The following is a 230,686-nucleotide window of genomic DNA, read 5'->3' as shown; positions in this document are numbered from 1 at the left end:
TGCTCAGATGTCCCAATTCCGGCGGAAAATCGCGTTTGGGGATCGGGATTTGCAAACCGCTTATACCAGCGTAAAATAAATTATCGTTATCCACCCAATTATAATAGGAACCGCAGCCCAATTGTTTTATTCAGCACTATCATTCCAATAACTATTCAGCCCCTTTTCCAGGGCAAACTGACTCGTCCTGAAATAACTATACACTAAAAGAAAGTGTATGAAAGAAGAATCGGAACAAAAAGCGAGTCAGATTCGCCTTACTAAGCGATGTCACTTTGAAAGCAGCCTACGGAATGAGATCATAAAATTGATAGAATCAGGGACTCCGCGGAGCGTGATAGCCTATCAGTATGGCATGTCGCGGGCATCTCTGAGTAAATGGATGCGCGACCGCGGCTCGAAAGAGTACCAGGAAAAACAGCGGGGATATCATTTAAGCGACATAGAAAAAAGATCCGTCGTCCGCCAGGTTGAGCAAGGCATTCTGAAACCTTATGCAGCGAGGAAGTCATACGGACTAAGTGGAGAAACGTTAAATAAATGGCTTAAGGCCTCGTTGAAAGAAAATGCCGAACTTGCGGTTCATGAAAAGTTTGAGATGAAGGATAAAGCTGAAGGGCAGTCTGGTGTGCCGGACCCGGAAACGGAAGCTTTAAAAAAGGCTTTGGAATATGCACAGCTAAAGATCAGTGCCTTAAATACCCTTATTGATGTAGCAGAGGATCAGTTTAAGATCAAGATCAGAAAAAAAGCTGGGGCCAGGCAGTCATGATAATGAAGCAGGATTACGCGCATTTAAGCTGGGCGTTTCTATGCGGACTGTTTGGCAAAACCCGCCATGCGCACTATGATCACTTATGGAGAAACCAGGATGACTCTATCAAAGAGGAAATTATCCTGCAGCTTGTTCATGAAATAAGGAAGCCTTTACCCCGGTTAGGGACAAGAAAGATGCTTTATCTGCTTAAGCCGCAACTGGCTTCTCATCATATAGAAATCGGCAGGGACTACCTGTTTGACTTGCTTGACGCTCATAAGCTGCTGATCAGGCAGCGTAAACGAAAAGCAATCACCACCGATTCCCGGCACTGGATGCATAAGTACGCCAACCTGGTAAAGGAAATGCATATTATACGGCCGGAGGAACTTTGGGTAAGCGATATAACTTACATTCGGGTGCAAAACCAATGGGGCTACCTGTCACTGATAACAGATGCATTTTCACGTAAGATCATGGGTTATTGTTTCCGCCTGGATATGCTGGCGCTGGGGCCTATAGCGGCCTTACAGATGGCCCTGGATGTCCGCAGTTACAGCGGGCAAACCCTTACCCATCACTCTGACAGAGGGTCCCAATACTGCTCTAAGGATTATGTGGAATTGCTTGGGAACGAAACTATTTCCATCAGTATGACTGAACGGGGTGACCCGTATGAGAATGCACTGGCCGAACGAATGAATGGCATCATCAAGGGGGAGTTCGACCTGTACATCAGCCCGGTTAACTTTGAGCAGACTTATAAAAAGATCGATAGCAGTATTAAGGCATACAACGAATTGAGGCCCCATGGAAGCTGTGACTACCTGACGCCTTGCCAGGCGCATGAACAAGGTGATGTACTGAAAAAACGCTGGAAGGAATACCCGGGCAAATGGGAGAAGGAAAAGCCGCTGGCCATACCCGCCTGACAGATGAGTTATCAACAAAAAGAGGAGGTTCAGCAAAAAGAAAAAAAGAAGCAAAAAAAGAAAAACGTGTTGAAATATGGAAAACTGAAGGAGTTTCCCACATTCCAACACAACAAACAAACAACAAGTTATTTAACTTTATCTTTAAAAAAAGAACCTGTATAGTGTTTACAGGATTAACTCACAAATCTGTATAGTTATTTCAGGACGGGTCAAACGCATCTAATTGGGTTAACATAACTTGACATATTTTGGATATTTTTTACATAAATATCTAATAATCAGTATTTTGTATTTTGGTACGGTTAACACTAAATTGATCTCGCAATTTAGGCGTATCCAAATAAAAATAAGGTATCGTTTGATGCTTATATCTTCCCAACGCTATAAGCTTATTCCCTTAGCTATTATTAAACAACAGCTTATCGTAGTTAACTATTTAGATGCGTTTGCCCTGGCCCCCTTTCATCTCTAGCTTTTTACCCGTTCGCCTTTTACCTTTCACCTCACCCCAACTGCTGCAATTGCTTAATATCTTCAGGTGTTGTTTTACAGCAGCCGCCAATAATTTTGGCGCCTGCCAAATACCAGCTTTTTGCCCCGTCATAAAAATGAGTATGGCTTGTGTTAGCCGGCAGCCAGCATTTATTCACAGCATCCCAAACTTCGCCCTTGTTTGGATAAACCAGGATATACTTACTGGTATTTGTGGCCGCTATCTTTACTAATGAAGCTATATGCTGTGGCGCGGTGCAGTTAACACCAACCGCTACTACCTGTGCCGATTGATTTATCAATTTTACAGCATCGGCAAAATCTTCCCCGCTGCTCAGGTGGCTTTCATCTTTACAGCTGAAACTGATCCAGGCTTGTACGCCGGGAAACTCCGCTAACAATTCCTGCAACGCAACGGCCTCATCTATACACGGAATGGTTTCGCATGCCAGTACATCTGCCCCGGTTTCTATTAATACCTGCATCCGGCGGCGGTGAAACGCTTTCAAATCTTCAATGCCTACACCGTAATTGCCCCGATATTCTGATCCATCGGCCAATGACGCCCCATAAGGCCCTACCGAGGCAGCTACCAATGGCCTTTCACGGCCGGGGAACGCTTTGATAAACTCATCACGCGCATCAAAAGCCAATTGTACGCTCAGCTGCATCAAGCCGATAGCTTCTTCGGTTGTATATCCGTGCTTTGCAAAACCTTCAAAGCTGGCCTGGTAGCTGGCGGTTGTTATGACATCGGCGCCTGCCATTAAATAATCATAGTGTACCTGCTTAATCAGCTCCGGGTTCTCGTTTAACAGTTTTGCCGACCATAAACTATGGTTAAGATCAGCACCCCTCGCCTCCAGCTCGGTTGCCATTGCCCCATCAAGAACAACCAAACCTTTTTTTTGAATAAAATTATCGAAGATGTTTTTCATGCCTAAAATTCCGGGCTGCAAGGTAGCAATTGTATGTGTTCCAGTTTAAAACTCGCTATTTAAATTTAGGAAAATGTATCCTGCGGCGAAACAATAATCCTTTATTAAAGCACTCACATATTGCCGGTTTCTTAAAAACCGGGCGAGGCCTAAACCCACCCGTATCATGCCCTGTCTGCCTCTGTACCCGGTTTTTGAAGCATCCCAGTTATTTTACCACCTTAATTTTAGTGACGATGATATAATTGTACGTAGCAAAAATGCCCGTATCCTTTTTGTAATTTAAATTAACGTTTATCGGGAACCGGGTATTTTCATTAATTCCCAATTGTGCCAGCGAGGAGTTGATATGATAATAGGAAGGTGGATTTTTTGCGGTATCGTTTTTAATGGTGATCAGTAAGCCACCACATAACGGCGAAGGGCACATACGAAGGTCGTAGCCTGTTAAAACCCCATTGCTTTGATACGGGGTTTCGTTATTCTTTTTACAGGATGCAATTAGCAACCCTAAACAAAAGATGATAGCAAGCAATTTCATGATTAGTTTTATTATTAATACGACTGCAATATCCGCAGCGATACAGGTTATTAAAATTAATTCAAAACCAGCACTTTATCTGCAAATATCAACGAAATAACTTATATTGGTGTTTGTATTTAATTTAGTACTACATCAACCTTATTGCCTGTAAATGACATCTACCCAAACCAATGCCACATGGCCCTTATGGCGACGGATAGCCTTCCGCTTTTTTTTCATTTACCTTACCCTGCAGATAGCGCCGCTGGCCTGGCTGGCCGAAATCCCTGGAGTTGGCAAGTTATTGTCTTTTTACTATTCCTTTGTTGATTGGGCTGTAACTACATCTAACAAGCTATTTTTTCATGTTCGTGAGGTTTTGGTGCAACCCAACGGCAGCGGCGATACATCATGGGCCTGGGCGCAACTGTGGGCAATATTATGCGTAGCGCTCATTGGCTGTCTGCTGTGGTCGGTAATTGACCGTAAGCGAACCAGTTACACTCATCTTAACTACTGGCTTTGCCTGGCAGCTCGTTATTACCTTGCTTTTTTTGCCTTAAGCTACGGTATACTTAAAATATACGCCTTGCAAATGCCGTTTCCAAATCTGCATCAATTGGCCACGCCACTTGGCGATTTGCTGCCCATGCGTTTATCGTGGATGTTTATTGGCTACTCCAAAACCTACCAGGTGTTTTCGGGCATCATGGAAACATTGGTTGGCTTGCTGCTGCTAAACCGCCGTACAGCAACCCTCGGCGTATTTATGGCGGCCGGCGTATTTGGCAATGTAATGATGCTTAACCTGAGTTATGATATCCCGGTTAAGCTATTTTCAATGGAACTTACTTTGGTAAGTTTGTTTTTACTGGCTAACGAGGCAGGTCGGCTTTATTACTTTTTTGTACTCAATAAGCCTGCACCAGTTGCCAATACTTATCATTTTAAATATACCCAAAAATGGATGCGCATAAGTCGCATTGTGTTCAAATGCGCGTTTTTACTTATAGCTGTAATTATGCAAATAATAAAAAACTGGCAATATTACCAGGAAGCAAACGCAGCGCCAGACAAGCAATATCTTAAAAACGGAGTTTATGAAGTGGCCGTTTATTCGGTAAATAAAAAAGATATTCCTTTGTCTGTTGCAGATACCTTAAGATGGCATGACTTTATTTTAGAAAACGGCACCGGGAGTATTAAAACTGCAGATACAGCCTTCAGGCAACGCTATAAGCGTGGGTATTTTGTTTACACTACAGATTCTGCGAATCACCTTTTTAAGATACAAAAGTTCGCCGGAGATAATTACTGGTTAGCCAGTTTCAGATATGAAAATCCAGATAGCACCACCATAAAACTTTGGGGAAAAATACGCAACGATAGCTTATATGTACTGTTAAAGAAAACAAACCGGCATTTTCAATTGGCCGAACGGCAGTTTCATTGGTTGAGCGAGCGTAACAGGTAATTGTGAGATCTGTTGTCTGAGGACTGTGGTGTGTGGTCTGTAGGACGTGTAGTGCGGGCCGAACTTTTACCTTGGAGAACTTCCGATCTCGGAACATAGACCCCTGACCTCGCACATCAGGCCACTGAACTTAATTGTAACAACTTTAATGTTTAAATCTGTAGCTATCAAACAATTAATCAATATTGGTGCTTTTTAGATAAAATAGTTAGCAATGCCTAAATGGAGTAAAGTAGTATTAAAAGTGTTAGGGTCATTGATAGGCGTTGTAATCATCGCGTTTGCAGGCGTTTCCATGTACATCATCTTCAACAAAGAAAAGGTGTTAAAAATGATGACCGCCGAACTCAACAAAAACCTTAATGGTACGCTTACCATTGGTAAACTCGATCCTGCATTTTTCAAGGGCTTCCCCGGTGTTTCGGTAAGCCTCAAAGATGTGGTTATAAAAGATAAGCAATGGCCGGTACACCGCCATACCCTGTTAGATGCCAAAAACTTCGATGTATCTGTAAATGCCGCGGCTTTACTGCATGGCAGCGTGGAAATCAATAAAATAGATATCAGCAATGCTGTTATTGATTTGTTTACCGATAGCTCAGGGTACAGCAACACCGCCGTTTTTAAAAGCAAACCAACAGATTCTGTTAAAATAGATAAAAACACCAGCCCATCTACCCAGATCAAACGCTTTGGTTTAACCAATGTGAATTTTACCGTCGACGACCGCAAGGCCTTCAAGTTATTTAAGTTTGAGGTACAGGATGTTGATGGCCGCATGCAGTGGCCTGTTACCGGCTGGCACGCCTTCATCAGCCTGAAAACAATGGTTAAAAGCTTTTCTTTTAACACCAGGAAAGGTAGCTTTATGAAAGATAAACTACTCACCGGCGATTTTGATATCAGCTACCATCAACCATCAAAACAAATTACAGTTGTCCCTAAGGTTTTAAATATCGGTAGTGATGCCTTTACTATAGGCGGTAAATTTGACCTGGGCAAGCCGAACGTGAATTTTGCGCTTAACATTGCCAACGATAAAATTTTGTGGACAGATGCATCCAACCTGCTGGCGCCCAACATTACCAAAAGCCTTAAAATGTTTAATATTGATGCCCCGATAGCCGTAACTTGTAAAATTGCAGGCACTTTTGGCGGCGGGGGCGATCCATCCATATTTGTTACTGCCCGGATAAGCGATAATATTGTTACCATGCCGGGTGTTACGATTGAAAACTGCAGCTTTAGCGGGGTGTTTTCTAATAATTATATTAATGGCAGGGGACTTAATGATGATAACTCCGTTATCAAACTCTATCATTTTAACGGTACCTATAAAAAGGTGCCATTTACCATTGATACGGCTTTTATAAATAACCTGAATACCCCGGTGGCCACGGGCATTTTTAAAGCGAATTTTGATATCGCAAAACTAAACGGCGCCATTGGCGACGATGACCTGCGCTTTACCAAGGGTTATGCCGATCTTAAGCTGGCCTACAAAGCCGACCTGGTTAATTATAGAATCTCGAAACCGCAGTTAGGCGGTACTATCAATATAAAAAATGCCAATGTAAGTTACCTGCCCCGTAACCTCAACTTTAAAAACAGCGCCATCACTATCAAGTTTGCAGGTAACGATTTGCTGCTGAATAACATCCGCATGCAATCGGGCCAAAGCATTGTTTACATGGATGGCCGGGTGAACAATTTTTTAAACCTGTACTATACCGCTCCCGAAAAAATAGTACTTAAGTGGCGGGTACACAGTCCGCAATTACATTTGGCCGAGTTTCTTGGCTTTTTAAACCGGGCCGAGCCTGTTGAAAAGGTTAAAAGAGGTAAAAAAGCCAATATGAACGATGCCCTGAGTACCGCGTTTGAAAAAGGCACAGCCGAGATCCACCTGCAGGTTGATAAAGTATATTATAAAAACTTTTTGGCCACCGATGCTACTGCCGACTTTTTAATGGCCGATAACAGCATTAAGGTTAACAACTTAAGTGTTAAACATGCCGGTGGCTCATTAAAACTTAACGGCAATTTTGTACAGAATGGAAAGGTTAACGATTTTATCATCAATACTAAAATTGATAACGTAAATACCAGTAACTTTTTCCTGGCGTTTAACAACTTCGGGATGAATAGTTTTACATCAAAAAGCCTGAGCGGATTTTTATCGGCACAGGCTCACCTCACCGGTAAAATTAATGGTGCTGGCGATATTGTACCCGGCAGCCTGAAGGGCTTAACAACCGTTGATTTAAAAGAAGGTGCATTGCTAAACTTTAAGCCCATTACAAGCGTAGGTAAATTCGCTTTTCCGTTCAGGGATTTAAACAATATTCGTTTTCAAACGCTTAATATGAAGTTTGATATTGATGGCGATAGAATAAACATCAGCCCCATGCAAATTAATTCAAGTGCTATTAACATGAATGTAGCCGGCGTTTACTCACTATCAAGGGGCACAAATATAGCATTGGATATACCTTTGCGTAACCCAAAAGGCGATACGGCAATAATAGACGCAACCGAACGTAATAAAAAGCGTATGAAGGGAATAGTATTGCACATTTTGGCTGCCGACGGCGATGATGGCAAGATAAAAATCAAGTGGAACAAAAACCGCGATAAAGACAAAAAAGATGATAAAAAAACTGAAAACACTGATGACAAAACGGGCTCTTGACGGTTATAAAAATGGCACGATATGTGCCTCATTTATAACAAATAAAATAGATGTATTTTTGACACAATAATAGCAATTGAATGCGTATCTTTGTGAATCCATTTAAGAGAGATCACGATTGATTATACACTTACCGGTAACTGCAACATATTTCAATACGGTAAACACCGCGCATCCTACTGCAATAGTATCAAAAAGCCAACCCCTGCATCATCAGTATCCCGGGTTCAGAAAAAATTTAGGAGCACCGTTAAATGATCATATTTTTATAGAGCAGGTTAAACCAACCGTGTAAATTCTTATCGGACATATAATTAGCTGAAATAAATCTATTCAATAAAAATGAGACAACTCAAAATATCCCAATCCATTACCAATCGTGAATCTCAGTCACTTGAAAAATACCTTCACGAGATAGGTAAAGTAGATTTAATATCTGCCCAGGAAGAAGTGATCCTGGCGCAAAAGATCCGTGAGGGCGACCAGGCCGCATTAGAGCGTTTGACAAAAACAAACCTTCGTTTTGTGGTATCTGTGGCAAAGCAATACCAAAATCAGGGTTTAACCCTGGGCGATTTAATTAACGAAGGTAACTTAGGTTTAATTAAAGCGGCTAAACGTTTTGACGAAACAAAAGGCTTTAAATTCATTTCATACGCAGTATGGTGGATCCGCCAATCTATATTATCTGCCGTTGCCGAGCAATCACGTATTGTGCGTTTACCATTGAACCAAATTGGTTCATTAAGCAAAATTCATAAAGCAGCTTCAAAATTAGAGCAGGAATTTGAAAGACAACCAACACCGGAAGAACTGGCCGAGGACCTCGAAATATCTGTTGATAAAATTGCCGATTCACTAAGCAATGCGGGCCGCCAGGTATCTATGGACGCTCCTTTTATACAGGGCGAAGAAAATACCTTGCTTGATGTTTTGCAAAGTACCGATGCAGCAACCGATACCGAACTGATGATGGATTCATTATCACAAGAGATCAAACGCTCATTAGGTATCCTTGCCGAACGCGACCGCGAGGTTATTATCCTTTTCTTTGGTTTAGGTGGTTATGCCGCACATTCGTTAGAAGAAATTGGCGAGAAATTTAACCTTACCCGCGAGCGTGTACGCCAGTTAAAAGATAAAGCGTTGATGCGTTTACGCCACAACTCAAAATCAAATCTTTTACAATCGTATTTGAACTAAACGATTTAGCAGATTATAAGGAACGCGAATGATGAAAATTATTCGCGTTTTTTTGTGATTACAATTCCCCCTCCTGTCATGCTGGGTTGTAAAATTCGGGAAATCCTGGAGGAAGAATGACAACGGTTTCTCCCTAATGTCATGCTTGTTTCAGGACCCCATGTGCTAAGTATACTTCATGCGGGTCACCTGTCCTGTGGGATCCTGAAACAAGTTCAGGATAACTTCCGTTTTTTAACTTGTCATGGGTAGGTACGAAGCATTTGCATACCATGTAATATTCGTCATGCATCGTTCGCGAATAGATGCTTCGTTCCTCAGCATGACAGCCTTTTTTGATACAAAACTTTACCCCACAAAAAAAAGCATCTGCCCTTTTCAGAACAGATGCTTGTACGATTATGATAATAGTTTATTTATTAACCTACTTTTACATTTACCGCATTTAAGCCTTTTTTACCTTGTTCTACATCGTAGGTAACGCTATCGTTTTCACGGATAGTGTCGATAAGGCCTGAGGCATGTACAAAAACTTCGGCACCACCATTTGTTGGTACGATAAATCCGAATCCTTTGCTTTCATTGAAAAATTTTACTGTTCCTTGCATTATATTTTTATTTAATTAGGCGAATGTACAGTTAAATAATTAACAATCTGTTATAAATAAGGCAATTAAAGTTTTTTTATACCTGAAGTCGTTAAACAATAAAGGCCCGCGGTGTGTTTCGGGGCCTTTATTATTAGCGTGTTAGCCTTTTATTAATGAGTTAAAGCAGCGCTGCTGTACACATGATATTCGCCGGGCGCAAGCGTTACAGGCATAGTTGCCGAGGTAACATTTAGCGTTGCCCCTGTTAACGCATCGGTATAAGTGCCGGTTGAAGGGAAGGTAATGTTGGCGGTTTGCGTTGCCACATCAAAATTTCCTAAAACCTCCACATTGACGCCCGCATCCTTTAACTGGATGCTTTTTATAGCGCCCGACAGGCTGTACACAAAATTGGTACTGGCAAATACTGCGTTCTTTTTACGCAGGTTAATCATGGCCGAATAAACTTTATACAATTGTATACGCTGCGCCTGGGCAAAATAGTTCCACAAAATGGGTTTATTGCTTGTGCGCCCCCCGTTGGAGTCGATAGATTGATCGTAGCCTAACTCGCCAAACTGCCATAACATTTTAGGGCCCGGCACCGAGAACAGGAATGCCGCTGCCATTTCTTCGCGTTTCAGGCCGGTTGTAATATCCTTAACATTATAACCGCCAGATGCGTTTCCGTAGCTTTCATTTTTAAACATCAGGCGTTCCTCGTCGTGACTTTCAAAATAGCCTACCAATTGGTATGGCAGGGTAAAGGTATGCTGATCATAAAATATTCCCTGGAAATTTGAATTAGTTAGCCAGCCCATGGTAGCTTCATTGGCATTATAATTCAAATTGTTCCACAACATCATGCCCTCGCCGGCCAGTTCCTTTTCTTCCTGGTTAGCCGCAAAGTGTTCCAATATCACATAAAAGTTATTATTGTCGATGCTTTTAATGTAGTTATTGTAGTCTTTCCAGATAGCTACGCGGCTGGCGTCATACTGGCTCCAGGCGGTAACTGCAGCATCGCCGCTGGTACCATAATTAACCTGGGTAAATCCCTTGGAAAGATCGAACCGGAAACCATCTATTTTATACTCCTGCATCCAGAATTTGATCACGTTTTTTACAAAATATTTGGTAGCAGCGCTTTCATGATTAAACTGGTACCCTACGTTGTATGGGTGTGTAGGGTCTACATTGTACCAGGGATTGTTTGCTGCCGGCTTGCCAGCGGCGGTATTAAAATACATTTGCACCATTGGCGACTGACCGAACGAATGATTTAGCACCATATCCTGGATAACGGCAATACCTCTGGAGTGGCATTCGTCGATAAATGCTTTTAAGGCATTCTTAGTGCCATAATATTTATCGGGAGCAAAGTAAAACGAAGGGTTATATCCCCATGAAAGGTTACCTTCAAATTCATTTATAGGCATCAGCTCAATGGCATTTACACCAAGTTTGGCCAGGTAGTTTAACGAATCTTTTAAAGTTTGATAATTGTGGTTGGTAACAAAATCGCGCAGTAATAATTCATATATCACCAGGTTCTTTTTTTCCGGCCGTACAAAGTTTGGCACCTTCCAGCTATAAGCAGGCTGGTTGGCCTGCATCACACTTACATTTCCGGTTGTTTTGCCGGTTGGGTAAGCCTTTAAACCAGGATAGGTAAGGGCATCTATATAGCTGTCATTATTAGGATCGAGCACTTTTTGGGTGTACGGATCGGCCACTTTAAGTGTGCCGTCAATCAGGTACTGGTAGGCATACTCGGTATTGGCGTCAAGATTATCAATCTGTATCCACCAGTTTTTGCCATCGGGTGTGTGGTTCATGGCATATTTGGCATCGGCTGTCCAGTTATTGAAATCGCCTATAACGCTTACCGATGTTTTTGATGGTGCGTATAAATTTAAAATAACCGACTTGCCTGAGTTGATGTAAGTGACTCCATCAACAGCGCCCGAAGGCAACGCTTTACCACCCGGTACCACCGTTGTGGTATCTCCGGGAACGTTCCCGGAATTATCTCCGGAAGAAGGCTTCTTGCATGAAGTAGATCCAATCGCCAAAAAGGTGACCAGCAAAAAGTAAACATTTTTGATTATCATATATTTTGTGTTTATAAAATTGGCCGTATAAAAGTAACCTGAATTTTCTATTTTAAGTATAACAACACCTAAAATAAATTTCTCAAAAATAGCAACTGGGGTTATGCTATGAAAACCAAGCGTTTACAAAAGTATATAATTAGGTTTTAAGAAACAATAGGCGCTGCCATTTTCAGATAACCGGATATAGTGATCGAGACGCTGCGCGGCAGACCGGATGCTTGCTACTTTAACGGCGCCATATGCACAGCAGCATGAATATTTTAAATAAACCTGTCAATCCACAAAAATTATACTTAGCATTGTGCTTATTTAGAATCATTCTTGAAAAGAACATTCGCCATAGTATTGCTTAATCATGCCAGGTTATACGCCTATACTATCAATTTAAACTTATGAACAATTTTTATAAAATAACCCTATTTATACTATCCATCATGGCATCCGGCTATGCCCAGGCGCAAAAGAGCACCAGGGATACCCTGCACCTGGATAGTGTGATTATTAAAGAAAGCAGAGCAAAATACCTGTCCAATGTGCAGGGTACTTATATTTTTGCAGGTAAGCGTACGCATTTAATTTACCCTGATGCCGGTAAAATTACCCTGGTCAATAACTCCGCCCGAATGCTGTTTGCCAAAGTGCCTGGCCTTAATGTTTGGGAAATGGATGGCGCCGGTCTGCAATTAAATATAGGCAGCAGGGGGACCGATCCGCACCGGTCTATCGAGATGAACATGCGGCAAAACGGATACAATACCAACTCCGACGCATTTGGCTACCCCGAAAATCACTACAATGTACCCTTCCAGGCCATTGGCGAAGTACAGTTTGTACGGGGCTCGGCCGCGTTACAGTTTGGCCCCCAGTTTGGCGGCATGGTAAACTATAAAATTAAAGAGGGTGACAGCACCAAAGTTTTTGGTTTTGAGAGCGAACAAACTGCCGGTTCAAATAACTTTTTTAACTCCTACAATGCCATTGGCGGTAAAGTTGGCAAACTGAGCTATTATGCCTTTTACTCCACCCGCCGGGGCGACGGCTGGCGGCCTAACGCGGCTTTTGATTACCACTCGTACTATGCCAATATCAAATACCAGTTTAATAGCAAGGGCAGCATAGCATTGCAGTTTTCAAGGTCAGATTATGTGCAGCAAATAGCGGGCGGCTTAACAGATGCTCAATTTGCGGCTGATAACCGGCAATCATTCAGGGCCAGGAACTTTTTCAACCCCGAAATTAATATCCCGGCTTTGTTATTCAATTACGCGTTTAACAGCAATACCCGGTTAGAGATTACATCGCATGTGGTATTTGGCCAACGTAACAGTGTACAGTTTATTAATACGCCTAACATTAAAGATACCGTTAATACCAGCCTGAAAACATTTAACCCACGCCAGGTAGACCGGGATTATTATGCAGGCTTTACTACCGAAGCACGTTTACTGCATACCTACAAATTGGGCGATCTTAAAAGTACCTTTACCACCGGGGTAAGATATTTTGAAGAAACCACCAAACGCAAGCAAAAAGGTGTAGGCACCATCGCCTCCGATTTCGATTTAACGCTGGTTAAACCTTATGGAATAGATTTAAGGCTCCACTCTATCAATTATGCAGCCTTTGCCGAGAACATTTTCCAGGTTACGCCACAATTTACCATAACGCCGGGAGTACGGTACGAAGTCATCAAATCGACAACATCGGGCGTTATCAGCAATGCAACCTTCCCCATTGGCTATAAAGGGAACCGCAACTTCCCGCTATTTGGCACGGGGTTACAGTACCAGTTCGGGAATGGCAGCCAGCTATACGGCAATATATCGCAGGCTTACCGCCCCTACCTGTATGCGGCTGTTACTCCTGCTGATAACCTGACAGTGATTGACCCTGACATTAAAGATAGCCGGGGATATGATATAGATATGGGTTACCGCGGCAACGTAGGTGCTATACTTAGTTTTGATATTAATGGCTTTTATGTACGCTACAACAATAGGGCAGGAACGCTCACCCAAACCGACGCCCAAAATGTAAGCCATTTGTATTTAACTAATATTGGCAATGGTGTGGCCAAGGGGATCGAGGCTTATACGGAAGTATCATTACTCCGTTCGTTTAATGCCCGTGCCGGCAGCGACATCCGGCTGTTTAATTCACTTGCTTATACGCACGGGCGCTACGTCACCGGGGCAATTAATCAGGCAGGTAAAAACATCAGCCTGGCCGGTAACCACCTTGAAAATGTGCCCGACTGGATAAACCGTACCGGTCTTACTTTTTTAAGCGGCCCTGTAAGCAGTACCCTGCAGCTGAGTTATACCAGTAAAAGCTACAGCGATGCCAATAATACGGTATTCAACTCAACCGGTGCTACTGGGATAGTACCCGCTTATCATGTGGCTGACTGGGCGTTCAACTACCGGTTTTTTAAAAACTACCATATCAGCGCCGGAATCAATAATTTGTTTAATGCCCAATATTATACACGCCGTATTAACATGTACCCCGGGCCGGGTATTTTGCCGGCAGATGGCCGCACATTTTATGTAGGCTTTGGAATTAAGCTTTAAATAAAAAAAAGGCCTTCCGAGACTGTGGAAGGCCTTTTGGGCTTTATTGTTTTACAAATTATTCTAAGTGTTTTTTCACTGTCCTGGTTAGTTCGGTTAAATCGAAAGGCTTTTTAAGGTAGCCGTTAGCACTGCCCGCTTTGGTAATTTCTTCAATATTGTTTACAGCAGATATCATGACAACCGGTATATGACTTGTGGCTGGGTCGCTTTTAAGGCCCTTGCTTATTTCCTGGCCGCTGGCATCGCTTTTCCAGTCGGTAAGCCAGTTATCCAGCAGAATAAGGTCCGGGTTTATCTCTAAAAGCTTTTTAAGGATCCGGGCATTGTCCGAGGCCACAACTTCGTAACCTTCCTCTTCCAGAACGTACGCTATGGTATCCCTGATGTCTTTATCATCTTCAATCACTAAAATTTTCTTAGCCATAAGGTATTGATAGTTAAGACCGAATATAGTTAACTTTAATTAAAAATTATAAAATTTTCCTATAATTCATTTAAAATTAAACAGAACCGGTGCTATAATAACAAACAGAATACCTTTTGTTTTGGCAATTTGGCTTATACCCCAAAAAAACTTTAGGCTATAAATTACCTTAGCTATTATAACAAATGCGGCAGCGAGGTTCGTAGCTTTCTTTTTCGCCCAAAAGGATTCGGGCGTTATCGGGTACAAGGCGATAGGAATACAAAGCGGGGTTGCCGCATTGCACACAAACGGCATGCAGTTTGGTAACCGATTCGGCAATGGCCATAATGGCTGGCATGGGGCCAAAAGGGCGGCCCTTAAAATCCATGTCCAACCCGGCAACTATTACGCGGATGCCTTTATTAGCCAGTATATTGCAAACCTCGGGTAATTGGTCGTCAAAAAATTGCGCTTCGTCTATCCCTATCACGTGGGCATCATTGGTGAGCAACAATATAGCCGATGCACTATCAACAGGTGTTGAGCTAAACCTGTTGGCATTGTGCGAAACGATGGCATCGTCGCTGTAACGTGTATCTGATTTTGGGCTAAATATCTCTACTTTTAGTTTAGCTATTCGTGCACGGTTTAGCCTGCGGATAAGCTCTTCGGTTTTGCCCGAAAACATCGATCCGCATACCAGTTCAATACTGCCACCTGATTCACTTTTACGCCTAAAAACATCTTCGTGGTAAACCATTCTTTAAATAAAAACCTAAATATTAAACTCTAAATCCTAAGTCCCAAACGCTAAATCTCAAAAACCTGGTGTGATTGCCAAATCTCGATATTAAAACCTTGTCTCCTTAACCCGAAAAGAAAAAAACGGAAGATGTAAAACAAAGCAACTGATATTCATATTGTAACTACAGCATACAACGTGTATGGTATAGCACGGCGCCAAATATCAGAATTTTATCCTATTTTTGGTAAGCATTTTCCCAACATTGAAGCCATGAAGCAAATGGATATTTTTAAAAAGATTGGTGGTATTTTACAAGAGCTTAATGACCAATATGATTACCTGAAAGCCGAAAACAGCGATTTGAATGAACTTGAACTGGAGCTTTTTGTAGCTAATGCCCATTTTTTAAAAGATCATGCCGAAATACTGCGCAAAATACATGAGCGCAAAACCACGCCAGCCGATAAACCGGAACTGGCTATAATTAAGCCGGAGCCTGCAATTGAAAAGCCCAGGCCCGTGGTTACAGCCACACCGGTAACAAAGCAAGAGCCATTACACGAACGTCGCTTTTTTGAACCTATGGTTCAGCAGAAACCGGTGGTTGAAACCAGGCTGGAATTAACCAATGAAGCCGAACCTCCCGTTCACGTACCCTATAACCCTGTTAAACCCGAAATAGAGCTGCCTGCCCCTGCTAATGAAGAACCAACCCCGGTAATTAACCTGGAGGCAGATAGCACCGAAGATCCCTATACATTTGAAAGCGAGGGTTTAGAAACTCCGGAACAAGAAATAGTGTTGGATGAAGCCGGTGAACCAGAGGAAGAAGTAAAACCATTGGAATCCGTTACCCTGGCCAAGCCGGTGATTGAAAAACCAGCACCCGCGCCACTGCCAGACCTATTTAAACCGATGGTGGCTAAAGTTGAACCTGTAAAAGAAGAGGCTGATAAAGTACTCACCTTTAATCAAAAAATATCGGCGCAAATAGCAGAGCGGGACAAAAACTTGCCTACATCAGCTAATGCGCTGCCCATTACCGACCTAAAATCGGCCATAAACCTGAACGATAAACTACTTTATATCAAAGACTTGTTTAACGGTTACAGCCTGGCCTACAGCGAAGCTATTGAGATAGTAAACCGCTTTAATACCTACGAAGAAGCCGAGCGCTTTTTGAAAACTAATTACGTTGCCAAAAACAACTGGGAAGGTAAAGCCGCAACCGCAGAGAAGTTTTATAACTTGCTGAGGAGACGGTATCCTGCTGTTTAGTCGATGAATAATGACCACAACTAAATGACCAAATTTAAGGATACCGACATGCAAGCCATTATAGGCTGGATATTGCGCGCAGGCGTATTAATATCCATGAGCGTTGTTTTTATTGGTGGGGTGTTGTACCTGTACAGGCACGGGCAAACCCAGGTAGACTATAGCACCTTTAAAGGCGTGCCCGATTTTGTGGCGAGCGTTGGGGGGATTCTGCATGGTATTTTCACCGGCCGTGGCCGTGCCATTATTCAGGCCGGTATTATATTATTAATAGCTACCCCCATTATACGTGTGGTGTTTTCGGCCATTGGTTTTGTAATTGAAAAGGATTATTTGTACCTGGGCATCACCATGCTGGTGTTGCTGATTATCATGGCCAGCATGCTGAGCGGGCATGCAGGATAAAAGTATTTAAAACCTTTTTGTCTTTTGCGCATTGTATTAACTATAAAGTATTATGCAAAAGCAAGTTATGCAAAGGCAGTCGGTACAATCATCTGCACTAAATAGCGCCGGCTATGATCCCTCTTCAAAAATATTAGAACTCGAATTTAGGGACAGCGGAGGGGTATGGCAATATTTTGGCGTTTCAAATGCTTCGTTCAAAAAATTCATGGGTGCCGAATCATTAGGGCATTTTTTTGTTACCCAGATAAAGGGTAAATATCCGGAGATCCGGATCAGGTAAACTCAATTTGCAACTCCAAAATATATAATTCTAAGCCCGGGTCTCTGTTTTTTACCCTTGACTTCGGGTTTTCAACTGAATACTATCCTCCATTTCACTGTTAACACAACATTACCTTAATTACCGGTACGGCGCTGCTCATCATCGCTACCTGTATTGTGTTTAGTGGCCGATTTAACCGATGTTTTACCAAAACGATACGAAAATCCAATTCGCACTATCCGGGTTTCTTTTTTATTGTATTCCGATAGATCGATGTTTTGGTACATGGCATGATTGCGGTCACGGTCAGTATTAAAAACATCATTTAAATTTATTTTAATACTTGCGCGTTTGTTAAAAATACTTTTGCTGATGCCGGCATTAACCGCATAGCTTTGTTTAAGTTGGTTTACACCGTATAAAGTTGGCGATTCGTACCTGCCGGTAATTTCGGCAGCTATGGTGCTGCTAATTGCAAAGGTTTGGGTGCTGTTAAAAATAATGTCCTGCGATGCTTTATTAAAACTGCCATTAACCGGGTAAGCCTTGTAGCGTATATATGATGCGTCTAAATTAAAATTTGCCGACCACCATTTGGTAAATTGTACAGGCGCGTAAAATGATATTCCGTATACGTAAATATGGCCAAAGTTTTTACGCTCGGTTATATTAACCTTGGTGGTATCGTTTTGCCGGTAAACCGGAAAATCGTATGCATCATTGGTTTGGTTGTAATATAACGTAGTGATAAAGGTATCGTTGTAAGTATGCGATAGCTGGATGGTATTGGTATACTCGGGTTTTAAATTTTTATTGCCCGACCGGTAATCGTACGGATCGGTGTAATATAAAAACGGGTTGATGTCCTGGTAATCGGGCCGGTGGATGCCGCGGTTGAAACTTATGCCGAAGACGTTTTTGGGGTTGTAAGTATAACTTACCTGTGTTTGCGGAAACAGGTCAAAATAGTTATATGAAGTGGTTGTCCGTGTGCTGCTTATCGAGCTTCCTTTTGAATTGGTGTTTTCGGCCCGCAAGCCGGCAGTAATATCCCACTTGCCAACTTTGTTAATGTAATTAATATATCCTGCGCTTACTTTTTCGACATACAAAAAACGGTTGCTAAAATCAGGATCAGCTTTATAAACATTGCCAACCCTGGGCCCAAATGTAAGGTTGTTATCGCTTTTGGCATAGTTGTATTTTGCACCTGCCTCAATGCGCGAAGTTTTGGTAAGCGGGTTTACGTAGTCGGCTTTAAACGTCCAGATGTGGATGCCGGAGGGCGAGATATTTTGCAATTGCTGGGCATCCCGGTAATTGCTGCCACCGGGCGTGTAAAAATTGTTGGTAATAAATTCATTGGAGTGGCGGCTATAAGTAGAGTAGGTAGCATCGGCCGAAAGGCTTTTGCCGCTTTTATCCAGTTCGGCGTTATAATTAATATTATAATTTAAAAAGCTGCTGCCCCTGTCAAGGTTGGATTGTGAAATGATGATAGAATCCAGCTTATTTTGATTGGATATTTTTAAAGTATTATCTTTTATAAATTTACTATCGGTTACTATACCGCCCACCAAAAAACCAATACTTTGCCCTGGCGACAACGAATAATCGAGCCCGGCTTTAAAATTGTGGTTTTGTGTTTTTTGGATATTATGATAGGCTACATTGTAGTTACTTAAGGTGTCGTGGTAGCTGATATTCCTGTCGGTGTTAATGATGCGCGTAGTTTTATTATCATCAAAAGTATAATTGCCAAATACGTTAACCTTTGTCGTCCGGTTATTGAAAACAATGCCGGCCCTGCCTTTGGCATATTTGCCATATCCGGCCCCGGCAGTTAAAGTACCGTTGGTTCCTACATTTTTTCCCTTTTTTAGCACAATGTTGATAATACCGCCACCCGATGCATCATACTTTGCCGATCCGCTATTGATGATTTCTATCTGATCGATGGTGCTGCTTTGCATGCTGCGTAACAGGTTGTTAAGGTCGTCGCCGGTTAAATTAGTGGCGCGGCCATCAATGGTAATAAGGGCGGGTTGCCTGCCGGTAATGCTTAATGATTCTTTATCGCCCCCCACATGTACACCCGGCGACTGGCGCAGCACCTCGTAGGCCGAATTGCCATCGGCCAGGATACTGTTTTGTACATTAAGCACAATTTTGCCCGGCTTAACCTGTATGTATGGCCTGCGGGCTATTACGGTTACATCCTTAAGTTGGGTGCTGGTTTGTTTGAGGGTAATGGGTGGCGCTCCAAATATTTGCCCGGCAACTAAACTAAATGGCCCTGCATAAACTTTAGCGCTGCCTATCTGGCTTGCCAAAATAATGTAACTGCCGGGTTTTATATTGGTTAGCTGGTAAGATCCTGTTTTATCGGCCAGGGTTGATTTAATGATGGCAGAATCGGCCGCCAGCATGAGCACAACAGTGGCTGCCTCGGCAGGGCTGTTGGTTTCTGTCAAAACTTTACCCTGAATTACCGAAGATTTTGTTTGTGCAAAAGAACCATAGCACATTCCGGTAAGGATTGCAAAAAAAATGCCTCCGAATAAAACCTTCATTAATAGTTGATGTAGAAATTTGCGATAAAGTAACGTTTAGAAAATGTATCGCAATATAACACAAAATACTAAACTGATAATATCATTATAATTTGTTTTTCATGATATATTAATATTGGCGTTGCCAGCCCTGCTATTTATGATTTGTGTATAATGCTGCAAGTGTTCATAACAATGCTTTATCAAAATAAATATAGTAAATCAATAAAAAGGAAACCGATACGATTTTTCTTAATTTCGCATCAAACCGGCAATAGCCCTTTTTGAATATCATAACATGAAGAAAGTTAGTTTTTTAGTATTGCTGCTTTGTTTTGCAGGCCGCATATTTGCACAAACAGAGCCTGCAAATTATAAAGTTGCGCTTAACAGGTTTATACATTTGTATAACACCAACCAGCCCGATAGCATTTTCAACTACTTTAGTCCCGAAATGAAAACCAGCCTGCCGCTTGAAAGTTTTAAAACCACCACGCTGCAGTTAAAAGCGCAAATGGGGAGCCTTGATCGTACCGATTTTGTAAAGTTTGCAAGCCCGATAGCTTCATACAAAGCAGCGTTTAGCAAAGGGACCTATTTATTAAATATAGCGTTAAATGATAAAAACCAGTTTACAGGTTTGTTTTTAAAGCCGTTTGAAGGCGTACCTGCCGATGTAACAGCTTCAACTACCAGTAGTCCTGCTGTTACATTTGCGATGGATCCATCTGTTGAAGAGACACCTGTATTGGTGAAAAATCTTGCCGGCAGCATATCGGGCACTTTAACTATGCCCAAAAACGTAACCGGCAAAATACCTGTAGTAATTATTATTGCCGGATCGGGCCCTACAGACAGGGATGGCAACAGCCCCAAATTGGGCCTGGCCACAAACGCCTATAAAATGATTGCTAATGAATTGGGAAAAAGCGGCATAGCGTCCCTGCGGTATGATAAACGCCTGGTAGGTAAAAGTGTAAGTTCGACCACAGAAGACCAGCTGCGTTTTGAAGATTATGTGGAAGACGGCGTAAACCTGATTAATTTTTTAACAGAGGATGAGCGTTTTTCGAGGATCATTATACTGGGGCATAGCGAGGGCTCGCTGGTGGGTATGCTATCGTCAATAGACCAGCCGGTTAAAGGATTTATATCCGTTGCCGGTGCCGGCGATTCGGCTGATAATATTCTTACCGAGCAAATGAAATCTCAGCCCACCCATATCTCGGAAGGTTTCAAGCGGATGCTCGACAGTTTAAAAAGAGGTAAAACAACCGATAATATCGATCCGTCCCTTTACTTTATAGCAAGGCCGGGTATTCAAAAGTACCTGATGTCGTGGTTCAGGTACGACCCTACCCGGGCTATCAAAAGGCTTAAAATTCCGATACTGATAGTGCAGGGCACTACAGATCTACAGGTAAAAGTATCTAATGCAGAAAAACTGAAGAAAGCCAAATCAGATGCTGTGTTGGATATCATCCCCGAGATGAACCATGTTTTAAAAGAAGCGCCGGCCGACAAGGATAAAAACCTGGCCACTTACAAAGACCCTGATTTGCCCCTCAAACCCGAATTTATAAAGTCGGTTATCAGTTTTGTAAAGCGGGTGAGGTAAGCGCCTCACCTAAATCCTCTCCAAAGGAGAGGACTTTAAAAATGAATAGCCAAAATTCAACCTTTCGTTCCCCCTTCAGGGGGGTAGGGGGCTTCACCACGCGTCCAGCAATCTCCTGATCACAATAATCTCTGCGATGTGATAAGCTGTATGGTCTGCCACCTGCAGGGCCTCGCGTAATATGTTTTGTCCGTCGCCGTGCGGGATTTTTGTAAACAAATTGCCGGTTTTAACAAGATTTATCAACTCATCAAGGTCTTTGTCAATCTGTTTTACCGATTTTTCCCATGTCTCGTCGCTTTCCGGTCCGGTTTCTTTTGGCCAGTAGCCATCCGGCCATTCGGGCGATTGGTGGCTGCCATCTTTACAAAACTCCAGCATATCCCATTGTGCAATCCGGATATGCTCTAACAGTTGCCAGATGCTATACGGGAGTTTATCAGGTTTTACACTCCTTAACGCTTTGGGCAAATTTTGTAATGCTTTTTTTATGTCGGCATGCGCATTTCCGCCTTGCAACAGATGAACTACCTCATCTATCAATATTTCATGATCATTATTCATCATACCCAAGGTAACAAAATAGTTTACGGTTTGATTTATTCAGCTTAAATGTTTTAAGTTTATGCGGCATTTTAATTCAATTATCCCGTGATCAAAAACGTTTTATTAAAAATAACACTGGCCGTTGTATTTTTCATGGTGGCTTTAACCGGCTGCAAAAAAGAAAGCGCCGGCCGGGGGCCCGATTTCGCTAAAGACGATGCGGCTTTCACCGTTTATGAAAACTCGTTCCTCGAAAATTTATGGAAGCTAAACCCCGATTGGGCAACAACTGCCGGATACCATAAATACGATAGCTTACTATATATCCCTAACGATCAAAGCCGCGATAAAATGCTTGATTTTGCCAAAGTGCAAATGGACTCCCTGAGCCGCTTTGATGTAAATACACTTAACGAAGGTAACCGCATTGATTACAACATGATGCAAAATCAGCTGGATTATGCACAGTGGCAGATAAAGCAATTAAAAAGCTACGAGTGGGATCCATCATCCTATAATGTAATCAGCACATTTGCTTATATCCTTAACGAGCACTATGCGCCGCTGCCAAAGCGTTTGCGTAACTTTTACCAGCGCATGTTAAACGTGCCGCTGTTTTATAAGGATGCCGAAAAACAGATTAAAAACCCGGTAACCGAACTGGTGAGCCTGGCCATTGAACAAAACCTGGGCGGATTGGATGTGATAGGAAAAGATTTTGCCGATTCGCTGCAAAAAACCACTATCCCCAAGGCCGAACAAAAGCTGATGGTTGACAGGGCCGCGGTTACCGTTAAAGCGATAAAGGATTACGCCGAATGGCTGAAGAATTTAAAAAACGAACATCCCCGCAACTTTAGGCTGGGGCGGGAACTGTACGAAGATAAATTTAAGTACGAGATTGTGGCAGCCAAAACCGCGCAGCAGGTTTACAATACTGCTGTACAGCGTAAAAAATATGTTCACCAGCAAATGGCCAAAATAAGCAGGCAGCTATGGCCAAAATATTTTGGTAAAAAGGCGATACCTGCTGATAGCCTTGAAATGATAAGCCAGATGATAGATACCCTATCTGGAAATCATGTTAAACCGGATGATTTTCAATCGGCCATTGTGCAGCTGATCCCGAAGCTGAATAATTTTGTGCGGACAAAAGACTTGTTAACACTTGATGCAACAAAGCCGCTCATCATCCGCAAGGAGCCCGGTTATATGGCCGGTGTTGCCGGCGCATCCATGAGCGGCCCCGGCCCGTATGATAAAGACGGCAATTCGTACTACAACGTGGGCAGCCTTTCGGGCTGGCCTAAAGAAAAGGCGGAGAGCTACCTGCGCGAGTATAACCAATACATCATCCAGATATTGAGCATTCATGAAGCCGTTCCTGGTCATTATGTACAGGGGGTGTATGCCAACAGGTCGCCAAGTATTATAAAAGCGGTATTTGGCAACGGCGCAATGCAGGAAGGCTGGGCCGTATATGCAGAAGAAATGATGCTGAACGCCGGTTATGGTAACAATGAGCCCGAAATGTTGCTCATGTGGTACAAATGGAACTTGCGATCGGTATGTAATACTATTTTAGATTATAGCGTACACAGCGGCAACATGACTAAGGAGCAGGCTATTAAAATGCTCACCACCGAAGCTTTTCAGCAACAGGCCGAAGCTGATGGCAAGTGGAAGCGTGTAACCGTGAGTAGCGTACAGCTCACCAGCTACTACACCGGCTATAAAGAAATTACAGATTTGAGGGACGCCTACAAAGAAAAAATGGGCGATAAGTATAAGCTAAAAGAGTTTAACGAGAAATTTTTAAGCTACGGCAGCGCACCGGTAAAATTTATAAAGGATGCCATGCTGGCCAAGCAGCCAGCGAAGAAGGAGTAAGGATACTGTATATGGTTAGCCTACTGAAGCTGATGAAGCCAAATTCTGTTAATTCTTAAATCCTGAAAATTTTGATTCAGACAAAAGCGTTAGGGATGGAAGCGGATACCGGCAAACGTGGTTAAGGCCTGTGCAGTATGAGCGTATAGCCCGGCCGAAGGCAACGCCATAAACGTGGTCGAAAAAAAAGATAGCCCATGAACAATAAATTCCCATGGACTATGAACCATGAGCCATTATCCATGAACTATCAAAGTCTTTGTTACCTGTTTTACTTAGGATGCGTAATGGTTTTTTATTTGGTTGGCCAGTTGAGCCATAACATTGGCGCCTAACTTTCCGCGGCTGCAAACCACATCGCTGCGGTTTTTGTCAAAATTAATTTCTGCAATAACTTTACCCTGGTCAACAACGCGGAACTTTCCTGCTTCGTTGGGTAAAACAGCTACCGCGCGCTCATCATTTTTAAAATTGATTAACACGTGGAACTGATGCTGTGGTATAAATGCTATTTGCTGTAACATAAATGCCTCCTTTCGGTCTTGAAATGCCTGAAAAATTAAAGTCAAATTGGTTACTATAAAGTTAACGAAATTAGTTTTAATAAATTGCTGTGTTTTAGCATATTTTTTAGCCAAAATATTATAATATCTTAGCCTATTATAAGCTACCAACTATGAAGTACCTGTTTAACTTGTTTTTGCTGTTTTTTGCTGCAATTTCGTGCCAGGGGCAAAAGCTGAAACTTGTTTTAAATTTAACAAAAGGGAATACCTATAACATGGTTACCACCACAAAATCGGCCATAACGCAAACCATAAACGGACAGGTAAACCATATTGATGTAACAGTAACGGGTACAACAGCCTTTAAGGTACTTAGTGCTGATGATTCGCTGTACTATATGGAGGTTACCTATAAATTCCTGACCATGAAGATGCAACTGCCCGAGGGGCCTGTTAGTTTTGATTCCGAAAAAAGAGATCCGGCTGATTTGATGTCGTCCATGTTGGGCGCGTTAATTGATAAGCCATTTACGGCTACGTTTACCAGGAGCGGCAAAATTCGGTCGGTTAATAATGTGGAGCGGATGATATCATCTGTACTGGATGGTTTCCAGGAAATTCAGGGCGTGCAGAAGGAGGAACTGAAGGCAAAGTTTATCCAATCATTTGGGAGTAATGCTATCAAAGGCAGTATCGAAATGTCCACAGCCGTATTCCCCGAAACGCCGGTTGCCCGGAATGATAAGTGGACAATAAATACTACCCTTCAAAGCACCATGAAGGCCAATGTAGCTATGGTATACCAGTTAACCGATGCCACTACCGCCAGCTACATAATTCATGGCGAAGGCAGCATAACTACTATCCCCGCCCCGCCAGATGCACAGATGAAATATAATATGAAAGGCACCATGACATCAGATGTTAAAGCCGACAGGGTTACTGGCTGGATCACCGAATCGAAAATAAAGCAAAGCATAGGCGGCACGGTTGCCATAAAAGACAATCCAGATGCCCCCGGCGGCGCTACCTTCCCGATGAGCATGGTGAGTGAGACGGTTATTACTGATAAGTAGTTCATTCGGTTCATGGCCTATGGTTCATAGTTCATGGTAGAAAAATTTACCAACCTCAAAAAAGCCATGAACTATGATCTATGAACCATGAACCAATTGACTAATTTATTACCTTCGTACCATGTCACCCGCCGAAGCTAAAAAACAGATTAAGGCCCTTAGCGCCGAATTGAAGCAGCACAATTACAATTATTATGTGCTGGCTATGCCTACTATCAGCGATTTTGATTTTGATAAAAAGCTGGAAGAACTGAACAAGCTTGAAAAGGAATTTCCCGAATTTTTAGACCCCGATTCGCCTACGCAAAGGGTGGGCGGAGAGGTTACCAAAGAATTTGTAACGGTAAGGCACCGCTGGCCCATGCTATCGTTAGGTAATACCTATAACGAGCAGGAACTGGTAGAGTTTGACCAGCGCATTCGCAAAGCTATCGGTGATAGTTTTGAATATGTTTGTGAGCTTAAGTTTGACGGCCTGAGCATGAGCTTAACCTACGAAAACGGCAAACTGGTGCGTGCAGTAACCCGGGGCGACGGTACACAAGGCGATGAAGTAACCACCAATGTACGCACCATACACAGCATACCTAAAAAACTGACTTCAGGCGATTACCCCGACCTGTTCGAGATTCGTGGTGAGGTGTTTATGCACCTGAAAGCTTTTGAACGTTTAAATAAAGAGCGTACAGATAACGGCGAAATGACGTATGCCAACCCCCGTAATTTTGCGTCGGGGACTATGAAACTACAGGATTCGGCTGAGGTGGCCAGACGACCGCTTGATTGTTTCCTGTATGGCTTATACACCGAGAAAACCTTATTTAGAACCCATTGGGAAAGCCTGGAGGCCGTAAAAAGCTGGGGCTTTCATGTAGATAACCACAGCAGGCTTTGCAACGATATTAGCGGTGTGCTGGAATTTATAAGCCATTGGGATAAAGAGCGGTTTAACCTGAGCTATGATATTGATGGCATTGTTATTAAAGTAAACAATTACTCGCAACAGCAGGAGCTGGGTTTTACATCCAAGTCGCCGCGCTGGGCCATATCCTATAAATTTAAAGCCGAGCGGGTAGAAACCGAATTATTACAGGTAACTTACCAGGTAGGCCGCACCGGCGCGGTTACCCCGGTTGCCAACTTAAAGCCGGTATTGCTGGCCGGCACAACCGTAAAGCGTGCCACCCTGCACAATGCCGATGAAATTACCGAACGCCTTAAATTGCACGAGCACGATACCGTATTTGTTGAGAAAGGAGGGGAGATCATCCCCAAGATCATTAGCGTTAATTTAGACAAGCGCAAGCCCGATGCCAAACCTATAGCTTACATCACCAATTGCCCTGCATGTAACACTCCGTTGCTGCGCACCGAAGGCGAAGCCGCATGGTATTGCCCCAATGATGAGGGCTGTCCGCCGCAGATTGTGGGCAAAATGCAGCATTTTATCGGCCGTAAGGCCATGAACATTGATGGCCTGGGCGACGAAACTATAGAAAGGCTGCACTCTCGCGGGTTTATAAACCACATCAGCGACATTTATGATTTGCATACCCACGCGGCTGAATTAAAGCAAATGGGACGTTTTGGCGAAAAATCCATCAGTAATATGCTGGATGGTATCGAAAAATCAAAACAGATGCCTTTTGAAAAAGTACTGTTTGGATTGGGCATAAGGTATGTTGGCGAAACGGTGGCCAGGAAACTTGCTTTCCATTTTAAAACCATTGATAAACTGATGGCTGCCACCGAAGAGGAACTTACCGCAGCCGACGAAATTGGCGGCCGGATAGCCCAAAGTATTGCGGAATACTTTAACGATGAAAAACATAAGCAGGAGATAGAGAAATTAAAAGATGCCGGGCTGCAATTTGTAGCCGAAGAAAAAGAAGTAACCCTGGCCAGCGAAAAATTAGCGGGTCAAAGCTTTATTATTTCGGGAGTGTTTGAAAAATTTTCGCGCGATGAACTGAAAGATATCATTGAACAAAATGGAGGCAAAATTTTGAGCAGCATTTCGGCAAAATTGAATTATCTGGTCGCCGGTGATAACATGGGGCCAGCCAAGCTCGAAAAAGCGCAAAAACTTAATATCCCAATTATTAGCGATCAGGAGTTATTGGATTTGATTGCGTAATTGTAGGGCTATCATTGATGATATAAATTTCCTGTACTGAGGTTTGCTGTGTGTGCATCTTTCAGGTTCTTATCAATAAATAAACCGAATGTCGAGTAACCACCAGCTAAGTTGGAAAAAAAAAGGAATGACGCATTGGGTTTAGAACTCGACAACAATTATGTCATACGGATATCTATCAGGTAAACCTAAAAAAAGATTATGACGCGCAACGGATATAGTTAAACGAATGTTCTAAACTACCGTCATTGCGAGGCACGAAGCAATCCCCTACGTGCTTAGTCCAACATAGTTCGGGATTGCTTCGTGCCTCGCAATGACGGTATAGAGGAGGTTGTGGTATCCATAGTCGTCATTACTATTTTTTCCAGCAGGGCTGGTGGATACTCGCAATGACCTGTATTCGATATTGATAGTTTTGCCTATCTCTGCATTAAAAGCCATTACTCCCTGCCGATTTAAAAGTTATTTGGGGCTTTTTATATTAAACTTTTAACTTAGCGGGCAAAAGCAACAAACTACTATGTCGGCATTATATCCTTTAAAGTTTAAAACCATATATAAAGATAAAATCTGGGGCGGTCAAAAGATCAAAACCTATTTGCATAAAGATTATGGCGATTTGCCAAACTGTGGTGAAACCTGGGAGTTATCGGGCGTAAAATCGGATGTATCTGTGGTAAATGGCGGCGTGCTGGATGGCGAATCATTGGCTGATTTATTAGAGCAATATAAAGACGAGTTGGTTGGTAAAAAGGTTTACGACCATTTTGGTAATATTTTTCCTTTGCTGATTAAATTTATTGATGCCAATGACGACCTGTCGGTACAGGTACACCCGGATGATAAACTGGCCAGGGAACGCCATAACTCATTCGGTAAAACCGAAATGTGGTATGTTATTGAAGCCGATCCGGGTTCGACGCTGATAGCTGGTTTTAACCAGGAGATGACGGAGCAGAAGTATGTAGACGCGTTAAACAGCGGCCATATTATGGATATATTGAATAAAGAGGATGTTGCCGCCGGCGATGTGTTCTTTTTACCAGCCGGTCGGGTACATACCATAGGCAAAGGTTTGCTAATTGCCGAAATTCAGCAAACATCCGATATCACGTACCGCATTTACGATTTTGACAGGGTAGATGATAAAGGCAATAAACGTGAGCTACATACCCAGGAAGCATTGGCTGCTATTGATTACAAACACTACCCGGAATATAAAACCATATACCAGCCGCAAAAAGACGAAACCGTTCATTTGGTAACCTGCCCTTACTTTACTACCAACATACTTGATTTTGACAAAAGCACCGCGAAAGATTATTCGGCGCTTGATTCGTTTGTGGTACATGTTTGCGTTGAAGGCGCTTATAACGTAACCTATAACGGCGAAACCTACCCGGTAAAAATGGGCGAGTGCATCCTGCTGCCCAAAAGCATTGATAAAATTGAACTGAAGACCACCGGTGGCTTTAAAATATTAGAAAGTTATATCGAATAACAAGCATAATATTAATATAGTAAGTGCTTTTTAGACTAAAAAGCTGTCTGAAAAATGAAAATTATTCGTATTCGTTGATTTAATCAACGAATACGAATTCTATGTCATATGTAAATCATTAAGCTTTATACTTGCTTATATTTGAACCAGCATCCTGTTCCCGGAGTACGTTTATAATTGCGCGCAGCTGATATTCATTTATCGGCTTAAAAATATAATCTGCTACATCGGCAATTTTTTTTGCCCGGTAAATATCGTTCAGGTTGATAGATGAGCTGAGCATATATATTGTGATTTTTTTGCCCAATTGGGATTTTATTTCCGCAAATTCCCGCAAAAAATCCCAGCCATCCATGTTAGGCATATTAATGTCCAGGAATATTACATCTGGTAAATTGTCGCTGTTATGCGGGTTTGTTAACCAGGTAATGGCCTGGCTTCCGTCGCAAAAATTAATTACCCGGCTGTTAAGCCCCCTTAAATTGATTAGTTTTTTAAATCCGAAAGTATAAACCTGATCATCGTCAATTAAGCACACCCCCACGGGATCCTTCTCTGCTGTCATCTGCTATTGGTATTATTTATACCAGCCTAATAGTAAATTTTGTGCCAATGTTTACGGTGCTGTCTACTTTTATAGTGCCGCCCAATGCCTCTATCTGGTTGCGGGTTATAAATAGCCCAATACCTTTTGCGTCGGGGTTTTGATGAAAGGTTTTGTACATGCCAAACATTTTATCGCCGTATCGCTCCATATCAATGCCAATACCATTGTCTTCAAAAAAGAGGTAAATATGGTTCCGTTCTTTTATAGTGTGGCATTTTATAACGGGCTTTCGCTCCGGCGAACTGTATTTAAGTGCATTGGTAAGCAGGTTTTGCAAAATACTCTCCATATAGGCCGGGATATAATGTATTTGCGGGCACTTGCTAAAATCATACGTTATGGTGGCGTCAAGCGTATCGATATTGCTTTTTAATGCCGATATGATATTTTTAAATACAGTCTCAAAATCAACTACCGTCCGCTCATTGGTAATTTCGGTTTGAATTTGAACTATCTCGTTTAAATGCTCAATGGTAGCACTTAGGCTATCGCTGATTGATTTAATATGCGACAAAATTTCGGCCCTGTCGTCAGGAAGCTCGGTTTCATCATGTAATGTTACCATGAACTGTAAATTGCCTGCATGCGACCGAAGGTTATGCGAGACAATGTAAGCGAAATTTTGCAGGCGCCTGTTTTGGTCGGTCAATAAATTTAACGACGATTCCAACGCCAGGTTCTTGCGTTTTTTATTATCAATATCCTGTATAATTCCCCTTATGGTAATGCATTTGCCAAAATCATTAATAATGGGTATCCCTTTGGCCCTTACCCAAATTACATTGTTTTTTGCCGATCGGAAGAGCAATTCCAGGTCATAAGGCTGGCAATATTCTATTGCATTGTCAATAGCGTTTTTAATCACCGGGCGGTGTGGCGGTTCAAAAAAGCTGATAACCTCATCCAGTGAAAGCTTAACATGGTTTTGCAACTCATAAATATCATAAAACTGTTTTGATAAGGACAGGCCCATGGTAAGTGCGTTCAACTCCCAACTGCCCAATTTGGCAATTTTAAGGGCCTCGCTATAAACTAAATCATTGTGCGCCGCCTGTATCTGGGCCTGTTTATACTGGTTAATATTAATGATCGATCCGTAAATGATTTGCCCGGTTTCGTCATTGTATTTTTTTACCGTACTCTCAAACCAATGATAGCCCGACTGCTTGGTGAGTAGCCTGATTTGTAGTGGTTGGGTTGAAGTTGAAGGTTGGTTGTTCAGGGCTGTTAAAAAAGCAGGTTTATCCTGGTGATATAGTAAATGTTCAAAAAATATATGGTTCGAACATTCTATCTCGTCCGGCTCGTATCCCAAAACGGTGTAAAACCCTACCGACCACTTGATGTTTTTTGTTGTAATGTTGTATTCCCAAATGCCGGCATTTATATTATCGATGATTTGGGCAAGGTGTTGCTTGCTATCGTCAGAAAATTTGTGCCCTTCAGAAAAACTCATACTAATACTATAAAATAGCCCCTTTATTTAGTTAATGCAACATGCTATTAATAAAATATGTGCCATAATTATAAAATAACTTTATTTACAACCTTTGGTTGTTTACGTTTAACCAAACCACTATTTTTTTTGAACAATTATGGGATTTCAAATATAGTATTTGGTATCATATAAATCACTCTGATACTGATAATTACAAAATAAAAATTGCGCACCGGAAATTCAGGTATTTATAAGGGAGATATTGTTAAATAACCTCCTTTAACTGTAACGGGAAGTGTATTTTTTGCACTTTAAACGCTAAAATGGAATGAGATAATACTTTGCTGACCTGAAATTTTTAATAAATAATAAAAATTATCGCAAAAAACCGAAAGAATGGCCGGTTTTTAGGCTTATGTCCTGTTTTTTATGAGGGTTTATATTTTTTTAGGGAGTTTTTATCAATTATCAGCTCGGCAAGGGCGTTGGAGCCAATCCATTTGGCCGATTTGTAATTTTGATTTGCAATACGGTTGGCGGCGGCAATTGCCACGGCTTTTAAGGTGCTGTTTCTTTTTCCTATTTGTCGCAGGGCCCAGTTTATGGCCTTTTTAACAAAATTGCGGCTGTCCCAGGCCTCACGCTCCATAATGGCAAAAAAAGGTATAAAAATATCGTCGTCGGCTTTTTTGCTATGTACAGCGTATTCGGCCATTAAAACAAAACCCGCGCGTTTAACAAACTCTTCTTCCCGGGTGCTAAACTCAATGGCTTTGGCAATGGCAAAAGGTGTGCGGTCAAAAAGGTTTCCGCATACCTGGTCGCACAGGTCCCACGAATTAAAATCTTTTGTCCAGCTATCTATTTGTTGTTCGGTAACGCATGCCGGGTCGTCAACCAGCGAGGCCATAATTCGCGCCTCATGAACGCCGGTGTCCCAAAGTTGCTGTGCAAGCACATGGTCTTTTTTAAACTTTTAGCCAATTTGCGTACAGCAGGGAGTTTAACGCCAAGTGCCCTGGAACTGTCTATGCCAAAACGCTGCATACCGGTAAGATAGGTTGGGTTGGCCTGTTGCTTAAGTAGTTCTATAATTTCGTCAGCCTGCATTGCCTTAATCGGTAAAGTTCGCGTTCTCAAGTGTGTGGTGAATTCTTACTACTTCCATTAAGGCTGCCGAGCAATAAAACGGGTGCAATTCCATTATCAACGAACCGGCTTTTATTGCCGGGTCGGTTTCGGTAAGGGTTTTTGCTTCTTCAATGGTTGCTACATTGAAAATGAAGATGCCTTTGATGGGCTGGTCATCCAAAAAAGGACCGGCAACAACTAATTTGCCTTCATCGGCCAGTTTAGATATGTTTTTTAAATGGGCCATTTGCAATTGCAAGCGCGCTGCCGAATCTGTTAAACGGGTTGGCCCTTCCTTTAAAAAAGCCATAATATACTTTTTCATCCCGTATTTATCGGCGCCCAGTTTTTTGGCAAGTGCAGCATCGTAAACCGGTTTAGTTTGTTTTTGAGCAAGACAATTGATACTTAACGTAGCTATTGCAATGATGAGGATAAGCTTTTTCATGTAAGGGTTTGTTGGTTTATCAAATATACATTTATCAGGATGAATGATGCAATTCCTTAGTCATTTCGCTTCGCTGTTGTTGGTCATTGGCGCTTCGCTTGTCATTGGTCATTTCGCTGCGCTGTCATTAGTCATTTACGTCCCCTCGGGTCTCTTTGTAAAACGACCCTGAGGGTTTCGGGAAGCAACTACCCCTTGGTGAGTTGGATTTTTGAAACCGAGTACAGTGATGTATCCGGATCGCGTAAGCTCTGATTTATCGGAGCGAAGATTATCGGTTGCTTTAAGCATCCCTTAAGCTACGGGCATAGTGATTCGAAGCCTGGAGATTTTGAATAGTGAGGTTTGCGCATTTTTGACTTTTGAATTTTAACTTAAATCATGGCGTACGCCGCCGGTAGAAGCGGCGCCAGGCTATACACTCATACAGCACAGGCGTTAGGCCACGGGCCGGTATCCGTTTCTATCCTTTACGCGAACTGCGGGTATACAAAAACACCCGGATGAAATTAAACATCCGGGATTTGCATATTTATTACTTAGCATGGCGTTTACCTACCAGCGAGCCACAAGCCCGGAGGCTTGCGGCAGCGACAAACGCTTGCGGTAGCTGGGGGCAGGATGGAAGATATTGAAGCCCTGCCAAACGAGGAAAAGGATAAAGTATATTACTTTATTGATATGGCACTGGCTTACAATAAAACGAAAAAGGCATTTGCCCATTAAATAACAAAGCCCGGCATCCCGGCCAGGCTCTGTCTATTCTATAGCTTTATATTATCCAACGAGCACCCTGCCTTGCATGCGTACCACAGGCCAAGAGGCCTGCGGTAGCGTTCAAAAGTCCTGGCGGTAGCTTGGGGTTGCATATTCATTACTTAGCATGGCGTTTACCTATCAGCGGGCCACAAGGCTGGAGCCTTGCGGCAGCGAAAAACGCTTGCGGTAGCAGGAGGCGTTCAAAAAGCCCTCGCGGTAAAGGGGTTCAAAAAGCCCTCGCGGTAGCGGGGGGTAATTCACGGCACACCTTGCGGTAGCTGGGGCTGACACAGTTTATTTTACATACCCAAATACGCTTTAACTTTTAAAGGTATAGTATTTAAGAACGTCGGATTTCTATCTATTATTTTCAATATTCTTTCTTTTGTATCAATCGCTTCTAATTGTGGGATGATATTGTCACTTACACATTTCTTTATCTGTAAACGAAACTCTTGTTCAGTAATATTTAAAGTATCTAAATCAAAAAGATAGTTGTAGTCCACTTGAGAATTTACAATCCAGCTATTAAGTCTAGTCCGAATATGACATTGTTGCTCTTTAGGGAAATTTTCTTTTCCGTCTATTTCTTTAAAATAAGCACCTATATTTACGTAATAAAGATCACTATAATTTGACTTTTGCAAATTCACCACTTTAATTACTTCTTTCTCATTAAGATACCAACTTCCTGACTTTCTTTGGAACCCCAGCTTTTTAAGCTCCGCATCAATCTCTAAAATCAACTCCTCTTTATTCATATTCTTAATATTTATCTAATACAGTTTTCCATCCACTACCAAATTCCTTCTCAATTAATCTCTTATACTCTAATAATTGTTTTTCTCCTGCTTTAAGCGCACGAATGTTATTAGGCTTTAATTCATAAATCGTTCTTGTATTAAAATCAATATAATCTATTCGTTTAAGAGTATTAGGAATAACAAATTCTTTAATTGTAGTAACCCCATCAACCAAGTCTTTTTTATATGCTTTGTGCATCGCCCTGCCTAATGCTGTAGCAGCTGTTTCTCCATTAACAGCAACAACATCAACCGCTGTTGTTGCTGCTTTTTTCGAAAACATCCCCGTAAATGAATCCCACAATGACACGGCTTCGGATTCTGCAAATAGAAATGATTCTAATATTCCTGTTACCTGATGTACTCCTGCTTCCCAATAATCACCATTTTGAAAACTATCATTCGTCATTGAGGCTTCACTCAGAACTGGGATACTATAAAACCAGTCCGGATTAAGTCGGGGAGCAGGCTTAGACTGATTCGGCTTCGACTTTGGTTGCTCCTTTTTCTTTTTAGGGTCGTCTTCTTGTTGGGCAGGGGCTTGATAAACCGTTATTAAATCATTTTGAGTAAGTCCATTTGCATCCAGCCAATCTTGCGTAGACCTCCCATCAGGATCAATATTTCTAATCGGATTATCCTCGCCATAATTGTAGGGAGTAAATCTCCTACTAATCTCAGCCAACGGATCCACACTCGTCCACCTGCCAATCACCGGATCATAGAACCTTGCGCCATAATCATACAATCCCGTCTCCTCCTGTAATTCCTTCCCATTATAAAGATATACATTTTTAGGACTTGATATAGTCCCCTGTAAACTTTGTATGGCATATCCAAACGCATAATAATCGGTATGCTGAGAGTTTTTTGGTGTCAGCTGCGTAGCATCTGCTGGGTCCCAGGTAGTGGTGATCCTCGTATTGCCCAGGTGGTCTTTCAGGTCGTACTCGTAAACATAAGTTGTCCCGTTTTTCCGCGCACGGCCTTCCTCGGTCTGGATGAATGCGAGAACCGGCATACTGCCGGTATATTCGTATTGGATGCCGTTGATATATTCATCTGTTGTAGTGGTCGCCCCCGCTGTAAACAACTTCCTTAGCTTACGGCCTGTTGCATCATAAATATAAACAGTGGTATTCCCGTTCGATCTAGTGATCGTTTGCGGCAGATTCAGCAGGTTATACGTAAAGCCCGTCAAACCTTTGTTCAAATCTTTCAGCTGGTTGCCATTGCCGTCATAAGTATATTCCCCCGCCTGGCTTACCCCATTGGTAAACCCGAAGGTGCCTGCATAGGCCGATGCATCGTCAATCCTGTCTACCCGGTTGCCGATGTAGGTGTACGTCAATGTATCAATCGCGGTACGGTTCGGACCAATCTTATCATACCTGCCCAGGTTGGTAATATTGCCCATATTGTCATATGTGACATACTCACTATGAAAACCATCTTTGGTGGTAGCTGTGGTGGATACCGCGTCGTTTAGCCGGTTCAGCTTATCATACCGGTAATCATAGGTAAATGCACTGAACGATGTGCCCGACACGCTGCCCGTTTTTACCGTAGTAGTAGCTATGTTACCGTTGTACTGCGGCCGCGATGAGGTGGCGTTATCGTACTTCAACTCCATACCAAACTGGTCGTTAAGGTCGGTATTGGTAGTACCGCCATCGGCTGTGAGGGTGGGGTTATTGATGTTGGTCAGCCATCCCCTTGCATTATACCGGTAATCCAGGTTCTGTAAAAAGTTCGATGTACCGTTAATGGAATGCAGCCCTTTTTTAATCAGTTGCCCGGTTTCATTATAGCTGGCCAGCGATACCCGTACAGCACCCTGGATGGTATTGGTACTGTCCTGCAACTGGCTGGCGTTCGATCTGCGCCTGCCCATATGATCGTACGAATAACTTTCGGACGATAGCAATTTCTGGATCCTGGCCGTTTTGGCAGCATTGCTGATATAATGCACCCGGTAATTGGAGGTTACCTGCTTTACAAAGTTGTACCCAATGGATACATCATCATAGTTGTAGGGGCTTAAGGCAGACGAGCCGCCCAGGTAATACAGTATTTTTTGACTTTTGAATTTTAACTTTTGACTTAATAATGGCGTACGCCGCCGGTAGAAGCGGCGCCAGGCTATACACTCATACTGCGCGAGGCATTGGCCACAGGCCGGTATCCCAATGTCATTAAGTTAAGGGAATGTAAAAAAGACCACAGTTCAGAACCGAATAAAATCCGGTTCTTTATGGTTAGGAATCAAAAAACTGTGGTATGTCAGCAAACTTAAAAATCATTTCAGATTTACGGAACTTTATTACACTTTCTTCCCAGCATAGTGAATTAAAACAAATGTTTACCAGCTCTCCTAAAGACTTTACCAGGAAGCGGAAACTGCCTTTTGAGTTTGTGGTCGGCATGTTGCTTAATTTCTTTAAAAGGAGTTATGATATAGAAATTTCCGATTTTTTCCATCATATAGATGCTGAAGAACTTACGGCAAGTAAATCAGCTTTTTGTCAACAACGAACAAAGATCAATAGCTTCTTTTTCAGTTGTTTAAATAGTATTTTAATAGATAGTTTTCATGTTCATTATAAGAATGAAGTTAAACGGTGGAAAGAAATGCGGCTGATTGCAATAGATGGATCCACTTCGTATCTAATTGATAATAAAGAAGTAACAAAGCATTTCGGGACACATGGAAATCAACGGGGAACAGCAACATTAAGCCGGATTTTATGTGCATTTGATGTATTAAATAAAATTATTGTCAGGGCGAACATGTATCCGATTAGTATGTCTGAACAAAAGATCGCAGCTCATTGGCTGCCCACTTATGCGCCGGACATGTTATTGATCTATGATCGTGCGTATCCTGGTTTTGAGAGCATCTTTCATCATCAGAACAAGGAACAGCCACAACCTTTTCTAATGCGTTGTCCTGTAGGATTTAGCTTAGAGGTAATTGCGTTTGTGAAAAGTGGGCTTGACGATGCAATGGGTACTCTTAAGGCTGATAAAGCCCCTCGCCGAAGTCTGAAAGCACAGGGCTTCCTTGTAAAAGCAAAAGCCACTATAGCGGTACGTTTTATTCGGGTCGTTTTGGATGACGGCACAATTGAAGTACTGATTACCAATTTGTTTGATCAGCAAAAATACCCACATAGTGAATTTAAAGCACTCTATTTTATGTGATGGGGAATTGAAACCAGGTTAAGCATATTAAAAAATGAATTGCAATTAGAAGCATTCAGCGGGCAAAAGGTTGAAACAATACTACAGGACTTTCATGCAACCGTTTTCTTATCTAACTTACAGGAAATCATAGGAAAAACGTCACAAGCGACAATCGATAAAACTGATTCTAAGCGTAAATATCCACACCAGGTAAACAAAAACACGGCTCTCGGATTGATGAAAAACCGGATTGTAACCTTACTGCTCTTTGATGACCCGGAAAAAATTCCGACAAAGCTTGAAAACCTCTTTGCCCGATACACCGAACCTGTAAGACCTAACAGAAAAGTCCCCAGAATAAAAAACCTAAAACGAAGATCGGGAAAATACAAGACCTTAACTAACTATAAAAGAGCCGGATAATCCTTAACTTAATGACATTGGCCGGTATCCGTTTCTATCCTTTACGCGAGCTGCGGGTATACAAAAAATCCCGCATGAAATTAAACATCCGGGTGTTGCATATTTATTTGGCGAAAATACTGTAGTTGTAAACTACAAGCATAGCCGTTCGAAGTCAGAGACATTCGAACAGCGGAAGACTACGGACAACTGGGGTTAACATAACTTAACATAATTCAAAAAATATTTTATAAAATTTTGATTATCAATATATTATAAAAAAAACAATGGTTTACATGTTAACCCAATTGTTATACCATGAGTTACAAACCCGCGGCAACGGCGGGCAGGCTTTTCGTTACAAGTCCTCGCTTTGCCTTTGCCGCCCCGGCCTGCCCGCGCTGTGGGCTTTTCACTGCAATCCTTAACGCGAACCGCCGCTATACAAAAACACCCGGATGAAATTTAACATCCGGGTGTTGCATATTTATTACTTAGCATGGCGTTTACCTATCTGCGGGCCACAAGCCCGGAGGCTTGCGGCAGCGAAAAACGCTTGCGGTAGCTGGGGTTTGTCAATGTTCAAATGGATCAATGTCTTTCATTTTATCCAATATCTCCAACCAATTCTTTTTATAAATTGTCATGGCAATCGCGTTGCCATAAACGCTGGAATTTATAACGTTTATATCAACAGGTAATTCTAATCCCATGTCGAACTTGCCTAATTTCTTTTGAATATTAGTTACTTTAATATTATCGATAGCATATGGGCTTTGAGTGTCTGAAATCCCCCCCCTATCAAAGTAAAACGTGGTGTTTTTTAAGTATTTGTCATTTGTCGTAAAAAAATCTATTGTGGTATAAGGTTCGGTGATTGTTATTTCTACCCTACTAAATTTTTCATCCTGACTTAATGAGAAATTTCTTATCTCTAAACATTGATTTGTCCAAAAACCATGAACAGTATTTTTTAAATCAACATTCGCAAAGCTGTTGGTTGTAATGATCGTCCATAAAATGGCATTTTTTTTTACAAGCATTAAAAAGTATGGTAAATCTTTCATGGTTTAAATTATAATGTAGTATATGGAGTTACAGTAACAGATTTATAAAAAGGTGTGATTGATACTCGCCCTCCTTTTGGTACAACTAAATTTATTAAATTTTTCGTGAATTGTCCCCTTATTTCCCATTCATTAGCATTCCCATCAAGATTATCATACCATTCATCGGTCATATTGATAGCCCGATCTACTGCTCTCGCCATAAAACCGGCGGCTATCGCGGGAGATACGAAGTCTGGATTCTTATCTGTCCCCCCAAACAACACTGTTAATCTTGGGAATTCAAAATATAATGTTGGCAAAGTGACATGAGCAACTGCAAGAGTTTTCCAATTTAAGTGAAACAAGTAAAAGTTTATTCCACTTGTTAATGAATTATAATAATCATATTCGTTAGCCGAGTAAGTAAAAACGCTTTTGCCACCTGTAGGATAGGTCACCTGTTGCAGCGAGAACAGCTGCATGGCTGTGGAATCCGGAGAGCGGTAGGCCCCGCTGTAATCAACCGGAAAGCCACCGCTGCCATTTTTTGAATAAGAGGTATGGGCGGTAGGTACAAGGGTGGTATTGCCATGGAAACCATTGTAAAAGCCCCAGTGGTCGATATCATAAATATGCTTACCTACCTGGTTACTTGCCATATTATAGGCGAATCTATAAGGCTTAGCGGATATGCCCGTGCCGGTTTCTTTAACGCTGTCCAGCTTAAGCCTTTCCAGTTCCAGTTTTTGATTGGTAGTGGTGGTATAACCAAAATAAGAATAATACAGGTTGTGCTCTTTAACATATTTAAGCCCGGCTGTACTTTTCGAATATATCTTAACGGCGTTCAGTTTACTGCCGCCCTGTTGGTCCTCCCGCACATTATCAAAAACAAACTGTACCTGACCGTTGGTAAAATCGATGCTTTGCAACATGGAATTTGTGTACAAGGTAGCAGGGGTGGGAAAACTCTGGGCCCCCGAATTGCTGCAGCCCACATTAAAAGCCTGTACCTGTTGTTCGGGAACATACAAACTGCCATTTGCGGTATAATTAAAGGTAACTACATCGTTTTGCTGGGTAACAATTTTAGAAAGGTGCCAGGAACTCACATGGCCCGGATCACTTGCCGTACCGCCGTACTCCCTGTCGTTAAAATAATACCGGTTGCCCTGGTCATCCGTAATTATAAATACATAGTCGCTTAATCCTGTACCGTTTTTTACCAGTTGGATACGTACGTTGTCCTGTTTTTCCAGCACAATGCTTTTATCGGGCTTAACAATAAATTTACCGCTTTGCCCCAGGAAATTAAAGCTGTAGCTGTCGGGTTCCAGGTCCCAGTTACTGCTGCTATTGGAGCCAATAGAATAAAAAGGTGTGGTATAATCGGCAGTAGTACCATTGGTATAATAAACCAGGTAACTGCAGTTAAAATCAAACACATATTTATTTACGTTAAATAGCGGACCGGGGTGTTGGGCATCCGTTTGGCCCACATTGGCCGGCTGATAATTAGCAAGATCGCCGGGCATAAATGGTACCCCGCCGCCGAAATAAGTACCGGTAAAATCATCCTGGCCACGAATGTTCCTCGACACCATTCCCCCGCAATTTAAGGCCCATCCGAGCCCTACCCATCCTGATTCTTCGTTGAGGCGGATGCCGCCGGTATGGTAGTTTAAACCAATAGGGATATTGAGCCCCTTAGCCTGGATGGTATAAATAGGCACCGATACATCTGATGTGCCGGTATAAGGGCTTACCGGGACATCGGTAAATTTCATGAGGCTGGCCGCGTTGGGCGATGGCGGGATAACTTGAGGTACATAGGAAGGTTGTGTTTGTGCACCGGCTTTCATCAAACCTGAAAACAGGGCAAGCAGGCACAAGACGGCTAAGGTGAGGGGTTTAAAATGCATATGACAAGGAATAAAAACTTGGGAAATTTCTTTAATTGTTATTAATTACCCGTCCGGTTCAGCGTACAGTGTACCACCGAGCCGTTTAGGCTGATGTTCATGCCGATGGAGTCGGTATAAACAATACCGTTGTGGTACACATCAAGCCCGTTCACTGTAACTTTGAAGTGCAGCCCGGCGGTATCCAGTTTGCCCTGGTCGATCGGGAACTCGCCGAGGGTGCTTTTGGCCGTACCGGCAACAGAATCGCCGATGAGCGTAAAATTGTAGGTTAATGGGTAGGCCGTGCTGTCGGCGGTGAGCAGGCTGCCGGTCCATTTGCCATCGAGGCCGGTGGCGGCCACAAAGCATAAAGCGAAGCAGCCCGATAATAGGGTTGTGATAAGGATTCCTGGTTTCATTTGTTTATAGGGGTAATCAATAATTGGGGTTAAATTAATAGTATCAGAATTATTTGGCAATAGGTGTTTTCACCGGGCGGCACCCCGTTAAAACACGGGGTGGCTGGGGCGTTTGGCGGCATGGGTTAACTTTGCTGAGCGTCCGCGCCGTTTTCGGATTTCGGGTGATGGATAGCAGTATTCAACACTAAACCGCAAATCCCCGAACCCCGAAACCCGTCCCCCGAACCAGATCCGGACACTACAAATTTACAGGGCCTGAATAAAAAAAGTGGTGACACTACCTTGTCAGTACTTGATTACCAGGAAGATAAAAACGAGGTGGATGGCAATGGCCCACTTGTGACTCTTTAACGAAATATGTGTATTGAAGCATAACGTCGGCCATCATCCAAACCGCTAACATATGACCCACGCAAAAAATATTGCTCGGTAAGCTTTATTTACCTGAATGTATTTGTTTAGCCGTAGCCCCGTTAGCGATTGAAACGGATACCGGCCAGGCGCCTAAGGCCCTGTGTAGTATGAGTGTAAAGCGCGGGCCGCAGGCAACGGCAGGAAAAGAATCAAGAGTCAAGAATTAAGATAGCAATTCGATATTTTGTGAATGTAGACAGCTCCACCAACGGCTTAATTCTGCCCTGTGGCTGCCTCCCTTGACAATAAGTTAACACTGAAAATGCCCGGCAACTACAATTATTGGTTAAATTTGATTAACAGGAAAAATAAACCACTATGGGAAAGTTTTTTGAAACCATCCAGCCGGCACATCAGGCCTTTATCGAAAAACAAAAAATGTTTTTTGTAGCATCGGCGCCACTTGCCGCCGGTGGGCATGTTAATTTATCGCCCAAGGGGATAGATAGCTTTAAGGTAATATCTGCAACAAAAGTGGCTTACATGGATATTATAGGCAGCGGTAACGAAACGTCGGCCCATATCCTGGAGAATGGCCGCATTACCCTAATGTTTTGCGCTTTTGAAGGGCCGCCCAATATTCTGCGTTTATATGGCAATGGCTATACTGTGCTGCCAGGCGACGAAGAATGGCCGCAGCTGGCACAGCATTTTGATATCCTGCTATCAACCAGGCAAATCATAGTGGCCGATGTTTACCAGGTGCAAACATCGTGCGGCTTTAGTGTACCTTATTACAGCTATGAGGGCGAGCGCGACCAGGCCTACAAATGGGCCGCCAATAAAGGCCCTGAAGGATTGGAGGCTTACAAAAAAGAGAAGAACCTGCTTAGCCTTGACGGCCTGCCAACAGCCTTGTATTAATTACATATCATCAATTGGTCGCCAAAGTGGCGGGTTATTTCTGAATTTGGTTAGCAGTTCAATTACTTCTTCCACTTCGGATATGCTTAATTCATGCTGGCCCGCTGTATATGAAAATACGTTGGCGGGCTGTTCAAAAGCAATGAAACCTAAATAATCCGGGTCGGTAATTTTATCTAAATGCAGGGTGCTCAATTTATCTAAAGCTTGTTCCTCGTGGCCCCTGTCCCTGTCAATAAACAGGCTGTAGGTATAACTAATTACCGGGTGTCCGTCCAGATGCGCTTCGGTGTCGGGTATCACCATCAGCCGTAGCTTACTGGTTAACGTGAAAAATATCGGTCTCATGATTGGTTTATTACAACCTAACGTTGTAACTGCCAAATAGTTTGATGCGACCATAGATAATAATGCCTGCACACAGCAATGCTTCAATTGTCGCAAAAACACCTTTAAAATGTCTGATCAGGCCATTACAATTTGCGGGCTCCTTTGTAAATTCGATCAACAAAACAAAACTACCATGGAAAGTACAAATAATCAGGCCGAAAAGCTAACCATCATCGAAACTACCAAAGTAATTGACGCCAAATACTCGCACCTGGACGGATCGACGTTCGTGATGCTTAAAATGAGCAATGCCAGCTTTAATGATGTTGACCTTACCAAACTTAAAATTATTAACGCCAACCTAAGCGACCTGGAGATTGAAGGCGCCCAGCTTGGCGGGGCTTACATCCATAACATTGGTATGCCGCCAGAAGGCCACACGGCATATGACCCCGCTGCAAAACAACGCCCCCTGCGCTTTGAAGATTGCGACCTTAACCACAGCACCATCAACAACTGCAACCTGCAAGGCGTAGCCATAGCCGATTGTAATATTAACGGCATGACCATCAATGGTATTTTGATTGAGGATTTGTTGAATGGAAAAATATAGGGGAGTGCTTGGGGGGATGAGTACATCACAAGGCCACTACTCACCCGGTCGGGCGGAGCCTCGACCGGGTGAGTAGTGGCCAGCGTTCAAAACCAATGTTTATTTGCCCCCCCGAACTCGTCATGGACAAAAAATATAACCAGCGAAAAATATTTTCAATAAATATGGTACTATGTATTGTATAGTACTGTGTTTTGTATTAGCTTTGTGATGAAAGCAGCACTACAACATATCATCATGAAAAAAATACAACAATTTATGGCCATTGCAGCAGTTATGTTGCTGGCTACGGCTTGCCGGTTTGGCGGCCGGCACACCACCATTATTGAAAATGCCGACGGCAGAACCGTAAAGATTGAATACCGCGGCCAAACCTACTTTACCGAGGATGGCAAAGCCATTAAGGCTATTTCGCCCCATGGTTCGGTATCCTGTAGTATCAACAGCGATGACCTGGTAGCTGAGAATGACAACGGACGGATTGTTTACGAAATTAACGGCGGCGGCAAACAAACTAACCTTGATGACTACGGAAAGGAGCTTTTAGCCAGGGCAGTTCAGGAAATGATCAAACGCGGGCACAATAGCGATAAGTAATTACAATTCGGAATGATTATTTAAGATAAAACCGGGTATGGCGACCCGGTTTTTTTGTAGCTATAGCGCAATGCGATACCTGTTATAAAAAAATGGCCGAATGCTGGTATTTTTATTATCCAAAACTGATAACCAGTTGCTTTTTTGTGCGGTTTTTTGTTATTTTTTGAAACTTTTTGCCCCCTTCCATTTTCAAATCTTCAAATTCTCAAATCTTCAAATTAATTAGATTAATTTTATTAAATTGTGGTATGAAAACATTTACCCGAATTGGAGTTTTGTTATTGATGTATCTGTTTAACCTCAATTTAGCCACCGCGCAATCTGTACCGATGGAGACCCCTAAAAGCACCGATCAAACCCTGAAGATAAGCCGTAATAAAATTGATTCGCTTGATAAACAACTTATTACGCTGTTGGGCCAGCGCGAACAGGTGGTTAAGGAGATTGGTATTTACAAGGCCAAAAATAATATCGCTCCATTACAGGCAGACCGCTTTAAGCAGGTACTTGAAAAGGCCGTTGCTGCCGGTAAAAAAGAAGGCCTATCTGAAACCTTTATTATCGAATTGATGAACGCCATCCACAAAGAAAGCCTGCGGATAGAGGAGGAGCTGAAAAAGCAATAAATTGAGTAGCAAAAGGCTAAACCGGACATGCAGAGTGTATAAAATACACAAATGTGCCTTAGCGTATCAAAACATTTTTCCGATATCGTTCCCGATTTTTTAACTATTTGATTATTAATGCTATTTGGATTTTTTTTATTGGTATTAAACCGTATCAATTCCTAATTAAAAAACTATAAATCAATTAATTATTGCCCTTGCTATTTGCTTTATTCAAATTAACTCTTTTAATTTGGAGCACCGGAACCGCTTTTCCTAATGGCGATTTGCCCGCCGGTACACCAATTAATATTGACCATGAATAAAAAAGCGATAATTGCCTGTTTTATTGCAAGTGGCTTACTGCAGCTACCAATGGCTAACGCCCAGGTTAAAGTGCCGTTTTCTATAGGCAATAAAAGGGTGAAAGTTATAGTTTCTGATAATCAACCGGGTATGAGGTTTAAAACTACCGAAACCTTGAAATTTCAGGATAGCCCCCAGCCCGGCGAAACGGAAGTATCTGTTTTTGTTGACCCGGCAAAATCGTTCCAAACCATGTTGGGCATTGGCGGTGCGCTTACCGATGCCGCTGCCGAAACTTTTTATAAACTGCCTAAGGATAAGCAAAAAGAACTTTTAGCCGCTTACTACGACAAAGATAAGGGGATAGGTTATACCCTGGCCCGTACCAATATCCAAAGCTGCGATTTTTCGAGTGATAGCTACTCTTATATCAAAGAGGGAGACGGCGCACTTAAAACGTTTAGTATTAGTCATGACAGGGCTTACCGAATTCCCTTTATAAAAGAAGCAATAGCGGCGGCCGGCGGCAAACTTACTTTGTTTGCATCGCCATGGAGCCCGCCCGCATTTATGAAGGATAATAATAGCCTGCTGCATGGCGGTAAACTGTTACCAAAATACTATCAAAGCTGGGCCAATTTTTTTGGCAAGTTTATACGGGCTTATGAAAATGAAGGCGTGCCTATCTGGGGCTTATCGGTACAAAATGAACCCATGGCCTCACAAAGCTGGGAATCATGTAAATACACCGCCGAAGAGCAGCGCGATTTTGTAAAGAACTTCTTAGGCCCAACTTTACAAAAGCAGGGGCTGGGCGCTAAAAAGCTTATTATTTGGGATCATAATCGCGATTTGTTATATCAGCAGGCCAGCACCATTCTTGAAGACCCCGCAGCCGCTAAATATGTGTGGGGCATAGGTTTTCACTGGTATGAAACTTGGACGGGCGCCGGGCAGCAATTTGAGTCGCTAAGGCGCACACACGAAGCTTTTCCTGCTAAAAACCTGATCTTTACCGAAGGTTGTATCGAAAAATACGACTTCAATAAAATTAACGATTGGTCGCTTGGTGAGCGTTATGGATTATCAATGATAAACGATTTTAATGCCGGTACCGTAGCATGGACAGATTGGAACATTCTGCTGGATGAAAAAGGCGGCCCTAACCATGTGGGTAACTTCTGTTTTGCCCCGATACACGCCGATTTACGTAACGGCAGCCTTATTTACACCAGCTCATACTATTATTTAGGGCATTTTAGCAAGTACATTCAGCCTGGTGCCAGGCGGGTTGCAGCCGTAGCCAGCCGCGATAAATTATTAACTACCGCTTATCTAAACCCTAACGGCAAGTTATCCGTAATAGTGATGAACCAAACAGACGAAAAAATTGAATATAGCCTGTGGATAAAAGGTAAAGCTGCTAAAACAACCAGCCAGCCACATTCCATAGCCACGCTTGTAGTAGAATAACAAAGATCTTTTTATAATCAACTAAATCTCAGATGTATGGTGGATCATTTATGGTCCACCATTATCGTTTTAAGTCAAAATTAAAAAGTCAAAAATCAAAAAAAAATTACGTTGATATATTGAGATTTAACGGCTGGCACGCTGTTTACTCAAAAATAACAGTCTTGTTTTTTGATACAAATACCCGGTCTTCAAATACCAGCTTAAGGGCTTTGGCTAATACTGATGTTTCAATTTCCTGCCCGGCTTTTACCATAGTTGCTGCTGTAAATGTGTGGTTTACGGGGATGATTTGCTGGGCGATAATAGGTCCCTCGTCCAACTCGTTTGATACAAAGTGAGCGGTTGCACCAATGAGCTTCACACCACGTTCAAAAGCCTTACGGTAAGGATTTGCGCCAATAAATGCTGGTAAAAAAGAGTGATGAATATTGATAATGCGCATAGGGAATTTGCTTACGAAATATGGAGATAGGATGCGCATGTACTTAGCCAACACAAGGTAGTCGGGCGTATAACACTCAATGGTTTGTATTACCTGCTGTTCAAATTCTTCTTTGGAGTATTCCTCGTGTGATATGTGGTGAAAAGGCATATCAAAGCGTTCGCAAATGTTCTGCAGTGTAGCATGGTTGCCAATAACGCATTGTACAGTTGCCCCTAATGTGTTAAAATAATTGCGGATAAGGATATCGGCAAGGCAATGGTATTCTTTGGTTACCAGTACTACCACTTTTTTGTGAGGCAAGGGGTTTACCATAACCATGGCGCCCTCAGGCAGCAGGGGTTTTAATAGTCGCTCCAGTTGTGCATCGTCCTGGTTATTGTCAACTTCAACCCGCATAAAAAACAGCCCTTCGTTTTGGTCTACATGTTCGCGCATGGATACTATGTTTAATTGCTGTTTGGCTAATATGGCTGCTATGTAGGCAACCAGGCCCACCTGGTCTTTACATTGAATAACTATAATCATGGTTTAACGATACAAAAAAATTTGGTGCAAAATAACATAACTAATTATATAAAATCATTTTTGCAAAAAAATGTAATGCGCTGTAGCAAAAGATCAGGTACTTGCGTAATACCTTAGTATAACCCCAAAAAATGAAATATTTTATCCTGTTGTTTGCCGCCACGGTGCTTTGCAGCATTAGTTCATGTAATAAAGATGGCTTGCCGGTCCCAACATCTACACAAATAACAGGCAGTTGGCGGTGGGTAAAATCAGTTGGTGGTATAGGTGGGGTTACACTCACACCGCAAAGCCTGGGTTACTCATTTACCCAGGTTTATGGTGCCGACAGTACTTTTAAAATGTATAAAAAAGATTCGCTTACCTTGTCTGGTAAGTTTTCGATAACCAGGAACTATAAGTATTCGGCTACCGAAACTTTTGACCTGTTGAAGATTAACAACCAAAACCCTACCGCTTTTATTATCCGCAACGATACCTTATACCAAAACGACGTGTTCATTTCTGATGGCTTTAGTACCGTTTATGTAAGAATTAAGCCCGATTAAAGAAGTTTAAAGGTCATCCGGTTTGCTATCGGGGCAAAACACCGGCCCTGCAAGCAAGACAGAATGATTGTTTTGCAGGCAGGGAGCTGGTTTGGCAGCAATGCCGGGCCAGCATGACTTTTTTAAACACCGTCTGGCACAAAATTTATTTCATGGCCGGCATCAAAAGCTACATAAGCTCGTCGCCATGGCTGGTCATCAACAAGTTTCCACTTATGGGCGGTCCCGGTGGTATCCAGGGCAATCAATATTTCGCCGGGGCGCACAATAAAAGTTTCGCCGGGACGGGTTTCAAACTCAAGGGTGCCTGATAAGGTTATCACATACTGCTCGGCAGGGGCATTGTGCCAATCAAAAAATGAATGCGGTGGCGATTCCTGGAACCGGATGCTTGATGCCTGGTTGAAAAGACCTTCGGCCACTGTGCCCGTTTGTACATGCGAGTGCCCATCGGCGCCGGTATATAGCTTATAAGTTTTTATCATTGTATTTTTGCCAACTTTGGCAATTACCGCTAAACTAAAACATTTGTGATTTTCAAAATGCTTATTTGGATAATCGTATTGTAAATATTGACAAACTTATTGCATTTTTGATGGTTAAGTAAACGATGATCCCGGCCGTACCCAGAAAGTTTCAATTTTTTCCGTTCCTGATCAGTTTAATAATTACACTGGCCATTGGCTTTATGGCTTCGCTATTTACAAGGCCCGAAATTGCCGGTTGGTACAGTACACTCAAAAAACCATCATTTAACCCTCCGCCATGGTTGTTTGCGCCGGTATGGACAGCGTTATACATTATGATGGCTACTGCAGCTCACCTGGTGTGGAAACACCGCAGTCGTAAGCCTGTATACATCATAGCGCGCAACATTTACTTTACACAGCTTGCCCTGAATTTTTCATGGTCGATAGTGTTTTTTGGATTGCACCAGGTGCCGGGAGCCCTTATTGTTATTATTTTACTATGGCTAAGCATTATTTTAAACATCAACTGGTTTTATAAGTTTAGCAAGGCCGCAGGCCGGCTGTTATGGCCTTATTTACTTTGGGTAAGTTTTGCCGCGGTACTTAACGCTGCTATTTATTTGCTGAATAAGTAGTGTAAAAAACACTATTTTTATTGCGTACATTTTACTGAAGGTTTATTGACAGATGAAAAAATTATTGCTCTTATTTTGCTTTGTTATAGCAGCCCACAGTTTTGTTTTTGCTGATGCAATAACCATAAACCATTTTGTAGTTAAAGAAAATCCTTTCGCGGTTGACCAGGTGGCCATAGTAGCAACCGACACGGCTGGCGTAACGCAGGAGAAAGTAAATGGCCTGTTCACTTTTGTAATGAATGGGTTTGAGTATCAGCTTAAATTTGAAAAAGGGGTTGCTTTTTACCGCCAAAAGATAGACCGATCTACGTTTTTGTATGCCAAGCATATGAACGAAACCGGCACCCACGCCATACTGTATTACATTTACAAGCACGATAGTAAACTAAGCCCATGGCACATTAGCTGGGTGCTTTTAGTTGCCATACCGTTAATATTGGTGCTGCTGGCTTATATGTTTAAGCGGTTTATTATTATAGCGGTAATCATCTTTTGTATCTTCCTGTATTTTAATTACCACAACAACCTCAGTATCCCAACATTTTTTGAAAGTATAATTGACGGATTGAAGAATATGGTGTAGGGGAGAGAGTCAAGAATCAAGAGCCAAGAATCAAGATAGATTTTTTGACAGGGAACTGAGGACTTTGAGATTATTGGACAGGCGGCTGCGCTTCTTATAATGCAGTTCAATTCTGTTTGAGAATTATTGCAATTTTAGAAGAAGAGAAGGACGGACTATTGGAATTTTAGATTATTAGACGGGAAATCAGATAAGTTACAAATTGAATAACCCAGCCACCCTTCCCAATTCAATAATTCACTAAATCGATAATTCAATAATTAAAAAGGCAGCCCTATCCCAAAGTTCAGCTGCATAAAGTTGTAGCTATCGCCAACAACGTTGCCTTTGCTATCAACACCGGTAGCGTTGGCTTTTAGATAAGCCTCTTTGAAGCTGCCCGATTTAAACAATTCATCGGCGTGTTTAATAAGCACCCATTGATCGCTGCCGCTAAATTGTGGATCTTTAAACTTAAAGGCCATATCCAGCCTAAATACAAAGAAACTTAAATCAAATCTTAAGCCTGTGCCTATCCCAATTGCGGTTGATTGCAAAAGATTATCAAACCTGAATTCGCCGTTCGGGCTTTCGGCTTTTTTGCCCAGGCGCCAAACGTTGCCAGCATCAACAAAAACTGCCCCTTTAAGCTTTGCGCCAAAAAAATTATTAATCAATTTATAACGGTATTCGGCATTGGCTACTAATTTAATTTCGCCAAATTGGTCAAGATACTTTAAACGTGCGCGTGATATTGGATCGTCTTTTTTCGTCAGGCTGTTATAATAGGCAGTTGCCCTGTTAAACTGTCCCGGCCCCAATGTGCGGGGCAGCCACGCGCGCATATCATTTGCACCGCCTGCGTAAAAATTCTTTTCAAATATCAGTTGGTCGCTGTTACCATAGGGTACACCTATGCCAGGATTAACGCGGAATACGAATTGTTTTTCTCCGCCAAGGGTACGGTAAAAACGAAGGTCCCCTTCTGCTTTGGCATATTGGCTAAAGGTGTAGCCCAGAAATTTGCGCTGGCCGGATGTATCCCTGCCTGTGTTAAAAGTGCTGCTTAACAAATTCAGGAAATTGCCGCCAATGTCAAGGCTTCCGCGGAAATATAAAAAGTTATCGTAAGAGTTTAACTCAATGGCATTGTACTGAAAAGTGTACTGGCTGCCTGTTGTGAAAACGGTGCGGCCTATTAATTTTATATAAGCAAACCTGTTATAAGACAGTAAGCTGTCATAGGCAGCAGGATCAATAACCCCCTTTGAAAATTCGATGTTGACAGGTGTAATGGTGTGAAGTTTACGGGCAGTTTCGTAAAAATCATAGCTTATGGAGTTTATAAAGCTTTGGCGCGTAACCAATCCCTTTTGGTAAAATAAAGAATAGTTGGTTGAGAACGTAGTATGGGGTACGCCAAATTTTCCTAAAAGCGGGAAGTTGAAAGGCGATATAATACGAGGGTAAATTAAATTAGCCCCGGCCCTAAACTCCTGGTTTTGTATATTATCATTATTGGTAGTGTTTGAGCCGTTATCAAACAAAATACTCCAGTTGAGTTTTAACTGCAGGATTGCCGCCTGGTTAAAAAGATTCCGGTTGGTAAAGGTATTACCCACGTTGTAGCCATACCTGCCGTTGGCAAACAGGAACTCACCTTCAACCCGGTCTGAATAATGTTTAAGGGGTATTATATCAATTTTGGTATCCAGGCGGTGCGTACTATCGGCTAGCTTTTCATAAGTTGGGTTAGGCACATTGCGGAAAACGTTTAACTCCGAAAGCCTGGTTGTAGTTAATGTCTGTTTGTCGATGTTATATAATTGCCCTTTTTTTTGAAAAGTATAATCAATTACCACCCGCGGCTTAAACCGATGCGAGAAATCTACATACCTGAATTGCGAATCGACCTGCAAAGTATCAGCTTTGCCGGTGGTTTTGCCGTTACTGGCAGATATTGTTATCAGCGTATTATTAATTTTATAAACCGGGTGCTCTGTTTTACCTGCCGGGTTATCAATCATCATTTTAATATCAACCACACTGCTGTTAAAGGTTGAATCGTAGGTGAAATTGACATACTGGCGGTAAAAGTCAAAATAGCCGTTACGTTTCATCAAAAGATAAAGTTCATCGCGGTCATGCGCCAGGCTATCCGTGTCGAAACGCCCTCCGGGTTGTATATGCGACATCCTGTTGCGGTTGGCGTGGTAAAGGTTGGCTATGTTTTTATCCGGAATGCTATCCACCAACTTACGGATATGAAACATAGGCCCCTCTACCGCAGTAAAAACTATTTCGGCGCGTTGTTTTTTGATGATGACGCTATCGGTAACCTTTGCTTTTAAATAGCCCCGGTTTTGGACGAATTTTTCCATCTGGAAACGCGAATACTCAACCAGGCTGCTGTCAAGCAACGTAGGCGCCTCGCCTATGTTGCGTTTGCCATGGTTGCTAAACCAATAATAAAATTGCAGGTTAAGCTTGTTATTTGGCTGTTGTTCTTTATCAACATAATTTAACGCGGCTTCTTCAAATTGCTCATCAATACCTTTAATGGTAATTTTACGCACCAGGGTTTGATTTTTGCCGATGCCGCGGGTAAGGCTACAGCCCGAGCCGATTATGAGCAGTAAAATACTTAATATTGCAAGACGGTAACCAGCAGGTTTTTTGTATGCTTTCAAAATCACAAATCAGTTTATTAACATCCTTACAACATAAAAAATTTCGCAGGGAGCATGGTTTTTTCCTGGTTGAAGGCTATAAATCAGTTGTTGAATTTACAGGTTCGCGTTACCAGGTTGATACGGTATACCATACCGGTGCAATTGCTCCAAAAATGCTGAATTTATCCCGAAAAATAAACTTTCAGGAGATTTCGGTGAAGGATATCGAAAAAATCAGCACTTTGAAAACGCCGCAGGAGGTAATTGGTTTGGTTAATATACCAATATGGCCAACTTTAAATTACGATAGCCTTAAACATAGGTTTTCTTTAGTGCTGGATAATATACAGGACCCGGGCAATATGGGCACCATTATCCGCACTGCCGATTGGTTTGGTATTAATGATATCATATGCAGCGAGGACACGGTTGATGTATACAACCCCAAAGTAGTGCAGGCCACCATGGGCTCGTTGGCGCGTGTAAATGTACATTATACCAACCTGGCGCAAGCGCTGTCACAAATTAAATTGCCGATATTTGGCGCGATGCTGGACGGCGAAAATATTTACAATACTGCTTTTGGCACCGAGGGGTTATTGGTGATGGGGAACGAAGGCAACGGTATAAGCACTGATATTGAGCGGTTAATAACCACTAAAATAACCATCCCGAGGGCGGGGCAGGCCGAGTCATTGAACGTGGCGATAGCTACTGCCATACTATGTTCTGAAATAAAAAGAAATTCAATGAAATAAATATTGGCTTTGCAATAAATAAATTACTATTTTTGCAATCCTAAAATTAGGGTCGGGTGGCCGAGTGGCTAGGCAGAGGTCTGCAAAACCTTTTACAGCGGTTCGAATCCGCTCCCGACCTCAAGGGTATTAAAAACATTAAAATAACAACACCATGGGCGTTACACGTTTAAAAAGAAAAGATAGAAAAAACAAAACTACTTCACGTTTAGAAGTTCAGTTTTTAAAACTGGCTACTAACCTTGAGTACGGAAGCCGTTCTGCCGAGAAAAAAGGCAACCAGATCCAAAAAAACAACGAAGCTTTAGCTATCGCTGCCGGTAAATAATCTATCTGTTTTCAGGCGCCTGGCGCTTAAAAAGATCTTATAAATCCTGCTGGTTTCAGAAACCGGTGGGATTTTTTTGTTTTCTGAATCAGAATTTACAGGATTTTAGAATTAACAGAATGAATGCTTTTCTGTGCCAGCTAAATTTATTGAATATTTAGGGTTCTGAAAATCCTCTAATTCTGCAAATTCTGATTCAGAAGACTTTTATTTATCCTCGCAATCAACCCCGGTCCTTCGTAAATAAAACCGGTATACAGCTGTACCAATGATGCGCCTGCATTTAGTTTTTCGATGGCATCATCGGCAGAGTGTATGCCGCCCACTCCAATTATCGGGAAAGATCCGTTTGATTTTTTGTGAATATAGCTAATAACCTCGGTTGAGCGTTTGGTCAGCGGCATGCCGCTTAGTCCGCCCATTTCGTCTTTTAAGCTGGCTAGAGATCTTAAATTCTCCCTGCTGATGGTTGTATTGGTGGCTATAAGGCCGGCAATGCCGGTTTGTTGTACAATCTCTACAATATCATTCAACTGCGAATCCGTGAGGTCTGGTGCTATTTTGAGCAGGATAGGCCTGCTGATGCCGTTTTTTGAATTACGTTGCTGTAGGGTATTCAGCAGGTTCATTAAAGGCTCTTTTTCCTGCAACTCGCGCAAGCCGGGCGTATTGGGCGAACTTACGTTCACCACAAAATAATCAACCACATCAAAAAGGCGGTCAAAACATTTAATATAATCGCTTACGGCATCTTCATTGGGGGTAACCTTATTTTTGCCAATGTTACCGCCTATGATCAGGCTCCTTTGCGCGCCTTTGGCATTTTTGCGGAACGTTGCTATCCGTTCGGCAGCTACGTCAACTCCAAAATTGTTAAAGCCCATGCGGTTAATGAGTGCACCATCTGCCGGCAGGCGGAACATGCGAGGCTGTGGGTTGCCGGGCTGGGGCAGTGGGGTAACTGTGCCAATCTCTACAAAACCAAAACCTATGTTGGCCATTTCGCCCATCAGTTCGGCATTTTTATCAAAGCCGGCGGCAAGGCCAACCGGATTTTTAAATTTAAGGCCAAACACCTCACGTTCCAATCGCGGGTTGTTTACATCCCATATGGCCCGGCTTAACGCGGCGCCACCCGGAAAACGATTAAAGCGCTTTAAATTGCGGGTTACAAAATAATGTACTTTTTCGGGATCGAACTGGAACAGGATGGGTTTTAATAAAAAATACATGGCGCGAAGTTAACAAATACTAATAGCTGTATAAACCAGAATTTTATGAAAATTAAGCTGGCAGATTATATTATTAGGGCAAATGCTGGTACAAAATTCAACAAAATTTAAAAAAGCCGGGTAAATCAGTAAATTCGGAAATCCAAAATCAAATCTATCAAACCATTTATGAATAATATTTTTAAACCCGATCGCCGTAATTTTTTAAAAACAGCATCGGTGGGTACCATCGCTGCAATGGGCTTGCCGCAGATAGTTTCGGCTGCATTAGCCAACACTAAACCATCAAGAAAAATCAGTTTTAATACCGGTGATGTAATTCTTTTTCAGGGTGATTCCATTACCGATTGGGGCCGCGATCATAATAGTACCGAATTTAATACAACCAGCGCCTTAGGATCAGGTTACGCGCTTATCGCCGCATCGCAGCTATTGCTTACTCATGCCGATAAAAACCTGAAAATTTATAACAAAGGAGTTAGCGGTAACAAAGTATACCAGCTGGCCGAACGCTGGGATACCGATTGCCTGGCGCTAAAGCCCAATGTATTGAGCATTCACATAGGTGTAAATGATTTTTGGCATACTCTTACCAATGGCTATACCGGAACTATAGATAATTATATTGCCGATTATAAAAAACTGATAGACCGTACCAAGGCTGCACTGCCGGATATAAAACTGGTTATTTGCGAGCCCTTTGCCGAAAAAGGCGTTAAAGCGGTTGACGATAAATGGTACCCAACGTTTGATTTGTTCCGCAAGGCAGCCAAAGATGTAGCCGAACAATATGAGGCCGTTTTTGTACCCTATCAATCGGCATTTGATAAAGCTGAGAAAATTGCCCCGGCCACCTACTGGAACCGCGACGGTGTACACCCCAGTGTAGCCGGCGAAGCCCTGATGGCCCAAACGTGGCTGAAGGCAGTAGGAGCGTAATCTTGAGGCTAAAGGTGAAAGGCTAAAGGCAAAAGGTTTTTGGGAAGGGACTGAAGGTGATTTTTTTTACTAAGTCTTGAAGGCCATTCTCCTTTTCCCTTGCGAATGAAAATATCATTTTTCTATCATCTTAATACCTTTCACCTTTAGCCTTTTACCTTTCACCTCGGGCCTGCCAAAATACGGCTCAAAAACCGTATCTTTGCGCCCAAATGATTGCTATAAATAACCTTACGTTTGAGATTGGTGCGCGGGCCCTTTACGATGAAGCCAACTGGCATATAAAACCTGGTGAAAAAATTGGTTTAATAGGTGCCAATGGAACAGGTAAAACTACCCTTCTGAAAATTATTGTAGGCGACTATAAACCTACATCGGGCACCATATCAATGGCTAAGGACCTTACCATGGGTTACCTTAACCAGGATTTGCTGTCATACTCATCTGATAAAAATATTGTGCATGTGGCCATGGAAGCTTTTGAGCGCCAAAACCAGCTGCACGACGAGATAGAAGTTTTACTAAAAAAACTCGAAACCGATTATACCGAAGACTTGATAAACAAACTAAGCGATAAGCAGCATGAGTTTGAACTGTTGGATGGTTATAACATAGAATACAAAGCACATGAAATTTTAGCAGGTTTGGGCTTTAGCGAGCAGGATTGCCAGCGTAAGTTAAGCACCTTTTCGGGTGGATGGCGTATGAGGGTTATGCTTGCCAAAATCCTGTTACAGGCACCCGATATCCTGTTACTGGATGAGCCTACCAACCACCTTGACTTACCATCCATCCAGTGGTTGGAAGATTATTTGAAAGCTTTTAACGGTGCCATCATCATCGTATCGCACGATAGGTGGTTTTTGGATAAGGTTATTAACCGCACGGTTGAATCGCGCAAAGGTAAGCTGACTGTTTACGCGGGCAACTACACTTTCTACCTGGAAGAAAAAGCGCTGCGAGAAGAAATTCAACGCGGTGAGTTTAAAAACCAGCAATCAAAAATAAAACAGGAAGAACGTTTGATCGAGCGTTTCCGCGCCAAGGCATCCAAAGCAAAAATGGCGCAATCGCGTATCAAAATGCTTGATAAAATGGAGCGGGTTGATGACGTGGATGATGATAACCCATCGGTAAACTTTGCCTTCCGTTTCTCAAAACAATCGGGCAGGCACGTGGTAACCTTAGAGGATATTGTTAAAAAATACCCTGCCATTGATATTTTGGATGGTGGCGAAGCCGTAATTGAAAAGGGCGATAAAATAGCATTGATTGGGGCCAACGGGAAAGGTAAATCAACATTGCTGCGTATTATTGCCAATGCCGATCATGATTATACCGGTAAAGTAACAACCGGCCATAACGTAAGTACCACCTTTTTTGCCCAGCACCAGCTGGAATCATTACACCTGGAACACCAGATTTTACAGGAATTGCAGGCATTTGCGCCAAAACATACCGATACCGAACTGCGTACCATTTTGGGCTCATTTTTGTTTACCGGCGATGATGTGTTTAAAAAGATCAAGGTATTATCCGGGGGCGAAAAATCGCGTGTGGCCTTAGCTAAAGCACTTACTGCGGATGCAAACTTCCTGGTACTGGATGAGCCTACCAATCACCTGGATATGCAATCGGTAAATATCCTGATACAGGCCCTGGAACAGTACGAAGGTACTTTTATTGTGGTATCTCACGATAGGTATTTCCTTGATAATGTGGCCAACAAGATTTGGTTTATTGAAGATCAAAAAATAAAGATATATCCTGGTACCTACGCCGAATTTGACGAGTGGTATTCAAAACGCAAGTTAGAGCCTAAGGCGGCAGCACCTGCACCTCAACCTAAAAAAGAGGAAAAGAAGCCCGAGCCCGTTAAACAACAGCACGGCGAAAACAAGCATCAGCAGTTGAAAAAACTGAACCAGGATCTGGCCAAAATGGAAGAGCAAATTGCCGCGCTTGATAAAACGGTGAAAGAATTTGAAGTCAAACTGGCCGATACAAAAATATACACCGATAGCCAAAAGCTAAAAGAAACCAACGCCGCCTACAACCAAAAGCAAGTCGAGCTGAAACAAATTCAGCAAAAATGGGAAACTTTGGCGGAGCAGATTTTGGAGCTGGAAGCATAAGTATTACATACCAGAAACATGTCATTGCGAGGAACGAAGCAATCGCGAATTGTGCATATTCGTTTTGCACCCGAAGAGATTGCCACGCTGCGCTCGCAATGAGATAGTTTTAAAGTAAAATATATCTATGAAACCCGTCATTGCGAGGTACGAAGCAATCCCCAACTATACAAGGCAACCTTGCAAGGCCACTTTGCATATCGGGGATTGCTTCGTGCCTCGCAATGACGCTCGGTTTTTGAGGATAGTTTACTTTTTCTTCTTCACCTGCCTCTCCCTTCAAACCCTTGCCCAATCCCCTTACGATAACAATGTCTACAACCCAGCCATTAAAAGTGTGGAGTTTAACGGCACAGGCAAGCAGCTGTTCCCGGTTATAAACCTGGGCAGCGATGATAAAGTACTTTTGGCTTTTGACGACCTGCGTGGCGGCACCCGCAATTACAATTACACTATAGAGCATTGTGATGCCAACTGGAACTCTTCAAACCTTTCGCCGGCCGAGTACCTGCAAAATTTCCAGGACGATAGGTTTTATACCTTCAGCTACTCCATAGGTACGTTCCAAAAATATACGCATTACGAGCAGCAGATCCCTAATGATAATATCGCGCCCAAAATATCCGGCAATTACATCCTGAAGGTTTATGAGGATGGCGATCAATCCAAAATGATCCTTACCCGGCGTTTATACGTGGTGGGTCAAAAGGTTTCAATTGCGGCCAATACGCTTGCTTCGCCAAGTACGCAAACTCGCCAAACCAATCAAAAGTTAAACTTCACTGTCGACTATGGGAGCCTTAGGGTGCAAAATCCATCTTATGATATCCGGGTTTTTGTAATGCAAAATGCACGTATATCAACGGGTATTTTAAATACCCGACCTACCAATATCCGCGGCACTTCGTTAGTTTATAATGATGTAGCTATTAACGATTTCCAGGGCCGTAACGAATTCAGGCTGTTTGATTTGCGTACGCTTAAGCTCAATTCGCAAAGGGTGGCCAGGATTTATAAAGATACCGCCAACATAGTGGTGCTGATTGGCGATCCGTGGCGCAATAATCCCAATTATGTGCAGTACTTTGATAACAACGGGAAGTTTTATATCCTGAACCAGGACGGCAGCGACCCACGTAACGACGCTGAATATGCCCGCGTTTATTTTAGCCTGGCCGCAAATACCACGGGGAACGACGGCACGCCATACATTGTAGGTATGTTTAACGATTACAAAATTGACGAACGCAGTAAACTTACACGCGACGAGAATGGCCGCTATTATATCAACCTGTTGCTAAAGCAGGGCGTATATGATTACGAATATGTTTGGGTTGACAACGCAACTAAAAAAGCCGACGATGTACCCATTGAAGGTAGCCACTTTGAAACCGAAAACGATTACCAGTTACTGGTTTACTACCGCCCCGCAACGGCCCGCTGGGACGAACTGGTAGGGTTTAGTATGGTGAATACCATGAAGAAGTAATCGTTTCACCATACCATGTCCCGTCCGGTTGTAGTTTATACTACTGTTATTCTGAGTGGTAAAATTTCGAGAAACTTGGAACGGGGAAATTACATTCAAAAATAAAAGACTGTCATCCTGAGGCACGAAGGATCTATTCGCGAACTTTGTTGGCGGTTATGCATGGCGTACAATAGATCCTTCGCTATCGCTCAGGATGACAGAAAATGAAGCTTGTCATTCTTTCGTGCGTTAGGATGAAAGGTTCTTTATTTCTAAATCCCACAATTATTTATAATTTAGTGTCGTAATTACATTTAATCCAATTGTTGCCTTTATGTACGCTATAAAATCTTTCCAAAAGGTCATTAAGCTTAGTGGCCTGTTGCTTGTCGCGCTGTTTTTTAGCGCCAAATCGTTTGCTCAGCAAACCCGTCAAACACTGGATTTTGACAAAGGATGGCGCTTTAACCTGGGCGAGGTGGCTGATGCCGAAAAGCCCGTCACCAGCGACGCCAAATGGCGTAGCCTTAACCTGCCCCATGACTGGAGCGTAGAAGGCAAATTCAGCAAAGATAACCCTGCAACACCCGAAGGTGGCGCACTACCGGGTGGCATAGGCTGGTACCGTAAATCATTTACCGTTCCGGCATCATCAAAAGGCAAATTGGTATACATTGATTTTGACGGCGTTTACCAAAAAAGCAAAGTGTGGATTAACGGGCACCTGCTTGGTTTCAGGCCTAATGGGTATATTTCATTTCGCTATGAGCTAACTCCGTATCTAAATTTTGGCGGTAATAACGTTATAGCTGTTAAGGTTGATAATTCGGTTCAGCCAAATTCGCGCTGGTATTCCGGTTCTGGTATTTACAGGAATGTGTGGCTCGTTACTACCGCTAAAACTGCTATTAACCATTGGGGGACCTTTGTAACCACTACAGATGTAAGCAATGCATCGGCAAAAGTAAATATCAAAGTAAGCGTAAAACACGGATCATCTGCTGCTGGGCTGGTTGTAAAAACTACATTATATGATGCCCTTGGTAAAGCAGTTGCAGGCGGCGGCTCAATACCATCTAAAGCACAATTACAGGATACCATATTTGAAACAAATACTACCCTTGCATTAAAAAATCCAACCCTGTGGAGTGTTGATAAGCCTTATTTATACAAAGCGGTTACGCAGGTACTATCTGGCAAAACCGTTATCGACGAGTATACTACCCCTGTGGGCATCCGTTATTTTAATTTTGATGTGGATAAAGGCTTTAGTTTAAATGGTAAGGCCATGAAAATTTTAGGCGTATGCGATCATCATGACCTGGGTAGCCTTGGCGCGGCCATCAACACCCGCGCATTGGAGCGCCAGTTGCAAATATTAAAAGCAATGGGTTGTAATGGTATCCGTACCTCGCACAATCCACCAGCGCCGGAGTTGCTTGATCTTTGCGATAAAATGGGTTTCATTGTAATGGATGAAGCCTTTGATTGCTGGGAATGGGAAAAAGTTAAATACGATTATCACCTGTTTTTTAAAGAATGGCATAAACGCGACTTAGAAGACCAGGTACTGCGCGACCGTAATCACCCCAGCGTAATGATATGGAGTATTGGTAACGAAATTCCGCAACAGCATGATTCCACGGCTTTAAGGATAGCACCGGAGCTTGCTGCAATAGTGCATAGCCTTGATACTACCCGCCCTATTACAGCAGCCAACAATAACCCGGATGCAAAAAATAAGATCATAGCTTCAGGCGCGTTAGATTTAGTGGGTTACAATTACCATGAAGGGGAGTATGCCGGTTTTCATGACCGCTACCCCGGTAAAAAATTCATAGCCACCGAGACAACATCCGGGCTGGAGACACGCGGATTTTACGAGATGCCATCAGATAGCATTCGTGTATGGCCCGAAAAATGGGATAAACCATTTGAAAGAGAAGGTAATAATGTATCGGCTTATGACAACGTACGACCACCATGGGGATCGACCCATGAGATGACCTGGAAGGTGATGAAGAAATATGATTTCCTTTCGGGGATGTTCATTTGGACAGGCTTTGATTATTTAGGTGAACCTACACCATATAGCTGGCCGTCGCGCAGTTCGTACTTTGGTATTGTTGATTTAGCCGGTTTCCCTAAAGATGTGTACTACATGTATCAAAGCGAGTGGACAAATAAGCCGGTACTGCATATTTTCCCGCACTGGAACTGGACTCCGGGCAAAATGGTTGACGTTTGGGCTTATTACAATAATGCCGATGAAGTGGAGCTTTTCCTGAACGGCAAATCATTAGGCACCAAAAAGAAGACCGGCGACGATCTGCACATCATGTGGCGTGTAAAATATGAGCCAGGTACGCTTAAAGCGGTATCGCGCAAGGATGGTAAAGTGGTGTTAACCAAACTTATCCATACTGCCGGCGAACCGGCCAGGGTCGAACTATCAGCCGACCGTAAACTCATCAAAGCCGACGGAAAAGACCTGTCGTTCATCACCGTAAAAATATTGGATAAAGATGGCAACGTAGTCCCCGATGCAGATAACCTGGTCGACTTTAAAATAAGCGGCCCCGCCTTTGTTGCCAGCGTTGATAACGGCGATCCTGTTACACACGATTCTTTCAAGGTATCGTACCGTAAAGCTTTCCATGGCTTAGCACTGGCCATTGTACAGGCAAAGGAAAAAGCAGGCGCCGTTACATTTACAGCAACATCAAAAGGCTTGCCTGCTGCTACAATTACGTTGACTGCGAAATAACCAACCGAAATCTAAAGAAATACCGATATGTCATTGCTTTTGTTAGACCAAAGGCAATGACATTTTTATTTTAAATGCATAAACATTTAATATCCGTAAAACAATTGGGCGTTTAACCCATTAATTGGTAATACTTTATTACCTTGTTTTATGCCTGCCAAAGAATACCCGTTTTATCTTAAGAGCACCGTTATCATGTTCGGGCTCATTTTATTGGTTTACATATTTTACCAGCTGGCCGATGTTTTTGTACCCGTAGCATACTCCTTATTTATCGCCATTTTGTTGAACCCGGTTTGCAATTGGCTGGAAAAGAAAAAGGTGCCTAAAGCAATAGCTATTTCCATTACCTTGTTGTTGGCATCCATAGCCATAGCGGGGTTGTTTTATTTTCTATCTACCCAAATAATCCAGTTTGGCGATTCGCTGCCCGTGCTGAAGCAAAAATTTGCAACTATCTCGGCCTCGGCGCAATCATGGGTGGCAACAACTTTTGGTTACCCCGTACAAAAGCAAAACCTGCTTATTAAAGAGGCAATGAATAACAGCCAATCACTGTTGGGTAGTACCCTGGGTTCGGTATTAGGTATATTTGGGTTGGTATTTATTATACCGGTTTATGTTTTCCTGGTACTTTATTATAAAACTTTACTGCTCAACTTTTTTTACGAAGTATTTTCTGAGGAGAACTCCAAACGCGTAGCCGATGTATTGCAGGAAACCAAAGCCGCTGTACAAAGCTATATCATAGGTTTGTTAATTGAGATGATAATTGTGGCGGCGCTGAATTCGCTGGCGCTTATACTGCTTGGTGTAAAGTATGGCATCCTGATTGGAGTTATCGGCGCTATCCTTAACCTGGTGCCTTATTTAGGCGGTATTATTGCCATAGCCTTGCCTGTATTGATGGCTACAGTTACCAAAGATGGCTACTCGACACAATTGGGCGTAATTGGGGCTTACCTGGTAATCCAGTTCATTGATAACAATATCCTGGTACCAAATATCGTATCATCAAAGGTTCAGATCAACGCGCTCATGTCTATAATCGTAGTATTTTTGGGTAATATGCTATGGGGACTATCTGGCATGTTCTTGTCCATTCCGTTCCTGGCCGTGTTGAAAATTATTTTCGACCGGATAGACGGCCTTAAACCATGGGGCAAACTACTTGGTGACACCGTACCCACCCGCCATAAAGGCGATATATGGAAGAGGAGGAAGAAAGTTATTCTACCTGTGAAGTAAGTAAAAATTCAAAAAAGGAAGCAAAGCGGTCAATATAATGGAGGCTATAAAAATCAAAAGCCAAAACCGCTATGCAATTTTGACTTTTGATTTTTTAATTTTGACTTAAATTAGTGATTGACACCGTTTTCGCCTTTGTTCAGGGTTCCGTTGATGTATAAAACCTGGTTTACTTTTTTAGGGTCGCCCTGGTATACCCACACAATATTGTTGATGTAGGTTTTAAAGGCGTTGTTAACCTGCTCAACAGTTAATTTTTTAACATCATCAACCAAAGTTAATGAGCGTTTCCAGTTATCAAATAACACTTCGTTTGATGCGATAGATGATGCCTGGGCGCTATTGGTTTCGTTTTTATAATAAAAACCGGTTAGGTAGGTAACCTTCATGTTGGCTACTTCTTCGGGTTTAAAGCCTTCTGTTTTTACTTTATCAACCAGCTTATCAAACACGGCTATATATTTATCTGGCTGCGTGGTTGATACCGAAAAACGTGCGGTTGATGTTTGCCCAACGCTAAACCAGGCCTGCGGTGCATATGATAAACCATTATTGGTACGCACATCTAAAAAATGGCGGTTAGCGAAGATCCGCATAGCTACGTTAAATGCGTCAAAATCTTCAGTGCCAGGGATAGGGCCGCTGGTGATACCTTCAACATAGTTGGTGGCCAAATCGCGCTGCTCCACATTAATGCTGTTTTTGTAAACCTTGAATGATGCTTTTTTAAACGCGAAAGCAGGGCCTTTTTTAACACCATCCAACATCGCTTTTACTCTGGCCTCGATAGTAGCCTGATCAAGATCGGCCACAACAACTATCAGTAAGCGCGATTTGGTGAAGATGGACGTATAATAAGCTTTGGTTTCTTCGGGCGTTAATTTGGTCAGTATGTCTACTGTTCCCATCGGATCTTTGGCATAGTCGCGATTTGCAAATGCAACTTTATCGGCAAACTTATCAATGGCATTATCCGGCCTGGAGTCAAGGCTTTTTAAATTGGTAATTGCGTCCTGTTTAATACGGGCAAACTCCTTGGCATCAAAACGCGGTTGGGTCATGGCCTCAACATATAGCGGCCAAACAACGTCCAAATCGCTTTTAATGCAGTTCATGCGTACTACCGAATAATTTTTGTTGCTGTAACCGTAAATGGTTGAGCTAACTTTATCCAGAATATCCTTAAACGCGTTTTTATCGTGTTTAAGGGTGCCGCATTCGGTTAGGGCGTTCATCGCCATAGATTCGATACCCATTTTCTCGGCCGAGTAGTTTTGTACGCCGCCTTTAATAATGGTTTGTATCTCTACAATATCATTACCGCTTGGCTGTACAATTACCTTAACGCCATCAACCGAAGTTTCGTAAGCAGCTTTTTGTGCCTGTACTGTTTTTATATTTCCTATCGCCGCTATAATCAGCAGGCCCAACATATATTTCTTCATCATGATAAGATCTTTTAAATTACTTAGCTACAAAAAATGAAGCTGCATTCAGTTGTTTACTCAAATCGGGCGATATAATTAAGCCTGCCGCATATGGTTTACCGATGATATAGGTATCCACAAATTTTTTGATATCGGCACGGGTTACTTTCTGGTAATTACTATCAAGGTCGGTAGCAAAATTGAGCGATGTGCTACACCATTGGTAACTCAACTGGCTGGCCAGGGTTGATGGCTTTTCTTTACGGTGAATGCTGTTACGCAATAATATAGCTTTTGCGTCTTTCAGTTGCTCGTCGGTGTAGTAATCATCCTTTGCCCATAGGCTTATCTGGTTTATTACCTCGTCATAGCATTCTTTAAGTTTGGTTGGGTTCGGCTCAATACCCATATCAATAGGTCCAACGTATTTGCTGGTTGTGTAGCTTACATATACGCTGCTTGCCAGCCCTTTATCAACCAAAGCCTGCTGTAGTTTCGACGAGTTTAAACCCACAATAGTGCCAAACAAATCCGCAGCCACGGTAGATGCCGAATCGGTAAGGTATGACGGCCCCTGCCATGAAATTTGCATTGATGGTGTTTGCGCTATGGTGGTTTCTTTAATAAAATATTCTTTTTGGGTTAATGGCTTAAATGCCGGGATAGGATATTTTTCGTGCGGGTTGAAACCACTGCTTTCCCAATCGCCAAATATTTTTTCGGCCATGGCAAAAGCTGCATCATGTTTTACGTCGCCGCAAATAGTAAGCAAGCTGTTGTTAGGGAAATAATATTTGTTTTTGATGACCATCATTTTCTCGGGCGTAGCGGTGTTAATCACTTCGTGAATACCGATTGGATTTTTACGGGTGATGAGGTCGCCCCATAACTTTTGCTGGATACCGTACCATAACTGGAAACCCGGATCGCTTTCGGCACGCTGAAACTCGCCGTCCACAACAGGACGTTCCTTTTTCATATCCTCCTCGCGGTAAATAGGAAAGCGGATGGCTGCGTTCATGAATTTTAAACCTGCGCTAAGGCTATCCCTGTCAAAAGTAAAAAAATAGTTTACGCGCTCTACATCGGTAGTGCCATTCCATATGGCGCCAAGTTCTTGCGTACGTTTCAGAAATGATGCCTGGTCTGGATAATCTTTGTTGGCTTTAAAAAACATATGCTCGAACATGTGCGACAGGCCGCTGAATTCGGGACCTTCGGTATAAGCACCGTTTTTTACGGCAATTTCAATGGTAGCCAAAGGCACTTTGCTATTTTCAATAACAACAACTTCCAGTCCGTTTGGAAGCTTTTTCCAGAAGTAGCCTTCCGGCAGCCGGGGCTGGGCAATTGCAAGGCAAAAGCTAAAAACCCCGATAACACTCAGTGTTAAGGTTTTAATAAGATTTTGGGTCATAGATATATTTATAATGTTTTAAACACTATAAATATATTGGTATAAATTAGGAAAAGGAAAAAATTATCCTTTTTTAACTTAATTTTTAGTTAAAAGGTATAAACTGATTGCGTATATTATTTATAAGCCCGATTTAATACTATTGTAAGGCATGCCTAAATCATCAATAGAGTATTGGGTAAGTATGCTATCTTTTATGGTGATATAATCTCCACGATCAGTCACAAACCATTTTTCGATACCATCCTTAGTAACCACAGTTGGGATTGTTGCAGATACCACTTTGCCTGTTGTATCCAATTCCAGTATATAATACTCCTTCTTCGGATCGGTTAAATCCCTGAAGGGAATAATAACGGTATGGTTGTTATCATCAATAAAGTGCCCGAAAAAGTTTTGGTCTTTTAATTCCTTTGGATGAAAATTAACCAGTTTTTGGGCCATCTGTGCAGATACGCCGGTTATTTTCAGCCTTACAACGTTGCCTTCCGAATCTTTTAATGTATCCTGCATAGTTGCCGTTTGGGCACTGGGATATTTGGCAATGGCGTAAAAATTGTTCGATCCGGTATTTTTATCATTATGGCCGGGCAGCATATAACATAGTTGCAGGTTAGGCAAAGCTGCACTGTCTGATTTTATTTTTCCGGCGATACCAAGCAGTTGTTCTTTCGTCAGTCGGGTTTTGATATTAACGATAACCTTACTGGCCGTGTCTGATTTAGTTACTTTGGATATGCTGTACCAGGCAACGTCTTTTTTTGTGCAGGCGGATGCAAAGAGGGCAACAGACAAAATATAAAAAGATAGATTTTTCATAGCGTTACAAAGATAACACGATTTTACTCAGTTTTATTTTTACAACGTTGTTCAGGAAGATGATGCCGTTCAAAGATTTGAAAGGGTTTACCGGGCCTTTTGTATGTGAGACAACTATTAAACCCTGCGGCAATATGAATTATTTAAATAAAAAGGTTTTACTTTTTTGCTTTTTCCAGGTTCCGTTTTACCAGGAATTTGGTAATCCTGGTTATCAAATCTAAAGGCATTGGTTTATCCAGGGGGAATTGAACCGATCCTTTGGCACCTTTGTAGTTGGATAGTTCTTCTTTAAATTCATCTATTCCGCCCGGTGTAGGGTAAAGTCCAATATGGTTTTTATAGCCCGCAAAGTAAATAAGGTTGCCGTGGAGGGTAAAGGCAGGCATTGCATAGCTTATTTTTTCTTTGGCTTCGGGAGCCGCTTTCTGGATGGTAGCACGTACCTGTTGCAGTATTTGCTGAACATCATGGGGGAAGGCTGCAATATATTCATCGATAGAGGCTGGTTTAGTTGTCATCATAACATTGGTTTTAGGCCTTGATAGCCAGGTTTATAAATGTTTTAAACACCTAAATATACAAAACCTATGCAAACTGATGTAGTTAGATTGATTTTATACAATGTTTTTATATCAGTGGGAATACTGGCTAAACAGAAAGATAAATGGTAATTAAGGTAATTAGTAAGGGTAGTGGTATCGTAGTAAAAATAATACCCTTTGTTACAGTATGTTGAGCGCTTTTTTTAAACTATTTTCAAAAAATAATTCTCAAACACAAAAAAAAAGCTACATTTGCACTCCCCAAAAGGAGGTATCATAGCTCAGTCGGTAGAGCAAAGGACTGAAAATCCTTGTGTCGCTGGTTCGATCCCAGCTGATACCACACTTTCAAAAGCTTCTTAGTTAATTCTAAGAGGCTTTTTTTGTGGAGAAAAAGCCTCTGTATGCTCCAAACGTAGTTTTTTAATGAAATTACCTTTTAAATAACTATTTTTGTACGTGCTTTTATAGCATTTGCTGCAACCCAAAAGTCAGCTAACCCCTGGGTCAATTTGGCCCGAAACAGGGTGGTCACATCTCCATTAATATACACATTGCAGAAATAGCGTTTCTTTTAGGCTTTGAAAATCCAATCTGTTTCTCCCGTTTATTAAAAAAAGAGGTTGGCGTTCCTCCAAATGTATTCAGGGACCAACACTTAAATTAATTGAATTCCATCAGCAAACGGAAATGTGTCGCAACGCCCTATTTAAATAAAATTCAAAAGTAAAGGATAACTCAATCGGCCTCGGACGATAATTAATTTACCGATGGTCAGGGTTGCGCCTAACAGTTCTCCAACTTGCAATGTGGTGGATTTTAGCTCAACAGTTCGTTAGAACCGCTGCCGTTGAACCTTGCACAAATATTTCATAGAAGCACTTCTGTCGTCATATTACCAAACCAACGTTAGCCGTTCGCCCTTTTTCAGGGTGCAATTTGTTTCTTTAATTGTCGTGTCGTTACCTTAATAAATTCGTTCCTGTCTTTCTTTGCTTCCTTTATCATTACTTTTAGGTCGGCTGGAATGTCCAAATACTTTTCTGCCCACAAATGAACTTCTACAATTAGTGGTAATAAGTCTATTGCCTTTTGAGTAAGTTTATATAACACTTTTGCCTTACTGTCCGGGTGTTCCAACTTTTCGATGAGTTTGTTATCTTCTAAACTTTGAAGTCTTGATGCTAAAATGTTTGTCGCTATACCTTCTGCTGATTTTAAAAAGTCGCCATAAGTTGATTTATTATGGAACATCATATCTCTAATAATCAATAGCGACCACCTGTCGCCAAAAATGTCAAGTGAACAACTGATAGGGCAGTCCGACCTTTTTTTTACTGTTTCCATTCTCTTATTCATAAACTTCTTAAAAAGAATTCAATAATTGCTTGCATTTTGAAAGTTGTTTGTATGTTTGTACTTGCAAAATGAAAGCAAATTTATAAATAAATAGTCAAAGTATAAAATGAACAATCGCTTCGTTAGGCTTTGGTTTGACAGTGGCAACCAAGCTACACGAAAGTGGTTACAAGGAGTTGGCACAAGTCGCAACCCAAGTAGATACAAGTGCCATTTAAAATATTGGCGTTGGATATTGCTGATGATAATTCTGTAAAGTCATTCGTAAATCCATCCTGTTAGCAAGGTGCTTCGTTGTTTTTGACAATACAGCATTTCGCTTACAAAACATTTGAAAATTCTATTATCAAAATATAAACAAATCTAAAAAATCAATAAAAATGAAAGCATTTACAGTAGAACGCTACGGCAAAAAAGAAAAATTACATTTAACCGATTGGGCACAACCAACAATAAATGAAAACGAGGTATTGGTTCAAATCAATGCAGCAGCCATAAACTTGTCAGATACAATGCTTAAAAATGGCGACTTTAAATTATTTCTGCCCTACAAAACACCGTTTGTAAATGGACAGGATATGGCAGGCGTTGTTACAAAAGCAGGTGCAAAGGTTGCTCAATTTAAAGTTGGCGATGAAGTTTATGCAAGGCCATCTGATTTTAAAATTGGCACTTTTGCAGAATATATTGCTGTAAATGAAAATGATTTGGCTTTAAAACCAAAAAATATTTCCATGGAAGAGTCTGCATCTATTCCTGTGGTTGGGCTTACTTCCTGGCAAGTACTTGTTAAAATTGCAAAACTAAAAAAAGGTCAAAAAGTATTTATACAAGCAGGTTCTGGTGGTGTTGGTACATTTGCTATTCAGCTGGCAAAACATATTGGTGCTTATGTTGCTACAACCACAAGCACAACAAATATTGAATTGGTTAAAAGTTTGGGTGCTGATTTAGTAATTGATTACAAAAAAGAAGATTTTGTCAATATTTTAAAAGATTATGATGTTGTGCTACATAGCATTAAAGATGCAAAAGTGCTTGAAAATTCTTTGAAAATTTTGAAACAAGGTGGTATATTGGTTTCTCTTACAGGTCCACCAACAGCCGAATTTGCCAAAGAAATCGGTTTGGGCTGGCACCTGCAAATGCTCACCAATTTGTTGAGTTTGTCTACAAGACGAAAAGCAAAAAAATTGAATGTCAATTTTAAGTTTTTGTTTATGAAGCCAGAAGGCAAACAGTTAAGCGAAATTACAGCTTTGATTGAAGCAGGAAAAATCCGTCCAATAATTGATAAAGTGTTTCCGTTTGAACAAACAAACGAAGCAATGGCTTATGTTGAAACTGGTCGTGCCAAAGGAAAAGTTGTTGTCAAGGTTAAGTAGTTTGTCTGGCTGCGGAAAGTTTGAACGGTGAAACATTTTGCAATTGGATTCATATTTCTACTATTTAAAGGCTAAACTGTGATTTTATACTGCCTATAAATGCAGGGTCATCGTATTGCTGACAGTTTGCCGTAAGCATTTTGGCATCTTCTCCCGTTGTATAGCTTAATTGATCTGTTGTGGCTTTAAATATTACTCCGGCCACCACACTTGCAGGTGAAGCATTTTTAGCTATTGCGGACGTTGCTGCTATCAAAGAATTAACAAGCTATTGATATTCAGTCATATTTTCGTCGCTACTATAGATCTCATACCTGGCTCAACAATTTTTACTTATCGCCAAATTGCGCCATTTCATAACTAAGCGATTCTGAAATGCCTTCGACGGTAAATTTTGTTCCGTGGTATAATGAACCCAAAGGAAAAGTGATTAATAACCTCTGAAAATTCTAACAAATGTTAAAAGCATTCCCTTTTGGGGCTAACGAAAGATTCTTATCGAACTTGTAATTCTATGAATAGCCCCCCAATTTATAAGTCTAAATCGGCTATTAAACGCAAATCAGACAGGAAATAGTTCGAGATTTGTACAGTAGCCACCACACTTTCAAAAGCTTCTTAGTTAATTCTAAGAGGCTTTTTTTGTGGAGAAAGAGCCTCTGTATGCTCCAAACGCAGTTTTGGATCAGTCCGAAAAGTTGGGAGGATAAGAGTTAGGCGTAGATATTAGCAAGTCTGAAGAGGAAGAAAGAGGTATCCCTGACGCCGGAAAAGTTGGGGGATAAGATTCGAAAATTTGAACCAAATGGAATAACGCTTTATCAATATTTTTAAAAAAAAATTAAAACAATAATTAACGGGATTTTATTAACTTTCACTCCAAATTAAAATTATTGCCCTTAAGCCTGAGCCGTATATTCGCTATTCTATGTTTTTTGTCAAGAAATACCTCAAACCAAACCCCGAAAGCGCGCTAAAAGCGCTGTCACTCATGGAAATACTGGTTGTACTGATCATCATCGGTATATTAGTATTGTTGGCCCTGCCCAACCTGTTGCCCGTGATTACCCGTGCAAAAACCACCGAAGCTAAGCTGCAACTTGAACACGTATCGATGCTCGAGAAGACTTATTTCTACGAACATTCCAAATATACCAATGACCTGAACGAACTGGGCTTTATCCAGGAAAAGCTAAGTACCGAAGGCAAGGATGCCAGGGCGAACTATAAGATAGAGATTACCAATGCTTCCAATACCGGTTTTACTGCCCGTGCAACTTCGGTTGTTGATTTTAACCAGGACGGTAATTTTAACGTTTGGGAAATGAACCAGGACAAAGTGTTAAAAGAAGTAACCCCGGATTAAAGTGTTGTTGGCTATCCGTTTTGCTTTATTATTGTCCCTGCTCGTCATCCTCCTGCAGGATTTCTGGTTTCGGACCGTGCATTGGGCGCTGTTTCCGTTGCTGACTATCGGATTGATAAGCCTCAAGTTGCTCGAGGGTAAAGACGCTTCCTTAGCCGGCGAACAGATTGCTGTTAACTTAAGCTTCCTGGTGCTGGTTCTGGCGATATTAACCGGCTACCTTTTTGTGAGCAGGAGGCGATTTATTAACATAACCGAAGGCTTAATGGGCTGGGCCGATATTTTATTTTTGGTAGCTATCGGGTTTTATTTGTCGGCACTCAACTATGTTTTTTTTTATATAGTTAGTATCCCTTTAGTTTTAATATTATGGATATTTTATCAGTTTATAACCGGCAATAAGGGCAAACATATTCCACTGGCCGGGTTACAGTCCTTATTATTTATTGTATTTTTAGCAGGCGACTGGTGGTATTTTCATATCGATATTGCTGATGACTACTGGTTGCTCCGTTACCTTACACCATGGATACAGCACTAAAGATCACATTACTAACCGAGCATATCCACATCCTTTCTAAGGATATGGCCTGGCATTACCGTGTGCTGCCCAAAGGGCGGGTTAATGGGCAACTTGCGTTGTATTGTGAAGAAAATGCCGATACCGGTAGCCTTGCCGCCGAATTAGAAATCATGCTGGGGCTGGATATTCTCCTGGAACCCATTGCTGTTTCCGAAATTGCCCGGCTGCTGGCTACCTACTATATTAAGGATAATACCACAACCGGAGCACTGCAGGCCAATGTACGCCATGACGAGGATAGCTTTTTGATGAACCTGATTGGCGAAGCAAAAAACCTGAAAAGCAGTGATATTCATATTGAACGTTATGAGAACAAGTGCCGGGTTAGGATCAGGATTGATGGAAACATGGTGGAGCGTTACCTGCTGAAAGAGGACGATTACCCCGCGCTGATTAATAAAGTAAAGATCATGGGCAACCTGGATATTGCCGAAAAACGGCTGCCCCAGGATGGCAGGATCAATTTCAGTCACCAGGGGCACCAGTTCGACATTCGTGCGTCTATCCTGCCCACTCTCTATGGCGAAAAGGTTGTACTTAGGCTCTTAAATAACGATGCTACAGATATTGATTTGAACAGTCTTGGATTTTCGGCATTTGATTTGGATAATTACCTCCAGGGCGCCAAAAGGCCAAACGGGATCCTGCTGATCAGCGGGCCTACCGGCTCTGGTAAAACTACTACGCTGTATGCTACGTTAAAACTGCTGAACAAGGAGACCCGTAATATCCTCACTATAGAAGACCCGGTAGAGTATACGCTGGAAGGGGTTAACCAGGTGCAGCTTAAAGAGGCTATCGGCCTCACTTTCGCCGCCGCCCTCCGTACTTTCCTGCGACAGGACCCGGATGTGATTATGGTTGGCGAAATCCGGGATACCGAGACCGCTAACATGGCTATAAGGGCCGCCCTCACGGGGCACCTTGTATTGTCAACTATCCACACCAATTCCGCCTGGGGAACGGTTTCCCGGTTGATTGATATGGGCATCCCGTCATATATGGTTGCCAATACACTGAATACCACAGTGGCCCAGCGATTGATTCGATTGCTTTGCCCGCATTGTAAGGTGCAAAAGGATTTTGACAAAACGTTGTATCCACGACAGTTTAAGCCTTACCGCGAAGTTTCGGCCCATTATACACCCCGTGGGTGCGAAAAATGCTATTACACCGGCTATAAAGGAAGAAAAGCCGTTTACGAGGTAATACCCGTAGACCTTGACCTGGCCAATGAAATAAAAAGCGGTAATATGCAGGTACAGGCACTTTTAGAAGAACGGGGCATTAAAACCCTTGCCGAAAATGCTTTTGGCCTGTTTGCCGATGGCCAGACATCTATTGACGAGATATACCCGTTGTTATTTAATTATTAAAGTATTATATGTTAAAAAAAATTACCTGCCTTATCATTTGTTTTTACTTGTTTACCGCAGCCATAACGGCCAGCGCCCAACAGCAGGACAGGCTACAGGTTATTAAACAAAAACTGGATGAGCTTGCAACTGATGTTCCCGGGCTTAACCAAAAAGTGCAATTACTGGTTACCGGCGTATCCATTCACGAATACCTGAATGCTATTGCGCGCTCCAATAATTTAAGTATAAGCTCCGATCCTGGGCTTAATTTTAGTATCTCGGATACCTTCACCGGTGTTTCGGCATCCAATATATTGTTATTGCTTGCCCAAAAGTATAATCTGGATATTGCTGTTGTTGGCTCCATTATCAATATCACACCTTACCGGGACCCCAACCAGTTTTTAAAGCCTCCGCCTAAGGAACTGGGCGTAAAATATAATGCGGCAAACAGCACCCTCTCACTTTCATTAAATAACGACAGTTTGGCTGCAGCGGCAAAAAGAATAACACAGTTATCCGGCAAAAACATTGTGGTGCCTGGTTCATTGCAAGGCAAAACGGTTACCTCTTATATTGCTGATGCCCCCTTCGAGACGGCTTTGGGCAAGCTGGCTTATGCCAATGAAATAAAAATGGTGCATACGGCAGATGATTTTTACCTTTTTCAACCGCTTGACGAAAACGAGGAAGTGTATGTTAACGGCGATAAAAATACCGGCGTGAGGAAATCCTTCCGTAACACCGCCCAACCAGGCGCTGCCGGTGCCAGCGGGCTATTTGTAAGGCAGGTTAACGGCCAAAAGCTGATTTCGGTAGATGCCGTTAACAGTCCTATTATCGATCTGGTTAAACGTGCTTCGCAGGAAACAGGAAAAAACTATTCCATTTACTCTGATATTAAAGGGTCTATAACCCTCCACGTAAATGATGTTAGTTATGACGACCTGCTAACATTGTTATTTAAAAGCACCGAATACACCTTTCATGCCGAAAAAGGCATTTACGTAATTGGCGACCGCAAGCTGGAAGGGTTACGTACCTTCAGGGCTATTCACTTGCAAAACCGTGCAATTGATACCGTTATCACCATGATCCCCTCAGAATGGAAGCGTGGTATCGAGATTAAAGAATTCCGCGAACAAAACACCCTTTTACTTTCCGGATCAGGGGCCCAGATAGATGAGGTAGAAAGCTTTATCAAACAGATGGACGTGCTTGTTCCGGTGGTACTGATAGAAGTTACCATGATAGATGTTCACAAAACCAGGAGTGTTTCAACCGGTATTTCTGCCGGTGTTTCAGACAGTGTAAAAACGGGGGGCACGGTATTACCCGGCATAGATTATACTTTTGGCGCCAAAGGCGTTAACGACTTTTTAAACAGTGTGGGCAAAGCTACTTCGCTCAACCTGGGCCATGTGGTGCCTAATTTTTACGTTAGGTTGCAGGCGCTGGAGAATAACAATAATATAGATGTGCGCTCGGTGCCGAAGTTAACAGCACTTAACGGCCATTCGGCTACGCTGAGCATAGGCAGCAAGCGTTATTATAAAAACACTACGCAAAACGTCATCCCTTCTATCCAAAGCGCGCAATCTATATTCACCAATGTGTACCAGGAAGTAAATGCCGATTTGTCTATCGCTATAAAACCCATTGTTTCCGGCGACGACCAGGTTACGCTTGGCATCAGGATAAACATATCCGATTTCACAGCCATTCCTACCGATGGCTCGCCGCCACCGCAGGCCATCAGCAAATTTGAAACCAGCCTGCGGGTACACAGCGAGGATACCATTGTTTTGGGCGGCCTGGAGCGTACAGAAACCGACGATAGCGGCTCGGGGATACCCCTGCTCTCCAGGATTCCTATTTTAAAATGGATCTTCAGCAGCCGCACCCGAAGCAAGTCGAAGGTGGTTACTGTGCTGTTTATCAAATCCACTATTATCAGGTAATATTATGGGTATATTATCGCCATATTACCATATTAACCAGGCGGCCGGTATCACTATAGATATTGCGCAGGATGGCTCCTATACCATAAACTGCTGCCAGGTTAGTACCGATCATAAGCAGCTTAGCATCGAAAAAAAGTTCGGTGTAAAAGATGACGCGGAGGGACTTGCTAAACAACTTGGCACCAAGGTTCCCATCGCTTTAAATTTATCGGGCAAAGGCATCTTAACCAAGCAGGTAACAGCAGCATCCGGCGACGAACAGCAGGATATGGCTAAAATAATCCCGAACCTGAATGTAGATGATTTTTACCTGCAGCAATTTGCATCGCACGATCAGCTGTTTGTATCCCTGGTAAGGAAAACACTGGCCGACCATTGGATAAATATATTGGAACAGCAAGGTTTTACTGTGCTGATGCTGAGCCTTGGCCCCTTCGCGGCATCCCACATGTTAAATCAGCTTAACGTTTACGAAAGCGATGTGGTGTTTAACGGTATCCAAATAAGCCGGGATACCGACCTGAACTGGACCGCCGTGCAATACAGCTCCGCGTTTGTTGCCCCTTTCACCCTTAAAATCGGCGCGGAACCCCTCGATCAGCAATTGATTATGCCTTATGCCGCAGCTTTTCAGCTGGTGCTTGCCGATAAACTGGAGCCGGTTAGGGCGAAGGTTGATACGCTGGATACCCGGTATGGGCAACTTATCGGAACAAAAAAGCTCAAAGTAACGGGCGCCTTAATATTGGGTGTTTTCTTTATCCTTTTACTCCTCAATTTTGTAACCCTTTCCTGGTTAAATTCTGAAAATAGCCGCCTCGATGGGCAGGCCAGCCTATCGGCAAACAGCAACAGCGATATGCAGATGCTCACCGCGCAGATTAAAGCAAAAGAAGCGCTCCTGAAGGACATGGGCTGGGACGGCGGTTTTAACAAAGCCCGGATTATCGATCAGCTTGCTGCCTTGCTGCCGGATGAAGTAACCCTGAAGGAAATAGCGATAAACCCTCCCGACATTAACAATAAAGATTCCCGAGGGCAGCACTTTTTAGATCGCCGGATAAAGCTTTCAGGTAATTCGCAACAGGTTATTGCCGTAAATGAATGGATAGCACGCATCAAAACATTAAAATGGGTAAAAGGCGCGGGCTTGGATAACTTCGAATTTGATAACGACCAGAACACGGGCAAGTTTAACATTATTATCAACTATTAGCATGCCGAAAAACCTCAACATTAAAAAGGAATACCTGCTGATAGCCGGATCGGTACTGCTTTTACTGGTATGCTACCGCTTTTCATTCAGCCACACGGTAGACGCCTGGAAACTCCGGCGCCAACTACAGCAAAAAATAGCCCAGGCCGGCGATCTTACCTACCAGCCCGGCTACCTGGAGCGGAAAGATAATAACCTAAACCATATTATCGCCCGGTTTAAAATAGACACTGCCACCATGCGCAGCAACATGATCACCACGATTGCCCTGCAGGCCGAAAAGCTAAACGTGAGGCTATCGAGAGTACCGGTGCAACCCAGCCCGGCTCCCGACGATAAATACATCATCCAGCGGCTGGATTTTGAAGGCGATTTTTTTTCGCTTTGCAAATTATTGCAGCAACTGCAAGCTACGGACGGTACCGGTTTAATACGCGCGGTTGACTTTGTATCGGGTAAGGTAGTTGGGGGTAATACGGAAACAAAGGTGCTTGGGATGCGGGTGTTTGTTGCCATTATAAAGTGATAGATTTTAATTAACAAAGGATTCACTTGCAAATTCTGGTGATCTTGTGATTGAGTCAACCGATCACTCACTCCATCTTGATATAACTACTTGATACTAAAAACAGGTAGTGGCACAATAGTATTCAATGATCTTCCGTAAAATTTTAGTGTCAGTCACCCCGTTAAAACACGGGGTGACAGTAGGTGAAAACACCTATTGCGAAATAATTCGGACACTGTTAATTTGGTTACAAATTATTGATGCCCCTATAGCAAATGAAACCAGGAATCCTTATCACAACCCTATTATCGGGCTGCTTCGCTTTATGCTTTGTGGCCGCCACCGGCCTCGATGGCAAATGGACCGGCAGCCTGCTCACTGCCGACAGCACCTTCTACCCTTTAACCTACAATTTCACGCTCATCGGCGATTCCGTCGCCGGTACGGCCGCCAGCCCGCTGGGCGAATTTCCGATTGACAAGGGCAAGCTCGATACCGCCGGGCTGCATTTTAAAGTTACCGTAAACGGGCTGGATGTGTACCACAACGGTATTGTCTATAACGATTCTATCGGTATGAATATCAGCCTGAATGGTTCGGTGGTGCATTGCACGCTTAACCGGGCTGGTAACTAAAATTAAAAAAAAATTCCTTATCATTTTATTCATTAAAAAACATGCGGTTTAAAAACCTGACCCTGGCGGCCCTTTGCTTAATGGCTGCGCTGTTCTCCTTTTCAAATGTGTTTGCGCAATCATCGGTACCCCCAACACCGCAGTTTGCGGTACGTACTGACCTTGTTCCGCCCTCGCCCAATGTGGCCTCTTTAGGCAAATACGGTACCGTGCCGGTATCCATGCAAACAGGCAATCCCAATATCTCCATACCTATAACCGAAGTAAACGGCAAGCAGCTTAAAGTACCCATCAGCCTCAGTTACAACAATAATGGTTTTAAACCAGCGGAGCAGGCAAGCTGGGTGGGCTGGGGATGGAATTTAAATTGCGGGGGAGCTGTAACCCGTATTGTGCGCGATAAGGTTGATGAGTTTGTGTCGTCGCCTTATAGGTACGATGATATCAGCTGGCGGTATACCACCCACGACTCGGTTACCCGCAAGTTTATGGACCAGGCCATGTTTGATAATTATGTTGATACTGAACCCGATTTATATTCCTATAGTTTTGGCGGCTATTCGGGCAAGTTCTTTTTCTCCGGCGGTACCTGTCACCAGTATCCTTACAACCAGCTCAATATATCGTACCTGAGCCCGGCAGAAGGTTTTGTGATTACCACGCCCGACGGCACCATATATACTTTTAGCATGGCCGAGCATACCATCGCCCCGCATAACCTGTATGCCGGGCCAAACGATTACCAGTTGCCAACCGATTATATTTCGAGCTGGCACCTGCGAACCATTACTTCGGCCGATTACAAAGACGTGATTACTTTTTCTTATTCTTCACCGGTTGAGATCAACCAGCGGGGCCCGGCATCGCAGGGTATGGTTAAAGAAAACCTGCTGGGCGGGGGCATAGCATATACCCTAAACCCAATAGGCTTTGCTTTCCCTACCAGGGTTGCCGCTGTACAGCTTACCCAGATTACCTCCTCTAAAATGACCGTGGTATTCAACGCGGCAACCGCAAGGCTCGACTTGGCTACACCGCAGCTGGATAATATCGATATTAAAAACTACCAGGGCACTTTGGTTAACCGGTTTAAATTTAACTACGGCTATTTTTCGGACCCGACCAATTCTTTAGCTACCCACCGGCTTAAACTGCTGGGTGTGGATGAGGGCATTAATCCCGCTACGCTAAAAAAACACAGTTTTTATTACAAAGGTGGGATTTCAGGAACCTACATTACCACCTCGAGAGAGTTTCCAGGTGTCGACGATTGGGGTTACTCCAACGGGCCGGATATTTCTGAAACCGGCAACATGATGCCCAATACCATTCATTCCGGGGGCGTAAGCAAGGCCCCTAGTATGGTGTACAGCCAGCAAACCATGCTCAATAAAATCATTTATCCAACCGGCGGAGTTTCGGTATTTGAGTACGAACCCAATATATACAATCCGGCTAACGGCCCAACGTATGTTTATAATACATTCAACGTCAATAATTATATTTCCCGCTCCGATACTACTACTACTAATGTAATCACGTCGTCGTCGCAAAGCTTTCAGCTTTTGGAGGCCCAGTATGTAAAAGTAAACTGGCAAAGGATCCCGAAAGACCCCCAGGGATATGTGGGCGGGCGCCTGCCTACCGACCCGACCAAGAACATGACCCCCGATGTGACCATTACCGGTTCGCAGACTTATAATTTTTCGATCCTCGTTAATTCAGACAATGCGGGCAAAACAGACTCGGTACTGCTGCAGCCTGGCACTTACTCAGTTTACCTAACCTGCGATGGTAAGGAGAATTATGTACAGGGCTCGGTAACCTATAAAGTGAAAACCACGCAGGTTATTACCGGCACACCCGGCCCAGGCCTGAGGATTTTACGTATCAGCAATTACCTAAACTCGGCGGGCATCGGTACGCCGGCTTCTGTAAAAGAATATAGCTACCAGGATTCAACCGGGCTATCTACAGGGGTGCTGCTGAATATCCCTAATTACTACCAGGGCGAATACAGCGAGGAGCAATACAAAACCTGGTTCCCCGAGGTGCACAATTACATGAACTACACCTCTACCAATACCAACCCGCTTAATGTTACGCAGGATATGTATTACAAACTGGTATATGAAAAACAGGTGAACGGAACAGATTACCTGCTAAGTAAAAGCGAGTTTATCGCCTTTGGCGGCGGCTGGTATAATGACCTTGCGGTACAACTTATCCGTAAAACCGATTTTAAAAAGGTAAGCAGCGTTTATAAGCCTATTCAAAAACAGGAGTATGTTTACGACCAGGACGTTACCGAAACAGGCATATACGCCGGTATTAAACCCCATTTGAGCATCCGCCGCATCCCCTGCTGCGGGGTACCGCCAAGCCCCATCTGCGGCGTAACAGAGGACAGACTCAGGGAATACACCTATAACAACTGGAATACCGTTCCCTCGTTTTTACGCCTGAAAAGCCAGCGCGAGGTGAGTTATGTAAATACCAGTGATTCGGTGGTTACCTCCTCTGCTTTTACCTACAGCATCCCTTACCGGAATAAAGTGCTTGCCTCCACAACTGATTCAAAAGGTACTACGCGGGTGGAGAAATACAAATACCAGGATAGCTATGCCACGGGCAGCGGATCAGTGGGGATTGCCATGGTGATTGAAAAGCAAGGCTGGCTCAAACGCTCGGCTACCGATTCGGTAATGACCGATGGCGTGATCACCGATTACGACAATAACAAGCCCCGTACCCTGTACAGTTTTATTAATGCCAATCCTGTTGCCAGCCTGAATCAGGAAACCAAGAACGCACAGGGCTTATATACCAGCATTCTGAGCGATAGCAGGTATAAAGCCCGTATTACTACCAATTATAACGGCACCACCGCGAATGTAGAAAGCCAGGACATTGCAGGATACTATCCTACAACCACTACCAGCCATCAGGTAGCCTACCTGTGGGGTTACCACAACAACTATCCCATTGCCCAGGTTAAGAACGCTGACCTGGCCGGGGTGGCCTATACCAGCTTTGAGGATGATGACAACAGCTGGACGTATACTGCAGCCAACGTGGTTAGCAACGATGCCCGCACGGGGGTAAAAAGCTACAACGGCACCATCAGCAAAAGCAGCCTGCCATCGGGCAATTACAAGGTAAGCCTTTGGGGCAAGGGCAGCGCCACCATCACCATTGGCGGCGTAGCCAAAACCATGACCGGCACCTGGACCTTGTATGAATGGACGCTGACGGGGATAACCAGTATATCAATAAGCAGCAACGGCAACCTGATTGACGAGGTAAGGCTATGCCCAATCGGTACACTGATGACCACCTATACCTATTTGCCCTTAACCGGCGTAAGCAGCAGCACCGATGCCAAGGGCATGAGCACCTATTTTGAGTACGACAGCGAAAGCAGGCTGGTCAATATAAAAGACCGGCAGGGTAATATTCTGAAGAGTTACGATTATAACTATGCAGGACAGGGGGCAGTGTGGCAGGATAACGGCACGTTCCAATGCGTTACAAATGGCGTAGGGCAAAATACCGGTGAACAGCAAAAGCAACAGGTGGATACCAACCCTTACAGCCCAACCTATAACCAAACGCAATGGGTAAGCAACGGCACCAATACCACGGCCTGCCCGCTGCCGCCAACCATTTATGTAAACGTATCGGTTGGCAGCACCAGCGTAAGCAACGGGCTCACTTACCATACGTATGTGTTTAAATCGTACTCGGATGCCAACTGTACGGTAGCCTATAATGTGCCCGTTACGTTTACCATCAATTACCAGTATGTAAAGAATGCTACCTACAATGACGGGCGCACGCCGAACCCTGAAGTAACCACAACAAACAGCACAGTTACCATATCTTCGGGGACCAACCAGGGCACCAGCGGATCGCTGCTATCATCCGGTTGTTTTACCAATAGCAGTATACAAATTTGTTATTCGTCGTCGGTAACCGTACAGACGGGCACTGGTTATGTACCTGTAAACATCGAAAATTAATAATTCCATCAAGCACCATAACCTTTAACCCTTATTCAAAAAAAGAACAAATGGAATTACACACTAACAAAATATATAAAAGCATCCTGCTGGTGGCAGGCCTGCTTATCAGCAATACCATATTTGCCCAAACCACCACGCAAAACTATGTGCGCAGCCGGATACCGCGCACGGCGATAAAAGCCAATACCCGGCTTGACCAGCTGACAACGGTAAAAGATTCAGTGATGACCACGATCCAGTACGTCGACGGGCTGGGCAGCCCGCTGCAAACGGTACAAAGGCAGGCATCGCCGGCTGGCTATGATGTGGTACAGCCTTTTGTTTATGATGGGTACGAACGGGAAGCGCAAAAATACCTGCCCTATGTAAACAGCACCACCAATTACGGCACTTACCGCACGGATGCGCTTGGCGCGACAACTGGGGTAAAAGCCTTTTACAACCCATCGAACGGGACAACAGAGGGCAAGCAAAGCAATGCCATTGTGCTTACCCAGTTCCCGTATGCGGTAACCTCTTTTGAGCCCTCGCCGCTGGGCAGGGTAATTGAGCAGGGGGCGCCTGGTGCAGCATGGCAGCTGTCTGCAAATCCCGATGCCGATCATACAGTAAGGGTTTCATTTACCAGCAATGAGCAAACCAGCACTTTTAGTACTACCAATTTAAGCAGCACCAATTTGGGCAGCCGCAAGGCGGCACTGTATACCGCTACCATTAATGCCAGCGGCAGCAGGAACCTGGTGCGCACGGGTAATACCGCTACCTACGGCCCTAATCAATTGGACGTAGCCATAACCAAGGACGAAAATTGGAAGACGACCGACGGGTGCTTTGGTACTACCGAAGAATATAAGGACAAGGAAGGCCATGTTGTGCTGAAACGCACCTACAACATTAAAGGGACGGTTGCCGAAATGCTGAGCACCTATTACGTATACGATGAGCGGGGCCAGTTAAGCTTTGTACTGCCGCCGGGAGCAAGTCCGGATGCCACTGCCGCCATAAGCCAGGCAACAATTGATAATATTTGCTACCAGTACCGTTACGACGGCCGGGGCAGGCTGACGCAAAAAAAAGTACCGGGCAAGGGCTGGGAGTTTATGATCTATAACACCTTAGACCAGGTGATAGGCACCCAGGATTCGGTACAGCGCATGAAAGCGCCGCAGGAATGGACGGTGACCAAATATGATGCCATGGGCAGGCCGGTAATTACGGGAGTATTTCAGCATACCGGCAGCACGGCGGGTGTTAATAACCTAACAACCGTGCAGGGCCTTGCTGACGCTGTTACTACGCAATGGGAAACTACCACCACAACTGGCAACGGCTATACGGTCAATGCCTGGCCGGCAACCATCGCCACTGTGCTGAGTGTGACTTATTACGATAGCTACAGCAGCATCCCCGGCCTGCCATCCATGTACAACCAGTTGAGTAACACACTCTACAGCAGCCATACCACGGGGCTGGTTACAGCAACCAAGACACTGGTGCTCAATACTACCGCCGATTACCTGTGGAGTGTACCCTATTACGATGAAGATGGCCAAGTTATCCGCACGTTTACGCAGCACTACGTGGGCGGGTCGTCGGCGCTGAGCCAGTACAACTACGACGACGTGACCACCGGGTACAACTTCGTAAAGCAGCCGCTGTCCAATCTCCGGCGACACTATGTCGCCAATCCCGCCAAGACGGCCCCGATTCAGAAACTGCTGTCTTCCGAAGGGTATTCATACGACCACATGGGCAGGCGGAGGTCAAATTCCAGCCAGCTGCAGGACAGTACCAACGCCATTCAGGGAGCCGTGCGGGTATCGCTGGCCAGCTATAACGAGTTAGGACAGCTGACAAAAAAAGGACTACACGCCATTAACGGTACGTCCAACTTCCTGCAGAATGTGGACTACCGCTACAACGCGAGGGGCTGGATGACGAACATCAACAATCCCGCATTAAGCGCCGACGGCGGGATTACCAATACCGATACCAACGACCAGTTTGGCATGGAGCTGAAGTACGACAACGCGGCAATGCCGCAGTACAACGGCAACATCGGCAGCACCACGGTAAAGACGGCAGCCCTGTCGGGCACCAGCTACCCGGCCCTTGCGTACAGCTACGCCTACGACAAGCTCAACAGGCTGACCAACGCGGTAAGCAGCACCACAACGACCAATGACAATTACTATAATGAGAACGTAACGTACGACGTGATGGGCAACATCACCAGGCTGAACAGGTACGACAAGGTAACCGGCGTGCGTACGGCCATAGACAGCCTGACGTACACCTACGTGAGCGGCAACAGGATTGACCGCATTGACGAACTGGGCACAGCGTCAGGCTTCGTCAATGGCGCGAACCAGGCGGCGGAATACACCTATGACGGCAACGGCAACCAACTGATGGACCTGAACAAGGGGCTCACCCAGGCCTACAATATGCTCAACCTGCCGCAGACGGCGGTCAGATCCGGAATATCGGTCGCCTACGTCTACGATGCTACAGGCAGGAAGCTGAGGAAGCTGTCGACCATGGGCAGCACGACCACAGTTACCGAATACGCAGGCGGCATCCAGTACGAGTACACCGGCACCTATCCCAAGATTTCGTTCATCCAGACGGAAGAAGGACGGGCAAGAAAAACAGGAATCGTTTATAAGTACGAGTACGACCTAAAAGACCACCTGGGCGACACCCGGCTAACCACCACCTGGGATCCCACGGACGCAAACCAGCTTACACCGCTTAATTCGCAAAGAAATGATTATTACGCGTTCGGGTATACCATACAAAGTTTAATTGGTACTTTGCCAAGTTCGCCAAATCACTATCTTTACAATCACAAGGAGCTGCAGGACGAGACGGGGCTTTACGATTATGGCGCGAGGTTCTATGATCCGGTGATTGCGAGGTGGACGAGCGTGGATCCGCTGGCGGATCATTTGGATCAAATTGATAAGTCGCCTTTTGCGTATTGTTGGAATAATCCAGCGAACAGCGTTGACCCTGATGGCAGATTCGTATTTTTGATACCGCTTGCTATATGGGCTATTGAATCCGGTGCAGTATATTTTGCAAGTGCGGCAATAGTAGCAACAGTAGTGGTACACCATGCAACTTCAGCGAGATATGCTTCACAAAGTGCGAGTAGTGAACCGCAGCAAGAGCCGGAGCAAACGCAAAGCACCTCAGAAAAGAAACGAGGTGTGAACAATCCGAATGTTAAACAAAAAGTTGAGGAAGGTAAAAAGAAGCACAAGGAACTTAAAGATAAAGTTAACGCAAAAAAGGACAAAGGATGGCAGGCAGAACCAACAATTACAGATCCAAATACAGGTGATACTCTACGACCAGATGCTTTAACACCAGATGGAAGTCCTGTGGAGCTAAAGCCTAATACTCCATCTGGCAGAGCTAAAGGAAAAAGCCAACTTGGGAAGTATGAGAAGGCCACCGGTAAAAAAGGCAGGGTAATATATTATGATCCTAAACCAACCCCACAACCACAACCAACCCCACAACCAACCCCACAACCAACTGGCAATTAATTACCTATGAAATACACATCACCATCAAGATACTATCAATTAGCGATTCCTGAAAATTGGAAGGTTGAAGAGGATGAAAATACTATATCAATTTACAATGAGGGTGAAGGATTGGGCGCTATTACCATAACAAGTTATCTGATCCCAGAAACCTATTCTTTTGATATAAGAAAAGAATTGATCGACTTCGTAGATAATACTATCAACAATCAGAAAGATATTAAAGAATATAATTTGCAAGAAAAAAAGATTGCCGAGATCGATATCAAGAACGATAAAGGACTTTGGAGATTCGTTATCGTCTTTGCGAAGCAAAAAGCGTTGTTTATCAGTTATAATTCCGACGTAGTTGTTAGCAATGAAATAAATACAGTAAGTCACATTATAGCTTCGATAAACATAATTTAACCTCAGCTCCCGCACGGTGTGCCGTGAATTACGAGCCTTCTGAATAAAGGAAAGCAAATGTTGTATGAAAGATGGTAGTAGGCCTACCAAAGTCGCTGTGCAAGCAGAGGCATTAAACCACCTCTCGGTGCTTGATTAGTAATAGTTAGGTATTGAACGGAAAGAGGAAAAGGCTACGGGAAATAGTCAGGTATGAAAAAGAGAGATGAATGCAAATGAACCATCGATGAAGTGATGAGAGAGCGAAACCCATTGTCAAAAGCTAATGTTCTTGCGTATTAGTGAAAGATTATAGCGGGAACTTGCATACTGGCTATAAGGCAATCGTCATAGAGGAGGCATGACTCTTATTCAGGCTTTTATACGAAACACGGGAAGTCCTTAACGGATGTTAAGAGAAAGGCACAAGCGGGCAATACCCGTGAGGCCGAATACCGAAGCTGTTAAGGATGACGGATGATGCTGTAGTAGTGAAGAATCCTTTGTAATGAAGGTGGAGCGAAGGGCATCAATTATACAGTTAAGAATATTCTAACAACTTTAAAAAGAAGGAGGATTAAAATGTTTGAGACAACATCAAGACCAGTACCGGTAACGAAAGAAATGGTAAAGAAAGCCTATCGGAAAGTAAAGGCAAACAAAGGATCAGCAGGAGTAGATAAAGAAAGCCTCGAAGATTTTGAGGTGAACTTATTAGACAACCTGTATGTATTATGGAACCGAATGAACTCCGGCAGTTATTTTCCCAAACCAGTTCGCTCAGTATCGATACCCAAAGCAAACGGCAAGAAGCGGGTGTTAGGCATCCCTACAGTAAGCGACCGGATTGCCCAACAAGTAGTAAAGGATTACTTAGAACCACGCTTAGAGGCACAGTTTCAAGATCAATCGTATGGCTATCGCCCATTGAAAAGCGCCCATCAGGCAGTAGCAGCAGTCCATGAAAATGTACTCAGGTACGCATGGGTGATTGATATGGACATCAAAAGTTTCTTTGATGAGGTAGACCATGAACTGCTAATGAAAGCTGTAGAGCGGCATGTAGCGGAGCCATGGGTAAAGATGTACATTAGGAGATGGCTGGAAAGTCCGGCGCAACAACCCGATGGAACACTTATTCAAAAGGGAGGGCAAGGTACGCCACAAGGCGGAGTGATAAGCCCTTTATTAGCAAACCTGTTTTTGCATTATGTACTGGACAAATGGCTTTTGAAGCAATACCCCGGAGTAGCATTTGTACGCTATGCGGACGATATTGTAATTCATTGTCATACAGAAACGGAAGCGAAACAATTGCTGGAGGCTATCCGGGCAAGACTTGCAGAATGTAAACTACGTCTTAGCGAAGAGAAGACGAAAATGGTATACTGCCAGAACTATCGAAGGCCCAAGAGGAAAGACTATGGAAAGAAATTCGATTTTCTGGGGTTCACATTCAAACCAAAACCAATAATATCCAAAAAAGGAGGGTTGTTTTTAGGATATGGGAGTACCATAAGTCAAAAAGCACAATCGAGGATAATCGAAGGATGGAAGCAGCTCAGGTGGCATCGGCGAAGTGATTTAACGATGCAAGACATAGCCGATCAGATAAACCCACAAATGGTAGGGATTATCAGGTACTATGGGAAATTTAAGCTACGAGGCCTACAACCATTGATGAAACGCTTTGAGTTTCGTTTAGCCAAATGGGTATTAAACAAGTACAGGAAGTTTAGAGGCAGTTATGGAGAAGCGCATAAATGGATAAGTGAGTTAAAAATCAGCTATCCGGCCATGTTCTATTACTGGACTGTTTTTAAACACGTTTGATGGTATAATAAGAGCCGTATGAAGTGAGAGCTTCACGTACGGTTCTGTGAGAGGCTTGGGCTGAAATGCCCTTGCCTACTCGACGCTCCAGCCTTGTGGCCCGCTGATAGGTAAACGCCATGCTAAGTAATGAATATGCCAATCCCGGATGCACGTTTCATCCGGGATTTTGTATTTTTAACACATGAGCCGTAATTATAAATTCAAGAATCCTGAAGGATTATATTTTGTAAGCTTTGCCACGGTGTTTTGGTTAGATGTGTTTGTTCGGCTGCACTACTTCGACTGTTTGGTGAGAAACCTCAACTACAGCGTCGACAATAAAGGCATGGAAATTTATGCATGGTGCATAATGCCGAGCCATGTACATTTGGTTTTTAGATCGACAATTCAAAAACCAGAAGACCTGATCAGGGATTTTAAATCGCTAACGTCAAAACAAATGATAGCTTTAATAAAAGAAAATAACCAGGAAAGCAGGCGGGAATGGCTGCTAAACTCATTTAAAAAAGCAGGTCTGACTAATAGCAATAACACCAGCAACCAGTTTTGGCAGCAGCATAACAAGCCTATCGAATTATGGAGTGCAGCTGTAATTGACCAAAAAATTGATTATACGCATAATAACCCGGTTGTAGCAGGTTTTGTAGAAAACGATTATGATTACCTGCATAGCAGCGCACGGGATTATGCAGGTATTAAGGGACTGGTAAAAGTAATAATTACGTAGCGCACCGTCCTAAAGGCATGACGTTTACCTATCAGCGGGCCACAAGGCTGGAGCCTTGCGGCAGCGAAGGGGGTATGGAAAAATAGAATGACGACAATGAAACATAAGCTGGAATATTTCTACTACCGAGTTTACAGATTGCAGGTTTCCTTGGGAAACGGTATGGTTGCCAAGGGGTTTGCTGTTTTTATGCTGTCGTTCTTGATCGGCCTCAACTTTTATTCTGTGCTCTTTGTCGCCTACGGGCTGTTTGGGGTTACGCTGCTGCTCCAAGGCGGGGGAATTGCGGGAGGCCTTATATTCTTCTCTCTAATGGTTGTCGGCTATCTTTTATTTATAAGAGGTAAGAGGTATAAGTCAATAATAGAGGAATACAAGAAAGAGCCGAAAGAGAATGTGAAAAGGGGAAATCGTATGGTCCTATTGTACATGTTGTTCTCGTTTCTGTTTTTGTTGTTAGGGTTTTATCTAATGATCCAAAGGAACGAGGGGTAATTTTTTTAACGCATTCCGATGAAGGCAGCAGCAAGGCGACAGTTAATTCACTTGAATTAGACATATAGACAATCGCAACACCCGGATGGTTTAATTTCATCCGGGTGTTTTTGTATACCGCGCAGCTCGTGTTAAGGATTGCAGTGAAAAGCCCACAGCGCGGGCAGGCCAGGGCGGCAAAGGCAAAGCGGGGACTTGTAATGTAAAGCCTGCCCGCCGTTGCCGCGGGTTTGTAACTCATAGTATAACAATTGGGTTAACATGTAAATCGTGGTGTTTTATAATGTATTTATAATCAAATATTTATAAAAATATTTTTTGAATTATGTTAAGTTATGTTAACCCAATTTTTTTGCCGACATGCTTCGTAGCTGCCATTTAGCATACTCCCGCTGCCGCCTACAGTCGCCGCTTCTATTGAAACGTATTGCCCATCTGGAACATCGGCAGGTACATGGCAATCATAATTACCCCCACCAGGAAACCAACCACGATGATAAAAAGGGGCTCCATAATACTACTTAGGGAGGCTGTCTGGTATTCTACTTCCTCGCCGTATTGCTCGGCTATTTTGGCAAAAAAGTAATCCAGCTTGTTTGATTCTTCGCCAATCCTCACCAGTTGTATCATTTTGGAAGGGTAGATCTTGAACTGCTGCAAACTCTGATGCAGCGATTTGCCATTCAGGATATCGTCTTCTACCTTTTGCAGGGACGATTCGATTGGGTACCAGCCCACCATCTGCCTGCTCAAAGCTATGGCCCTCAACAACGGCACGTGCGAGCCCGTAAGCAACCGCATGGAATTGCAGAACCTGCCCAGGTATATCTTTTTAACCAGGTTACCCGCTACAGGTACTCTCAATACCAAACCGGAAGAGATTTTACGGTAACTTACCGTTTTGCGTACCCGGAAAAGGAAAACGACGATAGCGGTAATAAACAGAAAAGCGGGCAGAAAATAGGTTTCCATCCCCTTGGATATCGTAATAACGAGTTCGGTGATCCAGGGCAGCTGCCCCCCGAAGCGTTTGAGCACATCGGCAAACATGGGTACCACCACCTTCAGCATAAAATACACCGCGCCAAATGACGAAAGCAGCACCATACATGGATAGGAAAGCGTGGAAACTATTTTGCGCCTTTGTTTTATCCTGCCCTGGTAATATTTAGCCAGATCCTGCAGCACCATGGCCAGTTGGCCGGTTTCCTCGCCAATTTGAATACTGTATACCTCGTACAAGGAAAACTTACCCGATTTTTCAAGGGCTTTGGAAAGGGCTATGCCATTATTCAATACACTGTCCTGTATGGCTGCAAACAGTTTTTTGTCGCTTTCCTTTTCCTGTTCGGCGGTTACCAGTTCCAGGCTGGTTTTTAAATTGATGCCGGCCAACAGGAGCGAGCTTAGCTCCAGGTATAGGTATTCCTTTTTTTTATCGTTAAGTTCTTTGCTGCCAAAACTGATGTCACGGTTTAAAAACGCAATAATGCCGCCCTCGCCTTCCTGTTTTGCAGGTTTGGGCGTTTTCTTTTTTTCGTATTGGCTTAGGTCAATTGCCGGCATGGGTATCCTGTTCAAAAAGGTTAGCAGAACTGTATTGTTTATAATAGTGAAAGGTCATTTTATCGTTATGTAATAGCAAATCAAGTTCCAGTTCGTCAACCCTGCTATTTAAAGCATCGGGCCCGGTTTCAACGGGTTGTTGTTCAAAAAGCATATTGGTACGGGTTGTTTTAAACTTAAAAGTGTCTGTTATGCCATTGGTACGCACAATATAATCACTATTAAGCACGTATCTTATACCGCCGTTATTATTCTTAAAAAACAAACCGGAATCGGTTTTTTCGATCAGCTCGGCGCGCCGGAAATCGCGGCTGAGCAAAAGATCGAGTTGCGCCAGATCAGCCGATTCCTCGTTTTTGAGCACAAACGCATGGTATGAATTGCTTACAACCGCAAATGCCACATAAACGATAGCGATCAGTATCCCCGATACCAATAGTGCAATGGTTACTTCCATAATGGTAAAAGCCTTTAGTTTATGGTTTAACATTGTCATTATTGATCATTATTTCCGAAACCTTTGCTATCTCCTGTTGGTTTTCATCATAAGCGGCCAAATGAAACTCGCTAAGGCCTGGTCCGCCTTCAAACGGTTTAATCACCGGTATAATCCTGAAGCCATCCTGGTTAAAGGCCTCTTGCGGCAATTGTCGCGATTGTTCTGCTTTAAGCAGGATATTCCTGAGCACAGCCGTCGCCCGTATTTTTTTTGCGGATATTGCCTGTTGTGTTACATTGGCAAATATCATCATGGCCATACCAAACACTACAACAATAATTACCAGGGCTATAACCACTTCTACAATGGTAGCAGCCTCCAGCATCCCGTTTTTTTTTATTTTGCCTCCAGCCATTGCAGTATTTTTTTTTCGGATGAGGCTACGGGAGTAAGGTCGCTGGTCAGGTAATATGCTGATAAAGCGGAGGCATCTATTTTTAGGTTTATCAGGTAGTTTTCATACCGGCTAAATGCCGTTTGGTACATAAATCGCGTGGTAAAAACGCTTCCTTTAACCGCAGCGTTGTCTTTGGTCGAAAGAATATGTTGCGCATAAACCTGGCCGTTCACCAGGGCCTTTTTGTCCAAACTGATGGTTGCCGGCAAAGCAGAAGCTTCTTTTTCGTAAGTGAATATGACACCATTGATCTGAGCGTTTTGACCAATGTTAACTTGTGGCGGAAAACCAATCGTAGGCGACTTGTAACGCAGTAAGCCCAAACACGAAGGATACTCCAGGCGGCAATTTTTTTCGATACTTATAGAATCAGAAGCAAAGAGCTGGCAACTGCCATGGAAACCACTTTTAACAACGATGGCCTTTGCAAATACCAGCACATTATTCAATATCGCGGTACTATCTATAGTAAGCAGCGTATCTGCATACAGGATGATATTACCCGATAGTCTGGTGTTTTTTAGAGTATAAGGGCTGTTGCCCAGGTTAACAATATTGGCAGGGCGGCGAAATGAACCAGCCAGTGTGTCTACATGCCAGTTCTTACTGACTGTCCCCCCCGGATTATTAAACTGCTGTGCTAAATTGTTTAGGCGAATGTCATTCAACGGGGGCAGGTTACGCTGGCTGTCACGAATGTTGCCGATAACCAGTCTTTTGTCGCCTTCATATGCTTTATTGTCCACATATGCTGCCTTAACGCCGGCCTTTGGCAGGTATGCGTCACCGCGAATCGTAGTCTTTCCGCTTACCGAGACTGATCTGTCTTCGTCGATCAGGTATATAGCAGCCCATTTGGACGAATCGATCCCAAAAGCGGTCGAAAATACTTTAATTAATGTGTCTTGCTGCTTGAATGCTTCCACAATGCCAATGTCATAAATACCCCAGGGGGTATTTTTAAGCCGTACGGAATCATCGCCATTGGTGAACAAATTCAATGTCTTCCCTTGTAAATAGGCTGGGTCTTTTGTCCGCAGCAGGATATGTATGCCTGACGAAAGGTTATCCTGCAGGCGGTCAAATCGCGACTTTACCAGGTATTGCCCCCTAAAAAAATAAGCTGCCAGCACAAGGGCAGAGCAGATTAAGGCAATTACCAGGCTGATAATAATGACAATATAAAGCGCCGAGCCTTTAAGCATGACCCTTACCCGGCTTGGGCTTCTTTTTAAAAATATTGACTTTGTCAAAAAGCGAACGCGGCTTTCCTTCCAAAGCCTTGCCATTGTTATAATAGACTTTCCGAGAAGAATCGCGGCTTTCATGAAATACTACAGGGCCATCCAATTCGTTTTTGCGATATTCCCCGCTTTCTTTCAGGCTGCCATCCGGGTTAAAAAAACTAAAGGTGCCCGAACGTATTCCATTGCGCCAGTTGACTACTTGTATCAGGTTTCCACGCTCATCCCAATCCTTCCAGGTTCCGTCCTTTAGGCCTTTTTTAAAGGTGCCTTGAGTTCGGTTGTTGTGGTTCAGGTATGTTTCGATGTAGGTGCCGTTTAATAAGCGGCCACTAAAGCCGCCCTGAAGGGTATGTACTTTGTTAGTTGCATACCAGTAATAAGTAAGCGTGCTTTGCACATTCGGATTTGAATTAACAGGTATAATTTCTGCCAATATCGTACGGTCGGTATCTGTAATTCTTACCTTGTGCAAACCATAATCGGGTATTTTCTGCCCAAATGAGTTGCAGTAAACAAAAATTAAAAAGGTTGTATAAATAAACTTCATTAAATTGCAGGTTGGATATGAATATATTTGGTTTTGCCTCCGCTCTTAACTAATACAGAATCTTTCATATTCCGAATCAGCTTGAATTGCCCTACTGTCTCTCCCTCACTCATCATCGCTTCTTTGCCGTTTACTTTCATAAAAGCAATCAGTTTTTTAGACCCTGGATTTTTTATATATCCGGAATATCGTATAATATCCCAGTTGAAAGACGGTGCCATGTTCAACCTCGCAATTCCGGCGTTCGGCCGGTTCCTGGCCGGCGGTTTTGCGGTGTCTTTCTTTGCAACAATCCCAAAAGGATCACGGTAATTCAGCAAGAGGCGAGCCGTGTCTTTGGGCACCGCATAATCATTAAAAATCTCTTTAGGTGCGGGTGGTGGCACATAACTTTCATCACGACCGCCGCTGTATGCAATAACTATCCGGTAAATGATGACTCCCCACACCAGCAATACAACCACAATCAGTACATATGTTAATGCCTTATTTTTTTTGACCATGACCTATTGGCTTAAAACAGTACAAAATTTCTAAGCGCACTGGCTTTCCCTTCCTTGCCCGAAGCGTTCAGCGCACTTACTTTCCAATATATCTTCTCGCCGGTAACGCCGAGATTAAAACTATAACCTGTAGAATTGACCGTAACTGGAAAACTATTACTATAAAGCGTGGTCGAATCGCTTTTAAATACATATAATTTGTAACCTGGTACTCCTGTGACTGAATTCCAACTTAGTTGCACGGGTAAGCTAACACTGCTTCCAGCCGCGGGCGACACCAGGCTAACCTGGGCAGGCAGCGGCAATTGGTAGGTTACATAATTGATAGCCGACCATTTGGATTGTTCGGTCTCGTTTTCTGCCCTTACCCGCCAGCCATAAACCTGGTCCTTTGGAAAGGTAAAATTAACCTGGAGCCCAGGGACAACCTGGTTATAAACCAACGCATCTTCATTGGCAAAATTATTGGTGTCAATCTCTACCTGGTATTTCGTTGCGCCGTATAAACTGTTCCATTTAAAAAGGGCTGCATTTACGCTTGTTGACGTATTATTGGACGGTGACGAAAGGGTGACGGTTTGATTGGTTAGCGATGATTGTTCAATAATAAAGCTTCTGGCGGGCGAATAATCTGTCTGCGAACTCCCGTTTTCTGCCCTTACCCGCCACTGATAGTTTCCCGGCTCAAGAGTCGAGGTGAATTTAATGTCCTTAACCAGTGTATCCAGAATCAGGCCGCCAATGGAATCGAAGCCGGGGGTAACTACCTGTAACCGGTAAGCCAATGCATCCTCCACGCCGTCCCACCAAAAATTTATAGTGTATTTGGTGCTCTGATACTGGTTTGCAGGTGCTTCAAGCGTCACTTGCCTTTTTGCAATCGAAGGTTCGATAAACTCTTTACAGGCCGAAAGCAATACGTTTGAGGCTAAAAAGGCGGGAAAAATATAAAATAAGTGTTTAAGTTTCATTCCGCACTAATTTAGGAATAAGTCTGAATTATATGAAAACAATATAAGGGTAATAGAAGATTTTTAAATTAAGAGATATTCCGATCGATAATTCCTATCATGTAGAGTAGGTTTAAAAAGACAGGCAGCTCTGCACCAAATTTTAATGTCAACCGAAAAATGGCTTTTACCAGGCCTCATAAGGGAGCTGCAAAGTCAATCTGAATGAAGAATGCTATCGCCCTAAAATGACGACTGCATAGAAGATTTAAATTTCCGGATTTTTGGAGCCCCGAAATTTATAAATCCAAATCGACGAATAAACGCAAATCAGACAGGAAATAGTTCGAGATTTGTACAGTAGCCACCACAGAAAAAGTAGAAAGCCTTTAGTCGAAAGATTAAAGGCTTTTTAGTTACTCTGCCTCGTAATTATTACGCATGCAACATCTGAAATCGTGGATCATGTTGAAATGTTGGGTAAAAAGGAAAAGTCATTGTTTCCGATGAACAACAAGCGAGAAAAACTTGTCAAACGCCGGTGAAACCCTGACTGGGGTGATCTTACCCGAAGATCTTTTAAGTATTTTGAATTGTCCGTTCAATTGGTTTGAACTTAACTTTGGTGAGTTTTATATTTTTTCGCGCATGTATTTTATTCAGGTGCTTAAATATGCATAAATACATGATCTTACTTGATTTCGTATCACTTTTTTCTGATTAATAATCAAACTCGGGCTATAAATTTATTCGACATACTCCATTAAAATTTGCATATTGAAATATTTTATGTATTTATGTATGTACATTATAAATTCAATCTATTAGATTGGGAGATTTATTAATGTTTAGAGAAGCATATCTCTACATATTTAACTGAAGTAAATCAATTTTGAATATATGATTATAAGGATGAATGGGAAAAGTGCATTTTTAATGGCGGCCTTGTGCTTTACACTTAACCGGGCTGTTGCTCAACAGGAAGCGATTTGGCAAATAGGCAAAGCCGACCGCAGTAGTTCGGGAATGGCATTGGCTCCTGCAGCATATCAACATTTTTTAGACCATGATTTTGGATGGGAAGACCGTTTTTTTCTGATCGGGCTATCTAAACCCGAAACTGATTGGCCATATGTATTGCCTGGGCCAAATGATGACTGGGGTGGCACTGGTGGTACTTCGGGCATCCACTCGCAGATGCTGAATATTTTATTCGGTGTAAAAACCATGCCGGTTAATGGGGCTTGTAATTTTACCATAAGCATGGTTGGCTATAATGCAGCTCTACCACCATTGGTAAAGGTGGTTATCAACGGTAAGTCGTTTGAAACCCGGCTTCCAAAAGGTAAAGACAATAAGGTTGTTGAAGGTGACCTTAGTGAAGCCAATCCTTATGCGCTAACCATTCCCATAAAAAACGGGCTGTTGCACAAGGGGGGCAACGAAATACAAATTACCTCCATAGATGGCTCGTGGCTGGTATTTGACCAGGTTAAACTGGATGGGCCAACGGAATTGCAGCTAATTGCTCCAAACAGTGCTTTTTTGCGCAGCGTTAAACCTGCGACGTATGAAATTGAACAAGACAAAAAAAGATATCAGCCATTATTGGTTGATGTACAACACCTAAATGGTAAACCTAAGTTGCAGGTTAAGCTGGACGGGAAGATAATTTTTTCAGATAAACTTGATTCGGCAAGGTATGTTTTTGAAGCGCCTATGCCGGCTGTTGCAGCCGCAAAAAAAAGCAGCTATGAAATTTTTTGCAACGATACTTTGCTCGAAAAAGGGATAGTGCTGCGGACGCCCAATAAACTGCAGACGCCTGCAGATTATGTAGATACGCGCCTGGGTTCGGCACACTCCAGGTGGATGATTGCACCTGGCCCCTGGATGCCTTTTGGAATGGTTAAGCTAAGCCCCGATAACCAAGACGAGGGCTGGATGGGCGGGTATGACCCCACTTTTGAAAGCATTGGCACCTTTAGCCACATTCATGAATGGACAATGGCTGGCCTGGGTATGATGCCAACCAGCGGCCCGCTGCAAACCCGCATTGGCGACGAGCGTAAACGCGATGGCGGTTACCGCTCGCAGATTGATAAATCGAGCGAGGAAGCACCCCTGGGTTATTACAAAGTAATGTTGACTGATTATAATATTAAAGCCGAGCTTGCCGCTACAACACGCTGTGGTTTTGAGCGTTACATCTATCCTAAAACCGAAAATGCAAGGGTAATGATAGACTTGAAAATCCCTGCGGAATATGGTTATAACCTGAAGGATGTTACGTTAAAAAAGGTTAGCGATACGCGGATAGAAGGATCAAGCAAACAATTTACAAGGGATGCATGGTCGGGCGGGGTCGATCAAAACTATACTGTTTATTTTGTGATTGAGTTTGATCGCCCCATACGCAAATTTGGCACCTGGGTAAATAATAAAGTAGGGGATGGTGATATTGTTGGTGCTATTGATCCTAACAATGCGGGCGCTTATGTGGAGTTTGATACCCGCGAAAACCAGGTTGTACAAACGCGTACCGGCATATCATTGGTAAGCCTTGATAACGCGGCGCAAAATTTAACAGAAGAAATTACCAAACCATATAACTGGAGCTTTGAGAAAGTACGGGAAGGCCAAAAGGAAACCTGGAATAAGCTATTGGGACGCCTGGAGATAAGCACCAACGATAGCCGCGAGAAAATGCGGTTTTATAGCAACATGTTCCGAGCCCTGGCCAGCCGCAATACCTGGAGCGATGTAAACGGGCAATGGATTGATGCCTCGAAAAGGCTGCAGCAATTGAAAGATCCTAAATCGCCGGCAATGGGTTGCGATGCGTTTTGGAATACCTTTTGGAACCTTAACCAGTTTTGGAACCTGGCAACGCCCGAATGGTCGTCAAATTGGGTAAAATCCCAGCTGGCTATGTACGATGCTGATGGCTGGCTTGCAAAAGGCCCCGCCGGGATGAATTATGTCCCGGTGATGGTAGCCGAACATGAAATACCGCTGATGGTGGGCGCGTACCAGATGGGCATCCGCGATTATGATTCAAAAAAGGTGCTTGAAGCTGTAGTAAAAATGCAGACTACGCCTGCGCAAAAAGTAGGTGAGGCAGGCTTTGCAGGGAATGAAGACCTGGAGGCCTATTTAAAATACAAATATGTACCGTATGATAAAGGCCGGTTTTCAAATACAATGGAGTATGCCTACGACGATTGGACAGTTTCGCAGCTGGCAAAATCATTGGGCCGGAATGACATTTCCGACACCTTTAAAACCAGGTCGGGCTATTGGAAAAATGCGATGGATACAACTATAGGCTATTCAAGGATGAAAAATTCGGACGGCACCTGGTATCCAAATTTTGACCCTTTCCGGTCGGGCGCTAATGAGCATTATGTAGAAGGAAATGCCTGGCAGCTTACGTTTTTTGTGCCCCAGGATGTTCCCGGCCTTATACAGAAAATTGGGCAGGATAAGTTTATCGACCGCCTAAGCTGGGGTTTTAAAGAGAGCTATAAGCTGAGGTTTAATGCGCCAGGCGATCAGTATTGGGACTACCCGGTAATACAAGGCAACCAGCAAAGCATGCAGTTTGCATTCCTGTTTAATTGGGGTAAACACCCCTGGCTTACCCAAAAATGGAGCCGCTCGGTGGTCGATCGTTTTTACGGCTTTGGTGTTGCTAATGCCTACCTGGGTGATGAAGACCAGGGACAAATGAGTTCGTGGTTTATCATGAATGCATTAGGGCTTTTCCAAACAGATGGCGGCGCCAGTGCAAATCCGATATACGAAATAGGAAGCCCTATTTTCCCCAAGGTAACCATTCACCTTAACGGCGCGTACGGCAGGGGGCAAAGGTTTACCATCGAGGCTAAAAACGTATCAAGAGATAATAAATATGTACAAAGCGCTACCCTTAACGGTAAAGCGCTGCAATCCTTTTGGTTTCCCGCTTCTGAATTGTTAAAAGGAGGGGAACTAAAGCTGGAAATGGGGCCGGAACCAAATAAGGCATGGGGTATTAAGGACTTGCCGGCTGCTCAGTAAGTAATTATAGCTTCTCGTAACCCGCTTGGGACTAAACTTGCGAAGTTTCGTAAACTTCGCAAGTTTTTTTGGCTTTGAGGAATATCTGTCACCCATCAATCGAAGGATTTATATTTAAGCGCATCACGATTTGCGTTAGGGGGAGTAGCGGATACCGGCCATGAGCCTAACGCCTGTGCTGTATGAGCGGATAACCCGGGCCGCAGGCAACGCCATGATTTATAGGAAGAAACAATGTGTTTTTTTGTATAGAGGCAATACGTTGCGTCTCCCACATGCAAATCAAACCATACAAATCCTGGATTTATTTGATTTTTTTATGACAGAGAAGCGCAATATTTGGCGTCGACAGTAAGACATCCAAAAATAAAAAGAACGATTATAAATGCAAGCTTGAATTGCACATAGGCAACATAGCCTTGGCCCTTGCAAATCGGAACTAAACACGGGAGACGCAATTATGCGTCTCTACAAAAATGCGAAAATGGCTTACTCTGTTAGATATTTGGCATCTGAAATTAATTAGCCGTGGCGCTCATATACAACTCCAGTTTGCCGCCGTTTACAATATCTTTAAAGCTGATATGATTATCCTTTAAAGTTTTGCCGTTTAGCTTAGCAGTGCGGATGTAAATATTTTTTGCCGAATTATTATATGCCTTAATCTCGAAGGTTTTTCCCCTGAAATACGATGGGTTTAAATTGATTTTAATATCGCTAAATAAGGGGCTGGTAATATCAATCCTTAAATCGGGCGAAGTACCGCCGTTCATTTCAAATAAACCCATCGAGCTTAATACAAACCATGCGCCCATCTGGCCTTCGTCTTCATCACCATTCCAGCCAATATAGGGCGAGGCATCATAAAAAGTGTTCAGGATCTTCCTGGTGTAGTATTGGGTAAGGGATGGCTTGCCTGCATAATTAAACAGGAAAGCAGCTTGCATGTTTACCTCGTTGCCCTGGTTAATATAATACTCGGCCGATTGCCCCATGGTACGGTCAAGCGCGTGTGCCGCGAATTTGTGTACCTCAGATTTTTGAAAGCCGATGGTTAGCCGCTTTAAAAATTCATCCTTATGGATATAATTGATTAAACCCGGAACATCATGTGGCACATATAACGAATATTGCCAGGAGTTACCCTCCACAAAATGACTCACCGAAAAAAGGTCAAAATCAGGGATAAATGAGCCATCTGCTTTCCTTGGCGTAACGTAGCGGCTTGCCGGGTTAAAAACGTTTTTCCAGCTTGCAGATCGCTTTAAAAAAAAGTTATAGTCATCATCCTTATGCAGCAATTTGGCCATCTGAGCTACGCACCAATCATCATACGCATAATCTAATGCTTTTGAGGTGGCACCTTTTTCAACAGGTACAAAGCCAAATTTGGCATAATCAGTTATCTGCGGATTGCCCGGATTGCCCCCACAGGTAGGAGTGGGTTCAACCTCCATAGTCTTTTTCATGGCGCGGTAAGCTATTTCAGCATCTTTTGTTACAATACCTTTTAAATACGCGCTGGTGATCAATGCCATTTCATGCGAACCTTCCATAATGCCCGAGTACTCAACTCCTGCAGGGCCTTTGGATAGCCAGCCTGTTTTTTTATACATTTCCAGCTGCGTATCTACCAGTTGCTGCACCATATCCGGCGATGTTAAGGTCCACAGCAGGTTTAAATTCCAAAAGGTATTCCAGTAAGCATCGCCGCCTATCATCGCGGTGCGGCCGGTCGGTAATTGCTGTACGTTTTCGCAGGCATCGGTATATTTTCCATTGGCATCGCTCATGATCATCTTGGCGGTGAAACAGCGGTAAAAATTGGTGTAAAATTTCTTCTTATCGGTTTCGCTGCCACCGGTTACTGCAATGCTTTTTAGGGTATTGTTCCAAATTGTTCTGTTATGCTTTACCAGGGCATCAAAATTCCAGTCGAAACCTTTTAATTCCGTTTTAAGATTGAGCCGGGCTTGGTCCATGTTAACAAACGAGATGCCGGTTCTTAGTATCACCTGTTCGGTTTTCGAGGTTGGGTAGGTAACGTATGCGCCCAGTTCGCCCGATCCTTTGATCTCTTTATTGCTCTTAATTACCGACTGGTTTCCGTATCCCTCAAAATCATGAAAGGGTTTGCTAAACTGCATCACAAAATATAAGGTATAGTCATTAAAGTTGGCCGATGCGGTTTTGGCATAGCCCTGTATCTCGGAGTTGGATACTTTGGTAATAACGGCATCTTTCAGGTCGTAACCATATTCCGCCGGAATGTTAAGCTGGATCATGATCCTGTTCGAGCTGTCTTTGGCAAAGGTATAGCGCTGCACGCCGGTACGTTCGGTTGCAGTCAGTTCCACCTTAACCTGCGGATCCATCAGGAAAACAGAATAATACCCCGGCGAGGCCTTTTCATCCTCGTGCCTGAACCTGGAGTGGTAACCGGCCCCGGCCCCTTTAAATGGCTCATCGGCCGCGCCCGGTGATGTCGACAGATCGCCGTTGGCAGGCATGGTCAACAGGCCCGCCATGGTCCATCCGTGTAAAAAGCTAAAGCCATGTATGCTCCCTACGGCATACTCATAACCGCCCTGCCAAACCCCTCTTTGGTTATCAGGGCTAAGCTTAACCATCCCGTTGGGCATTGTAGCGCCCGGGAACAGCATCCACCGTGAATTAGATGTCCCGATAAACGGATCAACGTAATCAACCGGTTGCTTTGTTTGCGCGCCGCCGCTTAAATAGGCGCATGAAATTGCCAGGAGCAATGCAGTGGTTTTGCGTATACTTATCATATTGCTATTTTATATATCGTTAAGAGCCTCACCTAAATCCTCTCCAAAAGGGAGAGCTTAAAAAACATGCAAATCAAGAACCCTCTCCAAAAGCTGCTGGGCACACACAAGTCCCTATAAAAAGAAGTTGTCATTTCGAACGAGGTACGAGGAGAAATCTTGAACGCCCTGCATCAACATAGCCCCTCGGAATGCAAATCGCATAAGATTTCTCCTCACCCCCTCACACAATCCCACTCTGTTCGTTCGAAATGACAATTTCTTTTGGTAAATGTGTACTCACAGTAGTCTTTGCGGGCAGGGTGAGGCTCAATGCCCAGCCCAAATCTCCTGAACCTCTTCAAGCGATTTACCTTTAGTTTCGGGTACCATTTTATATACTACCCAGAATGACAGCAGGCAGCAAGCCGAGAAAAACCAAAAGGTAGCTGCCGGGCCAACCGATCCTAAAAACATGGGGGTAAGCTGCCCCACAATAGTATCGGCAATCCACATTACCATTATGCTTAAAGCCAAAGCCCTGCCGCGTATTTTGGTAGGGAAAATTTCTGAAGCAATAACAAATTTAAGCGGCCCTATAGAGAATGCGAAACAAGCCAGGAATAGTATAATGCTGATGACTAACGAGATACTGCTGGTTGTACCTGCATAAAAACAAATGCCGGTAAATGCAAGGCAAACTGTAGCACCCAACGAGCCAGCAATGTATAATGGCCTGCGCCCCATTTTATCTACCTTCCAGATGGCTATAATGGTAAACAGGAAGTTGGCTATACCAAAAATGATTTGCCCAAGCAGTGCATTGGTAATGTTGATGCCCGCATCGCTTAAAATACGCGGGCCGTAATATATTACCGCGTTAATACCGCTGAACTGGGAAAACAGGGGCAGCAGCAGGCCGATAAGCAAGGGTTTGCGCATGGCCGGCGAAAACACTTCTTTATATGATCCTTTCTCCTGGCTTTTGGTGCTTTGAATGAGTATGGCATCTTTTTGAGCCGAAGCCATATTGGTAATTTTTGCCAAAATAGCTATCCCTTCATCATTTTTACCTTGTTGGATAAGCCAGCGCGGGCTTTCAGGCACAAAACATAAGCCCGTAAAAAATAGCAGGGCAGGCACCGCACCTAAACCTAACATGCCACGCCATACTTCCTTAACCAGTACCAGGTTTAAAATGTCGCCCAACCCGCCGCCTTTATAATTTAGCGAAAAACTTAATAAGCTGGCGTTGGTCAAATAAGCCACCAGTATGCCCGCTGTGATAGCCAGCTGGTAAAAGGTGACCAGGCGGCCCCTTACGTTTGCGGGGGCAATTTCTGAAATATACAAAGGCGCTACAATTGATGCCACCCCAACGCCCATACCGCCAAGCATGCGTGCCAGTATGAGTAAGGTAAAACCCGATGATAACGCCGAGCCAATGGCCGAAAGTAGGAATAATATGGCCGCTAACATCAGCATCTTTTTACGGCCTATCCGGTCACTTAAGTCGCCCGAAAAGGATACGCCGATAATACAGCCAACCAATGCCGATGATACAAACCAACCTTCTGTTGCAGCCGATAACGAAAACTGGCTTTTTACAAAAGGCAGCACGCCCGAAATTACGGCCATATCGAAACCGAAAAGTAAACCGCCCAATGTTGCTACCAAAGTAATGGCCACCAAAAATAGGGTAGACCTGCTTTGTACCGACTTTGAATTTTGCTGGTTCATGAATTGGTAATTTAGGTAATGGTTTATTTTTATTTTAGGTTTTTAATTAACAGCATTCATCCCTAACAAAGGCTTTTACCACTTTTGCCCTGCTTTTGCCGGTATTAGTCATGGTATAGCTTAGTGCATCGGCCGGTATAATAAATGTTTCGGCATAATGGATAACTTGAGTTAATCCATTGGTGGTAACTTTTATGCTTTCGCCTTCTACCAGGCTTAATACATGGCATTGGTTATCGGTGTTTTCTTCAACAATGGTGTCAAATTCAAAACGTTCAACGGCATAAAAATGGTCGGGATGAGTGGTAAGGTTAATTACCTGCCAATCTTTACCTTGTTTGGCTATGGTTTGTTTTGATATTAAGGTGTCGGTGACCACATCGCCTTTCCTGTCGAAGTTCAGGTTTTCAAATGCCCTGTCGATATTCAATGTGCGTGGATTTCCATTCAGATCCGGGCGAAGCCAATCGTACATTTTAAAGGTGAAAATATAGGGCGTGGCGCTTATTTCAAGCACCATATTGTTTTTGCCCGAGCAATGTACCGTACCATTTGGAATCAGGAAAAGGTCATGTTTCTTTGCCGGGAATGTTTGCACATAGTCCTTTATTTCAACGGGTTGGTTGTTTTGAAAACTATCTTCCAGTACAGCTTTAAAATCCTGCTTGTTAATGTCATCATGGAAACCAAGGTATACCTCTGCACCCGGTTCGGCATCAAGTATGTAGTAGGTTTCGTCCTGCGTAAAATCTTCGCCAAAATTTGCTTTGGTGTAGGCTACCGTAGGATGACATTGCAGCGAAAGGTTGCCACCATCAAAGGTATCCAGGAAATCAAACCTGATGGGGAAGGCATCACCGAATCTATCGGCTGCTTTACCTAAAATAGCCTTGCTGTTGTATAAAAACAGGGTATCTAATGATACTTCAAGCATATGTTCATCATATTGAAGTATTATGCCGTTTTCGGGTGCTATCAGCTCAAACGACCAGGCATAGTTTACCACGTTGTCGTTTAAACCATTGATATTATCTTTTATCCAGCGGCCACCCCATACACCGGGCTCAAACCATGGCCGCGCCCTGAACATATGGCCAGATAGTTGTTTTAACGCGTTCCTGAGGGTATCGCCGGTCGCCCAGCTAATATCTTCAATCCTTTGCTCGTCAACAATGATGTCAACGGCAGGCAGTAATTGCTTTTTATGTTTGTTGAGTACCGGCCAGTCAACAAAATAGAACCGTTTGTACTGTATTTTAGGGTCTGCGGGTTGATGATCGCCAAGGTTGCAGATCTTGTTCGCCCTCGACCTGAATTGGATTTCGTTTTTGGGAACATCCAGGTAAATAAGGGGGGCCTGCCAGCCACTGAGTGCTGCGCCGCAGCCGTAAATAATGTTCAGGCAGTTGTTTACCGGTTTTAGTTCGCTCAGCACGTCGCTGTCAAAAAAATCGGCCAGGGTGCCTTCGTAAATCTTCCCAAACAAAGGGTCTTTGCCACCCATAAATGGTTCTATTGTGGCATGGATAACCAATTCAGGTTTAAGGGCGTCATTGATGTTTATCCAGTTTACGCTTGCTCCCTTATTAATAAGCTCGGTGTTAAGGTGTTGTACAAAAATATCCCAGTACACGCCCGAGTATCCATCAATAATGATGTTTTGCTGCTGCGCTATAATCCAGCTTGCCAGCTTTCCAAATCCGTTAAAAATAGGCCCGTCAATTTTAAATGTGGGGTAGATATCGTATCCGGATTTTTGCACCGATTGCTTTTCAGCCGGAATGAGGAACTGGCTGGTCGACCTCAGTTCTTGAATATCTGGTTTGACATCATTTTTTAAAACGGGACCTCTGTTCATATAATCGTTATATGTTATAATGTGCAAACATATTAGATTTCATGTAAATTCCAAACAAGTAATTAATATTTAGTTTCGGCTTAACTTGTTCTTCGGCTTTCTACTGTATACTCAAAACTTTCGGCTTTGTAGTATCCCAGGTTATACTCCATTGGCCGGTCGCCCTGGTCAAATACAAAACGCTTCCTGAAAAGCACCGGGCTGCCAATATCAATCTCCAGTTTGCCGGCAATAAATTTATCCGCCGCCTTGGCACTAATCTCTTCTTTTGATAGGTCAGCAACTACAGAATGCTCATTTTCAAGCATTTCGTATAGCGGTTTTTTGAAATCCTCATCGCCGGTAAGGCCAATCCTGGGGTGAAAATAGGATACAAAATAAACAAAAGCTTCGTCGGCATTTCCTCTTAAGCGTTCCAGTTTCAGTATCTTTTTTTCAGTTTTTATATCAAAAAAGTTGGCTATATAATCGTCGGGGTACACCCAGCTTACATGTAGCTCGTAATTTTTAATGATAATACCGCGTGCCTGCATTTCCTGGGTAAAACTCAGCCAGTTCATTGCTTTTGAGCTCATTTTGGGCTGGGCCACTTTTGTTCCCAGCTTTTTCTTCCTGATCAGGAGTTCCTCATAAACCAGTTTATTGATAGCCTGGCGCAAGGTGGTCCTGGAGATGGCCAGCTTTTTTGCCAAATCTACTTCGTTGGGTAAAAGCTTACCTGCCTGGTATTCAGGGTCTTTTATCAATTCTCTTAGCAGGTTCTCGGCCTGTATATGAAGCGGAACGCCGCTTTTATGATCTATTGAAAATTTCATGTTGGTATTTATCCAGGTTTTATGAACAGTATAGTGCAAATTAAATAATTAGTTAATTAACGGCCATTGTTTTATTAATATGTTTATCCCTTATGTGTTAAATGAAACACTCGGCTATTTTTACAGGAATTGTCTAAAACTTAAAGATAGCTTTATATTTTCTGCAAATAAAACGCATAATAAATTTGGATTAAATTTTAATGTTGTTATGTTTGTACATATTATTATCAATGCCGTATAATTGCGTTGTTAAATCCTGAAATTGCTTTCAATTATAAAATCAATTCTACATGAAAATATTTTTGCCTTTTTTTATTACGCTTTCTACGTTTACCGGCTTATCTGCCAACGCTCAAACAACAGGTAAGGTGGCGCTTGCCAAAGCTATCGTGGCCGATGAACGGTTAGATACTATCCAGGCGAGGGCTTTAAAATTACTTTCGGGCTTTTCTGCAGGCACATCCTACAACGAGGTTTGGATCCGCGATTTTAATACTTTTATTAAAGGATCGCTCCGGGTACATCCTAAGGATGAGGTTAAAACAAAGATACTGCTATTTTTTAAGATCCAGGGCGATGATGGTAATATAGTTGATGGTGTGGTAGATAGCGCCAAAGCAAACGTGGGTTACAAATACCGCTACTCAGCTTTATTGCGTGGTTGGGCGGCTCATAAAAATACGGTGGAGACCGACCAGGAATCATCGCTGGTGCAGGCTGTAAAAAAATATATTGATGTTACCGGCGATAAAACCATTTTGAATGAAGTGATTGGCGGCAAAACAGTATTGCAGCGTATGGAGGATGCTTTTATATACCTGCAAAAAGAACGCTGGTCGGCAAAGTACGGCCTGATAACCGGGGCTACCACCATTGATTGGGGCGATGTGCAGGCCGATGGCGGCTGGGGTGTGGCTATAAACGATAAAACCAAATGGGCTATTGATATATATGATAACGCCATGTTTGTAATGGCCCTGCACGATTTTGTGGCCATGCAGCCTAAAGGACACAAGGCCAAACAAAACTGGTCGCTGGTAGCGGCTAATGTTACCAAAAACGTGCGTAAATACCTGTGGGATAGCAAGGAGCAAAAGTATATCCCTCACCTGTACCTGAATGGCAGTCCCTTTGCGCCCGATTTTAATGAAAAAGAGATATTGTATTTAGGCGGATCGATATGCGCTATACAGGCTGGTTTTAATACCCCGGCCGAGGTTAAAGAAATAAACCGCCAGATGGTGGCTGCGGCAGCTAAAGAGAAGCATGCAACTATCGGTATTACCGTTTACCCGCCATACCCAACAGAGCGCTTCCCGAACATGCATTCCTATGACTATCAGAATGGCGGCGACTGGACATGGTTTGGCGGCCGCATGATAGCTCCCTTACTGTCATACGGTTACTCCAGGGACGCTTATGCCGAGTTATCGCCCATGCTGGATAGGGTTATTGCCAACAACGGCTTTTTTGAGTGGTACGATGTACGAAGCGGCGCCCCAAAAGGCTCAGGCGATTTCAGGGGCGAGGCTGGAGTGCTTTACGATGCCATTACCGTTTTAAAACAGTGGGCCGCTAAAAATAAGTAAGAGGCTGATTACCAATAGAAAAGATCGTCATTACTTCGTACTTACCCATGAAGTGTTGGAATTTACGAAGACATCCGATTGAACGCTGGCTAAGACTCACCCGGTCGAGGCTACACCCGACCACCCTCTCTTCACCTGCGGTGGAAAGAGGGTTTTGTGGTTAATTAGCTTTTATTCAGCTATTTATTAAGGATATCGTTCAAAACCCTCTTTGCGGCTTCAGCCGGAGAGAGGGTGGTCGGGCGTAGCCTCGACCGGGTGAGTCTTCGCCGCCATGCGATATACGTCATTGCCACTTTCATTGTTTCGTGAAATTTTATCACTCCCAATGACGCATGATTGAAAGGCCGCAAAGCGGCCTGTTTTGCGTTATGCCTTTTTGCCCCCCTCACATGCAAAAACTTATCAAGGATGGGTAATTTTTAAGTGGTTAATTCTAATTTTTTACGAAAAAAGTGCGAGAAAATTCAAAAAAGCTACAAAAAATTACAACCTCCTTTTTTTGTGCCTATTAATGCCGGTTTCTCTGCTTCATCCACCCATTTTTAATGCTTCTTTTTAAAATATTTTATAATGTATTAACATTTAATAAATATGTTCGAATGTTTGTTGTTTTAATTGACATTATGAGCACCTAAATCATTAAAGTAAAGGGTAAAAGTGACGTTTTAAGCACTCATTAGCAATTTGTTAAAATTTTATTGGAAAAAAATTTGTTTTTGTTATTTTAATATGTAATTATGTACATACAAATACTAAATTATAATTTTAACTTTACTCAAACCCATTATGAATGAAAGAATTTTTACCTATTTGAAGGTGAAGTACCTTTGTTGCTTACTGTTTTTATTGATGCTGGGGAAAGTATCCCTGGCGCAAACGGCATTTACCGTGAGCGGCAAGGTAACCGACAATAAAGGGTTAGTAATGCCCGGCGTAAGTGTTGCCGTGAAACATACCAAAAGCGGTACCATTACCTCAGTTAGCGGCGATTACACCATTAAGGTGCCCAACGCCACCGATACGCTTGTATTTTCGTTTTTGGGCTATGCCAAACAGGAGGTAGCCGTAAACCAGCGGCACACTATTAACGTGGTTTTGCTTGACGATAAAAACGACCTGAACGAGGTGGTGGTAGTAGCGTACGGTACCCAGAAAAAGGAAAGTATGGTTAGCTCTATCACTACCATTAACCCTAAAGAGTTAAAGGGGCCAACCAGCAACTTAACCACCATGCTTGCCGGCCGTATTGCCGGTTTAATATCGTACCAGCGCAGCGGCGAACCAGGGGCCGATAACGCTTCATTCTTTATCCGGGGGATAACCTCGTTTGGCTCGGGTAAAATCGATCCGCTGATATTGATTGATGGTATGGAATCAACAACCAACACGCTGGCCCGCCTTCAGCCCGATGATATTGCCGGGTTTTCTATCCTGAAGGATGCGGCGGCTTCATCATTATATGGTGCGCGTGGTGCCAATGGCGTTATACTGGTTACTACCAAATCGGGCAAAGTGGGCGATACCAAAATGAATGTACGGTTTGAAAATTCAACCTCATCAAACACCCAGAATTTTGCACTGGCCGATAATATCACCTACATGAAATTATCAAACGAAGCTGCCCTTACCCGCAACCCGCTCTCGCCGTTGCCATACACCCAAAACAAAATTGACCATACCATGGCCGGGGATAATCCGCTGCTTTATCCCAGTAACGACTGGATTGGTTCGTTAATTAAAAACTACACCAATAACCAAAGGCTTAATTTAAACATCAGCGGCGGCGTTAACCGGGCGCAATATTATATATCGGCATCGGCCAATAAGGATAATGGCGTGCTAAAGGCGCAAAGCGGTAACAATTTCAACAACAACGTAAGCCTTAAAAGCTACGAGATCCGGTCGAACGTTAATGTAAAGCTTACCTCAACTACCGAGGCTATCGTACGCACATCCGGCGATTTTGATGATTATAACGGCCCAATAGGCGGTGGCGGCGCAGTTTTCGGCAGCGCGCTAAATGCTAACCCCGTGTTGTTCCCGGCCACCTTCCCCGCATCTGATCTGCCTTTGGTGAAGCACCCTTTATTTGGTAACGCGCCAAGGGGTTCAAACGGCGATGTTTATGATAACCCTTTTGCCGATATGGTATCGGGATTTCAGCAGTACAGCACATCAACCCTTAATGTACAGTTGGAAATTAAACAGGACCTGAAATTTATCACCGAAGGCCTTTCGGCAAGGGCCATGGCTTATACCCAGCGCTATGCTTACTTTAACCTGAGCAGGCAGTATACGCCGTTTTATTACGCGGCCAGCCCCTCGGCTACCGATCCTAAGGGGTATACATTATCATTACTGAACGAAAAATCGGCTACCGAATACCTTAACTACAACCAGGGCAATAAAATAGTAAACAGCACCAACTATGCCGAGGTTGCCCTAAACTATAACCGCACTTTTAATAAGGTACACAATATAAGCGGCCTGCTCATTGGTATCCAGCGTAATTATGTTACGGGTAATGCCGGCGATTTACAATCGTCGCTTCCTTTTCGCAACCAGGGCGTCAGCGGCAGGCTAACCTATGGGTATGATAACCGTTACCTGTTTGAAACCAACTTTGGCTACAACGGATCGGAGCGTTTTGCCCGCAACAATCGTTTTGGCTTTTTCCCGTCGGTAGGCGTTGCCTGGAATGTTAATAATGAAAAGTTTTTTGAGCCGCTATCGCACACCATCACCAAGTTAAAATTCCGTGCCACTTACGGTTTGGTTGGTAACGACCAGATTGGTAACGCCAACGACAGGTTTTTCTACCTATCCAACGTAAACCTTAACGATGGTACTTTTGGATCGTACTTTGGCGAAAATTATGCCTACAACCGCCCAGGCGTTTCTATCTCCAGGTATGCCAATGACGGTATCACCTGGGAAAAATCAAAGAAAACCAATATCGGGATGGATTTGGGCTTGTTTGATGCCCTTAACATAACCATAGATGCCTATCATGAGCGCCGCAGCAATATTTTAATGCAGCGGGCATACATACCTACAACCATGGGCCTTACCGCCCCGGTGAGTGCCAATGTGGGCGTAGCCGAAGGCAAAGGTGTTGATTTTGCTATGGATTATAACAAAAACTTTGGCAGCAGCTGGCTGCAAATGCGGGGCACATTTACCTATGCCGCCAGTAAGCTACTGGTAAACGAAGAGCCTGCATACCCGGCAAATGAACAATACCTGTCGCGCGTGGGGCAATCACTGGGCGAGGTGTACGGCCTTGTTGCCGAGCGTTTGTTTGTTGATGACGAAGACGTAAAAAACTCGCCAAAGCAAAATTTTGGCGAGGTTAGGGGAGGCGATATCAAATACCGCGATTTAAACGGCGATGGCCAAATAACTGCGCTTGATATGATTAACGGCCTTGGTTACCCAACCACGCCCGAAATTATTTACGGCTTCGGCTTCTCATTCGGCTATAAAAACTTTGATATCAGTACATTTTTCCAGGGATCGGCCCGGTCGTCATTTTTTATCGATCCTACGGCAATTTCGCCCTTTGTGGCCAATGGTGCTTACCAGCATGGTTTGCTTAACGTTGTTGCCAATGATCACTGGTCTGAAGATAACCGGAACTTATATGCTTTTTGGCCAAGGCTTGGTTTAACACAAAATACCAACAACAACCAGCCATCCAACTGGTGGATGCGTAACGGGGCCTTCCTGCGCATGAAAACCGCCGAATTGGGGTATAGTATTAAAGATAAAACCTTAAAAAGGTTCCATATATCGGGCTTAAGGATTTATGCCAACGGCACCAACCTGTTCCTCATCAGCGGCTTTAAGCTTTGGGATCCTGAGCAAGGGAGTAACGGGCTGGGTTACCCGGTTCAAAAAGTGTTTAACGTGGGGATAAATGTTCAACTGTAAATCCTGCTAAAATTTAATCGAGATGAAATTGTTAACTATATACACCCGATATTCAGGCCTTTTAGGTCGAAAATCTATGGGCCTTGCCTTGTTGCTGCTGATAGTGGCAGGCATGCCGTCCTGTAAAAAAAGTTACCTTGATGTGGTGCCCGATAACGTGGCAACCATTGATAATGCCTTTGCCAACCGCAACGAGGCCGAAAAATATTTGTTTACCCTGTACTCGTACCTGCCGCAGGAAGGGCATCCCGATAAAAACCCCGCTTTCAGCGGCGGCGACGAGGCCTGGACCTATTGGCCCATGACGGAAGATTTCTTTTACCTTGACCCCTATAACATTGCCCGCGGTAACCAAAACCGGGCCGACCCTTACATGAACTATTGGGATGGCTATGATGGCAAATCGTTATGGCAGGGCATAAGGGCATGTAATACCTTTTTAGATAATTTGGATAAGGTAACCGATTTGCAGCCCTACGTTAAAGCACGCTGGGTAGCCGAGGCCAAATTTTTAAAAGCATATTTTCACTGGTACCTGTTCAGGATGTATGGGCCAATACCCATTATGGATAAAAATATTTCCATAACCGCTCCGCCAGAGGAGGTTAAAGTATACCGCCAGCCGGCCGATTCGGTAGTGAATTACATTGCCCGGCTACTTGATGATGCTGCCGCAGGCGATGATAACACCGGCTTGCCAAGCGTAATTACCAGTGCATCAACCGAGCTTGGGCGGGTTACCAAGGTGGCGGCGCTTGCCATTAAAGCGCGCGTGTTGGTTACCGGGGCCAGCCCATTGTTTAACGGCAATAACGATTTTGCGGGCTTAAAGGCCAATAATGGCAAACTGCTTTTTAACCCTCAGTATGATGCCACCAAATGGGCAAGGGCCGCTGCCGCTTGTAAAGTTGCCATTGATGCTGCCGCGGCGGCGGGGTTAAAGCTGTATTATTTTACACCGGGTATTACCGCTGTTGATGATGTAACCAAGGTTGAAATGAACATCCGCAATTCGGTTTGCGAAAAGTGGAACAGCGAACTGATCTGGGGCTTAACATCAAGCGGCAATCCAACCTTCTGGTTACAGGAGTATGCCATTCCGCAGCTTGATCCCAACAACATCAACCTCGATTTAAAAGGCAAACTGGCGCCGCCGCTAAAAATGGCCGAGTTGTTTTACACCAAAAACGGCGTACCTATTGAAGAAGATAAAACCTGGGATTATGCCAACCGCTTTAAACTGCGCACTACTACAAGCGCCGATGCCGGTATGCAAAACGGCTATCAAACTGTGGGCCTGCATTTTGACAGGGAGCGCCGCTTTTATGCCGATATGGCTTTTGATGGCTCAACCTGGTTTATGAAAAATGGCACCTATAACGTGCAGAGTAAGCTTGAGCAATACTCGGGTAAAAAGCAAAGCCGCTTGTACTCCATTACCGGTTACTACACCAAAAAAATTGTGAACTGGAACCTGGTATTCTCATCAACCAACGTAACGCTCGAATCGTACCCATGGCCGGTAATGCGCCTGAGCGATTTGTACCTGTTATACGCCGAAGCGTTGAATGAATCGGGTAATTCTGCAGCTGCGTTGCCTTATTTAAACCAGGTAAGGGCAAGGGCAGGTTTAAAATCGGTAGAGAGCTCATGGACCAATTTTTCAACCAATCCGGCCAAGTACACCAGCGTTAGCGGCCTGCGCGACATCATCCGCCAGGAGCGCGGTATCGAGATGGCGTTTGAAGGCAGCCGGTTTTGGGACCTTCGCCGCTGGAAAACCGCACCGCAGGTGTTAAGCGCGCCAATTTACGGCTGGGATATTTTACAAAGCAGCTATGAAGATTATAACCGCAGGGTGTTGCTGTACAGCCCTCGGTTTGTGGCACCGCGCGATTATTTCTGGCCAATTAAAGAGTACAATTTACAGGTGAACCCAAACCTGGTTCAAAACTCGGGATGGTAATTAAAATGCAAACGATGTCGGTAAAAAGATTATATCCATCAAAAAATATAAGATAATGAAAAAGATATTATTAATGTGCCTGATGAGTTTGGCTGTACTGGCCATTAACTCCTGTAAGCAGGATAAACTTGAGCCCGTTACCAAAGATGGGATTGCGCCGGGGCCGGTAACTAATGTAAGCGTCGAGAACCTGCACGGCTCGGCAAAAATAAGTTATGGCTTGCCTAACGATGCTGATTTGTTATACATCAGGGCCGTATACACCACTAAACAAGGCGCGGTGCGCGAAACCAAGGTGAGCCGTTATAACAGTAATTTAACGGTAGTTGGCTTTGGCGATACCGATGCCTACCAGGTTACTCTGTATGCGGTTGATAAAAGCGAGAATGCATCGGCGCCAACCATGGTAACGGTACACCCCTTAACGCCCTCGGTAAGGCTTGTGCGCGATAGCCTGGTGGTATCGCCCGATTTTGGCGGCATCAACGTAAAGTTTGTAAATGCTACCGAAGAGAGCCTGGCTATTGTTGTACTTGCTAACGATTCGCTTAAACAATTTGTGCCTATCAATACCGATTATACCAGCCTTAAACAAGGCGATTTTTCAACGCGTGGCCTCCCGGCAACGCCTACCAAATTTGGCGTTTTTGTGCGCGACAGGTGGGGCAATCTTTCAGATACCTTAATGGTAACGGTAACCCCATTGTTTGAGCAATTGCTGGATCGTACAAAAATGAAGGGCTTAGTTTTACCTACGGATGCGCCGCTTGGCTACGGTGGCAATATAGCAGGCCTTTTTGATGGAAACGTAAATGATGGTTTTTACCATACGGGCGATGCATCGCGTATGCCGCAGCAATTTACTTTTGATATGGGGGTAACCGCCAAACTAAGCCGCCTGGTGTGGTTTATGCGCCCAAGTTTCTTTTATACGCTACACAACCCGCGGGTGGTAGAAATATGGGGATCAAACAACCCTAACCCCGATGGTAGCTATGACAGTAGTTGGACCTTGCTGGTTTCGCATACACAAATTAAACCGTCAGGCTTGCCCGAAGGGCAGCTTTCACAGGCCGATATTGATGCGGCGCTTGCGGGCGAAACCGTAACCTTCCCGCTCAATACACCCAAAGTACGTTACATCAGGTTCAGGACATTGAAAAATTGGTCAAACGGGTCGTACGTCAATTTTTATGAGCTGATGATGTATGGAGACGCAACTAATTAATGATCAAAAAAAGAATTTATGAAGACAATAAAATATTTTGCCCTTCTGTATGTGCTTGGCCTTATTACCGGGTTAAGCTCCTGTACAAAAACAACGGGCGATGCTTATAAAAAATTTGAAAAAGGCGGAGAGGTCACCTATCCCGGCCGGGCCGATACTGTGCTGGTGCAGGCGGGTTACAACCGCGTACAATTAGCGGTAGTTTTAGGCAACGATCCATTGGTTACTAAAATCAGGGTGTACTGGAATAACCAGGTCGACTCTACCGATGTGCCCGTAACGCATTCGGGTGGCAAGGATACCGTTAAAGTGATTGTCCCTAACCTTACCGAGGGCAACTATAATTTTACGGTATACACGTTTGATAGCCAGAATCATAAATCGGTGGTCATTAACGGATCGGGTATAGTTTATGGCCCAAGCTACCTTACATCATTAACCAACAGAACGTTAAAATCGTTAACTGAAAGTGCCGATGGCAATAAGATAGAACTGAGCTGGGGCGAACCTGCCGGCGGAGAGTTAGGGGTGGAAATTAATTATACCGGGCAAAACGGCGCGGCCCGCAAAATAGTGATACCCCCAACGGAAACCAGTACCGAACTGCCCGATTATAAAGAAAGCACGCAGCTTACCTACAAATCATTATACAAGCCCGAACCTACCGCGTTTGAAACGTTTTCGCCCCCGGCATCAACAGTTACCTTGCCAAAGTTTGAAAGGCAGCTTGATAAATCAAAATTCGCCCTGGTTACTTTACCTACTGATGTAGATGAAGGCGGTTACGGCTGGCTGCAAAGCTACCTGTGGGACGAAAATTATAACCCGCCGGGCTTTGCCACGCAATCTATCATCCCGTGCTGGTTTACATTTGATAGCGGGGCATCAGCATCCATAAGCCGTTTTAAAGTTTGGCAGGCAAATGACAGGCTGTATAACCTGGAGAGCGTGAAAACCTTTGAACTGTACGGTAGCAACAGCCCATCGGCAGATGGTAGCTTTTCCAGCTGGACAAAAATAGGCTCCTACACCTCGGTAAAACCATCGGGACTGCCACCCGGGCAAAACACAGCCGCCGATGTAGCCTTTGCATTGGCCGGCGAAGAATTTACCGTGGCCAATGGTACGCCAAAATTCAGGTATTACCGGTTTAAGTTACTAACCAACTGGGGCGGCGGCAATTTCATGACGATGGAGGAAATTGCGTTTTATACCCATGATCGTTAATTGCTGACAAAAAATATAAGGGGTAACCAAATAGCCATTCGGCATTCGCCGGGTGGCTAGTTGCTTGTAAAGGGTAGCTCAGTTATTTAAATGTTAACACGTAAACAACATAAGTTTTAAGATCAGCCCGAATTTTATAAACTCTTAGTCTTAAAATAATTCAATGCCGTTTTTAAGCTATCCAACCTTGCCGGGCTCATGTGTTTTACAGGCAGATCAATGGTGGTAGCCATTGAGTCAAGGTCGCCCTTCGGGTCTTCGTAGGTTTGTACAATAATATCGTCGGTTAGGGTACTTAGTTTAAGAGTTCCGGTGGTATCGCTGCCCAGGTATTCTACATTGTTGAGGCGGTGTAAATTAAACGAAAAATACTCTTGTCTGTCGTGTTGATAAGTTTTCCTTAAACGTAAAAAATAATCGTTGGTAAGTGTTAATTCCCACTTTTTCAGTGCAATATCCGGCGGCGGGTTAAACGACTCGGTAAGGCATTTATTGCTCCAATTAAGCCATTCCTGATCGCCCATACCCGGTTTAAAACCGTAAATAAAGCAACTGGAGGCCAAAATTGCTATAATTACCGCAGCTTTTTTTATTAACAGCGAGATTGATGTTTTCATGACAACAAAATGTTACCCTAAGTTAATAAATTGATATTTTTGTAAATGGAATTTTCTCAACACTCAAGAGTTTGGATCTACCAGGCTGATAAAAAATTAACCGACGATGTGGTGCAACAAATTCAGCAGGAACTGGATAAATTCACCACCGGATGGACTGCGCACAACAACCAGCTAAAGGCTAAAGGCGAGGTACGGTACAACCGTTTTTTAATACTGATTGTTGATGAAAGCCAGGCAGGCGCCAGCGGCTGCTCTATCGATAAGTCAGTTCATTTTATGCAGAATATCGGGCAGCATTTCAACATCAACCTCTTCGACAGGTTTAACCTGGCCTATCGCGATGACGCAGAAATTTTATCCCTGCCCCGCCATGCTTTTGAGGATATGCTAAAACAAGGCAAAATAAATACCGAAACCATCGTATATAACAATATGGTGCAAAACCTTGCCGAACTGGAAACCAAATGGGAGGTGCCGTTTAAAAATAGCTGGCATATTCAGTTGTTCAGGGATTTAGTGGTTCAATAACACATCCTTATGTTTATAATCGATATCAACTACATTGTGCCGCTTGAAGAACTGGATACACATATGGTAGACCATGTAAAATATCTCAAGAAATACTACAAGAAAAACATCTTTGTAGCATCGGGCCGTAAGGTGCCACGCACTGGCGGTATTATTTTAGCATTAGCCACTTCAAAGGCCGAAGTGGAAAAAATCATCACCGAAGATCCTTTTTACAAACACGAACTCGCCGAATTTACTCTTACAGAATTCCTTACTTCTCAGTATCACCCCGAGTTAGGGTCTCTTTTGGGATAGGCTTTTAATTTTATCACATCATCTATTGTAAATTAATCTATTGTTGATAAATTTATTTTATGGAACAATACGATAGCCGCGTTGATGCTTTTATTGAAAAAGCCGCCGATTTTGCCAAACCAATCCTGGAATACATCAGGGAAATTGTTCATGAAACATCTCCGTTATTGATGGAGACCGTAAAATGGGGCTTCCCGTTTTTTGATTATAAAGGCCCGGTATGCCAGATGGCTGCTTTTAAAGAGCATTGTTCATTCGGTTTTTGGAAAGCAACGTTATTGAATGATCCTCATAACGCGCTAAGTATTGGGGATGGCTCTGCCGGCAGCTTTGGCCGGATAGCCAAAATAGAAGATCTGCCATCTAAAGAGATATTACAGGATTTTATCAGACAGGCTATTGCTCTGAACGAAAGTGGCAAAAAAACACCTGAAGCTGTAAAAAAAGCATCGGCCCCTAAAACCGAATTGGTTATTCCCGAATACTTCACTGAGTTTTTAAAAACCTACCCCAATGCCAGCTTTAACTTTGATCGTTTTAGCTATTCGCATAAAAAGGAATATGTAGAGTGGATTGTAGATGCTAAAAGCGAAGCTACCCGCCAGAAGCGGATGGAAACTGCTGCCGAATGGCTTGCCGAGGGCAAATCGAGACATTGGAAGTATAAATAATCTAAGACAGTTTTTCAGGCCAAATTCATTTTATTAACAATGTTTTATAATGTATGGGAAGTAAAACGTACATAATTTCCAAAGAAATAGCGGATACTCCAACTGATATCAACTTTGAAATCATGGAAGGCGTGTATTGTTTCAGATTCTATGCGGACTATTGGGAAATGCAAAATTTCCTTTCTATATGTAAAGTTATTACTGATATAAACGAGGTCTATCTTTCGTGTTCTGTTCCTTTGATTGAGTTAGTACACCAGCTTCAAATAAAAAATTATTTGATAGAATTTGAGAATGACTTTGCTGGAATACCTGATGAGTCAGGATTTATTATTCCTGTTTCAAACGGAATAATTTTACATGAATTTATTGTAGACGAAGACAACGATGATTTTGCTGCATTAAAACGTGCTTATAATGCTGTAGGATTAGAATATCCTTAATGCTTATCTAAGAGCAAGTTTGTGCCTTGGCAAAAGGGCTGGCTTGGCTAATTTGTGTTATAAAGATAGCTAACTAATATTCCCCCTTGAGGGGGTTAGGGGGCTTAAAAATCCAATGGCCCCAGCCTCTTCATGTTTTTCATAATCAGGTACTGGCGGTGTTTTAAATACCTTGTAGGGTTTGTGGCCGACCATTTAAGCGGACTTGGGAATATCACCGCTATAGCAGCAGCTTCGTGCCTGGTTAGTTCCGAGGCATGTTTATGAAAATAAGCCTGCGATGCAGCTTCGATACCGTAAATACCGTCGCCCATCTCAATCTCATTCAGGTACATCTCCATGATGCGTTTTTTGCTCCAAAAGACTTCTATCAGCACGGTAAAATACGCTTCGATGCCTTTACGCAGCAGCGAACGGCCTTCCCACAGGAAAACGTTTTTTGCCACCTGCTGTGATATAGTGCTGCCACCAATCAGTTTTTTACTGTGCGCGTTTTTTTCGATGGCTTTTTCTATAGCATGGAAATCGAACCCATGGTGCTCCAAAAAGCTTTGGTCTTCGGCGGCCACCGCGGCGCGTTTCATATTGTCAGATATCTCATCAAAGCTAACCCATTGTTTATCTATTTTCCAATCTACGCCCCGTGCTTTTTGCTGAAAGCCACGCTCAATCATGAGCCAGGTAAAGGGCGGGCGCACAAACCGAAACAGCAGCACGCCAAATAAGCTAAGGCCAAAAAAGAGGATAAACCCCAGTTTAAAAAACCGGAAAACCAGTTTAAAAATACCATTAAACCTGCTTTGGGATATCGAACTTTTTTTACCCGGCTTTGAATTGGATAATTTTGATGAGTTGTAATTGCGCTGCACTATTGTAATAAGTTTCTATAAAAATGAAAAGGTGTTTTGCATTGCAAAACACCTTTTAAAATTCTAAATTTTTTCTGACAATCCGAAACTGCGAAGCATTCTTGAGTACCAATTAAAATAATAATTAATACACGAAAAATCAAAAATCCGAATTCCGAAATATAAATTACTCAGCTACTACCGAGAAAGGAACTTGTACCTTAACTTCTTTGTGCAGGTTAATGTTTGCGATGTAATCACCAACAAACTTAGGCTCCTGATCAAAGGTGATACGGCGACGGTCAACATCAAAACCTTCTTTTTTCAATGCATCAGCAACCTGGATGGTATTGATAGCACCGAAGATTTTTCCGCTTTCACCGGCTTTAGCGCCAATGTTAAGTTTAACGCCTTCTAAACGGGCTGCAATTGCATCGGCATCCTTGCGGATTTTTTCTTGTTTAAACTGAGCTTGTTTCAAGTTTTCAGCTAAAACTTTGCGTGCGCTTGGTGTAGCTAATATGGCGAAGCCTTTAGGTAAAAGGTAGTTACGGCCATAACCTGGTTTAACGTTTACTACATCGTCTTTATCACCCAGGTTTTTTACATCTTGTTTTAAAATAACTTCCATTTCTTAAATCTCCTATTATTTTAATGAATCTGTAACGTAAGGTAATAAACCAATGTGGCGTGCACGTTTAACAGCCTGGGCCACTTTACGCTGGAATTTTAATGAAGTACCAGTTAAACGGCGTGGTAATACTTTACCCTGATCGTTAATGAACTTTAATAAAAAGTTAGCGTCTTTGTAATCGATATACTTAATACCATTCTTTTTAAAACGGCAGTATTTTTTACGGTTATCCTCCACTTTTGGAGCGGTAACGTATTTAATTTGTTCGTTTGCCATTATTTTGAAGCCTCCTCTGTTGCTTTAGGTTTCTTGTTAAAGGCACCGCTGCGTTTTTTGTCGTTGTACGCAACAGCATGCTTATCTAAAGCAATGGTCAGGAAACGCAAAACACGCTCATCGCGCCTTAATTCAACCTCCAATTTGTTAATTAATTCACCCGGAGCCTTAAATTCAGTTAAGTGATAGTACCCTGTAGTCTTTTTTTGAATAGGGTACGCTAATTTTCTCAAACCCCAATTATCCTCCTGGACAATTTCGGCTCCGCCATCAGTTAAGATTTTGCTGAACTTGGCGTTAGCCTCGGCAGCAACTTCTACTGATAACAACGGGGTTAGAACGATCACGATTTCGTACTGTTGCATTATTATACTTTGATTTTTAATTAATTACCCGCTATTACGGGGCTGCAAATGTAGTGATAATATTTAAAAAAACAATGCGTAAACAGCATTATTATCCCCTGTTTCTATTAAACAAAAAACAAGGAGTTTTATAAGCCCGAAACTGGTTTAAATATAGGTTTCGGTTAAGTTAAAACTTTCTTAAAACAATAATTTCTAAAAAAACTTGTTATGATATAAATTTCAATTTCTATCGATAGAGTGGGGTTTTTCGTTCTTTTAGTTAATAAAATGGCTTTAATGTTATTTTTTTGTTAATACATTCATTTATAGGATGTAAAAGTTGCAATTGAAAGTTGTGTTTTTATTCACCCCCTTAACATAATCAGACATCGTTATATGAAGAAAGTATTTCTATTTGCAGCTTTAGTTTCGGTTTATTCCGTAGCCCGGTCCCAGGAGAAAGATGTTCATATTAGCTTAGAAGCCCAGGGTATTGAAACCACCAACGGTACCGTACCTTTCTGGCTAAGATCAAATCAATTCGGCAGTATTCCGCTTTCGGGCACTTCCGGTAGTATAATTGGCAGAATCCGAAAGGACTATGATACCACTAAAACATTTGACTGGGGCGCTTCATTTGAAGGAAGGGGCAATGCAGGTAAAACCAGTCAGTTTATACTGGTTGAGGGATTTGTGAAGGCTCATGCAGGTATTGTTGAGTTAAAAGCAGGCCGCTCAAAGGACATTGTTGGCCTGGTTGACTCTACCTTATCGTCCGGATCATTCCCGATATCAGGAAATGCGTTAGGCATTCCTAAGGTAAGCTTAAGCATCCCCAATTATTACAGCATCCCTGTTTTTGGAAAATTATTTGCTATAAAGGGGGCATTGGCAAACGGGTATTTAGGCAACGTTAAAGCAAAGTATGTAAAAGAGCCAACAGATTTTAAGGGCTATTACTTGCAAAATGATCTTTATGTCAGAATTGGTAAACCCTCATGGCGGTTCAAATTCCAGGTAGGGTATAACCACGAAGCTATTTGGGGAAACGAAAAACGTGTGTTTGGCAATTACTTTAATCTGTCGGAACCAGAAACTTATTGGTATGTGCTTTTAGGTAAAACGTATAAAGGGGGATCAAAAGTAGGCAATCATTTAGGTTCGGTAGATTTGGGCGCCGAATATAAATTTGACGCGCTTACGGTATTCTTATATCGGCAAAATTTTTATGATATAGGAGCATTAGCGTCGCTGGCTAATATCGCAGATGGTTTAAACGGTATTAGCATCATCAACAACCACCCCCAAAATAGTGATTTTCATTGGAACAAATTCTTATTTGAATTTTTATACACAGCGAACCAAGGGGGGGTGTTAGGTTCAAAGCGCACACTTTCCGGCGCCGAGAATTATTACAATAATTATGAGTATATAGAAGGTTGGTCATATAAAGATTTAGGCTTGGGTACACCGTTTATAACAACAATTAATGATGCCAAGACTAATTTGGGTTCGGCAGAAAAGCAGTTTTTTATAAACAATCGGGTGCTTGCTTTGCACCTTGCGGCACAAGCATACTTGTTTAACTGGCTATATACAGGCAAAATGTCTTATTCGCAAAACCAAGGCACATTTGAGACCGGTACCGAGCAATTTCTTAGTGTAGGCGGTCGGGTGAAAACCCCAAGTAATTATGGTGCATTTAAAAAAGTAAATGAGTATTCGGTTTACTTTGGTGGGATAAGACCCTTAAAAAATGGATACAACATTGGTTACGATATTGGCTATGACCATGGGGGCTTGCTTTATAATTCATTTGGCCTTATATTAAAGGCATCAAAATCATTCTTATAAACAGAATGTTAAATTAGCAAGCTTTATAATTTATAAAACATACGATCTATGAAGTTTTTTGAAGGTGAAATCTTAAATCATGCCTCGTTTTCTTTATCGCCCCGAAATGATGATAACCCCATTGAAGGCGATTGGGATGACGAAGACGACGAAGATTTTGACGACCAACTGGATGCAGAAAGCGACCTGCATAATATACAGGCCGGCGATGCAGCTGACGAACCCGACCCGGACGATGATGATCACCTGCCGGATGATGATTTGCAATAGTGTTGGTAATTTTATCTTAACAATAGGCCGTTTGTCTCTTTAACATAAGGCATTTTCTTGTTAACTTCGTGCTGTGGATAATTTCATTGTTTCGGCCCGTAAGTATCGCCCGGCTACTTTTGAAACCGTTGTTGGTCAGCAACATATAACCAATACGCTCAAAAACGCTATTAAAAACAACCAGCTTGCACAGGCATTTTTGTTTTGTGGTCCGCGTGGTGTGGGTAAAACTACGTGCGCACGTATCCTGGCCAAAACCATTAACTGTACTAATTTGCAGCAAAATGGCGAGGCTTGCGGTGAATGCCCAAGCTGCAAAGCCTTTGAAAACGGCAACTCTTTTAACGTTCACGAACTGGATGCTGCATCTAATAACTCGGTTGATGATATCCGCAGTTTAATTGAGCAGGTGCGCATACCGCCACAGGCTGCGCGTTACAAGGTGTATATTATTGATGAGGTGCACATGCTATCGCAGGCGGCGTTTAACGCCTTCCTTAAAACGCTGGAAGAGCCGCCTCATTATGCCATATTTATATTGGCCACTACCGAGAAGCACAAAATATTGCCTACCATATTATCCCGTTGCCAGATATTTGATTTTAACCGCATCAGGGTTGATGATATGGCCGGCCACCTGGCTGGTATCGCAGGCAAAGAAAATATCAGTTATGAACCCGATGGCCTGCATATTATAGCCCAAAAAGCCGATGGTGGATTACGGGATGCGCTATCGATGTTTGATCAGATCGTAAGTTTCTCGGGTGGTAAGGTTACCTATCGTTCGGTTATTGATAACCTGAACATACTTGATTACGATTACTATTTTAATATAACAGAAAGCCTGCTCAAAGAAGACACTGCCAAAGTGCTGTTATTTTTTGACGAGATATTGTCGCGTGGTTTTGATGGGGCACACTTTATTGCCGGCTTAAGCGAACACTTTCGTAACCTGCTGGTGAGTAAAGATCAATCAACTTTAAAGTTATTGGAGGTAAGTGAGGGGATAAAAAATAAATATCTGCAGCAATCACAGGCAGGCTCGGTATCCTTCCTGCTATCGGCCATGAATATTGCCAACCAATGCGATATCAGTTATAAACTAAGTAAAAATCAACGACTGCAAGTCGAACTGGCATTACTCAAAATGTGTCACCTGCCTTCGGCTTTTAGTATGGCTACCGCGCCACTTAACACAACTCCCATCGCAGATGGGGGATTAAAAAAAAAACCTGATACCCCAGCAATAACACATCCGGCGGCAAATAAAGTAGTTAATGACCACTTGGTTTTAAGCGATGCCCAGCCGGTTTATAATAAAACAGCCCCCGAAACCAGTGCGTACACGGCACCTGCCGCCCCGCCTGTACAGGTAAAAGAAGCTGTTGCCGAAAAGCCTAAAATTATTATGCCGCTTAGGAGTACATTAACTCCGTCGTTAACAGATACGGCCAAAACAGAAGAGGAAATACTTGAGGAAGAAGATCCTTATTTAAAAGGAGATGCCCGGGATGATTTTACTATGGATAGCTTTTTAAAATACTGGAGTGATTTTGCCGCTAAAGTTAAAGCCGATGGTAAAAAAAACCTGGTAACTATTTTTACATCAAACGCTCCGCGGATGATAAAGCCCTACGAATTTGAAATTTTAGTAGGCAATAAAGTACAGGAAAACCTATTCAGGGAAGAGCGCCCTGGGATGCATAACTTTTTGCGCAGTAAGCTAAATAACTTTACCATTGAAGTGAACGCCCGGGTTGATGAGCAGGAGGTTGTCCGTAAGCCTTATACATCGATAGAAAAATTTCAGTACATGGCTTCGCGAAATCCGGAACTGATGGAATTGAGGAATCGCTTTAATCTCGATTTTGATTAATAAAGTTTTGAGTTTTAAGTAATGAGTTTTGAGTTGTTTTTTAACAATCAATTTTAAACTTATTACTTAAAACTCATTACTCGAAACTTAAATATTTTTAGGATATCCCTCTTCATCCAGGTCGTCCCGGTCGTCTTCTGGTGTATGGGCAAGCGCGGCATCAGCGGCATCCACTTCAACAATGTCACCATCATCAATATGCATCCCCAGGTCGTCAACATCTGTTTCAATGGATCTTTTGTTTGCATATTCACCATCTGCAGCATCATAAGGGTTGGCTTCATCATACGTGGAGTTCATGTCTTCGCCATTTTTTACCGATGTTTTGTAAGGGTCGGGGTGGTCGTAATCCGGGTCGTCGCTTTTTACGTCGTATTCAAAGCTGTCCTCTTCTTCGTTATAATTCAGATCTTCTGTATCAATAATTTCACCAAGTTCATCTTTTAATGTTAGGTCACGATCACTGGCATTATCGGTTAATGCATCGTCTTCTTCATCGCCGGGGTTGATATTTTGAGCGTTCATAGATTTTGTAATTTGTAATTAAAGATACAGTAAAAACCTTGCCAAAAAAACAACAAGTAATAAGATATTACGTGCAAACAGTGCAAAGGAGCCAGAACGGAGAGTTACCCATTATTAATAATGAATTTGCTTACGGTATGAGGTAACACCACCAATGGCAAATTTTACACCAATGGTAAATTGAGCATAGGCATCATTATTACCTGCTGATGTATAACCATCTAAATTATCGCCAAACATAAAATTATATTGATATCCTATGTCAATTTTAACGCTCGGCTGGCTATATTGATTATACAGCTTAAATTCATACCCAATTCTTACAGGTAAAAATGGTGTCTGGGCGTTATTGTCGCCTGCGGGGGTATATTGAAGGCCGCGTTTGTCGTCTGTTTTAGACACAATATGGTTTGATATATAGCCAATGCCCGCTGATGCATACCAGTTTTTCATCACATTCATAAATGGGCTCGAAGAATAATCCAAAAACTCGCCGGCCTGTAACTGGCCTCTGAATGAAAAAGCTGTAAAGTGGTTTTCAAACATTCTGCCCGACGATGATGCAAGTGTGCCCCCTTCTAAACGGCCAACTTGCAGTTCAAACACGTAATTAACAAAAGGGCTTTGGTTGTAATTAAAATTAAAGTGGACAGATGGAGTAACAGTAAATGTATTTACATCGGCCATAGCGGCAATATTAACACCAACTGCTGTACCCACATCATATTGGGCATAGTCATATCCAACCTGTGCTTTAGCTAAAAAGGAAACTGTACAAATGGTTATTATCAGAACGGTTTTAGTGATGAATTTTATCATAATACAAGTAACAGGGCGTTGGTTTGCCAGCCCGTTGGGGTAATAACGTTTAATTTTATAAAAATAGCATCAAAGTTTATAAAAACAATAAACTGTCGTAATAAATCGTCATTATATAGCCATCAATTATTTTCATATGCTATTTAGTTAGTTTGGTAAACTCAAATTAATATATTTGAAGCCATTAAAATAAAGAAAACAACGTCAGCTATGTCAAAAATTAAAGTAGAAAATCCGGTAGTTGAGCTGGATGGCGATGAAATGACCCGGATCATCTGGAAATTCATCAAAGACAAATTGATCATCCCTTATCTTGACCTGGATATCAAATATTACGATTTAGGTATCGAGTACCGTGATGAAACCAACGATCAGGTAACCGTTGATGCCGCAAATGCTATTTTAAAATATGGTGTAGGTATTAAATGTGCAACCATTACACCCGATGAAGCGCGTGTTGAAGAATTTGGCCTAAAACAAATGTGGCGGTCGCCAAATGGTACTATTCGTAACATTTTGGATGGTACTGTTTTTCGCGAGCCTATTGTTATGGCAAATGTACCACGTTTAGTACCAAACTGGACAGCCCCCATATGTATTGGCCGCCATGCTTTTGGCGATCAGTACCGTGCTACCGATTTTGTTACCAAAGGAAAAGGTAAATTAACAATCACTTTCAGTCCGGAAGATGGCGGTGCAGAACAATCATTTGAGGTATTTAATTTTAAAGGCGACGGTGTAGCTCTGGCTATGTATAATACTGATGAATCTATCAAGGGCTTTGCACATGCATGCTTTAACCAGGCGTTAATGAAAGGCTGGCCTTTATATTTATCAACCAAAAATACTATCCTTAAAAAATATGACGGCCGTTTTAAGGATATTTTTGAAGAAATCTACCAAAACGATTATAAGGCAAAATTTGCTGAAGCCGGTATTACTTACGAACATCGTTTAATTGACGACATGGTTGCATCTGCCCTTAAATGGAATGGTAACTTTGTTTGGGCTTGTAAAAACTACGATGGCGACGTACAATCTGATACGGTAGCACAAGGTTTTGGTTCCTTGGGTTTAATGACATCAACGCTGGTTACACCTGATGGTACGGTTATGGAAGCTGAAGCTGCACACGGTACAGTTACCCGCCATTATCGCGAGCACCAGGCTGGTAAACCAACATCTACCAATCCAATTGCATCCATTTTTGCGTGGACAAGAGGCTTGGAGTTCCGGGGAATATTGGATAAAAATCAGGAGCTGATAGATTTCTGTAAAGCTTTGGAGCAAGTTTGTATTGAAACTGTGGAAAGCGGTAAAATGACCAAAGATTTGGCCATTACTATTAAACCGAAAGTTGAGCACGGCACAGATTATTTATACACCGAAGAGTTTTTGGCAGCGATAGACGAAAACTTAAAAGCAAAGTTAGGTAAATAAGCCTGGTAGCTTTTAATATTGACCGCCCGTTCTTCAAAAAGGACGGGCGTTTTATTTGGATGGTATTTACTGCTTGTATAAAAAGCCAAAGGCTTACTTTTAGGCCAAATCGGAGAGGAGACGACAGCAATTTTTGCTATAATAATGACTTAAAATGCTTTTTTTGATTGAGTCAAAAACCGGACAGTAATATTTACGTAAGTTTATAAAGTTATTTGCCTAATACTATGTTTATAATTACAGCAAAAAAAATCCGGTTATGAAAGGTTTCATACAAATTCAGGCAAACATTTTTGTTGAGCCTTGTAAAGATTGTGGTGCAAGGCCAGTTATTGAGCAGAAAAAGGGGACATTTATAATCAGGTGCCCCAAACACGATAATCATTACCAAACCAAACCGGGATTAGTTGACATAGCGGATTGGAACCTTAAAAACAAGGTTCACAATTCATTAGGCACTAAGGATGTTAACCCTTCGAAGGAGGCTTCCTGAAATTACGTCGTTATACATATTTCACATAATTTAACAATTAACTGTTGTAACATTTAGTAAATAAGCTACATCTTAGTGTAAACTAAACTAAATGAAATTAAGCTTACTGTTAATACTGTTTTTCGGTTTAAGTGTCCATGTATTTTCACAACAGTTTAGTATTATCAGCGGTAAAATTACCGACGAGCATAACCACCCCATTCCGTTTGCTTCCGTATATGTAAAAAATACTACTAAAGGGGTCTCGGCTAATAGCGAGGGTGTGTATTCCCTGCAATTAGCACCCGGTAATTATGAGCTGCAATTTAAAGCTGTTGGTTATACACAACAAATTAAACAGATAAACCTTAACCAAAATCAGGTGATTAACATCAGCCTGAAAACAGAAACATACCAGCTTAAAGATATTACCATACGCGCAGGAGGCGAAGACCCCGCCTACGCAATTATCCGTAAGGCCATCAAAAAACGTAAAACCTATTTAAACGAGGTGAAAGCCTATACCTGCGATATTTATATAAAAGGTTTGCAAAAATTGCTGGCTGCGCCTAAAAAGTTTATGGGTTTTGATGTACAAAAAGCCACCAGCGAGGCCGGGCTTGATTCCAGTCGCACAGGCATCGTTTACTTGTCGGAGTCCGAATCGAAATACAGCTTTATGCAGCCCGATCTGGTGCACGAGGTGCAGGTATCCTCAAAGGTATCGGGCTATAACCGGGCCTTCAGCTTTAACCGTGCTTCAGATATGCTGGTGAACTTTTACCAGAATTTTGAAAGCTGGAAACGCCTGAGCAACCGCCCGCTGGTATCGCCCATTGCCGAAAATGCCCTGTTTTATTATAACTATAAACTGATAGGGATGACCATTGAGAACGGCGAAACCATCAACAAAATACAAGTAACACCCAAACGCGGTTATGATCCTTGTTTTGAAGGATATATTTATATTTTGGACGATAGCTGGCGTATTGCCGCGCTACAACTTTTTATTACCAAAAAAGCCAATATCAACTACGTAGATACGCTGAAGATAAGCCAGCAGTTTTATCCCGTTGATGCCCGAACCTGGATGCCCGCCACTATTAAGTTTGAATTTACAGGTGGTGTTTTTGGCTTTAAGCTGGGTGGATATTTTATAAGTGTATATAAAAACTACAACCTGGCCCCTGTGCTCAACAAAAAGGATTTTGCCGAACGCATTAACATTACCAAAGGGCACGATAAAGATTCGGTTTACTGGGCACAGGAGCGGCCCATCCCGCTTACTGATGAAGAGAAGAAAGATTACCAAGTAAAAGGAAAACTGGCTGTCAAACGGGAATCAAAACTATACCTTGATTCATTGGATAAGGCCAATAACACCTTTAAATTAAGCAACCTGTTGCTCACGGGTATTGATACCCGTAACCGTTACAAAAAAGAATCTTTTCATTATAGCAGCGTACTCAACTCGGTTTTATACAATACTGTTGAAGGTTTGGCCATCAACTACGGGGTAGGGTTTACTAAGATGATTGATACGGTTGATAGCCGCTTTATAGCTGTAAATGCTCGGGTGCGCTACGGCTTTGGTAACCACTTGTTTGGCGGAGTTGCTGGTGTCTCCGTCCCTGTAAAACAGATGACGTTGAATTTTAACGCCGGATCAGACGTTATCGACCTTAATAACCTGCAGCCTTTATCAGCATTTGTAAATTCGGTTTATACGCTTTTCAGGCGGGAGAATTTCCAGAAACTTTACCAAAAACAATTTGCATCGGCATCGCTTACCGGCCGTATCAGCGGTGGCTGGCAGGCAAGTGCCAATGTAGAATGGGCCAACCGTAAATGGCTGCCCAATACAACCGATTATAGCTTTTTTAATAAAAATAACCGGCAGTTTACTTCAAACAACCCGCTGTTATCAATACAGGATGTACCTTTATTCCCCCAAAATCAATCTTTTAAAATAAGCGTCCGCACCAGTTATGATTTTAGCAACAGGTATGAAACCTATCCGTTCGGCCGCCGTTATCTACCCTCAAAGTATCCAACAATCGGAATTAACTATACAAAAGGCATAGGCGGTGTGCTGGGCAGCGATGTAGATTACGACCAGCTAAGCGCCGACATTTCTAAATCGGATATCGACCTTGGATTCTACGGCCAAACGTCGTTTTTTATTGGCGCAGGTAAGTTTATCAACGCAAGTAAAATATACTTCCCCGATTACAAACATTTTGATGGCGACCAAACCCATGTATACAAGCCATCGTTCAACCGTTTTTTGTTGTTAGATTATTACACCTTCAGCACAGCCGATAAATACCTTGAAGGCCATCTGGAACATAACTTTTCGGGTTTTATAACCAATAAGATCCCCGTTTTAAGAAACCTGAAGTTGCAGGAGATCATCAACGTAAATTACCTCTCGACCCCAACGCTTAAAAATTATACCGAACTGGGCTTTGGCATGCAGCGCGGCCTGGTACGCGTAATGTACGGCCGCAGCTATAATACGGGTAGTAATATTAGGAATGCGTTAAGGGTGGGGATATCTTTATAGTTTTGAGTGGTGAGTTTTGAGTTCGGATTTACGGAATAATAAAAAACTCACCACTGATTGCCCACTACTCAAAACTAACTCCCTATATTAGCATCCTTTAATTTAACTCATGAATATATTTTACGGAACAGGGGTAGCCATGGTGACCCCTTTTCAGGCGGATGGTCAAGTTGACTACGACGGGTTGAGCAACCTGATTGAACATTTGATTGATGGCGGGGTGGAATACCTGGTATCATTAGGTACAACCGGCGAAAGTGCCACATTAAGCGAGGCTGAGCGAAAGCAGGTTTGGGCCTTCACCGCTGAAGCAGTAAATAAGCGCGTGGGTTTGGTTGCCGGCATTGGAGGCAACAATACACACGAAGTTGTTGAGCAAATAAAATCATTTAACACCGCTGGTTACGATGCTATTTTATCGTCAAGCCCGCATTACAATAAACCAACGCAGGAAGGTATTTACCAGCACTATAAGGCAATAGCTCAAAATACGCAACTGCCCATTATTTTGTATAACGTGCCCAGCCGTACGGGCAGTACCATTAGTGCAGCTACAACCGTGCGCCTGGCAAACGATTTTAAAAATATAATCGGCATTAAAGAAGCATCGGGTAATTTTGATTTGTTTAACCAGCTGATGAGGGATAAGCCCGAAGGGTTCTTATTCATATCGGGTGATGATCCGGTTACGTTGCCTATGATGGCTTTAGGCGCTGTGGGGGTAATATCGGTAATTGGTAACGCCCTGCCCCGCCAGCTGTCAGATATGGTGCGCCTGCTGCTTAATAACGATTATAAAGGCGCCCACAAGGCCCATTATAGCCTGATAGAATTTACCCGCCTGATGTTTGCCGATGGCAGCCCCGCCGGTGTAAAAACAGCGTTAAAGGAGTTGGGTATTTGCGGCGATGCTGTAAGGTTACCGCTTGTGCAGGTGGGTAGCGCTACCGCCGAAGCGATAGTTAAGGAAACGAAAGCTTTAGCGTAAAATAACTAAACTAATTTAGCAAAAAAGCCATATCAGTTTTGATGTGGCTTTTTTGTTGGGATGTAGTTAATAACAATTTATACCTATTTTAGTATCTATAAAATGGATTGTGTTAAACTCATAGCAAAATATAATGATCTTGGTATAGCCGGGGTGATAGATCATGACAGGTTTAACCTCATCGCTATCGATCACCACTCTACCCGCATTGAAGGATCAACCCTCACCGAGATAGAAACGCAGGTGCTTATTAACGAGGGCCGCACACCTAATGGTAAACCTTTGCAGGAAAGCCTCATGGTAACCGATCATCATGCCGCGCTTTTATTTACCATTGAAAACGCAAAAGCAAAAAATAAACTTTCGGTAAGCCTTTTGCAACAGATAAACGCGTTGATAATGAAAAACACCGGAAAGGTATATAATACCATGCTGGGTACCGTCGATCCGGCAACCGGGGTATTTCGTAAAGGGAACGTTACCGCCGGCGTTTCTTATTTTCCGAATTTTGATAAGGTGGAAAGGCTAACCGGCGATTTGGTGGCGAAACTAAATGACCAGATGGACAAGCCCCTATCTGTGGCGGGGCAATTGAACCTTTCTTTTGATGCCCATTTTAACCTGGTAAGCATCCATCCTTATTATGACGGCAATGGGCGCACCTCGCGTTTGTTAATGAATTACATTCAGGCTTATTATAATTTGCCTCTGGCTATAGTACAAAGCGAAAACAAGGCGGCTTATATTCAAGCCCTGGTTGATACCCGTGAGCAAGAGGATATTCAGGTCTTTCGCAATTTTATGAACAGTGAATATGCATCGCTGCTTGGTAAAGAGATTGAAAAGTTTGAGGAGATGAAGAAGCCATCAAAGAGCGGCGGGTTTACTTTTCTTTTCTGAATAAAAAACCCGGCTATTGATTGTAACCGGGTTTTTATCAGGGGAATAAGATTGATCAAAAAATCTGCCTTAGCTTTCTTTGTTTTTCGCCTCCTGAACCTCAAGGCGGATTGCCTGTGCCAGGTTTTTAAGATCTTGCATGCCTTTGCGAACACGGGTTCCGGCAGCGCTGTTTCCTTTGTTGTAGAATTTGTCGGCGTCAGCCTCTAAAGAAGCTACAAGCTCCTTTACTTCAGTAAATTTTTTCATTTAATTACTCCTTTTAAATTATGAGGTCTATTGTTTTTAATTAAAGCTAAGCTATAAGGTTTTTTTTTAATTAAAAATTTTTAAAGTCGAAAAATAGTGCCTTTACAGTGGTTTTTTTCCACATTTTGAAGCCTGTGCAGGTATTTAATGCCTAATTTTATAGTATTAAAGTGAAGATTTTTTCTTAGTATATTATGATTATGCTTAATTGATAAATTGCATATCTTGATAATATGTATTTTAAATATTATTAAAATCAACTTATGGTGTCAATTCGATATATTATTCGTTTTATTGAGTTTATTAATTAGAATTATCCAGTCTATTTGATGGTCCGGGATTTATCTGTCGGCGATTAATTAATTTGCAGGTTTCTTTTCATATTTCGGATGTTGTTTTTTGGGGAGATTTTTGCCTGCTATGCAATGTATGCCGAAGCAAGAAGATACCGTATCATCCATAACATCTTCTTTATATTGGGGTAACAGAAACCTAAAAGCGATTTGCCTGCAGCCATGCACCTCGCATGGAACAGCAACTTCAATTATTCACGTATATTTGGCCAAGCAGTTTTTTATTAAAATTTGGCTGCCGGCAAGCAGGTTTTACCATGTACGAAATCATTACCAAATCATTACGCGCGCTGGTTGATTTTACCGACGAGGAGCTTTTTTTATTTATGCAAAGGCTTAAACCGTTAAGCTTAAAAAAGTATGCTTTTTACTTGAAACAGGGCCAGGTTTGCAAAAGTATGGTTATTGTATTCAAAGGCGGGTTACGATATTTTTCGCGCAGCGAGAAGGGCGATAACACTTTAGGCTTTGCATTTGAGGGCGAGTGGATTGGCGATTATGAAAGCTTTTTATTGCAAACCCCATCGCCTGATTTTATTGAAGCCCTGGAAGATTGTGAACTGTTTACCCTAAGCTATGCCGACATGCAGGCGCTGTATAATCATAGCCAGCGCTTTGAACGGTTTGGCCGCATCATAGCCGAAAGACTGTTTATTGACACCGCCAGAAACAACCGGAATTTAAAACTACAATCAGCGGAGGATAGGTATCTCGACCTGCTTACTAAACAGTCCCATATATTTGAAAGGTTGCCCCAGCATTTAATTGCTTCGTACCTGGGCATTCAACCGCAAAGTCTTAGCCGCATCAGGGCCAGGCTGGCAAACGCTAAAAGTTAACTTAGGTTAATAAACCAGCTTCTTTTTTTAACCCCACATCATTTTTGGACTAAGCTATTAGCCCCAGTTTTGTGCTGTTCATTATAAAGCTTAAAGCGGAAGGCACAAAGCTTAAAGCGTTTTAGTTTTAGCTTGATCAAGGTTAACGTGCTGAAGGTTAATCAGCAGGTTTTTACATCGAGTCTGATAGTTAAACAGGTCGACCAGGCTGAAAATCAATCTATTGGCTTTAAGCTTTATGCCTTCCGCTTTTAGCTTAATAAATAAAATAACATCACAAAATCAAAAATAATATGAATCCGGCACAGGTTTTTTCTATCGTTAACGCTATGGCTGCTTTGCAGTGGCTTTTGTTAATTGTAATGCCTAAATGGAAAGTTACGCAGTGGTTAGTTAACCACGCTGCTGTTCCCTTATTGCTTTCGGCAATTTATTGCATTTATATAGCGGTTTTTTTTAGTATCCATGGCGGTGGTTTTGGGTCGATACAGGAAGTTCGCATACTTTTTAGTAATGATAAACTGTTGCTTGCGGGCTGGGTTCATTACCTCGCTTTTGATTTACTGATAGGTTTTTCTATCGTTAAATCGGCCCGGGCTTCGGCGGTCTCGCATTGGCTGGTTATACCCTGCCTGGCGCTCACCTTTATGTTTGGCCCTTGTGGCTATTTCCTTTATCAAATTATTTACAAAATTAAATCCTCACAATGAAAACCTTGTTCATCCGTATCAGGACAATTAGTCCGGCTTTATACTACTGCGCATTAGGGCATTTGGCCCTGTTTGCCCTAATGTTCATTATAGCCCAATTTGACCACCGGCAACTAATGGGCATTAACCTATGGACAAAGCCCATTAAGTTTGCCATTTCTATCGCCATATATTGCCTAACCTGGCCCTTACTGTTACAATACCTGCCGTTTGAGCGACTTAAAAAACGCTTTGTAAATTTTACGGTTTTCGCCATGACGTTTGAAATGCTGGCCATTGCGACACAGGCGGCAAGGGGGCAGCTATCGCACTATAACACTTCGGGCGCTTATAACGCGTTGGTATTTAGCGCTATGGGGATAGTTATTGTTTCGCAAACCCTGTTTGCACTTTATATGGGTATTATGTTTTTTAAAGTGAGGGCCCAACAATTAACACCAGCCTTACTATGGGCTATCCGCCTTGGTATAATTATGGCCTGTATTTTCGCATTCGAAGGTGGTATTATGGCATCGCGCATGGCGCATACTGTTGGCGCTGCCGATGGCGGCCCTGGTTTACCGCTTTTTAACTGGAGTCGTATAGCCGGCGATTTACGGATAGCGCACTTTATGGGCCTGCATGCACTACAAATTGTACCGCTGTTTGTGTTGTTTAGCGGGCTTAAAAATGCCAGGCCGGCGGTTGTTTTTGCTTTAATTTATTTTGTGCTGGTTTCGCTGTTGTTTTACAATGCCATGTTGGGGAGGCCGGTATTTTGATGGTCCACGGGCAATCATGGGCAATTCAGATTATTGGTGATAAAAAGAAGCTGCCGCTTAAAAAGTGACAGCTTCTGCATTTTAATTTTATAGCTTTTTTAAAAAATCTTCTGCAACAAATCCGGGTGGTGCGCGTGCAGTTTCACAATCAGTTCGCCAAACAGCGTATTTGCCCAGGCAAACCACTTGCGGGTGAAATTGCTGGCATTGTCTTTATGGAAACCTTCGTGCATAAAACCGGTACCGGCATGGGTGCTTTTAAGCATATGCAGGCAGCGGGTAATCTCTAATTTATCTGTCGAGGTAAGGGCGCGCATGGTGATAGCCATAGGCCATATAAAATCAATCCCTACGTGCGGGCCGCCGATGCCTTCGGCAACTTTGCCTTTAAAAAAGTAAGGGTTATCCAAACTTAGTACAAAACGGCGGGTGTTTTGATACAACGGATCGGTAACCGGCAACGAATCCAGGTAGGGCAGGGCCAACAGGCTGGGTACATTGCTGTCGTCCATCAGCAACTGGTTGCCATAACCATCCACCTCGAAAGCCAATATTTTGCCGTATTTTGGATGATTTACCACCGCGTATTTTTTTAGCGCAGCATCTACTTCGGCGGCAAGGGTTTTGCATTCGGCGGCTGTTTTGGCATCCTTACCTATCACACTATACATTTCGGCCATTTGCCTTAAGCTGGTTACCGCAAAGTAATTTGAAGGGATAAGGAAAGGATAAATCGTAGCATCATCTGATGGGCGGAAGATACTGCAAATCAATCCAACCGGTTTCACCGGGTTGCCGTAACCCCTGTTTGGCGCGGTATCGCTGGCGGTTTCAGTTTTACGCTGAAAATGGTACGGACCTTTGCCGTTTTTGCGTTGCTGTACCTTAAAGGTATCCAGTATGGTTTTACCTGCCTTTTGCCAGGTTTCGTCAAAAAAGCTGGTATCGCCGCTTATTTTCCAGTAGTTGTAGGCCAAACGCACAGGATAGCAAAGCGAATCAATTTCCCATTTGCGCTCGTGCAGTTCTGGTTTCATATCGGTAACATCGCTGTCCCATTCACTGCCGGTTGGGCCTTCGTTAAAGGCGTTGGCATAAGGGTCAATCAGCACACATTTTGCCTGGCGGCTTAACACACCCTGGATCACTTTTTTAAGCGCCGGGTCGTTTTTTATCAACGGCAGGTACGGCCAAACCTGTGCCGATGAATCGCGCATCCACATGGCAAAAATATCACCTGTAATTACAAACGTATCGGGTTTGCCGTCTTTTTCTGAATAATTTACCGTAGTATCTAAAGTATTGGGGTAGCAGTTTTCAAAAAGCCAGGCTATTTCCGGGTCTTTAATATCTGCCTTAACTTTTTGAATGGTGGCCTCAACCGCTTTGCTGGTGAACTTGCGGTCGGCCGGTTTGGGGCGGTGGCTTTCAAAAACCGGTGCGGCTTTGCCCAACCAGCTTGTTGCAGGCACAACGCCCAGGCCTAAGCCGGCGGTAGCCACACTGTTAATTTTAATAAAATGTCTCCTGGTAATCATAAGTAGTTTGAATGGTAGCTGTAAAAATATAAAAGTGTTTTACAATCCGAAAACAACGTGCTAAATTAATTTACCAGGGATGTATCAGGCATTTTGTGTTAGCCATCCAAATTGATTTATACAACCAATCGACGTGGTTTCACGCAGTTGAGTTAGGTGGCGCAACCATCGCTGAAGTGCAAAGTAGTATCTGTTTTTATTATGGATCAGGGCGTGCATCAACAAACCAACAAACCGGTTATAATAGTAAAGCCTTCGCGAATTAGTGAAGGCTTTACTATTATAAAAAATCGTTAGCACCCATGTAGGCTATTGCGCTACCAGTACTTTCAGTTCCCGCTGTAACTCTTGAACAGGAAGCCCGGGTTTTTCTTCCTTCACAAAGTCGTCAGTCCTTACCACGGGGCCATTGGCTGCCAGTTCGCTGCCTTCAATTTTCGATTTAAATATCGGCCATAGTAATTGGGCGTACCATTGGTCGCCTTGGTAATGGGAAATGCCGTATGCTTTAGGATATTGGCGCGAAATTAAGGCGGTGCCAAATATGATATCCCACAAAAAGAACATATTGCCAAAATTGCCTTTGTAATAACCCACGCCGTCATCGGTGGTAGCCGCGTGGTGGGCGTGGTGGGTAGCCGGGGTCGAGATCACCCTTTCCAGTACCCAGGCTATGGGGTGCAGCACCTTGTATTTATAAAAAGGTTTATCCCATGGTATGCTGGAGTGGGCCAGCGTGGTAATGGTGCCTTTTATGGCTTTTACTATTACAGCCGGTACGCCCAGGCCCAGGTATACCAATGCGGTTGTTAAATAGGTTTGCGAAAAAAACAGGGTATAAATGGCGTTTTGCCTGCTGGCCATGGCCATGCCCATGTACGATGCCGAGTGGTGGGTACGGTGAAACCGCCACAACCACGGAATTTCATGGTGCAGGCGGTGGTACCAGTATTGGGTAAGGTCGTCGGCTACAGCTATGATAATAAAGCCCCAGAAAAAAGGCACCCAGCTAAAGGTTTCTTTAAGCCCCGGCAATGCCGATGGCAAAAACTTAAGGCCGAAATAAGCGACCGCCGGCCTGATGATGAGCCTTGGCAGCGTAAAGCAGGCAATATCAACCCAACGTTCGTTTTTTGGCCATTTCTTTTTATACAAGCCAAATGAAAACTCCAGTACGCCTATAAAGAATACTAAAAAAGGGAAACCATAAGTATCTAAATGGTTGTAAATGTTTTTGATAAAATTAATCGTTGCTTCCATTGCCGTCGGTATTTTTAGTGTTTACTGATTTTGTTTGTTGTGTTTTTGCAGGCTGTTTTTTGTTCCACGGCCTTTGGCCTGTTATGGCAAACGTGATAAACATGGCTGCAATTGGCAGTATGTAAATGAATAGGCTCAGGACAGCATTCTTAGCTATCCGTTGCCGGGTGGCTTGTTCCATTTTCATGTTTTATGGTGTTTTAGTTGGTTTAACGTTGCTTGATTTTTCGGCAGGCGGACTGCTCAGCAATTGCCGGGTAAGGTAAAGGCCGCCAAAAATGATTACAAAAGGCACCAGGGTGACAATGATGCCAACCAGTATCTTTTTTCCTAAAATTGTTACATCTGATAGTGTCATATTTTGTTTTTTTAGTGTTTAGTGTTTAGTTTTTACTCCGTTTAAAGGGCCTCGCCTAAATCCTCTCCATAGGAGAGGACTTTGAAAATCATACCGATCAGAACCCTCTCCTTTGGAGAGGGCAGGGTGAGGCTAATACCCTGGATTTTGTGTTAACTGGCTGTTCAGTAGTATCTCTGCCTGTGGTATGGGGTAAAGGTTGCACCTGGCGCTTACACCGGTTTTTGCAGGTACTTTATGCAAAGCATCAACCAGCACCGTACCGCCCTGCCTTACCAGGTCGAACCAGCGGTGCCCTTCCTGCATGAGTTCTTTGCGCCGTTCAAGGAAAATCGAATCGCGAAAAGCAGTTTGACTTAAACCTGTTGTAAGGCCGGCCACATTTGCCCGGGTACGTACTTTATTGATAGCTGTATAAGCATCATTTGTAGGTCCGTTTAATTCATTTACTACTTCGGCATACATCAGCAACACATCGGCATAACGTAAAACCGGGTAGTTAACCCCGCTTTGCGATTGTATGGTTAGCGGCGACAGGCTGTAATCAACAAACTTGTTAAAATAGGGCGTATAGGCGTTTTTGAATACTACATACTTGCCCGTGGCCGCGTTGTAAACCGAATCATAAAAAGTTACCGCCCGGCGCGTATCTGTTTTGGCAAACAGTTTTGATACGCTGCTATCGGCAGGTACATCAATAGGGAAAGTACCGGTGTTAAACGATGTGAAGCTTTGGCTTAAGTTTTGGGTACTGTTGGCTTCGCCGAGGTTGGTTTCAAACTGAACAGAAAAAATATGTTCAGCGCCGTTTTTGGTTGCTTTTTGAAAAACATCCCTATAGTTGTTAAACAGGGCATAACCGTAACCGCCGTTAATTACCGTATTAAGTTCAGTTAGGGCTTTGCTGTATTCTTTGCGGGTTAAATAAACCTTGGCCAGCAGGGTATGCGCTGCCCCGCCGGTAGCACGGCCAAGGTCGGTACCGCTGAATGATTTGGGCAGGCTGGTAGCATCCTTCAGGTCGCTGATGATCTGGGTATATACTTCTTCGGCAGGGCTGCGTTTTACAAAAAGCTGGCTTAAATCAAGGCTTGCCGGGTTGTGTAAAACCAATGGTACATCGCCCCAAAGCCGCACAGCGTTAAAGTATAACAGGCCTCGTATAAATTTCGATTCCCGTACCAGGCGGGCACGAAGCGCTGTATCTATCTGCACATTAGGGATATTATCAATGGCAATATTGGCGCGGTTGATGCCGTAATAAATTTGCTGCCATACCTTTTGCACCCGGCCGTTTGATGCAATGTAGGTAGCTGTGCCCAAAGCCCGTACATCGGGGTTGGTATTACTTGGGCTAAATACCTGGTTGTCGCTGGCGTTTTCAACCAGCAGGTTAAGCTGGCGGCCATAAAGCGGGAAATCGCCTGCCGGATCGCTGTTCAGCGTACCGTAAATAGCGTTTACTGCCGATGTGGCATCTGATGCTGTTTTAAAAAATTGTGAGGTTACAATTACCGATGTAGGGTTTTCATTTAGTTTATTGCACGATAACAGCGCCGTTGCCAGCGATGCGGATAGGAGGAGGATATATGTGGATAATTTTTTCATGTTGATGTATATTAAAAAGTAACCGATAAGCCCGCCAGGAAAGTGCGTACCGATGGATAGGTACCGTAATCAATTCCCTGTTTGGTGTTGTCGTTATCATAAAAACTTACTTCGGGATCCAGCCCTTTATATTTGGTTATGGTAGCCAGGTTTTGTGCCGATACATAAATGCGCAGGTTTTTGGCATGAATTTTTGAAAGCGCCGGGCTGGTAAAGCTGTAGCCCAGCGAAGCGTTTTTAAGTTTCAGGTACGATCCGTTTTCGATATACCTGTCGGTAACCTGTGGTACCGGCGAGTTGGTAGCGCGGGCTACAGTACCGCTGGTGTTATCGGCCGTCCATCGGTTTAGCAACGCTGCCGATGCGTTATTGCTTAGCGTAGGCCGCTCAAGCGTTTGCTGCAGCAGGTTAAATACCTTGCTGCCATATGAGCCCTGGAAAAATACCGACAAGTCGAAATGGCCGTAAGTAAATGTATTGGTAATGCTACCGGTAAACTTAGGCTGCGAGCTGCCAAGGCTATGCTTATCGGCAGTGGTAATTACACCATCATGATTGGTATCTACATATTTTGTATCGCCGGCTTTTTGTGGTACACCGGCCAAAACAGGCGTGCCGTTGGTCAGGTCGGCTGTGGTAAGCAGCCCGTTGGTGTTATATCCCCAAAAAGTACCTACCGGCAAACCTACCTGTACAATTACCGGCGATAGCTGGCCGGTAGCTGCCAATGGGAAAAAGCTTTGAATGCCCTGGCCAAGGTTTAAAACCTTGTTACGGTTAAGGGCAAATACAATGTTGGTTTTCCAGCTAAAAGTTTCGCCCTTAATGTTATCGGTATTTAATGCCAGTTCGATCCCTTTATTTGATACGCTGCCCACGTTTTCGAGCGCACTGGCATAACCGGTGTAAAGCGGCAGGGGCACGTACAACAGCAGGTCGTTTGTTTTTTTATAATAAGCATCAAACACCAGGTTAACCCGGTTATCAAACAAGCCAATATCAAGCCCGGCATCATATTGGGTTGTGGTTTCCCATTTCAGGTTGGGGTTGGCCAGTTGTACCGGCGATACGCCGGTTACCAGCTTGCTGCCAAAATAATAGTTGGTAGGCGAGAGGGCGGCAAGCGAACTGTAGGGCGGCACTTCGGAGTTGCCGGTTTGTCCCGCGCTCAACCTTAGCTTTAAGTTGCTGATGGTATTGCCGAGCGGTTTAAAAAAATCTTCGCGGCTGGTATTCCATGAAAGGCCTGCCGACGGGAAATAGCCCCATTTGTTGTTGGCGCCCAGTTTTGACGAACCATCGGCACGGCCGGATAGGGTAACGTTGTATTTATGCAGATAAGAATAATTTACCCGGGCCAGGTAGGAGTTCAAAGTTGACTGATGTGCCGATGACGAAGGCAGGTTGGCTATGCCGGCATATGAAAGGTTATCGAACGAGGTAAGATCATTTGGGAATTTTTGTGCCGATGCTACAGATGCATTGTCGCGGTTATATTGCGTAGTGTAACCTGCCAATACATTTAAAAAATGCGTTTTGTTAAAAGCATGGTCGTAAGTAAGCGTGTTTTCATTAAGCCAGCTTAGCGTATGTCCCGAACCTATAGTGGCGTACCCACCGGCAGCATAACCGGTTGAACCGCCCGCAGGCGAACCGGTATATGATGGCGCGTAGTAATGCTGTTCGGCATCTAATATATCTACACCGGCGGTTACTTTTAAGGTAAGGTCGGTTAATAGCTTGTATTCGCCGGCAACGTTGCCCAGGATGCGGGTAAGCGTGGTGGTGTTTGTGGTAGCAGCTATATCCTGCAAGGGGTTGGTAGCCGACGCGTTGTAAGGGTTGGAGGTATTGTAGCTGCCATCGGGGTTTTTGATAGGCGCAACAGGCGATGTCAGGATCAGGCTGGCAAAAGCGTTGCTGAAATTGTTGCTGTTGTATGAACTGCCCGCCAGCTTGTTTTCGGTAGACTGGCTGCCGAATATATTGGTAGATACCTTGAATTTTTCGGATACATTCCTTTCGTAATTGGCCCGGGCCGAATATCTTTTAAAACCGGTGTTTAAAATAGTGCCTTTTTGGTTAAAGTAATTGCCCGAAATAAGGTAACGCGATTTTTCATCGCCGCCCGAGATGGATAGTTCGTCATTCAATACCGGCGCGCTGCGCAGGGCCGAACTTTGCCAGTCGGACCCGGCGCCAAATGCGGCTATCTGCGCATCGGTAAAGGTTTTGGCTACACCATCGCTTATGTTGATATCGTTTACCAGCGAAGCCCATTGCCCGGCGTTTAGCAGGTTTAGCTTTTTAGCAACCCGCTGGGTACCGTAGTAGGTATTGAAGCTTACGTTGTTTGTGCCTTTTTTACCCCGTTTGGTAGTGATGATGACCACGCCATTTGCCCCATGCGACCCATAGATAGCCGTAGCCGAAGCGTCTTTTAATACCTCGATAGATTCGATATCATTTGGGTTGATGGTTGAAAGCGCGTTTACGCTGGTACCTATAGAGCCGATGTTGGCGTTATCGTTATTGTTGTACACAATAAATCCATCTATTACATATAAAGGCGCATTGCCAAACGAAATGGAATTGCCTCCGCGTACCCTGATGGTGGCGCTGCTGCCCGGCTGCCCGGAGTTTTGGGTTACCGCTACACCCGATACGGCGCCCTGCAATAAATTATCAAAACCCGCCGCCGGCTGGTTCAATATGTTTTTAGGAACTGATGCGATGGAGCCGGTGATGTCACTCTTTTTTTGGGTACCGTAACCCACTACCACCACATCGTTCAGCTGGTTTAAACTTTCGGTAAGCAAAACGGTGATGGGACTGCCGTTTGCCACTACCTCTTTGGTTTTGTAACCAATAAAACTAATAACAAGTGTATAAGGAAACTTTTGACCGGTGATAAACGAGAAACTGCCGTTTTGTGCCGCGGCAACGGCATGCGTTGTGCCCAGTATTTTGATTATCGCGCCAGCAATGGGTTGTTTGGTAGCCGAGTCGATCACCTTGCCCTCCAGGCGCGAATTGATGGTTGGGGGCGGTTCGGTTTGGGCCCGCAACAGGGCCGGAATGGTTAGGAGAAGCAGGAGTACAAAGAACTTAAAGGATATACTTTTTGCATGGATATATATTTCCATATATTTAACTGTTTTATGTTAATGACGTTAGTTGTTAATAAAGCGAAAGGATAAGGGCCGGTGGTGATTGGCGTTACAGCCGGCTTTTTATCCCGATGACCGGCAAGGCTTCCTTGCCGGTTCTTTTTTGTATATTATTTGTTATTTGTTCATTTTAATTGCAGCTTTTTTGAATAACACCGGATTAATCTTATACTTTTTTGGGAGTATCCGGTAATTCCTGATAATCAATAGGAGTATTAACTGGGGAGGGTGCCTGTTAGCAACAACAAGTACAACACATTCGCGCAGCACCGGCAGGTACATGCATTGCGGGTAAAGAATGGAGATGTAAAAAAGTCTTCATTACGGTTGTTTAACAGCGCAAATATATAAATTATTTTCAATTACTATAAAGTCTATGGTTTTAATAGTGATTAATTAAATTTTTATGAATTTGATAATTACCACTCATTAGCTGCCTGTTTTTAAATTCAAAACTCACCATTCATAACTCACTACTGACAACTCACCATTCACCATTTGCTACTCTACCATCAAAATGCTAATTTCCGCCCATGCATCACCCTGAAGATAACCCCTGGAAAATAACCTCCGAGAAATCGGTTTACGATAACCCCTGGATCAATCTTACCGAGTACCAGGTAATTAATCCATCCGGCAACCCGGGCATCTACGGCAAAGTTCATTTCAAAAACCTGGCTATAGGCGTTTTGCCATTGGACGACGAACTGAATACCTATTTGGTTGGTCAGTACCGCTTTACCGTCAATGCCTACAGCTGGGAAATGCCGGAAGGGGGAGGCCCTGAAGGAACTGATCCGCTCGAATCAGCCAAGCGCGAACTTCTCGAGGAAACCGGCCTGAAAGCTGGTAACTGGACGGAGTTAATGCGGCTGCATTTAAGTAACTCGGTGAGTGATGAACTGAGTATTATATACTTAGCGCGTAAGCTTACCCAACACGAAGCCGAACCGGAAGATACCGAGCAGCTCATCATCAAAAAAATCCCTTTCGCCCAAATGTATAAAATGGTTTGCAACGGCCAGATTACCGATGCCATGACCGTTGCTGCGGTGCTTAAAGTACAATTATTGCTTTCAGAAAACCTTTTGTAACCCCGCACGTTTGCAAAAAATGCCTAAATTTGGCAGTCGATGAAAAAGTTTTTAGGCTATTTTCTTACCCCCGTGGCAACGGGAGTATTTTTATTGATACTGGTTATATTTCAGCCTATTCAATGGGTGTGTTTTCGTTTTTTTGGCTATTCGGCGCACAAAAAATCGGTTGATATCCTGAACCTGTTTTTGTTGCGGTCGGTTTACTTACTGGGTAATACGGTAACTTTTATCAATAACCAAAACCTGCCGGTTGGCCGTCCCATTATATTTTTGGCTAACCATCAGGGCTTGCTTGATATACCACCTATGATATGGTACCTGCGTAAATACCACGCCAAGTTTATTTCTAAAATTGAACTTACCAAAAATATCCCCTCCATATCCTATAATCTGAGGCATGGCGGCGGCGCCAATATAGATCGTAAAGATCAGCGTCAATCCATCACCGAAATTATGAAGCTTGGTGTGCGGATGAAGGAAAATAAATGGTCGGCCGTGATATTTCCTGAAGGGACGCGCTCAACAGACGGAACAATAAAAACCTTCCAGGTGGGAGGCATAGCCACGATACTGAAAAAGTGCCCCGAGGCGTTATTGGTGCCCGTAGCCATTAAGGATTCCTGGAAAATGATCCGCTATGGCCAGTACCCCCTGAATACATTTACGCCCATGAAGTGGGAAGTACTTACCCCCATTGAACCAGCCGGCCGCCCGATAGAGGAAGTGGTACTGGAAGCCGAGAACCAGATCAGGGCCGCGCTATCTTCTTAATTTGAAGATTTGAAAATTTGAGGATTTGAAAATGCAGGGGTTGAGATGTGCATATTTCAAATTGTGCCCGATGTAATATTTATTGGGTGTAGGCTGTGCGGTTTAAAATCTTCAAATTAAAACCATTCCCGTATTACATTTTCAAATTTTCAAATCCTCAAATTTTCAAATTCTCTTCAATTGTGTTGATATTCAGCTAAATGTTAACAAATAAATCACACCATCTTTACGTTTATATGAAACGTTATCGCTTATTTTTATAGACCTATAAAATGGGTCGGCTAAAATTTACTAAAAACAATTTTTATGACCTGGAGAAAATTTAGTGGAGAGGTGATCCAAACACCCATTATGGAGGAGGTTGAAAAGGCGATTGAACGCGAAGCCGCCCTCGGCAACAAGCTCAAAGTATGTATCGGAACAGATTCGCAGGTAAAAGGCAGTGTAACTGATTTTGCCACAGTTATCGTGTTTCTGCGCGAGAAACGTGGCGCCTTTATGTTTATCCACCAGGAACGTACCTCGCAAAAAATGACCATTAAGGAAAGGATGCTGAGCGAAGTACAAAAATCAATTGACATAGCCTACAAACTTTGCGATTTGCTTGACCTATATGATGTGGAACTGGAAGTACATGCCGACATTAACACCAACCCAATGTTTAAATCAAATGCCGCGCTGCACGAAGCAATGGGGTACATTTTGAGCATGGGTTTTGTATTTAAAGCCAAACCCGAAGCTTTTGCAAGCTCGTACTGCGCCAATAAAATAGTGCAGTAAAAGCCTTGAAGTAAAGGGCGTGGTATTTATATTTGGTCTTTTACTACAAGACCGAACAAACTATGTCGCCACTAATTGAAATTAACGATCCGGCCCTTGCCGGCCCGAACACTATACTTATCGACGCCCGCGCCGGTAAAGATACCCATGACCGCTACCTTGCCGGCCATCTTAAAAACGCTGCGTATGTTGACCTGGACCGCGATTTAGCAGCCCACGTTACCGATGCCTCGGAAGGCGGACGCCACCCTTTACCTCCAATTGAAAATTTTGCCGCCCTTTTGGGCCGTTTGGGTATTACACCAAAAAGCCATGTGGTGGTTTACGACGATAAATCTGCAGCTTTTGGCGGTGCCCGCTTTTGGTGGATGCTAAAGGCAATTGGTCATAACAATGTACAGGTATTGAACGGAGGCCTGCAGGCTGCCAAAGATGCCGGCATTGAATTAAGCACTGAAGAATATACCCCAACCCCGGTTGATACCTACCCGGTACCTGCAGCCTACACCGGCACCGTGGCCATTGGCGAAGTGGCCATTGCCGCCCATGATGCAAACCGGATTGTGATAGATGTGCGCGAAACGCCGCGTTATTTAGGCCAAACCGAGCCTTTAGATTTGATTGCCGGCCATATACCAGGCGCATTTAACCTGCCTTATGTTACTAACCTGGGTGCCGACGGTAAATATCTTGACGTTGATTCATTGCGCAAAATTTATGATGACGCTATAGGTGATGTTGCTCATCAGGATATCATAGTGCACTGTGGATCAGGGGTTACGGCTTGCCATACCTTGCTGGGTATGGAGTATGCCGGCATTACCGGGCCGCAATTATACGTAGGGTCGTGGAGCGAATGGTCAAGACGAAAATTGCCAATTAGTACAACTACGAGATAAAAATGTATATTTACAACAATATTGTACTTGATATTTGATTGTGAAAACATACGTTTTAAAAACCGAACAAAAAATACCGATTGGATTAGATGAGGCCTGGGACTTTTTTTCCTCGCCCTTAAACCTGGCTAAAATTACACCACCCGATATGAGCTTTGTGGTAACATCCGATTATACTGCCGATACCAAAATGTATCCCGGTATGATCATTACCTACAAAATCTCACCGGTGGCAGGTATCAAAATGGACTGGATGACCGAGATAACCCAGGTTGCTGATAAACAGTATTTTGTTGACGAACAGCGCTTGGGCCCGTATGCTTTATGGCATCACCAGCATCATTTTAAAGCCATTGAAGGCGGCGTACAGATGAATGATATTTTACACTATGCCATACCCTATGGCTTTATAGGCACTATTGCAAATAAGGTTTTTGTGGGTAAGGAGGTGAACAAGATTTTTGCCTATCGCGAGCAAGCGATTGACAAGTTATTTGGCGTTTATAAAGGATAGCAAAATCAAGTTGCTAACGCAGGCTTTGCTATCCTTTAAATATCCGTTTATGATCTATTGGTAATCATTACCAGATAAACAACGGTACCAGCCAAATTGGCGAGATGTAATAAGGATCATAGTAGGGTTCGTAGTACTCGATGGTTTCTTCTTCAACAATGGTAGTGGTGGTAGTGCCACCACCGTAGTTGTTATTGTTGTTATTCTGTTTCTGCTCTTCCTCCATCAGTTTAATCATCAATTCCGATCCCTGGTTTATCATATCTACCATGGCATCTTCGCCAACATCTTCGGGCTTTATGGCGGTGTTGCAAATTTCTTCTATTTCGCCCCAGGCGGTGTCGGCCATCAAATCATTTTGCCAGCCCGATACGCTGGTATCAAACCTGTTTTCGTTGATGAACGACATAAATACAATTTCGGCCGGATCGGCTTTTTTAAACATCGCTACGGCAATGCGCAAATCGTCAAAACGCTCATTGTCGGTAAAGTTGAACCAGTCGTCGTCGGTATCAAAATCGAAATAGCTGCTAAAAGCAAATTCGCCTTTTTCCAGGTCGACAAACGAAAAAACGTCGTAAACTTTCAGGTATTCGGTATAGCGCTTCATAAAGGTATCAAACACGCCACGTCCCTTTGAGCTTACCTTATAAACCGAACCCGAACTGATAACGTAGCCGTTGGCAACAAGCTCATGAAACAGCGGCTGTAATACGGCATCGTCGCCATAAGCGCTGCTGCTAAACTGGTGGTTGCCATTTATCATTTCGTTTAAAACGATAATTGCTTTAAACGTTTTTTTATTATCGTCAGATAAAACGGTATTTTTTCTTAATTGGATAGCCATAATTTAAGTAAATGTGAGCCCCCTCTAAATCTCCCCCGGTAGGGGAGACTTCAGGATTCAGTCTAATTAGAATATAAAAATTAATGAGATTGAAAATATTATCGCCTGCGGCCAAAACCTCCGCGGCTGCGCCCGAACCCCGATCTGCTGCCCGAACTTCTGCCGCTGCCAAAGCTGCTGCCCGAACTGCTGCTACCAAAGCCACCGCTCCGCACCCGGCTGCCCGAGCTGCGGTTGCTGAACGACCTTTGCGACCTGGTTGGCTGGCTCAAACTGCTCCGGCTGCTGCTTCTCGACGACATGTACGACGAGGTAGTTGGCCTGAACGTAGTATAGGTACGTGTGCGGGTATAATAATGCGGATAATAGCCGTAATGGTACACCGGCACATAATAAGCATGAGGGCGCATAAAATAGCTTAAGATCAAAAAGTCGGTTAAGCCAAATGACGAGTGGTAATAGTTGTTATACCCCACATAGCTTGGATTACCCTGTATATCCAGGTTGGCGGTGTTGTTATTGCCCGTTGGCTGAACGTTAATGCTGGCCACCGTTACCGATTGCGAATTGCTAACATCATCAATTACGTTCAATTTGTTGTTGTCGGCCTCCTGTACCTTCAGGTAATCAATATTGCCGTCCTTATCCAGGTCCAGGTTGTTGATCTGGTTGGCGGGGTTGTTAATGGCTTTTTCAAGGGTTTGCGGGTCGGTACTGTTTTTAACAAACTGGGCAAGCTTATTTACGTCAAACCCGGCAGTGGTATTGTTTTCAATAGTAACATTGTTTTGCTGCGGCGGGTTTTGGCTGCATGCCGAAAGACTAACCACTAAACCTGTAAGTGCAATAAATATTTTTTTCATGATAATTTTATGAGTTGTTTGCCGGCACGGCGGTTTTTTGGTTTGGGTTACGCCGGCTGGCTTTTTTTGTATTTGTTTTTTTATTTAGATGCAGGATGTAATACGATGTTACAACTTTTTTTTAATAGCGTCAAGAATTAAGCGTCGGGATTTAAGACTGTGGTAACAACGGGGCAAATAAAAGACTGTCATGCTGAGGGACGAGGCATCTATTAGCAAACTTTTCAGTCGGTCATGCACAGCTGATAGGTCCTTCGTTCCTCAGGATGACAGGAAATAAGATATATCATGGTCAGGAACGAGGCAATCTAATTATGCTTGATGTTTGCGGTTTACTAAACCACTCCAATAAGTGCGAAGATTTGGTAAATTATGCCAGCAAATAACCACAATTAATGAAACATTTACGGTCTGTATTAATCCTTTTTATCTTAGTACTATCAGGCTGCGACAGCTTCGAAAAGAAGTTCTACAATGCCATTGACGAAGGGCAGGTCAATGCAATAAAAAATAAAAATGACAACAGATTCGACCTTGGTGCGATAACCAATTTTACATGGGACAGTGTTCTTGTAATCAGAGGGAACGAAAGTGTACCCGTTTTTAGTGAACAGATAGAAAACGATTTAAAGCGACCAACAACAGATCTACCTGTTGATAAAGATCGTTTTTATTTTCTGCAGCATGATAAATCAATCATTATTAAAGAACTTGACAGCAGGGTTCAACAAGGTAAGCCAGCGTATGACATTGAACTATGTTTAATAGATTCGACACAACACCGAAGTTGGCTGTCCCGGTCAGAATGCAAATTCAGGTTAATGTCAAACAGTGGCACAATTGGCGATGGAACCGTTTTTCTATTTCCACCTTGCAATACAACTGTTGTGCCGGATAGCCTTAAGATATTCAAATAACAACATGCCCCACCTGGCGCAGGTCTTGTGCGACGATTTTTGAGCGATAGCTGTCTTGTATTTTACGATGAGGTTAGTTTAAAAAAGGTACAAGTGATCTTCCCGCATGCGGCCGCACAATACCTGAGCTAAGCTGGATTGAAATCATTTAATAACACCCTCATAATAATTGTACTTCACTTTATCCCAACTGATAAAATAATAAATGCGATCATTTTCTATTTTATCAAGGTGTAATACGTGGTTCATCTCTCCAAAAATCCGGATACTTAAGTCTTTTAAATCTACTATCCCTAATTTGAAGCCCCAACCGAAAGAAGATTCTTTTAAATATGCCGGTATGTACAAATTGAAGTTTTGATAGATTAATGGCCCTCCAAATCCATATCCAGGCATTTGTTTACCATTAATCAGTAAGTCGCCTATTACCGGTGCACCCTGGCCAATCTCGCGGAGGTTTTCATAATTTATCTTATAGCCTTCTATATGTATTGCTTCATCGAAATCCCATGGCGTTTGATTGTAATTCATCTTGATTCATTTAGCGTTTAACACCCATCCTACAAAAACTATCGCGGTATCACAACTGTATTCGACCAGATCAGATTATTCTCACCGGTTTCAGCGAATTTTTTTGTCGCATCAAATGTGGCAAGCTGTTGTTTATTTACAAATTTGAAAAGCCTACGCCAACATTAAAAGGCGTGTTTGAACTCATTTTAGTTTTATTGTACACTACTGTGATGGCGTAAGTTGTTGATTTGTGCGGGGCAACAATTTTCACATTTGTAACATCCAAGCTACAGCTATTTTTCCAGATGTGCATTTTGATGTTATCTGTTTTTAATATATCTGCCCAGGCGCATGATTTGTTCAGGTACTTTAACGTGTCGTTTGAGTTGTTGGTCACTTTTAGCACGCAGTCGAGATAAACTACCTTTGTTGGAAAAGCCGGGTCGTTGCTGGCACTTACCGGTTTTTTCATTTGGTCCTGGGTAATGGTTACCACATAGTTTTTTCGGTCGTCGGCTGTTAACGCGCTGTTGGTTTGCTGTTTTGTTTTTGGCTTATACGCTGTTGTGTACGCTATGCCGTTTCGCCCTAAGGTAAATACTATAGCAAAGAATAGGAGGATGGCGATTTTTTTCAATTTGATAAGGGGTCAATTTAAGTGCTCCAAGTTACGATTTTTAAAAAGTTTTCCGTCCCCGCGGGGGCTCTCCAATGCTATTAAGTTAAGGAATTTACAAGCTGCTCCATCGGAGCAAAACATTTCGATCCCTGCGGGGTCTCTCGCAGAGAACCCAGCAGTACTATAAAGTCAGTCGTAATGGTAGATTTTGGGAAGACAAAAGACTTGCGAAGTTTCTAAAACTTCGAAAGTCTCACCTTATTACAACGGCTGGATCACCCTCCTTTGCTAAATCATTTCAGCTCTGGATAAGGCTACCGTGGATAGCTTTGTAAGTTTTTAAGGCTACCCAATTTTCCCAAAATGGCTAATCAATTTTTATACTGTCAAGCGCTTGCTCCATAGCGTGCTCCTTAACGCCTGGAACTTTTAATCCTTCGGCACGGAACACTGTCAGGTCTGTCATCCCTAAAAAACCAAGGAACGCTTTTAAGTAGGGGGCAACAAAGTCGTTGGCTTTTCCCGGGCCTTCTGAATAAACACCTCCCGAAGACATGGCCACATAAACTTTTTTCCCGGTTACCATTCCGATAGGGCCATTTTCCCCATACCCAAAAGTGATCCCGGGCCTGGTGACATGATCAATCCAGGCCTTTAGGGCAGAGTGGATGGTGAAGTTAATCAGCGGGGCGCCAATAACGATGATATCTGCAGCAAACAACTGTTTAACCAGTTCATCAGACAGGCGGATGGATTCCACGTCTTCTGACGTCAGCTGATCTTTTGGAATAAAAAATGAGCGAAGTTCGGCAGCATTTAGGTGCGGAATTTCGATGTCTGCCAGGTTTAATTCTTCCAGGGTACTGCCCAGATATTTGTCCTGAATTTTTGTGACGATGGCATTACCCAGCTTAATGCTATACGATGATGCACCCTGGATGCTTGACTTTAAATGAAGGATATGTTTCATAATAAATTTGCTTTTGTATTTACGCGGAAAGGCTTTTTTCCTCCCGGATTATCGAAAGCAAAACTATGGTTACCAGGTGGTAAAAAGTTAGTAGTTACCTAAAGGTAAGCGGTTACATCCAGGTAAGTGATTACCTTTGCATGTATGAAAGTGATTAAAAATGAAATAATTCCGGGTAAGACAGAGTGCCAACACTCACTTAAAAACGTGCTCGACGCGCTGTACGTTTTGAACGGAAAATGGAAGCTGCCTTTGATACTTTCCCTGGTACAATCGCCCAAACGTTTTAATGAAATTCAGCATGAAATTACCGGCATATCTTCCAAAGTATTAGCCAATGAACTAAAAGACCTGGAGCTGAATGATTTCATCACGCGTAACGTATACCCCAGCACCCCGGTAAGCATTATTTATGAAGCAACCGCATACAGCCGTACTTTAAAAAATGTTTTGGCCGAGCTAAGCGCCTGGGGCGAGCAACACCGCGAAAAAGTAAAGCAAAGCATGCGGAAACAAGCCGGGGTACAAAAACAATCACTTATAAATTGAGAGGGAGATTAAAGAAATTTTGCCGCAGGTTAATGCTCTCAACAGGGGCCCGGCGCGTAAGCCGGTGGGCAGTAATGAGCCACACACTAAATCGATATGATAGGGCATAAACAATAACGGGCTACCCAAAGGATAGCCCGTTTTATAAAACCAGGTTAACCGGCGTTTACACCAATTGCGCCAGAGCTTCTTTGCTAAAACCTTTCAGCTCTTCGGTGCGGTTATCGCGGATCTTTTGTACCCAGTGTGGGTCGGCCAATAGGGGGCGGCCAACGGCTACCAGGTCAAAATCCCCACGGTCCATGCGGCGCAGCAATTCGTCTAACGAGCTTGGGTTTGAGCTTGCGCCACCAAAGGCAGCCAAAAACTCACCATCTAAACCAACCGAACCAACGGTAATGGTTGCTTTACCTGTTACTTTTTTGGCCCAGCCTGCAAAGTTAAGGTCCGATCCTTCAAAATCAGTTTCCCAGAAACGGCGTTGCGAGCAATGGAAAATATCCACACCGGCATCGGCCATCGGGTTTAACCATGCTTCTAATTCCTGTGGGGTTTTTGCAAGCAGGTTGTTATAATCGGCCGGTTTCCATTGCGACAGGCGGATGATGATAGCAAAATCCTCGCCAACTTGTTTCCTTACTTCTTTAATTACTTCAACTGCAAAACGGCTACGTTCGGGCAGGGTTTTACCGCCGTAAACGTCGGTCCGTTGGTTAGTACCATCCCAAAAAAACTGGTCGATGAGGTAGCCGTGCGCACCATGAATTTCAACACAGTCAAAGCCTAATCTTTTGGCATCGGCGGCAGCACGGCCAAATGCGGCAATGGTATCGGCAATATCAGCATCGGTCATAGTGTTGCCATTGGTGTTCCCCGGCCTGTTTAAGCCCGACGGCCCTTCAAATGGCTGCGATGGCACCCAGCCTGAGCGGTGATTATCCATAATGCCCATATGCCAAATCTGTGGGCCCATAGCGCCGCCGGCGGCATGCACACCGTTAATCACATCTTGCCAGCCGGCCAAAGCTTCGGTACCATAAAAGTGGGGGATGTTAGGATCATTTGATGACGATACCCTATCGATAACTGTGCCTTCAGACAGTATCAAGCCCACTTCACCTTCGGCGCGTTTGCGGTAATAGGCTGCAACATCGGCAGTTGGTACACCGTTTGGCGAAAATGAGCGCGTCATGGGTGCCATTACTATGCGGTTTTTGATATTTAACGATTTCAGGCTAAACGGCCTGAACAAGGTGTTATTAGTGCTCATGTATAGTTTGTGTTTTGTAAATGCTTGATTATAAATCCGATTGTACCAGTTTACTTAAAGCTGCAAAGGCTTCTTCGTTTCGTTTGTAGTAAGTCCACTGCCCAACACGGGTAGCCGTAACCAGCCCGGTGCGCTGCATTAATGCCAGGTACTCTGATACGGTAGATTGTGTAAGCCCGGCCTTGGCCTGAATTTGACCAACGCAAACGCCATTGGCAAACCCATATTCCTGCTGGGAAGGAAAATTAAGCTCGGGCTCTTTAAGCCATTGCAAAATTTGCAGCCGGGTTTTGTTTGATAGCGCCTTAAATATCTCTAACTGATCCATTGCGCAAATGTATATCGACTTTTCCCGATATACCAATTAATAGTGGAGAGATGACATTGGGTTGATAGTTAATGTCATTAACATTCTGTGCGTTTTTTTCTATTTAGTAAAATTTTATTCTGTTTATTTTTATATTTCAGAATTAAATTTCAATATTTGGATATAAAATCCATCTACACCAAATAATTAGTATGAATACACTTTGCAAATTATCCGCTTTAATTTTACTGTTATTAACAACATTAACCGGTTATACCCAAAACAACACAAAAGAAAACATTGCCAAAGTTGAAAACGGTTTGTTTGCACCTATACAAATAGAGGGCGAAAAAAACTGGAATATATTGGATAGGATGGCCTTTTATAAGACACCTGGGTTAAGCATAGCGGTTATTCAAAACTATCGCCTGGTTTGGGCAAAGGGCTATGGTTTCGCCAACGATAGTTCAAAAACGCCGGTTACCACGCAAACGCTTTTCCAGGCTGGTTCCATAAGTAAATCGTTAAACGCTGTCGGCGTACTTAAACTGGCCGAGGAAAAGAAAATCGATTTATATGCCGATATCAATGTCTACCTAAAAAGCTGGAAGTTTCCATATGATAGCCTATCAAAAGGAAAAAAGATCACCATGGCAAACCTGTTGAGCCATACCGGTGGGATAAACCTGCAAGGCTTTGGTGGTTACCTGCCAGGCAAGCCACTGCCAACCATAGTGCAGGTTTTAAATGGCGAAAAGCCGGCCAATAGTCCCCGTATACGTTCTGCTTTTGAACCTGGATTACGACCTGAATATTCGGGCGGTGGGGTCATCATTTCGCAGCAAATTATAATGGATATTACCAGGCAGGATTATGCGGGTTACATGGAAAAAGCCGTGCTAAAACCGTTGGGCATGAATAACAGCACCTTCAGCCAGCCTCCTGCCGCTGTTTATGAGGGCAAGCTGGCCACCGGTTATAATATAGTTGGCAACCCTATTCCCGGAAAGTACCGTATTTTTCCGGAACAAGCCGCCGCCGGCTTGTGGACGAATCCTACCGACCTGGCTAAATTTGTTATCGGGCTCCAATTGGCTTATGAGGGTAAATCGGCTAAAGTTTTAACACAACAAAGCGTTGGGCTGATGTTTACACCGTACCAAAATAAAATGGGAATAGCACTTGGCACTTTTATTAATGTATTGGATAGTACAAAATATTTCACCCATCCGGGATCGACTGTAGGCTTTCAGAGTATTTATTATGGCAGCCTTCGGGGCGGCAATGGCGTAGTAGTTATGCTTAATAGTGGCAGCCAGCAATTGGCAGCCGAAGTGGTAAACAGTGTGGCGAAGGTTTATGAGTTTAAAGATCTGTATCATCCAAATATTAAAAAACGGATTTCTACACCCGCAGCCGATGTATTGCAAACGTATACCGGGCAATTTCAGCTGGCACCCAACAGGGTTTTAACCATTTTATTTGAAGAAGGCCACTTTTATGTAAGGATGCAGGGTGAAACGAAACGCGAACTATTTGCCGAAGCACCAAACAAATTCTTCCTGCGCGATCTGCCTTATGAACTGGAATTTGTAAAAGATACCGATGGGAGTGTTAATTTGGTATTGTATGCCGATGGGCAAAAAGTACAAACGAAACGGGTGAAATAATATGGAAAGGCAAGGGGGCGGGGTAAAGCATATCATGCATAGCTTGATATGGTTTTAAATGTTTAGCCGTCATTGCGCATATTTTGAATTCGCGTTAAGGACAAAAGTGGATACCGGCCTTGTGTGGGCATCGTGGGCTGGACGCGCCTAATGCCTGTGTAGTATGAACGGATGGCCTGGCCGCAGGCAACGCCCATAATATAGAAAGCTATCTACGCCAATTCCAGCTCCCTTTTCACCGCTGCCTGCCTTTTAAACAGCATCACCGCAAACAACGCCCCGGTTACAGCCATTACAACGCCTACCAACTCGGGCGAGGTAAAGCCGTAGCCCATGGCTATGGGTAGGCCGCCAAGGAACGCGCCTAAGGCGTTGCCGGTGTTAAAGGCGGCTTGTGTGGCTGCGGCGCCCAGCATTTCGGCCCCTTTGGCGGTGCGGATCATGAGGATCTGGATAGGGGAGCCGATGGCCATAGACAGGCTGCCGGTTATAAACGTCATGATGAGCGACAATACCTGGTTGCCCGACACAAAATAGATGGTGATGAGTGCCACGGCCATGCTGATCAGCAATATTAAACATGCTTTTACAGGGGCAACCCAGTCGGCCAGTTTGCCGCCCATAAAATTGCCTATTACCATACCCAGACCGGCAATGATGAGTACAAGTGGTACGGTATCTTTCGAAAAGTGGCTTACGTCCGTCATGAGCGGCGCTATGTAGCTGATCCAGCAAAACAGGCCGCCTGTGCCAATGGCCGTGATTAATAGGATAAGCCAGGCCTCGCGGGTTTTAAAAAAGCCCATTTCGGATTTAATATCACCTTCACGGCTTACCGGCAAAGCCGGAAGCCAAAGCTGGATAAACAGCAGCGCCATTAGCCCGATAAAAGCGATAAGCCCAAACGTGTACCGCCACGAATAATGGTGACCGATATAGGTACCTAATGGCACGCTTAAGAGGTTGGCAATGGTTAAACCGGCAAACATGACCGATATGGCCTGCGCCTGTTTTCCTTTCTCGGCCAGGCGGCTTGCCACTACCGAGCCGACGCCAAAGAACGCGCCATGTGGCAAACCGGACAACAACCGGGCGATAAACAAGGCATTATGATCGGGCGCGAAAGCCGAGAACGCGTTGAAAACCGTGAACATGACCATTAAGGCGATCAATATTTTTTTAGGCGGATAGTTGCTGCTGATGGCCACCAGCAAAGGCGCGCCGATAACCACACCAAGCGCGTAGGCCGAAATGAGGTGCCCGGCCACGGGTATGCTCACCCGGAAATCTTTGGCGATATCGGGCAGCAGGCCCATCATTACAAATTCGGTGGTGCCTATGCCAAGGCCGCCAAGGGTAAGGGGAATTAAATTCTTTTTCAATGGGTGTTAAATTATGGTGATGCCTGCTTGCTTGTAAGCGGTTAGCCTTTCGTCGCTGGCTTCGGCATCGGTAACAATAATATCTATAGCTGTCGCGGGGCTTATGTAGTACGATTCGGCCGTGTTTAATTTATCAATGGTAGATAGGGCGATGGTTTGGCCGGCCATTTCCATCATGGTACGTTTTACCTGTGCTTCGTCGTGGTTTACGGTAGTTAAGCCCATGGTGGGGTGAATGCTGCAAACGCTCATAAGGCACAAGTCGGCCCGGAAGTTTTTGAAAGTCTGGATGGTTTCGTAACCTATAGTGGTAAAAGCGGTTTTACAAAGCCGGCCTCCTGCAAATATCACTTCGGCCGTGGGATGATCTTCCAGCACACTCACCACCGGGAAGCTATGAGTAACCACAGTGATCTTCATATCGGCAGGGATCAACTCGGCCAGTGCCTGGATGGAGGTACCGCCATCCAGGAAAATTACCTGCCCGTCTTTTATGAATTGTAACGCTTTGGAGGCTACAATACGTTTTTGCGCCATATCGTGCTTTTCCCTTGCGCGGAAGTGGTGTGGTATAGGTGAGTGTGCCACAGCCCCGCCGCGAACGGCTTTCAGCAGGCCCTGGTCCGACAGGATCTTGATATCGCGGCGGATGGTATCTTCAGATACATTGAGCGCGTTGCTGAGGTCGGTAAGTGATACGCTGCGCTGCCTTGCCACGTGCGCCAGTATTTGTTCTAAGCGTTCGTCCTTAATCATAGCTTAATTGCAATTTGTTGCAAATTTAAAAATAAAATTTGCAAAATATTGCAAAAAATGATTTTATTTGCAGAGAAATATTGCAAACCAGATGAAAAAAACGATAGCAATTGACATGGACGGCGTAATGGCCGATACCGAGCCCCATTTTTTTGACTACTATGAAAAGGAAACCGGCATAAGGCTAACCCGGCAGGATATTGCAGGCATGACCGAGTATGATGCTTTTAAAGGCAAAGGCCACGCGATGGTAAACAAACCCGGTTTTTTCCGTACACTGCCGCTCATGGACGGAGCGGTTGAAGCCGTAAAATCATTAATGGAAGATTTTGACGTGTACATTGTATCGGCAGCAATGGAGTTCCCGCTGTCACTTCCCGAGAAGTATGAATGGCTTGCCGAGCACTTCCCGTTCATCCACTGGCGAAACATTGTTTTTTGCGGCGATAAAAGCATCATTAAAACCGACTTTTTAATTGACGACCACTGCAAAAACCTGGACTACTGCCACGGCAAGCCCATTATGTTTGATGCTTTCCACAATACCAACCTGCATCACCACCAAAGGGTTAATAGCTGGGCCGAGGTGCTGGAGTTGCTGGAGGGAGAGAGAACCAATAGTCAAGAATTAGGAGTCAAGACAGTTTTGTAAACTGCTTTGGAATAGGCCTGATAAAATAAAAGTATGTCTCTTGTTGTTCATGAAATATTCGGTTTTCCTGTCATCTTGAGGAACGAAGGATATATTTACCGCTTTGCGTTGTTGCCCGGTAAAGTTCGCGAACAGATGCTTAGTACCTACCCATGACATGTTATAAACAGCCCCTTTTGTCATTCTGAACAGAGTGAATAATCTATTAATCGACATGCATCGCTGACGGAAAAGTTCGCGAATAGATCCTTCACTACGTTCAGGATGACAATTCTCTTATTGTACGTCATTTCCCCTTCAGAATTGCGAAATTTCACCACTCAGTATTACAATTACGAGAATAAAGCACCCCCCTTTTTCATTTATTAAACTACTTTAATTTTATTGCGGCTAAGCCTCAGTTCCTTTGTATCACATTAAAACGTAATACAAATGAAAACATCACCAGAAGAAACCATTAAACAATACGTAGCCTCGTGGAACGTACAAGGCGAGGACAACATTAAAGCGGCATTCACAAAATGTTGGGCTGCGGGAGCTATTTACACCGATCCTAACTATGAAAATGTAACAGGGGTTGACGGCATTGCCGCGCTGTGCGTAGGTTCGCACCAGTTAGCGCCAGGTCGCATCTTTCACGTACACACCCTGCCCGAGTATCACCATAATGTTGCCCTTTATACCTGGACGGTTGATATCCCCGGCAAGGAAACCAAAGGCGGTACGGATTACATTGAGTTTGATGGGGAAGGGAAGATTGCAAGGTTGGTGAGCTTTTTTCCGCCGTTGCAGTAGGAAGGCATGGCGGGGAAGACTCACCCGACGAGGCTGCGCCCGTCACCCTCTCTTCGGCTCCGCCGGAAAGAGGGGCTTGGAGATTTGTTATACTTACGTCGCTGATTAATAGTTAATTAAATTTCAAGCCCCTCTTTCCACCGCAAGGTGAAGAGAGGGTGCCGCGCGTAGCGCCGGCAGGTGAGTCTTAGCCAGCGTTCAAGCCGATATTTGTTTGTATATTAATATATCATGGGTAGTTACAAAGCATCTACTCTACGCCTTGCATAGTTTGCGCACAGATGCTTCGTGCCTCAGCATGACAGGTGGATTTTGCTATGATTAAAAAGTCATCTGCACATCTATAATCTGAAATCTGCACATTAAAAAGTAAACCCCGCATCACTATCCGGGTTATCCAGTTTATCGCTTTTGCGTTCGCCGCCTACTGTTACGTGCAGCATGTTTATTTGCTGGGGGTGTTCGGTATAAAGCAAATCGTCATGCACATCAACTTTTTTTGGTTTGCTGATGCTTTTGGCTTCAAAGTAAACCCAGGCGCCATCTTCCTGTATTTCGTAGCCCAGGTAGGTTAGGGCAATAACTTTATTATCGGCTTTTATCGTCAGGTGCTTTTTGATATAGTCGTTCAGCATATCGTTCAGTTTAGCCTTGTCTTTGGGGTGAACGATATCAACCGGGGTTTTGTATTGCTTTTCTATGGTGCGCTCCAGGTCGTCGTAAAAAATGCGGCAGCTTACCTCAACGCTTTGGGTTTTGGCGTTGTGGGTAATTTCGGTAACGCTTACAAAAAAGGGGTGGAATAAGCTGAACAAGCTTATCATCATCAACTGTAACATCTCTCGCTCGGGTGTTTTATTTTCGACAAAAAACGTTATTTTTATTGGCAATTGCGAATTAGCTCAATGACTGACTTTTCATTATACTTCCAGTTAGGATGGCAACACATCTGTAACTGGGAGGGGTACGACCATATTTTATTCGTCGCCGTGCTTTGCGGTACCTATCTGCTGGCCGACTGGCGCAAGGTGCTGGTACTGGTTACAGCCTTCACCATCGGTCATTCTATCACGCTGGCTTTGAGTGTGTTGAATGTTATTCACATCAACACTTCGCTTATTGAGTTTTTAATTCCCGTTACTATCGTTTTTACAAGTTTGGTTAATGTGCTTAATAAAAAGCGCAGCGCCAACACCATGCGGCTTAACTATAGCCTGGCTTTATTTTTCGGGCTTATCCATGGCATGGGCTTTTCAAGCTACTTAAAAAGTTTGCTGGGCACCAGTACCAATATCACCGGCCAGCTGCTCGCTTTTAACCTCGGGCTGGAGTTTGGGCAGGTATTAATTGTAATATCTGCGTTACTTATCTCATTCCTGCTCGTCAAATTTGCCAAAACACCACAGCGCGACTGGACGATGTTCCTGTCGTCGGCTATATTTGGAATTGCTTTTATCATGTGTATCGAACGTTTTTTCCTAATTAAATTCAGATGAATAAATTTTACCCTGCCCTATTTTCATGCCTCATGCTGGCCTCGGCATCATGGGCACAACACGACAACAATCCCGGCTCAAACCACGGTAACCGTTTCGAGCAGCTGGGTACGATGCTAAGTACCCCAAACAGCTACCGTTCGGCATCTGGTGCGCCGGGCCCCAAGTATTGGCAACAAAAAGCCGATTACGAAATTAACGCCACCCTTAACGACGATAAGCAGCGTTTGGATGGATCGGAAACCATTACCTACAGTAACAACTCGCCCGATGCGCTTACCTACCTGTGGGTTCAGCTGGACGAAAACCAGCACATGAAGGATGCCGAAAGCTTTACCACTGCCGAAAGCAAAATGCAGGGCAAAATGACCATGCGCCAGCTGCAAGGCGTTATGGGCCACAACCTTGATTTGGGTAACCACATCGTGAGCGTAAAAGATGCCAATGGTGGCGCCCTTACCTACACCATTAACGAAACCATGATGCGTATTGAGTTGCCAGCTACCTTGGCACCCGGCGCAAAATTTAAGTTTAAAATTAACTGGTGGTACAACATATCCGACAGGATGACCATTGGAGGTCGCGGCGGTTACGAATACTTTGCCGAAGATAACAACTACCTGTACACTATGACCCAATGGTACCCAAGGATGGCTGTTTACAGCGATTTCCAGGGGTGGCAAAACAAACAGTTTTTGGGCAGCGGTGAGTTTGCCTTAACTTTTGGTGATTTTAAAGTAAACATTAATGTACCTGCCGATCATTTGGTAGGAGGGACCGGCCAATGCTCCAACTATGCCCAAAACCTTACCGGCGCGCAGCTAAGCCGCTGGAACAAGGCGCAAACAGCAACCACCCCGGTGCAAATAGTTACCTTGGATGAAGTGAAAAATGCTATGAAAGGCCATGCAGCAGCACGCAAAACTTGGAGTTTCCATGCCGAAAACGTGCGCGATTTTGCATGGGTATCATCGCGCCGGATAGTTTGGGATGCCATGAGCGCCCGGATTGAAGGCGGTCGCAAAGCGATGGCCATGTCGTACTATGGCCCCGAGGCTTATCCGCTTTACAGTAAATACTCAACCAAAGTGGTTGCGCATACCATTAAAACGTATTCGAAACATACCATCCCTTACCCATACCCGGTGGCTATTTCGGTTGAGGCGGCAAACGGTATGGAGTACCCGATGATTTGCTTTAACTACGGCCGTGCCGAAAAGGATGGCACTTACAGCGAGGCTACCAAAAACGGGATGATAGGCGTAATTATCCACGAGGTTGGCCACAACTTTTTCCCGATGATCGTGAACTCGGATGAGCGCCAGTGGACCTGGATGGACGAAGGCCTGAACACTTTTGTGCAGTACCTTACCGAGCAGGAGTGGGATTCAAAATACCCGTCATCACGTGGCCCGGCCTACAAAATTGTTGATTACATGAAAATGCCGAAGAATCAGCTGGAGCCTATCATGACCAACTCCGAAAACATTATCATGTTTGGTCCTAACGCTTACGCCAAACCGGCTACCGCGCTTAACGTACTGCGCGAGACCGTAATGGGCCGCGAGTTGTTTGATTATGCCTTTAAAACTTACGCCAAACGCTGGGCCTTTAAACACCCAACGCCCGAAGACTTGTTCCGCACCATGGAAGATGCATCGGCGGTTGACCTGGATTGGTTTTGGCGCGGATGGTTTTACGGAACCGAACCTGTAGACGTATCATTAGATAGCGTGAAATATTACAAATTAAACAGTAAAAACCCCGCCCTTGAAGGCGCTACCGACCGTGCCGCGTATGACCATAATATGGAAAATATCAGCACCACCCGCAACAAAGCGGCTGGTATGCAAACGACCGTAGAGGCTGATACTTCCCTGCAGGATTTTTACAGTAAATGGGACCGTTTTGCCCCAACACCTTTAACCGCTAAAGCTTACCAGGATATGTATGCCGGCCTAAGCCCCGACGAAAAGAAGTTTTACGATAGCAAAACCAACTTTTACGAGCTCACCTTTAGCAACAAAGGCGGCCTTGTAAGCCCGATCATTATTGAGTGGACTTACGCCGATGGCACTAAAGAGGTTGACAAACTCCCCGCCTACATCTGGCGTAAAAACGAGTTTAAAGTAAGCAAGGTATTTGCCAAAGCCAAAGAAGTAAAGTCCATTAAGCTTGACCCATACCGCGAAACCGCCGACATTGACGAAGCCAACAACAGCTGGCCCCGTGAATACGCTCCAACAAGGTTCGAACTGTTTAAACAGCAGGTTTTACCACGAGGGGCCACATCGGGCAGTAACCCGATGCAGGATGCCAGGAAAACGAATTAACATAATGAAGCCCCGACGATGAGTTGGGGGCTTTGTTTGTGAGTATTACAGCCTGATAACATCGTTCACAGGCTGTAAAAATAATTTTGATGATGTGTAACGCAAATCAACTAAGATCGGTCTATAAGCTATTATGAAACATATTTACCTGTTGGCCATCACGCTTTGTTTTCCCCTGTTAATTCAAGCTCAAAAGCGCGATTTCAAAATCGTTTACACATCTGACATTGATAGGTTTTGGGTAGCATATGATAGTGTGGCCACCACCAGCGATACAACAAAGCAAACTGATTTTATCCAACGCCTTTATGTGGATAAGGCCACGCCGGGGTTAAATGCCTTTATGAAAGCCCGTGACTATAATGCAAAGTTGTGGACTAAATTAATTAATAAGTATCCTAAGTTCTGGAAAAGTATCAGAAGTAATACCTTGAGTATCAAAAATCAGGTACCTGCCATTACCAGCAGTATTGAAAACTTTCGGAAGCTATATCCCGAAATGCGCCCGGCTAAAATGTATTTTACTATTGGCGGCCTGCGCTCGGGCGGTACCACTACCGATGATATGGTGCTTGTTGGTGCAGAAATTGCTACAGCCGACAAAAACACCTACGCTTCGGAATTGAATGACTGGTTAAAGAACGTATTCAAAAATCAACAGTCGTCAAATCTGGTTGCTCTTAACGTTCATGAATACGTGCACACACAACAAAAGGGTGGTGACGGGCAACTTCTGCTTGCGCAGGTAATTACAGAAGGGGCAGCCGACTTCATTGCCGAACTGGTAACCCGTAAGAAAAACAATAATGCTTACATGATTTACGGATGGGAGCATGAGCAGGAACTCAAAAAAAAATTTCTGATTGAAATGTTTAGCGGAGCAACAGGTAACTGGTTATATAACGGTTCCAACAATCCCCATCCAGATTTAGGGTACTTTGTTGGTTATGACATTTGCCAGGCTTATTACGAGCATCATGCTAACAAAAAACAGGCGATAAAAAAGATTATCGAACTGGATTACACCAATGAGCAGCAAGTTACAGACTTCCTTAGGCAATCCGGATACTATACGGGGAGCCTATTGATAAACAGGAGCTGTTAAAGAAATTTGAAAAGCTACAGCCGCGGGTAGCCGGGCTAACACCCGAAATAAACGGACAGAAAGATGTTTCATCGGCGCTGACAGAACTCTCCATAAATTTTTCGGAACCAATGGGTGAAGGTTATTCTATTAGTTTTGGTGAAGGCGGTAAAGAGCATTTCCCCATTTCTGGTGTAGCAGGCTTTACAGAAGATCGTAAATCATTTAAGCTCAAATTAGCTTTACAATCCGGTAAAACTTACGATTTTGTAATTACCGACAAATCATTCAAGTCCAAAGCAAGTTATCCGCTGCTACCATATACTGTGCATTTTAAAGTAAAGTAGCATCCTTTTTTTTAGGGGAACGTTTTACAGTTGGTATAGCGGATGATCTAATATTTTACAGCCCGATAGCACCGACCACAGCCTGGAGGGATTACGCCACATCGAGGTTTGAGCGGTTTAGATAACAGGTTTTACCAAGAGGAGCCACAACGCCACAACCGGCAGTAACTCGATGCAGGATGCAAGGAAAACGAATTAATATAATGAAGCCCCCGATGATGAGTTGGGGGCTTTTATATTTCCCGTAACTTCTGAAGCAGGGAGTTATATTACGGCATTTCGATAGTGGCAAGGCCAATAAGGGCCAGCATATAGATAATCAAAATCGTTTTATCTACGAAAGTTACCTTAACGTTTTCTATTAAGTCGGTTGTACCTGCTTTAGATGGAACTACAAATTCACGATGTTGTATATTAAAACTAAAATATCTGAGTAATTGATAAAGCAGCAGTAAGGGTATGGTATTTATTAAGCCCCATGAAGCCTGGCCGTGGAAGAGTTTTAATTTCGGATCATCTTTAAAAATAGCGAACAAAATCAAGTGAACGATACCAAAGCCGAACCATACCATATAAGATCTGAAGTTTCTTAGTGATCGGTAGAGGAAGAAATATAATGAGAGATCAGTAATTCCCCAGTAAAATAATAGTAAAAGCTGATTAAACCCTCTGTCGAAAAAACTACAGGCTAAAACCACCCCGATAGTCAGTATAAAATAGATAATGGAGTTAACTATCTCCCAGTTTTTAAGATCTTCATAGTATATGAACGGTTTTGGTGTAGTTGATTTTGCCATGACTGTTGATAAGGTTTAAGCAAAACTATATAATATTGATGGTAATAATTTACAGTAATTACGTTTTTTATACTTTCGCCCCCTACAACTCATACGACGATTTTCTGCTCACCTCACTCACCAATTCCTTAATCAATTCCCGCCCGCTTTTCCAGCGTTTTAGGCGGTTGGTTTGTTGAATATCCAGCCGGGTTTTAATTTCATTGTTAGGTTGGTAGTAATCCCGCATTATTGTTTTCATGGCATCGTGTACATCAGTTGCCGGGGCGTTTAACAGGAGTTCCGGGTTGTTTTTTACCAGGTCGGCAAGGGCGTCGGCCATGCTGGTGGCGTAGTAGGGGCAGTCCCAGTCGTGGCGGTAAGGGTTGTCGCCTTTGATATTTACCTTTTGTAAGGGGTGCGACAGATCTTCCACTATCTCGGCTATCGCGTCGCCAAATACGTGCGAATATTCTGCAATAAAATGGTTCCACCAGCGCGGGTGATGGGGCAGGTCTTTAAGCAGGGTATCGCAAACCATTACACGGCGTGGGAAATCGGGGTTTGCAGGATCCATGATCACCAGCGATGTTCCAAAATGGCCTTCTTCGGGCGAATGCCTGCTGTATATGACAAAAAACTGGAGTTGGGTCTCGCCAGCTTCATGCATTTGGGCTGTAAGCCCTTTTACATCCTGTAAACGATCTTCCAAAAATCCGCGTTTAAAAAGCACGTGCAAATTGCCTTCCGACTTTGCCATGCAGTGCCTGCTATGTTCGTCAAAAACGTTCCCGTTTGCCGGGCGGCTACTAAAATGATTGCCGCTGTTATACCTGATTTCTTCCGATCCCTCGGGATAGGTGCCGATATCCGCCGTGTCGCCAGCCTCGGTCTGTTTGCTGGGATGAACCGAGCGGAACGGCACATGCATTCGTTCGCTGTCCATCCTGCGGGCGAGGTTATAAATGCGCTGTTCTGTGGGCGCCAATAAAGGGTCGCCGCTTATCGGGTCAAAGTAAACAGTCCGTGCACGCCGTCCCAGGTGGCAGGCGATGGAACGATTGGTTAATAATTGCTGTATAGGGTGCCGCATATTCAAAAATAAATCGCGCAGCGCGTCATTTGCTAAATAATCGTCTAATGGCTGATCAAACTGCAGCAGCGTTTTATCCTCGTGGTTATGCACCCATGCGCGCAAAAAATTGTGCACTTCCACCTCAAAACTGCGGTTGGCAGCTTCTGCTATCTCCTTAATACAAGTGCGTTGTTTCATAAACTCCATGGGGGCAACAGTATCGCGGTGAAAAGCACGATGAAGGCCAAAAGATACTCATAAATTATAGGATTCTCTTGTCTGAAACCGGAATTTATCGAATTAAAGAATTAACAGAATTTTTTGTCTGAATCGGAATTTTCAGAATAGTGAATTAACAGAATTTAAAAAGCAAATTCGAGAAATTCTGAAAATTCGTTTAATTCCGGTTCCGACAAATGCATTAGCGATAGTAGCGGATACCGGCCCGCGCCTAATGCCATGTGCGCGTATGAGCGAATAGCGCGGCCCGCAGGGAATGCCATCATTAGGTCTTTGATGATGTCCCCTTAATATTTTAATAACCATTAATGCTGGTTAGCGCTTTTATTTTTTTCTTATATTGTCTTCACCAAATAAAACCCTATGCCACAGCACGCAAAAAACAAAATTGTACCCAAACACGATGGCGAGAAACTGGAGATTTACACCGTGCGCGACTGGAAAGAATATGTAGGCGAATCGCTGCTGATTGTGTTCAGCGTATTTTTGGGATTGTTTTTTACCGAGTTTATCAATAGCCGGCACGAAAAAAAAGAAACACAGGAACTGGTAAACAACATCAGGGCCGAGTTGATTAAAAACAAACAATTTACTGTTGAGCAATACGCCTACGATCAGCAGGTTTTGAAATCGATAGATTCGGCTTTGGCCGATCCGAAATTGCAGGCCAGGATTGTAACTAACGATGAGTTTCATTTAAACTACATTGCCCCTGCCGGGGTTTTATACCGCTACCTTGATAATGTTGCCTGGGATGTGGCCAAAGGGCATAACATTCTTTCGAAGATAACATTTAAGCAAGCCGCCCTGCTTACCCGCATTTATGACGAGCAGGCCCGGATTATGAAGGTGGAAGATGAAGTAGCCAAAGTGATGTTTGATCCGCAAGCGCGTAAAACGCCCAACGCACATGCCACGCTTATGCTGATAAAAGATAATTACCACGCCTGGGCAGTGGATAGGGTACCAGGCCTGCTAAAACAGTACGACGAAGCCATTGAATTGCTAAAGGAGGATTGATAAAAAGCGTTACCGGTTTTCGGTTTTTATTCGTGGTCTGCAAAAAGGTAGTTTCTACGAGCAATGCTATTAAAATAAGAGAAGCAGAAATTGAGAAATAATATCGAACACTGAATTTCGAATATCCAACACCGAAGTTTTTCCTTCATTATTCGAAATTGGGCATCGGGTGTTCGATATTAAATTGGCCTTAACTTAATAGCATTACTCTACGAGGCAGCTTAACAGGGTATTATTTCCTTGCCCCTTTATAACTGAACTTTTAACTTAAATCTTATACCTTTGCCCCTGTGAAATTCTTTTGCTACCTATCGGCCATTATTGTGCTGCTGCTTACAGCTAAGCCTTGTTGTGCCGATAATGATTGTGGCATTAAAAATAAGGTCGAAAAAAACACCCCGTCCAAATCATCACCTAAAGAAAAAGATTGCCAGGGTTGTTCGCCATTTTTTGCGTGTGGCGCGTGTACCGGGTTTATTGTTGCCAAAGCGGTTGATCACAGTCTGTTTTTACTGCCCGAAACGCATGTTAAGCATATTATTGCTTATCATCGCCCATACCCCGAAGATGTTGCCCTTTGCATTTGGCAGCCACCCCAGATAAGTTAGTACAACCCCAATTACAGCTAAGCAGCTGGCCATTACTAAATACAGTCTATCAGCTTTAAGCTTTGTGCATTCTGCTTTCAGCTTCTACATAACTAATTTCCATATTCATGAAAAAAATTACAGTGCTTTTTACAGCACTTTTATATACCGCTACGGCGTATGCCCAGGATACGTTTAAGGCAATTATTAAAGATGCTAAAACTAACGAAACCCTTATTGGTGCAACAGCATTAATACAGGGAATTAATAAAGGGGCTACTGCCGATGCCGCGGGCCTTATTATATTAACCGACATACCCCCGGGTAAGCAGTTTATCCGCTTTAGTTATATAGGGTATGAAACCCGGCTGGATACATTAACTTTCCCGTTGACCCAAACAGAACCAATAACCATATTGTTGCAACCTAAAGGAAAAGGCGATGGCGAGGAGCTGGGCGAGGTTACCGTTTCATCCACCCGAAGCAGCCGCACTATTGCCAATATTCCTACCCGGGTGGAGGTGATATCGGGCGAAGAACTGGACGAAAAAGCCAACATGAAGCCTGGCGATATCCGTATGATGCTGGCCGAAAGCACGGGTATACAAACACAGCAAACATCGGCTACCAGTAATAACTCCAGTATCCGCATCCAGGGGCTCGATGGTAAGTACACGCAAATTATACGGGATGGTTTCCCGCTGTACTCCGGCTTTTCGGGCGGTTTGGGTTTGCTGCAGATAGCCCCGCTCGATTTAAAACAGGTGGAGGTTATTAAAGGCTCATCGTCAACACTGTATGGTGGTGGTGCTATCGCGGGCCTGGTTAACTTAATATCTAAAACGCCAACAGATCAACGGCAGCTCAACTTCCTGTTAAACGGTACATCGGCCCTGGGTTTGGATGCCAGCGGCTTTTATTCGCAGAAGTTTAAAAAGGTGGGCACCACTATATTTGCCGCCTACAATCATGGTACGGCTTACGACCCGGCCCATATAGATTTAACGGCCATCCCTAAGTACAATCGTTTTACACTCAACCCTAAATTATTTTTTTACCTTGACGATAAAACCACGCTGATAACAGGTATCAACAGCACTATTGAAAACCGCATAGGCGGCGACCTGCATTATATTGAGGGCGACGGCAATGCGCATAGTTATTTTGAAAAAAACAAAACGGGCAGGTACAGCACGCAACTGGAGCTTGACCGCAACCTGAGCGATAAAGAAAAACTGGTGGTTAAAAATAGCGTAAGCTATTTTGACAGGGCTATTGACCTGCCTGGCTACCGCTTTTCGGGCCTGCAGTTTTCTACCTATAGCGAGGCCACTTATTCGCGTAAAAGCGAACGATCTGATTGGGTTGCCGGGCTAAATTATCTTTCAGAAAAATTTACCGAGGATAATAACAGCAGTTTCGCACTCCGGGACTACAGTTACAATACTATTGGCGGCTTTTTACAAAACACCTGGGATGCTACCCAAAAGCTGACAGTTGAAAGTGGCCTGCGGGGCGACTATCACAACAGGTACGGCTTTTTTATATTGCCGCGCATATCGGCTTTGCTGAAGATCAATTCTCATTTTTCGACGCGTTTAGGAGGTGGGCTTGGTTATAAAGCGCCTACGGTGTTTACCGAGGATGCCGAACGCATTCAGTTTAGGAACGTGTTGCCTATTGATGTTAAAAACACCACAGCCGAGCGCTCATACGGCGCCAGCTATGACCTGAATTACCGTACCGGCTTGTTTGACGATAAGGTGAGTTTTAGCATTAACCAAATGTTTTTTTATACCCGGATAGAGAAACCTATCCTGCTTGCTTCGCTGCCGGATGGTAACCTGCAATACCAGCAACCCCGGGGCGACCTGAACACAAAGGGACTGGAAACCAATGTAAAGCTAACTTATGCCGATTTTAAGCTTTTTATAGGCTATACGCTGGCAGATGTAACACAGCATACTGGCGACATTATTATAACATATCCTTTGGTATCCAAACACCGCCTAAATAACGTGTTGGTTTATGAGCTGGAGAATAAGTTGAAAATTGGTTTGGAAGCTTATTATTTTAGTCCGCAACGTTTAAATGATGGCGGCACCGGCAGGAGCTACTGGACAACCGGGCTGATGGCCGAGAAGATCTGGGAACGTTTTTCGCTATTTATCAACTTTGAGAACCTGACCGATACCCGGCAAACCAAATTTGACTCCATTTATACCGGCAGTATTACCAACCCGGTATTTAAGGATATTTATGCGCCGTTGGATGGTTTTGTTGTGAATGGAGGGATAAAGATAAGGTTGTAATAATATTTTGCGGTGGTAATCGTTTAAAGAGCCAATGAGAGCAATTTCTTTTGTTATGTTAGTTTGCTTGCTGCTCCTTTCGGTTATTCCGGCAAGGGTGATGGCCGTTGCTAATATGCCCAAAAAGGATTGCTGCCACAAAATGGCTGCTGCTCCTTGCGGGCACAGCTCAAAAAAAGCCTGCGATGGCGGGATGTGCGCTACCATGTTATCATGCGGCACTTGCTGCTTTGTAAAAACAGAGCCGATTAGTGTTGCACCAATAACTGCCACTTTTGGGGCTAAAAATGTTACGCCATACCGTATGGGCTATTTGTCTGATTATTCCATCACCTGCTGGAACCCGCCCAAAGTTTAATAAAATCATCTGCCTTTTTCAGAACGTATTTTTTATTAAACATTAATCATTCAAAATCATGAAAAAAATTCTTTTCATCACAACACTGATGCTTTTTACTATTTGTAATATATCATTTGCCAATACACCTTGCTGCAATACCAAAATGAACCAATGCAACAAGTGTACTAAAGCATGTACCAAACCAAACTGTTTGGATACCTGTGGCAAAGCCTGCAAAGCATCGGGCGAATGCACACGGAAGTGTAGCAAATAACAAAAATGCCCCGGCCTTGGCCGGGGCATTTTTGTTATGCTTAAAAAAGTTTTACAACGTTGGTGTTGCCGTAAAAATACTTTTGTAATATTTAAAGTAAGCAATGCCTAAAAACAGGTTCAAAATAACAATAGCCAGCCCCATTGGCATACCAGCTGGTGCAAGCAAGGTATGAAAAAGGAAAATATTTAACGAAATGGGGAAAAGCACAAGCACAAACAAGGCGGTAAAACGGTTAATAAGCAACCCAACGCCGCAAGTAATCTCGATAACCTTCATATACTGAAAAAAGTAACCCGAGCCAAACAGTCCGCCGCTAAATGCCTGGGCTTTATCGCTCATAACCGGCTGCGCCATGGGGATAAAATGGAAGAAGAAATTAAGGCCAAATACAACGAAGATGAGGCCCAGCAATATGCGGGCAATTAATACTGCAATTTTCATAATGTTGAGGTTAATATAAGTTTAAACACGAAGTTTGGTAATTTAAACGGAAAAAACAAATAGTGTTTCGCCGCAAATACCTACCCGGTGTTTAAACTTTGTATAAAATTACAGTCTCCTTAATTCAACTAACCTTTTCGGTTTTATAAATCACAATTGTGCCGTCAATTATTTCTTTAACCTGTTCTATAAATATTTTAATATGCGGTTGTTGCTCGTGCACGTCCAAACCCTCCTGGCTGGCCCAGGTTTCGTGGAAGATGAACCGGGTATCATCATCTGTTGATTGGTACAGCTCATATTGCAGGCAGGCTTCCTCTTTGGTCGATGCTGCTACCAACTGATTAAGGTAACCTTTTAGCTCGTCGGTATTACCGGCTTTACACTTCACTAAGGCTGTTAAGTACACTTTCATGGTTGTTGTTGTTGTCGATAAATAGCTTGGTTAAATGCTCCTGGTAATTTTGCAGGTTGGCTGCAATGTTTGCGTTTTTCATCACATCATAAAAATGGATGCTTTCTAAAGGTTCCATCCCGGTAAAGGCATTCATGCGGTGAAAGCCAAACAGCGGGCCTTCATCAACGCTGTGCTCATTAAAAAATTCGCCAGGCATGGTAAAGGCTGTTACCGGCGCGTTCCATGAGGTGGTTAGCAGGTATTTTTTGCCATGCATTAACCCGCCGGTACCATAGTTAATGCCGGGGTTTTCGGCTGTGCGGCCGTCGCTGCGGTAAATGCCGTTTTGATAGCCCGCTGTAAAAACTTCATCAATATACTTTTTAAAACCATGAGGTAGCTGAAACCACCAAACGGGGGTATGGTAAATAATTACATCGGCCCATTTATAGTTTTCGGCCTCCTGTGCGGGGTCATAAGCGTAGTTGATATCGGTCGACCGCACTTCAAAATCAGGGTTTTCCTCAAAGTATTTTACAGTTGTATCCAGCAATGTTTTATTGAACAGGCCGCCCGAATGGGCGAATATCTGCCCGCCATTTATAACAAATATATTTTTCATTTTTTATCTCGTGTTAACTGGCATCAAAATTACGGCACTATTTACTATAATTAAAATAACATAAGTTATACATTTGTATTATAATTATAATGATTGGCTATGGTGAATTTAGAATGGTTCCGTACGTTTAAGGCGATATATGAAACAGGTTCGTTAACCGGCGCGGCCGAATCCTTGTTTATTTCGCAGCCGGGGGTAAGCCTGCATTTAAGCTCGCTTGAAAGTTATGTGGGCTACAAGCTGTTTGATCGCTCATCGCGCAAAATGGTATCAACCGAGCGGGCGAAGATTTTGTATAACTATATACAGGAATCGATTTGTAAATTGGAAGAGGCCGAGCGGCATTTTCATAAAAGTACCGAAAAAGATGTGCCCACCATCAGTATAGGCATGTGTTTTGAAACTTTTCAGTTTACACTGGAATCGTACCTGCCCACACTGCCCTTTAACGTGATCATTAAATTTGGCGAGTACCCCCAAATGCTGGCCGATTTGGATAGCGGTATACTGGATATGATCATTACCCCGCAAAAAGGTGATTATAAGGGTTTAGAATATAAGCCGTTTTTTAAAGAGCGTATTGTGGTACTGGCGGGGCCGCAAACCGATGTGGATGAATTTAATAAACTGCTCAAAACAAAAGATTTGCCCAAAATACAAGATTGGCTAAAGGTCCAACCCTGGTACGGCTCATCGGGCGATATGGAGCACCTGCGGCGTTTCTGGCACACCAATTTTGGTAAACGCCCCGATTTTAAACCCAATTTTATAGTGCCCAACATGGGTTCCATCATTCGCTGCCTGAGCGGCGGAAAAGGCATTGCGGTAATTCCCGATTTCCTGTCAAAAACCGAGCGCGACCTGGGTAACATTAAACTGCTTTGGGAGGGTTATAACGTTATTGAAAATACACTGTATTTTGGCACACGCAAAAAATCAATCTATGCCCATGAAGTAGCCATGGTACAGGAAATTTTTGAACGCGAAATGGTGTAAGGATAATCATATTAGGCCGGTAAGCCTTTGCGTTTTGTTGACGCGTTATGAATAAACCGGACAAAATATCTAAAATATGCGTTAATTGCATTTTTTGAATTATATTCAATGCCAGCTAAGCCTATATCAGCATGTTTACCTGCAAGCGCCTTCTTTACAATATATTAATCACCGTAGCTATTGTTATAGCATATGCACGCCAACTGAAAGCTGATGAAATTAAACCCACAACTGCTCAACAAAAGGGTTTTGTTGAGAATGTTGGACAAATAAAAGATCAGAAAAACAAAGATAATGATCAGGTTAAGTTCCTGTTACCGCTATCTAAAGGGATGAATATACAGCTAAAGGCCAACAGCTTTAGTTATGATACCTACATTGTACACCAATCGCAGTCGGGAAATGAGCGAAACCGAAGGGAAAGATTCAAACTTTCGGCAACAAACCATAAATACCAGGTGAGTTTTCACCGGGTTGATGTCGAACTTTTAAATGCCAACTCATCACCCCGAATTATAACCGAATATCCTTCGCATGTTTTACATATATATTATAACCAAACACGCAGCGGGCCATTGTATGCACATAGTTATCAAAAAGTTACGTATAAAAATATTTACCCGTTCATCGACCTGGTTTGTGAGGCAAAACTTATCAATGGGGATATAGCATTTGAGTATTATTTTGTTGTTCATCCACAGGGAAATGTCAATCAGATCCGTTTGAAATACAAAGGGGCATTAAAAACCTATCTGAAAGAAAAAAAGATATACCTATCTGTAAACAAAGGCAGGTTTGCCGAACGTGTGCCATCAAGTTATGTAACTGCTGAAAAGCAGGTTGATGTTGACGAATTATCTGGCAAAAATAAGATTAACGTAAATTATGAACAAGTTGGTGTCAATACCTATGGATTTACTGCACCTGCATATGATAAGCGACATACGTTGATCATTGACCCAACGCCCGATCTGTTGTGGGGGACCTATTTAGGCGGAAGTGATGATGACATTGGGTACGCTATTGCCAAAGATGCTATGGGAAACCTATTTATGGTCGGCACAACCGACGATGATAACCTGGCCACATCTGGTGTTTACCAAAGCCAGATGCAAGGCCCCGGCGATGGCATGATAGCCAAATATAATGCTGCCGGTAAATTGGTTTGGGTAACCTATTATGGCGGCAATAATTATGATATTTTATATAGTGTTGCTGTAGATAAAAATAATGATGTGCTGGTTGCCGGTAATGCTTTTTCTGATAATAATATAACTACGGCCGGTGCGTTTGAGCCGGTGAAAAAAGGCCCTACATGGGGTACCAAGGCTTTTATAGCCAAGTTTAGTAATGATGGGGTAAGGAAATGGGCCACCTATGTTGGCGGCGACGGTGTTGAAACCGGATATGCCATAGCTACCGATAATGAAAATAATGTTTTGCTAACAGGCAGCACAACATCGTCGCAGGGTATTGCAACACCAGGTGCTTATCAAACGAAATTTATCGGCAGTATCGATCTGCAAATTTCTGACGCTTACCTGGTAAAGTTTGATGCCAGCGGAAACAAACTTTGGGGGACCTATTTTGGAGGCGCCGATGACGACCGGGGATATGGCATTACAGTTGATAAAAACGATAATATTATAATAACCGGTTTAACTTATTCTACGCAGGCTGTTGCATCGCTGCAAGCTGTACAAAAAACTATAGGGAGTGTAGCCCCGCAGGGAGGCGATGGTTTTGTAGCGAAATTTAATAGTACAGGAGCATTACAATGGGCAACTTATTGCGGGGGCGGTGGCGGCGATTACGGATGGTGTGCTGGTACCGACTCGCAAAACAATATCGTTATTGGGGGATATACCGGCTCACTAAATAATATAGCTACTGCCAACACACAGCAACCTTCAACTGCTGCCAATAATTATGGTGATGGCTTTATTATAAAATACACGCCCGATGGAAAGATTTTGTGGGGCACCTATTATGGAGGGAGTAGTACAGATTACATAAACGGATTGGCAGTTGATAAAAACGATAATATTTGGGTAACCGGCTCGGCCGGCACTAATGAAAATATTTCTACACCGGGAACTTACCAGCCGTTAAAGGGCGATTATAACTGTGCCTTTGTTGCCAAATTTAAAAATAATGGCAAGCGTATTTGGGGTACCTTTTATGGTACCGGCGGACCTTATGATAACGGGACCGGTTACGGTATTACTGTTACGGGGGATGGCGAGGCGGCCATAACAGGAAGAACAGGCTCCGTTAAAAATATCTCGTCGTGTGGAGCGGCGCAGCCTAATTTAGCGGGTGTCCGGGATGCTTTTGTTGCCAAATTAACCGAGAGCAGCGGAGCATCTACTCTTCCTTCGGTATCCATAATTGCAGACCAAGGTGCCCCTGTATGCGTGGGTACTTTAATAAATTTTACAGCTGTACCTATAAACGGCGGTAGTGCGCCCGTATTTAAATGGAAAGTAAACGGCCAAGATGTTGGTGCTAATAGCAGTATCTATTCATCAACCCAAATCAAAAACGGAGATAAAGTTAGCTGTAGTATTGTCAGTAATTCGCCGTGTATTGTATCCAATACCGGTTTGTCAAATGTATTAGTGATGGTTGTAAATGAACCGGTTACGCCAGCAGTAACTATAAGCGCGTCTGCCAGTCATATTTGTTCAGGCACACCGGTTACTTTTACTGCACATCCTCAGTTTGAGGGGATGGCACCCTTATATCAGTGGAAATTAAATAACAATAACACCGGTAATAACAGCCCGGTTTATCTCAATAATTTGCTTAACGATGGTGATGTGATCAGTTGTACGTTAACTAATCCATCGGGATGTGTTACCAACGCAATGGCGGTTTCCAATACCGTAAAAATGGAAGTAGCAACAGTACTTACCCCTGGTGTAAGTATCTCGTTGTCAAATAATAATGTTTGTGAGGGTACGCCTGTAACATTTAAGGCTCAGGCACAAAATGTAAGTACGCAAGTTAACTATCAATGGAAGGTTAATGGGATAAACGCAGGTACTAACTCGGCTGCTTATGCTGCGGATAACCTTAAAAACGGAGATTTTGTGCAGTGTGAAATTACCGATGCTGCATCGGTTTGCCAGCTGTCGGCCATTACATCAAATAGCGTGACCATGATAGTTAATCCAATCCCTATTGTTACAATTAATGCTAATCAAACCATATTAAAAGGTAAAAGCACGGTGTTAAACACTTCTGCTTCAATCAATATAGTTAAATACGAGTGGAGCCCGGCCAGCGGGCTTGATGATGTTGGTGCGGCAAGCCCACTCGCCAGGCCCAATCAAACAACAATTTATAAGTTAACCGCAACATCGGCAAGTGGATGCCAGGCTACTGATAGTATAACTATAGCCGTAGTTACAGACATAGAGATTGTAAACACGTTCACGCCAAATAATGACGGGGTAAATGACACCTGGGATATTAAAGGTTTGGTTGATTATTCAAACTGCACTGTTGATATATATACCCGATATGGCCAGCATATATTTCATTCTTTGGGTTATAAGCAACCATGGAACGGCACATATAAAAATTCGCAGCTTCCATTTGGTGTTTATTATTATGTTATTAATTTAAAAAATGGAAAAAAGGCACTTGCCGGAAATGTTACTATTTTGAGATAGGATGCCGCTGTTTTACAAACTCGTCCGTCCGCATAAATTCGTAGCCCTTTAATTTTCCCCAGCTGATAAACTCTTCCAGCCTGTTTGCAAACGGTTGCCCCGAATTTTTGACCACATATTTGGGAAATCCAAACCGGGCATCGTGCAGATTGGTAAATTCCCAGGGGTGAAAATACAGGTTAAGGTAGCCATCTTTTTTATGGGTGATACCGCTCATCCACTTTAACAGCCCCATGGGCAAGTTATGAAAACTGAGCCAAAATAACGGGAAACGGATCAACGGCGATACTGATGCCGGTATCTGCAACACGTCCTGATCGTAAAACCAGCTGCGGGGCTTGCCAAAGTTATTGTACCTGCCGGGAATAAATGTGGGGTTAATGGATGAATTGTAGGTGTAGCCAGCCTTAGCTATTTCGCGTTCATCAACCGGCATCATCCTGGCCATACGGAAGCCGGTTACCTCGGCTCCGGATATTTCTTGGAGTTTGGTTTTTGATTGTGCCAGGTGCTCGGGCTTAAAATCTGAATGATAATAACCGTGCGAGGCTATTTCATGGCCTTCATTTACAATCTGGCTAATAACTTCCGGCCTATGTACGGCATAATTTGCTGTGCAAAAAAAAGTAGCCTTAATTTCTGCCGCTTTTAATATGGCCAAAATAACGTTAGTACCCTGGGTTGATATAGCTAACTGCTCGGCGAACGATATTTGTTTGCCATACTCCAATGGCATGTCAAACTCTTCGATATCAAACCCTAATAAGATCATTCTTTACATTTACAAGGTTGGTAGACCTGATGAGATAATTTGGACGTGCTTTTGACTGCATAAATATTTTGCCCACATATACGCCAATAATGCTTAACACCATCAACTGCAGACCCCCAAAAAATGCTATAGTAGCTATAATAGATGCCCATCCGTTAACAGCGTAACCCTCGGCAAAGCTAACTAAAACATAAGGGATGTAAAAAACAGCCATCAGGGAAACTGTTAGGCCCACGCCGGTCATGATATATAATGGCCTTGCGCTAAATGCCATAATGCTGCCCACTGCCAGCTTCACCAGTTTTATAAATGAATAGCTTACTTCGCCGGTATGCCTTTTTGAGGGGGTGTACGGTATGCCGTATTGTTTAAAACCGGCCCATTTTATGATGCCCCTTAAAAACAACTCATGTTCATCAATTTGTTTTAATTGCCTCACAACCTTTTCGTCCATCAGCCTAAAGTCGGCAGTGCCATCTTCCAGCTTAATGTCCGATAGCATGTTTATGCCCTTGTAAAAAAGTTTTGAAGTAGCTTTCTGATAAAATTTTGCATGCGGATTTGCGTTTTCGCGGTAGGTATAAACAATATCATAGCCTTCTTCCCAAAACTGCAGCATTTTTATTATCAGGCTGGGCGGGTGCTGCATATCTGCATCCATGGTTATAACGGCGTCGCCTGTAGCTACGCCAATGCCGGCCTTAAGGGCATTGTCTTTCCCAAAGTTCCTGGAAAGTTCAATGAAAAATACGTTTGGATATATCTCGGCATTGAATTTTATTTCGTTAACGGTGTTGTCGCTGCTGCCGTCATCAACAAAAATCAACTCGAAATTATATTCGGTTTCGTTTAGGGTTTTGGTAAGCGCCTGGATCAGAAACCCCACATTATTCTGCTCATTATGGCAGGGGATAATGACCGAGAGTTTCATCTTTAAATCGGAAATCATATTGCTCAGTAGGTTTTAAGGTTGCTGCAGGTCAGCTTATACCGTATGAATATTTTTATTGGTCATTAAAAAAAACACATAAATCAATAGCAATTGCGTTTGTTTTACTGTTAGGATTCCAGTACACTAACGCCATGCTTTCCTCAATACGTAGTTTTTTGTATAAATGTAACTTTCTCTTTACAAAAATAATAATTTATGTATTATTTTAATTACAAAGCGCATTTTAACACTTTAATCTGAAGAAATTCTGAAGTATTGAGGGATAGAGGAAAAGGTGCAAAAAAACAGGCATTTAAATTATAAAGCAGCTTTGGTTTCTGGCTTCACGAAGTTCCTGCTTAGGGTTTCGTACACTATCTTCAGCCAGATTAAAAAGCAGGGCAGCGACTTTAATTTGTAAGGCAATACGTACGTTTCGCGGATAGATCTGGGGAAAAGATCGGATGGCGATAGGGTGGTTAAAATGATGGCCAGTACCAGTAAAAATATTTCGAAACCGGTTACGGGCCTGTTTAAATTCATAAACCAGATGCCTACACCTGCAAACGCGATAATATAAGTAGGCGACTCGGACCCACTGCTGAAAATCACCGCGAAAATTAATGCCGATGCCAGGATAAGTAACCGGTAAGGTGTCGATTTAAAACAGTTTATCCGCAGGTACGAAAGGGCGAAGAGCGTCATTGCCGGGATAATTACCACCGTGTTTTTAAGCCCCGGATAATTTAATACCTTGCGAAAAAAGCCCATTACACAAATATCCTGCATAATAGAACCTTCATTTTGTAAGTTTTTACCTTTCAAATCTACATACCAGTCGCGGTAGGTTTGCACAATAAACGCCGGCGACGAGATGAGCATCGGCAATACAAACATTACTACCGACCAAAAAATAAAGCTGGCGATAAACTTGAGTTTGTTATCGGAAAAAAAGAAGAACGCCAGCCCTACAATACCGTATAATTTGATGAATGTGCCCAGTGCAATCATCAGCGCTGCCCAAAAATCCTGTTTTTTGTTGATGAAGTTGAAACTTAAAATAATAAGCCCCGCCACCAGTGGGTTACTTTGCACGTGGGCCGATGCCGTCATTAATTCATGGGCGCAAATAAGTAAAACGATCAGATATTGATTCTCCTTCAGCGGCAGCAACTGGATGGCTTTAAACAACACAAAAGCATTGAACATTACCCAAAGCATAATGCCCACGTAATCTGGAAAAAATGTAAAGGGCGCAAATATGATTGAAAATATAGGCCCGTAATGATTCAGGTCGTAATAATGTTCGGGATAAGCGGCATACAGGTTTTGCTGGTGCAGCGTATGTAAAAAATTATATTTAAAAATGGTGTAGTTGTTAAAACCCTGGTGATTCAGGATCTCTTTCAGCACAATGAGGAAACTCAAACCAAACCACGCAGAATATACAAAGGGTTTATAATAAATGAGTTTGGATAGTTTTTGAATCATGGGGATAAAGCAGGGCTCAAATATAGTAATCTATCAAGAATGTTACGTGGGTTTTAATGAGTTGATGATTATCCGCATTAACATTAAGCGCTTCCCCTCCCCACAAAATCCTTACACAGTAATGAAACAAAAAGGCTCGCAAATGAGTATTTTTACACTACGTAACGGCTCCGGTATTAAGTTAGTGGTCTTCAGTTGGAAGTCTTAAGTCGAAATTTGTCTATTTCCGGCTTAGAACTTAAGACTTTCGACTCAAGACTATGTGGCAATTTATGATTGAAACAACACATATTATGGAGCTGTTTATCAATTAAACAAAACAATAAAATGCCTTCAAATATTCAAAAAATAACTTTCGGCAATGGGTGCTTTTGGTGCACCGAGGCCATTTTTCAATCGCTTAAGGGAGTAATTTCGGTAACGTCGGGCTACATGGGCGGCCATGTTGATAACCCAACCTATAAACAAGTTTGCACCGGCACCACGGGCCATGCCGAGGTAATTGAGCTGGAGTACGATGCCGATATATTATCGCTGGATGAACTGTTGCTTGTTTTTTTTAAAACCCATAATCCAACAACACTTAACCGCCAGGGCAATGATGTGGGTACGCAATACCGATCGGCCATATTTTATACAACCGCTGAGCAAAAAGACGCGGCCATTGCCATGATTAATACCCTAACCAATGAAAAGGTTTTTGACAGCCCGATAGTAACCGAGGTAATACCGGCCGGCCAGTTTTATAAGGCCGAAGATTATCATCAAAATTATTTTAACGATAATCCGGGCCAGTCGTATTGCGCGTTTGTTATCCAGCCGAAACTAAATAAATTTGCCAAAGAGTTTACGGATAAAATTAAGCCGGAACTGTTGTAAATTAATAGATTTTTTGTCATGCTGAACAGAGTGAAGCATCTATTATTCGCCGTGCTTGATCGCTCTGCACAGCCTGCGAATAGATCCTTCGTTCCTCAGGATGACAAAATACAAAGTCAATTCTGCCATCGCCATACATGAAAAAAAGTTACACACTTTCAATACTGCTGCTGCTGTTCACAGCCTGCGCAACCAAAAAAAAAACTGCTACCGGCAGTGCCTTTTCTATCACTAATAATGGCAAAGTATGGGGCTCCATATGGCAGCAAAGGGTGGCAGAGTACAAGGCTTTGTGTTTCCAGGCCTATAATATTGCCAGGCTTCGGGTTGATGAAGGTATAAAAAATTCCGGCAGCAAGCCACTGGCCATTGTTACCGATATTGACGAAACCCTATTGGATAACAGCCCCTATGATGCAGCCCGTGCCCTCCAAAACAAAGACTATACCGATGCAACCTGGAAGGAGTGGACCGACAAGGCTGTGGCCGATACGGTACCCGGAGCCCCCGCGTTTTTTAAATATGCAGCCTCAAAAGGCGTCGCTATTTTTTACATCACCAACCGTAACGAAAATGAGCGGGCAACTACTCTTAAAAATCTGCAGTTATATGGCTTGCCAAATGCCGACGATGCACACCTGCAATTAAAAACGGGTACATCAAGCAAAGAAGCCCGGAGGTTAAACGTGCTGAAAACCCACAACATCCTGCTGCTTTGCGGTGATAACCTGCCCGATTTTGATATGCTGTATGATAACCACCCATCAGAAGAAAACCGCGTAGCAACCACCCAAAAACTGGAAAAAGAATTTGGCAGCAGGTACATCATCATCCCTAATCCATCTTATGGTGATTTTGAAGGGGCGCTTTTCGGGTTTAATTATAAGCTTACAAACGCGCAAAAAGATTCAATCATCAGGGCTAAAATCAAGACGGATAAGTAAGTTTTTATTCAGCTTTTTTGGCATTTGATAATGATCAATGTGTTTTTTTGACACAGATAGTCTATCTTTAGCCATTATTCGCGCAAAGAAAGTTGCGTCACAAAAATTACCCCATTTCCCAAAAGCTGTTTAAATGGTAAAAAATGGAGGAAAATGTTGGGAAGATGTCAAATATTGCAGCGAACGGTGCAGGAAACATAAATTAATTGCAAATTTGTGGTCTGCATTAATACAGTTAACTCCCTGTTTAACTATGAGCGATAGAACGATATTGGTTTGGTTTAGAAATGACTTGCGGATACATGATAACGAAATTTTGTTAGAAGCCGTGCGCAAGGCTGATAAAGTTCTGCCGGTATATTGTTTTGATCCTTACTATTTTCAGCAAACAGCATCTGGCGCCAGCAAAACAGGAAGTTTCAGGGCCCGGTTTTTATTGGAGGCTGTAGCCGATTTACGTAAAAACCTGCAAGGCTACGGCGCCGAACTGATTATCCGCATAGGTAACCCCGCCGAAATTATACCCCAGCTTGCAGGCCAATACCAGGTAAATGAAGTATATCATCACCGGGAGGTAGCCTACGAAGAAACTGCAAAATCGGAAGAGGTGGAAGCTGCTCTATGGAAAATGCGGCTTAACCTTAAGCATTTTATAGGGCATACCATGTACCACAAGGAAGATTTGCCCTTCCCGATAAAAGATATCCCGGATAGTTTTGCCGTATTTAAAAAGAAAGTTGAGCGCGACAGCAACGTACGGCCATGTGTGCCCACACCCGAACATATTTATACCCCAGATATCGCCGAAGCGGGCGAGCTGCCAACCCTGCAGCAGTTGGGCTTACACCAACCTGTTGACGATGTGCGTGCTACCAATTATTTTCAGGGTGGCGAAACGGCCGCACTGATACAGCTGCATAAATATTTTTCAAAATCCGACCTTGCTGTTAAAGCCAAAAGTAAAGCAGGCATCATTACCAATACCTCAAAATTATCGCCTTGGTTGGCTGTAGGCTGTATTTCGCCAAGGCAGGTTTACTGGGAAATATTTAAGCATAACGATGCCCAAAGCAGCATGCTGAAACTGGAGCTGTTATGGCGCGACTATTTCAGGTTTATGTTTAAAAAACACGGACAGAAATTCATCCAGGCAAAGGGTACTGAAGAAGCGGTTGCCGTAAATAACGAAAGCTTTGATAAATGGGCGGCAGGAAAAACCGGCGTCCCGTTCATTGACGCCTGTATGCATGAATTAAATGCCACAGGTTACATTTGTAACCAATGCCGCCAGATAGTAGCCACCTACCTGGTGAACGACTTAAAAGCCGATTGGATTAAAGGCGCCGCCTATTTTGAAGAAAAGCTGATAGACTACTCGCCCGCAAGTAACTGGGGCAACTGGGCCTTTATTGCCGGGATAAATGATGCCAAAGTAAGCAAATACACCATAGCAGCAATCCCGCAAAAAGAACTGGACACCAAAAGCGATTTTGTGACTACCTGGGAGTCATCACCTGTAGATGAGGCGGGGGATTTAGTAGGGGTGTGAGGATTTTTATGCCTGAAAATTGAGGCAATCGTCATTGCGGGTATCCATCTGAATGATTCTGAAAAAAATGGGGATGACGTGTTGGCTTTAGAGCCTCATAACAACCATGTCAAGGGTAGCGCAGCGTGGCAATCACGAACTGTGCAAGTCCGCCTGTATTGTTCTCGATTGCGTTTACTATACTCTTTTCAATCACAACCAACCGTATTTTATCCTCCAAACCATTCATTCCCATCAAAACTGCATCATTTTTAACTGAATTTCTTTGTAATTAATTGTGAAGTATATTACCGTATATGCTTACTTTTGCACTGTTTTAAAGATCATTTTCACATGGATCGTCTAAATTATATCAATAGCGGCAACGCAGACTACATCAATTCCTTATACGAAGCATACAAACAAGACCCCGAATCTGTAGATTATGGCTGGCAAAAGTTTTTCGAGGGGTTTGAATTTAACATAAATACAAATGCAACAGGCACAGCAGCTTCAACAGCTGCACCTGGCGTTGATGATAAAACTTATGATCACTTTTTAAAAGAGATCAAAGTGCTTAACATGATAGATGGATACCGTTCACGCGGCCACCTGTTTGCTAAAACCAACCCGGTTCGCGAGCGCCGCCACTATTATCCGGGTAAAGAGTTAGAAACATTTGGTTTAAGCGAGGCCGACCTGGATACCGTTTTTAACTCTGGTGTTGAAGTTGGCCTGGGCGCAGCTAAATTGAAAGATATCCGCCAGTTACTGGAAGATACTTACTGCCGTGCCATTGGCGCCGAGTACAGGTACATCCGCAATCCTATCAAAATCAAATGGTTTGAGGATAGGATGGAGAAAAACCGTAATACGCCATCTTTCACGGTCGACGAGAAAAAATCGATGCTGAACAAGCTCAACGAAGCCGTTACGTTCGAAAACTTTTTGGGGACTAAATTCCTGGGTCAAAAACGCTTCTCGCTCGAAGGAGCCGAAGCGCTGATCCCATCCATGGATTCGGTTATTAAAAAAGGGGCCGATCTGGGTATCGAGGAGTTCATCATCGGTATGGCTCACCGCGGTCGCTTAAATGTGCTTACCAATATTATGGAGAAAACCTATAAAGAGGTATTCTCGGAGTTTGAAGGCAAAAACTTTGATTCTGAATCGCCTTTTGGTGGGGATGTTAAATACCACTTAGGTTTTTCAACCGATGTAACCACATCAAACGGAAAAAAAGTGCACCTGAGCCTTTGCCCCAACCCATCGCACTTAGAGGCGGTTGACCCGGTTGTGGAAGGTATCACCCGTTCAAAAATCGACTTTAAATACAATGGCGATCATTCAAAAATCGCCCCGATATTAATCCATGGCGATGCATCTGTTGCAGGCCAGGGTATTGTTTACGAAGTTTTACAAATGGAAAAACTGGATGGCTACCGCACCGGCGGTACCATTCACCTGGTTATCAATAACCAGATAGGTTTTACCACCAACTATAAAGATGCCCGTTCAAGTACTTATTGTACCGATGTGGCAAAAACTGTGCTATCCCCGGTATTCCACGTAAATGGTGATGATGTGGAGGCTTTGGCCTACGTTGTTAACCTGGCCATGGAGTACAGGCAGGTATTTAACGAGGATGTGTTTATTGATATCCTGTGTTACCGCCGCTATGGCCATAACGAGGCTGATGAACCAAAATTCACCCAGCCGTTATTATATAAGGCTATCGAGGCGCATCCTAATCCGCTGAAAATTTACAATCAAAAACTGATTGATGAAGGCAGTATTGATGCCAATTACCTGAAAGGGGTAGAGAAAGCATTCAAGGATGAATTGCAGCAAAAGCTGGATGAATCAAAAGCCGAAGATAGGTTTACCGATACCATTGCCATGTTTGAAGGCGCCTGGAGCGGTTTACACCTGGCCAGCCATAAAGAGTTTGTAAAAGCAATTGATACATCGGTACCCGAAGAAGAATTATTAGCTATAGGTAATAAGTTAACCACGCTGCCGGCCGACATGGAGTTTTTCAAAAAAATTGAAAAACTGTTTGAAGACCGCAAAATTATGGTGAACCAGACCAAGGTTTTTGACTGGGCCATGGGCGAACTTTTAGCTTACGGAACCTTATTAAAAGAGGGTTACCCCTTAAGGTTAAGCGGCGAAGACGTTAAGCGCGGTACTTTCTCGCACCGCCACGCGGTATTAACCCTTGCCGATTCGGAGGATGAGTATACGCCATTGGCAACTATCGAAACTGAAGCAAAACTGAGCATTTATAACTCCTTGTTATCTGAATATGGCGTACTTGGTTTTGAGTATGGTTACGCATTGGCCAACCCTAATGCACTGACCATTTGGGAAGCGCAGTTTGGCGATTTCTTTAACGGCGCACAGATCATTGTTGACCAATATATTGCCAGTGCCGAAACAAAATGGCAGCGCGGCAACGGTTTGGTAATGTTGTTGCCTCATGGTTATGAAGGGCAGGGCCCCGAGCATTCATCGGCCCGTGTGGAGCGCTTTATGGAGCTTTGTGCCGATGATAATATCCAGGTGGCTAATTGTACTACGCCTGCAAACTTCTTCCATATATTAAGGAGGCAGATGCACCGCGATTTCCGTAAGCCGCTTATTATATTTACACCTAAGAGTTTATTGCGCAGCCCTAAATGTGTATCGCCGATAGAAGATTTTACCAGCGGTAAATTCCACGAGCTGATTGACGATACTTACGCCGATCCTAAAAAGGTAAAACGTGTACTGCTTTGTACCGGTAAAGTTTACTATGATTTGCTGGATAAACAACAAGCCGATAGACGGAAAGACGTAGCCATTGTACGTGTAGAACAACTATACCCAACCCCGGTTACACAAATACTAAAGGTAAAAGCCAAATACGAAAAAGCTACTGAGTTTATCTGGGTACAGGAAGAGCCCGAAAACATGGGTGCGTGGCCATACATTTGCCGCAAATTCCACAATGATACGGTAATAAACCTGAATGTGATATCACGTAATGAGGGCAGTAGTACTGCTACCGGTTTTGCCAAACAGCATGCCGCGCAGCAGGCCTACATTGTTTCAAAGGCATTTGAAGCGCCCGCCGGTAAAGTGGTAAAAGAAGCAATAAAAAAGACAACCAAAAAAATGGCTGACGCCGGAGCGGATTGAGTTAGGTAGTGCGTTTTACGTGGTACGTTATACGTAACCATGCAAAACGTAGAACATACAACGTTAGCTGATCATGCAAAACGTAGAACATACAACGTTAGCTGATCATGCAAAACGTAAAACTTAAAACGTATAACGTACAACCATTCAAAAATATACAATACTAAAATATGAGTTTAGCGATCAAAGTACCTACCGTAGGTGAATCAATAACAGAAGTAACCCTGGCAAGCTGGAAAAAAAAGGATGGCGATCACGTGGAAATGGATGAGGTTATTGCCGAGTTAGAATCGGACAAGGCCACTTTTGAACTTACTGCCGAGCGCGCAGGTACTTTACAAATTGTTGCCAAAGAGGGCGATACTTTAGCCATTGGCGCATTGGTTGCCAATATTGAAGAGGGCGAAGGCGCTGCTGCTCCTGTAGCACAACCACAGCCCGAAGTTGTTGCTAACGCACCCGCGCCGGCCCCTGTTGCCGCTGCCGCGCCTGTTGCTGCTCCGGCACCTGCTACAGGTGGTGGCTCTTTAGAAATTAAAGTGCCAACCGTAGGCGAATCAATCACCGAGGTTACGTTATCCCGCTGGATGAAAAAAGATGGTGATGCCGTTGAAATGGACGAAGCCATTGCCGAACTGGAATCAGATAAAGCCACATTTGAATTGACTGCCGAAAAAGCAGGCGTATTAAAAACCATAGCCAAAGAAGGCGACGTATTGCCAATTGGCGCTGTAGTTTGCACCATTGAAGGCACAGGTGCCGCAGCCCCTGCAGCGGTTAGCCCTGCGGTAGTAAGCGCAACCGACGAATCGCCCCGTGGCGGTGCGCCGGTATCAGCCGCCGGTGCCGTTACTTACGCGTCTGGCACCCCATCGCCTGCGGCTGCTAAAATATTAGCCGAAAAAGGCGTTGACCCTAAAGCCGTATCAGGTACAGGTGTCGATGGCCGTATTACCAAAGGCGATGCATTGGGTGCACAAGCTGCAAGCCCAAAACCAGCAGCCCCGGCTACCCCGACCACAGCCCCCGCACCTCAGACCTCAGAACCCGCAACTCAAAACTCAAGAAGCGAGAAGCGAGAGAAAATGACCTCGTTACGTAAAACTGTTGCCAAGCGTTTGGTAGCTGTTAAAAACGAAACGGCTATGCTGACTACCTTTAACGAGGTAGATATGCAGCCTATTATGGAGCTGCGCAGCAAATACAAAGATAAATTTAAAGAAAAACATGGCGTTGGCTTAGGCTTTATGTCGTTTTTTACCAAGGCAGTTACCGAGGCGTTGAAAGACTGGCCGGCTGTAAATGCCCGTATTGAAGGCGAAGAAATTGTATATAGCAACTATGCCGATGTTTCTATCGCGGTATCGGCCCCTAAAGGGCTGGTTGTTCCGGTGATCCGTAACGCGGATAGCATGAGCCTGGCCGAAATTGAAAAGGCCATTGTTGTATTGGCCGGTAAAGCCCGCGAAAACAAACTCACCATTCCCGAAATGACTGGTGGCACCTTCACCATCACCAACGGCGGTGTGTTTGGATCGATGATGTCGACACCGATATTAAACTCGCCACAATCGGCCATCCTGGGTATGCACAATATTATTGAGCGCCCCGTTGCCGTAAATGGGCAGGTGGTTATCCGCCCCATGATGTATCTGGCCCTGTCATATGATCACCGCATCATCGACGGCCGCGAATCGGTAAGCTTCCTGGTGCGCGTAAAACAACTGCTGGAAGATCCTGCAAGGTTATTGTTAGGGGTATAATAAATCATACTTAAATATTTGAAAAGCCCGGCGAAAGTTGGGCTTTTTGCATGTGTGTTGCATTAACATCAGGGATTTACTGGAGGGTGCGCATCAATCCTCCTTTGTCCTCTTATCTAAAAAAGTTAAAATATCCGGCATCCTATAATCGCCTTTCATACTTCTGATAAAACTCACGCAGAAATCTAAGTCCAAGCCAATGGATGAGATATATAAGGGGCTGTTGCTAATTCCCCGTTTCAATTCCCTCACGGTATCTTTATTTTTAAAGAAAGATGTTTTTGCAACACCTATAACCGGAACTCGTTTTTCTAAAGCTTCCCAAAGCCGGCCGCCCAAACCAAAATTCATGTCGTTGTCAATATAAACGTAGCCATCAATTACAATAGCGTCGATATCGTTCAAACTTATTTGTTCAATAATTTTCAGGAGGCAGGGAAGTTCCCGTTTATAAAATTCGCCGGGTATATAGTCATCTACGTCGTTTATATACTCGATGATTACCTCTTCAGGAAAAGCATCTTCCCAATTAAACAAAACGCCAACAGCTTTGGCCCCTGCTGCTTTATAATGTACATCTAATGCTAAAATCATAGTTTCATCCCTTAGGTTCCGGGGCCCGATCTCCCCAAAAATACAAACTACTTTGTATTGCACGCCTTACCTCCGCGCCGTAAAATTGTATCAACAAACAACCAAAACCACCATGACAAAAACATATTTATTTAGTCCCTGATCTGCGCAAGTAAATTGCATACACAATCGCTCCTACACCCCTTTTTAAAACCCAGTTAACCTAAAAAAATGGAATACCTGATAGCTACAATTGTAATCATGCTGTTTTGCATAACAGCGCTTGCGCAGGAAAACTCGTCAGAAAGCGCAATAATAATATCGAGAGATACTCCCAAGTCTTCAAAAGCAGGAAAGGAGCACGCAAAGCAAATGACAAAGCACATTTGCCTCCCAGTATTTACAGATCTGCCTAAGTTTACGGGCCTGCTTTGTTTGAACGTCGTCCTGATAAACGGACACAAGGCGGTAAGCACATATTTACCGGCCTGGTATGGCAATGTAACGGTGCCACAATCGTCGTGGGCAAATCGTTATGAGCGGCCATTCGCCGTTGGTATTGCAACAGAAACAGGAGGCTATATAGCTATATTGCCGCAGTTTAAGCTTGTTAATTTATTTGGCAAAGCATTGTGTTTTGTCGTGAAAAAATTACAACTTAGTTAAAGCATAACCAGCCTGTTGCCAATTACCAGGCGCTATAATTATCAACCTACTTATTACTTAACCTAATTTCCCTCACCATGACTTGCAAAACACGGCTACCATTCATGTATTGCGCGTTAATAGCACTTTGCCTGTTAGCTCAATCAGCATTTAGCCAAAACACATTCGAAAAAGAATTAAAGCAACAAATTGATTCGTTTTTAGCGGTGAAACCTAATGTGGTTGCACCGCAGGAAATACCGCAAGTAGGCCAGCGCGAACTTTACCCCAGCGATGCGCCGTCTGCACTTTTAACGCCTACCGGTTTTGGAGGCTATGGCATGTATATTTTTGGCGGCCTGGGTGGTGCATACCCGGAAGTATACAGAAACAACAAAGCTGATTTAATAGCCTCGGTAGGCGCGTGCGTAGGCGACCCCATTGAGGCCGTAAATTTTGCAGCCAGTTTAAATATGACGGATGTACACAGGTTCAGAGACTTTTCGGGAAACTTTATCCTTAGCCGGAAACTGTTTGCCGGTACAAGTATAGCGGCAGGTGCGCTTCAAGTGTTTGCGAACAACAAACAATCAGACTCGCCGGGTTCGACTTTTTTTATGGCGATAAGCCACGCGGTACAAACGCTTCCATCGTTAACGCCCGGTAGTTCGAGGCTTAGTTATACCATTGGATTAGGCAGCGGCCGGTTTTATGAAAAAAGCCCCAAAGATATTGCAGCCGGTAAAGGCAAACATGGTACCGCCGTATTTGGCAGCATATCATTTGAAGTAATACGCCATTTTACCTTAAATACCGAATGGACAGGGATGAACCTGGGCCTATCGGCGGGTATACGTCCATTCAAAACGCCAATTAGCCTGGGCATTGGCGTGGCCAACCTAACAAAGTATTCATCAGACAGGGCCAATATGGTTTTTTCGATTGGATTACCACTCTCACTTACCCGATTAATGACCAAATAATTTACATTATGAAAAAGATAATCATCACATCAATGTTTGCTGTGGCAACATTACTGGCAGGTGTAAAGCATGCCAAAGCACAAAGCAACCGCTCGGATTGGAATGTACCACCGCCAATACCGCCCGTACCGCCTATAAAAATGCCGCCGCCGATACCAACGCCGCCGCCAATACCAACGCCGCCGCCAATACCAACGCCGCCGCCGATACCAACGCCGCCGCCGATACCAACGCCGCCACCGATAACACCGCCGCCGCCGATACCGACGCCGCCACCAATACCAACGCCGCCACCGATACCGACGCCGCCGCCAATACCGACGCCACCACCAATACCGCCGCCGCCGCCGATACCAACGGTGCCGCCGATACCAACGCCGCCGCCGATACCAACACCGCCGCCGATACCAACGCCGCCGCCGATACCTGGCTTAAAACCATTGCATTAATAAAAAATGGTTGTTTGTTCATGGTTCATGGTTGATAGTTCATAGCCCTTAGGAGATCTGATAGAAAACATTTGCGATAAATTTTTTCGCCACGGGCTATAAGCTACGAACAAAACCATGAACCATGATCTATGAACCATGAACAAAATAAAACTACGGCCCAATCATAAAAAAGATAAAATGAGAACACATATAAAAAAACTAAAAGTCATTTTAACGCTGTTGCTTGTAGTGGTTGCGGGGATGTGCTTTGCCCAAACGCCACCACTGAAGCTTGAGCTGAAAAAGATGACAGAATTACCGGAAAGCGCTCTTTTAAATACTATACCGGTTACACCTTTTACAACGCCTGCGGTTGTTGGGGACGAGCACCGCCTGCTGGCATTTAAAAAAGGCGATGGGTATCAAAAAACAACACTGGTAAACTCAAACACTATTTTGGCGCGGTATGATCAAAAATTTACTATCAGCAGCAACTCATCGGTAACAAAAAACTATAACGTTACCGATGCTAAAAAATCGGGTTTCCAGGTTGCGGTTACTACCAAGCGCATTGCCGATACTATATTTGCCATGGGCAAATCGATGGCGTATAATTCCGATCAGCCATCAGATACAAGTTCATATATCCAAAAACGGTTTACAGCAATGGTTGGGCAAACGGCAAACGTTACCCTTGGCATCCGCGATACTATTTTCGATATTAAAGGTGGCAGTAGCCAGGCCGTTAACGATACGCTGTTTGCATTTACAGGTTTACAAAACGATCAGCTGGTTAAAGGCGGCTCCATAGGGCTCACTGTAGATTACGCAGCACTTCAAGCCATGAAGAAGGGCTATACCTGGGTAGATACTACCACCAGTGCCGGTACCAATGTGAAAAATACATTCTGGATTGAATCAAAAACGAATAAAACCACAACTGTAGCTTTTGAAAGCGCCCTGCGTCGGCAATATTCAAATAGCAATACCAATGGTGTTTATGTAATTGATAATGCCACGGGGGTTGTTTTAATACGCCAGATGCGAAGTGTTACCACCGGTTACCAAATATTAAACAATGTAGTATACACAGCGTCCCGAAGCACAGCCTCTATCGAAAGTTGTTATAAAATACAATAAGCCCCCTCCCCCTGAAGGGGGAGCTTTTGATTTGCAGGGTGTATTTTCAGGGGAAGCATAATAACAAAACAGTCCGGCTATCAATAGTGATGGCCGGGCTGTTTTATTAGCGATTGAGGCAATGGAAAAGGTATCTGGTATTAAATGCGGCTGCCTTTTTATCGTTGGTGCAGGTACTTTTTAAACTTATAAAAACTTGTATTTTTTGTAATTTGTTGATGCCTTGTTGCAGGTTATTTGCAATTAATTCCATAAAAATTGCAATTTTTTATCGCATTTTAGCATTAAAATCAATTTTAAAAAGTTTTTTGGGGTAATTAATGTAAAATTTTCTTCCGCTCCTTACTTGCCGGGTTTAAATAACCATTGTCGGCCAGCCAGTCGGCCAAACGTTGCGGCCAGGTGCTGATGGTTTGTAATTTCGATCGTTTGCCCATGTTAAAACCATGGGCCCCCTGGGCATACAAATGCACCTCGATGGGTACCTTGGCCTCGCGGTATTTTTGCATCAAACTTACCACCGGCACCGCACAGCATGGGTCGTCATTGGCAGCCAATAAAAAGGCTGGCGGAGCATTGGCCGGTACCACATCCGGTATGTATAAAGGGCCGGGATAAATCTGTATGATAAACTTAGGAGTAGCACTCTGTCTGTCAACAGGATCGGAGGCCTTAGCGTCGCCTTTGCCATCGCCAAAGGCAACCATATCAACAACCTCGCCGCCTGCCGAGAATCCCATTAGGCCTATCCTGTTGGTATCCAGGCCGTATTCGGCCGCCTTGCTGCGTACCAGGCGCATAGCCCGGTACCCATCCTGTTTGGCGTGCACATCAATTTTATAAGGCGATAGGGTATCGCGACCTAAACGGTATTTCAGCACAAATACAGTAACACCCAGGTCATTCAGATATTTAGCTGGTTCAATACCCTCGGCGGTATAAACTAACAAACGGTGGCCGCCGCCAGGGCATATCACCACGGCCGCGCCATTGGCCTTACCTGTGGGGGGAGTAAAAACGGTAAGCGATGGATTGTGGATGTTTTTTACCCAGTAATCCTTAGCCTGTTCGGGCTCATTTCGCCTGTTTTCGAAGCCGGGTGCGCCATTTGGCCAAAGTGGTATAACGGTGGGTTTGTCTTGCGCAAACGCCGCAAATGAGATAATAAAAAGCGCCAGCATTAAGTAAATACCGGCTGTTCTGCTCTTGTTCATAGTCAATAGTTAAGGGTTCATAGTCGGAAAGTCATATTTCCAATTAAGCGTCTGTTCAATAAACTTTTATCTAAAATAATGGTTATTATTGATAACGATAGCTAATAACTATTAACCATTAGCAATCCACTAAATAGCAAAAAAATTATGGCAAATTTCCAGGATATAATAGCTTCAGAAATTCCGGTACTGGTTGATTTTTCGGCCGAGTGGTGCGGCCCCTGTAAAATGATGCCGCCTATACTAAAGGATGTAAAACACGCCCTTGGCGATAAAGTAAAAATCATCAAGATTGATATCGACAAAAACCCACAAGCGGCAAGCGCATACCGTGTACAAAGTGTGCCAACGTTAATGATATTCCAAAAAGGACAAACCAAATGGCGCCAGGCCGGTGTTGTGCAGGCAAGGGAACTGCAGCGTACGGTGGAGATGTTTATATAAGCCTCACCCCGGCCCTCTCCAAGGGAGAGGGGGTAAACAACGATCTATTAAATAATTACATAACCAACGCGCCAATCAAAAGTCCTGTCTTTTGGAGAGGATTTAGGTGAGGCCAACCAAATCAAACATGGCAACTATCGAAAGTATCCAGAACGCATATATTGATTATGTGCTAACCGAAGGCTCGGAGCCTAAGTCGGTATATATATTCGCTAAGCGAAATGAAATGAGCGAGGCTGAGTTTTACCAGTTCTTTGGCTCGTTTGAAGCCGTGGAGCAGGCTATTTGGGCAGGTTTTACAAATAAAACTATCGCCGAAATAAAGAGCCAGGAAGTTTGGGCGCAATATTCTGCCCGCGAAAAGGCTTTATCTTACTTTTACGGTTTTTTTGAGTTGCTTAAGGGTAGCCGAAGCTTTGCTATTTATTCCATCAAAAAACAGCCAAGAGGTTTTACTACGCCACGTGTGTTTGAACCGATGAAAACGGCATTCGAAAGTTTTGCCGAAGATATACTGAAGGAAGGGATAGAAACCACAGAACTTACCGACCGTAAATTTTTTAGCAAACGTTATAAAGATGCGCTTTGGGTGCAATTTGTATTCGTACTCAACTTTTGGGTAAATGATAACTCTACGGGATTTGAGAAAACGGATGAGGCTATTGAAAAAGGCGTCAATGTAACGTTCGACCTTTTTCAACGCTCGCCCATCGACAATTTGTTTGAGTACGGAAAATTCCTGGTGAAAAACGGCGGGATATAAAGAAGTATGGACTTTTAAAATTATTATGACAGATAGCGAAACAGATTTTCCATCAGCTTTTGGAGAATATTCACAGGGAGCTTCGCCCGAACAAAATAGCATACCAACAACCAAAGTAGAACGCAGCGCCAAATTTGTAAAAACAGGGTTTAAGATAGGCGGCAATTATATTAAGCATTACTCAAAAAAGCTGTTCAACCCGGATATGGATAAATCTGAGCTGAACGAGGATAATGCAGCTGATATTTACCAATCATTGAGCGAGCTTAAAGGCAGCGCCCTTAAAGTAGCACAGATGCTGAGCATGGATAAAAACCTGCTGCCGCAGGCCTATGTAGATAAGTTCACACAATCGCAATACAATGCGCCGCCACTTTCGGGCCCGCTGATTGTGCAAACGTTCAGGAAATATTTCGGTAAAAATCCTGATCAGATCTACGATAAATTCAACATCCGGTCGAACAATGCCGCATCAATTGGGCAGGTACACCAGGCCGAACTGAACGGGAAAAAGCTGGCCGTAAAAATTCAGTATCCCGGTGTGGGCGAATCTATTTCGTCCGATCTGAAACTTATCAAGCCATTTGCCTTCAGGATGCTGGGTATGAGCGAAAAGGAATTGAATGTTTACATGAGCGAAGTTGAAGAGCGTCTGCTGGAAGAAACCGACTACGAACTGGAGGTACGCCGCTCTATTGAATTCTCTACCGCTTGTGCCAATTTGGATAATGTAGTATTCCCTACTTATTACCCGGAGTTGAGCAGCAAGCGCATTATTACTATGGATTGGCTGGAAGGTAAACACCTTAAAGAGTTTTTGGCCACCAACCCATCACAGGAATTGCGGAACCAGGTAGGACAGGCCCTTTGGGATTTTTACAATTTTCAGCAACACGAGATGCGCGCTGTACATGCCGACCCGCATCCTGGTAACTTCCTGATAACACCCGAAGGCAAATTGGGATGTATTGATTTTGGTTGTATTAAAGAGATGCCCGAGGATTTTTACTATCCTTTCTTCTCGCTTACTTCAACCAATCTGTTGGATAATAAGGAAGAAACTATTAAAGCCTTTCGTTTGCTGGATATGATCCGTAAGGATGATACCCCAACGCAGGTTGAGTTTTTTTATGGGCAGTTTAAAGAAATGATAAGCCTGTTTGCTATGCCTTATATTGATGATCACTTCGATTTTAGCCAATCAGAGTTCTTCGACAAGCTTTTTGCCTTTGGCGAGCGCCTTTCAAAAATGCCCGAGTTTAAACAGGCGCGGGGCGTCAAACACTTTATATATGTAAACCGCACCAACTTTGGGTTATACAATATATTACACGAGTTGAAAGCCGAAGTGAAAACGGATACTTATAAACCGCATGTGGTACTGGAGTACTAAGTATAATCCAGAGATGGCAGATTTGGAACATGCTGATTTTTACTTACATTTGGATATATCAGCCTGTACCTTATGAAATTGAGTTATTTGTTAATAATTGCAATGTTTGCCTTACTTTCTTGCAAACCTAAACCAACACTTGTAGTAACACGTGATAACTTAAAGCCCGTTCGCGTTTTGCCGGCCAGTTATAAAGCAACTACGGGCATCAAAGCATCTTCAGCTGATACCTCCGAAATGAATGCACATCTCAATGCTTTTGCCAACTATTATGTATTAGTTGCCGACACAGGGAAGGATTATGATGAGTTGAAGGCAAAAATGCTTGCGCTACATGAATCGTCAAACCTGGCCATTGATACCATGGGCCGTTATTACGATAAAACCAAGGGTTTGATTGATTTGCCGGACGATGACGATGATGAAATGGATACAGGGGAATATTTCCCCCGCAGATACCCTTCTGAAAGTTTAAGCCTGGAATACCTTGATGAGTACCGCCCCGCTTCCAAGTCTAAAATGATTGCTTTAATAGTCGGTATATACGAAACTAAAACCAGTGCCGATAGTGCCTTAAATGCTATTAAACCCGGTAAAAATGCTTTTGTGCAGAAAGCCCGAATTTATGTGGGATGCATGTATTAACTATATTGGAAAGGTCGATGCCATTATAATCTCGATGCCACTGCCTTAAATCTTATCCTGTTTCAATTTTTCCTGCTGATACATAACGTCTTAGTGGTTTATATTAAATAAACATTAAAAACAGTTTGCATAAGTGTTAAAAGCGCGTACCTTTGCAGCCCGCAAATAAGGAAGCGGGATTGTTCTTAGAAAGGTTGCTGAAGGAGTTTTTGAAGCAGGAATAGGTAGAGGGTTTAGAAAAAAGGAAACTAAAAAAAACTTCAGATAAAATTTCGGAAAGCAAAAAAGTTTACTACTTTTGCACCCCGCCACCGAGGGAGAAAAGAGAGGGGTAGGCGGCCAAAACGGAAGAGATTCTTTGAAGATCGAGAGATAAAAAAAAAGAAAAAATAAGTTTTGGAAAAGTAAAAAGGTTTTCTACCTTTGCAGACCCAAACGGAGGGTTGCTTTAAGGAGCAAAAGAAGTTAAAAAGCCGGAGCGATTCCGGTAATAGAAATGACAAATCAGACAAGGCAACTTGTAAAGATTATATAGCGGATTCGGATGATGAAGCGGGAAAGTTCTTTTAAGAAATAGAAAATCATGTAGAGTAACAACTCAAACAAAAAGAAGCTGCAAGGCGGAAAAGAGTAAGAGGAGTTATGATAACAACAAGTTGGATACTGTATAAAGATATAATAATTATACAGATTCTATTATTAATAATAGGGTCAGTGAACAAACGAGACATTTTACAATGGAGAGTTTGATCCTGGCTCAGGATGAACGCTAGCGGCAGGCCTAATACATGCAAGTCGGACGGGATAGAAGAGCTTGCTTTTCTTGAGAGTGGCGCACGGGTGCGTAACACGTATGTAACCTACCTTGTTCAGGGGGATAGCCTCTCGAAAGAGAGATTAAGACCGCATAACATTATGATATGGCATCGTATTATAATCAAATATTTATAGGAACAAGATGGGCATGCGGAACATTAGCTAGTTGGTAAGGTAACGGCTTACCAAGGCTACGATGTTTAGGGGATCTGAGAGGATGACCCCCCACACTGGTACTGAGACACGGACCAGACTCCTACGGGAGGCAGCAGTAAGGAATATTGGTCAATGGGCGGAAGCCTGAACCAGCCATGCCGCGTGCAGGAAGACGGCCCTACGGGTTGTAAACTGCTTTTGTACGGGAATAAACCTTTGGTCGTGACCAAAGCTGAATGTACTGTAAGAATAAGGATCGGCTAACTCCGTGCCAGCAGCCGCGGTAATACGGAGGATCCAAGCGTTATCCGGATTTATTGGGTTTAAAGGGTGCGTAGGTGGCTTATTAAGTCAGGGGTGAAAGACGGTAGCTTAACTATCGCAGTGCCTTTGATACTGATGAGCTTGAATGAACTAGAGGTAGGCGGAATGTGACAAGTAGCGGTGAAATGCATAGATATGTCACAGAACACCAATTGCGAAGGCAGCTTACTATGGTTAGATTGACACTGAGGCACGAAAGCGTGGGGATCAAACAGGATTAGATACCCTGGTAGTCCACGCCCTAAACGATGAATACTCGATGTTGGCGATATACGGTCAGCGTCTAAGCGAAAGCGTTAAGTATTCCACCTGGGGAGTACGCCCGCAAGGGTGAAACTCAAAGGAATTGACGGGGGCCCGCACAAGCGGAGGAGCATGTGGTTTAATTCGATGATACGCGAGGAACCTTACCCGGGCTTGAAAGTTAGTGAATTGAGCAGAGACGCTCAAGTCCTTCGGGACACGAAACTAGGTGCTGCATGGCTGTCGTCAGCTCGTGCCGTGAGGTGTTGGGTTAAGTCCCGCAACGAGCGCAACCCCTATGTTTAGTTGCCAGCACGTTAAGGTGGGGACTCTAAACAGACTGCCTATGCAAATAGAGAGGAAGGAGGGGACGACGTCAAGTCATCATGGCCCTTACGTCCGGGGCTACACACGTGCTACAATGGGCAGTACAGAGGGCAGCTACCTGGCAACAGGATGCCAATCTCCAAAAGCTGTTCACAGTTCGGATCGGGGTCTGCAACTCGACCCCGTGAAGTTGGATTCGCTAGTAATCGCGTATCAGCAATGACGCGGTGAATACGTTCCCGGGCCTTGTACACACCGCCCGTCAAGCCATGGAAGCTGGAAGTGCCTGAAGTGCGTAACCGCAAGGAGCGTCCTAGGGTAAAGTCGGTAACTGGGGCTAAGTCGTAACAAGGTAGCCGTACCGGAAGGTGTGGCTGGAATACCTCCTTTCTGGAGCAGTATCGATACATCAGTTATTGTAACAAGTTACCTACATGATTATTTCTTAAAATTGGTTGATTGGTTTATTGAGTTAGATTAAGTTGAATAGGTTATATGCTATATATAATACAAAACAACAAATCAGTAATTCACTAATTCAGTCATTCAATAATTAAACACAAAAAGGAAACCCAAAAGATGAAGCCATCTATGTGGAGCGAAGCCGAAAGGTGAGCTGGGACACAGTTGGCAGTTCACAGTGGGCAGTAAAGAGCAGTTAGCAGTTGGCAACAAGAGCTAACTACAAAGCAGTACAAGCTGCAAACTGCAAACTAAAGACTGCAAACTGAAATATAGTCCTGTAGCTCAGCTTGGTTAGAGCACTACACTGATAATGTAGGGGTCAGCAGTTCAAATCTGCTCGGGACTACAAGCGCAGCGAAGCTGCGAGTGGGTAGTAAACAGTTCACAGTAGGCAGTAAAAAAAGGCTGCAAACTGCAAACTCAAAACTGCAAACTCATCTTAAGGGGGATTAGCTCAGCTGGCTAGAGCACCTGCCTTGCACGCAGGGGGTCAACGGTTCGAATCCGTTATTCTCCACCAGTAGATGTGCAAATGTTAGATATGCAGATATGCAAATGAGAAATCATCTGCACATTTGAAATCTGAAATCGGCACATCCGCGAACGTTCTTTGACATATTGGAAGAAGTAATAAAAAAGAGAAGACAACAGTATAGAGGACTGTTGCAGGCTTTTGAATATTGCGGAAAAGTAAAAAAGGAGAAAGGCTTCGGTCTTGCTACTTGATACTAAGTACTTGATACTAAAAACGGCAACAAGAATCAAAAAGCATACTATACGAGCAAAAGGCGTATAAGTAGAAGAAAGTAAGAAAGGGTACACGGGGGATGCCTTGGCTCTCAGAGGCGATGAAAGACGTGATAAGCTGCGATAAGCTACGGGGATTTGCAAATAAGATTTGATCCGTAGATTTCTGAATGGGGAAACCTAATTAGTTGAAGACTAATTGCATAAATGCGCAAACCTGCTGAACTGAAACATCTAAGTAAGCAGAGGAAGAGAAAATAATAATGATTTCCTGAGTAGTGGCGAGCGAAAGGGAAGAAGCCCAAACCAATTATGTTACGGCATAATTGGGGTTGTAGGACCACAATATGAAAATCAAACAAAACCGGAACGGGGTGGGAAACCCGGCCATAGAGCATGACAGCTGCGTACGGGTAATGAATGATAGGATAGTGGTATCCTGAGTACCGCGAGGTCGGAGACGCCTTGTGGGAATCTGCCGGCACCATCCGGTAAGGCTAAATACTCCTGAGAGACCGATAGTGAACCAGTACCGTGAGGGAAAGGTGAAAAGAACCCCGAACAGGGGAGTGAAATAGAACCTGAAACCGTGTACTTACAAGCGGTCGGAGCAGAGCAATCTGTGACGGCGTGCCTTTTGCATAATGAGCCTACGAGTTACTCTTTCCTGGCAAGGTTAAGTGTTTAAGACACGGATCCGAAGCGAAAGCGAGTCTGAATAGGGCGTATAGTCAGGGGAGGTAGACGCGAAACCTTGTGATCTACCCATGGACAGGTTGAAGGTGCCGTAACAGGTACTGGAGGACCGAACCGATAAACGTTGAAAAGTTTCCGGATGATTTGTGGGTAGGGGTGAAAGGCTAATCAAACTGGGAAATAGCTCGTACTCCCCGAAATGTTTTTAGGAACAGCCTGGCGGTTGAGTTAATAAGAGGTAGAGCTACTAATTGGGTGCGGGGGAGTCAAATCCTACCAAATCCAGATAAACTCCGAATGCTTATTAATATACGCTGGAGTGAGGCTCTGGGTGCTAAGGTCCAGGGCCGAGAGGGAAAGAACCCAGACCATCAGCTAAGGTCCCCAAATTACTGCTAAGTTGAACTAACGAGGTCCGATTGCACAGACAGCTAGGATGTTGGCTTGGAAGCAGCCATTCATTTAAAGAGTGCGTAACAGCTCACTAGTCGAGCGATCGGGCATGGATAATAAACGGGCATCAAGCAGTATACCGAAGCTATGGATTTGCAGCAATGCATCTGGTAGGGGAGCATTCTATTATCCGGCGAAGCAGGAGGGACAACCGACTGTGGAGGGAATAGAAAAGCAAATGTAGGCATAAGTAACGATAAGGCGGGAGAGAAACCCGCCCACCGAAAGACTAAGGTTTCCTGATCAACGCTAATCGGATCAGGGTTAGTCGGGGCCTAAGGTGAAGCCGAAGGGCGTAGCCGATGGACAACTGGTTAATATTCCAGTACTTTTTATAACTGCGATGCGGTGACGGAGTAGTGACACTGACGCGAACTGACGGAATAGTTCGTTAAAGGCCGTAGGTATATGGACTGTAGTTAAGTACGCAGACCATGCTGAAAGCTGATAGTATACCAAATCTTCGGAGGCGGTAATAGTTCAGGTAATCAGACTTCCAAGAAAACCCGCTAAGCTTCAGGTTATAAAAACCCGTACCGTAAACCGACACAGGTAGTCGAGGAGAGAATCCTAAGGTGCTCGAGTGAATCATGGCTAAGGAACTCGGCAAAATGGCCCTGTAACTTCGGGAGAAGGGGCGCTTTCAGCAATGGAAGCCGCAGTGAAAAGGCCCAGGCGACTGTTTAACAAAAACACATGGCTATGCAAAATCGAAAGATGACGTATATGGCCTGACACCTGCCCGGTGCCGGAAGGTTAAGAGGGGATGTTAGTCGCAAGGCGAAGCATTGAATCGAAGCCCCGGTAAACGGCGGCCGTAACTATAACGGTCCTAAGGTAGCGAAATTCCTTGTCGGGTAAGTTCCGACCTGCACGAATGGTGTAACGATCTGGGCGCTGTCTCAGCCATGAGCTCGGTGAAATTGTGGTATCGGTGAAGACGCCGGTTACCCGCAACGGGACGGAAAGACCCCATGCACCTTCACTACAACTTAACATTGATATCGGATACAGGATGTGTAGGATAGGTGGGAGACTGTGATCCAGCTTCGCTAGGAGTTGGTTAGTCAACGTTGAAATACCACCCTTTCTGTATTTGGTGTCTAACTCTGCACAGCGGAGGACATTGTTTGGCGGGTAGTTTGACTGGGGTGGTCGCCTCCAAAAAGGTAACGGAGGCTTTCAAAGGTAAGCTCAGTACGCTTGGTAACCGTACGTGGAGTGCAATAGCATAAGCTTGCTTGACTGTGAGGCAGACAAGCCGAGCAGGGTCGAAAGACGGATATAGTGATCCGGTGGTTCTGCATGGAAGGGCCATCGCTCAAAGGATAAAAGGTACGCTGGGGATAACAGGCTGATCTCCCCCAAGAGCTCATATCGACGGGGAGGTTTGGCACCTCGATGTCGGCTCGTCACATCCTGGGGCTGGAGAAGGTCCCAAGGGTTGAGCTGTTCGCTCATTAAAGTGGCACGCGAGCTGGGTTCAGAACGTCGCGAGACAGTTCGGTCCCTATCTGTTGTGGGCGTTGGAAGTTTGAGTGGGGCTGACCTTAGTACGAGAGGACCGGGTTGGACTAACCTCTGGTGAATCTGTTATGGCGCCAGCTGTATTGCAGAGTAGCTACGTTGGGAATAGATAAGCGCTGAAAGCATCTAAGTGCGAAACTAGCCACAAGATGAGACTTCCATTGAGGGTCGTAGCAGACTACTACGTTGATAGGTCATAGGTATAAAGGTGGTGACATCATAGCCGAGTGATACTAATTGCCCGAAGCTTTCTCATAGCAGGTAATAATAGTGGTTGATAGCAAATGGATCATAGTTCATAGTAATATGTGCGATGAACCATGAACTATCAACCATGAACACACTAATATTGTTGTTTTCTCTGATTAATTACTTCTTTCAATAATATGTCATTGTTAAGGCAGAAAGGCCAAAGGATAAAGGCAAAAGGTATTAAAAACCTTTCACCCTTCACCTTTAAGCTTTCACCTCAACATTAAAAATATTCAGGTGCCTATATCGGCGGTGTCTACCTCTTCCCATTCCGAACAGAGAAGTCAAGCCCGCCAGAGCCGATGGTACTGCGGTAAAACGTGGGAGAGTAGGTCGGTGCCAAATCTTAAATCAAGCCCTTGCTGGAAACAGTCAAGGGCTTTTTTGTGTTCAGGAAGTTTGGTCATTGGTCATTTCGCTGCGCTGTCATTAGTCATTGGTGTTCGGTTGGATACCATACCGTTCGGGTGTTCGGGGGCGAACACTTATATTGTTTGCAATCAGTGGGTTAAGTGTTCGGGCAATCCAAAAACATGAACTTTACAGGCTGATCAACGCCTCCGTTCGCAGGCATAACCATGTTATAATCCATCAATCTTCGAAATAGCACAGCGGAATAGGGTATCCCTGCCGGCACCTTGTCAGCTCCTTATCTGCCACCATGAGGCCACTATCGGTCACCCTTGATGCTGCCAATATGCACCCTTCGGGTACCGGGGTTTGGGTGTGGGCTGTTTTTGGCGGGGGCTGGGTAGGAAAATCCATCAGGTTGTATTGGATAAATCCTGTTGACAGAATTGTGGCGGGGTAAGTACCAAGTCGCGACAGAGCATTTGAAGATATAGAACCGAACCAGGCGTCACGAATCACTCCCCGCCTCCGCTGTTTCGCCCCCTTGTTTTTCAGGCTCGCCGTTATTTAGGTGTGCGGGTATCTGTTTTCATGGCAACTTTACATCAAGAAATTTAAAGCACCATGAAAAAGATCATTTTATTTATAGCCATCAGCGCCGGGGTGGCCTTGACAGCCGAAGCGCAAACCAGGGTAGTAGTACGTACGCCTGCTCGCAGGGTAGTAGTTGCGGCCAGGCCACGGGTTGTAGTTGTGCCGGCCAGGCCGGTTGTAGTAGTGCGGCCCGCTGTGCCGGTTGTGGCACGCAGGGTTGTTGTACGCAGGCGGGTGTTGTAACCCGCCTGCACTGATATAAAATATACAAAGACAGGATGAAGGTACTTTGTTAAATAAAACTTAAACTAAATTGATTTAGCACTTAGGGCACTTAGTTTACTAAGCTGTTAAAGTATTCGGCATGGCGTTTGGTAAATGGCATTATTGCTGCCTGGGTTTTCGGGGCCTTATACGCCAGCGGCTTCGCTTTTTACGTAGCAGGTAATAAACTATTACGGCTATTGCCATTATTGCAAGCGCAATAATAAGCGTTATAACGAGACTGTATGCCTTGCCGAGGCGAGTTTGGAGCCGCGTTTGAAGCTGGAGGTATATACTTTTTTTTTGACGATGATGGAGTCTTGTTTTTTGATTTGAACAGAATCTTTTTTGTTGACCATTGCCAGTTTGGCTTCCTCAGCTTTTTGGATGCTGTCGTCTAAAAATTCATGTCGTTTTATGGCAACGGCTGCTTTGTCGTAATTCTTCATGTGCCGGTATAAATCGGCATAACCCACCTGTACTGCCGATTCATTCCTGGGATCTTTATTTTTTACCGCAATTTTTAAGGCTTCGTTTAAATCGCCCATGGCAAGGGTATAATCCTTGATGTCGCTTTTTATGGCCGATAGCTCAATTAGCGATGCAATGATGTTGGGAACATCATGTTTTAAACGGGATATAGTGTTTGATTGCAGTATAAACCATTTAGCCTGGCTATAAATATGCTGAGACCGGTATATTTTTGAAAGGGTATTGTAGCAGGTACGCATACCCAAAGAATCGTTCATGCCTGAATACACATGCAAAGCAAGCATCGAATAATTTAACGCTTCGTTTTTGTAATAATGTCTTAAATTTCTGTTGCTAACCGTGTCATAGTGCATGTACTCTTGGGCAATTGCTATATAGATAGGGCCCTTTAATGAATCGCTTGTGAGCTGTAATTTTTGCTTAAGGCTATCCAGGTCACCAGCATAGGCTGATAATTTGGATACGGCTAAGAACGTAAAGATGAGGCAAGTAAGCAATTTTTTCATATAGGGGTTACCGAATATAGCAATATATTTTAATATTACTTAGTCAAATAATGTGCCTGATTAGCCCTAACTGCCTGCTACCCAAATAAAATAACTGTGAAATATTAATTGCTGCGCAGTAATGGCACTTTTTGTATTAAACGCGGGCAAGTTTTTTTTTAAACAGCGCCCCGTTTTTTTTGCACATTTCATTTGGTACACAAAACAGGACAGCATTTACGCCCGGTATAAGTAATTATGTACTAAACAATAGTCTGTTCGTAACGGGTGATGAAGTGCTGTAGCGCCTTTGATCGCGCCAGCAAAAAATTGAAAAGAAAGATGCCGATAGCGGCGCAGGTTATACCTGCCAGTACATCAAGCACATAGTGGTGGCTGGCATATACGGCGGTAAACCATATGCCCAGCATTACTACAGCAAAAAACAAATTTGCTTTGCCCAGGCGGTTTTTAATGCCATAGTATAAAACAATAACAGGGTACGATGAATGTAATGATGGCATAGCTGCAAATACATTTGAGCCTTTGGCATAAATAGACTTGAAAACACCGGCATGAAAAAATGCATCAAACTTGGCCAGCCCGGCGGTGTTGCCCTGGGTTAAGGGATGAAATTGCAGGCCATGATATTGCACATACCAGGGCGGGGCTGCAGGGAAGGCGTAATAAACTACAAAGCCTATTAAATTAACCAGTACAAAGGTGAGCGAAAATTTAAGGAACTGCTTTTTGTTTTTAAAAAACAAAAAGGTTGCAAAGGCAAGCGGTACAGGTATCCAGCACAGGTAAAAAATACCGGCCATAACATCAATAACTGTATTGCCGTTTGCACGCCAGTATTCATTTGGTGTAAGCAGGTTGCCTTTGTAATGGATGCCGAACAGGCGTTTTTCGAAATTATAAATATCGGCTATGTGTACGGTATTGAAATTATAGTTGGGGAAGGCCTTCATATAGTCAAATATGATCCAGTATACAACGAAGATGCTGAAGCCAAGGATAAATTTGCGTGTAACCGCCGACGCATAAAAAAGAGAGTTAAATATCAGTACAAGCGTTAACTCATCGCTTTTGTAACCGATTAAAAAGTAGGAGAGTACTAAATACCCTATTGAAATAAGCGTAACAATAATTACCGATTTGGTATTAATTGTTACACCATGATGCGCGGCAGTATTCACCTTATTTTTTTAAGAATCCGGAACGGAATATTTTATCCCACAGCGGCGAACTAACCCCGTAACCCCTATCGGGATCCTGGTAGTGGTGCAGCATGTGGTGTTGTTTTATTTTTTTAAACAGGCCGCTTTTAAAGTTAAAATGATGCATAGCATAGTGCGATATATCATAAAAAAGGTAACCTAATATAAAGCCAGGGAAAAAGCCAAAAACATTATCGGCGGGCAATATCCATTTAAACAAAAAATAAAAACCGGTGGCCAGCGGAATGCTCAATGATGGCGGCAATACCAAACGTTTGGCATCACTCGGATAATCATGATGTACACCATGCATAATAAAATGCAGCCTTTTTGCCCATTCCCAGTTTTCGTTGGGTTTAAGGTGAAAAACAAAGCGGTGCATAATATACTCGGTAATTGTCCAGACGAACAAGCCCAGGATAAACAGTTCGGTGTATTTTATAAAACCAATACCCGCGTTAAAGGCCAGGTAGGTTGAGTAAATGATAACCGGTACAAAAATATACAAGGGTACGGTATAATGCACCTTTGATAAACCCTCTAAAAAGTTGCTTTTAAACATCCTCACAGACTCCTGCGAGTTAGATACATAATTCTTTTTTGCCATAATATATCAGGTTTAAAATTTTTTAACGATTTCTTCGCCTGTTATTTTGATGTTTTGTTTGATATAATTTATTGTCAGCTGCAGTAATACAGCCTTTGCACGAAGGTACGATATTTTGGCCGGGGTCTCAAGTTGTTAACTCAAAGTCTTCAGCCGGTAGCCATAAGTTAAATTTTCTATGACAATGCCTAATCAAACTTAGGACTAAGAAGCTGCGATTTATATAGAAACATGTTGGCTTTAAGCTTTGAGCATTCTGCTTTCAGCTTCTATAATACTTACGATCCCTCTTCCTCTTGTTTTATCAAGGCTTTTTTTGCTTCCCTTAACCGGTTAAACGCCGTAATATTGGTTAGCACAGCCAGCAATACCAATGGGAAGGTAAATATCGATATCGGTTCAAATACGTGAAATTTAACACCCGGTACAAATAATTTATAATTGCCGCCAATATACTGCGCAACTATACCGCTTATTAAGGCGCAAACACCAATGGTAACCACACGCTCCGGCCGTTGCATTAAACCACCTTTAACTTCAACACCCAAGCCTTCGGCACGGGCTCTTACATAGCTTACCATCATGGAGCCTATGAGGGCTATAAACGCAGCTATCGAGCTTATAAAATAGTGGTGCCCTACCAGGTAATAGCAAATACCAAGAAACATGATCAATTCGCTGTAACGGTCAAGAACCGAGTCGTACAGCGCGCCAAAGGTTGATTTCATGTTACCTAAGCGGGCTACCTGGCCATCAAGCATATCAAACAGGCCCGCAAACAGGATTAAGCCCCCTGCCCAGCCAACATAGCGTAAATCGCCGCGGTTGCCTTCTTCGGCACCTAAAATAAAAATGGCCGCAACACCCACGTTAAGCACAAACCCGATTGATGTAACCGCGTTTGGTGTTAACCCAATCTTGATCAGAATTTTTACAACGGGATCAATCACCCGGTAAATCCCTAATTGCAGGTTTGTTCTAAGCGATATTTTTTGTTCCATTTTTGTAATAGTTTGATGTACAAAATTAAAAATCAAATTTAATTCTGGTGCGTATACCCCAATTTGCTACGTTCGGATGATTAAGGTAGTTAAACCTTTCCACAAAATCAACACGAATTAGCTTAAATATGTTTTCGATACCAACGCTTCCCTCAACATAAGGAGTTCGTCCTAATGAATAAGTTAGCGGCACTCCATTGGCATCAACAGGCAGCTGGTACAATGATGGGTGTATCGAAGGATTATTACCATCGCTCAAACCGCCCCATAGCACCTTAAAGGAAGCTGTTTCGCGCCATTTTAACTTTTTAAATAGTGGCACCTTGTTAAAAAAGAAACCCATAAAATGCTGATCGATCCTTATACCTTCATAATGGTCATATACAAACTCCAAAAAGTTCATCAGGTTATATGAATCAATATCATAAGCATAAGTTTGATTGGCACGCGGAATTGATAATAGCGGATATGGAACAGTACCAAACACTTTACCACCATAAACGGCCACATCGGCATAACCCAACTGCGATTCGTAAACACGCTTATCAATACGTGCATCAATCTTTTGGTAGTTATATTCGCCGCCAAAAATGTTTTTTAAGCCGGCGGTAAATTGTACCTGGTAAATAGGATATTTGTTAGGGAGTGGGGTACGGTAAATTTTACCCTGGTAAAATTCTTCGTTGGGTGCATACCTTAATCCCGCGGTTAATTCGGTTGTAGTTAAATCATGAACAGGGTGGGTAAGGTCATTTCCCGGCCTGAAGTATAATGAGCCGGCCGGCTCCTGTTTCCAGTTGTTAAAACCAGCGCTATATGAAAAATGACTATCAAACTCATGTACATAATCAATTCTATAATTATCGTTGTACAGGTATTTATCATTTACACCACGCTTAAATGATAGCAGGAAGTTATCCTCCTGAACAAACTGAAGATTAGCCCCCGGTATTTTTGTATCGCGCTGAAAACTCGCCCTTAAATAATTTTGCGGGAATTTATAGATCGATTTATTATTAAGCGAATAGGTGGCGCTCAGGAAGTACTTCCATCGTTCGTCCTTAAAGCCATAAGCGGCATAGGTTTCAAAATAATAACGCCTGCTCAGGTTAGGGGTTGTACGGCCGCCAAACCTTAATTTAAAACCTTCAACCGGGTTAAAGCTGTAAAAAGTGTTGGCAGGGCCAATCTCAAACTTATCAAAGCCTTTATAGCCCGCAAGTAATATGGTTGCAATATCCACCGTACGTTTAAACGACGGCATATCTTTTAAACTATCAATGTTTTTATAAACTTTTGATTCGGCCGTAGTTAACGTATCCAGGCGATTTTTTTGCCAGAATGCATCGCTGCGGTTGCGGGCTTCGTCTGATGACTCTTCCGATTGTTTGGTGTAGGCAGTATCCGGCCTTGGCTTGTTTACTACGTAGTTACCATAAGTAATGGTACGCATGCCAAACAGGCTGCTTTTTGCATCCTTTTTTGATGCACCAAAGTCGGCAGTTGTAACGCTTTTGCTTAAATGGTACCTGTTGTCGGGATTTTGCTCAAAATCCAGGTCAACCTGTATTGATCTGATAAAGTTGATATTGATATGCTTGTTTACCAGTAGCGATGCTTTCTGAACCGCATAATTGCCATCCAGCGTTATATAAATGCTGCCCTCAAATAAAACATCGTTGGTATTGCGGGGCGTAAAGCTTAATTGTACCAGTTTTTGGCCTTTATTATCGGTAATGGTATCGGTAATAAAAAACTTGTAGTAGTTGGGCGAGTTATCTGATATCGGGCTTAAAAACTGGCTGGTTATCAGTAAAACATTATTATCGTATATATTAACCTTGGTATAAAGGTGCTTAAAATACTGTGCAAGGCCTGCATTATCCACAGCCGGGCCAAAATTCACATTTTTTTCGCCTATTACAATTTCCCTGTTTTTCTCGGGATTTTTACGGTAATAGTTTTGTACAAGCTTTTCATTAAGGAAAATAGGTAATATCGATTTGCCCGGGATAGACGTGCTGTCGCGGTTATCTAATATAAATTTATACTTCCTGAAAAATTTGCGGTCGGAGAACTGGGCCGAAACGTTGGCGGCACCAAACATCATTTTATCATATTCCCGGTACTCTACATAATCATAGGCTTCGGGGCGGTTTTTTTCTTTATTTTCAATAACCTTACGAATCAGCTCAACCGCCGGATTATCCTTATTACGGTATTTAGGCTTTTTACCGGCTTTAATAGTAACCTGGGCCAGTTGTTGCGCCGCAGGGAAAAGCTTTACATTAATAACCTGTTCTTTACCAGGCACCACGGCCAAAAACGCATCCTTGTATCCTAAAAAAGATATTTTTATTTGCTTGTAAGTTTGATTGGTTGTTGACAGGCGGTAATTTCCATTGTTATCTGTAGTAACCCCGGTTGTGGTTCCGGTAAAGCTAACTACTACATAAGGAAGGGTTTGTTTGTTGCCCGCATCAGTAACCCTACCTGTAATAATGGTGGTTTGAGCAAATATTGAGGTAACAGAAAAAAAGAATATTGAAAAGAATAGACTTTTGTAAATTTTTTTAAACTTCATGTACTTTATGCAATTATGCAAATACAAACCTTTTTTTGATTGATAATATAATCCCGCCCCGCTATAGCTAACCTTTTGGTTACCGATATTATTAAATATCAGTTTAAATTATCGTGCCGATCAATCATACGCCCTTATCCACTTTCGGCCTGTTTAGGCGATAAACCTATTTTAAATGGGTTTAATGCACCTTTTATAACTCCTATATCACGCTTGTAACTGCGCTCCAAAGGTAAAAAAAATCCCTACAGACTAATGTGGTCAAAAAGTCAAATATTACCCGTGGCAATTACAACAACGGTAATCATTGAAATAAATTACCCTGAAATTATACTAATAGCTAAATAACGATAATAATATATATCAGGGCATACTTATCAGTATTTGTACAAACGTAACCTGTATAATTACAGATTTTTAAAAAAATATTCGTTACAAGGGTACTAAAAATTGCAGGCCTGCTATACACCTATACAGGTATTTAACATTTATTAACAGCTTAATTGATATCAGCAGCGTAACAGTTAATAAACTTAGGTTTAAGGATGGCTTATAAACAAATCAGCCGCATAAAGATCGGACTTTATACGGCTGATTTACATTTTATTACAATTTATTATGCTTCTGCGGCAAACATATCGTCATAATAATCTAAACCAAGGTGGGTTATCAAATCTTCGCCCATTAAATAACGAAGTGTGTTCTCTAACTTTATCAATTGTTTAAATATATCATTCTCGGGATGTAAACCGGCAGCGGTTTGCGGCGATTTAAGATAAAACGATAACCATTCCTGGATACCACTCATACCGGCACGCTTGGCCATGTCGCTAAATAAAGCAAGGTCGAGCGCGATAGGGGCGGCAAGGATGGAGTCGCGGCAAAGGAAGTTAATTTTGATTTGCATTTTATAGCCCAGCCAGCCAAAAATATCAATGTTGTCCCAGCTTTCTTTGTTATCGCCATGAGGGGGGTAATAATTGATACGGATTTTGTGGTAAATGTTGCCATACAGTTCCTGGTTATCTTCGGGTTTAAAAATATCTTCCAGTACGCCTAATTTTGATACTTCTTTAGTTTTAAAGTTGTCCGGATCATCCAATACCAAACCATCGCGGTTACCTAATATATTGGTTGAAAACCAACCGTGTACACCTAACGAACGTGCAGCAAGGCCCGGTGCCAAAACTGTTTTCATTAAAGTTTGGCCGGTTTTAAAATCTTTACCTGCAATAGGCGTTTTGGTTAATTTTGATAGCTCAATTAAAGCGGGGATATCAACGGTTAGGTTAGGGGCGCCGTTTGAGAAAGGTACGCCTAATTTTAAAGCCGCGTAAGCATATATCATGCTTGGTGCTATCAGTTTGTCGTCATCTTTTAAGGCTTGTTCAAAAGCTGCAAGCGACTGGTGGATGGCCGACGCCTCGTAATAAATCTCTGTCGATCCGCACCATACCAATACAACACGGTCTAAACCGTTTTGCTCTTTAAAGTTTTTAATATCCTCCATTACCTGTTGTGCCAGCTCATAACGTGTGCCGGTTTTAACGTGGGTACCTGTAAGGTTTTTAGCGTAATTTTGATCGAAAGCGGCCTTCATCGGCACAATGGCTTCCAGTGCCGGTTTTACAGCATCCAATAACGACGATTCCAATACCTTTGCATTTGATGCAGCCTGGTAAACGTTATCTTCGTACACATCCCATCCGCCAAAAACGATATCGTTTAACTGGGCAAGCGGCACAAACTCATTAATTTTAGGGTTACGGTTTTCGGTACGTTTACCTAAACGGATGTGCCCCATTTGTGTAAGGGAGCCAATTGGTTGCGAAATGCCTTTTTTTACAGCTTCAACGCCGGCAATCAACGTGGTGGCTACTGCGCCCAAACCAGGGATAAGGATACCCAGTTTACCTTCGGCAGGAGAAATTTTGATTTTCATTATACTTATTTATTGTTTAATTGTTGGGATAAAACGGCTGTTTATTTAATTGCTCCGTTGTTATCATCTGTTGTTTTATTTATTAGTAAGTACCTGATTATTAATTTACTTAAACGTTTAAGTAAATTGCTTTGATTTTGTTTTATTTCAATTTTAATGCTCCATGTATTAATGTTTAGTTTGCCTGGCGGTTATAACCAGTCGTTGGCCCTGTACCACTTTAGTGTTTCTATTAACCCGGTTTGCAAATTATACGTTGGATAAAATCCAAGGTGCGATTTGGCTTTCTCGATATCAACCGACCAGTTTACGGCCATGAGTTCGTTTAGCTTCTCCATGTTAATGATGGCGGCTTTGTTGCTCAAAGAACTAACTTTTTCTGATACCAGGGCTATTATTTTTACAAATATTACAGGTAAATGAAATTTAAAGGTTTTTAAGCTCAAAGCTTCCTTGGCTAAATTAGCCAACTCATATTTACTGTAATAATTGCCATCGCTAAGGTTATAATCGGTATTATTTCCGTCGTATAACGATTTTATGGAAGCTTTGGCTACATCCTTTACATATATAAAGGTTAACTTTTGGTCGGCCTTGCCCATGTATGGCTCAAGGCCGCGGGTAAGCTGCTTAAAAAATATAAATATGCCGGTATCCCTTGGGCCATAAATAGCCGTTGGGCGCAATATAGTATAGTTTAAATTTTCAACCGTCCTTAACTGTTCTTCGGCCAGTAGTTTACTGCGGCCGTAAGCAGTAACCGGGTTGGGTTTGATAGTTTCGCTGATAGCGCCGGATAATGTTTTAAGTGGCCCAAGCGCTGCCAGGCTGCTGATGAGAACAAATTTTTTAAGATTGATGCCTGCCTGTACAGCAGCAGAAGCGAGGTTGAAAGTATGGGTGGCATTAATATAGTTATAAGCCGCCTGTGATTTGGCTGCCGTAACACCGGCCGCGTGGATGATATAATGGGGCTTAATATCTGCAAGCTGTTGCTTTAGCGCAGTAAGGTCGCGGTAGTTAAGGTTAACAAATTTGATATCGAGATTTTTCAGGTGGTCTGTTTTGCTGCTTTTACGCACGGCGGCATATACCTCAAAATTGTTGTGTAACGCCTCTTCGATAATGTGAAACCCCGCAAAACCGCTTGCCCCGGTTATTAAAACCTTTTCCCTCATATCGCTTTTTGGTACATCCTGTATGTTTTGTACGGATCGCCTTTGATGGCTTCTATAGCCCGGTTTACCATGTCATTATGCTCTAAAGTCCAGCCGGCTTCGGCATGTTTAAAACCTTTGGCTTTGTACTCTCTTATGATAGTACCATATAAACAGGCTTCGATACCCATTTTACGGTAACCATCTATTACCCCTAACGCATAAATGCGGATGCTTTGTATGTTTTTTTTACCAAACAGCAGCTTAAAAATGCCGGTTGGCAACAAACGGCCCCTTTTTATCTTCTGAAAAATTTCGTTATAATTTGGCAGGGCCAGGCCAAATGCTACAATTTTGCCTTCTTGTTCGGCAACCAAAGCAAAATCAGGGTCGAGGATCAGCTTAAGGTCTTTGGCCAGGTAATCAAATTCCTCGTTGGTTAAAGGCACAAAACCGGTATTGCTATCCCAGGCCGAGTTATATACTTCGCGAAGCTTGGCCGCCTCCTCTTTGAATTTTTTTAAATTTACTTTGCGAATGATGATATTGCTCCGTTTTAAACGCTCCTCTAAAGAGTTTAATAACCTTACCGATTTATCGTCATATTCCTGCCCGTCCCAGTGCCATGCTATCATGTCAACATCTTTACCAAAGCCATAGCTTTCAATAAGGTTGGCGTAATATGGTTTATTGTAGGTGTTCATTAAAAACGCCGGGCTATCAAAACCTTTAATCAATAATCCGCAGGGCTCATTGGTGCTAAAGTTTACCGGGCCTAAAAGCTGGCCGGTTATACCTTTGTTTTTAAGCCAGCCGGTAACTACATCAAACAGCAGGTTTGAAACCTCGGTGCTGTCTATACAATCAAAAAAACCAAAAAAACCATCGTTTTTCTGATTGTATTCGTTGTGGGCATTGTTCAGGATGGCTGCAATACGGCCTACAATTTTATCGCCGTCGTAAGCTAAAAATGGCTGTACCTTGTTGTGCTTATGAAAAGGGTGAATAGTTAGCAGGTCGCGCTGGGCGATAAACAGTTCTGGCACATAGTTTGGGTCGCCCTCATACAAATCATGCGGAAAATCAATAAATGAAGCCAGTTCTTTTTTTGAACTAACTGTTACAATTTTTATCATGAGTGGTTTGCACTAATTGGTTGCCCTAAGGCTATATGAAACGTAAAAGTCCGTGTGTATACGGTTGCTTTAATAAAACAGCAGCCAAATATGCACACGGACACTTTATAAGATTATATTTTTTCTTTAACGGAAGTAACGCCTACGTCTTTAAAAATTTTAGTCAGTTTCTCAACAGCTTCCTCAATTTGCTCAAATGTATGGGTAGCCATTAAGGAGAAGCGCAGCAACGATGAATCTGAAGGCACAGCAGGCGAAACAACCGGGTTAACAAATATGCCAGCCGCCTGCAGCTGTTTGGTTACCAGGAAAGTTTTCTCGTTATCGCGTACATAAATAGGCAATATCGGGCTTTCGGTTGGGCCAAGGTCAAAACCTTCGTCAAGCAAAAGTTTCATGGCGTAATTGGTATTATCCCAAAGTTTCTGAATCCTTTCGGGTTCCGATTCCATGATATCCAGGGCCGCAATTACGCTGCCAACTGATCCTGGTGTCATACTCGCGCTAAACATCAACGAACGGCCGCGGTGCTTAATAAAGTCAACCGTATCCTTATCGGCAGCTATGAAACCACCCAACGAAGCTAATGACTTACTAAAGGTACCCATAATAAGGTCAACATCCTTGGTAAGGCCAAAGTGGGATGCAGTACCTGCTCCATTATGACCGATAACCCCCAGGCTATGCGCATCATCAACCATGATGTTTGCACCATATTGGTCGGCAAGCTGCACTATTTCAGGTAGCTTAACAATATCACCTTCCATGCTGAAAATACCATCAACAGCAATAACCTTTACAGCTTCTTCGGGCAATAATGCCAGTTTGCGCTGCAGGTCGTTCATGTCGTTGTGGGCGTATTTTAACACTTTTGAAAACGAAAGGCGGCTGCCGTCAATGATGCAGGCATGATCGTACTCGTCTAAAATAATGTAATCATTACGGCCCGTAATGCAGGATAGTACGCCAAGATTTACCTGGTAGCCTGTGCTGAATAAAACGGCGGCCTCTTTGCCAACTAAAGCGGCAAGCCTGTTTTCTAACTCAATATGAATATCCAGTGTACCATTTAAAAAACGCGATCCGGCACAGCCTGTGCCATATTTATCAATCGCTTTTTTTGAAGCTTCTTTAATTTTCGGGTGATTGGTAAGGCCTAAGTATGAGTTAGATCCAAACATTAATACCCTTTTGTTGTCAATTAATACTTCAGTGTCCTGAGCAGACTCAATAGGCCTGAAATAAGGATACAATCCCTTCTCCCGGAGCATATTTGCAACCTGGAACTCGGCGATCTTCCCATGTAGTTTTTTAACCATGTATTAACTCTGCTTTAATTTTGCGTAAAAATACCATGAATAAGTGTATAACTTATACGGTAAATGTAATTTTTTTTAAATAAGGCTACAGAACATGTAAGTTCTGCCAAAGCCACATTAAACCACATGGCAAATTAATTAATTTTTTTATTTATTTGCTATCCCTTATTTTCATTTTTTTGTAAAAACGGCCAAAGCTGGTTTTTTACCGCATTTTTTATAAAGTTTACGTAAAATTTTTGTGGTTGGCGCTATTTTGCTAATATTAACCACATATTCGCGTATCCCCTATGCAATTTGGCTAAAACTATAACATCGCCGTATTTGTAGTTTAAGTCGGCGATCATTGGCACCCATTCTTTCGTATGAAAAAACTAAAGTACTTATCCCTCTTAACGATAGTCAATTTAACATTAATTTTACATTCACCGGCTTTCGCACAAACAGGTGTTGATACAATTACCGGGCCAGTTACGCTTAAGCAAGCTGTTGACTACGCGCTGCGCAACCAGCCGGCTGTAAGGCAGGCCGCTATTGATGAGCAAATAAACGAGCGCGATATCAGGATCGGTTTATCGGGATGGCTGCCCCAGGTAAATTCATCGGGCCTTTATAATTACTATTTTAAAGGACAGCCGCAGGCGGGTGCATCGGGGGCCAATATTCCATCAAACGCAGGCAGCATCCGTAACCTGTCGACCCTGGGCGTTACCGCATCGCAGGTGATTTATAATAACGATGTGTTGCTGGCTTCAAAGGCCTCAAAATATTCGCGGGAGTATTATAAGGATAACACGTTAAGCAGCCAGATAAATGTTGTGTCGGATGTAAGCAAGGCTTTTTTTGATGTACTGTTATCGCAAAAGCAGCTGGATATTACTAATGAGGACATTACCAGGCTGCAGCGAAGCTTAAAGGATGCCACCAACCGGTACCAGGCAGGCGTATCTGATAAAACAGATTTTAAACAGGCAACTATTGCCCTTAATAATTCTATCGCTACACGTAAAGCGACGGAGGAATCTATTAAAAGTAAAACCGCTTATTTAAAACAAATTATGGGGGTAGGCGGCCCGGGTAACATTACCCTGGCTTATGATTCCTCCCGATATGAGCAGGAGGCTGCCATTGATACCAACCAGGTGCTTGATGTAAATAACCGGATTGAGTACCGCTTGCTGCAAGCCAGTAAAGCGCTAAAAAATTTAAATGTTGATTATTACCATTATGGCTTTTTGCCTTCGTTATCGGCGGTGGGCAGTTATAATTACGCCTACTTTAACCACAATTTTAGCCCGCTGTATAGTAATGCCTACCCTACAGGCTATGTTGGCTTAACGTTAAACCTGCCTATTTTTCAGGGCGGCAAACGCCTTCAAAATTTAAGCAAGGCACGTTTGCAGGTTGAACGTACCGACCTGGATATTGCAAATACCAAAAACAGCCTTAACACCGAATATGTACAGGCCCTTGCCGGTTATAAAAGCAATTACACCAGCTATAAACTGGTGCGCGAAAATGTTGACCTTGCAAAGGATGTATATAAAATAGTAAGCCTGCAATATCGCGAAGGCGTTAAAACGTACCTTGATGTTATTGTAGCACAATCAGACCTGCGTACAGCCGAATTAAATTATTATAACGCCCTGTTCCAGCTGTTGGCCAGCAAAATTGACCTGCAAAAAGCGTTGGGCACGTTGCCGGTACAATAATAATAATATGGCTTTCAGCATGCTTTTTTAAGAAAATACTCAAACGAACAAATTACTATAATGAAGAACAGATATATATATTGGTTAGCCCCGGCGGCATTATTAGCATGGGTATCATGCGGTAAACACGATAAAAAGGGCGCAGCCGCCCCGCCGCCAATCCCGGTTTCAATTGCCGAAGCAAAAGATGGTAATGCTACCTATTATGATAGTTACCAGGGGACGGTTATATCCGTTAACACTGTTGAACTGCGCAGCCAGGTGCCGGGTTTTGTAACCGGTATATTTTTTAAGGAAGGCGACGTTGTTGAAAAGGGCAAAGTGCTTTATGAAATTGATAAGCGCAAATATGAAGCGGCTTATCAGCAGGCGGCTGCCAACGTATTAAGTGCGCAGGCCAACCTTACCAAAGCCCAAAAAGATGTTGACCGCTACAATATGTTGTTAAAAAACGACGCCATTGCGCGCCAAACTGTCGACCAGGCTGTTGCCGCTTATGAAACCAATAAGAGCGCTGTAGCAGTGGCCAAAGCGGGTCTTGCGTCGGCAGCTACTGATCTTTCTTACGCTACTATACGGGCGCCTTTTACGGGCCGTATAGGTATATCGCAGGTAAGGTTGGGGGCGCAGGTAGCCGTTGGCACTACGCTGATGAACACCATATCGGCCGAGCACCCTATTGGTGTTGATGTGGTGATTAACGAGCAGGATATTAACCGTTTTTATGGCCTGCAAAAATCAAGCAGCGATACCACTTTTAAATTACAATTACCCGATGGTAAAACCTACAATAAAACAGGCAAAGTTTTAGCTATTGACAGGGGGGTAAGCAGTGGTACCGGCAGCATCAAAGTAAGGATCCAGTTCCCGAACGAAGATGATGTATTGAAAGATGGCATGAGCTGCGTTTTACAGGTGCTCAACAACCAATCGGGTAACAGGGTTCAAATACCTAATAAAGCCGTGACCGAGCAAATGGGCGAGTTTTTTGTTTTTGTAACCAGGGATACCACAGTTAAAGATACCGCCGACGATAAAACGATAAAAGACAGGCGGGATACTATTGCCAAACAAGTAAAAGTGAAGCTTGGCCCGCGTGTAAATACCAGTATTGTAGTAATGGAAGGTATTAAAGCAGGCGATAAAGTGGTAACTGACGGTTTCCAGCGTTTGCGCGATGGCGGCCGGATTACACTTGGCGCAGGTGGCCCGCCGGCTGGTGCAGCACCCAAAAAATAGTATGAACAGATAAGGAAAAATTTAAGCGATTGGCAGGATAATCCCCTGCAAAACTTAATAATAAAAAGAATGATTGCAGATACTTTTATAAAACGACCGGTTACCGCGATAGTGATCTCCCTGGTGATTGTTATTGTTGGTTTACTGTCAATGAGCAGCCTGCCTATCGGGCAATATCCTGATATAACCCCGCCCACGGTTTCGGTTACAGGTACGTATACCGGTGCCGATGCCCTCACTGTTGAGCAAACGGTTGCTACCCCTGTAGAGGTGCAGGTAAATGGTGTACCCGGCATGACCTACCTGCAAAGTAACAGCAGCAGCAACGGCCAGATGAGCATGACCGTTAACTTTGATGTAGGTACCGATATTAATATAGCCGCGCTTGATGTGCAAAACCGGGTTGGTATTGCTACACCCACTTTACCGCAGGAGGTACAGCGCCTGGGCCTTGTGGTGCGTAAACGTAACCCAAGTATATTAATGCTGGTGGCCATGTTTTCGCCAAAAGGGACGCATGATGTTACATTTACTGACAACTATGCCAACGTTTTTATAAAAGATGCTATACTGCGTACCAAAGGCGTAGGCGATGTGGTGAGCCGTGCCGATGATTTTAGTATGCGTATCTGGCTTAACCCTGCCAAGCTGGCTTCGTTAGGCATGAGCGCCGCCGACGTTACCGCTGCCCTGGCCGAACAAAACGCCCAGGTAGCTCCCGGCACCGTTGGCGCCACGCCGCAACAAGCGTCGCAAACCTTTGAATATTCGGTACTGGTTAAAGGCCGTTTAAGCAAACCCGAAGAGTTTGGTAACGTAATTATTAAAACGGTGCCCGCTACCGGTGCCATTGTGCACTTAAAGGATGTGGCACGTATTGAGCTGGGTAAGTTTAACTACTCGGGTAATTCGTTTGTTGATGGCAAAAGGGCATCATACCTGCTGGTTTACCAGGCGCCAAACAGCAACTCGCTCGAGACTGCCCAAAACGTTTATGACACCATGAACGAGCTTAAAAAAAGCTTCCCTGCCGATATTGATTATGTAGTGCCTTTTGAAGCGGTTACCGTGGTAAAAGTATCAGTAGGCGAAGTGGTTGATACCTTACTTATTGCTTTGGGGCTGGTTATTGTGGTAGTATTTTTATTCCTGCAAAACTGGCGCTCTACGTTAATTCCTGTTTTGGCCATACCGGTATCTATTATAGGTACTTTCATATTTTTTATACCCCTGCACTTCACTATCAATACCCTAACCTTGTTTGGTTTTGTGCTTGCTATTGGTATTGTGGTTGACGATGCCATTGTGGTGGTTGAGGCTGTGCAACATTATATGGATGAGGAAGGCATGACGCCGACAGAGGCTACCAAACACGCCATGGCCGATATATCGGCACCGGTAATTGCCATCGCTTTAATATTAGCGGCTGTATTTGTGCCGGTAGGTTTTGTGCCAGGCATTGTAGGGCGGCTTTATCAGCAATTTGCTATCACTATAGCAATATCGGTATTGATATCGGCTTTTGTTGCACTTTCATTAACTCCGGCTTTGTGTACGCTGCTGCTTCGCCCGCATAAAATAGATAATAAATCAAAGGGGCTTAATAAATTCTTCTTTGTATTTAATGAATGGTTTACCCGTGTAACCGGCAAGTACCGCAATACGGTTGATAAGGGAATAAAGCACTCCAAATTTGTTATTATTATACTGGTATGTATTATTGTTGGCGCGGTATTGCTATTTCATAACAAACCATCGGGCTTTATTCCGCTGGAGGATGACGGCCGTATTTATATTACCTATGATTTGCCCGAAGCTTCATCAACCGTACGTACAGTTGACGTATTGCACCAGATGATGAAAACACTGGATAGCATCCCCGAAATTGCACACTATGCAGCATTGGGAGGCTTAAATGTTATCAGCTTTGCCAGTAAGGCCAATAGCGCCACCATGTTTGTGCAGCTTAAACCCTGGGACGAACGTAAAGAAAAAGAACACCAGATAACGGCGCTGGTTGCCAAACTAAACCAAAAGTTGGCCCGGTTTAAGGAGGCCAACGTGGTGGTTATTCAGCCGCCTGCTATACCTGGTTTAGGTAGCACCGGTGGTTTCTCGTTTATCCTGGAAGAAAAACAGGCCGGCGGGGATATTAAGGTATTTGAAAAAACGTTGCGCACATTTATTACCGAATTAAACAAACGGCAGGAAATTGCACGGGCTTTCTCCTTTTTTACGGCAAGTACACCCGCTTACCAACTAACCATTGACAGGGAAAAGGCAAAAAAATTAGGCGTATCCATATCTGATGTTAACAGCGCCCTGCAAACTTACTTGGGTAGTACCTATATTAACGATTTTACCATTTACGGGCGAAATTTCAGGGTGCTTGCGCAAGCCGATACTGCCTTTAGGACCAACGTAAGCAACATTGGGCAGTACTTTGTGCGTAACCAGTTTGGCACCATGGTGCCGTTAAGTACCCTTACATCCTATAAGGTTATTGAAAATTCACCGTTAATAGCGCATTATAACCTGTTCCGTTCGGCCGAGATCAATGGCAGCACCAAACCTGGCTACAGCAGCGGCGACGCTATTACCGCTTTAAAAGAAGTGGCGGCCAAATCATTGCCACAAGGTTTTGGGTACGAATTTTCGGGCTTGAGCCGGGAGGAATTACTATCGGGATCAAAAACGATTTACATATTTGCCCTCTCAATCGGGTTTGTATTCCTGTTTCTTGCCGCCTTGTATGAAAGCTGGTCGGTGCCATTCTCGGTATTATTATCGGTGCCATTAGGCGCGTTTGGGGCTATCCTTTTCCTTAGTTTCTGGCCCGATCTTACTAATAACGTTTACGCCCAGATTGGTTTGATAACCTTGATTGGGCTGGCGGCCAAAAACGCCATCCTGATTGTTGAATTTGCCAAAGAACGGGTAGATAGAGGGATGAACCTTGAAAAAGCTACCCTCGAGGCGGTAAGGCTAAGGCTGAGGCCGATCATCATGACTTCAATGGCCTTTATATTGGGCGTTGTGCCACTGATGATAGCATCCGGTGCGGGCGCCGAAGCCAGGAAGACTATCGGCTGGACAGTATTTGGAGGTATGTTAACCGCCACGTCGCTGGCTATATTTATAGTGCCGGTGTTGTACTACCTGATAACCAAATTTGCTTACGGTAAAGAGAAGCTTGCCGAAATGGAAAAAAATTACAAACCCGAAAATGGGCACGGGCCACAAGCTTGATAAATTAGCAAAAGCTAATACACAAAAATGGCCGGAAGAAATTCCGGCCATTTTTGCTAAAAAAACGAGCGTAATTTTAGCAACCAATTAAAAACGATTTAGCAATCTGATGCAGAGGTCTAATTTATTTTAGCGCATAGTTAATATAGCCACCATCGGCCAATAATTCTGCACCGTTTATAAAGCTTGCATCGTCCGAGGCGAGGAACAACACTGCCTTCGCAATTTCATCGGCATCGCCCAACCTTTGCAGCGCCGTGGCGGCAGCTAAATATGTCTTTGCTTCAGGAGGTACTGCATAATCTAATCCTGGTGTTTGAACTGGCCCCGGGCTAATAATATTTACGCGGATCTTTCTGTCGGCCAATTCATTTGCGGCAATCTGGGCAATTTTATTTAACGCCCCCTTGGTGGCAGAATATACGCTGGTGCCTAAATTTGAAGCTGTTGCTACTGTTGAGGATGTGAATATTACAGATGCCCCATTTGCCAGGTGCGGAATTAATTTTTGCAGCGTGAAAAACAGGCCTTTCACATTGGTGTTAAATTGGGCGTCAAAATCTGCCTCTGTTGCCTGTTCAATTGGGGCAAAAACAGCTATTCCTGCGTTAAGGAAAAGTACGTCTAATTTGTTTCCGCTTGCAGTAACTGCTTTTTCAAGAATCGAAATCTCTGCCAGTTTTGAAGTGTCCGACACTACGGTTTGCAAATTTGGGCTGTCGATCTCCGTGGCAGCTTTTTGCATATTACCGGCACTTCTGCTGGTAATCCAAACGTTTGCCCCGGCATTGATAAATGCTTTTGCGGTTGCTAATCCAATTCCGGTGCTACCCCCGGTTATAACTACATTTTTACCTTTAAAGTTCATGACTTATTTTTTTAATATTTACGAAGCAAACTTAGGATATAGAAATTTATTTTAGTTACTTTGTAACTAAAAGTAACAGTAACATTTGGGTAACAAGGTAACTTATGGCTGACTATGTATGTGTGCCAGGGCACAAAAAAGAAATTATGGCCGTGCATGATGCAATGGACGTGCTGAACGGCAAATGGAAAATCTCCATTATCTCATCTATCTGCTATTATAATAAAAGAAGGTTCTCTGATATTTTGAACGACGTAAACGGCATATCAAACAAGATGCTGAGTAAGGAATTAAAGGAGCTGGAAGTAAATAAGCTGATAAAGCGGACTGTTTTAGACACTCAGCCTGTAACCGTTCAATATAACCTGACCGAGTACGGACAAACACTGCAGACTATTATCAACAACCTGGCCGATTGGGGAATGAAACACCGACAGGTAATTATAGATGATAAGTAAAATTAAAATAGGAGAGGCTCAAAACCTCTCTTTTTTGTTTTTGGCAAAGCCATATAGCTCGCTGCGGACGGCTGTTTTTACATCATTTTAGTTTAAACCAAACAGAAATTCTTTAATAGGATACACTATGCTGAACAGTAGTGCTCCTGTTTTCTGAACATTAATTTGATGTTAAGTTTATTTCATAAATAGATAAAAAGTTGGTATTTGAGAGTGAAATAGTGTGCTGATAATCAATATCTAAGCACATGTTTTTTGTAACATACCTGTTGTAAGAATTGATTTTTGAATAGTCATGCCAATCTCACAAGCGCCAAAAAATGCTACAATGGCAAAGTATTTGTAAAAGGGGTATCAACGCGGCAATAAAACCGCGGACTATTTACTAAAAATTACAACTATGAAAACAGTGACAAAAGTTATAGCAGGCGCTTTTACAGCAGCAGCTATATTCGTCGGAACAAATGTTAATGCTCAAACAACCCCAGCCAACAAATTACGCTTTGGTATCGGTGTTGAAGCTGGTATACCAACCGGCGACATTCATGATTATTCAAAATTTGAATTAGGTGGTACAGGACGTTTACAATATGGTGTAAACAACAATGTGGCCTTAACGCTAACTTCGGGTTACTATAATTTCTTTGGTAAAACTTACACTACTTCGGTAACTACACCAACGGGTACTGCCACATCAACCTTTAAGGCCAGATCATTGGGTATGATCCCTGTTAAAGCTGGTGTTAAAGCATTCGTGTCTGATGGTTTTTATCTTGCAGGCGAAGCTGGTGCAGGCTTTGAAGTTCATCCAACTGTAGCGGGTGGCGATAAAAACACTAAGCTGATCCTTTCACCCGGTTTAGGTTATGCAACCAAATCATGGGATATAGGAGCACGTTATGAAAACTTCTCGGGCCAGGGTAGCAACTATGGCCTGGTAGGTTTGCGTGTAGCTTACGGGTTTGGCTTGTAATATCCAAAACTCCAGTAATAACAGGAAAGCCCCTCGTCGTGATGATGAGGGGCTTTCTTGTTATTGTCTGAATCAGAATTTACAGAATTAGTGAATTAGCAGAATTTAAGTTGAAACGTTCTTCATTTTCAAATCTTCAAATTAATTATTTCATCTGCACATTTAAAATCTGAAATCTGCACATCTTATACCAGTTTCCCCAGCGCTTCTTTAATCCTTCTTACGGCTTCAATTAGCTTATCTTCGGCCGCAGCGTACGATAAACGGATAGCAGTAGGGTCGCCAAACGAATCGCCGCCAACGGTGGCAACATGGGCTTCTTCTAAAAGATAAATGCTCAGTTCATCAGCATCTTTAATGGTTTTGCCATTATAGCTTTTACCAAAGAACGAAGTTACCTCGGGGAAGAAATAGAAAGCGCCATCCGGCAGGTTTACTTTTAACCCTTCAATTTCGCTTAGTAACTTGTATACTATATCGCGGCGTTTTTTAAATGCGGCGCGCATTTCCAGTACAGTTTCTAAACCACCTTCGTAAGCGGCAACACCGGCACGTTGGGTTATAGAGCAGGTACCAGAGGTTATTTGTCCCTGCATTTTATCGCAGGCAATGGCTATCTCTTTGTTTGATGCCGTGTAACCAATTCTCCAACCGGTCATGGCAAATGCTTTCGACCAGCCGTTGATGATGATCACACGATCTTTAATATAATCAAACTGCGCTATTGATTCATGTTTATCAACGTAGTTAATGTGCTCATAAATCTCGTCGCTTAAAATATATACATGCGGGTGTTTTTCAAACACTTTGGCCAGGCCTTCCAATTCATCCTTACTGTAAACGCTGCCCGTGGGGTTACAAGGCGACGAGAACATAAACAATTTGGTTTTAGGGGTTATGGCTGCCTCTAATTGCTCAGGGGTAATTTTAAAGTTTTGTTCAACAGTAGTGTTTATAAAAACACTTACGCCTTCGGCCAGTTTAACCACCTCGCTGTACGATACCCAGTAAGGGGTAGGGATAATTACTTCTTCGCCCGGATTAACCAAACACAATACCGCGTTGGCAATGGCTTGTTTGGCACCGGTTGAAACTACTATCTGGCTAAAATCATAATCAAGTCCGTTTTCGTTCTTCAGTTTGGCAACAACAGCCTTACGCAGTTCAGGATAGCCTGCTACGGGTGTGTAGTAGGTAAAGTTTTTATCCATGGCCTGCTTGGCAGCTTCTTTAATGTGTTCAGGGGTATGAAAATCAGGCTCGCCAAAGCTCAAACTGATTACATCCACGCCTTTTGCGGCAAGTTCACGGCCCAATTTGGCCATTTTAATTGTTGCTGATTCGGACAGGTTATTTATCCGGTTACTTAATGCGCTCATATAAATTATGTTATCGCGGCAAATATAGAAAATAACTTTACTGCTACTTACGCTTGTTATTTATAAATTTGCTGCCTAATAAAGATTGTTTTGAAGGAACAAAAAAGGATCATATTAATTTCGCTGATTACGGGTATAGTGTTGATGATGGCGAAATTCGGGGCTTACTTTTTAACCGGTTCCAATTTTGTATTAAGTGATGCCGCCGAAAGTATTGTTAATGTAATTGCCAGTTCCTTCGCTTTTTTTAGCATTTACCTTGCTGCACAGCCTCGCGACGAAAATCACCCCTACGGGCATGGCAAGGTAGAGTACTTTTCGGTATTTATCGAAGGATCGCTTATAGGCATTGCCGGGCTCATCATTATCGGAAAATCGATATATAGTTTAATTCATCCCGAAAATATTCATGATTTGCTCACCGGCGCGGTTATTATTGGTGCCACGGGCGCTGTTAACGGCGCTTTGGGTTATTATATGATTTATAAGGGGAAAGTATTGCGGTCGATAACGCTCGATGCCGACGGGCGTCATTTAATAGCCGACATGGTAACCAGCATTGGCCTGGTGGCAGGTTTACTACTGATTCATTTTGTGGGTTTAATATGGCTTGATAGCGCGTTATCAATTTTGGTAGCCTTGTATTTAATTTATAGCGCCTACAAACTGGTACGCCGCTCTGTAGGCGGACTTATGGACGAGGCCGACATAGATGTAGTTAACGAGGTAATAAAAGTACTAAGCGATAAACGCCGCGATGCCTGGATTGATGTGCATAACCTGCGTGCTCAAAAATATGGTCATGAACTGCATATTGACTGCCACCTTACGCTACCCAGTTATTTTGATTTGAATACGGTGCATACCGAGGTATCGTTGGTTGATAAAATGATTAACCAGGAGGTAGGTATAAAAACCGAACTATTTATTCATACCGACCCATGTTTGCCCAATTGCTGCCACTATTGCAGCATGCCCAATTGCCCCATCAGGAGCGAGGCCAAAACAGAAACCATTGAGTGGACCATGGATATTGTAGTACGAAATAAAAAACACTTTGAATAATGACGTATTTTAATGTAAGGGTTTACGGCCTGTTGCTTAATGATAACGACGAATTGCTGGTAAGCGATGAGCAGGAATATGGGATGCAGTTTACCAAATTCCCCGGCGGTGGCCTTGAATTGGGCGAAGGCCTGGTTGACGGCCTGAAGCGCGAATTTATGGAGGAGTGTAACCTGGAAATTGAAATTGTAGGGCATTTTTATACAACCGATTTTTTTGTGAAATCGGCCTTTAACAATTCGCAGGTCATCAGCGTTTACTATTTGGTACGGAGCATAAGCCCGGTAAATTTAGTTACCAAAACCATAGCCTTTGATTTTGACGGCGAAGGCGAAGTGCTGCAGTCATTCAGGTGGATAAACTTAACTGCCCTAAGTATAGCCGATTTTGTATTCCCTACAGATAAGCGCGTAGTTGAACTTTTACAGGATGAGTTATGAACCTTACCGAACGTGACCTTAAAGTTATCTGGCACCCCTATACCCAAATGAAAACCGCGGCGCCGCCTGTACCCATTGTAAGGGGGGCGGGTGCTTTATTGTTTGATGAAACGGGCAAACAATATATTGATGCCGTATCGTCCTGGTGGGTAAACATTCATGGGCACGCGCATCCTTATATCGCCAAAAAAGTGGCCGAACAACTGCAGAAACTGGAGCATGTGATCTTCGCCGGCTTTACCCATGAAGGCGCTGTTGAATTAGCCGAGCGGTTATTGACCCATTTACCCGATAACCAGCAAAAAGCATTTTACTCAGATAATGGTTCAACCGCCATCGAAGTAGCCATAAAAATGTGCCTGCAATACTGGAATAACAACGGCCAGCAACGCACCAAAATACTGGCTTTTAACAATGCCTACCACGGCGATACCTTTGGTGCCATGGCTGTAAGCGGCCGCAGCGCATTTACAAAAGCCTTTGATAGTTTATTGTTCGAGGTCGAATTTATTGATACCCCCAACAAAGAAAACATCCAAAGTCTCAAATCTCAAATCTCACACCTCAAATCTCAACTGGCTTGTTTTATTTTCGAGCCACTGGTGCAGGGATCTGCAGGCATGCTGATGTACGAGGCCGAATACTTGAATGAACTGATGGCCCATTGCAAACAGGAAGGTGTGCTGATGATTGACGACGAGATTTTCACCGGGTTTGGCCGCACAGGAAAGTCATTTGCATGCGATTATCTTAATGTACAGCCCGATATTATGTGCTTTTCAAAAGGCTTAACGGGTGGCACCATGGCATTAGGCTTAACAACCTGTAGCAAGCACATCTACGATGCTTTTTTATCTGATGATCGGTTGAAAACGCTTTTTCACGGCCATTCGTTTACCGCCAATCCTATAGCCTGCGCATCGGCACTGGCAAGCCTGGATTTGTTTGAACAACCCCAAACAGCCGCAAATATTGAACGGATAGTTAACGCGCATGCATTGTTTGCCGGTAAAATTAAACATCACCCTAAAATAAAAAACCTGAGGCAAACCGGTACCATACTGGCAATGGAGTGGGAAACAGGGGATAATACCTCTTATTTCAGCTCGCTTCGCGATAAATTATACCATTACTTTTTAACTGCCGGTGTTATATTACGCCCCCTGGGCAACGTAATTTACATTTTACCGCCGTATTGCATTACTGATGATGAACTACAGTATGTTTACAGCAAAATAGAGCAGGCATTACAAGAAATATAACATGTTATTAAACAAACTTCTACCGCAAATAATAGCCGATAACCAGTTGCACTCCCGCTGGCTGAACACGCTGTCGCTGATGGAAAACACCGGGGCCCGCAAAATTTCGGCCAGTGAAGACCCGCTTACGGTGACCTATATTATCTTGAAACATGCTGCCGAAGAGCATCGCCATGCCTTTTACCTCAAAAAACAACTGGAAAAAACAGGTGTTGAGCTGCCAACCTACGCTGCCGAATACCTGCTGGCCCCGGGCTCAAGCAAATACTACTTAAACCAACTGGATATTGATGTTTGCCGCTATCTTAAAAGCGAATTGAACCTTACAGGCCCCGAACTTCGTTTTGCGGCTTATTTGCTTGTAACCTATGCTATTGAAGTTCGTGCCGATGAACTTTACCCCATTTACCAATCGGCCCTTGACGAAGCGGGCAGCAAAGTAAACGTAAAATCAATTATCCTGGAAGAAGAAGGGCACCTGGAAGAAATGCTTAACCAGCTGCACAAATTCTCGCCCGATTGGGAAAAACACGCCAATAAAGCGGTAGCTTTTGAAACCAGGTTGTTTGAAATGTGGGTGAAGCAGTTGGGAGCTTCGTTAAATTCAAAATTCAAAAGTTAAAATTCAAAATTTATTTCTGAACCGGAATTTGTTGAATTTAGGAATGTGCAGAATTTTTTAATTGGCCTGCTGACGAAATCCGACGTTTTTCATCGAGTATTTTGAATGCGTCTTCAATTGGGATGGAGGGTTCGTTAAGTAATTTCACTTCGTCATATAACCGAATATCTTCCAATTCGTCTAATTCTTCTTCTGTAGGCATATTCAAATTACGGCTATTAAAAATAAAAAAGCAAACCCGGAGCAATCAATATAGCGCATTTATTAATCTAAATTCTGCCAATTCTTTAATTCTAAAAATTCCGGTTCAGAAAAAATCCTGTTAACCCCGCAAACGGTTGGTTTAGTAACTCATATACTCCGTATATACCTCCTGCAAAAAGGCCTTGCCGTATAAAAGTACATTATCGGTAGTCTTCGCATCAGCGTTTTTATTGCCGGTGTAAACTATCCTGCGGCCTGAATTATCGTATGACACCACTTGTTGGGGTGCCATAAAACAAAAGCCATTGTCCCAGTCAAAAAAAGCAAAATCTTTGGTGGTAGGGTTAAGCAAATCTTTCGACCATTTAAACTGTTGATGGGGCAGGCCAAGCTGGGTAAGCAGGGTGGCGGCAATATCAGTTTGTCCGCCCAGTTTATTGATTTTTTTGCCTCTGTATTCGGGTTTTATTACTTCGCCAAGAAACAGCAGCGGGATATGGTATTTTACAGGGTTATAAGCTTCAGATACATTGCGTGGCAGGCGGTGGCCATGGTCGGCTACTAAAATAAACAGGGTGTTTTTATACCAGGCCTGCTTTTTAGCTTGTTCAAAATAGGAGTTGAGGCATGAGTCGGTAAAGTAGGCGGTACTCCTGAACTTATTGCTGGCATCACCCGCCTCATCGTCTTCCGGAAAATGTCCTTTTACGGGCAGCACAAAAGGCTCGTGATTGGTTGATGTTTGCAGGTAGGTAAAAAAAGGCTGCTTTTGTTGTTGGGCAAAATCCAGGTGTTTAGCAAAAAGCACATCGTCATAAACACCCCATTGGGTTTTTACCAGGTTTTGATCAAAGGCGGCTTCGTCGGTAATATGATCAACCTGGTGGTTTTTCATAAACAGGTCAAAATGCATGTAATTGCTTTTGCCGCCGTAAAAATATGATGTTGGATAGCCCGCCGTCTTAAGCGATGACGCTATGGCCGGCAGCTTTTTATTTTTTAAAGTATCGGCAACAATGGTACGAATAGCCTGCGACGGAAAGCCGCTCATGATAGATACGATGCCTTTGTCGGTCCTGTCGGCAGAT

198 protein-coding genes, 4 tRNA genes, 3 rRNA genes and 1 pseudogene (2 of these 206 cut by a window edge) are annotated in these 230,686 nt (G+C 43.3%); 116 read left to right on the top strand and 90 right to left on the bottom strand.

The window, feature by feature from the left end:
* Positions 1-94: the beginning of a DUF72 domain-containing protein gene (locus PQ469_RS22650; RefSeq protein ID WP_274209703.1), read on the bottom strand. It extends 653 nt beyond the left edge of the window; only the first 94 of its 747 coding nucleotides appear in the window; it begins with the start codon at positions 92-94; its stop codon lies beyond the left edge, outside the window.
* A 123-nt stretch (positions 95-217) separates the two neighbouring features.
* Here PQ469_RS22650 and PQ469_RS22645 point away from each other — a divergent pair, with 123 nt between their 5' ends.
* Genes PQ469_RS22645 through PQ469_RS22635 form a run of 3 tightly spaced genes read left to right on the top strand, consistent with a single transcriptional unit; the run spans position 218 to position 1,886 of the window.
* On the top strand, positions 218-772 hold the full coding sequence (locus PQ469_RS22645) for a hypothetical protein (protein ID WP_274209702.1): 555 nt from the start codon (positions 218-220) through the stop codon (positions 770-772).
* 2 nt (positions 773-774) lie between these two features.
* A complete protein-coding gene (locus PQ469_RS22640) occupies positions 775-1,689 on the top strand; it encodes an IS3 family transposase (RefSeq protein ID WP_274209701.1) in 915 nt (304 codons plus the stop codon).
* The gene (locus PQ469_RS22635) at positions 1,653-1,886 is read left to right on the top strand and encodes a hypothetical protein (RefSeq protein WP_274209700.1); all 234 of its coding nucleotides are present in this window, start codon (positions 1,653-1,655) and stop codon (positions 1,884-1,886) included. The genes PQ469_RS22640 and PQ469_RS22635 overlap by 37 nt, the downstream gene beginning before the upstream one ends.
* A gap of 309 nt (positions 1,887-2,195) precedes the next feature.
* Here the strand turns inward: PQ469_RS22635 and mmuM are convergent, their stop codons facing one another.
* Together mmuM and PQ469_RS22625 are read right to left on the bottom strand one after the other, a co-directional pair.
* On the bottom strand, positions 2,196-3,122 hold the full coding sequence (gene mmuM / locus PQ469_RS22630; RefSeq protein WP_274209699.1) for a homocysteine S-methyltransferase: 927 nt from the start codon (positions 3,120-3,122) through the stop codon (positions 2,196-2,198).
* A 208-nt stretch (positions 3,123-3,330) separates the two neighbouring features.
* Positions 3,331-3,663: a hypothetical protein gene (locus PQ469_RS22625; protein ID WP_274209698.1), complete on the bottom strand. Its 333-nt coding sequence runs from the start codon at positions 3,661-3,663 to the stop codon at positions 3,331-3,333.
* Between the two features lie 154 nt (positions 3,664-3,817).
* Here PQ469_RS22625 and PQ469_RS22620 point away from each other — a divergent pair, with 154 nt between their 5' ends.
* The 3 genes from PQ469_RS22620 (at position 3,818) to PQ469_RS22610 (ending at position 9,014) form a co-directional block, all read left to right on the top strand.
* The gene (locus PQ469_RS22620) at positions 3,818-5,119 is read left to right on the top strand and encodes a hypothetical protein (protein WP_274209697.1); all 1,302 of its coding nucleotides are present in this window, start codon (positions 3,818-3,820) and stop codon (positions 5,117-5,119) included.
* 214 nt (positions 5,120-5,333) lie between these two features.
* Complete coding sequence (locus PQ469_RS22615; protein WP_274209696.1) at positions 5,334-7,811, top strand: AsmA family protein; 2,478 nt, start codon at positions 5,334-5,336, stop codon at positions 7,809-7,811.
* Positions 7,812-8,153: 342 nt separating this feature from the next.
* Positions 8,154-9,014: a sigma-70 family RNA polymerase sigma factor gene (locus tag PQ469_RS22610; protein ID WP_090652399.1), complete on the top strand. Its 861-nt coding sequence runs from the start codon at positions 8,154-8,156 to the stop codon at positions 9,012-9,014.
* A gap of 419 nt (positions 9,015-9,433) precedes the next feature.
* Here the strand turns inward: PQ469_RS22610 and PQ469_RS22605 are convergent, their stop codons facing one another.
* The gene (locus PQ469_RS22605; RefSeq protein ID WP_090652398.1) at positions 9,434-9,625 is read right to left on the bottom strand and encodes a cold-shock protein; all 192 of its coding nucleotides are present in this window, start codon (positions 9,623-9,625) and stop codon (positions 9,434-9,436) included.
* 149 nt (positions 9,626-9,774) lie between these two features.
* Complete coding sequence (locus PQ469_RS22600) at positions 9,775-11,718, bottom strand: alpha-amylase family glycosyl hydrolase (protein ID WP_274209695.1); 1,944 nt, start codon at positions 11,716-11,718, stop codon at positions 9,775-9,777.
* Positions 11,719-12,113: 395 nt separating this feature from the next.
* Between PQ469_RS22600 and PQ469_RS22595 the strand changes: the two genes are divergently transcribed.
* Positions 12,114-14,294, top strand: a complete 2,181-nt coding sequence (locus PQ469_RS22595) for a TonB-dependent receptor family protein (RefSeq protein ID WP_274209694.1) — start codon at positions 12,114-12,116, stop codon at positions 14,292-14,294.
* A 58-nt stretch (positions 14,295-14,352) separates the two neighbouring features.
* Here PQ469_RS22595 and PQ469_RS22590 read toward each other — a convergent pair whose 3' ends face one another.
* Positions 14,353-14,721 carry a response regulator gene (locus tag PQ469_RS22590; protein ID WP_090652395.1) on the bottom strand — a complete coding sequence of 123 codons (369 nt, stop codon included), beginning with the start codon at positions 14,719-14,721 and terminating at the stop codon, positions 14,353-14,355.
* Positions 14,722-14,890: 169 nt separating this feature from the next.
* Positions 14,891-15,463: a thymidine kinase gene (locus tag PQ469_RS22585; RefSeq protein WP_090652394.1), complete on the bottom strand. Its 573-nt coding sequence runs from the start codon at positions 15,461-15,463 to the stop codon at positions 14,891-14,893.
* Between the two features lie 255 nt (positions 15,464-15,718).
* Here PQ469_RS22585 and PQ469_RS22580 point away from each other — a divergent pair, with 255 nt between their 5' ends.
* The 3 genes from PQ469_RS22580 to PQ469_RS22570 are packed head-to-tail and all read left to right on the top strand — an operon-like array spanning position 15,719 to position 17,414.
* On the top strand, positions 15,719-16,726 hold the full coding sequence (locus tag PQ469_RS22580) for a DUF8457 domain-containing protein (RefSeq protein ID WP_274209693.1): 1,008 nt from the start codon (positions 15,719-15,721) through the stop codon (positions 16,724-16,726).
* 24 nt (positions 16,727-16,750) lie between these two features.
* Entirely contained in the window at positions 16,751-17,131 is a 381-nt protein-coding gene (locus tag PQ469_RS22575) for a DUF1634 domain-containing protein (RefSeq protein ID WP_274209692.1), read from the top strand.
* A gap of 52 nt (positions 17,132-17,183) precedes the next feature.
* Positions 17,184-17,414, top strand: a complete 231-nt coding sequence (locus tag PQ469_RS22570; RefSeq protein ID WP_274209691.1) for a KTSC domain-containing protein — start codon at positions 17,184-17,186, stop codon at positions 17,412-17,414.
* A 116-nt stretch (positions 17,415-17,530) separates the two neighbouring features.
* On the opposite strand, the gene PQ469_RS22565 is transcribed toward PQ469_RS22570, so the two are convergent.
* Positions 17,531-19,969 carry a TonB dependent receptor gene (locus tag PQ469_RS22565; RefSeq protein ID WP_274209690.1) on the bottom strand — a complete coding sequence of 813 codons (2,439 nt, stop codon included), beginning with the start codon at positions 19,967-19,969 and terminating at the stop codon, positions 17,531-17,533.
* 277 nt (positions 19,970-20,246) lie between these two features.
* Between PQ469_RS22565 and PQ469_RS22560 the strand changes: the two genes are divergently transcribed.
* Positions 20,247-21,566, top strand: a complete 1,320-nt coding sequence (locus tag PQ469_RS22560) for an alpha/beta hydrolase (RefSeq protein ID WP_274209689.1) — start codon at positions 20,247-20,249, stop codon at positions 21,564-21,566.
* A gap of 93 nt (positions 21,567-21,659) precedes the next feature.
* Here the strand turns inward: PQ469_RS22560 and PQ469_RS22555 are convergent, their stop codons facing one another.
* A complete protein-coding gene (locus PQ469_RS22555) occupies positions 21,660-22,133 on the bottom strand; it encodes a DinB family protein (protein ID WP_274209688.1) in 474 nt (157 codons plus the stop codon).
* A gap of 84 nt (positions 22,134-22,217) precedes the next feature.
* Between PQ469_RS22555 and PQ469_RS22550 the strand changes: the two genes are divergently transcribed.
* Positions 22,218-24,002 carry a DUF885 domain-containing protein gene (locus PQ469_RS22550; protein WP_274209687.1) on the top strand — a complete coding sequence of 595 codons (1,785 nt, stop codon included), beginning with the start codon at positions 22,218-22,220 and terminating at the stop codon, positions 24,000-24,002.
* A 275-nt stretch (positions 24,003-24,277) separates the two neighbouring features.
* Here the strand turns inward: PQ469_RS22550 and PQ469_RS22545 are convergent, their stop codons facing one another.
* Positions 24,278-24,526: a hypothetical protein gene (locus PQ469_RS22545; protein ID WP_090652387.1), complete on the bottom strand. Its 249-nt coding sequence runs from the start codon at positions 24,524-24,526 to the stop codon at positions 24,278-24,280.
* Between the two features lie 152 nt (positions 24,527-24,678).
* Here PQ469_RS22545 and PQ469_RS22540 point away from each other — a divergent pair, with 152 nt between their 5' ends.
* The 3 genes from PQ469_RS22540 to PQ469_RS22530 all read left to right on the top strand — a co-directional run bounded on the left by PQ469_RS22540 (position 24,679) and on the right by PQ469_RS22530 (position 29,225).
* Positions 24,679-25,584 (top strand): DUF6263 family protein, encoded by a 906-nt coding sequence (locus PQ469_RS22540; protein WP_274209686.1) that lies wholly within the window; start codon positions 24,679-24,681, stop codon positions 25,582-25,584.
* A 121-nt stretch (positions 25,585-25,705) separates the two neighbouring features.
* Entirely contained in the window at positions 25,706-27,721 is a 2,016-nt protein-coding gene (gene ligA, locus PQ469_RS22535) for an NAD-dependent DNA ligase LigA (protein WP_274209684.1), read from the top strand.
* 523 nt (positions 27,722-28,244) lie between these two features.
* Complete coding sequence (locus tag PQ469_RS22530) at positions 28,245-29,225, top strand: type I phosphomannose isomerase catalytic subunit (RefSeq protein ID WP_090652384.1); 981 nt, start codon at positions 28,245-28,247, stop codon at positions 29,223-29,225.
* A 118-nt stretch (positions 29,226-29,343) separates the two neighbouring features.
* Here PQ469_RS22530 and PQ469_RS22525 read toward each other — a convergent pair whose 3' ends face one another.
* From PQ469_RS22525 to PQ469_RS22500, 6 genes and pseudogenes are all read right to left on the bottom strand, one after another.
* Positions 29,344-29,790 carry a response regulator gene (locus PQ469_RS22525; RefSeq protein WP_274209682.1) on the bottom strand — a complete coding sequence of 149 codons (447 nt, stop codon included), beginning with the start codon at positions 29,788-29,790 and terminating at the stop codon, positions 29,344-29,346.
* 16 nt (positions 29,791-29,806) lie between these two features.
* Positions 29,807-31,288 carry a PAS domain-containing sensor histidine kinase gene (locus PQ469_RS22520; protein WP_274209680.1) on the bottom strand — a complete coding sequence of 494 codons (1,482 nt, stop codon included), beginning with the start codon at positions 31,286-31,288 and terminating at the stop codon, positions 29,807-29,809.
* 409 nt (positions 31,289-31,697) lie between these two features.
* Positions 31,698-32,317, bottom strand: a pseudogene (locus PQ469_RS22515) (DNA alkylation repair protein).
* A 67-nt stretch (positions 32,318-32,384) separates the two neighbouring features.
* Positions 32,385-32,849, bottom strand: a complete 465-nt coding sequence (locus tag PQ469_RS22510; RefSeq protein ID WP_274209679.1) for a YciI family protein — start codon at positions 32,847-32,849, stop codon at positions 32,385-32,387.
* 1,058 nt (positions 32,850-33,907) lie between these two features.
* Positions 33,908-34,369, bottom strand: a complete 462-nt coding sequence (locus tag PQ469_RS22505; RefSeq protein ID WP_274209678.1) for a DUF4304 domain-containing protein — start codon at positions 34,367-34,369, stop codon at positions 33,908-33,910.
* Positions 34,370-34,373: 4 nt separating this feature from the next.
* Entirely contained in the window at positions 34,374-36,383 is a 2,010-nt protein-coding gene (locus PQ469_RS22500; RefSeq protein ID WP_274209677.1) for an RHS repeat-associated core domain-containing protein, read from the bottom strand.
* Between the two features lie 308 nt (positions 36,384-36,691).
* Between PQ469_RS22500 and PQ469_RS22495 the strand changes: the two genes are divergently transcribed.
* A complete protein-coding gene (locus PQ469_RS22495; protein WP_274209676.1) occupies positions 36,692-37,615 on the top strand; it encodes an IS4 family transposase in 924 nt (307 codons plus the stop codon).
* Between the two features lie 39 nt (positions 37,616-37,654).
* A complete protein-coding gene (locus PQ469_RS22490) occupies positions 37,655-38,020 on the top strand; it encodes a hypothetical protein (protein WP_274209675.1) in 366 nt (121 codons plus the stop codon).
* Positions 38,021-38,574: 554 nt separating this feature from the next.
* Here PQ469_RS22490 and PQ469_RS22485 read toward each other — a convergent pair.
* From PQ469_RS22485 to PQ469_RS22475, 3 genes are read right to left on the bottom strand one after another with little or no spacing between them, the layout of a single operon-like run.
* The gene (locus PQ469_RS22485) at positions 38,575-39,066 is read right to left on the bottom strand and encodes a hypothetical protein (RefSeq protein ID WP_274209674.1); all 492 of its coding nucleotides are present in this window, start codon (positions 39,064-39,066) and stop codon (positions 38,575-38,577) included.
* A gap of 8 nt (positions 39,067-39,074) precedes the next feature.
* Positions 39,075-40,970, bottom strand: coding sequence for a hypothetical protein (locus tag PQ469_RS22480; RefSeq protein ID WP_274209673.1), 1,896 nt, complete (start codon positions 40,968-40,970; stop codon positions 39,075-39,077).
* Positions 40,971-41,011: 41 nt separating this feature from the next.
* Positions 41,012-41,371, bottom strand: coding sequence for a hypothetical protein (locus PQ469_RS22475; RefSeq protein WP_274209672.1), 360 nt, complete (start codon positions 41,369-41,371; stop codon positions 41,012-41,014).
* A 735-nt stretch (positions 41,372-42,106) separates the two neighbouring features.
* Here PQ469_RS22475 and PQ469_RS22470 point away from each other — a divergent pair.
* Positions 42,107-42,652 carry a pyridoxamine 5'-phosphate oxidase family protein gene (locus tag PQ469_RS22470; RefSeq protein ID WP_274209671.1) on the top strand — a complete coding sequence of 182 codons (546 nt, stop codon included), beginning with the start codon at positions 42,107-42,109 and terminating at the stop codon, positions 42,650-42,652.
* On the opposite strand, the gene PQ469_RS22465 is transcribed toward PQ469_RS22470, so the two are convergent.
* Positions 42,653-43,000 (bottom strand): hypothetical protein, encoded by a 348-nt coding sequence (locus PQ469_RS22465; RefSeq protein WP_090652374.1) that lies wholly within the window; start codon positions 42,998-43,000, stop codon positions 42,653-42,655.
* A 175-nt stretch (positions 43,001-43,175) separates the two neighbouring features.
* Here PQ469_RS22465 and PQ469_RS22460 point away from each other — a divergent pair, with 175 nt between their 5' ends.
* The 4 genes from PQ469_RS22460 (at position 43,176) to PQ469_RS22445 (ending at position 46,579) form a co-directional block, all read left to right on the top strand.
* Positions 43,176-43,595 (top strand): pentapeptide repeat-containing protein, encoded by a 420-nt coding sequence (locus PQ469_RS22460; RefSeq protein ID WP_274209669.1) that lies wholly within the window; start codon positions 43,176-43,178, stop codon positions 43,593-43,595.
* 237 nt (positions 43,596-43,832) lie between these two features.
* Positions 43,833-44,192, top strand: coding sequence for a hypothetical protein (locus PQ469_RS22455; RefSeq protein ID WP_274209668.1), 360 nt, complete (start codon positions 43,833-43,835; stop codon positions 44,190-44,192).
* 251 nt (positions 44,193-44,443) lie between these two features.
* A complete protein-coding gene (locus tag PQ469_RS22450) occupies positions 44,444-44,821 on the top strand; it encodes a chorismate mutase (RefSeq protein ID WP_274209667.1) in 378 nt (125 codons plus the stop codon).
* Positions 44,822-45,118: 297 nt separating this feature from the next.
* The gene (locus PQ469_RS22445) at positions 45,119-46,579 is read left to right on the top strand and encodes a glycoside hydrolase family 30 protein (RefSeq protein WP_274209666.1); all 1,461 of its coding nucleotides are present in this window, start codon (positions 45,119-45,121) and stop codon (positions 46,577-46,579) included.
* Between the two features lie 145 nt (positions 46,580-46,724).
* Here the strand turns inward: PQ469_RS22445 and purU are convergent, their stop codons facing one another.
* A complete protein-coding gene (gene purU, locus PQ469_RS22440) occupies positions 46,725-47,552 on the bottom strand; it encodes a formyltetrahydrofolate deformylase (RefSeq protein WP_090652368.1) in 828 nt (275 codons plus the stop codon).
* Between the two features lie 131 nt (positions 47,553-47,683).
* Between purU and PQ469_RS22435 the strand changes: the two genes are divergently transcribed.
* On the top strand, positions 47,684-48,100 hold the full coding sequence (locus PQ469_RS22435) for a hypothetical protein (protein WP_274209665.1): 417 nt from the start codon (positions 47,684-47,686) through the stop codon (positions 48,098-48,100).
* Between the two features lie 122 nt (positions 48,101-48,222).
* Here PQ469_RS22435 and PQ469_RS22430 read toward each other — a convergent pair whose 3' ends face one another.
* The gene (locus PQ469_RS22430; protein WP_090652366.1) at positions 48,223-48,585 is read right to left on the bottom strand and encodes a cupin domain-containing protein; all 363 of its coding nucleotides are present in this window, start codon (positions 48,583-48,585) and stop codon (positions 48,223-48,225) included.
* Between the two features lie 125 nt (positions 48,586-48,710).
* Between PQ469_RS22430 and PQ469_RS22425 the strand changes: the two genes are divergently transcribed.
* Positions 48,711-49,205, top strand: a complete 495-nt coding sequence (locus PQ469_RS22425; RefSeq protein WP_274209664.1) for a TspO/MBR family protein — start codon at positions 48,711-48,713, stop codon at positions 49,203-49,205.
* 52 nt (positions 49,206-49,257) lie between these two features.
* A complete protein-coding gene (locus PQ469_RS22420; protein ID WP_090652364.1) occupies positions 49,258-49,791 on the top strand; it encodes a hypothetical protein in 534 nt (177 codons plus the stop codon).
* Positions 49,792-50,051: 260 nt separating this feature from the next.
* Here PQ469_RS22420 and tamL read toward each other — a convergent pair whose 3' ends face one another.
* On the bottom strand, positions 50,052-52,460 hold the full coding sequence (tamL, locus tag PQ469_RS22415) for a translocation and assembly module lipoprotein TamL (RefSeq protein WP_274209663.1): 2,409 nt from the start codon (positions 52,458-52,460) through the stop codon (positions 50,052-50,054).
* Here tamL and PQ469_RS22410 point away from each other — a divergent pair.
* The 3 genes from PQ469_RS22410 to PQ469_RS22400 all read left to right on the top strand — a co-directional run bounded on the left by PQ469_RS22410 (position 52,451) and on the right by PQ469_RS22400 (position 53,528).
* Positions 52,451-53,200 (top strand): TrmH family RNA methyltransferase, encoded by a 750-nt coding sequence (locus tag PQ469_RS22410; protein ID WP_274209662.1) that lies wholly within the window; start codon positions 52,451-52,453, stop codon positions 53,198-53,200. The genes tamL and PQ469_RS22410 overlap by 10 nt on opposite strands.
* Positions 53,201-53,250: 50 nt before the next feature.
* A tRNA-Cys gene (locus PQ469_RS22405) sits at positions 53,251-53,321 on the top strand.
* Between the two features lie 33 nt (positions 53,322-53,354).
* Positions 53,355-53,528, top strand: coding sequence for a spore protein (locus PQ469_RS22400; RefSeq protein WP_090652361.1), 174 nt, complete (start codon positions 53,355-53,357; stop codon positions 53,526-53,528).
* 176 nt (positions 53,529-53,704) lie between these two features.
* On the opposite strand, the gene PQ469_RS22395 is transcribed toward PQ469_RS22400, so the two are convergent.
* Entirely contained in the window at positions 53,705-54,760 is a 1,056-nt protein-coding gene (locus PQ469_RS22395) for a quinone-dependent dihydroorotate dehydrogenase (RefSeq protein ID WP_274209661.1), read from the bottom strand.
* Positions 54,761-54,928: 168 nt separating this feature from the next.
* Here PQ469_RS22395 and PQ469_RS22390 point away from each other — a divergent pair, with 168 nt between their 5' ends.
* The 5 genes from PQ469_RS22390 (at position 54,929) to PQ469_RS22370 (ending at position 63,320) form a co-directional block, all read left to right on the top strand.
* Positions 54,929-55,699: an SGNH/GDSL hydrolase family protein gene (locus PQ469_RS22390; protein WP_274209660.1), complete on the top strand. Its 771-nt coding sequence runs from the start codon at positions 54,929-54,931 to the stop codon at positions 55,697-55,699.
* 212 nt (positions 55,700-55,911) lie between these two features.
* Positions 55,912-57,834: a ribosomal protection-like ABC-F family protein gene (gene abc-f, locus PQ469_RS22385; protein ID WP_274209659.1), complete on the top strand. Its 1,923-nt coding sequence runs from the start codon at positions 55,912-55,914 to the stop codon at positions 57,832-57,834.
* A 127-nt stretch (positions 57,835-57,961) separates the two neighbouring features.
* On the top strand, positions 57,962-59,323 hold the full coding sequence (locus tag PQ469_RS22380) for a type IX secretion system plug protein (RefSeq protein ID WP_274209658.1): 1,362 nt from the start codon (positions 57,962-57,964) through the stop codon (positions 59,321-59,323).
* Between the two features lie 316 nt (positions 59,324-59,639).
* Positions 59,640-62,072: a beta-galactosidase GalB gene (gene galB / locus PQ469_RS22375; protein WP_274209657.1), complete on the top strand. Its 2,433-nt coding sequence runs from the start codon at positions 59,640-59,642 to the stop codon at positions 62,070-62,072.
* A gap of 150 nt (positions 62,073-62,222) precedes the next feature.
* Positions 62,223-63,320 (top strand): AI-2E family transporter, encoded by a 1,098-nt coding sequence (locus PQ469_RS22370; protein ID WP_274209656.1) that lies wholly within the window; start codon positions 62,223-62,225, stop codon positions 63,318-63,320.
* A 110-nt stretch (positions 63,321-63,430) separates the two neighbouring features.
* Here the strand turns inward: PQ469_RS22370 and PQ469_RS22365 are convergent, their stop codons facing one another.
* From PQ469_RS22365 to PQ469_RS22350, 4 genes are all read right to left on the bottom strand, one after another.
* A complete protein-coding gene (locus PQ469_RS22365) occupies positions 63,431-64,768 on the bottom strand; it encodes a M16 family metallopeptidase (protein WP_274209655.1) in 1,338 nt (445 codons plus the stop codon).
* A gap of 16 nt (positions 64,769-64,784) precedes the next feature.
* Positions 64,785-66,164, bottom strand: a complete 1,380-nt coding sequence (locus PQ469_RS22360; protein ID WP_274209654.1) for a M16 family metallopeptidase — start codon at positions 66,162-66,164, stop codon at positions 64,785-64,787.
* Positions 66,165-66,284: 120 nt separating this feature from the next.
* The gene (locus tag PQ469_RS22355; protein ID WP_274209653.1) at positions 66,285-66,983 is read right to left on the bottom strand and encodes a hypothetical protein; all 699 of its coding nucleotides are present in this window, start codon (positions 66,981-66,983) and stop codon (positions 66,285-66,287) included.
* Positions 66,984-67,141: 158 nt separating this feature from the next.
* The gene (locus PQ469_RS22350; protein WP_274209651.1) at positions 67,142-67,507 is read right to left on the bottom strand and encodes an iron chaperone; all 366 of its coding nucleotides are present in this window, start codon (positions 67,505-67,507) and stop codon (positions 67,142-67,144) included.
* 291 nt (positions 67,508-67,798) lie between these two features.
* Between PQ469_RS22350 and PQ469_RS22345 the strand changes: the two genes are divergently transcribed.
* Positions 67,799-67,871 (top strand) — tRNA-Phe (locus PQ469_RS22345).
* 584 nt (positions 67,872-68,455) lie between these two features.
* Here PQ469_RS22345 and PQ469_RS22340 read toward each other — a convergent pair.
* The gene (locus tag PQ469_RS22340; RefSeq protein ID WP_274209650.1) at positions 68,456-68,875 is read right to left on the bottom strand and encodes a winged helix-turn-helix transcriptional regulator; all 420 of its coding nucleotides are present in this window, start codon (positions 68,873-68,875) and stop codon (positions 68,456-68,458) included.
* A 392-nt stretch (positions 68,876-69,267) separates the two neighbouring features.
* Between PQ469_RS22340 and PQ469_RS22335 the strand changes: the two genes are divergently transcribed.
* Positions 69,268-70,272: an NADP-dependent oxidoreductase gene (locus PQ469_RS22335; protein WP_274209649.1), complete on the top strand. Its 1,005-nt coding sequence runs from the start codon at positions 69,268-69,270 to the stop codon at positions 70,270-70,272.
* A 64-nt stretch (positions 70,273-70,336) separates the two neighbouring features.
* On the opposite strand, the gene PQ469_RS22330 is transcribed toward PQ469_RS22335, so the two are convergent.
* Positions 70,337-70,528: a hypothetical protein gene (locus PQ469_RS22330; RefSeq protein ID WP_274209648.1), complete on the bottom strand. Its 192-nt coding sequence runs from the start codon at positions 70,526-70,528 to the stop codon at positions 70,337-70,339.
* Between the two features lie 735 nt (positions 70,529-71,263).
* Here PQ469_RS22330 and PQ469_RS22325 point away from each other — a divergent pair.
* The 12 genes from PQ469_RS22325 (at position 71,264) to PQ469_RS22270 (ending at position 88,434) form a co-directional block, all read left to right on the top strand.
* A complete protein-coding gene (locus PQ469_RS22325; protein WP_255369745.1) occupies positions 71,264-71,638 on the top strand; it encodes a type IV pilin protein in 375 nt (124 codons plus the stop codon).
* Positions 71,639-71,645: 7 nt separating this feature from the next.
* Complete coding sequence (locus tag PQ469_RS22320; RefSeq protein WP_274209646.1) at positions 71,646-72,179, top strand: hypothetical protein; 534 nt, start codon at positions 71,646-71,648, stop codon at positions 72,177-72,179.
* Positions 72,164-73,597, top strand: coding sequence for a GspE/PulE family protein (locus tag PQ469_RS22315; RefSeq protein WP_274209645.1), 1,434 nt, complete (start codon positions 72,164-72,166; stop codon positions 73,595-73,597). The genes PQ469_RS22320 and PQ469_RS22315 overlap by 16 nt, the downstream gene beginning before the upstream one ends.
* An 8-nt stretch (positions 73,598-73,605) precedes the next feature.
* The gene (locus tag PQ469_RS22310) at positions 73,606-75,540 is read left to right on the top strand and encodes a type II secretion system protein GspD (RefSeq protein ID WP_274209644.1); all 1,935 of its coding nucleotides are present in this window, start codon (positions 73,606-73,608) and stop codon (positions 75,538-75,540) included.
* A gap of 4 nt (positions 75,541-75,544) precedes the next feature.
* The gene (locus tag PQ469_RS22305; protein WP_274209643.1) at positions 75,545-76,759 is read left to right on the top strand and encodes a hypothetical protein; all 1,215 of its coding nucleotides are present in this window, start codon (positions 75,545-75,547) and stop codon (positions 76,757-76,759) included.
* 1 nt (position 76,760) lies between these two features.
* Complete coding sequence (locus tag PQ469_RS22300) at positions 76,761-77,285, top strand: hypothetical protein (RefSeq protein ID WP_274209642.1); 525 nt, start codon at positions 76,761-76,763, stop codon at positions 77,283-77,285.
* A 257-nt stretch (positions 77,286-77,542) separates the two neighbouring features.
* A complete protein-coding gene (locus tag PQ469_RS22295; protein WP_274209641.1) occupies positions 77,543-77,902 on the top strand; it encodes a hypothetical protein in 360 nt (119 codons plus the stop codon).
* A gap of 41 nt (positions 77,903-77,943) precedes the next feature.
* Complete coding sequence (locus PQ469_RS22290; RefSeq protein ID WP_274209640.1) at positions 77,944-81,924, top strand: hypothetical protein; 3,981 nt, start codon at positions 77,944-77,946, stop codon at positions 81,922-81,924.
* Positions 81,925-81,974: 50 nt separating this feature from the next.
* Positions 81,975-85,484, top strand: a complete 3,510-nt coding sequence (locus PQ469_RS22285; protein WP_274209639.1) for a DUF6443 domain-containing protein — start codon at positions 81,975-81,977, stop codon at positions 85,482-85,484.
* 6 nt (positions 85,485-85,490) lie between these two features.
* Positions 85,491-85,892 (top strand): hypothetical protein, encoded by a 402-nt coding sequence (locus PQ469_RS22280; protein ID WP_274209638.1) that lies wholly within the window; start codon positions 85,491-85,493, stop codon positions 85,890-85,892.
* 561 nt (positions 85,893-86,453) lie between these two features.
* Complete coding sequence (gene ltrA, locus PQ469_RS22275) at positions 86,454-87,704, top strand: group II intron reverse transcriptase/maturase (RefSeq protein WP_274209637.1); 1,251 nt, start codon at positions 86,454-86,456, stop codon at positions 87,702-87,704.
* Positions 87,705-87,888: 184 nt separating this feature from the next.
* Positions 87,889-88,434, top strand: coding sequence for an REP-associated tyrosine transposase (locus PQ469_RS22270; protein WP_274209636.1), 546 nt, complete (start codon positions 87,889-87,891; stop codon positions 88,432-88,434).
* Positions 88,435-88,768: 334 nt separating this feature from the next.
* Here PQ469_RS22270 and PQ469_RS22265 read toward each other — a convergent pair whose 3' ends face one another.
* From PQ469_RS22265 to PQ469_RS22230, 8 genes are all read right to left on the bottom strand, one after another.
* A complete protein-coding gene (locus PQ469_RS22265; RefSeq protein WP_274209635.1) occupies positions 88,769-89,170 on the bottom strand; it encodes a hypothetical protein in 402 nt (133 codons plus the stop codon).
* A gap of 173 nt (positions 89,171-89,343) precedes the next feature.
* Complete coding sequence (locus tag PQ469_RS22260; RefSeq protein WP_274209634.1) at positions 89,344-90,495, bottom strand: type II secretion system F family protein; 1,152 nt, start codon at positions 90,493-90,495, stop codon at positions 89,344-89,346.
* Positions 90,482-90,985 carry a PulJ/GspJ family protein gene (locus PQ469_RS22255; protein WP_274209633.1) on the bottom strand — a complete coding sequence of 168 codons (504 nt, stop codon included), beginning with the start codon at positions 90,983-90,985 and terminating at the stop codon, positions 90,482-90,484. The genes PQ469_RS22260 and PQ469_RS22255 overlap by 14 nt, the downstream gene beginning before the upstream one ends.
* The gene (locus PQ469_RS22250) at positions 90,972-91,349 is read right to left on the bottom strand and encodes a hypothetical protein (RefSeq protein WP_274209632.1); all 378 of its coding nucleotides are present in this window, start codon (positions 91,347-91,349) and stop codon (positions 90,972-90,974) included. Before PQ469_RS22250 ends, PQ469_RS22255 begins: the two co-directional genes overlap by 14 nt.
* Positions 91,331-92,596, bottom strand: a complete 1,266-nt coding sequence (locus tag PQ469_RS22245; protein ID WP_274209631.1) for a hypothetical protein — start codon at positions 92,594-92,596, stop codon at positions 91,331-91,333. The genes PQ469_RS22250 and PQ469_RS22245 overlap by 19 nt, the downstream gene beginning before the upstream one ends.
* The gene (locus tag PQ469_RS22240) at positions 92,589-93,185 is read right to left on the bottom strand and encodes a toxin-antitoxin system YwqK family antitoxin (protein ID WP_274209630.1); all 597 of its coding nucleotides are present in this window, start codon (positions 93,183-93,185) and stop codon (positions 92,589-92,591) included. Before PQ469_RS22240 ends, PQ469_RS22245 begins: the two co-directional genes overlap by 8 nt.
* Positions 93,185-93,688, bottom strand: coding sequence for a hypothetical protein (locus PQ469_RS22235; protein ID WP_274209629.1), 504 nt, complete (start codon positions 93,686-93,688; stop codon positions 93,185-93,187). Before PQ469_RS22235 ends, PQ469_RS22240 begins: the two co-directional genes overlap by 1 nt.
* Before the next feature lie 11 nt (positions 93,689-93,699).
* Positions 93,700-94,659 (bottom strand): hypothetical protein, encoded by a 960-nt coding sequence (locus tag PQ469_RS22230; protein WP_274209628.1) that lies wholly within the window; start codon positions 94,657-94,659, stop codon positions 93,700-93,702.
* A gap of 891 nt (positions 94,660-95,550) precedes the next feature.
* Here PQ469_RS22230 and PQ469_RS22225 point away from each other — a divergent pair.
* A complete protein-coding gene (locus PQ469_RS22225) occupies positions 95,551-98,700 on the top strand; it encodes a GH92 family glycosyl hydrolase (RefSeq protein ID WP_274209627.1) in 3,150 nt (1,049 codons plus the stop codon).
* A 518-nt stretch (positions 98,701-99,218) separates the two neighbouring features.
* Here PQ469_RS22225 and PQ469_RS22220 read toward each other — a convergent pair.
* The 4 genes from PQ469_RS22220 to PQ469_RS22205 all read right to left on the bottom strand — a co-directional run bounded on the left by PQ469_RS22220 (position 99,219) and on the right by PQ469_RS22205 (position 105,884).
* Complete coding sequence (locus PQ469_RS22220) at positions 99,219-101,492, bottom strand: GH92 family glycosyl hydrolase (RefSeq protein ID WP_274209626.1); 2,274 nt, start codon at positions 101,490-101,492, stop codon at positions 99,219-99,221.
* A gap of 309 nt (positions 101,493-101,801) precedes the next feature.
* Entirely contained in the window at positions 101,802-103,211 is a 1,410-nt protein-coding gene (locus PQ469_RS22215; protein WP_274209625.1) for a sugar porter family MFS transporter, read from the bottom strand.
* 46 nt (positions 103,212-103,257) lie between these two features.
* Positions 103,258-105,069: a class I mannose-6-phosphate isomerase gene (locus tag PQ469_RS22210; RefSeq protein WP_274209624.1), complete on the bottom strand. Its 1,812-nt coding sequence runs from the start codon at positions 105,067-105,069 to the stop codon at positions 103,258-103,260.
* An 80-nt stretch (positions 105,070-105,149) separates the two neighbouring features.
* The gene (locus PQ469_RS22205) at positions 105,150-105,884 is read right to left on the bottom strand and encodes a GntR family transcriptional regulator (protein ID WP_274209623.1); all 735 of its coding nucleotides are present in this window, start codon (positions 105,882-105,884) and stop codon (positions 105,150-105,152) included.
* Between the two features lie 290 nt (positions 105,885-106,174).
* Here PQ469_RS22205 and PQ469_RS22200 point away from each other — a divergent pair, with 290 nt between their 5' ends.
* The 5 genes from PQ469_RS22200 to PQ469_RS22180 all read left to right on the top strand — a co-directional run bounded on the left by PQ469_RS22200 (position 106,175) and on the right by PQ469_RS22180 (position 115,830).
* Complete coding sequence (locus PQ469_RS22200) at positions 106,175-107,473, top strand: glucosidase family protein (RefSeq protein ID WP_274209622.1); 1,299 nt, start codon at positions 106,175-106,177, stop codon at positions 107,471-107,473.
* A gap of 789 nt (positions 107,474-108,262) precedes the next feature.
* Positions 108,263-111,409 (top strand): SusC/RagA family TonB-linked outer membrane protein, encoded by a 3,147-nt coding sequence (locus PQ469_RS22195; RefSeq protein ID WP_274209621.1) that lies wholly within the window; start codon positions 108,263-108,265, stop codon positions 111,407-111,409.
* A gap of 22 nt (positions 111,410-111,431) precedes the next feature.
* Entirely contained in the window at positions 111,432-113,375 is a 1,944-nt protein-coding gene (locus PQ469_RS22190; RefSeq protein ID WP_274209620.1) for a RagB/SusD family nutrient uptake outer membrane protein, read from the top strand.
* A gap of 55 nt (positions 113,376-113,430) precedes the next feature.
* A complete protein-coding gene (locus tag PQ469_RS22185; RefSeq protein WP_274209619.1) occupies positions 113,431-114,603 on the top strand; it encodes a DUF5000 domain-containing lipoprotein in 1,173 nt (390 codons plus the stop codon).
* A gap of 18 nt (positions 114,604-114,621) precedes the next feature.
* Positions 114,622-115,830 carry a DUF4998 domain-containing protein gene (locus tag PQ469_RS22180; protein WP_274209618.1) on the top strand — a complete coding sequence of 403 codons (1,209 nt, stop codon included), beginning with the start codon at positions 114,622-114,624 and terminating at the stop codon, positions 115,828-115,830.
* Positions 115,831-115,964: 134 nt separating this feature from the next.
* Here the strand turns inward: PQ469_RS22180 and PQ469_RS22175 are convergent, their stop codons facing one another.
* On the bottom strand, positions 115,965-116,447 hold the full coding sequence (locus PQ469_RS22175) for a hypothetical protein (protein WP_274209617.1): 483 nt from the start codon (positions 116,445-116,447) through the stop codon (positions 115,965-115,967).
* A gap of 45 nt (positions 116,448-116,492) precedes the next feature.
* Here PQ469_RS22175 and PQ469_RS22170 point away from each other — a divergent pair, with 45 nt between their 5' ends.
* From PQ469_RS22170 to PQ469_RS22155, 4 genes are read left to right on the top strand one after another with little or no spacing between them, the layout of a single operon-like run.
* Positions 116,493-116,978 carry an ABC transporter ATPase gene (locus PQ469_RS22170; RefSeq protein WP_274209616.1) on the top strand — a complete coding sequence of 162 codons (486 nt, stop codon included), beginning with the start codon at positions 116,493-116,495 and terminating at the stop codon, positions 116,976-116,978.
* 9 nt (positions 116,979-116,987) lie between these two features.
* Positions 116,988-117,275 (top strand): YciI family protein, encoded by a 288-nt coding sequence (locus PQ469_RS22165; RefSeq protein ID WP_274209615.1) that lies wholly within the window; start codon positions 116,988-116,990, stop codon positions 117,273-117,275.
* A gap of 59 nt (positions 117,276-117,334) precedes the next feature.
* Complete coding sequence (locus tag PQ469_RS22160) at positions 117,335-117,946, top strand: YdeI/OmpD-associated family protein (protein ID WP_274209614.1); 612 nt, start codon at positions 117,335-117,337, stop codon at positions 117,944-117,946.
* A 53-nt stretch (positions 117,947-117,999) separates the two neighbouring features.
* Positions 118,000-118,389, top strand: a complete 390-nt coding sequence (locus tag PQ469_RS22155; RefSeq protein ID WP_274209613.1) for a hypothetical protein — start codon at positions 118,000-118,002, stop codon at positions 118,387-118,389.
* Positions 118,390-118,493: 104 nt separating this feature from the next.
* On the opposite strand, the gene mtgA is transcribed toward PQ469_RS22155, so the two are convergent.
* The 4 genes from mtgA to rpsF all read right to left on the bottom strand — a co-directional run bounded on the left by mtgA (position 118,494) and on the right by rpsF (position 120,512).
* Positions 118,494-119,258 carry a monofunctional biosynthetic peptidoglycan transglycosylase gene (gene mtgA / locus PQ469_RS22150; RefSeq protein ID WP_337993744.1) on the bottom strand — a complete coding sequence of 255 codons (765 nt, stop codon included), beginning with the start codon at positions 119,256-119,258 and terminating at the stop codon, positions 118,494-118,496.
* 166 nt (positions 119,259-119,424) lie between these two features.
* Positions 119,425-119,868, bottom strand: coding sequence for a 50S ribosomal protein L9 (gene rplI, locus PQ469_RS22145; RefSeq protein ID WP_090652334.1), 444 nt, complete (start codon positions 119,866-119,868; stop codon positions 119,425-119,427).
* A gap of 15 nt (positions 119,869-119,883) precedes the next feature.
* Positions 119,884-120,147 carry a 30S ribosomal protein S18 gene (rpsR, locus tag PQ469_RS22140; protein WP_022833472.1) on the bottom strand — a complete coding sequence of 88 codons (264 nt, stop codon included), beginning with the start codon at positions 120,145-120,147 and terminating at the stop codon, positions 119,884-119,886.
* Complete coding sequence (gene rpsF, locus PQ469_RS22135) at positions 120,147-120,512, bottom strand: 30S ribosomal protein S6 (protein ID WP_090652333.1); 366 nt, start codon at positions 120,510-120,512, stop codon at positions 120,147-120,149. Before rpsF ends, rpsR begins: the two co-directional genes overlap by 1 nt.
* A 378-nt stretch (positions 120,513-120,890) precedes the next feature.
* Here rpsF and PQ469_RS22130 point away from each other — a divergent pair, with 378 nt between their 5' ends.
* The 3 genes from PQ469_RS22130 to PQ469_RS22120 all read left to right on the top strand — a co-directional run bounded on the left by PQ469_RS22130 (position 120,891) and on the right by PQ469_RS22120 (position 124,494).
* Positions 120,891-122,348, top strand: coding sequence for a capsule assembly Wzi family protein (locus PQ469_RS22130; RefSeq protein WP_274209612.1), 1,458 nt, complete (start codon positions 120,891-120,893; stop codon positions 122,346-122,348).
* Positions 122,349-122,396: 48 nt separating this feature from the next.
* Positions 122,397-122,618 carry a hypothetical protein gene (locus tag PQ469_RS22125; protein WP_274209611.1) on the top strand — a complete coding sequence of 74 codons (222 nt, stop codon included), beginning with the start codon at positions 122,397-122,399 and terminating at the stop codon, positions 122,616-122,618.
* A 73-nt stretch (positions 122,619-122,691) separates the two neighbouring features.
* Positions 122,692-124,494 carry a DNA polymerase III subunit gamma/tau gene (locus PQ469_RS22120; RefSeq protein WP_274209610.1) on the top strand — a complete coding sequence of 601 codons (1,803 nt, stop codon included), beginning with the start codon at positions 122,692-122,694 and terminating at the stop codon, positions 124,492-124,494.
* Positions 124,495-124,581: 87 nt separating this feature from the next.
* On the opposite strand, the gene PQ469_RS22115 is transcribed toward PQ469_RS22120, so the two are convergent.
* Together PQ469_RS22115 and PQ469_RS22110 are read right to left on the bottom strand one after the other, a co-directional pair.
* The gene (locus PQ469_RS22115; protein WP_274209609.1) at positions 124,582-125,019 is read right to left on the bottom strand and encodes a hypothetical protein; all 438 of its coding nucleotides are present in this window, start codon (positions 125,017-125,019) and stop codon (positions 124,582-124,584) included.
* A 114-nt stretch (positions 125,020-125,133) separates the two neighbouring features.
* A complete protein-coding gene (locus PQ469_RS22110; protein WP_274209608.1) occupies positions 125,134-125,838 on the bottom strand; it encodes a hypothetical protein in 705 nt (234 codons plus the stop codon).
* A 210-nt stretch (positions 125,839-126,048) separates the two neighbouring features.
* On the opposite strand from PQ469_RS22110, the gene PQ469_RS22105 reads away from it, so the two are divergent.
* The 4 genes from PQ469_RS22105 (at position 126,049) to PQ469_RS22090 (ending at position 132,204) form a co-directional block, all read left to right on the top strand.
* A complete protein-coding gene (locus PQ469_RS22105; RefSeq protein WP_090652327.1) occupies positions 126,049-127,278 on the top strand; it encodes an NADP-dependent isocitrate dehydrogenase in 1,230 nt (409 codons plus the stop codon).
* Positions 127,279-127,862: 584 nt separating this feature from the next.
* Entirely contained in the window at positions 127,863-130,316 is a 2,454-nt protein-coding gene (locus PQ469_RS22100; protein ID WP_274209607.1) for a DUF5686 and carboxypeptidase regulatory-like domain-containing protein, read from the top strand.
* Between the two features lie 109 nt (positions 130,317-130,425).
* Positions 130,426-131,304 carry a 4-hydroxy-tetrahydrodipicolinate synthase gene (gene dapA, locus PQ469_RS22095; RefSeq protein WP_274209606.1) on the top strand — a complete coding sequence of 293 codons (879 nt, stop codon included), beginning with the start codon at positions 130,426-130,428 and terminating at the stop codon, positions 131,302-131,304.
* A gap of 102 nt (positions 131,305-131,406) precedes the next feature.
* On the top strand, positions 131,407-132,204 hold the full coding sequence (locus PQ469_RS22090; RefSeq protein ID WP_274209605.1) for a Fic family protein: 798 nt from the start codon (positions 131,407-131,409) through the stop codon (positions 132,202-132,204).
* Positions 132,205-132,273: 69 nt separating this feature from the next.
* Here PQ469_RS22090 and PQ469_RS22085 read toward each other — a convergent pair whose 3' ends face one another.
* Positions 132,274-132,453 carry a histone H1 gene (locus PQ469_RS22085; protein WP_090652322.1) on the bottom strand — a complete coding sequence of 60 codons (180 nt, stop codon included), beginning with the start codon at positions 132,451-132,453 and terminating at the stop codon, positions 132,274-132,276.
* 610 nt (positions 132,454-133,063) lie between these two features.
* Between PQ469_RS22085 and PQ469_RS22080 the strand changes: the two genes are divergently transcribed.
* The 3 genes from PQ469_RS22080 to PQ469_RS22070 all read left to right on the top strand — a co-directional run bounded on the left by PQ469_RS22080 (position 133,064) and on the right by PQ469_RS22070 (position 135,116).
* Positions 133,064-133,645 (top strand): Crp/Fnr family transcriptional regulator, encoded by a 582-nt coding sequence (locus tag PQ469_RS22080; protein ID WP_090652320.1) that lies wholly within the window; start codon positions 133,064-133,066, stop codon positions 133,643-133,645.
* A 293-nt stretch (positions 133,646-133,938) separates the two neighbouring features.
* A complete protein-coding gene (locus PQ469_RS22075) occupies positions 133,939-134,355 on the top strand; it encodes an ABA4-like family protein (RefSeq protein ID WP_274209604.1) in 417 nt (138 codons plus the stop codon).
* The gene (locus PQ469_RS22070) at positions 134,352-135,116 is read left to right on the top strand and encodes a hypothetical protein (protein ID WP_274209603.1); all 765 of its coding nucleotides are present in this window, start codon (positions 134,352-134,354) and stop codon (positions 135,114-135,116) included. Before PQ469_RS22075 ends, PQ469_RS22070 begins: the two co-directional genes overlap by 4 nt.
* 98 nt (positions 135,117-135,214) lie before the next feature.
* Here PQ469_RS22070 and PQ469_RS22065 read toward each other — a convergent pair whose 3' ends face one another.
* From PQ469_RS22065 to PQ469_RS22040, 6 genes are all read right to left on the bottom strand, one after another.
* Entirely contained in the window at positions 135,215-136,654 is a 1,440-nt protein-coding gene (locus tag PQ469_RS22065; protein WP_443192799.1) for a glycoside hydrolase family 125 protein, read from the bottom strand.
* Between the two features lie 309 nt (positions 136,655-136,963).
* Positions 136,964-137,914: a sterol desaturase family protein gene (locus tag PQ469_RS22060; RefSeq protein ID WP_274209602.1), complete on the bottom strand. Its 951-nt coding sequence runs from the start codon at positions 137,912-137,914 to the stop codon at positions 136,964-136,966.
* A complete protein-coding gene (locus tag PQ469_RS22055; RefSeq protein WP_274209601.1) occupies positions 137,898-138,101 on the bottom strand; it encodes a hypothetical protein in 204 nt (67 codons plus the stop codon). Before PQ469_RS22055 ends, PQ469_RS22060 begins: the two co-directional genes overlap by 17 nt.
* A gap of 3 nt (positions 138,102-138,104) precedes the next feature.
* Complete coding sequence (locus PQ469_RS22050) at positions 138,105-138,272, bottom strand: hypothetical protein (RefSeq protein WP_274209600.1); 168 nt, start codon at positions 138,270-138,272, stop codon at positions 138,105-138,107.
* A 132-nt stretch (positions 138,273-138,404) separates the two neighbouring features.
* Positions 138,405-139,880: a RagB/SusD family nutrient uptake outer membrane protein gene (locus PQ469_RS22045; RefSeq protein WP_274209599.1), complete on the bottom strand. Its 1,476-nt coding sequence runs from the start codon at positions 139,878-139,880 to the stop codon at positions 138,405-138,407.
* Between the two features lie 11 nt (positions 139,881-139,891).
* Positions 139,892-143,026: a SusC/RagA family TonB-linked outer membrane protein gene (locus PQ469_RS22040; protein WP_274209598.1), complete on the bottom strand. Its 3,135-nt coding sequence runs from the start codon at positions 143,024-143,026 to the stop codon at positions 139,892-139,894.
* 557 nt (positions 143,027-143,583) lie between these two features.
* Here PQ469_RS22040 and PQ469_RS22035 point away from each other — a divergent pair.
* The 5 genes from PQ469_RS22035 to PQ469_RS22015 all read left to right on the top strand — a co-directional run bounded on the left by PQ469_RS22035 (position 143,584) and on the right by PQ469_RS22015 (position 147,111).
* A complete protein-coding gene (locus PQ469_RS22035) occupies positions 143,584-144,144 on the top strand; it encodes an NUDIX domain-containing protein (RefSeq protein WP_274209597.1) in 561 nt (186 codons plus the stop codon).
* Between the two features lie 39 nt (positions 144,145-144,183).
* Positions 144,184-144,918 carry a lysophospholipid acyltransferase family protein gene (locus PQ469_RS22030; RefSeq protein ID WP_274209596.1) on the top strand — a complete coding sequence of 245 codons (735 nt, stop codon included), beginning with the start codon at positions 144,184-144,186 and terminating at the stop codon, positions 144,916-144,918.
* A gap of 306 nt (positions 144,919-145,224) precedes the next feature.
* Positions 145,225-145,698, top strand: coding sequence for a ribonuclease H-like YkuK family protein (locus PQ469_RS22025; RefSeq protein WP_090652302.1), 474 nt, complete (start codon positions 145,225-145,227; stop codon positions 145,696-145,698).
* A gap of 62 nt (positions 145,699-145,760) precedes the next feature.
* A complete protein-coding gene (locus PQ469_RS22020; protein WP_274209595.1) occupies positions 145,761-146,597 on the top strand; it encodes a sulfurtransferase in 837 nt (278 codons plus the stop codon).
* Positions 146,598-146,637: 40 nt separating this feature from the next.
* Entirely contained in the window at positions 146,638-147,111 is a 474-nt protein-coding gene (locus PQ469_RS22015) for an SRPBCC family protein (RefSeq protein WP_274209594.1), read from the top strand.
* Positions 147,112-147,178: 67 nt separating this feature from the next.
* Here PQ469_RS22015 and PQ469_RS22010 read toward each other — a convergent pair whose 3' ends face one another.
* Entirely contained in the window at positions 147,179-147,958 is a 780-nt protein-coding gene (locus PQ469_RS22010; RefSeq protein WP_274209593.1) for a hypothetical protein, read from the bottom strand.
* A gap of 98 nt (positions 147,959-148,056) precedes the next feature.
* Entirely contained in the window at positions 148,057-148,821 is a 765-nt protein-coding gene (locus PQ469_RS22005; protein WP_090652299.1) for a putative periplasmic lipoprotein, read from the bottom strand.
* Positions 148,822-149,216: 395 nt separating this feature from the next.
* Between PQ469_RS22005 and PQ469_RS22000 the strand changes: the two genes are divergently transcribed.
* Positions 149,217-149,738 (top strand): hypothetical protein, encoded by a 522-nt coding sequence (locus PQ469_RS22000; protein ID WP_274209592.1) that lies wholly within the window; start codon positions 149,217-149,219, stop codon positions 149,736-149,738.
* A gap of 144 nt (positions 149,739-149,882) precedes the next feature.
* Here the strand turns inward: PQ469_RS22000 and PQ469_RS21995 are convergent, their stop codons facing one another.
* The 3 genes from PQ469_RS21995 to PQ469_RS21985 form a co-directional block, all read right to left on the bottom strand.
* A complete protein-coding gene (locus tag PQ469_RS21995; RefSeq protein WP_274209591.1) occupies positions 149,883-150,269 on the bottom strand; it encodes a hypothetical protein in 387 nt (128 codons plus the stop codon).
* 136 nt (positions 150,270-150,405) lie between these two features.
* On the bottom strand, positions 150,406-150,888 hold the full coding sequence (locus tag PQ469_RS21990; RefSeq protein ID WP_274209590.1) for a hypothetical protein: 483 nt from the start codon (positions 150,886-150,888) through the stop codon (positions 150,406-150,408).
* Between the two features lie 349 nt (positions 150,889-151,237).
* Positions 151,238-151,840: an FMN-dependent NADH-azoreductase gene (locus PQ469_RS21985; protein WP_274209589.1), complete on the bottom strand. Its 603-nt coding sequence runs from the start codon at positions 151,838-151,840 to the stop codon at positions 151,238-151,240.
* Between the two features lie 144 nt (positions 151,841-151,984).
* Between PQ469_RS21985 and PQ469_RS21980 the strand changes: the two genes are divergently transcribed.
* A complete protein-coding gene (locus PQ469_RS21980) occupies positions 151,985-152,389 on the top strand; it encodes a winged helix-turn-helix transcriptional regulator (RefSeq protein ID WP_274209588.1) in 405 nt (134 codons plus the stop codon).
* A 166-nt stretch (positions 152,390-152,555) separates the two neighbouring features.
* Here PQ469_RS21980 and PQ469_RS21975 read toward each other — a convergent pair whose 3' ends face one another.
* Positions 152,556-153,659 (bottom strand): NADH:flavin oxidoreductase, encoded by a 1,104-nt coding sequence (locus PQ469_RS21975; protein ID WP_274209587.1) that lies wholly within the window; start codon positions 153,657-153,659, stop codon positions 152,556-152,558.
* Positions 153,660-153,687: 28 nt separating this feature from the next.
* Positions 153,688-153,987: an ArsR/SmtB family transcription factor gene (locus PQ469_RS21970; protein ID WP_274209586.1), complete on the bottom strand. Its 300-nt coding sequence runs from the start codon at positions 153,985-153,987 to the stop codon at positions 153,688-153,690.
* A 191-nt stretch (positions 153,988-154,178) separates the two neighbouring features.
* On the opposite strand from PQ469_RS21970, the gene PQ469_RS21965 reads away from it, so the two are divergent.
* Complete coding sequence (locus PQ469_RS21965) at positions 154,179-155,636, top strand: serine hydrolase domain-containing protein (RefSeq protein WP_274209585.1); 1,458 nt, start codon at positions 154,179-154,181, stop codon at positions 155,634-155,636.
* 212 nt (positions 155,637-155,848) lie between these two features.
* Here the strand turns inward: PQ469_RS21965 and PQ469_RS21960 are convergent, their stop codons facing one another.
* Both PQ469_RS21960 and PQ469_RS21955 read right to left on the bottom strand, forming a co-directional pair.
* Positions 155,849-157,018, bottom strand: coding sequence for an MFS transporter (locus PQ469_RS21960; RefSeq protein ID WP_274209584.1), 1,170 nt, complete (start codon positions 157,016-157,018; stop codon positions 155,849-155,851).
* Between the two features lie 6 nt (positions 157,019-157,024).
* Positions 157,025-157,774, bottom strand: coding sequence for a DeoR/GlpR family DNA-binding transcription regulator (locus PQ469_RS21955; protein WP_274209583.1), 750 nt, complete (start codon positions 157,772-157,774; stop codon positions 157,025-157,027).
* A gap of 91 nt (positions 157,775-157,865) precedes the next feature.
* Between PQ469_RS21955 and PQ469_RS21950 the strand changes: the two genes are divergently transcribed.
* The gene (locus tag PQ469_RS21950) at positions 157,866-158,426 is read left to right on the top strand and encodes a 5' nucleotidase, NT5C type (RefSeq protein ID WP_274209582.1); all 561 of its coding nucleotides are present in this window, start codon (positions 157,866-157,868) and stop codon (positions 158,424-158,426) included.
* Positions 158,427-158,858: 432 nt separating this feature from the next.
* Positions 158,859-159,221, top strand: a complete 363-nt coding sequence (locus PQ469_RS21945) for a nuclear transport factor 2-like protein (protein ID WP_274209581.1) — start codon at positions 158,859-158,861, stop codon at positions 159,219-159,221.
* A gap of 362 nt (positions 159,222-159,583) precedes the next feature.
* On the opposite strand, the gene PQ469_RS21940 is transcribed toward PQ469_RS21945, so the two are convergent.
* Complete coding sequence (locus PQ469_RS21940; RefSeq protein ID WP_274209580.1) at positions 159,584-160,060, bottom strand: DUF6702 family protein; 477 nt, start codon at positions 160,058-160,060, stop codon at positions 159,584-159,586.
* 66 nt (positions 160,061-160,126) lie between these two features.
* Here PQ469_RS21940 and PQ469_RS21935 point away from each other — a divergent pair, with 66 nt between their 5' ends.
* The 4 genes from PQ469_RS21935 (at position 160,127) to PQ469_RS21920 (ending at position 164,481) form a co-directional block, all read left to right on the top strand.
* Positions 160,127-160,717 carry a HupE/UreJ family protein gene (locus PQ469_RS21935; RefSeq protein WP_274209579.1) on the top strand — a complete coding sequence of 197 codons (591 nt, stop codon included), beginning with the start codon at positions 160,127-160,129 and terminating at the stop codon, positions 160,715-160,717.
* Positions 160,714-163,050, top strand: a complete 2,337-nt coding sequence (locus tag PQ469_RS21930; protein ID WP_274209578.1) for a M1 family metallopeptidase — start codon at positions 160,714-160,716, stop codon at positions 163,048-163,050. The genes PQ469_RS21935 and PQ469_RS21930 overlap by 4 nt, the downstream gene beginning before the upstream one ends.
* A gap of 133 nt (positions 163,051-163,183) precedes the next feature.
* Positions 163,184-164,155, top strand: a complete 972-nt coding sequence (locus PQ469_RS21925) for a gliding motility protein GldB-related protein (protein ID WP_274209577.1) — start codon at positions 163,184-163,186, stop codon at positions 164,153-164,155.
* Positions 164,110-164,481, top strand: coding sequence for an Ig-like domain-containing domain (locus tag PQ469_RS21920; RefSeq protein WP_337993767.1), 372 nt, complete (start codon positions 164,110-164,112; stop codon positions 164,479-164,481). Before PQ469_RS21925 ends, PQ469_RS21920 begins: the two co-directional genes overlap by 46 nt.
* Positions 164,482-164,750: 269 nt before the next feature.
* Here the strand turns inward: PQ469_RS21920 and PQ469_RS21915 are convergent, their stop codons facing one another.
* On the bottom strand, positions 164,751-165,278 hold the full coding sequence (locus PQ469_RS21915) for a hypothetical protein (RefSeq protein ID WP_274209576.1): 528 nt from the start codon (positions 165,276-165,278) through the stop codon (positions 164,751-164,753).
* A gap of 82 nt (positions 165,279-165,360) precedes the next feature.
* Positions 165,361-166,530 carry a hypothetical protein gene (locus PQ469_RS21910; protein ID WP_274209575.1) on the bottom strand — a complete coding sequence of 390 codons (1,170 nt, stop codon included), beginning with the start codon at positions 166,528-166,530 and terminating at the stop codon, positions 165,361-165,363.
* A 405-nt stretch (positions 166,531-166,935) separates the two neighbouring features.
* Here PQ469_RS21910 and PQ469_RS21905 point away from each other — a divergent pair, with 405 nt between their 5' ends.
* From PQ469_RS21905 to PQ469_RS21890, 4 genes are all read left to right on the top strand, one after another.
* Positions 166,936-167,592 (top strand): hypothetical protein, encoded by a 657-nt coding sequence (locus tag PQ469_RS21905; RefSeq protein WP_090652282.1) that lies wholly within the window; start codon positions 166,936-166,938, stop codon positions 167,590-167,592.
* A 290-nt stretch (positions 167,593-167,882) separates the two neighbouring features.
* Positions 167,883-168,200 carry a hypothetical protein gene (locus PQ469_RS21900; RefSeq protein ID WP_274209574.1) on the top strand — a complete coding sequence of 106 codons (318 nt, stop codon included), beginning with the start codon at positions 167,883-167,885 and terminating at the stop codon, positions 168,198-168,200.
* Positions 168,201-168,307: 107 nt separating this feature from the next.
* Positions 168,308-170,491, top strand: coding sequence for a TonB-dependent receptor (locus tag PQ469_RS21895; protein WP_274209573.1), 2,184 nt, complete (start codon positions 168,308-168,310; stop codon positions 170,489-170,491).
* Positions 170,492-170,546: 55 nt separating this feature from the next.
* Positions 170,547-170,849 (top strand): hypothetical protein, encoded by a 303-nt coding sequence (locus PQ469_RS21890; protein WP_090652279.1) that lies wholly within the window; start codon positions 170,547-170,549, stop codon positions 170,847-170,849.
* A gap of 42 nt (positions 170,850-170,891) precedes the next feature.
* Here PQ469_RS21890 and PQ469_RS21885 read toward each other — a convergent pair whose 3' ends face one another.
* From PQ469_RS21885 to PQ469_RS21870, 4 genes are all read right to left on the bottom strand, one after another.
* Positions 170,892-171,134 carry a hypothetical protein gene (locus PQ469_RS21885; protein WP_090652278.1) on the bottom strand — a complete coding sequence of 81 codons (243 nt, stop codon included), beginning with the start codon at positions 171,132-171,134 and terminating at the stop codon, positions 170,892-170,894.
* Positions 171,135-171,156: 22 nt separating this feature from the next.
* Positions 171,157-171,549: a DoxX family membrane protein gene (locus tag PQ469_RS21880; protein ID WP_090652277.1), complete on the bottom strand. Its 393-nt coding sequence runs from the start codon at positions 171,547-171,549 to the stop codon at positions 171,157-171,159.
* Between the two features lie 124 nt (positions 171,550-171,673).
* Positions 171,674-171,940, bottom strand: coding sequence for a putative quinol monooxygenase (locus tag PQ469_RS21875; RefSeq protein ID WP_274209572.1), 267 nt, complete (start codon positions 171,938-171,940; stop codon positions 171,674-171,676).
* The gene (locus PQ469_RS21870) at positions 171,930-172,568 is read right to left on the bottom strand and encodes an NAD(P)H-dependent oxidoreductase (protein ID WP_274209571.1); all 639 of its coding nucleotides are present in this window, start codon (positions 172,566-172,568) and stop codon (positions 171,930-171,932) included. Before PQ469_RS21870 ends, PQ469_RS21875 begins: the two co-directional genes overlap by 11 nt.
* A 99-nt stretch (positions 172,569-172,667) precedes the next feature.
* On the opposite strand from PQ469_RS21870, the gene PQ469_RS21865 reads away from it, so the two are divergent.
* Both PQ469_RS21865 and PQ469_RS21860 read left to right on the top strand, forming a co-directional pair.
* Positions 172,668-173,564, top strand: a complete 897-nt coding sequence (locus tag PQ469_RS21865) for a LysR family transcriptional regulator (protein WP_274209570.1) — start codon at positions 172,668-172,670, stop codon at positions 173,562-173,564.
* A gap of 131 nt (positions 173,565-173,695) precedes the next feature.
* Positions 173,696-177,244, top strand: coding sequence for a DUF7948 domain-containing protein (locus tag PQ469_RS21860; protein WP_274209569.1), 3,549 nt, complete (start codon positions 173,696-173,698; stop codon positions 177,242-177,244).
* Here the strand turns inward: PQ469_RS21860 and PQ469_RS21855 are convergent.
* From PQ469_RS21855 to PQ469_RS21845, 3 genes are all read right to left on the bottom strand, one after another.
* Positions 177,231-178,016 (bottom strand): polysaccharide deacetylase family protein, encoded by a 786-nt coding sequence (locus PQ469_RS21855; protein ID WP_274209568.1) that lies wholly within the window; start codon positions 178,014-178,016, stop codon positions 177,231-177,233. The genes PQ469_RS21860 and PQ469_RS21855 overlap by 14 nt on opposite strands.
* Positions 177,997-178,965, bottom strand: a complete 969-nt coding sequence (locus tag PQ469_RS21850; RefSeq protein ID WP_274209567.1) for a glycosyltransferase family 2 protein — start codon at positions 178,963-178,965, stop codon at positions 177,997-177,999. The genes PQ469_RS21855 and PQ469_RS21850 overlap by 20 nt, the downstream gene beginning before the upstream one ends.
* A gap of 300 nt (positions 178,966-179,265) precedes the next feature.
* Positions 179,266-180,438, bottom strand: a complete 1,173-nt coding sequence (locus PQ469_RS21845) for a glycosyltransferase family 87 protein (RefSeq protein ID WP_274209566.1) — start codon at positions 180,436-180,438, stop codon at positions 179,266-179,268.
* A gap of 327 nt (positions 180,439-180,765) precedes the next feature.
* Between PQ469_RS21845 and msrA the strand changes: the two genes are divergently transcribed.
* The 5 genes from msrA to odhB all read left to right on the top strand — a co-directional run bounded on the left by msrA (position 180,766) and on the right by odhB (position 188,735).
* The gene (gene msrA, locus PQ469_RS21840) at positions 180,766-181,317 is read left to right on the top strand and encodes a peptide-methionine (S)-S-oxide reductase MsrA (protein ID WP_274209565.1); all 552 of its coding nucleotides are present in this window, start codon (positions 180,766-180,768) and stop codon (positions 181,315-181,317) included.
* A 137-nt stretch (positions 181,318-181,454) separates the two neighbouring features.
* Positions 181,455-182,261, top strand: coding sequence for a 5'-nucleotidase, lipoprotein e(P4) family (locus PQ469_RS21835; RefSeq protein WP_274209564.1), 807 nt, complete (start codon positions 181,455-181,457; stop codon positions 182,259-182,261).
* Positions 182,262-182,514: 253 nt separating this feature from the next.
* Complete coding sequence (locus PQ469_RS21830; RefSeq protein WP_274209563.1) at positions 182,515-183,810, top strand: DASH family cryptochrome; 1,296 nt, start codon at positions 182,515-182,517, stop codon at positions 183,808-183,810.
* Between the two features lie 333 nt (positions 183,811-184,143).
* A complete protein-coding gene (locus tag PQ469_RS21825) occupies positions 184,144-186,972 on the top strand; it encodes a 2-oxoglutarate dehydrogenase E1 component (protein ID WP_274209562.1) in 2,829 nt (942 codons plus the stop codon).
* A gap of 170 nt (positions 186,973-187,142) precedes the next feature.
* The gene (gene odhB, locus PQ469_RS21820) at positions 187,143-188,735 is read left to right on the top strand and encodes a 2-oxoglutarate dehydrogenase complex dihydrolipoyllysine-residue succinyltransferase (RefSeq protein WP_274209561.1); all 1,593 of its coding nucleotides are present in this window, start codon (positions 187,143-187,145) and stop codon (positions 188,733-188,735) included.
* A gap of 93 nt (positions 188,736-188,828) precedes the next feature.
* Here the strand turns inward: odhB and PQ469_RS21815 are convergent, their stop codons facing one another.
* The gene (locus PQ469_RS21815) at positions 188,829-189,329 is read right to left on the bottom strand and encodes an endonuclease V (protein WP_274209560.1); all 501 of its coding nucleotides are present in this window, start codon (positions 189,327-189,329) and stop codon (positions 188,829-188,831) included.
* 210 nt (positions 189,330-189,539) lie between these two features.
* On the opposite strand from PQ469_RS21815, the gene PQ469_RS21810 reads away from it, so the two are divergent.
* From PQ469_RS21810 to PQ469_RS21795, 4 genes are all read left to right on the top strand, one after another.
* On the top strand, positions 189,540-189,974 hold the full coding sequence (locus PQ469_RS21810; RefSeq protein ID WP_274209559.1) for a hypothetical protein: 435 nt from the start codon (positions 189,540-189,542) through the stop codon (positions 189,972-189,974).
* A gap of 77 nt (positions 189,975-190,051) precedes the next feature.
* Positions 190,052-190,936 (top strand): hypothetical protein, encoded by an 885-nt coding sequence (locus tag PQ469_RS21805; protein WP_274209558.1) that lies wholly within the window; start codon positions 190,052-190,054, stop codon positions 190,934-190,936.
* Between the two features lie 97 nt (positions 190,937-191,033).
* Positions 191,034-191,420 carry a hypothetical protein gene (locus PQ469_RS21800; protein ID WP_274209557.1) on the top strand — a complete coding sequence of 129 codons (387 nt, stop codon included), beginning with the start codon at positions 191,034-191,036 and terminating at the stop codon, positions 191,418-191,420.
* A 145-nt stretch (positions 191,421-191,565) separates the two neighbouring features.
* Positions 191,566-192,507, top strand: a complete 942-nt coding sequence (locus PQ469_RS21795) for a hypothetical protein (RefSeq protein WP_274209556.1) — start codon at positions 191,566-191,568, stop codon at positions 192,505-192,507.
* A gap of 317 nt (positions 192,508-192,824) precedes the next feature.
* On the opposite strand, the gene PQ469_RS21790 is transcribed toward PQ469_RS21795, so the two are convergent.
* Entirely contained in the window at positions 192,825-193,721 is an 897-nt protein-coding gene (locus PQ469_RS21790; protein WP_274209555.1) for an alpha/beta hydrolase, read from the bottom strand.
* 147 nt (positions 193,722-193,868) lie between these two features.
* Between PQ469_RS21790 and trxA the strand changes: the two genes are divergently transcribed.
* The 11 genes from trxA (at position 193,869) to PQ469_RS21735 (ending at position 204,160) form a co-directional block, all read left to right on the top strand.
* Positions 193,869-194,165 carry a thioredoxin gene (trxA, locus tag PQ469_RS21785; RefSeq protein WP_090652262.1) on the top strand — a complete coding sequence of 99 codons (297 nt, stop codon included), beginning with the start codon at positions 193,869-193,871 and terminating at the stop codon, positions 194,163-194,165.
* Positions 194,166-194,292: 127 nt separating this feature from the next.
* The gene (locus tag PQ469_RS21780) at positions 194,293-194,928 is read left to right on the top strand and encodes a TetR family transcriptional regulator C-terminal domain-containing protein (RefSeq protein WP_274209554.1); all 636 of its coding nucleotides are present in this window, start codon (positions 194,293-194,295) and stop codon (positions 194,926-194,928) included.
* 25 nt (positions 194,929-194,953) lie between these two features.
* Complete coding sequence (locus PQ469_RS21775) at positions 194,954-196,321, top strand: ABC1 kinase family protein (protein ID WP_274209553.1); 1,368 nt, start codon at positions 194,954-194,956, stop codon at positions 196,319-196,321.
* 102 nt (positions 196,322-196,423) lie between these two features.
* Positions 196,424-196,966: a hypothetical protein gene (locus tag PQ469_RS21770; protein ID WP_274209552.1), complete on the top strand. Its 543-nt coding sequence runs from the start codon at positions 196,424-196,426 to the stop codon at positions 196,964-196,966.
* 734 nt (positions 196,967-197,700) lie between these two features.
* A 16S ribosomal RNA gene (locus tag PQ469_RS21765) occupies positions 197,701-199,222 on the top strand.
* 346 nt (positions 199,223-199,568) lie between these two features.
* Positions 199,569-199,643, top strand: a tRNA-Ile gene (locus tag PQ469_RS21760).
* A 97-nt stretch (positions 199,644-199,740) separates the two neighbouring features.
* A tRNA-Ala gene (locus PQ469_RS21755) sits at positions 199,741-199,817 on the top strand.
* Between the two features lie 280 nt (positions 199,818-200,097).
* Positions 200,098-202,976, top strand: a 23S ribosomal RNA gene (locus PQ469_RS21750).
* A gap of 229 nt (positions 202,977-203,205) precedes the next feature.
* Positions 203,206-203,317 (top strand): 5S ribosomal RNA (gene rrf / locus PQ469_RS21745).
* Together the 16S, 23S and 5S rRNA genes with 2 tRNA genes alongside form the textbook arrangement of a ribosomal RNA operon.
* A gap of 316 nt (positions 203,318-203,633) precedes the next feature.
* A complete protein-coding gene (locus tag PQ469_RS21740) occupies positions 203,634-203,783 on the top strand; it encodes a hypothetical protein (protein WP_274209551.1) in 150 nt (49 codons plus the stop codon).
* Between the two features lie 164 nt (positions 203,784-203,947).
* Positions 203,948-204,160 (top strand): hypothetical protein, encoded by a 213-nt coding sequence (locus PQ469_RS21735; protein WP_143065561.1) that lies wholly within the window; start codon positions 203,948-203,950, stop codon positions 204,158-204,160.
* A 251-nt stretch (positions 204,161-204,411) separates the two neighbouring features.
* Here PQ469_RS21735 and PQ469_RS21730 read toward each other — a convergent pair whose 3' ends face one another.
* The 9 genes from PQ469_RS21730 to spt all read right to left on the bottom strand — a co-directional run bounded on the left by PQ469_RS21730 (position 204,412) and on the right by spt (position 216,127).
* Positions 204,412-205,179: a hypothetical protein gene (locus PQ469_RS21730; RefSeq protein WP_274209550.1), complete on the bottom strand. Its 768-nt coding sequence runs from the start codon at positions 205,177-205,179 to the stop codon at positions 204,412-204,414.
* 242 nt (positions 205,180-205,421) lie between these two features.
* A complete protein-coding gene (locus PQ469_RS21725) occupies positions 205,422-206,360 on the bottom strand; it encodes a phosphatase PAP2 family protein (protein WP_274209549.1) in 939 nt (312 codons plus the stop codon).
* 1 nt (position 206,361) lies between these two features.
* Positions 206,362-206,988 (bottom strand): sterol desaturase family protein, encoded by a 627-nt coding sequence (locus PQ469_RS21720; RefSeq protein WP_090653219.1) that lies wholly within the window; start codon positions 206,986-206,988, stop codon positions 206,362-206,364.
* Between the two features lie 278 nt (positions 206,989-207,266).
* Positions 207,267-207,989 carry a CDP-alcohol phosphatidyltransferase family protein gene (locus PQ469_RS21715; RefSeq protein WP_090653266.1) on the bottom strand — a complete coding sequence of 241 codons (723 nt, stop codon included), beginning with the start codon at positions 207,987-207,989 and terminating at the stop codon, positions 207,267-207,269.
* 25 nt (positions 207,990-208,014) lie between these two features.
* Complete coding sequence (locus PQ469_RS21710; RefSeq protein ID WP_274209548.1) at positions 208,015-210,573, bottom strand: DUF5686 family protein; 2,559 nt, start codon at positions 210,571-210,573, stop codon at positions 208,015-208,017.
* Between the two features lie 616 nt (positions 210,574-211,189).
* The gene (locus PQ469_RS21705) at positions 211,190-212,515 is read right to left on the bottom strand and encodes an inositol-3-phosphate synthase (RefSeq protein WP_090653221.1); all 1,326 of its coding nucleotides are present in this window, start codon (positions 212,513-212,515) and stop codon (positions 211,190-211,192) included.
* A 191-nt stretch (positions 212,516-212,706) separates the two neighbouring features.
* Positions 212,707-213,693: an NAD-dependent epimerase/dehydratase family protein gene (locus PQ469_RS21700; protein WP_274209547.1), complete on the bottom strand. Its 987-nt coding sequence runs from the start codon at positions 213,691-213,693 to the stop codon at positions 212,707-212,709.
* Positions 213,690-214,808: a GNAT family N-acetyltransferase gene (locus tag PQ469_RS21695; RefSeq protein WP_274209546.1), complete on the bottom strand. Its 1,119-nt coding sequence runs from the start codon at positions 214,806-214,808 to the stop codon at positions 213,690-213,692. The genes PQ469_RS21700 and PQ469_RS21695 overlap by 4 nt, the downstream gene beginning before the upstream one ends.
* 113 nt (positions 214,809-214,921) lie before the next feature.
* A complete protein-coding gene (spt, locus tag PQ469_RS21690) occupies positions 214,922-216,127 on the bottom strand; it encodes a serine palmitoyltransferase (RefSeq protein ID WP_090653224.1) in 1,206 nt (401 codons plus the stop codon).
* A 365-nt stretch (positions 216,128-216,492) separates the two neighbouring features.
* Between spt and PQ469_RS21685 the strand changes: the two genes are divergently transcribed.
* The 3 genes from PQ469_RS21685 to PQ469_RS21675 all read left to right on the top strand — a co-directional run bounded on the left by PQ469_RS21685 (position 216,493) and on the right by PQ469_RS21675 (position 222,327).
* Positions 216,493-217,839, top strand: a complete 1,347-nt coding sequence (locus PQ469_RS21685; protein ID WP_274209545.1) for a TolC family protein — start codon at positions 216,493-216,495, stop codon at positions 217,837-217,839.
* 60 nt (positions 217,840-217,899) lie between these two features.
* Positions 217,900-219,078 carry an efflux RND transporter periplasmic adaptor subunit gene (locus PQ469_RS21680; protein WP_274209544.1) on the top strand — a complete coding sequence of 393 codons (1,179 nt, stop codon included), beginning with the start codon at positions 217,900-217,902 and terminating at the stop codon, positions 219,076-219,078.
* A gap of 69 nt (positions 219,079-219,147) precedes the next feature.
* Entirely contained in the window at positions 219,148-222,327 is a 3,180-nt protein-coding gene (locus PQ469_RS21675) for an efflux RND transporter permease subunit (RefSeq protein WP_274209543.1), read from the top strand.
* 124 nt (positions 222,328-222,451) lie between these two features.
* Here the strand turns inward: PQ469_RS21675 and PQ469_RS21670 are convergent, their stop codons facing one another.
* On the bottom strand, positions 222,452-223,195 hold the full coding sequence (locus PQ469_RS21670; RefSeq protein ID WP_274209542.1) for an SDR family oxidoreductase: 744 nt from the start codon (positions 223,193-223,195) through the stop codon (positions 222,452-222,454).
* A 104-nt stretch (positions 223,196-223,299) separates the two neighbouring features.
* Between PQ469_RS21670 and PQ469_RS21665 the strand changes: the two genes are divergently transcribed.
* Both PQ469_RS21665 and PQ469_RS21660 read left to right on the top strand, forming a co-directional pair.
* Positions 223,300-223,653 carry a winged helix-turn-helix transcriptional regulator gene (locus PQ469_RS21665; protein ID WP_274209541.1) on the top strand — a complete coding sequence of 118 codons (354 nt, stop codon included), beginning with the start codon at positions 223,300-223,302 and terminating at the stop codon, positions 223,651-223,653.
* A 400-nt stretch (positions 223,654-224,053) separates the two neighbouring features.
* On the top strand, positions 224,054-224,626 hold the full coding sequence (locus PQ469_RS21660) for a hypothetical protein (RefSeq protein WP_274209540.1): 573 nt from the start codon (positions 224,054-224,056) through the stop codon (positions 224,624-224,626).
* Between the two features lie 185 nt (positions 224,627-224,811).
* Here the strand turns inward: PQ469_RS21660 and PQ469_RS21655 are convergent, their stop codons facing one another.
* The gene (locus PQ469_RS21655; RefSeq protein WP_177183958.1) at positions 224,812-226,005 is read right to left on the bottom strand and encodes a pyridoxal phosphate-dependent aminotransferase; all 1,194 of its coding nucleotides are present in this window, start codon (positions 226,003-226,005) and stop codon (positions 224,812-224,814) included.
* A 90-nt stretch (positions 226,006-226,095) separates the two neighbouring features.
* On the opposite strand from PQ469_RS21655, the gene PQ469_RS21650 reads away from it, so the two are divergent.
* The 4 genes from PQ469_RS21650 to PQ469_RS21635 are packed head-to-tail and all read left to right on the top strand — an operon-like array spanning position 226,096 to position 229,394.
* The gene (locus tag PQ469_RS21650) at positions 226,096-227,070 is read left to right on the top strand and encodes a cation diffusion facilitator family transporter (protein ID WP_274209539.1); all 975 of its coding nucleotides are present in this window, start codon (positions 226,096-226,098) and stop codon (positions 227,068-227,070) included.
* Positions 227,070-227,510 (top strand): NUDIX domain-containing protein, encoded by a 441-nt coding sequence (locus PQ469_RS21645; protein ID WP_274209538.1) that lies wholly within the window; start codon positions 227,070-227,072, stop codon positions 227,508-227,510. The genes PQ469_RS21650 and PQ469_RS21645 overlap by 1 nt, the downstream gene beginning before the upstream one ends.
* Complete coding sequence (gene bioA, locus PQ469_RS21640; RefSeq protein ID WP_274209537.1) at positions 227,507-228,772, top strand: adenosylmethionine--8-amino-7-oxononanoate transaminase; 1,266 nt, start codon at positions 227,507-227,509, stop codon at positions 228,770-228,772. The genes PQ469_RS21645 and bioA overlap by 4 nt, the downstream gene beginning before the upstream one ends.
* A gap of 1 nt (position 228,773) precedes the next feature.
* Positions 228,774-229,394, top strand: a complete 621-nt coding sequence (locus tag PQ469_RS21635; protein ID WP_274209536.1) for a hypothetical protein — start codon at positions 228,774-228,776, stop codon at positions 229,392-229,394.
* Between the two features lie 37 nt (positions 229,395-229,431).
* Here the strand turns inward: PQ469_RS21635 and PQ469_RS21630 are convergent, their stop codons facing one another.
* Both PQ469_RS21630 and PQ469_RS21625 read right to left on the bottom strand, forming a co-directional pair.
* Positions 229,432-229,596: a hypothetical protein gene (locus PQ469_RS21630; RefSeq protein WP_177183959.1), complete on the bottom strand. Its 165-nt coding sequence runs from the start codon at positions 229,594-229,596 to the stop codon at positions 229,432-229,434.
* Positions 229,597-229,737: 141 nt separating this feature from the next.
* A protein-coding gene (locus tag PQ469_RS21625; RefSeq protein ID WP_274209535.1) for an LTA synthase family protein crosses the window boundary here: on the bottom strand, positions 229,738-230,686 show its 3' portion. Its footprint extends 863 nt past the window's final position; 949 of the gene's 1,812 nt are visible here — the last part of the coding sequence; its start codon lies off the right edge, out of view; it ends in the stop codon at positions 229,738-229,740.

The sequence above is a fragment of the Mucilaginibacter sp. KACC 22773 genome (assembly GCF_028736215.1).
In the GTDB taxonomy this organism is placed as follows: Bacteria; Bacteroidota; Bacteroidia; order Sphingobacteriales; family Sphingobacteriaceae; genus Mucilaginibacter.
This window is presented reverse-complemented; position numbering and strand designations above follow the sequence as displayed.

Excerpts from the sequence above, each read along its gene's own strand:
- PQ469_RS22645 (WP_274209702.1), top strand. The coding sequence starts at position 218 with ATGAAAGAAGAATCGGAACAAAAAGCGAGTCAGATTCGCCTTACTAAG.
- PQ469_RS22640 (WP_274209701.1), top strand. The coding sequence starts at position 775 with ATGAAGCAGGATTACGCGCATTTAAGCTGGGCGTTTCTATGCGGACTG.
- PQ469_RS22635 (WP_274209700.1), top strand. The coding sequence starts at position 1,653 with ATGGGAGAAGGAAAAGCCGCTGGCCATACCCGCCTGACAGATGAGTTA.
- mmuM (WP_274209699.1), bottom strand. The coding sequence starts at position 3,122 with ATGAAAAACATCTTCGATAATTTTATTCAAAAAAAAGGTTTGGTTGTT.
- PQ469_RS22625 (WP_274209698.1), bottom strand. The coding sequence starts at position 3,663 with ATGAAATTGCTTGCTATCATCTTTTGTTTAGGGTTGCTAATTGCATCC.
- PQ469_RS22620 (WP_274209697.1), top strand. The coding sequence starts at position 3,818 with ATGACATCTACCCAAACCAATGCCACATGGCCCTTATGGCGACGGATA.
- PQ469_RS22615 (WP_274209696.1), top strand. The coding sequence starts at position 5,334 with ATGCCTAAATGGAGTAAAGTAGTATTAAAAGTGTTAGGGTCATTGATA.
- PQ469_RS22610 (WP_090652399.1), top strand. The coding sequence starts at position 8,154 with ATGAGACAACTCAAAATATCCCAATCCATTACCAATCGTGAATCTCAG.
- PQ469_RS22600 (WP_274209695.1), bottom strand. The coding sequence starts at position 11,718 with ATGATAATCAAAAATGTTTACTTTTTGCTGGTCACCTTTTTGGCGATT.
- PQ469_RS22595 (WP_274209694.1), top strand. The coding sequence starts at position 12,114 with ATGAACAATTTTTATAAAATAACCCTATTTATACTATCCATCATGGCA.
- PQ469_RS22590 (WP_090652395.1), bottom strand. The coding sequence starts at position 14,721 with ATGGCTAAGAAAATTTTAGTGATTGAAGATGATAAAGACATCAGGGAT.
- PQ469_RS22585 (WP_090652394.1), bottom strand. The coding sequence starts at position 15,463 with ATGGTTTACCACGAAGATGTTTTTAGGCGTAAAAGTGAATCAGGTGGC.
- PQ469_RS22580 (WP_274209693.1), top strand. The coding sequence starts at position 15,719 with ATGAAGCAAATGGATATTTTTAAAAAGATTGGTGGTATTTTACAAGAG.
- PQ469_RS22575 (WP_274209692.1), top strand. The coding sequence starts at position 16,751 with ATGACCAAATTTAAGGATACCGACATGCAAGCCATTATAGGCTGGATA.
- PQ469_RS22570 (WP_274209691.1), top strand. The coding sequence starts at position 17,184 with ATGCAAAAGCAAGTTATGCAAAGGCAGTCGGTACAATCATCTGCACTA.
- PQ469_RS22565 (WP_274209690.1), bottom strand. The coding sequence starts at position 19,969 with ATGAAGGTTTTATTCGGAGGCATTTTTTTTGCAATCCTTACCGGAATG.
- PQ469_RS22560 (WP_274209689.1), top strand. The coding sequence starts at position 20,247 with ATGAAGAAAGTTAGTTTTTTAGTATTGCTGCTTTGTTTTGCAGGCCGC.
- PQ469_RS22555 (WP_274209688.1), bottom strand. The coding sequence starts at position 22,133 with ATGATGAATAATGATCATGAAATATTGATAGATGAGGTAGTTCATCTG.
- PQ469_RS22545 (WP_090652387.1), bottom strand. The coding sequence starts at position 24,526 with ATGTTACAGCAAATAGCATTTATACCACAGCATCAGTTCCACGTGTTA.
- PQ469_RS22540 (WP_274209686.1), top strand. The coding sequence starts at position 24,679 with ATGAAGTACCTGTTTAACTTGTTTTTGCTGTTTTTTGCTGCAATTTCG.
- ligA (WP_274209684.1), top strand. The coding sequence starts at position 25,706 with ATGTCACCCGCCGAAGCTAAAAAACAGATTAAGGCCCTTAGCGCCGAA.
- PQ469_RS22530 (WP_090652384.1), top strand. The coding sequence starts at position 28,245 with ATGTCGGCATTATATCCTTTAAAGTTTAAAACCATATATAAAGATAAA.
- PQ469_RS22525 (WP_274209682.1), bottom strand. The coding sequence starts at position 29,790 with ATGACAGCAGAGAAGGATCCCGTGGGGGTGTGCTTAATTGACGATGAT.
- PQ469_RS22520 (WP_274209680.1), bottom strand. The coding sequence starts at position 31,288 with ATGAGTTTTTCTGAAGGGCACAAATTTTCTGACGATAGCAAGCAACAC.
- PQ469_RS22510 (WP_274209679.1), bottom strand. The coding sequence starts at position 32,849 with ATGAAAAAGCTTATCCTCATCATTGCAATAGCTACGTTAAGTATCAAT.
- PQ469_RS22505 (WP_274209678.1), bottom strand. The coding sequence starts at position 34,369 with ATGAATAAAGAGGAGTTGATTTTAGAGATTGATGCGGAGCTTAAAAAG.
- PQ469_RS22495 (WP_274209676.1), top strand. The coding sequence starts at position 36,692 with ATGTCAGCAAACTTAAAAATCATTTCAGATTTACGGAACTTTATTACA.
- PQ469_RS22485 (WP_274209674.1), bottom strand. The coding sequence starts at position 39,066 with ATGAAAGATTTACCATACTTTTTAATGCTTGTAAAAAAAAATGCCATT.
- PQ469_RS22480 (WP_274209673.1), bottom strand. The coding sequence starts at position 40,970 with ATGCATTTTAAACCCCTCACCTTAGCCGTCTTGTGCCTGCTTGCCCTG.
- PQ469_RS22475 (WP_274209672.1), bottom strand. The coding sequence starts at position 41,371 with ATGAAACCAGGAATCCTTATCACAACCCTATTATCGGGCTGCTTCGCT.
- PQ469_RS22470 (WP_274209671.1), top strand. The coding sequence starts at position 42,107 with ATGGGAAAGTTTTTTGAAACCATCCAGCCGGCACATCAGGCCTTTATC.
- PQ469_RS22465 (WP_090652374.1), bottom strand. The coding sequence starts at position 43,000 with ATGAGACCGATATTTTTCACGTTAACCAGTAAGCTACGGCTGATGGTG.
- PQ469_RS22460 (WP_274209669.1), top strand. The coding sequence starts at position 43,176 with ATGGAAAGTACAAATAATCAGGCCGAAAAGCTAACCATCATCGAAACT.
- PQ469_RS22455 (WP_274209668.1), top strand. The coding sequence starts at position 43,833 with ATGAAAAAAATACAACAATTTATGGCCATTGCAGCAGTTATGTTGCTG.
- PQ469_RS22450 (WP_274209667.1), top strand. The coding sequence starts at position 44,444 with ATGAAAACATTTACCCGAATTGGAGTTTTGTTATTGATGTATCTGTTT.
- PQ469_RS22445 (WP_274209666.1), top strand. The coding sequence starts at position 45,119 with ATGAATAAAAAAGCGATAATTGCCTGTTTTATTGCAAGTGGCTTACTG.
- purU (WP_090652368.1), bottom strand. The coding sequence starts at position 47,552 with ATGATTATAGTTATTCAATGTAAAGACCAGGTGGGCCTGGTTGCCTAC.
- PQ469_RS22435 (WP_274209665.1), top strand. The coding sequence starts at position 47,684 with ATGAAATATTTTATCCTGTTGTTTGCCGCCACGGTGCTTTGCAGCATT.
- PQ469_RS22430 (WP_090652366.1), bottom strand. The coding sequence starts at position 48,585 with ATGATAAAAACTTATAAGCTATATACCGGCGCCGATGGGCACTCGCAT.
- PQ469_RS22425 (WP_274209664.1), top strand. The coding sequence starts at position 48,711 with ATGATCCCGGCCGTACCCAGAAAGTTTCAATTTTTTCCGTTCCTGATC.
- PQ469_RS22420 (WP_090652364.1), top strand. The coding sequence starts at position 49,258 with ATGAAAAAATTATTGCTCTTATTTTGCTTTGTTATAGCAGCCCACAGT.
- PQ469_RS22410 (WP_274209662.1), top strand. The coding sequence starts at position 52,451 with ATGCTTTCAAAATCACAAATCAGTTTATTAACATCCTTACAACATAAA.
- PQ469_RS22400 (WP_090652361.1), top strand. The coding sequence starts at position 53,355 with ATGGGCGTTACACGTTTAAAAAGAAAAGATAGAAAAAACAAAACTACT.
- PQ469_RS22395 (WP_274209661.1), bottom strand. The coding sequence starts at position 54,760 with ATGTATTTTTTATTAAAACCCATCCTGTTCCAGTTCGATCCCGAAAAA.
- PQ469_RS22390 (WP_274209660.1), top strand. The coding sequence starts at position 54,929 with ATGAATAATATTTTTAAACCCGATCGCCGTAATTTTTTAAAAACAGCA.
- abc-f (WP_274209659.1), top strand. The coding sequence starts at position 55,912 with ATGATTGCTATAAATAACCTTACGTTTGAGATTGGTGCGCGGGCCCTT.
- PQ469_RS22380 (WP_274209658.1), top strand. The coding sequence starts at position 57,962 with ATGAAACCCGTCATTGCGAGGTACGAAGCAATCCCCAACTATACAAGG.
- galB (WP_274209657.1), top strand. The coding sequence starts at position 59,640 with ATGTACGCTATAAAATCTTTCCAAAAGGTCATTAAGCTTAGTGGCCTG.
- PQ469_RS22370 (WP_274209656.1), top strand. The coding sequence starts at position 62,223 with ATGCCTGCCAAAGAATACCCGTTTTATCTTAAGAGCACCGTTATCATG.
- PQ469_RS22365 (WP_274209655.1), bottom strand. The coding sequence starts at position 64,768 with ATGATGAAGAAATATATGTTGGGCCTGCTGATTATAGCGGCGATAGGA.
- PQ469_RS22360 (WP_274209654.1), bottom strand. The coding sequence starts at position 66,164 with ATGACCCAAAATCTTATTAAAACCTTAACACTGAGTGTTATCGGGGTT.
- PQ469_RS22355 (WP_274209653.1), bottom strand. The coding sequence starts at position 66,983 with ATGAAAAATCTATCTTTTTATATTTTGTCTGTTGCCCTCTTTGCATCC.
- PQ469_RS22350 (WP_274209651.1), bottom strand. The coding sequence starts at position 67,507 with ATGATGACAACTAAACCAGCCTCTATCGATGAATATATTGCAGCCTTC.
- PQ469_RS22340 (WP_274209650.1), bottom strand. The coding sequence starts at position 68,875 with ATGGAAACAGTAAAAAAAAGGTCGGACTGCCCTATCAGTTGTTCACTT.
- PQ469_RS22335 (WP_274209649.1), top strand. The coding sequence starts at position 69,268 with ATGAAAGCATTTACAGTAGAACGCTACGGCAAAAAAGAAAAATTACAT.
- PQ469_RS22325 (WP_255369745.1), top strand. The coding sequence starts at position 71,264 with ATGGAAATACTGGTTGTACTGATCATCATCGGTATATTAGTATTGTTG.
- PQ469_RS22315 (WP_274209645.1), top strand. The coding sequence starts at position 72,164 with ATGGATACAGCACTAAAGATCACATTACTAACCGAGCATATCCACATC.
- PQ469_RS22310 (WP_274209644.1), top strand. The coding sequence starts at position 73,606 with ATGTTAAAAAAAATTACCTGCCTTATCATTTGTTTTTACTTGTTTACC.
- PQ469_RS22305 (WP_274209643.1), top strand. The coding sequence starts at position 75,545 with ATGGGTATATTATCGCCATATTACCATATTAACCAGGCGGCCGGTATC.
- PQ469_RS22300 (WP_274209642.1), top strand. The coding sequence starts at position 76,761 with ATGCCGAAAAACCTCAACATTAAAAAGGAATACCTGCTGATAGCCGGA.
- PQ469_RS22295 (WP_274209641.1), top strand. The coding sequence starts at position 77,543 with ATGAAACCAGGAATCCTTATCACAACCCTATTATCGGGCTGCTTCGCT.
- PQ469_RS22290 (WP_274209640.1), top strand. The coding sequence starts at position 77,944 with ATGCGGTTTAAAAACCTGACCCTGGCGGCCCTTTGCTTAATGGCTGCG.
- PQ469_RS22285 (WP_274209639.1), top strand. The coding sequence starts at position 81,975 with ATGGAATTACACACTAACAAAATATATAAAAGCATCCTGCTGGTGGCA.
- PQ469_RS22280 (WP_274209638.1), top strand. The coding sequence starts at position 85,491 with ATGAAATACACATCACCATCAAGATACTATCAATTAGCGATTCCTGAA.
- ltrA (WP_274209637.1), top strand. The coding sequence starts at position 86,454 with ATGTTTGAGACAACATCAAGACCAGTACCGGTAACGAAAGAAATGGTA.
- PQ469_RS22270 (WP_274209636.1), top strand. The coding sequence starts at position 87,889 with ATGAGCCGTAATTATAAATTCAAGAATCCTGAAGGATTATATTTTGTA.
- PQ469_RS22265 (WP_274209635.1), bottom strand. The coding sequence starts at position 89,170 with ATGAGTTACAAACCCGCGGCAACGGCGGGCAGGCTTTACATTACAAGT.
- PQ469_RS22260 (WP_274209634.1), bottom strand. The coding sequence starts at position 90,495 with ATGCCGGCAATTGACCTAAGCCAATACGAAAAAAAGAAAACGCCCAAA.
- PQ469_RS22255 (WP_274209633.1), bottom strand. The coding sequence starts at position 90,985 with ATGTTAAACCATAAACTAAAGGCTTTTACCATTATGGAAGTAACCATT.
- PQ469_RS22250 (WP_274209632.1), bottom strand. The coding sequence starts at position 91,349 with ATGGCTGGAGGCAAAATAAAAAAAAACGGGATGCTGGAGGCTGCTACC.
- PQ469_RS22245 (WP_274209631.1), bottom strand. The coding sequence starts at position 92,596 with ATGCTTAAAGGCTCGGCGCTTTATATTGTCATTATTATCAGCCTGGTA.
- PQ469_RS22240 (WP_274209630.1), bottom strand. The coding sequence starts at position 93,185 with ATGAAGTTTATTTATACAACCTTTTTAATTTTTGTTTACTGCAACTCA.
- PQ469_RS22235 (WP_274209629.1), bottom strand. The coding sequence starts at position 93,688 with ATGGTCAAAAAAAATAAGGCATTAACATATGTACTGATTGTGGTTGTA.
- PQ469_RS22230 (WP_274209628.1), bottom strand. The coding sequence starts at position 94,659 with ATGAAACTTAAACACTTATTTTATATTTTTCCCGCCTTTTTAGCCTCA.
- PQ469_RS22225 (WP_274209627.1), top strand. The coding sequence starts at position 95,551 with ATGAATGGGAAAAGTGCATTTTTAATGGCGGCCTTGTGCTTTACACTT.
- PQ469_RS22220 (WP_274209626.1), bottom strand. The coding sequence starts at position 101,492 with ATGATAAGTATACGCAAAACCACTGCATTGCTCCTGGCAATTTCATGC.
- PQ469_RS22215 (WP_274209625.1), bottom strand. The coding sequence starts at position 103,211 with ATGAACCAGCAAAATTCAAAGTCGGTACAAAGCAGGTCTACCCTATTT.
- PQ469_RS22210 (WP_274209624.1), bottom strand. The coding sequence starts at position 105,069 with ATGAACAGAGGTCCCGTTTTAAAAAATGATGTCAAACCAGATATTCAA.
- PQ469_RS22205 (WP_274209623.1), bottom strand. The coding sequence starts at position 105,884 with ATGAAATTTTCAATAGATCATAAAAGCGGCGTTCCGCTTCATATACAG.
- PQ469_RS22200 (WP_274209622.1), top strand. The coding sequence starts at position 106,175 with ATGAAAATATTTTTGCCTTTTTTTATTACGCTTTCTACGTTTACCGGC.
- PQ469_RS22195 (WP_274209621.1), top strand. The coding sequence starts at position 108,263 with ATGAATGAAAGAATTTTTACCTATTTGAAGGTGAAGTACCTTTGTTGC.
- PQ469_RS22190 (WP_274209620.1), top strand. The coding sequence starts at position 111,432 with ATGAAATTGTTAACTATATACACCCGATATTCAGGCCTTTTAGGTCGA.
- PQ469_RS22185 (WP_274209619.1), top strand. The coding sequence starts at position 113,431 with ATGAAAAAGATATTATTAATGTGCCTGATGAGTTTGGCTGTACTGGCC.
- PQ469_RS22180 (WP_274209618.1), top strand. The coding sequence starts at position 114,622 with ATGAAGACAATAAAATATTTTGCCCTTCTGTATGTGCTTGGCCTTATT.
- PQ469_RS22175 (WP_274209617.1), bottom strand. The coding sequence starts at position 116,447 with ATGAAAACATCAATCTCGCTGTTAATAAAAAAAGCTGCGGTAATTATA.
- PQ469_RS22170 (WP_274209616.1), top strand. The coding sequence starts at position 116,493 with ATGGAATTTTCTCAACACTCAAGAGTTTGGATCTACCAGGCTGATAAA.
- PQ469_RS22165 (WP_274209615.1), top strand. The coding sequence starts at position 116,988 with ATGTTTATAATCGATATCAACTACATTGTGCCGCTTGAAGAACTGGAT.
- PQ469_RS22160 (WP_274209614.1), top strand. The coding sequence starts at position 117,335 with ATGGAACAATACGATAGCCGCGTTGATGCTTTTATTGAAAAAGCCGCC.
- PQ469_RS22155 (WP_274209613.1), top strand. The coding sequence starts at position 118,000 with ATGGGAAGTAAAACGTACATAATTTCCAAAGAAATAGCGGATACTCCA.
- rplI (WP_090652334.1), bottom strand. The coding sequence starts at position 119,868 with ATGGAAGTTATTTTAAAACAAGATGTAAAAAACCTGGGTGATAAAGAC.
- rpsR (WP_022833472.1), bottom strand. The coding sequence starts at position 120,147 with ATGGCAAACGAACAAATTAAATACGTTACCGCTCCAAAAGTGGAGGAT.
- rpsF (WP_090652333.1), bottom strand. The coding sequence starts at position 120,512 with ATGCAACAGTACGAAATCGTGATCGTTCTAACCCCGTTGTTATCAGTA.
- PQ469_RS22130 (WP_274209612.1), top strand. The coding sequence starts at position 120,891 with ATGAAGAAAGTATTTCTATTTGCAGCTTTAGTTTCGGTTTATTCCGTA.
- PQ469_RS22125 (WP_274209611.1), top strand. The coding sequence starts at position 122,397 with ATGAAGTTTTTTGAAGGTGAAATCTTAAATCATGCCTCGTTTTCTTTA.
- PQ469_RS22115 (WP_274209609.1), bottom strand. The coding sequence starts at position 125,019 with ATGAACGCTCAAAATATCAACCCCGGCGATGAAGAAGACGATGCATTA.
- PQ469_RS22110 (WP_274209608.1), bottom strand. The coding sequence starts at position 125,838 with ATGATAAAATTCATCACTAAAACCGTTCTGATAATAACCATTTGTACA.
- PQ469_RS22105 (WP_090652327.1), top strand. The coding sequence starts at position 126,049 with ATGTCAAAAATTAAAGTAGAAAATCCGGTAGTTGAGCTGGATGGCGAT.
- PQ469_RS22100 (WP_274209607.1), top strand. The coding sequence starts at position 127,863 with ATGAAATTAAGCTTACTGTTAATACTGTTTTTCGGTTTAAGTGTCCAT.
- dapA (WP_274209606.1), top strand. The coding sequence starts at position 130,426 with ATGAATATATTTTACGGAACAGGGGTAGCCATGGTGACCCCTTTTCAG.
- PQ469_RS22090 (WP_274209605.1), top strand. The coding sequence starts at position 131,407 with ATGGATTGTGTTAAACTCATAGCAAAATATAATGATCTTGGTATAGCC.
- PQ469_RS22085 (WP_090652322.1), bottom strand. The coding sequence starts at position 132,453 with ATGAAAAAATTTACTGAAGTAAAGGAGCTTGTAGCTTCTTTAGAGGCT.
- PQ469_RS22080 (WP_090652320.1), top strand. The coding sequence starts at position 133,064 with ATGTACGAAATCATTACCAAATCATTACGCGCGCTGGTTGATTTTACC.
- PQ469_RS22075 (WP_274209604.1), top strand. The coding sequence starts at position 133,939 with ATGAATCCGGCACAGGTTTTTTCTATCGTTAACGCTATGGCTGCTTTG.
- PQ469_RS22070 (WP_274209603.1), top strand. The coding sequence starts at position 134,352 with ATGAAAACCTTGTTCATCCGTATCAGGACAATTAGTCCGGCTTTATAC.
- PQ469_RS22065 (WP_443192799.1), bottom strand. The coding sequence starts at position 136,654 with ATGATTACCAGGAGACATTTTATTAAAATTAACAGTGTGGCTACCGCC.
- PQ469_RS22060 (WP_274209602.1), bottom strand. The coding sequence starts at position 137,914 with ATGGAAGCAACGATTAATTTTATCAAAAACATTTACAACCATTTAGAT.
- PQ469_RS22055 (WP_274209601.1), bottom strand. The coding sequence starts at position 138,101 with ATGAAAATGGAACAAGCCACCCGGCAACGGATAGCTAAGAATGCTGTC.
- PQ469_RS22050 (WP_274209600.1), bottom strand. The coding sequence starts at position 138,272 with ATGACACTATCAGATGTAACAATTTTAGGAAAAAAGATACTGGTTGGC.
- PQ469_RS22045 (WP_274209599.1), bottom strand. The coding sequence starts at position 139,880 with ATGAAAAAATTATCCACATATATCCTCCTCCTATCCGCATCGCTGGCA.
- PQ469_RS22040 (WP_274209598.1), bottom strand. The coding sequence starts at position 143,026 with ATGGAAATATATATCCATGCAAAAAGTATATCCTTTAAGTTCTTTGTA.
- PQ469_RS22035 (WP_274209597.1), top strand. The coding sequence starts at position 143,584 with ATGCATCACCCTGAAGATAACCCCTGGAAAATAACCTCCGAGAAATCG.
- PQ469_RS22030 (WP_274209596.1), top strand. The coding sequence starts at position 144,184 with ATGAAAAAGTTTTTAGGCTATTTTCTTACCCCCGTGGCAACGGGAGTA.
- PQ469_RS22025 (WP_090652302.1), top strand. The coding sequence starts at position 145,225 with ATGACCTGGAGAAAATTTAGTGGAGAGGTGATCCAAACACCCATTATG.
- PQ469_RS22020 (WP_274209595.1), top strand. The coding sequence starts at position 145,761 with ATGTCGCCACTAATTGAAATTAACGATCCGGCCCTTGCCGGCCCGAAC.
- PQ469_RS22010 (WP_274209593.1), bottom strand. The coding sequence starts at position 147,958 with ATGGCTATCCAATTAAGAAAAAATACCGTTTTATCTGACGATAATAAA.
- PQ469_RS22005 (WP_090652299.1), bottom strand. The coding sequence starts at position 148,821 with ATGAAAAAAATATTTATTGCACTTACAGGTTTAGTGGTTAGTCTTTCG.
- PQ469_RS22000 (WP_274209592.1), top strand. The coding sequence starts at position 149,217 with ATGAAACATTTACGGTCTGTATTAATCCTTTTTATCTTAGTACTATCA.
- PQ469_RS21995 (WP_274209591.1), bottom strand. The coding sequence starts at position 150,269 with ATGAATTACAATCAAACGCCATGGGATTTCGATGAAGCAATACATATA.
- PQ469_RS21985 (WP_274209589.1), bottom strand. The coding sequence starts at position 151,840 with ATGAAACATATCCTTCATTTAAAGTCAAGCATCCAGGGTGCATCATCG.
- PQ469_RS21980 (WP_274209588.1), top strand. The coding sequence starts at position 151,985 with ATGAAAGTGATTAAAAATGAAATAATTCCGGGTAAGACAGAGTGCCAA.
- PQ469_RS21975 (WP_274209587.1), bottom strand. The coding sequence starts at position 153,659 with ATGAGCACTAATAACACCTTGTTCAGGCCGTTTAGCCTGAAATCGTTA.
- PQ469_RS21970 (WP_274209586.1), bottom strand. The coding sequence starts at position 153,987 with ATGGATCAGTTAGAGATATTTAAGGCGCTATCAAACAAAACCCGGCTG.
- PQ469_RS21965 (WP_274209585.1), top strand. The coding sequence starts at position 154,179 with ATGAATACACTTTGCAAATTATCCGCTTTAATTTTACTGTTATTAACA.
- PQ469_RS21955 (WP_274209583.1), bottom strand. The coding sequence starts at position 157,774 with ATGATTAAGGACGAACGCTTAGAACAAATACTGGCGCACGTGGCAAGG.
- PQ469_RS21950 (WP_274209582.1), top strand. The coding sequence starts at position 157,866 with ATGAAAAAAACGATAGCAATTGACATGGACGGCGTAATGGCCGATACC.
- PQ469_RS21945 (WP_274209581.1), top strand. The coding sequence starts at position 158,859 with ATGAAAACATCACCAGAAGAAACCATTAAACAATACGTAGCCTCGTGG.
- PQ469_RS21940 (WP_274209580.1), bottom strand. The coding sequence starts at position 160,060 with ATGTTACAGTTGATGATGATAAGCTTGTTCAGCTTATTCCACCCCTTT.
- PQ469_RS21935 (WP_274209579.1), top strand. The coding sequence starts at position 160,127 with ATGACTGACTTTTCATTATACTTCCAGTTAGGATGGCAACACATCTGT.
- PQ469_RS21930 (WP_274209578.1), top strand. The coding sequence starts at position 160,714 with ATGAATAAATTTTACCCTGCCCTATTTTCATGCCTCATGCTGGCCTCG.
- PQ469_RS21925 (WP_274209577.1), top strand. The coding sequence starts at position 163,184 with ATGAAACATATTTACCTGTTGGCCATCACGCTTTGTTTTCCCCTGTTA.
- PQ469_RS21915 (WP_274209576.1), bottom strand. The coding sequence starts at position 165,278 with ATGGCAAAATCAACTACACCAAAACCGTTCATATACTATGAAGATCTT.
- PQ469_RS21910 (WP_274209575.1), bottom strand. The coding sequence starts at position 166,530 with ATGAAACAACGCACTTGTATTAAGGAGATAGCAGAAGCTGCCAACCGC.
- PQ469_RS21905 (WP_090652282.1), top strand. The coding sequence starts at position 166,936 with ATGCCACAGCACGCAAAAAACAAAATTGTACCCAAACACGATGGCGAG.
- PQ469_RS21895 (WP_274209573.1), top strand. The coding sequence starts at position 168,308 with ATGAAAAAAATTACAGTGCTTTTTACAGCACTTTTATATACCGCTACG.
- PQ469_RS21890 (WP_090652279.1), top strand. The coding sequence starts at position 170,547 with ATGTTAGTTTGCTTGCTGCTCCTTTCGGTTATTCCGGCAAGGGTGATG.
- PQ469_RS21885 (WP_090652278.1), bottom strand. The coding sequence starts at position 171,134 with ATGCCCCGGCCAAGGCCGGGGCATTTTTGTTATTTGCTACACTTCCGT.
- PQ469_RS21880 (WP_090652277.1), bottom strand. The coding sequence starts at position 171,549 with ATGAAAATTGCAGTATTAATTGCCCGCATATTGCTGGGCCTCATCTTC.
- PQ469_RS21870 (WP_274209571.1), bottom strand. The coding sequence starts at position 172,568 with ATGAAAAATATATTTGTTATAAATGGCGGGCAGATATTCGCCCATTCG.
- PQ469_RS21865 (WP_274209570.1), top strand. The coding sequence starts at position 172,668 with ATGGTGAATTTAGAATGGTTCCGTACGTTTAAGGCGATATATGAAACA.
- PQ469_RS21860 (WP_274209569.1), top strand. The coding sequence starts at position 173,696 with ATGTTTACCTGCAAGCGCCTTCTTTACAATATATTAATCACCGTAGCT.
- PQ469_RS21855 (WP_274209568.1), bottom strand. The coding sequence starts at position 178,016 with ATGATCTTATTAGGGTTTGATATCGAAGAGTTTGACATGCCATTGGAG.
- PQ469_RS21850 (WP_274209567.1), bottom strand. The coding sequence starts at position 178,965 with ATGATTTCCGATTTAAAGATGAAACTCTCGGTCATTATCCCCTGCCAT.
- PQ469_RS21845 (WP_274209566.1), bottom strand. The coding sequence starts at position 180,438 with ATGATTCAAAAACTATCCAAACTCATTTATTATAAACCCTTTGTATAT.
- msrA (WP_274209565.1), top strand. The coding sequence starts at position 180,766 with ATGCCTTCAAATATTCAAAAAATAACTTTCGGCAATGGGTGCTTTTGG.
- PQ469_RS21835 (WP_274209564.1), top strand. The coding sequence starts at position 181,455 with ATGAAAAAAAGTTACACACTTTCAATACTGCTGCTGCTGTTCACAGCC.
- PQ469_RS21830 (WP_274209563.1), top strand. The coding sequence starts at position 182,515 with ATGAGCGATAGAACGATATTGGTTTGGTTTAGAAATGACTTGCGGATA.
- PQ469_RS21825 (WP_274209562.1), top strand. The coding sequence starts at position 184,144 with ATGGATCGTCTAAATTATATCAATAGCGGCAACGCAGACTACATCAAT.
- odhB (WP_274209561.1), top strand. The coding sequence starts at position 187,143 with ATGAGTTTAGCGATCAAAGTACCTACCGTAGGTGAATCAATAACAGAA.
- PQ469_RS21815 (WP_274209560.1), bottom strand. The coding sequence starts at position 189,329 with ATGATTTTAGCATTAGATGTACATTATAAAGCAGCAGGGGCCAAAGCT.
- PQ469_RS21810 (WP_274209559.1), top strand. The coding sequence starts at position 189,540 with ATGGAATACCTGATAGCTACAATTGTAATCATGCTGTTTTGCATAACA.
- PQ469_RS21805 (WP_274209558.1), top strand. The coding sequence starts at position 190,052 with ATGACTTGCAAAACACGGCTACCATTCATGTATTGCGCGTTAATAGCA.
- PQ469_RS21795 (WP_274209556.1), top strand. The coding sequence starts at position 191,566 with ATGAGAACACATATAAAAAAACTAAAAGTCATTTTAACGCTGTTGCTT.
- PQ469_RS21790 (WP_274209555.1), bottom strand. The coding sequence starts at position 193,721 with ATGAACAAGAGCAGAACAGCCGGTATTTACTTAATGCTGGCGCTTTTT.
- trxA (WP_090652262.1), top strand. The coding sequence starts at position 193,869 with ATGGCAAATTTCCAGGATATAATAGCTTCAGAAATTCCGGTACTGGTT.
- PQ469_RS21780 (WP_274209554.1), top strand. The coding sequence starts at position 194,293 with ATGGCAACTATCGAAAGTATCCAGAACGCATATATTGATTATGTGCTA.
- PQ469_RS21775 (WP_274209553.1), top strand. The coding sequence starts at position 194,954 with ATGACAGATAGCGAAACAGATTTTCCATCAGCTTTTGGAGAATATTCA.
- PQ469_RS21770 (WP_274209552.1), top strand. The coding sequence starts at position 196,424 with ATGTTTGCCTTACTTTCTTGCAAACCTAAACCAACACTTGTAGTAACA.
- PQ469_RS21740 (WP_274209551.1), top strand. The coding sequence starts at position 203,634 with ATGAGGCCACTATCGGTCACCCTTGATGCTGCCAATATGCACCCTTCG.
- PQ469_RS21735 (WP_143065561.1), top strand. The coding sequence starts at position 203,948 with ATGAAAAAGATCATTTTATTTATAGCCATCAGCGCCGGGGTGGCCTTG.
- PQ469_RS21730 (WP_274209550.1), bottom strand. The coding sequence starts at position 205,179 with ATGAAAAAATTGCTTACTTGCCTCATCTTTACGTTCTTAGCCGTATCC.
- PQ469_RS21720 (WP_090653219.1), bottom strand. The coding sequence starts at position 206,988 with ATGGCAAAAAAGAATTATGTATCTAACTCGCAGGAGTCTGTGAGGATG.
- PQ469_RS21715 (WP_090653266.1), bottom strand. The coding sequence starts at position 207,989 with ATGGAACAAAAAATATCGCTTAGAACAAACCTGCAATTAGGGATTTAC.
- PQ469_RS21710 (WP_274209548.1), bottom strand. The coding sequence starts at position 210,573 with ATGAAGTTTAAAAAAATTTACAAAAGTCTATTCTTTTCAATATTCTTT.
- PQ469_RS21705 (WP_090653221.1), bottom strand. The coding sequence starts at position 212,515 with ATGAAAATCAAAATTTCTCCTGCCGAAGGTAAACTGGGTATCCTTATC.
- PQ469_RS21700 (WP_274209547.1), bottom strand. The coding sequence starts at position 213,693 with ATGAGGGAAAAGGTTTTAATAACCGGGGCAAGCGGTTTTGCGGGGTTT.
- PQ469_RS21695 (WP_274209546.1), bottom strand. The coding sequence starts at position 214,808 with ATGATAAAAATTGTAACAGTTAGTTCAAAAAAAGAACTGGCTTCATTT.
- spt (WP_090653224.1), bottom strand. The coding sequence starts at position 216,127 with ATGGTTAAAAAACTACATGGGAAGATCGCCGAGTTCCAGGTTGCAAAT.
- PQ469_RS21685 (WP_274209545.1), top strand. The coding sequence starts at position 216,493 with ATGAAAAAACTAAAGTACTTATCCCTCTTAACGATAGTCAATTTAACA.
- PQ469_RS21680 (WP_274209544.1), top strand. The coding sequence starts at position 217,900 with ATGAAGAACAGATATATATATTGGTTAGCCCCGGCGGCATTATTAGCA.
- PQ469_RS21675 (WP_274209543.1), top strand. The coding sequence starts at position 219,148 with ATGATTGCAGATACTTTTATAAAACGACCGGTTACCGCGATAGTGATC.
- PQ469_RS21670 (WP_274209542.1), bottom strand. The coding sequence starts at position 223,195 with ATGAACTTTAAAGGTAAAAATGTAGTTATAACCGGGGGTAGCACCGGA.
- PQ469_RS21665 (WP_274209541.1), top strand. The coding sequence starts at position 223,300 with ATGGCTGACTATGTATGTGTGCCAGGGCACAAAAAAGAAATTATGGCC.
- PQ469_RS21660 (WP_274209540.1), top strand. The coding sequence starts at position 224,054 with ATGAAAACAGTGACAAAAGTTATAGCAGGCGCTTTTACAGCAGCAGCT.
- PQ469_RS21655 (WP_177183958.1), bottom strand. The coding sequence starts at position 226,005 with ATGAGCGCATTAAGTAACCGGATAAATAACCTGTCCGAATCAGCAACA.
- PQ469_RS21645 (WP_274209538.1), top strand. The coding sequence starts at position 227,070 with ATGACGTATTTTAATGTAAGGGTTTACGGCCTGTTGCTTAATGATAAC.
- bioA (WP_274209537.1), top strand. The coding sequence starts at position 227,507 with ATGAACCTTACCGAACGTGACCTTAAAGTTATCTGGCACCCCTATACC.
- PQ469_RS21635 (WP_274209536.1), top strand. The coding sequence starts at position 228,774 with ATGTTATTAAACAAACTTCTACCGCAAATAATAGCCGATAACCAGTTG.
- PQ469_RS21630 (WP_177183959.1), bottom strand. The coding sequence starts at position 229,596 with ATGCCTACAGAAGAAGAATTAGACGAATTGGAAGATATTCGGTTATAT.